At 70.4% G+C, this 182,820-nt stretch carries 177 protein-coding genes, 1 tRNA gene and 1 rRNA gene (1 of these 179 running past the window's edge); 68 read left to right on the plus strand and 111 right to left on the minus strand.

Translation table 11 applies throughout. The features are described 5' to 3' along the window. Positions 1 to 134, plus strand: partial view of a response regulator transcription factor gene (locus JAV51_RS03590; protein ID WP_307845723.1) — the 3' end only. 511 nt of this gene lie to the left of the window's left edge; the window shows 134 of its 645 coding nt (coding positions 512–645); the start codon falls outside the window, past its left edge; it ends in the stop codon at positions 132 to 134. A gap of 205 nt (positions 135 to 339) precedes the next feature. Here JAV51_RS03590 and JAV51_RS03595 read toward each other — a convergent pair whose 3' ends face one another. Then, positions 340 to 1,266, minus strand: coding sequence for an RNA polymerase sigma-70 factor (locus JAV51_RS03595; RefSeq protein ID WP_197319164.1), 927 nt, complete (start codon positions 1,264 to 1,266; stop codon positions 340 to 342). 172 nt (positions 1,267 to 1,438) lie between these two features. On the opposite strand from JAV51_RS03595, the gene JAV51_RS03600 reads away from it, so the two are divergent. Continuing rightward, the gene (locus tag JAV51_RS03600; protein ID WP_197319165.1) at positions 1,439 to 1,924 is read left to right on the plus strand and encodes a carboxymuconolactone decarboxylase family protein; all 486 of its coding nucleotides are present in this window, start codon (positions 1,439 to 1,441) and stop codon (positions 1,922 to 1,924) included. Positions 1,925 to 2,625: 701 nt separating this feature from the next. Next, positions 2,626 to 2,853: a hypothetical protein gene (locus JAV51_RS20175; RefSeq protein WP_231641338.1), complete on the plus strand. Its 228-nt coding sequence runs from the start codon at positions 2,626 to 2,628 to the stop codon at positions 2,851 to 2,853. A 40-nt stretch (positions 2,854 to 2,893) separates the two neighbouring features. Here JAV51_RS20175 and JAV51_RS03610 read toward each other — a convergent pair whose 3' ends face one another. Next, on the minus strand, positions 2,894 to 3,271 hold the full coding sequence (locus JAV51_RS03610) for a VOC family protein (protein WP_197319167.1): 378 nt from the start codon (positions 3,269 to 3,271) through the stop codon (positions 2,894 to 2,896). Positions 3,272 to 3,381: 110 nt separating this feature from the next. After that, the gene (locus tag JAV51_RS03615) at positions 3,382 to 3,744 is read right to left on the minus strand and encodes a helix-turn-helix transcriptional regulator (RefSeq protein ID WP_197319168.1); all 363 of its coding nucleotides are present in this window, start codon (positions 3,742 to 3,744) and stop codon (positions 3,382 to 3,384) included. 93 nt (positions 3,745 to 3,837) lie between these two features. On the opposite strand from JAV51_RS03615, the gene JAV51_RS03620 reads away from it, so the two are divergent. Beyond that, positions 3,838 to 5,091, plus strand: coding sequence for an MFS transporter (locus JAV51_RS03620; protein WP_197319169.1), 1,254 nt, complete (start codon positions 3,838 to 3,840; stop codon positions 5,089 to 5,091). A gap of 3,117 nt (positions 5,092 to 8,208) precedes the next feature. On the opposite strand, the gene JAV51_RS03625 is transcribed toward JAV51_RS03620, so the two are convergent. From JAV51_RS03625 to JAV51_RS03635, 3 genes are all read right to left on the minus strand, one after another. After that, positions 8,209 to 9,399: a YDG/SRA domain-containing protein gene (locus JAV51_RS03625; RefSeq protein WP_197319170.1), complete on the minus strand. Its 1,191-nt coding sequence runs from the start codon at positions 9,397 to 9,399 to the stop codon at positions 8,209 to 8,211. Positions 9,400 to 10,502: 1,103 nt separating this feature from the next. Beyond that, positions 10,503 to 10,576 (minus strand) — tRNA-Pro (locus tag JAV51_RS03630). 142 nt (positions 10,577 to 10,718) lie between these two features. After that, on the minus strand, positions 10,719 to 12,677 hold the full coding sequence (locus tag JAV51_RS03635; RefSeq protein ID WP_197319171.1) for an aconitate hydratase: 1,959 nt from the start codon (positions 12,675 to 12,677) through the stop codon (positions 10,719 to 10,721). Between the two features lie 55 nt (positions 12,678 to 12,732). On the opposite strand from JAV51_RS03635, the gene JAV51_RS03640 reads away from it, so the two are divergent. Genes JAV51_RS03640 through JAV51_RS03650 form a run of 3 tightly spaced genes read left to right on the plus strand, consistent with a single transcriptional unit; the run spans position 12,733 to position 13,943 of the window. Then, positions 12,733 to 13,161, plus strand: coding sequence for a CrcB family protein (locus JAV51_RS03640; RefSeq protein ID WP_307845724.1), 429 nt, complete (start codon positions 12,733 to 12,735; stop codon positions 13,159 to 13,161). After that, positions 13,158 to 13,520 (plus strand): CrcB family protein, encoded by a 363-nt coding sequence (locus JAV51_RS03645; RefSeq protein ID WP_197319172.1) that lies wholly within the window; start codon positions 13,158 to 13,160, stop codon positions 13,518 to 13,520. Before JAV51_RS03640 ends, JAV51_RS03645 begins: the two co-directional genes overlap by 4 nt. A 36-nt stretch (positions 13,521 to 13,556) precedes the next feature. Continuing rightward, complete coding sequence (locus tag JAV51_RS03650; protein WP_197319173.1) at positions 13,557 to 13,943, plus strand: nitroreductase family deazaflavin-dependent oxidoreductase; 387 nt, start codon at positions 13,557 to 13,559, stop codon at positions 13,941 to 13,943. Between the two features lie 50 nt (positions 13,944 to 13,993). On the opposite strand, the gene JAV51_RS03655 is transcribed toward JAV51_RS03650, so the two are convergent. Further along, positions 13,994 to 16,087 carry a S9 family peptidase gene (locus tag JAV51_RS03655; RefSeq protein ID WP_197319174.1) on the minus strand — a complete coding sequence of 698 codons (2,094 nt, stop codon included), beginning with the start codon at positions 16,085 to 16,087 and terminating at the stop codon, positions 13,994 to 13,996. A gap of 167 nt (positions 16,088 to 16,254) precedes the next feature. Here JAV51_RS03655 and rocD point away from each other — a divergent pair, with 167 nt between their 5' ends. After that, positions 16,255 to 17,490 (plus strand): ornithine--oxo-acid transaminase, encoded by a 1,236-nt coding sequence (gene rocD, locus JAV51_RS03660; RefSeq protein ID WP_197319175.1) that lies wholly within the window; start codon positions 16,255 to 16,257, stop codon positions 17,488 to 17,490. Then, the gene (locus JAV51_RS03665) at positions 17,487 to 18,122 is read left to right on the plus strand and encodes a phosphatase PAP2 family protein (RefSeq protein WP_197319176.1); all 636 of its coding nucleotides are present in this window, start codon (positions 17,487 to 17,489) and stop codon (positions 18,120 to 18,122) included. The genes rocD and JAV51_RS03665 overlap by 4 nt, the downstream gene beginning before the upstream one ends. Here JAV51_RS03665 and zapE read toward each other — a convergent pair. Then, complete coding sequence (zapE, locus tag JAV51_RS03670) at positions 18,070 to 19,116, minus strand: cell division protein ZapE (RefSeq protein ID WP_197319177.1); 1,047 nt, start codon at positions 19,114 to 19,116, stop codon at positions 18,070 to 18,072. The genes JAV51_RS03665 and zapE overlap by 53 nt on opposite strands. A 56-nt stretch (positions 19,117 to 19,172) precedes the next feature. Between zapE and JAV51_RS03675 the strand changes: the two genes are divergently transcribed. Together JAV51_RS03675 and JAV51_RS03680 are read left to right on the plus strand one after the other, a co-directional pair. Then, positions 19,173 to 19,952 (plus strand): pyrimidine reductase family protein, encoded by a 780-nt coding sequence (locus tag JAV51_RS03675; protein WP_197319178.1) that lies wholly within the window; start codon positions 19,173 to 19,175, stop codon positions 19,950 to 19,952. An 81-nt stretch (positions 19,953 to 20,033) separates the two neighbouring features. Continuing rightward, on the plus strand, positions 20,034 to 21,581 hold the full coding sequence (locus JAV51_RS03680; protein WP_197319179.1) for an alpha/beta hydrolase: 1,548 nt from the start codon (positions 20,034 to 20,036) through the stop codon (positions 21,579 to 21,581). 4 nt (positions 21,582 to 21,585) lie between these two features. On the opposite strand, the gene JAV51_RS03685 is transcribed toward JAV51_RS03680, so the two are convergent. Next, the gene (locus JAV51_RS03685; RefSeq protein WP_197319180.1) at positions 21,586 to 22,464 is read right to left on the minus strand and encodes an endonuclease/exonuclease/phosphatase family protein; all 879 of its coding nucleotides are present in this window, start codon (positions 22,462 to 22,464) and stop codon (positions 21,586 to 21,588) included. Between the two features lie 66 nt (positions 22,465 to 22,530). On the opposite strand from JAV51_RS03685, the gene JAV51_RS03690 reads away from it, so the two are divergent. The 5 genes from JAV51_RS03690 (at position 22,531) to msrB (ending at position 26,979) form a co-directional block, all read left to right on the plus strand. Beyond that, complete coding sequence (locus JAV51_RS03690; protein ID WP_197319181.1) at positions 22,531 to 23,808, plus strand: AMP-binding protein; 1,278 nt, start codon at positions 22,531 to 22,533, stop codon at positions 23,806 to 23,808. A 59-nt stretch (positions 23,809 to 23,867) separates the two neighbouring features. Further along, positions 23,868 to 24,572 carry a TVP38/TMEM64 family protein gene (locus tag JAV51_RS03695; protein ID WP_197319338.1) on the plus strand — a complete coding sequence of 235 codons (705 nt, stop codon included), beginning with the start codon at positions 23,868 to 23,870 and terminating at the stop codon, positions 24,570 to 24,572. Positions 24,573 to 24,741: 169 nt separating this feature from the next. Then, a complete protein-coding gene (locus JAV51_RS03700) occupies positions 24,742 to 26,199 on the plus strand; it encodes a serine/threonine-protein kinase (protein ID WP_231641182.1) in 1,458 nt (485 codons plus the stop codon). A gap of 44 nt (positions 26,200 to 26,243) precedes the next feature. Continuing rightward, positions 26,244 to 26,543, plus strand: a complete 300-nt coding sequence (locus JAV51_RS03705) for a hypothetical protein (RefSeq protein WP_197319183.1) — start codon at positions 26,244 to 26,246, stop codon at positions 26,541 to 26,543. 10 nt (positions 26,544 to 26,553) lie between these two features. Beyond that, positions 26,554 to 26,979: a peptide-methionine (R)-S-oxide reductase MsrB gene (gene msrB, locus JAV51_RS03710; protein ID WP_197319184.1), complete on the plus strand. Its 426-nt coding sequence runs from the start codon at positions 26,554 to 26,556 to the stop codon at positions 26,977 to 26,979. A gap of 46 nt (positions 26,980 to 27,025) precedes the next feature. On the opposite strand, the gene hemQ is transcribed toward msrB, so the two are convergent. From hemQ to hemE, 3 genes are read right to left on the minus strand one after another with little or no spacing between them, the layout of a single operon-like run. Beyond that, a complete protein-coding gene (gene hemQ / locus JAV51_RS03715) occupies positions 27,026 to 27,718 on the minus strand; it encodes a hydrogen peroxide-dependent heme synthase (protein WP_197319185.1) in 693 nt (230 codons plus the stop codon). Between the two features lie 4 nt (positions 27,719 to 27,722). Further along, positions 27,723 to 29,168 (minus strand): protoporphyrinogen oxidase, encoded by a 1,446-nt coding sequence (gene hemG, locus JAV51_RS03720; protein ID WP_307845725.1) that lies wholly within the window; start codon positions 29,166 to 29,168, stop codon positions 27,723 to 27,725. 11 nt (positions 29,169 to 29,179) lie between these two features. Beyond that, positions 29,180 to 30,259, minus strand: a complete 1,080-nt coding sequence (hemE, locus tag JAV51_RS03725) for a uroporphyrinogen decarboxylase (protein WP_197319340.1) — start codon at positions 30,257 to 30,259, stop codon at positions 29,180 to 29,182. Between the two features lie 79 nt (positions 30,260 to 30,338). Between hemE and JAV51_RS03730 the strand changes: the two genes are divergently transcribed. From JAV51_RS03730 to JAV51_RS03740, 3 genes are all read left to right on the plus strand, one after another. Further along, positions 30,339 to 30,893, plus strand: coding sequence for a DUF3000 domain-containing protein (locus JAV51_RS03730; protein WP_197319341.1), 555 nt, complete (start codon positions 30,339 to 30,341; stop codon positions 30,891 to 30,893). 493 nt (positions 30,894 to 31,386) lie between these two features. Then, positions 31,387 to 32,103 (plus strand): response regulator transcription factor, encoded by a 717-nt coding sequence (locus JAV51_RS03735; RefSeq protein ID WP_005439383.1) that lies wholly within the window; start codon positions 31,387 to 31,389, stop codon positions 32,101 to 32,103. Positions 32,104 to 32,167: 64 nt separating this feature from the next. Beyond that, positions 32,168 to 33,409: a ribonuclease D gene (locus tag JAV51_RS03740; RefSeq protein WP_197319186.1), complete on the plus strand. Its 1,242-nt coding sequence runs from the start codon at positions 32,168 to 32,170 to the stop codon at positions 33,407 to 33,409. Positions 33,410 to 33,411: 2 nt separating this feature from the next. Here JAV51_RS03740 and JAV51_RS03745 read toward each other — a convergent pair whose 3' ends face one another. Genes JAV51_RS03745 through dxs form a run of 3 tightly spaced genes read right to left on the minus strand, consistent with a single transcriptional unit; the run spans position 33,412 to position 37,228 of the window. Beyond that, positions 33,412 to 34,548 carry a cell wall metabolism sensor histidine kinase WalK gene (locus tag JAV51_RS03745; RefSeq protein ID WP_197319187.1) on the minus strand — a complete coding sequence of 379 codons (1,137 nt, stop codon included), beginning with the start codon at positions 34,546 to 34,548 and terminating at the stop codon, positions 33,412 to 33,414. Continuing rightward, entirely contained in the window at positions 34,545 to 35,240 is a 696-nt protein-coding gene (locus JAV51_RS03750) for a response regulator transcription factor (protein ID WP_197319188.1), read from the minus strand. The genes JAV51_RS03745 and JAV51_RS03750 overlap by 4 nt, the downstream gene beginning before the upstream one ends. Before the next feature lie 50 nt (positions 35,241 to 35,290). Further along, positions 35,291 to 37,228 (minus strand): 1-deoxy-D-xylulose-5-phosphate synthase, encoded by a 1,938-nt coding sequence (gene dxs / locus JAV51_RS03755; RefSeq protein WP_197319189.1) that lies wholly within the window; start codon positions 37,226 to 37,228, stop codon positions 35,291 to 35,293. Positions 37,229 to 37,424: 196 nt separating this feature from the next. Between dxs and JAV51_RS03760 the strand changes: the two genes are divergently transcribed. Next, positions 37,425 to 38,978: a GMC family oxidoreductase gene (locus tag JAV51_RS03760; protein ID WP_197319190.1), complete on the plus strand. Its 1,554-nt coding sequence runs from the start codon at positions 37,425 to 37,427 to the stop codon at positions 38,976 to 38,978. Positions 38,979 to 38,982: 4 nt separating this feature from the next. Here JAV51_RS03760 and JAV51_RS03765 read toward each other — a convergent pair whose 3' ends face one another. Further along, positions 38,983 to 39,696, minus strand: a complete 714-nt coding sequence (locus JAV51_RS03765) for a FadR/GntR family transcriptional regulator (protein ID WP_197319191.1) — start codon at positions 39,694 to 39,696, stop codon at positions 38,983 to 38,985. Between the two features lie 95 nt (positions 39,697 to 39,791). Between JAV51_RS03765 and JAV51_RS03770 the strand changes: the two genes are divergently transcribed. The 4 genes from JAV51_RS03770 (at position 39,792) to JAV51_RS03785 (ending at position 44,812) form a co-directional block, all read left to right on the plus strand. Next, positions 39,792 to 40,313 carry a gluconokinase gene (locus JAV51_RS03770; protein WP_197319192.1) on the plus strand — a complete coding sequence of 174 codons (522 nt, stop codon included), beginning with the start codon at positions 39,792 to 39,794 and terminating at the stop codon, positions 40,311 to 40,313. A gap of 45 nt (positions 40,314 to 40,358) precedes the next feature. Continuing rightward, the gene (locus tag JAV51_RS03775) at positions 40,359 to 41,735 is read left to right on the plus strand and encodes a GntP family permease (RefSeq protein ID WP_197319193.1); all 1,377 of its coding nucleotides are present in this window, start codon (positions 40,359 to 40,361) and stop codon (positions 41,733 to 41,735) included. 141 nt (positions 41,736 to 41,876) lie between these two features. Further along, entirely contained in the window at positions 41,877 to 42,500 is a 624-nt protein-coding gene (locus JAV51_RS03780; RefSeq protein ID WP_197319194.1) for a TetR/AcrR family transcriptional regulator, read from the plus strand. A gap of 104 nt (positions 42,501 to 42,604) precedes the next feature. Further along, on the plus strand, positions 42,605 to 44,812 hold the full coding sequence (locus tag JAV51_RS03785; RefSeq protein ID WP_197319195.1) for an MMPL family transporter: 2,208 nt from the start codon (positions 42,605 to 42,607) through the stop codon (positions 44,810 to 44,812). 292 nt (positions 44,813 to 45,104) lie between these two features. Here JAV51_RS03785 and JAV51_RS03790 read toward each other — a convergent pair whose 3' ends face one another. Both JAV51_RS03790 and JAV51_RS03795 read right to left on the minus strand, forming a co-directional pair. Then, positions 45,105 to 46,307 (minus strand): class I SAM-dependent RNA methyltransferase, encoded by a 1,203-nt coding sequence (locus JAV51_RS03790; protein ID WP_197319196.1) that lies wholly within the window; start codon positions 46,305 to 46,307, stop codon positions 45,105 to 45,107. Further along, positions 46,304 to 48,346 carry an APC family permease gene (locus JAV51_RS03795; protein ID WP_197319197.1) on the minus strand — a complete coding sequence of 681 codons (2,043 nt, stop codon included), beginning with the start codon at positions 48,344 to 48,346 and terminating at the stop codon, positions 46,304 to 46,306. The genes JAV51_RS03790 and JAV51_RS03795 overlap by 4 nt, the downstream gene beginning before the upstream one ends. 157 nt (positions 48,347 to 48,503) lie before the next feature. Here JAV51_RS03795 and JAV51_RS03800 point away from each other — a divergent pair, with 157 nt between their 5' ends. Together JAV51_RS03800 and JAV51_RS03805 are read left to right on the plus strand one after the other, a co-directional pair. Further along, positions 48,504 to 49,169, plus strand: a complete 666-nt coding sequence (locus JAV51_RS03800; protein ID WP_197319342.1) for a TrkA family potassium uptake protein — start codon at positions 48,504 to 48,506, stop codon at positions 49,167 to 49,169. Further along, complete coding sequence (locus tag JAV51_RS03805; protein WP_197319198.1) at positions 49,169 to 49,837, plus strand: TrkA family potassium uptake protein; 669 nt, start codon at positions 49,169 to 49,171, stop codon at positions 49,835 to 49,837. The genes JAV51_RS03800 and JAV51_RS03805 overlap by 1 nt, the downstream gene beginning before the upstream one ends. Positions 49,838 to 49,859: 22 nt before the next feature. On the opposite strand, the gene JAV51_RS03810 is transcribed toward JAV51_RS03805, so the two are convergent. Together JAV51_RS03810 and JAV51_RS03815 are read right to left on the minus strand one after the other, a co-directional pair. Further along, positions 49,860 to 50,666 carry a DUF3159 domain-containing protein gene (locus JAV51_RS03810; RefSeq protein ID WP_197319199.1) on the minus strand — a complete coding sequence of 269 codons (807 nt, stop codon included), beginning with the start codon at positions 50,664 to 50,666 and terminating at the stop codon, positions 49,860 to 49,862. A gap of 12 nt (positions 50,667 to 50,678) precedes the next feature. After that, positions 50,679 to 51,059 carry an OB-fold nucleic acid binding domain-containing protein gene (locus JAV51_RS03815; protein ID WP_197319200.1) on the minus strand — a complete coding sequence of 127 codons (381 nt, stop codon included), beginning with the start codon at positions 51,057 to 51,059 and terminating at the stop codon, positions 50,679 to 50,681. 110 nt (positions 51,060 to 51,169) lie between these two features. Between JAV51_RS03815 and JAV51_RS03820 the strand changes: the two genes are divergently transcribed. After that, a complete protein-coding gene (locus tag JAV51_RS03820; RefSeq protein ID WP_197319201.1) occupies positions 51,170 to 51,898 on the plus strand; it encodes an alpha/beta hydrolase in 729 nt (242 codons plus the stop codon). Here JAV51_RS03820 and JAV51_RS03825 read toward each other — a convergent pair. The 3 genes from JAV51_RS03825 to dut are packed head-to-tail and all read right to left on the minus strand — an operon-like array spanning position 51,895 to position 53,691. Continuing rightward, positions 51,895 to 52,524 carry a LysE family translocator gene (locus JAV51_RS03825; protein ID WP_197319202.1) on the minus strand — a complete coding sequence of 210 codons (630 nt, stop codon included), beginning with the start codon at positions 52,522 to 52,524 and terminating at the stop codon, positions 51,895 to 51,897. The genes JAV51_RS03820 and JAV51_RS03825 overlap by 4 nt on opposite strands. A gap of 9 nt (positions 52,525 to 52,533) precedes the next feature. Further along, positions 52,534 to 53,226: a DUF3710 domain-containing protein gene (locus JAV51_RS03830; RefSeq protein ID WP_197319203.1), complete on the minus strand. Its 693-nt coding sequence runs from the start codon at positions 53,224 to 53,226 to the stop codon at positions 52,534 to 52,536. After that, positions 53,227 to 53,691, minus strand: a complete 465-nt coding sequence (gene dut, locus JAV51_RS03835; protein WP_197319204.1) for a dUTP diphosphatase — start codon at positions 53,689 to 53,691, stop codon at positions 53,227 to 53,229. A gap of 25 nt (positions 53,692 to 53,716) precedes the next feature. On the opposite strand from dut, the gene JAV51_RS03840 reads away from it, so the two are divergent. Beyond that, complete coding sequence (locus JAV51_RS03840; RefSeq protein ID WP_307845726.1) at positions 53,717 to 54,220, plus strand: DUF3093 domain-containing protein; 504 nt, start codon at positions 53,717 to 53,719, stop codon at positions 54,218 to 54,220. 193 nt (positions 54,221 to 54,413) lie between these two features. Here JAV51_RS03840 and JAV51_RS03845 read toward each other — a convergent pair whose 3' ends face one another. Then, entirely contained in the window at positions 54,414 to 54,722 is a 309-nt protein-coding gene (locus JAV51_RS03845) for a DUF4193 domain-containing protein (RefSeq protein ID WP_005439440.1), read from the minus strand. A 445-nt stretch (positions 54,723 to 55,167) separates the two neighbouring features. Between JAV51_RS03845 and cei the strand changes: the two genes are divergently transcribed. After that, positions 55,168 to 55,869 (plus strand): envelope integrity protein Cei, encoded by a 702-nt coding sequence (gene cei, locus JAV51_RS03850; protein WP_197319206.1) that lies wholly within the window; start codon positions 55,168 to 55,170, stop codon positions 55,867 to 55,869. 55 nt (positions 55,870 to 55,924) lie between these two features. On the opposite strand, the gene JAV51_RS03855 is transcribed toward cei, so the two are convergent. Beyond that, positions 55,925 to 56,749, minus strand: a complete 825-nt coding sequence (locus tag JAV51_RS03855) for an inositol monophosphatase family protein (RefSeq protein WP_197319207.1) — start codon at positions 56,747 to 56,749, stop codon at positions 55,925 to 55,927. A 74-nt stretch (positions 56,750 to 56,823) separates the two neighbouring features. Here JAV51_RS03855 and ppgK point away from each other — a divergent pair, with 74 nt between their 5' ends. Both ppgK and JAV51_RS03865 read left to right on the plus strand, forming a co-directional pair. Continuing rightward, entirely contained in the window at positions 56,824 to 57,585 is a 762-nt protein-coding gene (gene ppgK, locus JAV51_RS03860; protein ID WP_197319208.1) for a polyphosphate--glucose phosphotransferase, read from the plus strand. A gap of 235 nt (positions 57,586 to 57,820) precedes the next feature. Next, a complete protein-coding gene (locus JAV51_RS03865) occupies positions 57,821 to 59,200 on the plus strand; it encodes an RNA polymerase sigma factor (RefSeq protein ID WP_374058968.1) in 1,380 nt (459 codons plus the stop codon). Between the two features lie 16 nt (positions 59,201 to 59,216). Here JAV51_RS03865 and JAV51_RS03870 read toward each other — a convergent pair whose 3' ends face one another. Beyond that, positions 59,217 to 60,068 (minus strand): DMT family transporter, encoded by an 852-nt coding sequence (locus JAV51_RS03870; RefSeq protein ID WP_197319210.1) that lies wholly within the window; start codon positions 60,066 to 60,068, stop codon positions 59,217 to 59,219. A 338-nt stretch (positions 60,069 to 60,406) separates the two neighbouring features. Between JAV51_RS03870 and JAV51_RS03875 the strand changes: the two genes are divergently transcribed. After that, positions 60,407 to 60,586 carry a hypothetical protein gene (locus JAV51_RS03875; protein WP_005457621.1) on the plus strand — a complete coding sequence of 60 codons (180 nt, stop codon included), beginning with the start codon at positions 60,407 to 60,409 and terminating at the stop codon, positions 60,584 to 60,586. Positions 60,587 to 60,664: 78 nt separating this feature from the next. Here the strand turns inward: JAV51_RS03875 and JAV51_RS03880 are convergent, their stop codons facing one another. From JAV51_RS03880 to JAV51_RS03900, 5 genes are all read right to left on the minus strand, one after another. After that, positions 60,665 to 61,834, minus strand: a complete 1,170-nt coding sequence (locus JAV51_RS03880; RefSeq protein WP_197319211.1) for an ROK family transcriptional regulator — start codon at positions 61,832 to 61,834, stop codon at positions 60,665 to 60,667. A gap of 25 nt (positions 61,835 to 61,859) precedes the next feature. Continuing rightward, positions 61,860 to 63,278, minus strand: a complete 1,419-nt coding sequence (locus tag JAV51_RS03885; RefSeq protein ID WP_197319212.1) for a sugar ABC transporter permease — start codon at positions 63,276 to 63,278, stop codon at positions 61,860 to 61,862. Between the two features lie 25 nt (positions 63,279 to 63,303). Continuing rightward, positions 63,304 to 64,110, minus strand: coding sequence for an ATP-binding cassette domain-containing protein (locus JAV51_RS03890; RefSeq protein WP_374058969.1), 807 nt, complete (start codon positions 64,108 to 64,110; stop codon positions 63,304 to 63,306). Next, positions 64,107 to 65,228 carry a sugar ABC transporter substrate-binding protein gene (locus tag JAV51_RS03895; protein ID WP_197319214.1) on the minus strand — a complete coding sequence of 374 codons (1,122 nt, stop codon included), beginning with the start codon at positions 65,226 to 65,228 and terminating at the stop codon, positions 64,107 to 64,109. Before JAV51_RS03895 ends, JAV51_RS03890 begins: the two co-directional genes overlap by 4 nt. A 136-nt stretch (positions 65,229 to 65,364) precedes the next feature. Next, positions 65,365 to 67,131: a DEAD/DEAH box helicase gene (locus JAV51_RS03900; RefSeq protein ID WP_197319215.1), complete on the minus strand. Its 1,767-nt coding sequence runs from the start codon at positions 67,129 to 67,131 to the stop codon at positions 65,365 to 65,367. A gap of 196 nt (positions 67,132 to 67,327) precedes the next feature. On the opposite strand from JAV51_RS03900, the gene JAV51_RS03905 reads away from it, so the two are divergent. Beyond that, on the plus strand, positions 67,328 to 68,590 hold the full coding sequence (locus JAV51_RS03905) for a YihY/virulence factor BrkB family protein (RefSeq protein ID WP_374058970.1): 1,263 nt from the start codon (positions 67,328 to 67,330) through the stop codon (positions 68,588 to 68,590). A gap of 28 nt (positions 68,591 to 68,618) precedes the next feature. Here the strand turns inward: JAV51_RS03905 and JAV51_RS03910 are convergent, their stop codons facing one another. Continuing rightward, complete coding sequence (locus JAV51_RS03910; RefSeq protein ID WP_197319217.1) at positions 68,619 to 68,879, minus strand: DUF3039 domain-containing protein; 261 nt, start codon at positions 68,877 to 68,879, stop codon at positions 68,619 to 68,621. A gap of 8 nt (positions 68,880 to 68,887) precedes the next feature. On the opposite strand from JAV51_RS03910, the gene JAV51_RS03915 reads away from it, so the two are divergent. Both JAV51_RS03915 and JAV51_RS03920 read left to right on the plus strand, forming a co-directional pair. Beyond that, complete coding sequence (locus tag JAV51_RS03915; protein ID WP_197319218.1) at positions 68,888 to 69,856, plus strand: pseudouridine-5'-phosphate glycosidase; 969 nt, start codon at positions 68,888 to 68,890, stop codon at positions 69,854 to 69,856. After that, positions 69,853 to 70,719: a carbohydrate kinase family protein gene (locus JAV51_RS03920; RefSeq protein ID WP_197319219.1), complete on the plus strand. Its 867-nt coding sequence runs from the start codon at positions 69,853 to 69,855 to the stop codon at positions 70,717 to 70,719. The genes JAV51_RS03915 and JAV51_RS03920 overlap by 4 nt, the downstream gene beginning before the upstream one ends. A gap of 49 nt (positions 70,720 to 70,768) precedes the next feature. Here the strand turns inward: JAV51_RS03920 and JAV51_RS03925 are convergent, their stop codons facing one another. After that, the gene (locus JAV51_RS03925; RefSeq protein WP_197319220.1) at positions 70,769 to 71,125 is read right to left on the minus strand and encodes a DUF3099 domain-containing protein; all 357 of its coding nucleotides are present in this window, start codon (positions 71,123 to 71,125) and stop codon (positions 70,769 to 70,771) included. A 221-nt stretch (positions 71,126 to 71,346) separates the two neighbouring features. On the opposite strand from JAV51_RS03925, the gene JAV51_RS03930 reads away from it, so the two are divergent. From JAV51_RS03930 to JAV51_RS03945, 4 genes are all read left to right on the plus strand, one after another. Next, the gene (locus JAV51_RS03930) at positions 71,347 to 72,852 is read left to right on the plus strand and encodes a methyltransferase (RefSeq protein WP_197319221.1); all 1,506 of its coding nucleotides are present in this window, start codon (positions 71,347 to 71,349) and stop codon (positions 72,850 to 72,852) included. Next, the gene (gene dtd / locus JAV51_RS03935; protein WP_197319222.1) at positions 72,849 to 73,274 is read left to right on the plus strand and encodes a D-aminoacyl-tRNA deacylase; all 426 of its coding nucleotides are present in this window, start codon (positions 72,849 to 72,851) and stop codon (positions 73,272 to 73,274) included. The genes JAV51_RS03930 and dtd overlap by 4 nt, the downstream gene beginning before the upstream one ends. Positions 73,275 to 73,567: 293 nt before the next feature. Further along, a complete protein-coding gene (locus JAV51_RS03940; protein ID WP_304611066.1) occupies positions 73,568 to 74,599 on the plus strand; it encodes a sigma-70 family RNA polymerase sigma factor in 1,032 nt (343 codons plus the stop codon). 403 nt (positions 74,600 to 75,002) lie between these two features. Then, a complete protein-coding gene (locus JAV51_RS03945) occupies positions 75,003 to 76,709 on the plus strand; it encodes a fumarate hydratase (RefSeq protein ID WP_197319223.1) in 1,707 nt (568 codons plus the stop codon). Positions 76,710 to 76,763: 54 nt separating this feature from the next. Here the strand turns inward: JAV51_RS03945 and JAV51_RS03950 are convergent, their stop codons facing one another. From JAV51_RS03950 to JAV51_RS03960, 3 genes are all read right to left on the minus strand, one after another. After that, positions 76,764 to 77,210: a hypothetical protein gene (locus JAV51_RS03950; protein WP_197319224.1), complete on the minus strand. Its 447-nt coding sequence runs from the start codon at positions 77,208 to 77,210 to the stop codon at positions 76,764 to 76,766. Between the two features lie 121 nt (positions 77,211 to 77,331). After that, positions 77,332 to 77,982 (minus strand): IPTL-CTERM sorting domain-containing protein, encoded by a 651-nt coding sequence (locus JAV51_RS03955; protein ID WP_197319225.1) that lies wholly within the window; start codon positions 77,980 to 77,982, stop codon positions 77,332 to 77,334. A 109-nt stretch (positions 77,983 to 78,091) separates the two neighbouring features. Then, positions 78,092 to 79,099: a polysaccharide deacetylase family protein gene (locus JAV51_RS03960; RefSeq protein ID WP_197319226.1), complete on the minus strand. Its 1,008-nt coding sequence runs from the start codon at positions 79,097 to 79,099 to the stop codon at positions 78,092 to 78,094. 142 nt (positions 79,100 to 79,241) lie between these two features. Here JAV51_RS03960 and JAV51_RS03965 point away from each other — a divergent pair, with 142 nt between their 5' ends. Beyond that, complete coding sequence (locus tag JAV51_RS03965) at positions 79,242 to 80,804, plus strand: putative glycoside hydrolase (RefSeq protein ID WP_197319227.1); 1,563 nt, start codon at positions 79,242 to 79,244, stop codon at positions 80,802 to 80,804. 3 nt (positions 80,805 to 80,807) lie between these two features. On the opposite strand, the gene JAV51_RS03970 is transcribed toward JAV51_RS03965, so the two are convergent. Together JAV51_RS03970 and JAV51_RS03975 are read right to left on the minus strand one after the other, a co-directional pair. Beyond that, on the minus strand, positions 80,808 to 81,548 hold the full coding sequence (locus JAV51_RS03970) for an SDR family oxidoreductase (RefSeq protein ID WP_197319228.1): 741 nt from the start codon (positions 81,546 to 81,548) through the stop codon (positions 80,808 to 80,810). A 25-nt stretch (positions 81,549 to 81,573) separates the two neighbouring features. Further along, positions 81,574 to 82,164: a DUF5134 domain-containing protein gene (locus JAV51_RS03975; RefSeq protein WP_197319229.1), complete on the minus strand. Its 591-nt coding sequence runs from the start codon at positions 82,162 to 82,164 to the stop codon at positions 81,574 to 81,576. 150 nt (positions 82,165 to 82,314) lie between these two features. Here JAV51_RS03975 and JAV51_RS03980 point away from each other — a divergent pair, with 150 nt between their 5' ends. Next, entirely contained in the window at positions 82,315 to 83,553 is a 1,239-nt protein-coding gene (locus JAV51_RS03980) for an alpha/beta hydrolase (protein WP_197319230.1), read from the plus strand. A 33-nt stretch (positions 83,554 to 83,586) separates the two neighbouring features. Here the strand turns inward: JAV51_RS03980 and JAV51_RS03985 are convergent, their stop codons facing one another. The 7 genes from JAV51_RS03985 to JAV51_RS04015 form a co-directional block, all read right to left on the minus strand. Further along, positions 83,587 to 84,576 carry a TIGR03557 family F420-dependent LLM class oxidoreductase gene (locus JAV51_RS03985; RefSeq protein ID WP_197319231.1) on the minus strand — a complete coding sequence of 330 codons (990 nt, stop codon included), beginning with the start codon at positions 84,574 to 84,576 and terminating at the stop codon, positions 83,587 to 83,589. Positions 84,577 to 84,623: 47 nt separating this feature from the next. Beyond that, positions 84,624 to 85,457 (minus strand): LLM class F420-dependent oxidoreductase, encoded by an 834-nt coding sequence (locus tag JAV51_RS03990; protein ID WP_197319232.1) that lies wholly within the window; start codon positions 85,455 to 85,457, stop codon positions 84,624 to 84,626. 40 nt (positions 85,458 to 85,497) lie between these two features. Then, on the minus strand, positions 85,498 to 88,734 hold the full coding sequence (gene icmF, locus JAV51_RS03995) for a fused isobutyryl-CoA mutase/GTPase IcmF (protein WP_197319233.1): 3,237 nt from the start codon (positions 88,732 to 88,734) through the stop codon (positions 85,498 to 85,500). A 79-nt stretch (positions 88,735 to 88,813) separates the two neighbouring features. Further along, on the minus strand, positions 88,814 to 89,428 hold the full coding sequence (locus JAV51_RS04000) for an ATP/GTP-binding protein (protein WP_197319234.1): 615 nt from the start codon (positions 89,426 to 89,428) through the stop codon (positions 88,814 to 88,816). Further along, entirely contained in the window at positions 89,409 to 89,783 is a 375-nt protein-coding gene (locus JAV51_RS04005; protein ID WP_197319235.1) for a DUF742 domain-containing protein, read from the minus strand. The genes JAV51_RS04000 and JAV51_RS04005 overlap by 20 nt, the downstream gene beginning before the upstream one ends. A gap of 148 nt (positions 89,784 to 89,931) precedes the next feature. Then, on the minus strand, positions 89,932 to 90,384 hold the full coding sequence (locus JAV51_RS04010; RefSeq protein ID WP_197319236.1) for a roadblock/LC7 domain-containing protein: 453 nt from the start codon (positions 90,382 to 90,384) through the stop codon (positions 89,932 to 89,934). Continuing rightward, a complete protein-coding gene (locus tag JAV51_RS04015) occupies positions 90,381 to 93,845 on the minus strand; it encodes a nitrate- and nitrite sensing domain-containing protein (RefSeq protein WP_197319237.1) in 3,465 nt (1,154 codons plus the stop codon). Before JAV51_RS04015 ends, JAV51_RS04010 begins: the two co-directional genes overlap by 4 nt. A gap of 601 nt (positions 93,846 to 94,446) precedes the next feature. On the opposite strand from JAV51_RS04015, the gene JAV51_RS04020 reads away from it, so the two are divergent. The 3 genes from JAV51_RS04020 to JAV51_RS04030 are packed head-to-tail and all read left to right on the plus strand — an operon-like array spanning position 94,447 to position 96,858. After that, a complete protein-coding gene (locus tag JAV51_RS04020) occupies positions 94,447 to 95,616 on the plus strand; it encodes a type III PLP-dependent enzyme (RefSeq protein WP_197319238.1) in 1,170 nt (389 codons plus the stop codon). Further along, positions 95,606 to 95,998 carry an adenosylmethionine decarboxylase gene (gene speD / locus JAV51_RS04025; protein WP_197319239.1) on the plus strand — a complete coding sequence of 131 codons (393 nt, stop codon included), beginning with the start codon at positions 95,606 to 95,608 and terminating at the stop codon, positions 95,996 to 95,998. The genes JAV51_RS04020 and speD overlap by 11 nt, the downstream gene beginning before the upstream one ends. Beyond that, positions 95,995 to 96,858 (plus strand): spermidine synthase, encoded by an 864-nt coding sequence (locus JAV51_RS04030; protein WP_197319240.1) that lies wholly within the window; start codon positions 95,995 to 95,997, stop codon positions 96,856 to 96,858. The genes speD and JAV51_RS04030 overlap by 4 nt, the downstream gene beginning before the upstream one ends. Here JAV51_RS04030 and JAV51_RS04035 read toward each other — a convergent pair. The 7 genes from JAV51_RS04035 to JAV51_RS04065 all read right to left on the minus strand — a co-directional run bounded on the left by JAV51_RS04035 (position 96,836) and on the right by JAV51_RS04065 (position 102,258). Further along, positions 96,836 to 97,177 (minus strand): DUF3817 domain-containing protein, encoded by a 342-nt coding sequence (locus tag JAV51_RS04035; RefSeq protein ID WP_197319241.1) that lies wholly within the window; start codon positions 97,175 to 97,177, stop codon positions 96,836 to 96,838. The genes JAV51_RS04030 and JAV51_RS04035 overlap by 23 nt on opposite strands. A gap of 1 nt (position 97,178) precedes the next feature. Then, positions 97,179 to 97,640, minus strand: a complete 462-nt coding sequence (locus JAV51_RS04040; RefSeq protein WP_197319242.1) for a transcriptional regulator — start codon at positions 97,638 to 97,640, stop codon at positions 97,179 to 97,181. A 90-nt stretch (positions 97,641 to 97,730) separates the two neighbouring features. Continuing rightward, a complete protein-coding gene (locus tag JAV51_RS04045) occupies positions 97,731 to 98,522 on the minus strand; it encodes a lytic transglycosylase domain-containing protein (RefSeq protein WP_197319243.1) in 792 nt (263 codons plus the stop codon). Between the two features lie 210 nt (positions 98,523 to 98,732). Continuing rightward, positions 98,733 to 99,227, minus strand: a complete 495-nt coding sequence (locus tag JAV51_RS04050) for a helix-turn-helix transcriptional regulator (RefSeq protein ID WP_197319244.1) — start codon at positions 99,225 to 99,227, stop codon at positions 98,733 to 98,735. Between the two features lie 315 nt (positions 99,228 to 99,542). Continuing rightward, the gene (locus JAV51_RS04055) at positions 99,543 to 99,710 is read right to left on the minus strand and encodes a hypothetical protein (protein WP_197319245.1); all 168 of its coding nucleotides are present in this window, start codon (positions 99,708 to 99,710) and stop codon (positions 99,543 to 99,545) included. 212 nt (positions 99,711 to 99,922) lie between these two features. After that, positions 99,923 to 101,074 carry a CaiB/BaiF CoA-transferase family protein gene (locus JAV51_RS04060; RefSeq protein ID WP_197319246.1) on the minus strand — a complete coding sequence of 384 codons (1,152 nt, stop codon included), beginning with the start codon at positions 101,072 to 101,074 and terminating at the stop codon, positions 99,923 to 99,925. A 32-nt stretch (positions 101,075 to 101,106) separates the two neighbouring features. Beyond that, entirely contained in the window at positions 101,107 to 102,258 is a 1,152-nt protein-coding gene (locus tag JAV51_RS04065; RefSeq protein ID WP_197319247.1) for an acyl-CoA dehydrogenase family protein, read from the minus strand. A 94-nt stretch (positions 102,259 to 102,352) separates the two neighbouring features. Between JAV51_RS04065 and JAV51_RS04070 the strand changes: the two genes are divergently transcribed. Together JAV51_RS04070 and JAV51_RS04075 are read left to right on the plus strand one after the other, a co-directional pair. Further along, positions 102,353 to 102,979 (plus strand): TetR/AcrR family transcriptional regulator, encoded by a 627-nt coding sequence (locus JAV51_RS04070; RefSeq protein WP_197319248.1) that lies wholly within the window; start codon positions 102,353 to 102,355, stop codon positions 102,977 to 102,979. Positions 102,980 to 103,121: 142 nt separating this feature from the next. Next, positions 103,122 to 104,726: a succinic semialdehyde dehydrogenase gene (locus JAV51_RS04075; RefSeq protein ID WP_197319249.1), complete on the plus strand. Its 1,605-nt coding sequence runs from the start codon at positions 103,122 to 103,124 to the stop codon at positions 104,724 to 104,726. A gap of 9 nt (positions 104,727 to 104,735) precedes the next feature. Here the strand turns inward: JAV51_RS04075 and JAV51_RS04080 are convergent, their stop codons facing one another. The 4 genes from JAV51_RS04080 to JAV51_RS04095 form a co-directional block, all read right to left on the minus strand. After that, entirely contained in the window at positions 104,736 to 107,786 is a 3,051-nt protein-coding gene (locus JAV51_RS04080; protein WP_197319250.1) for a helix-turn-helix transcriptional regulator, read from the minus strand. A gap of 80 nt (positions 107,787 to 107,866) precedes the next feature. Next, positions 107,867 to 108,037 (minus strand): hypothetical protein, encoded by a 171-nt coding sequence (locus JAV51_RS04085; protein ID WP_197319251.1) that lies wholly within the window; start codon positions 108,035 to 108,037, stop codon positions 107,867 to 107,869. Positions 108,038 to 108,187: 150 nt separating this feature from the next. Further along, a complete protein-coding gene (locus JAV51_RS04090; protein ID WP_197319252.1) occupies positions 108,188 to 108,397 on the minus strand; it encodes a DUF397 domain-containing protein in 210 nt (69 codons plus the stop codon). Positions 108,398 to 108,432: 35 nt separating this feature from the next. After that, entirely contained in the window at positions 108,433 to 109,284 is an 852-nt protein-coding gene (locus tag JAV51_RS04095; RefSeq protein WP_197319253.1) for a helix-turn-helix transcriptional regulator, read from the minus strand. A 233-nt stretch (positions 109,285 to 109,517) separates the two neighbouring features. Between JAV51_RS04095 and JAV51_RS04100 the strand changes: the two genes are divergently transcribed. After that, positions 109,518 to 109,841 carry a hypothetical protein gene (locus JAV51_RS04100; RefSeq protein ID WP_307845727.1) on the plus strand — a complete coding sequence of 108 codons (324 nt, stop codon included), beginning with the start codon at positions 109,518 to 109,520 and terminating at the stop codon, positions 109,839 to 109,841. 71 nt (positions 109,842 to 109,912) lie between these two features. Here the strand turns inward: JAV51_RS04100 and tesB are convergent, their stop codons facing one another. The 4 genes from tesB to JAV51_RS04120 form a co-directional block, all read right to left on the minus strand. Further along, complete coding sequence (tesB, locus tag JAV51_RS04105) at positions 109,913 to 110,818, minus strand: acyl-CoA thioesterase II (RefSeq protein WP_197319255.1); 906 nt, start codon at positions 110,816 to 110,818, stop codon at positions 109,913 to 109,915. A 47-nt stretch (positions 110,819 to 110,865) separates the two neighbouring features. After that, positions 110,866 to 112,290, minus strand: coding sequence for a pyruvate kinase (gene pyk, locus JAV51_RS04110; RefSeq protein WP_197319256.1), 1,425 nt, complete (start codon positions 112,288 to 112,290; stop codon positions 110,866 to 110,868). Between the two features lie 94 nt (positions 112,291 to 112,384). Next, complete coding sequence (locus JAV51_RS04115; RefSeq protein WP_197319257.1) at positions 112,385 to 113,893, minus strand: DASS family sodium-coupled anion symporter; 1,509 nt, start codon at positions 113,891 to 113,893, stop codon at positions 112,385 to 112,387. Positions 113,894 to 114,062: 169 nt separating this feature from the next. Further along, positions 114,063 to 115,088, minus strand: coding sequence for a 6-phosphofructokinase (locus JAV51_RS04120; RefSeq protein WP_197319258.1), 1,026 nt, complete (start codon positions 115,086 to 115,088; stop codon positions 114,063 to 114,065). Between the two features lie 257 nt (positions 115,089 to 115,345). Here JAV51_RS04120 and JAV51_RS04125 point away from each other — a divergent pair, with 257 nt between their 5' ends. After that, positions 115,346 to 116,482 carry a 3-deoxy-7-phosphoheptulonate synthase gene (locus JAV51_RS04125; protein WP_231641189.1) on the plus strand — a complete coding sequence of 379 codons (1,137 nt, stop codon included), beginning with the start codon at positions 115,346 to 115,348 and terminating at the stop codon, positions 116,480 to 116,482. A 6-nt stretch (positions 116,483 to 116,488) separates the two neighbouring features. Here JAV51_RS04125 and JAV51_RS04130 read toward each other — a convergent pair whose 3' ends face one another. Together JAV51_RS04130 and JAV51_RS04135 are read right to left on the minus strand one after the other, a co-directional pair. Then, positions 116,489 to 117,004 (minus strand): polyadenylate-specific 3'-exoribonuclease AS, encoded by a 516-nt coding sequence (locus tag JAV51_RS04130; RefSeq protein WP_197319259.1) that lies wholly within the window; start codon positions 117,002 to 117,004, stop codon positions 116,489 to 116,491. Between the two features lie 43 nt (positions 117,005 to 117,047). Next, positions 117,048 to 117,809, minus strand: a complete 762-nt coding sequence (locus JAV51_RS04135) for a 1-acyl-sn-glycerol-3-phosphate acyltransferase (protein WP_197319260.1) — start codon at positions 117,807 to 117,809, stop codon at positions 117,048 to 117,050. 231 nt (positions 117,810 to 118,040) lie between these two features. Between JAV51_RS04135 and JAV51_RS04140 the strand changes: the two genes are divergently transcribed. Beyond that, positions 118,041 to 118,802 carry a carboxylesterase gene (locus JAV51_RS04140; RefSeq protein ID WP_197319261.1) on the plus strand — a complete coding sequence of 254 codons (762 nt, stop codon included), beginning with the start codon at positions 118,041 to 118,043 and terminating at the stop codon, positions 118,800 to 118,802. After that, positions 118,799 to 119,356, plus strand: a complete 558-nt coding sequence (locus JAV51_RS04145) for a hypothetical protein (RefSeq protein WP_197319262.1) — start codon at positions 118,799 to 118,801, stop codon at positions 119,354 to 119,356. Before JAV51_RS04140 ends, JAV51_RS04145 begins: the two co-directional genes overlap by 4 nt. Positions 119,357 to 119,360: 4 nt before the next feature. Here the strand turns inward: JAV51_RS04145 and JAV51_RS04150 are convergent, their stop codons facing one another. The 7 genes from JAV51_RS04150 to JAV51_RS04180 are packed head-to-tail and all read right to left on the minus strand — an operon-like array spanning position 119,361 to position 124,052. Continuing rightward, positions 119,361 to 119,831: an NTP pyrophosphohydrolase gene (locus JAV51_RS04150; RefSeq protein WP_197319263.1), complete on the minus strand. Its 471-nt coding sequence runs from the start codon at positions 119,829 to 119,831 to the stop codon at positions 119,361 to 119,363. A 4-nt stretch (positions 119,832 to 119,835) separates the two neighbouring features. Then, positions 119,836 to 120,795 (minus strand): ROK family protein, encoded by a 960-nt coding sequence (locus tag JAV51_RS04155; protein ID WP_197319264.1) that lies wholly within the window; start codon positions 120,793 to 120,795, stop codon positions 119,836 to 119,838. After that, positions 120,776 to 121,234 (minus strand): hypothetical protein, encoded by a 459-nt coding sequence (locus tag JAV51_RS04160; protein ID WP_197319265.1) that lies wholly within the window; start codon positions 121,232 to 121,234, stop codon positions 120,776 to 120,778. The genes JAV51_RS04155 and JAV51_RS04160 overlap by 20 nt, the downstream gene beginning before the upstream one ends. Beyond that, entirely contained in the window at positions 121,231 to 122,364 is a 1,134-nt protein-coding gene (locus tag JAV51_RS04165) for an ArsA family ATPase (RefSeq protein ID WP_197319266.1), read from the minus strand. Before JAV51_RS04165 ends, JAV51_RS04160 begins: the two co-directional genes overlap by 4 nt. Position 122,365: 1 nt before the next feature. Next, complete coding sequence (locus JAV51_RS04170; protein ID WP_197319267.1) at positions 122,366 to 122,809, minus strand: SRPBCC family protein; 444 nt, start codon at positions 122,807 to 122,809, stop codon at positions 122,366 to 122,368. A 33-nt stretch (positions 122,810 to 122,842) separates the two neighbouring features. Beyond that, positions 122,843 to 123,631 carry a metallophosphoesterase gene (locus JAV51_RS04175; protein ID WP_197319268.1) on the minus strand — a complete coding sequence of 263 codons (789 nt, stop codon included), beginning with the start codon at positions 123,629 to 123,631 and terminating at the stop codon, positions 122,843 to 122,845. Between the two features lie 10 nt (positions 123,632 to 123,641). Beyond that, positions 123,642 to 124,052, minus strand: a complete 411-nt coding sequence (locus JAV51_RS04180; protein WP_197319269.1) for a polyketide cyclase / dehydrase and lipid transport — start codon at positions 124,050 to 124,052, stop codon at positions 123,642 to 123,644. Positions 124,053 to 124,163: 111 nt separating this feature from the next. Between JAV51_RS04180 and JAV51_RS04185 the strand changes: the two genes are divergently transcribed. Then, a complete protein-coding gene (locus tag JAV51_RS04185; protein WP_197319270.1) occupies positions 124,164 to 125,960 on the plus strand; it encodes a long-chain fatty acid--CoA ligase in 1,797 nt (598 codons plus the stop codon). A gap of 75 nt (positions 125,961 to 126,035) precedes the next feature. Here JAV51_RS04185 and JAV51_RS04190 read toward each other — a convergent pair whose 3' ends face one another. The 8 genes from JAV51_RS04190 to JAV51_RS04225 all read right to left on the minus strand — a co-directional run bounded on the left by JAV51_RS04190 (position 126,036) and on the right by JAV51_RS04225 (position 132,656). Beyond that, a complete protein-coding gene (locus JAV51_RS04190; RefSeq protein ID WP_197319271.1) occupies positions 126,036 to 127,949 on the minus strand; it encodes a penicillin-binding protein 2 in 1,914 nt (637 codons plus the stop codon). A 38-nt stretch (positions 127,950 to 127,987) separates the two neighbouring features. After that, positions 127,988 to 128,533, minus strand: a complete 546-nt coding sequence (locus JAV51_RS04195; protein ID WP_197319272.1) for a septum formation initiator family protein — start codon at positions 128,531 to 128,533, stop codon at positions 127,988 to 127,990. Then, positions 128,530 to 129,558: a 16S rRNA (cytosine(1402)-N(4))-methyltransferase RsmH gene (gene rsmH / locus JAV51_RS04200; RefSeq protein ID WP_197319273.1), complete on the minus strand. Its 1,029-nt coding sequence runs from the start codon at positions 129,556 to 129,558 to the stop codon at positions 128,530 to 128,532. Before rsmH ends, JAV51_RS04195 begins: the two co-directional genes overlap by 4 nt. Before the next feature lie 129 nt (positions 129,559 to 129,687). Continuing rightward, positions 129,688 to 130,119 (minus strand): division/cell wall cluster transcriptional repressor MraZ, encoded by a 432-nt coding sequence (gene mraZ, locus JAV51_RS04205; RefSeq protein WP_197319274.1) that lies wholly within the window; start codon positions 130,117 to 130,119, stop codon positions 129,688 to 129,690. A gap of 255 nt (positions 130,120 to 130,374) precedes the next feature. Further along, positions 130,375 to 131,142: an ESX secretion-associated protein EspG gene (locus JAV51_RS04210; protein ID WP_197319275.1), complete on the minus strand. Its 768-nt coding sequence runs from the start codon at positions 131,140 to 131,142 to the stop codon at positions 130,375 to 130,377. After that, the gene (locus tag JAV51_RS04215) at positions 131,139 to 131,747 is read right to left on the minus strand and encodes a PE-PGRS family protein (protein ID WP_197319276.1); all 609 of its coding nucleotides are present in this window, start codon (positions 131,745 to 131,747) and stop codon (positions 131,139 to 131,141) included. Before JAV51_RS04215 ends, JAV51_RS04210 begins: the two co-directional genes overlap by 4 nt. After that, positions 131,744 to 132,319, minus strand: coding sequence for a DUF3558 family protein (locus JAV51_RS04220; RefSeq protein ID WP_307845728.1), 576 nt, complete (start codon positions 132,317 to 132,319; stop codon positions 131,744 to 131,746). Before JAV51_RS04220 ends, JAV51_RS04215 begins: the two co-directional genes overlap by 4 nt. Continuing rightward, entirely contained in the window at positions 132,309 to 132,656 is a 348-nt protein-coding gene (locus tag JAV51_RS04225) for a hypothetical protein (RefSeq protein WP_197319277.1), read from the minus strand. The genes JAV51_RS04220 and JAV51_RS04225 overlap by 11 nt, the downstream gene beginning before the upstream one ends. 279 nt (positions 132,657 to 132,935) lie before the next feature. Here JAV51_RS04225 and JAV51_RS04230 point away from each other — a divergent pair, with 279 nt between their 5' ends. Genes JAV51_RS04230 through JAV51_RS04240 form a run of 3 tightly spaced genes read left to right on the plus strand, consistent with a single transcriptional unit; the run spans position 132,936 to position 137,864 of the window. Continuing rightward, positions 132,936 to 134,048 (plus strand): MoxR family ATPase, encoded by a 1,113-nt coding sequence (locus JAV51_RS04230; protein WP_197319278.1) that lies wholly within the window; start codon positions 132,936 to 132,938, stop codon positions 134,046 to 134,048. 7 nt (positions 134,049 to 134,055) lie between these two features. Beyond that, the gene (locus JAV51_RS04235; RefSeq protein WP_197319279.1) at positions 134,056 to 135,333 is read left to right on the plus strand and encodes a DUF58 domain-containing protein; all 1,278 of its coding nucleotides are present in this window, start codon (positions 134,056 to 134,058) and stop codon (positions 135,331 to 135,333) included. Next, the gene (locus tag JAV51_RS04240; RefSeq protein ID WP_197319280.1) at positions 135,330 to 137,864 is read left to right on the plus strand and encodes a DUF3488 and transglutaminase-like domain-containing protein; all 2,535 of its coding nucleotides are present in this window, start codon (positions 135,330 to 135,332) and stop codon (positions 137,862 to 137,864) included. The genes JAV51_RS04235 and JAV51_RS04240 overlap by 4 nt, the downstream gene beginning before the upstream one ends. Positions 137,865 to 137,970: 106 nt before the next feature. On the opposite strand, the gene JAV51_RS04245 is transcribed toward JAV51_RS04240, so the two are convergent. The 3 genes from JAV51_RS04245 to JAV51_RS04255 all read right to left on the minus strand — a co-directional run bounded on the left by JAV51_RS04245 (position 137,971) and on the right by JAV51_RS04255 (position 140,676). Beyond that, positions 137,971 to 138,381: a DUF3040 domain-containing protein gene (locus JAV51_RS04245; RefSeq protein ID WP_197319281.1), complete on the minus strand. Its 411-nt coding sequence runs from the start codon at positions 138,379 to 138,381 to the stop codon at positions 137,971 to 137,973. Between the two features lie 253 nt (positions 138,382 to 138,634). Continuing rightward, positions 138,635 to 139,882, minus strand: a complete 1,248-nt coding sequence (dinB, locus tag JAV51_RS04250; RefSeq protein ID WP_197319282.1) for a DNA polymerase IV — start codon at positions 139,880 to 139,882, stop codon at positions 138,635 to 138,637. 50 nt (positions 139,883 to 139,932) lie between these two features. Further along, positions 139,933 to 140,676, minus strand: a complete 744-nt coding sequence (locus JAV51_RS04255) for a bifunctional 2-polyprenyl-6-hydroxyphenol methylase/3-demethylubiquinol 3-O-methyltransferase UbiG (RefSeq protein ID WP_197319283.1) — start codon at positions 140,674 to 140,676, stop codon at positions 139,933 to 139,935. A 68-nt stretch (positions 140,677 to 140,744) separates the two neighbouring features. Between JAV51_RS04255 and JAV51_RS04260 the strand changes: the two genes are divergently transcribed. The 3 genes from JAV51_RS04260 to JAV51_RS04270 all read left to right on the plus strand — a co-directional run bounded on the left by JAV51_RS04260 (position 140,745) and on the right by JAV51_RS04270 (position 143,886). Then, positions 140,745 to 141,653, plus strand: coding sequence for a ParA family protein (locus JAV51_RS04260; RefSeq protein WP_197319284.1), 909 nt, complete (start codon positions 140,745 to 140,747; stop codon positions 141,651 to 141,653). A 3-nt stretch (positions 141,654 to 141,656) separates the two neighbouring features. Beyond that, positions 141,657 to 142,457 carry an Fpg/Nei family DNA glycosylase gene (locus JAV51_RS04265; protein WP_197319285.1) on the plus strand — a complete coding sequence of 267 codons (801 nt, stop codon included), beginning with the start codon at positions 141,657 to 141,659 and terminating at the stop codon, positions 142,455 to 142,457. Between the two features lie 364 nt (positions 142,458 to 142,821). Beyond that, positions 142,822 to 143,886 (plus strand): quinone-dependent dihydroorotate dehydrogenase, encoded by a 1,065-nt coding sequence (locus tag JAV51_RS04270; RefSeq protein ID WP_197319286.1) that lies wholly within the window; start codon positions 142,822 to 142,824, stop codon positions 143,884 to 143,886. On the opposite strand, the gene JAV51_RS04275 is transcribed toward JAV51_RS04270, so the two are convergent. The 7 genes from JAV51_RS04275 to rimO all read right to left on the minus strand — a co-directional run bounded on the left by JAV51_RS04275 (position 143,846) and on the right by rimO (position 150,483). After that, positions 143,846 to 145,234, minus strand: coding sequence for an amidase (locus tag JAV51_RS04275; RefSeq protein ID WP_197319287.1), 1,389 nt, complete (start codon positions 145,232 to 145,234; stop codon positions 143,846 to 143,848). The genes JAV51_RS04270 and JAV51_RS04275 overlap by 41 nt on opposite strands. A gap of 88 nt (positions 145,235 to 145,322) precedes the next feature. Then, positions 145,323 to 146,240, minus strand: coding sequence for a hypothetical protein (locus JAV51_RS04280; RefSeq protein WP_197319346.1), 918 nt, complete (start codon positions 146,238 to 146,240; stop codon positions 145,323 to 145,325). A gap of 28 nt (positions 146,241 to 146,268) precedes the next feature. Continuing rightward, entirely contained in the window at positions 146,269 to 147,111 is an 843-nt protein-coding gene (locus tag JAV51_RS04285) for a PspA/IM30 family protein (RefSeq protein ID WP_197319288.1), read from the minus strand. A 239-nt stretch (positions 147,112 to 147,350) separates the two neighbouring features. After that, complete coding sequence (locus JAV51_RS04290; protein ID WP_197319289.1) at positions 147,351 to 147,806, minus strand: helix-turn-helix domain-containing protein; 456 nt, start codon at positions 147,804 to 147,806, stop codon at positions 147,351 to 147,353. A 93-nt stretch (positions 147,807 to 147,899) separates the two neighbouring features. After that, positions 147,900 to 148,394 (minus strand): CinA family protein, encoded by a 495-nt coding sequence (locus JAV51_RS04295; protein ID WP_197319290.1) that lies wholly within the window; start codon positions 148,392 to 148,394, stop codon positions 147,900 to 147,902. After that, positions 148,391 to 149,053, minus strand: a complete 663-nt coding sequence (gene pgsA, locus JAV51_RS04300; protein WP_197319291.1) for a CDP-diacylglycerol--glycerol-3-phosphate 3-phosphatidyltransferase — start codon at positions 149,051 to 149,053, stop codon at positions 148,391 to 148,393. Before pgsA ends, JAV51_RS04295 begins: the two co-directional genes overlap by 4 nt. Continuing rightward, the gene (gene rimO / locus JAV51_RS04305) at positions 149,050 to 150,483 is read right to left on the minus strand and encodes a 30S ribosomal protein S12 methylthiotransferase RimO (RefSeq protein ID WP_197319292.1); all 1,434 of its coding nucleotides are present in this window, start codon (positions 150,481 to 150,483) and stop codon (positions 149,050 to 149,052) included. Before rimO ends, pgsA begins: the two co-directional genes overlap by 4 nt. Positions 150,484 to 150,559: 76 nt before the next feature. Between rimO and JAV51_RS04310 the strand changes: the two genes are divergently transcribed. Beyond that, complete coding sequence (locus JAV51_RS04310) at positions 150,560 to 151,096, plus strand: amino-acid N-acetyltransferase (protein ID WP_197319293.1); 537 nt, start codon at positions 150,560 to 150,562, stop codon at positions 151,094 to 151,096. Between the two features lie 4 nt (positions 151,097 to 151,100). Here the strand turns inward: JAV51_RS04310 and JAV51_RS04315 are convergent, their stop codons facing one another. Together JAV51_RS04315 and JAV51_RS04320 are read right to left on the minus strand one after the other, a co-directional pair. After that, positions 151,101 to 152,096: an o-succinylbenzoate synthase gene (locus tag JAV51_RS04315; RefSeq protein ID WP_307845729.1), complete on the minus strand. Its 996-nt coding sequence runs from the start codon at positions 152,094 to 152,096 to the stop codon at positions 151,101 to 151,103. Positions 152,097 to 152,099: 3 nt separating this feature from the next. After that, a complete protein-coding gene (locus JAV51_RS04320; protein ID WP_307845733.1) occupies positions 152,100 to 154,475 on the minus strand; it encodes a DNA translocase FtsK in 2,376 nt (791 codons plus the stop codon). 7 nt (positions 154,476 to 154,482) lie between these two features. Between JAV51_RS04320 and JAV51_RS20440 the strand changes: the two genes are divergently transcribed. The 4 genes from JAV51_RS20440 to JAV51_RS04335 all read left to right on the plus strand — a co-directional run bounded on the left by JAV51_RS20440 (position 154,483) and on the right by JAV51_RS04335 (position 156,869). Next, positions 154,483 to 154,692, plus strand: a complete 210-nt coding sequence (locus tag JAV51_RS20440; RefSeq protein ID WP_307845730.1) for a hypothetical protein — start codon at positions 154,483 to 154,485, stop codon at positions 154,690 to 154,692. 109 nt (positions 154,693 to 154,801) lie between these two features. After that, positions 154,802 to 155,632: a lysophospholipid acyltransferase family protein gene (locus tag JAV51_RS04325; RefSeq protein ID WP_374058971.1), complete on the plus strand. Its 831-nt coding sequence runs from the start codon at positions 154,802 to 154,804 to the stop codon at positions 155,630 to 155,632. Continuing rightward, complete coding sequence (locus tag JAV51_RS04330; protein ID WP_197319295.1) at positions 155,629 to 156,639, plus strand: DMT family transporter; 1,011 nt, start codon at positions 155,629 to 155,631, stop codon at positions 156,637 to 156,639. Before JAV51_RS04325 ends, JAV51_RS04330 begins: the two co-directional genes overlap by 4 nt. Before the next feature lie 92 nt (positions 156,640 to 156,731). Beyond that, on the plus strand, positions 156,732 to 156,869 hold the full coding sequence (locus JAV51_RS04335) for a hypothetical protein (RefSeq protein WP_197319296.1): 138 nt from the start codon (positions 156,732 to 156,734) through the stop codon (positions 156,867 to 156,869). Between the two features lie 52 nt (positions 156,870 to 156,921). On the opposite strand, the gene JAV51_RS04340 is transcribed toward JAV51_RS04335, so the two are convergent. The 5 genes from JAV51_RS04340 to thyX form a co-directional block, all read right to left on the minus strand. After that, positions 156,922 to 158,619 carry a ribonuclease J gene (locus JAV51_RS04340; protein WP_197319297.1) on the minus strand — a complete coding sequence of 566 codons (1,698 nt, stop codon included), beginning with the start codon at positions 158,617 to 158,619 and terminating at the stop codon, positions 156,922 to 156,924. Beyond that, entirely contained in the window at positions 158,616 to 159,641 is a 1,026-nt protein-coding gene (gene dapA / locus JAV51_RS04345; RefSeq protein WP_197319298.1) for a 4-hydroxy-tetrahydrodipicolinate synthase, read from the minus strand. The genes JAV51_RS04340 and dapA overlap by 4 nt, the downstream gene beginning before the upstream one ends. Before the next feature lie 131 nt (positions 159,642 to 159,772). Beyond that, on the minus strand, positions 159,773 to 161,281 hold the full coding sequence (locus JAV51_RS04350) for a serine/threonine-protein kinase (protein WP_197319299.1): 1,509 nt from the start codon (positions 161,279 to 161,281) through the stop codon (positions 159,773 to 159,775). A gap of 103 nt (positions 161,282 to 161,384) precedes the next feature. Next, entirely contained in the window at positions 161,385 to 161,774 is a 390-nt protein-coding gene (locus JAV51_RS04355; RefSeq protein WP_197319300.1) for an ACT domain-containing protein, read from the minus strand. 46 nt (positions 161,775 to 161,820) lie between these two features. Further along, positions 161,821 to 162,573: an FAD-dependent thymidylate synthase gene (gene thyX / locus JAV51_RS04360; protein ID WP_197319301.1), complete on the minus strand. Its 753-nt coding sequence runs from the start codon at positions 162,571 to 162,573 to the stop codon at positions 161,821 to 161,823. Positions 162,574 to 162,739: 166 nt separating this feature from the next. Between thyX and JAV51_RS04365 the strand changes: the two genes are divergently transcribed. Together JAV51_RS04365 and JAV51_RS04370 are read left to right on the plus strand one after the other, a co-directional pair. After that, on the plus strand, positions 162,740 to 163,279 hold the full coding sequence (locus tag JAV51_RS04365) for a toxin-antitoxin system HicB family antitoxin (RefSeq protein WP_197319302.1): 540 nt from the start codon (positions 162,740 to 162,742) through the stop codon (positions 163,277 to 163,279). A gap of 4 nt (positions 163,280 to 163,283) precedes the next feature. Further along, the gene (locus tag JAV51_RS04370) at positions 163,284 to 164,117 is read left to right on the plus strand and encodes a DUF4097 family beta strand repeat-containing protein (RefSeq protein ID WP_197319303.1); all 834 of its coding nucleotides are present in this window, start codon (positions 163,284 to 163,286) and stop codon (positions 164,115 to 164,117) included. A 1-nt stretch (position 164,118) separates the two neighbouring features. On the opposite strand, the gene JAV51_RS04375 is transcribed toward JAV51_RS04370, so the two are convergent. Then, the gene (locus JAV51_RS04375) at positions 164,119 to 165,342 is read right to left on the minus strand and encodes a winged helix-turn-helix domain-containing protein (protein WP_197319304.1); all 1,224 of its coding nucleotides are present in this window, start codon (positions 165,340 to 165,342) and stop codon (positions 164,119 to 164,121) included. Positions 165,343 to 165,399: 57 nt separating this feature from the next. Here JAV51_RS04375 and JAV51_RS04380 point away from each other — a divergent pair, with 57 nt between their 5' ends. Beyond that, complete coding sequence (locus JAV51_RS04380) at positions 165,400 to 165,978, plus strand: GNAT family N-acetyltransferase (RefSeq protein WP_197319305.1); 579 nt, start codon at positions 165,400 to 165,402, stop codon at positions 165,976 to 165,978. Between the two features lie 65 nt (positions 165,979 to 166,043). On the opposite strand, the gene JAV51_RS04385 is transcribed toward JAV51_RS04380, so the two are convergent. The 6 genes from JAV51_RS04385 to xerD form a co-directional block, all read right to left on the minus strand. Continuing rightward, a complete protein-coding gene (locus JAV51_RS04385; protein WP_197319306.1) occupies positions 166,044 to 166,781 on the minus strand; it encodes a pseudouridine synthase in 738 nt (245 codons plus the stop codon). Next, positions 166,768 to 167,469, minus strand: a complete 702-nt coding sequence (gene scpB, locus JAV51_RS04390) for an SMC-Scp complex subunit ScpB (protein WP_197319307.1) — start codon at positions 167,467 to 167,469, stop codon at positions 166,768 to 166,770. The genes JAV51_RS04385 and scpB overlap by 14 nt, the downstream gene beginning before the upstream one ends. Then, entirely contained in the window at positions 167,466 to 168,329 is an 864-nt protein-coding gene (locus JAV51_RS04395; RefSeq protein WP_197319308.1) for a ScpA family protein, read from the minus strand. Before JAV51_RS04395 ends, scpB begins: the two co-directional genes overlap by 4 nt. Beyond that, positions 168,326 to 168,697, minus strand: a complete 372-nt coding sequence (locus tag JAV51_RS04400; RefSeq protein WP_197319309.1) for a cobyrinic acid a,c-diamide synthase — start codon at positions 168,695 to 168,697, stop codon at positions 168,326 to 168,328. Before JAV51_RS04400 ends, JAV51_RS04395 begins: the two co-directional genes overlap by 4 nt. Continuing rightward, a complete protein-coding gene (locus JAV51_RS04405) occupies positions 168,694 to 169,698 on the minus strand; it encodes a ParA family protein (protein WP_197319310.1) in 1,005 nt (334 codons plus the stop codon). Before JAV51_RS04405 ends, JAV51_RS04400 begins: the two co-directional genes overlap by 4 nt. A 102-nt stretch (positions 169,699 to 169,800) precedes the next feature. After that, positions 169,801 to 170,739, minus strand: coding sequence for a site-specific tyrosine recombinase XerD (gene xerD / locus JAV51_RS04410; protein WP_197319311.1), 939 nt, complete (start codon positions 170,737 to 170,739; stop codon positions 169,801 to 169,803). Between the two features lie 145 nt (positions 170,740 to 170,884). Here xerD and JAV51_RS04415 point away from each other — a divergent pair, with 145 nt between their 5' ends. After that, positions 170,885 to 171,379 (plus strand): DUF1707 domain-containing protein, encoded by a 495-nt coding sequence (locus tag JAV51_RS04415; RefSeq protein WP_197319312.1) that lies wholly within the window; start codon positions 170,885 to 170,887, stop codon positions 171,377 to 171,379. 22 nt (positions 171,380 to 171,401) lie between these two features. Here JAV51_RS04415 and JAV51_RS04420 read toward each other — a convergent pair whose 3' ends face one another. Next, positions 171,402 to 172,028, minus strand: a complete 627-nt coding sequence (locus JAV51_RS04420; protein ID WP_197319313.1) for an NUDIX domain-containing protein — start codon at positions 172,026 to 172,028, stop codon at positions 171,402 to 171,404. Beyond that, positions 172,025 to 173,725 (minus strand): CTP synthase, encoded by a 1,701-nt coding sequence (locus JAV51_RS04425; protein WP_197319314.1) that lies wholly within the window; start codon positions 173,723 to 173,725, stop codon positions 172,025 to 172,027. Before JAV51_RS04425 ends, JAV51_RS04420 begins: the two co-directional genes overlap by 4 nt. 86 nt (positions 173,726 to 173,811) lie before the next feature. On the opposite strand from JAV51_RS04425, the gene aroA reads away from it, so the two are divergent. Further along, the gene (gene aroA / locus JAV51_RS04430; RefSeq protein ID WP_197319315.1) at positions 173,812 to 175,080 is read left to right on the plus strand and encodes a 3-phosphoshikimate 1-carboxyvinyltransferase; all 1,269 of its coding nucleotides are present in this window, start codon (positions 173,812 to 173,814) and stop codon (positions 175,078 to 175,080) included. Positions 175,081 to 175,087: 7 nt separating this feature from the next. On the opposite strand, the gene steA is transcribed toward aroA, so the two are convergent. The 7 genes from steA to JAV51_RS20180 all read right to left on the minus strand — a co-directional run bounded on the left by steA (position 175,088) and on the right by JAV51_RS20180 (position 181,613). Further along, positions 175,088 to 176,266 carry a putative cytokinetic ring protein SteA gene (gene steA, locus JAV51_RS04435; protein ID WP_197319316.1) on the minus strand — a complete coding sequence of 393 codons (1,179 nt, stop codon included), beginning with the start codon at positions 176,264 to 176,266 and terminating at the stop codon, positions 175,088 to 175,090. A gap of 160 nt (positions 176,267 to 176,426) precedes the next feature. Beyond that, a complete protein-coding gene (gene recN, locus JAV51_RS04440; RefSeq protein ID WP_197319317.1) occupies positions 176,427 to 178,175 on the minus strand; it encodes a DNA repair protein RecN in 1,749 nt (582 codons plus the stop codon). Between the two features lie 35 nt (positions 178,176 to 178,210). Further along, positions 178,211 to 179,134: an NAD kinase gene (locus tag JAV51_RS04445; protein WP_197319318.1), complete on the minus strand. Its 924-nt coding sequence runs from the start codon at positions 179,132 to 179,134 to the stop codon at positions 178,211 to 178,213. Then, positions 179,131 to 179,961 (minus strand): TlyA family RNA methyltransferase, encoded by an 831-nt coding sequence (locus tag JAV51_RS04450; protein ID WP_197319319.1) that lies wholly within the window; start codon positions 179,959 to 179,961, stop codon positions 179,131 to 179,133. The genes JAV51_RS04445 and JAV51_RS04450 overlap by 4 nt, the downstream gene beginning before the upstream one ends. Before the next feature lie 2 nt (positions 179,962 to 179,963). Continuing rightward, positions 179,964 to 180,143, minus strand: a complete 180-nt coding sequence (locus JAV51_RS04455) for a hypothetical protein (RefSeq protein ID WP_197319349.1) — start codon at positions 180,141 to 180,143, stop codon at positions 179,964 to 179,966. An 82-nt stretch (positions 180,144 to 180,225) separates the two neighbouring features. Further along, positions 180,226 to 181,236, minus strand: coding sequence for an HAD-IIA family hydrolase (locus tag JAV51_RS04460; RefSeq protein WP_197319320.1), 1,011 nt, complete (start codon positions 181,234 to 181,236; stop codon positions 180,226 to 180,228). Continuing rightward, a complete protein-coding gene (locus tag JAV51_RS20180; RefSeq protein ID WP_231641191.1) occupies positions 181,233 to 181,613 on the minus strand; it encodes a hypothetical protein in 381 nt (126 codons plus the stop codon). Before JAV51_RS20180 ends, JAV51_RS04460 begins: the two co-directional genes overlap by 4 nt. On the opposite strand from JAV51_RS20180, the gene JAV51_RS20185 reads away from it, so the two are divergent. Further along, on the plus strand, positions 181,593 to 182,675 hold the full coding sequence (locus JAV51_RS20185; protein ID WP_231641192.1) for a hypothetical protein: 1,083 nt from the start codon (positions 181,593 to 181,595) through the stop codon (positions 182,673 to 182,675). The two genes, JAV51_RS20180 and JAV51_RS20185, sit on opposite strands and share 21 nt — an antisense overlap. 19 nt (positions 182,676 to 182,694) lie before the next feature. Here the strand turns inward: JAV51_RS20185 and rrf are convergent. Beyond that, positions 182,695 to 182,811: ribosomal RNA gene (gene rrf / locus JAV51_RS04470) — 5S ribosomal RNA — on the minus strand. Between the last annotated feature and the right edge of the window lie 9 nt (positions 182,812 to 182,820).

The raw sequence follows: 182,820 nt of genomic DNA on the forward strand, positions 1-182,820 counted from the left end.
ACACCTACATCACGCGCGTGCGGACGAAGTACGCCGCCGTGGGCAGAACGGCACGCACGAAGAGCGAGCTGGTCAGCCGGGCACTGGACGACGGCATCGTCACTCTGGCCGAGCTGAACGACACGGCGAGCTGAGTCCGGCCTGCTCGCGCCGATGGAAGGTCGGGTGCGCCGGTCTCCCCCCCACCGACACGCACACCCGACCCCCTCGATCCCTCCCGACGTGGCGAGCGTAGGCGACCGGGACGCACGCCGTTGTCAGGTGAACACCCGACAATCACCCGACGGACCCGATCGACCCACCGGACCTGCGGGACGGTCACGGCGGCGCAACTCCTGATCAGCGGCTCAGCACGTGTTCCCGGTCCATGCGCGCGAGCTTCTCCGGGTTGCGCACGGCGTAGAGGCCGGTGACGAGACCGTCGTCGATCCGCAGGGCCACCACGCTCTCCAGCTCGCCGTTCGACCGGATGGCGACCGCAGGGTGACCGTTGACGTGCACCGGCTCCCACGACAGCGAATCGGCCAGCTTGCCGAGCCCCAGCACCAGCAGGCGCGCCACCTTGTCGGCGCCGACCACGGGCCTCGGCACGGCCTGCCGGAGCCCACCGCCGTCGCCGAGCAGCACCACGTCGGGCGCGAGGGCTGTCATCAACCCGTCCACGTCACCCGTCACGATGGCGCGGTGGAACGCGTCGAGCGCACCCCGCACGTCGTCGGGGGACGCGTCGGACCGGGGACGACGCGCGGCGACGTGCTCGCGCGCCCGGTGGGCGATCTGCCGCACGGCGGCGGGGCTCTTGTCGACGGCCTGCGCGATCTCGTCGTAGCCGAAGTCGAAGACGTCGCGCAGCACGAAGACCGCACGCTCGACGGGCTTGAGGGTCTCCAACACGAGCAGCATCGCCATCGACACGCTCTCGGCGAGCTCGACGTCCTCGGCCACGTCCGGCGACGTGAGCAACGGCTCGGGCAACCACGGCCCGACGTAGGACTCCTTGCGTCGTCCGAGCGTCCGCAGCCGGGTGAGCGCCTGCCGGGTCGTGATCCGCACCAGGTACGCGCGCTGGTCGCGCACCGCCCCCAGGTCGACGCCCACCCAACGCAACCAGGTCTCCTGCAGCACGTCCTCCGCGTCGGCGGCCGAGCCCAACATCTCGTACGCCACCGTGAACAACAGATTGCGGTGAGCGAGAAACGCCGCCGTGGCCGCATCGGTCGTCTCGTCGCGCGCGGCGTGATTCTCGGCGTGCGGTGTCTCGTTCATGGTTTCCCTTCCCTCCCGGTGTTCCCCTCCAGACGCCGGTCCCACCGACGCCGTGACAGGAACGCCGGACCGAAACGCCGTGCCGTGCGTCACACCGCTTCGCTGTCACAGCGTTCCACTCGGCGGCATCTGGTGGTCGTCCCCCACACCACATCGAGACAAGGAGACGACGATGACCGCCCGTTTCGACCTGTTCGGCAACCAGACCTCCGCCGCTTTCGCCAAGCGGTTCTTCAACGCCGCCCTGGTGATCCAGCAGTCCCCCCTGCCCGCGACGACCCAAGCTCTGGTGTCGTTGCGGGCCAGCCAAATCAACGGCTGCGGCTTCTGCGTCGACATGCACACCAAGGAGGCCACGGCCGCCGGCGAGTCTCCGGAGCGCCTCAACCTGGTCGCCGTCTGGCGCGAGGCGACCGTCTTCACCGAGGCCGAGCGCGCCGCGTTGGCCCTCGCGGAGGAAGGCACCCGACTCGCCGACGCCCACACCGGCGTGTCCGACGAGACGTGGGCACGGGTGCGTGAGCACTACGACGACGACCAGATCGCGGCCCTGGTCTCGCTGGTGGCACTGATCAACGCGGCGAACCGGCTGAACGTGATCGTGCGCAACCCGGCCGGCGAGTACCAGCCCGACACGGCAGCCGAGCTGCTGAACTGAGTCACCGAAGACCCCGGTCGCCACCCGACGGCCGGGGTCCTCGCACACCTCCACCACGCCCGGACTCGACTCGCGACGTCGCCAGCACGAAAGGCGCCCGGTCACAAGACCGCCCTGACGCGCGAGGCGTCGCCCCGCCGGGAGGCGGCCGTTCCCTACCACCACATCGACCGCAAAGCCCTGTGCCCCATGGGATCGCGAGCCGTGCCGTCCACAGGGGCCAGTTGGTTGAGCCCGACGCGGCAGCCACTCGACCCCGAGACGACTCGTCGGCGCCGGGACCGTCACGGGAGGCCGGTTTTCGCCGCACACATGAATCTGCACGTGCAGTTTCGGGGTGCAGTGGCACGGGAATTGCGCGGGAACGAAAGGGCACCTGTCCTCGCTCGATTCGATCAGCCGTTCGGCGAACGTACGGCGCCGTTCATCGCTCGATGGCGGCAGAAGGATGAACTGAGTAGGCCGAAGGAAGCAAGATGACCTTGTGGCCACGGACGCGGCCACACAGAAAGGCGCGGCTCCTGCGGCATCAGGAGTCGCGCCGGTGTCCGCATCTAACGTGAGGAGAGTTGGACGTGACGAGGGTACAAGTCGACCTCGGTCAAACGCCAGATGGCAGAGCGAACCCGCTCCGTTCCGGTCACGTGTTCCACCAGCACGGGGACGTTCGTTCCGCGGACGACACTCAGAGCACACAGACCGTGGCCGGACGCCGGACGTGTCTCGCGGCCCGCGTGCTCGACGAGTGGGGCACGACGCTGCGGCTGACCCTGCTGTTCGTGCTGTTCGTCGCCGTGGGGATGACCGTGGTGGTGCTGGTGGCCCAGTGGGCCCCGGTGCTCGGCCTCGTCGTGACGTCGATGACCGGAATCGGTATCGGCGCGGTGTCCGGCATTCTCGTCTCCCCGCGCCGAACCGCGAACCTGTAGGCGTTCCGCCTGACCGGCCCGTCTGACTCGAACGGGCCGGTCAGGGCCGACGGCTCGCGAGCACACAGAGCTCGTTGCCCTCGGGGTCGGCGAGCACCACCCAACTCTGTTCCCCCTGCCCGACGTCGACACGCCGAGCCCCCAGATCCAGTAGTCGCCGCACCTCCGCGTCCTGGTCGCGATCGACAGGATTGACGTCGAGGTGCAGTCGGTTCTTGCCGGTCTTGCCCTCGGGCACCGGCGCGAACGTCAGGACGGGCGCCACCGGCCCTTGCCGCTGCTCGACGTCGGCGGGTCCGATGGTGACGAGACCGTCGCTCTCGTCCTGGATCTCGGCACCGAGAACGGCACACCAGAACCGGGCCAGCTCGCGTGGCTCGGCGCAGTCGATCGCGAGTTCGGTGAACCTGCTGACCATGAGAGACCTCCCGTCGCAGCGTGGTGCGGTCACGGTACCCGCGAACGCCTCAGGACGAAGGCGATTCGACGTCGATGGGCTGTCGACGTCGTTCCCCGTGGTCAGCCGTGCTAGGGAGTCCAGCCGAGGACGAGATCGACGAGTCCGGGGAAGCGTGCGTCGAGATCGTCGAGGCGAACCCGGCTCCGACGTTCGAGACCGTACTGGCGCTGCCTGATGACCCCGGCCTCACGCAGCGCCTTGAAGTGGTGCGTGAGAGTCGACTTCGGACGGTCGAACCCGAACCACCCGCAGGCGTGGTCGTAGTTTTCCGACTCGGTGAGGAGCCGCCGCACGATCGTGAGGCGCAAGGGCTCGGCCAACACGGCGAAGACCTTCTCCAACCGGATGTCGTCGCGGTCGGGTTCGGGCAGCGGCGGCGGCAGGTCGGGCGGAACCGTGTCGTCCCGGTAGGTCGGCGCGAGAGCCCTCATTCCCTCATCGTACCCACAGTACGGGTTGACTCGTACCGCGCACAGTTCGAATATGTTCGTACCAGTACGACTCAATTCGAACTTGGAGGCAGGGTGGCAGTCGACGACGAGTCGGTCGGGACGAACGTGAGGTGGTCGGTCGCGGCAGCGAGCATCGTGACCGCGGTGTTCGCACTGTCGAACGCGCCGACACCCCTCTACGTGCGGTGGCAGGACGAGTGGGGCTTCTCCTCGGGCACGTTGACGGTGATCTTCGCGGCCTACATCGCCGGGCTCGTCGGCACGCTGCTGGTCGCGGGGCGCATCGCGGACCGGCACGGCAGACGTGTGGTGCTCGTGCCCGGTGCGCTGCTCGCGGTCGTCTCCAGCGTGGCGTTCCTGGCAGCCCAGAACGTCGTCTGGCTGCTGGTCGCACGACTGCTCGCCGGGATCGCCGTCGGCGCGGCGGTGACCGCCGGAATGGCGGCGGTGGTCGACCTCGCCCCGGCGCGCTCACGCCACCGAGCCTCACTGCTGGCCTCCTCCGCGATGGTCTTCGGCGCCGGTCTCGGGCCACTCGTCGCGGGCCTGCTGGCGCAGTCCCACGACCGTCCGCACGCGACGGTGTTCACGATCACGAGCGTCATCACCGTCACCGCCTTGGTCCTCGCGGCTCTGCTCCCGTTGACGCGCCCGGCGCCGACGCCGCGGCGACCGTGGCGGCTCCCGAGCCCGCCGGCCGAGAACCGCCGGGACGTGGCGTGGGGTGTCGCGACGTTCGCTCCCGGCATCACCGCGACGTCGTTCGTGCTCTCCCTCGGCCCTTCCGTGCTGCGCGAGGCGATCGACACCGACAACTCGTTCGTGGCGGGAGCGATCGCATGCACGATGTTCCTCGCTGCGACGGGAATCCAGTTCGCCCTCGCCCGCCTGACCACCCGCACCCATCTGCTGCTCAGCTCCGTCGCAGCCGTCAGCAGCATGGCGTTGCTCGGACTCGCCGTGACAGCGTGGCCCTCGGCCACCGTGTTCGCGGCATCGGCAGTGCTCGCCGGTGTCGCGCAGGGCCTCGGACAACTCGCGGGACTCACGTTGATCGCCACGCGCGTCCCCGAGAACCGACGCGCGGAGTCGAACGCCGCATTGAACATCGCGGGCTACGTCCCGGCCGCCGCACTCCCGATCGCCACCGGCTACGCCGCCGACGCTCTTGGACTGCCCTCCGCAGTGCTCACGTTCGCGGGCATCGTGGGCGTCATCGCCGCGACCACCCTCGTCGCCGTCCGGGCCCAGACGAGCGCACACGCCACCATGCCCACGGCGACCACACGGACGACCGGCGAGCCGGACGTGAGTAGTTCGAGGTGAGGCGCACGAGGAAGACAAGCCGGCTCGTGACATGACGAAGCGGACGATCGACGGGCCGAGGCCCGCACCCCACGAGATCGTCGACGCGAGCCTTCGACCTCAGCAGCCATCTTGGCGCCACACCATGCCACCTGCCTTACGCGGCCTCAGAGCGATAGCTGAGAATCGGCGAGGAGCTGTCGTACGTGGCCCGAGTCGGATCGGCGAGGACAGGCGGACTGCACCATGGCGTCCCAATGGTTCGCCGCAGCGTCGACCGCCCGATCATGCGAGCAGAGGCCGCCATGGGATCCAGGCGGCAGCAGTTTCATATTCCCTTTGCCCGACCTGACAGTGCGACTCGAAGCCGCGAAGCGGCCATCTCACCTATTCACTCTCCGCGACCAATCGGACGCATATGAGTTACGTTATGCCACTTAACAACTGATTTCACCCACACGAGTGAACGCTCGACCTCATCTCAACCACTCAATCATGACCATCAGAGCAAAGAGGGGTTGACCTGCGGTTTCACTCAGTGCACGTGCATGCGCACACGCATTTCATCGGACCATGAGACGAAAGGTCGAAGCTCTCGACATCACTGAGCGTCAGGACCGAAGTCAGCCAGCCGTTCATCGTTTGGGGGATACCGCTCAGCGCTCGCATGTGCGCAGGAGATGAAGTCGATCTTCGATTGACCGCAGAATTGTGCGCAGTGGTACTGCACCACGTGAAATGGCGCGGCCCTTGCTGGCACAGGGGCCGCGCCTGTTGTCCGCGCACCATCGGTTTCAAGGAGGTCTTGGACGTCTTGAGAGTACTGAATCGCCCTGGTCGAACACCAGACGATGAGTCAAACCGGCAGCACGTTCAGCAAGTCATCCACGTCCCGAGGGAGGTGCCGTCGGATGGTGACCACCGACAGGTTCCACTGCGATGGTGGTGGATGCGGGTCGTGAACGATGCCCTGACCGGGTGGGGCGCGACGTTACGCCTCGGATTCCTGCTGGTCTTGTTCGCGGCAACAGCCTTGGTCACCATTTTCCTCATCACCCGTTGGGGCCCCGAGGCCTCCACTGGCCTGACCTCGATGGCCGGCGCGGGCCTCGGTGCCGCGGCTGTGTCGTCACGGCGGGCGAGGCAGTCGGAGGCACCACTGTGACCACGCGCTGAGATGCGAGCGAGTCTCGTTTGGTCGGAGGTACTTCGACTGCGCATGAGTGTCAGCCGACTCGGCTACGGGAAACACCCGGCAACGGCGAAGAAGCCCCTCGATCTGCAATCGCCTGCGGTTCGAGGGGCTCCTCGACAACCGCCGCCGGGCTAACAGGACTGAACAACCTGGGACTACGACCTCCCCTCGAACACGGCTCAACCGGCTTCGACCTGTGAGCAGGCCGGCGGAGCTGCCGAGTCCGAGCGGCGAATGCCGTCATGTGACGTTGCTTGGTGGTGCAGCGAAGAGCGGCCTGGCACGTGGTTGGTTGTGATCGTGTCCCAGCCAAGCTCCGTGAGCAGGAACCGGGGGTCGGCTTCATGCCGAATCCCTTCGCACAGGAGGCGTTCCGGGCTCGGTTCATTGACTCGCTACGTCTACGGGCATTTGTTCCCTGATCGTTTCGGCGATTCGGCCGGCACGCTCGACGTTCGACGATAACGGTCCTCGGCCACTCGCATGTTGGTCGACTTCGGCACCTGGGCTAGTCGGGTCACCCTGCGATACCCGTTTTATGGCGGCGCGCCTCTCGTTGGAACTGGCAGAACAGCGTTACCGACTTCGTTCGAAGAGTGTCGTCATTCGCTGGTGAATGGCGAGACTGAAGCGTGGTGACGATCAGAGAGTGCGTTCACGTTCAGCTTTCCAAAGACGCAACGCTCGGTGTCGTAAGGCCTGGGCTCGCTCACGTGAGTCTTTCAGCCACGCGAGCGTATCTAGCAGTTCGCGTGCTGGGTAGCCGTCCTCGATCCACGTGAGCGCTCAGGATGGCCAGTGGTCGGAGGTCCACGCGAGAGCGAGACGTAGCAGTTGACTCCATGGGGGCGGACCAGAGGTGACAGCGTGTGGCGCTACCGCGTGTTGCACGTTGGTGTACGGCTGTTCCAGGAGAGGTAACAGAACGATCAGCGCGTCACCAGCGGCTGTGGCGTCCAATTCATCGTGTCCGACCGACCATGCTCCATCAGCATCCACGCCGAGCATCAGGCCATGATTGTTGACTCTGATTACCGGCTGCCACTTTGGTACTCGCACAGGCCCACGCTAGTGCCATCGAGTGATGTCCTGTCTCGCGTAGGGCGACGGATTGTGGGCGTGACTCGGCGCAACGGCGCACTGCCTTGGTGAGGTTAGGATCGCACAGCTTCGCGGTCAGCTGCGAGTCGCCGAGAGCAAGCACGTGAAGCAGTGCGACCAGAGCGCCTGAGTTGAGTACCTGACCTATCCGGATCAGTTCCGGAACCTTCGCGTAGGGGACCCAGTTTTGTGGGATCACCGATGCGTTCCACACCGTCGACTTCGTAGACGTAGTGCGCGCTGTCGAGACGAACCAGTCTGTGTCGCCAGCTGCTCTGCACGTGCGATGTGCTGTGCCGCCTCGGTGCGATTAACCCCGCGGTCTGGCCCAGCTCGACACGCTGAGGCCCACGCCGCACAAGTTGCGGCACGTCACTTGCCATTGCCGGGCTGATATGAAAGTCCTTCAACACATGCCGGGGCACACTGACGCGGCGATGACGCTCAACATCTACGGGCACCTGTTCCCCGACCGGCTCAACGAGGTCGCCGACCCGCTCGATGCTCCACGACGTGGAGCCTTGAGCGGGTCATCGGCAGCGTGAGCCTCTCCCCCACCGTGTTGGACGAATGTTGGTCGCGGGCGGGTCAGCGCCATCTCCCGAACGACAAAGGGGCTGTCTACCTGCGTAGACGACCCCTGTTCTGTCAGGCTGACAGGATTTGACCTGCGACCCCTTGACCTTATTCGGCTCACTGCTGACCAGAGCCCGACTCTCGGCCCTGCTACTGACCTGCTAGTTGGGCGCCCGTCGGTCAACGTTGTTTGTCATGCTCTGCCAGTTTCGTGTGACATGAATGTGGCATAAGCCCTCGTGCGGAGTCGCTGGGCATGGCAGACGCTACTTGTGTGTGGTTCGGTGGTAGGCGAGGTACTCTGCACCGACCGCGTGGGCCGCTTCGGTGCGAAGTTGTCCTGTTAACTCGCCGTTGACGAAGATGTTGAGGTCTTCGTCGATGATCAAGGCTCCGTTATCAAATAGAACATGGCATGAAGGGCAGAGGCACAACACGTTGGCTGCGATGTCGGGGCCGTTGTGAGGTGTTCCCAACGGCCGGATGTGCGCGGCCTCGGAGTAGCCGCGGCTCCCGATCGTCAACCGCGTATTACATGTCTGGCACTGGTGGTCGTGGATCGCCTTGACGTATTCCTTGACTCCGCTCGAGCGCACAACCCGCTGTATCGTCGTCGTTCGACGGGCGGGCGACTCATTGCCCGAAGGCACGGCAGGTGTCACGGCTGAGGTGGTCGCGGCATCTCCCCCAGGCGTCAGCTCACTGGTTCCGAGTTTGACAAGGCGGAACCGGCAGACCTGGAACCCACGACGACCGGCTTCCCGCCAGGAGTCTTCGACCAGGTAAAGCCCGTCGTAGCGATAGCCGGACGCCGGCGCGTGTGAGGACCCGTTCTTCTTGTGGGCCCCGCGGATGACTCTCACCGGTGTGCGCTCCAACTGGCTCGTACGCAGGGCGGCGTTGCCAGACGATTCCCACGTCTGGTCTCTGACTTGGCGGCCAGCATTGTCCTGACCGCCGTGGCCGGTGTAGATGATCTCCCAACCGTTGTCGATGTCGTCCTCATATCCACCTGATACGACGATCGACTCGGCGCCTGTCGCCGCGGTACCGACGATGCCGGCAATCAGAGCGCGGTGCACCCCAGCGTCACTGGCTGCTTGCCTCGACGGGAACGTTGTCCCTTCAGGGACACCGTCGACCTCGCCGAGGGTGAACCTGCTGTTAGCCCTGCGCTCGAGTTTCAGGTCCCAGAACTCGAACCCTCGACGCTCAAGAAAACGACTGAGCCGAGCGATACCACCGCTGAACTCCGTAGCCTTCAACGGCCGGCCACTGACGTACTCATGAGCTGCACCGACGATCGCTTTCGAGTCGTAGTCACGGCCGTTATGCCTAATCACATACCGCCGCGAGGGCCCATACCTGTACTCAGCGAGGAAGTCGTCCCTACCTAGCTCGTCGAACCGAGCGATGGCCTTCAGAATGGCTTCAGCGGTGACTTCCCTAAGGCTCATGAGCCGACACCCTACCGCCCTCCGACTTTCGGGCCGCCTGCCGAACCAGAGGCATCAGCACCGCTTCAAAAGGGCACTTCAGGCAAGTCGTCAGCCTGCGAAGGCAGCCCATGCTGTCTGTCGACGTGGTGCCGTGCATCGGTTGTCATCGTTCGTGACTGCTGATCGGTGTGGTGTGCCCCGCGTGTGCCCCGGCCACGGCGTGAGTCCGCCGCCCCGATATCTAACGCCGTGTTGGGTGGAGCCCGACACAGCACTGGAAAGGTCCTCGGCGTTCAGGCGCAGCGATATAACCCCGGCCCGCCTCGTGGTACGCGGGCCGGTCACAGTTTCACCCTATGATTCAAGTCCTCCCTCAAGGCTTGTATTGTCCATATATACGGCTGATTATTTCCATCGCGATCTGGCTCCCTCAATGTTGAATTGATCTTAGAGCAGCACCCAAGGTTGCAGACTGAAACAGATTGAGACCAAGGTTGCCGCAATTCTGCCTGATATCGAGCTCGCTCTCAACAAGGGCGAGAATGATGGGGTGCAGCACGAGCAAATGGTAGGATCATATGACGCTCGTTCGGAAAGCAGCAATCTTCTTTTTGCTTCTCTTGTTCCGCAACGGACGCGCGTTGTATTTCATGGTGGTCGAGCTTAATCTGGGGAATGCAAAGACCGTCAAAGTCGGCGAGCCTGCCACTATCTTCGTAAGTGACTCTGGATAGAGCGCTTGGTGGTCATCCCGTCGCCTAATGACGTCTCGATCACGCCGTGTCGGGGCCGCAACCTCCTTCGATGACCGGCGACCTGCGTTGCCAGGCTTGCGGCCCCGCCGTGGCTCCCGGACCGCCTGCCTTCCGCTTCGGGTCCGCGTGGGCCGCCGGGATCGGCGTCAGCCGCACGCCCGGCGGCCCGCTGGCGCGGACCCACAAAGCAGCGGACAGGCGGCCCCGACGGGGCCGCCCTTGACGCTCGACGACGAGAGACGTTGGCGAAGCGATCAACGTTCCGACGCACAGGCTCGTGTGACATGTATGTGACATGCTGCGCTTCGCGTGCGTGCCCGGAGACGACAAAGGGGCCGCCTACCTGCGTAGACGGCCCCTTTTCTGTCGGGCTGACAGGATTTGAACCTGCGACCCCTTGACCCCCAGTCAAGTGCGCTACCAAACTGCGCCACAGCCCGGCCACCACCGTTGCGGTGATGGCAGTAGCTTACCGTGCCCCTCCAGCACGCCGCACAGGGGGTGCCCCGTCGCGATCACGCTCCCCGCCCGCCGAGGTGGCGCGCCAGGCGCACCACCTCGCGCGCAGCGCGTTCACCCAGCTCAACTGGCCGACGACGAGCGCGCGAGCAACGGGATGCGGCCTCCGGCGACGACGGCCTCCCGCTGACGCGGGGACAGGCGGTGTCGCACGCGGTACTCCTCGTGCTTGGTGTCGTTGCGGATCGTCAGCTCGCCGTCGGCGAGGTCACTGCGCAGGTTGCGCACGCTCACCACATCACCCTGGTCGATGCGGTCGTGGTCGGCCGGGTCGACGAACTCCAGCGCGAGGATTCCGAAATTCGCGAGGTTCTGCCAGTGGATGCGCGCGAACGACTTCGCGATCACGGCGTGCAGGCCGAGGTAGCGGGGTGTGATGGCGGCGTGCTCCCTCGACGAGCCCTGGCCGTAGTTGTCGCCGCCGACCACCACGTGACCGGTGTCTCGACACTCGCGCGCCCGCCGCGAGTAGGTGGGGTCGACGCGGTCGAAGGTGAACTCGGCGAGCTGCGGCACGTTCGACCGGAAGGGCAGCGCCTTCGCCCCGGCCGGGGAGATCTCGTCGGTGGAGATGTTGTCGCCGACCTTCAGCAGGACGGGCGCCGCGAACGCGTCGGGCAGCGGGGGCATGTCCGGCAGGTCGGAGATGTTGGGTCCCTTCACCAGGCGCTGCTGTCGCGCCTCCTCGGGCGGCAGCGGGGCCACCAGCATGTCGGTGTTGATCGAGGCGCGCGCGGGCAGCGGCAGGTCGGGATAGTCGAGGTCGAGGTCGGCGGCGAGCGCCCTCGGGTCGGTGATCACCCCGGTCAGCGCCGAGGCCGCCGCGGTCTCGGGCGAGCACAACCACACCGAGTCCTCACGAGTGCCACTGCGTCCGGGGAAGTTGCGCGGGAACGTGCGCAGGGAGTTCTGCCCGACGGCGGGTGCCTGTCCCATGCCGATGCAGCCCATGCACCCGGCCTGGTGGATGCGCGCTCCCGCGGTGACGAGGTCGAGAGTGCCGCCGATCCTGGTCAGGTCGGCCAGGATCTCCCGCGAGGTGGGGTTGACGTCGAAGCTCACCGCGGCGTCGACCTGCCGTCCGCGCACGAGGTAGGCGGCGATGGCGAAGTCGCGCAGGCCCGGGTTGGCCGACGAGCCGATGACGACCTGCCCGACCTTCGTGCCCTCGACCTCCCGCACCGGCACGACGTTGTCCGGTGAGGACGGTGTCGCGATCAGGGGCTCGATGGTGGACAGGTCGATCTCGTCGGTGACGTCGTAGGTGGCGTCGGGGTCGGCGACGATCTCCCGGTAGTCGTCCTCGCGGCCCTCGGTGCGCAGGAACTCGACGACGGCGGCGTCCGAGGGGAACACGGTCGTGGTCGCGCCGAGTTCGGCTCCCATGTTGGCGATCACGTGCCGGTCCATGGCGGACAGCGTCGCCACGCCGGGGCCGTGATACTCGACGATCCGATCGAGCCCGCCCTTCACCCCGTGTCGGCGCAGCATTTCGAGGATCACGTCCTTCGCCGACGTCCACGGCGGCAGTTCACCGGTCAGCCGCACGCCCCAGATCTCCGGCATGCGCAGGTGCACGGGCTCGCCCGCGATGGCCAGCGCTGCTTCGAGTCCGCCCACCCCGATCGCGAGCATCCCGAGCGACCCGGCCGCGGGGGTGTGCGAGTCGGAGCCCACCATGCTCTTGCCGGGGACGCCGAACCGCTGCATGTGCGTGGGGTGGGAGACGCCGTTACCCGCCTTCGAGTACCAGATGCCGTAACGGAGGCAGGCCGAGCGGAGGAAGGCGTGGTCCTCGGCGTTCTTCTCGTCGGTCTGCAGGAGGTTGTGGTCGACGTACTGGACGCTGACCTCGGTCCTGGCGCGGTCGAGTCCGAGAGCCTCCAGTTCCTGCATCACGAGCGTGCCCGTGGCGTCCTGGGTGAGCGTCTGGTCGATCCGCAGTCCGATCTCCTCCCCCGGCTCCATGCGCCCCTCGACGAGGTGGTCGGCTATCAGCTTGTGCGCCACGGTGTCGCCCATGGTCGTCGGCTACCCGACTGGTCGGAGACCGAACCGGTGGACGACGATGACGCTCGTGACGACAGTCGGTCCGCGAGGTCTTCGAAGGGACGTGTTGCTCGCCGTCGCCGCGGGCGGAGCACTCGGCAGCCTGGCCCGGTACGGGGTGGGTGAGCTGGTCCCACGGTCCCCCGGCGGTGTGCCCGTGGCGACCCTGCTGGTCAACGTGGTGGGCTCGGCGGGGTTGGGGGCGCTCATGGCGTTCGTCGAGCACGGCCGGGTGGCACGCCTGCTGCGGCCGTTCCTCGGCGTCGGTGTCTTCGGGGGCTTCACCACGGCGTCGACCTTCGCGGTGGAGGCGGTGGAGTTGATGCGGCAGGGCGAGGTCGCGGTGGCGGGCGGCTACGTGGTCGGTTCGCTCGCCGGATCGCTGGTGGCGGTGGCCGCCGGGTTCATGGGCACCACGCGTCGGCTCCGTCGGCGCGGGCAGGACGGTGGGTTGTGACGGTCTTCCTCGTGGCGTTGGGCGGTGCGGTGGGTGCCGTGTCGCGGTACCAGCTCGACGCGTGGTTGCGACGCAGGCAGGTCGGCCGGTTTCCCCGGAGCACGCTCGTCGTGAACGTCGTGGGCAGTCTCGTGCTCGGCGTCGTCACCGGCGCCACGGTGACGGGCGGGGCGGTCGCCGCGTCGGTGGGTGTCGGGTTCTGCGGGGCGCTCACCACGTTCTCGACGTTCGGCTACGAGACGCTGCGGGTGTTCACCGACGGCGCCCGCGCGACGGCCGTGGCGAACGTGGTGGCGACCACCGGAGCGACTCTCGGCGCGGCGGCAGCCGGACTTGCCCTGGGCGGCCTGCTCGGCTGACGCTGCACGGGGACGGTCGAGTGAAGGGAGGCCACGATGGCGCTGCCCCGCACGCTGGCCAGGCTCAATCGGATCGGTGCCAACCGAGTGCTGCGGCCTGCGGCACCCTGGATTCCCGGCCTCGGCGTAGTCCGGCACGTCGGCCGCCGGTCCGGTCGCCGCTACTCCACTCCGGTCACGGTGTTCCGTACCGACCGGACGCACTACGCGATCCCGCTCGTCTACGGCAGGGACTCCGACTGGGTGCGCAACGTCCTCGCGGCGGGACACTGCGAGCTTCGGCTGCACGGTCGGGACGTGCCCGTGACCGGCGCGCGGCTCCGACACGACGAGACCCGGTCGGCCGCACCCCGGCTCGCGCGCGGTCCACTGGCGGCGGTGGGCGTGTCCGACTTCCTGCTCCTGGACCGCGCACCTCGCTGACCACCGGCGGGCCCGGTCCGGTCGAACGACGCGACCGGACCAGGGCACCACTATGCGGTCTCGACGCCGAGTTGCTGCTTGATCCAGCGCACCTGGGTCACCATGAGGTTCTCCGCGACCTCCTCCGCCTGCGGCGACATGTGCGTGGCGCCGACGAGGGGCAGGAAGACGTGGTCGCGCCCGGCCGCCAGCAACTCGCCCGACAACCGGAGGGCGTGGGCGACGAACACGTTGTCGTCGGCCAGCCCGTGCACGATCATGAGCGGCCTGCGCAGTGACGGCGCGTCGGCGATCAGCGAGTTGTGCTCGTAGACGTCCGGGTGCTCGTCGGGGTGGCCGAGGTAGCGCTCGGTGTAGGCGGTGTCGTACAGCGACCAGTCGGTGACCGGAGCGCCCGCGACCGCGGCGTGGAAGACGTCCGGCCGCCGCAACACGGCCAGCGCCGAGAGGTACCCGCCGTACGACCAGCCGCGGATGGCGACGCGGTCGAGGTCGAGCAGGCCCGGATACAGGTCGGCCACCGCGTGCAGGGCATCGACCTGGTCGGTCAGCGACACGTCGGCGAAGGCGTGGTGGATCTCCTTCTCCCACGCGTTGCCCCGGCCCGGAGTTCCTCGGCCGTCGGTGACGAGCACGGCGAAGCCCTGGTCGGCCAGCCACTGCGGGGTGAGGAACGCGCTACGACTCTGCAGCACTCGCTGCGCGTGCGGGCCGCCGTAGGGGTCGAGCAGCACGGGCAGCGCCTCGCCGCCGTCGCCGATCTCGCGTCCGGTGGGCAGGACGAGCGCCGACCGCAGGCCCCGCTTGCCGACCGTCAGCCACGCCGGCCGCGGTTCCAGGCCCGGGTCCATGGGGTACGAGCCGACGTCGGCGACCCGCTCGCCGTTCCGCACCACCGACACCACCGGACCGTGGCGGTCGAGCGTCCACGTCGAGATCACGGCCACCTCGGCGGTGCCCGCCCCGATGTGCACACCGTCCACCTGCGACAGTCGCTCCACCTCACCGGCGGTGGTCCGGTACACGTGGATCTGCGTGGGGTCGTCCTCCGAGCCCGAGAACAACACCTCGTCGCCCACGTGCAGCACCGACCGCACCTGGAGTCCCGGCGGCGTGACGGGCTCGCCGTCCACGAGCAGCCGGTAGGTGTCGTCGCGCACCCCCACGTGCACGAGCTTGCCGTCCGTGGTCCACGCGGGAACGCCGGTGACGACCTCCACCCAGCGTTCGTCGGTCTCACTGCGCAACAGGCGCGCAGCACCGGTGCGCGGGTCGAGGGCGTACACGTCGATCCGGCTCTGGTCACGCGGGGCGACGGCGACGAGCGGGTCGCCCGCCGCCGACCAGTGCACGGCGACCAGGTACTCCCAGTCGCCCAGCTCGACGTCCACTCGGCTGCCGTCGAGACCGAGGAAAGCCAGCGACACCGACGCGTTCGTGGTGCCCGCGGCGGGGTAGCCGACGGCGGTGGCGGGCTGGGCCGGGTTCGCCGGGTCCGCGATGGTCCACACCGGAACCGCCGAGGTGTCCGTGCGCTGCACGAGCAGGCTCTGCCCGTCCGGCGACCACCAGTAGCCGCGCGTGCGGTTCAGCTCCTCCGCCGCGATGAACTCGGCGAGTCCCCACGAGACGTCGGGGCCCTCGTCGTCGACCAGGGCACGGTCGTCCCCGGTCGCCAGCTCGATCACCCGCAACCGGCGGTCGCTCACGTAGGCCACGTGTGTGCCGCCCGGATTGGGGCGCGGGTCGACGACGGCGGCGTCCACGAGCAGGCGGACGTCCCCGCCGTCGAGGTCGGCCGTGTAGAGCTTGCCGGACAACGGGAACGCCACGATCCGGAACGCGTCGTCCGTGGCGTAGCCGACGACACCGCCGGACGCCTCGCGCGTCCGCTCGCGACGTGCCCGCTCCTCGGCGGGCAGGTCCTCCTCGCCCGGGAGCAGCGCGGCGGTGTCGACGATCGTCGACTCCTCACCGGTCCGCAGGTCGAGACACAGCAGGTCGTTACGCCGGTCGGTGGCGGTCCGCGAACGAAGGAACAACACACGGTCACCGTCCGGGGAGACCCGGAAGTTCCTCGGCGTCCCCAACGTGAAGCGCTGGGTCCGGGCCTGTCGGCGCAGGAAAGAGAGATCGTCCGTCACGAGCGTCTACTGTCGCAGACACCACAGGTGACCCGCCAACCGCACCGGCCACGACCGTCGCGGACGCAACGATCTGTGTCCACTCGGGCCCGAATGCGCAACGAACGACGACAGCAGGCAATGTTTGCCGGATGTTTTCGCCGAACCGTTCGCTTTAGTCTGAACGCATGACGACGTTCGCCGACAAGTCCGCAGAGACCAGCAGCGCCGCCGACCTCATCGCACTCGACGAGCGCTGGAGCACGCACAACTACCACCCACTGCCTGTCGTGATCGCCGAGGCCGAGGGCGCATGGGTGACCGACGTGCACGGTGAGCGTTACCTCGACTTCCTGTCCGGGTACTCGGCCCTGAACTTCGGCCACCGCCACCCCGCCCTCGTCCAGGCCGCGATGGAGCAGCTCGGGCGGGTGACCCTGACCTCGCGGGCGTTCCACCACGACCAGTTGGGGCTGTTCTGCAAGGAACTGGCCGAGCTGACCGGCACCGAGATGGTGCTGCCCATGAACTCCGGTGCCGAGGCCGTCGAGTCGGCGATCAAGGTGGCGCGCAAGTGGGCCTACCGCGTCAAGGGCGTGCCCGAGAACCAGGCTCAGATCGTGGTCGCCGGGTCCAACTTCCACGGCCGCACCACCACCATCGTCTCCTTCTCCACCGACGACGAGGCGCGCGCGGACTTCGGCCCGTTCACGCCGGGCTTCGTCGTGGTGCCCTACGGCGACGCGGCGGCGCTGGCGCAGGCCGTCACCGAGAACACGGCCGCCGTGTTGCTGGAGCCGATCCAGGGCGAGGCCGGGGTCGTCGTGCCGCCGGACGGCTACCTCGCCGAGGCCCGCAGGCTGTGCGACGAGGCGGGCGCGCTGCTCATCGCCGACGAGATCCAGTCGGGAATGGCGCGCACCGGCACGATCTTCGCGCTGGACCACGAGCGCGTCACGGCCGACCTCTACACGCTGGGCAAGGCCCTGGGCGGCGGCATCCTCCCGGTCTCGGCGGTGGTGGGCCGCGCCGACGTCCTCGGGGTGCTGCGTCCGGGCGAGCACGGCTCGACCTTCGGCGGCAACCCGCTCGCGTGCGCGGTGGGCCGTGCCGTCGTTCGCCTGTTGTCCACGGGCGAGTTCCAGCAGCGTTCCACGGCGCTGGGCGCGCACCTGCACGAGCGGCTCGGCGCGCTGGTCGGCCACGGCGTGGCGGCGGTGCGGGGCCGGGGCCTGTGGGCGGGTGTCGACCTGGCGCCGGGCACGCTCACGGGTCGGCAGGCGTCGGAGGCGCTGATGAAGCGTGGCGTGCTGTGCAAGGAGACGCACGGACACACCCTGCGGCTCGCCCCGCCGCTGGTGATCGAGAAGTCCGAACTGGACCGCGGGGTGGACGCCCTGGCCGAGGTCGTCGCGCAGGGATGACCGGCGGCCCGCCTGGTGCCGCGTCCCTTCGGTTGACCGTCACGGCGACGGCGAGTGCGGCGATCGCGCTCATGCTCGGCCTCGCCGTGGCGGGACAACGGCGAGGCACCGCGTTCGACGCCGCTGTCGAAACCACCGTGGATCACGCGCTGGGCGGCTCGTGGTTCGCCCGGGTCCTGGTGGCTCCCACGGAGCCGTGGGCGGTGCTCGCCGTGCTGGTCACGGCTGCCGCCGCCCTCGGCGTGGCCCGTCGGCGCCCCGAGGTGGTCGTGCTCTGCCTCGTCGGCCCGGCCGTCGCGGTGGCGCTCAACACGTGGGTGCTGAAACCGGCGTTCGGCCGGTACTACGACGACCACCTCGCCTACCCGAGTGGCCACACGGTGAGCCTGGTCGCCGCTGTCACCGTCGTGGCGTTGTCGGTTCGCACCGTGCGGGCACGCGTGCTCACGGTCGCGGTCGGTGCGCTAGGCACCGTCGGCGCGGCCGTCGGTATGGCGGCCCTGGACTACCACTACGTCACCGACGTGGTCGGGGGCGCCGCCACCGCCGTCGCGATCGTCTCGGTGGTCGCGCTCGTCGTCAGGCCCCGGGCGCGGTCTGCGGCGACACGGCGTCGCGAGCCAGCGCCGTGAGCCTGCTGATCGCCCTCAGGTACTTCTTGCGGTAGCCGCCCGCGAGCATGTCCTCGTCGAACAACTCGGCGAGCGAGCCGCCGGAGACGAGCACCGGGATCGCCCGGTCGTACAGCCGGTCGGCGAAGGCCACGAGCCGCAACGCGATCGCCTGGTCGGCGGCGGGCCGCACGCCGCGCAGGTGCACGGCGGCCACCCCGTCGACCAGCCGCCCGTACCGCGACGGGTGCAGGCTCGCCAGGTGCGCGCAGAGGTCGTCGAAGTCGTCCAGCGTCGCACCGGGCCACGCCTCGGCCGACGCCACGAGGTCCGCGTCCCCGTGCGGCTCGGGCGGGTCGGCGAGCCCACGGTGCCGGTAGTCGGGACCGTCGACCCGCACGACGTCGAACGTCGCGGACAGCGACTGGATCTCACGCAGGAAGTCGTCGGCCGCGAACCGGCCCTCGCCGAGCTTGTCGGGCAGGGTGTTGGACGTCGCCGCGACGAACACTCCCGCCTCGGTGAGTTCCCGCAGCAGCCGGTTCACCAGCATCGTGTCGCCGGGGTCGTCCAGCTCGAACTCGTCGATGGCCAGCAGGCGGTGTCCCGAGAGCCGCCGCACGGCCTCCCCGAATCCGAGCGCGCCCACCACGTGCGTCAGCTCGACGAACGTCCCGTACGCCTTCGGGCCCGGCACCGCGTGCCAGAGGGAGGCGAGCAGGTGCGTCTTGCCGACCCCGAACCCGCCGTCGAGGTAGAGGCCGAGCCGGTCGGCCTGCTTGCGACCGCGCCCGAAGAGCGCGCGCCAACCGGTCGCCCCGCCCTTGCCCGCAGCGCCGACCCGCTCCGCGAACGCCGAGCACGCGCGCACGGCGTCGGCCTGGCTCGGCTCCGCCGGGTTGGGGACGTAGGTGGAGAACCGGACGCCGTCGAACCGGGGCGGGGGCACCAGCGTCGAGATCAGTTCGTCGGGGGCGATCTCGGGACGACGTGCGGTGAGCTGCTCGGTCGGCATACCGATCAGCGTATGTGGTGGCCCTGCGCTGCTCCCGGCGGTCGGCCCGTGTTGTGATGACCGTTGTGCACCGGCTACTGCCCACCGCTGATGGTCCCGCGTCGGAACCCGTGACCGACGCCGAACTCGAACGCCTCTACGACTACCCGCCCGAGCTGACCCGCCCGTGGGTGCAGGTCAACTTCGTGGCGTCGGCCGACGGTGCCGTCGCCGTGGCGGACCGGTCCGAGGGCCTGTCGCACCCGGCCGACAAGCGGGTCTTCGCGTTGGGCCGCGATCTCGCGGACGTGATCCTCGTCGGTGTGGGCACGGCGCAGGCGGAGGGCTACCGCGGCGTGCGGCCACGGGAGCTGCGGGTCGAACGACGTCGCCGGCTCGGCCTGAGCGACCTGCCGCCGCTGGCCGTGGTGACGGGGTCCTGCCGTCTCACGCCGGACGATCCGATCGTGACGGACACCAGGGTGCCGCCGCTCGTCGTCACCACGACGACGGCACCGCGGCAGCGGAAGCGTGACCTGGTCGCCGCCGGGGTGGACGTGATCGAGGCGGGTACCGAGGTCGTCGAACCCCACACCGTGCTCGCGGCGCTGGCCGAGCGTGGCCTGTACCGGGTGAACTGCGAGGGCGGCCCGCAGTTGTTCGCGGCGCTCGTGGCCGCCGACGCCGTCGACCAGCTCTGCCTGACGGTCGCGCCGCTGCTCGCGGGCGCCGGATCGGGTCGCATCGTCGCCGGGACGCCGAGCCCGGTCCCCCGGTCGTTGCGGCTCGACTCGGTGCTGCACGAGGACGGTTTCCTCATGTTGCGCTACCGCCGCGCTGCCGCACACTCGCGGTGAGACCCCACTCACGGGCGTCTCACCGGTGCCGTGTCAAGGTTTGACGAGGAATTCCGCCGCAGGAAGTGAGGGCCCGTTTCCGTGCCGCGCCGTGGTCGTGCTCGCCGACACCTCGTGGTGTCCACCCTGGTCGGTCTGCTGGTGGCGGGGTGCACCGCCGGTCCGTCGTCGCGTCCTGCCGTCCTGGAGGGGGACAGCGACCCCGCACCCGAGACGAGCACCGAGACCACACCCGACGTTCCCCTGCCCGACCTGAGCGAGCCCAGGAACCCGGCGCTGCGGTGGTCGGACTGTCCCCCCGAACTGCTGCGGGACCTCGACGGGACCGACCCGGCGCCGGAGGTGTCGTGCGCCCGGATCAGTCTCTCGCTCGACGCACCCGGCCTGCCCGGTCTCGGTCTGACCCGCATCGGGGTCAGCAAGGTCGGGACCGGGCGCATCCCACTCGTGGTCCTCAACGACGTCGGCGGCGAACCCGGCACGCGATACGCCGTGCAGCTCGCCCGGACGCTGCCCGACGAGGTGCTGGAGACGTTCTCGCTCATCGGCGTCGACCGCCGGGGCACGGGCACGTCCGACGCCCTGCGATGCATCCCGGAGCAGGAACGGGAGACGCTGCTGAGCCACGACCCGGCCACCTCGGTGGACCCGCTCCTCGACGCGGCCAGGACGGCGGGCCAGCAGTGCGCCATCGCGCTGGAGGACGTCCAGACCGCCTACGACAGTTGGCGCACCGCGGGCGACCTCGAAGAGCTCCGCATCCAACTCGGTGTCGACCACCTCAATGTGCTGGGACACGGTGACGGGTCCGTCCCCGCCGCCTACTACGCCGCCCGGTTCCCCGACCGCGCGGGCCGCATCGTGCTCGACGGCGTCCCCGACCCGTCGACCGACCCGACGGGGGTGCTGGGCGACGTGGCGGCGGGAGCGGAGGCGACCCTCGACGAGTTCACCGCCGACTGCGCTCGCCGGAACTGCCCGCTGGGGGACGACGCCCGCGCGGTGGTGACCGAGCTCGCGGACAACGCCCGGGCCACCCCGCTGCGAGCCGGTGAGCACCGGCTGAACTCGACCCTCGTCCGCAGGGCGGTGCTCGCCGGGCTGTCCCAGCCGGGCCGGTGGGTCGAGCTGGCCGATGCCGTCGACGCCGCCCGGAGCGGTGACGCCTCGCGGCTGGCGGCGTTCGTGACTCCCTGGCTCGACGACGACCCGAGCGGCGCGCCGAGAACGGACGGCGTGCTCGTCACCCGGTGCAACGACACCGCAAGCCGGCTGCCGCACGACCAGCTCCGGGAGGCCGCCCGCGCGCTGCGCTCCGACCATCCCGTGTTCGGGGCCGTGGTGGCACAGCCACTCGTGTGGTGCAGCCCGTGGCCGAGCCGCCAGGAGAACGTCCCCGATCTCGGCTCCCCCGAGGCGCCGCCCGTCCTCGTGCTCAGTACCGCCACCGACCCGCTGACGCCCGAGCGCGGCACCGTGCGGGCCGCCGAGCAGATTCCCAGCGCGGTGCGGGTGGCCTGGCAGGGCGCCGGGCACGGCGCGCTCGGCTCCCCGTGCGTGGGCCAGGAGGTCGCCGCCTTCCTGGTCGACGGAGACGTGCCGAGGGACGGCACGCTGTGCCCGGCGTGACCGCTCAGCGCACCTGCAGGGTGGCGACGACCGGTCGGTGGTCCGAGGCAGTCGTCACGGGCACGGCGGCGTCGAGGACCCGCACCGGACCGGCCACGGTCACGTAGTCGATGCGCTTCACCGGGTCGTCGGCAGGGAAGGTGAGGCCGCTGTCGGGCACTCGCCACGCGTCCCGCACGTGCGCGAACAGCGGTGCGAGCTCCGGTGCCGAGGGCTCGGCGTTGAAGTCACCGAGCAGCACCTGGGGCGCACTCTCCGGCTGCCGACCGAGGATGTGCAGGGTGTCCTCCACCTGACGCTGCCGCACCGACGGGTCGGGCCGGTAGTCGAGGTGCGTGCTGTAGACGTGCACGGGTCTGCCGTGGACGGACAGGACCACCTCGGCGAAGCCCGGCCCCGGCTCCGGCTCGGCGTCGGGGTCCACCGTGGACCACCGGGTGATGCGGTGGTTCGTGGTCGACAGAATCGGGTGGGCGCTCAGGATCGCCACGCCGTACCGGCGCCGTTCCTCGTGGCCGGGTTCCGGGTCGAGGTCGTAGATCGGCGCGAAGAACGCCGACATGCCCGTCAGCCGGGCGAGCTCGGCGACCTGGTCGGCGTAGGCGCTGCGGTCGGACCAGTGAACGTCGACCTCCTGCAACCCCACCACGTCGACGTCGGCCTGCCGGACGACCGCGGCGATGCGTTCGAGGTCGGCCCGGCCGTCGACGCCGATGCCGGTGTGGATGTTGTAGGTCATCACGCGGAGGACCCGGGCGGAGTCGGTGCTCGCAGCGGCCGGAGTGGTGAACGCGAGGACCATCAGCACGATCGTCAGAGCCGCGGCGACCGCCGAGCGACCCCGAACACGGACGGGAAACGGATGAACACGATGGGTATACATGTCTAGACCATAGAGCGGCCGACCGGCTCTTGACGGAACTGCGCACAGATGTTTCGCTGACGGTCGGTGAACCTTCTGTCGTTGCTCGCAGGCCTGACCAGGCACGACCCGCACGCCATCATCGCGATCGACGCCGATCCCGACCAGCCGCAGCATGTCAGCCGCGCCGAACTGTGGCGCCACACGCTGCAGCTACGCGCCGACCTCGCGACGGCCGGCGTCGGACGCGGTGACGGCGTGCTCGTTCTGCTGCCCGCCTCCTCGTCGGTGTTGGAATGGCACGTGGCGACCGCGTCCCTCGGCGCCCACGTCGTGTGCGCCGACGTCGACAGCTCCGCCGACACGCTCGGCGACGTGCTGCGCCGCGTGCGCCCCAAGGTCGTCGCGACGCCGCATCTCGGACCCGCGTCCACGACGCTGCACGAGGCCGTGCGGCACGGTGAAGTGCACGGAGGCGTCGTCCCCACCGTGGCGGTCGTGCCCGCCCCCGGCCGCACCCCACCGGTCGACCCGTCGCCGTACGACGTGGGCGCGGGCGCGTGGCTGCCCAGCCCGCCGACCGTCGGCATGCCGATGCCGGAGGTGCGCGGTGACGAGGTGGCGGTGGCCTTCCTCCCGGAGCTGGCGGCCCATCGCGAGTCGGCACTCACCCGGCACGCGCACGCCACGGCGGAGGCACTCGGCTTGGGCGAGGACGACGTCGTGCTGTGCACCACGCCCCCGTCGTCGCCGCTGTGGCTGTCGATCGCGCTCGCGGCCGTCTCCACCGGGGCGACCTGCCTGCTCGAAGCCCGCCCGACCCCGCGGACCGTCCTGGCGGACGTGGCCCGCTTCGGGGTGACCCACGTCGCCACGGACGCCGAGTGCGCCGCCGCGCTCGCGGCCCTGGCCGGAACGCGGGACACGCCGACGTGGCGCTGGCTGGGCGTCGCGGGTCGCGCCGACGCCCCCGAGGCGCACGCCGAGGCCGTGCGGCTCAGCGAGCAGGCGTTCGGCCTGCCCGCCACAGCCCTCTACACCGTGCCGGAACTGTGCCCGCCCGTCGCGTTGTGGCCGTCGGGGGCGCCGGAGCGCTCCCGCGGTCACGCGGGTGGCCGCCCGGTCGGCTCCGACGTCGAGTTCCGGATCGTGCACCCCGAGACGGGTGCCGCCCTGCCGTCGGGTGTCCTCGGCGAGATCCAGGTCCGGGGCACCGTGGTGCCGGACACGTGGCTCGACTCGCCGGACGCGTTCTCGACCCGCCGGACCGTCGACGGCTGGTTCTGCACCGGCGACTCGGGCAGCCTCGACGTCGAGGGAACGCTGCGCCACACCGGCCGCGTCGTCGCCGCGAGCAGGGACTGACCGACCCGGACCGCTGCTCGGCCGCGCCGTCGGTGTCGTCTACCGTGTTCGCCGTGCGGATGACGACGAAAGTGCTCGTGGGCCTGGTCGTCCTCGGCGCCCTCGCCGTCGTCGCCGTGCTGGTGCCGATTCCCGGCCCCGCGCAGGTCCGCCTCTGGGCCGAGAACCTCGGCGCGATGGGTGTCGTGGCGTTCTTCGGCGCCTACGCGGTGTGCACGGCGGCCCCCGTGCCCCGGACGGTGTTCAACCTCGCGGCGGGTCTGCTGTTCGGTGAGCTGGTGGGCGTCCCGGTGGCGCTCGCGGCGACAGTGCTGTCGGGGCTGCTCGGATTCGCTCTCGCCCGGCCCCTGGGCCGGGAGGTGGTGCTGCGACACCTGCACCGCAAGCCCGTGAGGGTCCTAGACGAACGGCTCTCCGGAGGCGGGGCGCTCGCCGTCGCCTCACTGCGGCTCATCCCGGTCGTCCCCTTCGCTCCGCTCAGCTACCTCTGCGGGGTGTCCACCCTGTCGACGAAGCCGTACCTCGTGGGCACGGCGATCGGCAGCGTGCCGGGCACGATCGCCGTGGTGGTGCTCGGCGACGCGCTCACCGGCACGACGCCACCCGCACTGATCGCCTGCTACGCCACGTTCGCCGTGCTCGGCGCGCTCGGCCTGCTGAGGGCGGTGCGCTCGGTCGAACCGACGGCGGGGAAAACCGTTGCGGCGACGGGGGATTTCGAGTCACGGCGGGGTGGTGACGGCGTCGACCCGCCCGGCGGTTGACGTCGACGGCGGGAGGGCGACCGCTACACTCATCGGAGTGCGGAGATCACATTTCTTCGCGCCCGCGCCCTGTCACCAGCACGGAACGTAGCCGAGGAGTAGTGCCATCAACACCGGTCAATTGATCGCAGGTCACTATCGCCTCGTCGAGCACATCGGGAGCGGTGCCATGGGCATCGTGTGGCGTGCGATCGACGAGCGCCTCGAACGCTCTGTGGCGGTGAAGCAGATCATCGCGCAGCCCGGCCTCTCCGACGCCGAGCGCGACACCATGCGACAGCGCGCCATGCGCGAAGCCCGCAACGCGGCGCGGTTCCAACACCCGAACGCCATCGTCGTCTTCGACATCGCCGAGCACGAAGGCGATCCCTGCCTGGTGATGGAGTACCTGCCCTCGCGGAGCCTCTCGGCGGTGCTGGTGGAGCACGAGACCCTGCCGGTGCCGGAAGTCGCGCGGATCGGCGAGCAGGTCGCTTCCGCGCTGATCGCCGCGCATCGCGCCGGCATCGTGCACCGGGACATCAAGCCGGGCAACATCCTCATCGACGACAACGGCGTCTGCAAGATCACCGACTTCGGGATCTCCCGGGCCACCGGCGACCTCACGCTCACACAGACCGGCCTCATCGGCGGCACCCCCGCCTACCTCGCTCCGGAGCTGGCGCGCGGCGCGGACCCGAAGCCGAGTTCGGACGTCTTCGCCCTCGGGGCCACGCTCTACCACGCGATCGAGGGGCTCCCGCCGTACGGCGACAACACCAACCAGCTCGCGCTCCTGTACGCGGCGGCCAGCGGCAAGATCAACCCGCCCAGACAGGCGGGACCGGCCACGGCGCTGTTGATGCAACTGCTCAACCCGGAGCCGGAAAACCGGCCGAGCATGACTGAGGCCCGCGACAAGCTGGCCAAGCTCGCTTCCGGGCAGGCCGGGGTCGCAGCGGCCGTCGCTCCTCCTACGCCGAAGGAGCAGACGCGGGAGATGACGGCCACGCCCGCGGACCCGGCGAGTCCGCCGCCGTGGCGCCGGGACGCCTCGCCGGAACCGCCGGCTCAGCCGGCCACCGCCATGGCCTCCAGCGCCCCTGAACCGTCGCCGGACGGCGGATCGCGGAAGAACCTCGTGTTCGGCGCGGTCGCCGTCGTCGTACTCGTCGTCGCGGCCGGACTCGTCATCGTGCTGACCAGCAACAACGGCGACGACAGCCAAGCCGGTGAGCACACGTCGCAGTCGCCGACGCCGACCAACAGCCAGGGCGCTCCCGCCCCGCCGAGCTCCGAGGCGGACATCACCGACTACCGCTCCGCGGGTCAGCTCCTCGTCCGCTACTTCTACGACAACGGCCAGGGGCCGGGCGACCACTGGGACTTCCTCACCCCGTACGCCCAGCAGACCTACTTCGGCAGCGAGGAGGAATACCGGGCGTACTGGGCCGACCACACGGTCAAGAACGTCCGGCGGGCGACCGCGGTCGAGGGCAACGCGAAGAACGCGGACGGCTCGCTCAACATGAAGGTCAACGTGGACTTCGGCAGCGGCCTGTCGCCCATCTTCCTGCGTGTGGTCGTGCTGAACGGCGAGCTGAAGATCGACGGCGATCCCCGTCCGGAGTCGAACCAGCAGCCCTGACCGTCGACCTGTGCCGACGGCCAGGTGTGACTTACCGTGGAACCATGGCCGAGAACCCGGGAGCCGAGCGCCATCCCCGCTTCGACGACGACCTCGTCGGACTCGACCCGGACGATCCCGACGCGCAGGCGTTCGCCGAGCACCTGGACCGCATGCAGCGGTGCGATCCGACGTTCACCGTCGAAGGCTCGCTGCGCGGGGTCGCCGACTTCGCCGAGGGCAGCAACCGCGCGGGCGGCCTTCGCTGGTGGGTCGCCGCGGCCGTGGTGTGCCTGATTCTCATCGGTGTCCTCGTCAGTGCCTGGGACATCGTCGTGGATCTCCTCGCCTGGCTTGCGAGGTAGCCTGGGAACCATGGAGTCCGGCACCCACACGACGCCGAAGGTTGTCAAGACCGAGCAGGAATGGCGCGCGCAACTGAGTCCCGAGGAGTACGCGGTCCTGCGGCAGGCCGCCACCGAACGCCCGTTCACCGGCGAGTACAACGACACCAAGACGGAAGGCGTGTACGAGTGCCGGGCGTGCGGGGCCGAGCTGTTCCGCAGTGACACGAAGTTCGAGAGCCACTGCGGATGGCCGTCGTTCTACGACCCGGCCGACTCCGACGCCGTGGTGCTCCGCGAGGACCGCTCGCTCGGGATGGTGCGCACGGAGGTGCTGTGCGCGTCGTGCCACAGCCACCTCGGCCACGTCTTCGAGGGTGAGGGTTACGGCACCCCCACCGACCAGCGCTACTGCATCAACTCGATCGCCCTGCGGCTGGTCAGCACCGAGAAGTGAACGCGAACCGCGCCCGATCACGACGGTCGGGCGCGGTTCGACGCACTCAGGGCAGGTTGAGCACCAGCTCGTTGGGCTGCACGCGCGTGCCGGTGTAGAACGGCGTCTCCACCCGCACGTGCCTGCGCGCGTCGGTGGCCCGCAGGTGGCGCATCAGGTCGAGGATGCGGTGCAGTTCGTCCGCCTCGAACGCCAGGATCCACTCGTAGTCACCGAGGGCGAAGGAGGCGACCGTGTTCGCCCGGACGTCCGGGTAGTCGCGCGCTTCCTTGCCGTGCTCGGCAAGCATCCTGCGCCGTTCGGCGTCCGGGAGCAGGTACCACTCGTAGGACCGGACGAACGGGTAGACGCAGATGTACTTGCGCGGTTCCTCGCCCGCGAGGAACGCGGGAATGTGGCTCTTGTTGAACTCGGCGGGGCGGTGGAGGGCGAACTGGCTCCACACCGGCGTCGACGCGCGACCCAGCGGCGTGCGGCGGAAGCCGGTGTAGGCCGCCTGGACCTGCTCGGCCTCCTCGGCGTGCCACCAGATCATGTAGTCGGCATCGGCCCGCAGCCCGGAGAGATCGTAGACGCCGCGCACGACCACGCCCTTGCCCTCCAGGGCGTCGAGGTAGTCGGTGGTCTCCGCGGCCGCCTGGCCCCGGTCGTCACCGAGCCTGCCCGGCTCGACCCGGAACACGGACCACGCCGTGTAACGGATGGTGTTGTTCAGTTCGTCGTAGTTCAACCGCGCCATGGGTCTATCGTCCCACCACTCGCAGCGCCGCGGCTGTTCCGGTGGCCACACATGCGGGCACGCCCACACCGTGCAGTGCGGCACCCGCGACGGCCAGCCCGTCGAGCCGGGCCACCGCCCGTTCGATGCGGGCGACCCGGTCGAGATGCCCGACCCCGTACTGCGGCAGTCCCCCGCCCCAGCGCTGGACGTGACTGTCGACGGGCTCCGCCGTCACCCCGGTCAAGTCCGCCAGGTCGGACCGCACGCGCGCGATCAGTTCGTCGTCGCCGACCTGCAGCGACCGGGCCTCGCCGAACCGGCCGACGGACCCGCGGATCAGCACGGGATCGCCGGGGCCGGAGTGGTGGGACCATTTCCGGGCCGAGAAGGTGAACGCTTTCGCCGTGAACGGTCGTCCGTCCGACCGACGCTCCCGCTCGCCGATGAGCACGCCGGAGGACGAGGGAAGCTCCGTCCCGGCGGGGAGCGCGAGCGCGACCACCGCCATCGAGGCCAGCTCCATCTCGGCGTACGCGGCGGCGGCGTCGGGGGCGACGTCCGCCAGCAACCGACTCGCGGCGGGTGGAGGCACGGCGAGCACCACGGCGTCGGCCTCCAGCTCGGCGTCGGCGGGCGCGTGTGCCGGTGCCGCCGCGCCGAGGCGGAGCCGCCACCCGCCATCAGGGCGTCGGTGCAATTCCCGCACGGGCTCTCCGAGCCGGAAGTCCGCCTCGCTGCCCTTCGCGAGCCGGTCGACGAGGTCGCCGAGCCCACCGCGGAGCGTGGCGAAGACGGGAGCGGTGCTCGGTCGCTTCGGCAGCGTGGCCGCCACTGCCTCCGTCAGCGACGTCGCTCCGCCGTCGAGAGCCGCCGCGACGGCGGGCACCGTGGCACGCAACCCGAGGCCGTCGGCACCGCCCGCGTAAACGCCACCGAGCAGCGGGTCCACCAGACGTTCGACGACCTCGTCGCCGAATCGCTCACGCAGCAGCGCACCCAGCGAGACGTCGTGTGCGGGCAACACCAGTGGCGTCGCGGCGCGCTCCGCCGCCACGGCACGCACCCCGTCGTCCGACAGCACGCCGGCCACCGACTCGGCCGACGCCGGAATGCCCATCATCGTGCCCTTGGGCAGCGATGCCGTCCGGCCGAGCGCCCGCACCGAACCGGAGGCGGTGGTGGGGTGCACCAGCTCGTCGCCGAGCCCCGCCTCCCGCATCAACGCCACCGCTTCCGGACGTCGCGCGAGCACGGCCTCGGCGCCCACGTCGAACGGTCGACCGGCCAGCTCGACCGTGCGCACCTTCCCGCCGAGGACGGACGCGGAATCGCAGACCGTGATCCGCGCCCGCGGCCCGAGTTCGCCACGCAGCCGATAGGCGGCCGTCAGACCCGCGATGCCCGCGCCGACCACGACGACGTCGCGGACCTCGCGGATCGACAGTGGCCGAGCCGTGTCCGAGTCCACCTCGCCTCCCGTCACAGGCTGTGCACCAGCTCCACGACGCGGGTCAGCACCGACGGATCGGTGTCGGGCAGGACGCCGTGGCCGAGGTTGAAGATGTGTCCGCCCGCGGCGCGTCCCTCGTCGACGATCCGACGCACCTCGGCCTCGACGACCGGCCAGGACGCGCTCAGCAGCGCGGGGTCGAGGTTGCCCTGCACCACCGGAGCGGGCCGGCCGCTCACGGTGAGCCGCCGCGCGGCCTCGTCGAGCGGGATCCGCCAGTCGACGCCCACGACGTCGGCGCCGGCCTCGCGCATGGACGGGAGCAACTCGCCCGTGCCCACGCCGAAGTGGATGCGCGGGACTCCGTAGTCGGCCACGCCGTCCAGCACCGCCGCGGAGTGCGGCAGGACGAAGGTGCGGTAGTCCCGCACCGACAACGCCCCGGCCCACGAGTCGAAGAGCTGCACCGCGTCGACACCCGCGTCCAACTGGGCGCGGAGGAAGGTCAGCGTGATGCGCGCCAACGCGCCCGCGAGGGCGTGCCACACCTCGGGCTCGCTGTGCATCAGCGCCTTGGTGCGCTCGTGGTTCTTGCTGGGCCCGCCCTCGATGAGGTACGAGGCCAACGTGAACGGAGCACCGGCGAACCCGATGAGCGGCGTGCCGCCCAACTGCTCGGTCAACAGCTTCACACCGTCGGTGATCGGCCGCACCTGCTCCGGGTCCAGCTCGGGCAGCGCCGCCACGTCGGCGCGCGACCGCACCGGGTTCGCGACCACCGGCCCGGTCCCGGCGACGATGTCGATGTCGACGCCCGCGGCCTTCAACGGCACCACGATGTCGCTGAACAGGATCGCGGCGTCCACCCCGTGCCTGCGCACCGGCTGGATCGTGATCTCGGCCAGCATCTCGGGGTTGAAGCACGCCTCGAGCATCGGGACGCCTTCACGGAGTCGCCGGTACTCCGGCAACGACCGTCCCGCCTGACGCATGAACCACACGGGGACGTGCGCGGGTGTTCCGCCCCGCGCGGCGACGAGAAACGGCGCGTCGGGAAGGTTGCGACGTGCCGACGCAGGAGTAGTTGTCATCGCCAACAATCGTGCCATGACGTCGGGACGGCCCGATCCCCGGCGCGCCTGTGCCCGCACTCGCGGCACCCCGTCCTACAGTCGAGTGGTGACCGCGATGACTGAGGCACCCGACGAGTTCCAAGCCGCCGTTGCCTCGTTGCGCTCCGTGCCCCCCCGGCCGGAGGTGACGCTGGAGCCGATCAAGGCCCCGCGCCGCCTGGCACCGTGGGCGTTCGCTCTCGCGGCGGAGGTCACCGGCCCCGAGGACGTCCCCGCGTCCGGACGGCTGGTGCTCCTGCACGACCCGCAGGGCCAGGACGGCTGGCATGGCACGTTCCGGCTCGTCGTCTTCGTGCGAGCGGAACTCGACGCCGAGCTGGCCACGGACCCGTTCCTGCCCGACGTGGGCTGGGCGTGGCTCACCGACGCGCTCGACGCCACGGGAGCGACGTGGACGGCTCTGCGCGGCACGGTCACCGAGACGTCGTCGGCCCGATTCGGCGACATCGCGGGACCGGTCCGCACCGACGACATCGAGCTGCGGGCGTCGTGGACCCCGACGACCACCGACCTCCGTCCCCACGGTGAGGCGTTCTCCATGGCGCTGTCGCACTACGCGGGTCTGCCGCCCGTGGGCGTGAGCGTGTTCGGGCAGCGCCGCACCGACTGACCGCCCTCACCCCGTCGAACGGCCGCCGCAGTCGCATCGCCGGGCTCGACACCGCATAATTCTTTTCGTTCGCAACTCTCCCCTGACGTAAAGGCGAGGACGGTGTGCACTTTCGGACGCGGTTTCGACCGTACGAATTCGACGAACCCGTCGTCACGCGCGGTCCAGACCACCTCGCGAGGCACTGGAAAGACCTGCAAAGTGCCTCTGCACAGGGCGGATGCACGGGCATCCGGAGCGTGAGAACCCACTTACATCGTCGACCCTGAGCTATGCGTTAACCACAATCCGTACAAGAACCCGAATGCGCTATAGCTGGAGCGGTGAGTCATTACCCGATAGGGACAGATCAGTGGTGAATGCCCCCACTGACCCACCTGGGCGGCTAGAGTGCTTTCGACGACACCACTTTCGGTCTAAGGCTGGCGCGGCTGATCGGCCGAAAGTCCCGGTGCCGGTCGGGGGGCACGACCGACTCCAGGGAGGTAGTGACGTGGCTGCCGTCGGCTTTACTCAGGCCGTCCGATCCACGCCAGCCGGCTCATTGCCGGCGAGCATGGTCCCGCACCCGCGGGAGGAACTGTTTTCTGTGCTGGTGGTCGACGACCACCCGCTGTTGAGGGAGGCGATCGCCGCACGACTTGCGCAGATGGGCGCCGGCACGGTCCACGAGGCCGCGACCGTCGCCGAGGCGAGAGCGAGGGCGGCCGCGACTGGGCCGTGCGACCTCGCGATCCTCGACCTCGGGCTGCCGGATGGCAGCGGTATCGAACTCGTCACGGAGCTCCGCAGCAGCGGTTGGCTCCGGGTCGTGGTCCTCGCGTCGTCCGACGACCCGTACGCCGTGCGTTCGGCGTTCCAGGCGGGCGCGCAGGCGTATCTGCTGAAGTCCGCGTCGCCGGTGGTGGTCACCGACGGCGTACGGCGGGTGCTGGAGGGAGGCGTCTACGCCGACCCCAGCGTCGCACCCGTCCTGGCCACCGGTACTCGGGTGGCGGGCACCGACAACACGCCGCGTGAGCTTTCCGCTCGCGAGGTCGAGGTGCTCCAGCTCGTGGCCGACGGCCAGTCCAACAAGGAAATCGGTGAAGAGCTCAGTCTGTCCGCGTTGACGGTGAAGTCCCACCTCTCGCGGATCGGGCGCAAGCTCGGCACCGGCGACCGGGCGCAGATGGTCGCGTTGGCCATGCGCGCGGGCGTGATCCGCTGACACACTGCAGCCCTACGGGGCGGGCGACCAGGCGCGGTAGGCCCGTCCCGTAGGGTTCACCAACGTGAACAACGCAGATCCACGCTCCGGCCCGCCGGAGGACTCTGCACCCTTCTTGCTGACCGAACCGGCCGGCGGAACTCCCGACGTGATCGCCGACCCGGACAGCCTGCGCGAGGCGTGTGCGCAGCTCGCCGCGGGCACCGGCGCGCTCGCCGTGGACACCGAACGCGCCTCCGGTTATCGCTACTGGCCGAGGGCGTACCTCGTGCAGATCAGACGCGAGGGTGCCGGCACGTTCCTCGTCGACCCGATCCCACTGCGCGACCACCTCGCGCCGCTCGCCGAGGTGATGAACGACGTCGAGTGGGTGCTGCACGCGGCCTCGCAAGACTTGCCGTGCCTCGCCGAACTGGGCCTCCACCCGCCGTCGTTGTTCGACACCGAACTCGCGGGCAGGCTCGCGGGTCACCAGCGAGTGGCCCTGGGCACGCTCGTGGAGGAACTGCTGGGATACCGGCTGGAGAAGGGCCACAGCGCGGCCGACTGGTCGCGACGCCCGCTGCCGGTCGACTGGCTGAACTACGCCGCACTCGACGTCGAACTGCTCGTGCCACTGCGCGCGAAGCTGGAGGCCGAGCTGGAGGCGGCGGGCAAACTCGACTGGGCTCGACAGGAGTTCGACGCCGTCCGCACGGCGCCGCCACCCCGCCCCCGCGCCGAACCGTGGCGTCGCACGTCCGGCATCCACAAGATCCGCACCGCACGCGGACTCGCCGCGGTGCGCGCGCTGTGGGAGGCCCGCGACGAGCTGGCACGCAAGCGCGACCGGGCCCCGGGACGCATCCTGCCGGACAGCGCCATCATCAACGCCGTGCTCGCGGACCCGCGGTCCGTGGCCGATCTCCTTCAGCTCCCGGTGTTCGGGGGCCGCGTGCAGCGCAGGCAGGCCAACCGCTGGCTGCGGCAGCTCCACCACGCCCGGACGCTGCCCGCCTCCGAGCTCCCCAGCGTGGCCGTCGCGCACGACGGTCCACCCCCGGCGAACCGGTGGGCCGACAAGGACCCCGACGCGGCGGCTCGCCTGGCTGCCGCGAGGACGGCGCTGGCCGACATCGCGGAGCGGCATCGGCTCCCGGTGGAGAACCTGCTGCTCCCGGACTTGCTGCGTCGCACCTGTTGGCGACCGCCCGCGGACCTGTCACCGGAGTCCGTCGCAGCGGCACTCGCCGACGGTGGCGCAAGGCCGTGGCAGGTGGAGTTGACCGCCGAGGCCCTCAGCACCGCACTGCGGGCACGGGCCTGACGTCACGCCGCCGGCAACCTCACGGTGACGGCAAGGCCGCCGCCGGGTACCGGTTCGGCCTCCACCGAGCCACCGTGTGCCCGGACCGCCGCCTGGACGATCGAGAGCCCGAGGCCCGCTCCGGTGCGCGCGGTACGGGCCACCCCGGCCCGCCGGAAGGGTTCGAACAACCCGGCCACGGTGTCGTCGGCGATCACCCCACCGGACGATCGCACGGCGAGCTCCACCCACTGGCCGTCGCCCTCGCGGGTGGTCACCTCCAGCCAGCCGTTCTCGACGTTGTGCGTGACCGCGTTCTCGATCAGGTTCCCCGCGATGCGTTCCAGCAGCGCCGGATCGCCCGTCGTGGTCGCCTCACCGAGCTCGAACCGCGCCGACACGCCCTTCTCCTCGGCAGCGGCACGAACCGCACGCCAGGCACTGTCCACGGCCTCGGAGAGACGGACCCGCTCGACCACCGCCAGTTCGGCTCCGTCAGTGCGGGCAAGGAGCAGCAGGGCGTTCACCAGGCGTTCCGCCCGCTCGGTCGCGTCCCGCACCACACCGGCCATGCGGCGCAGCTCCGCCTCGTCCGCCTGCTCGTCGGAGAGCGTGACGTCCAGCTCCGTCCGGATCACCGCGAGCGGGGTCCGCAGCTCGTGGCTGGCGTTGGCCACGAAGTGGCGTTGCGCGTCGAATGCCGCCTGGAGCCGGTCGAGCATCGCGTCGAAGGTACGGGCGAGTTCGGCGAGTTCGTCCCGCGTCCGGACGTCACCGATGCGCTCCCCCATCGACTCGACCGACAACCGGCGCGCGGTGTCCGTGATCTCCCGCAGCGGTCGCAGCACGTGGGAGGTCAGCGTCCACGCGAGAATCGCCGCGGCCGTCACCACGAAGCCGAACGCGCTCAACCCGGCCACGACCACTCGCTGCCGAGCCTGCTCCTGCAGGTGCTCGGAGAGCACGGACGCCTCCACGTCCACGCCGTCCACCTGCACGAGCGTGCCGGGCGGGAGCTGCGGCACCGCCGCGACCGAGTCCCCGACGAGCCGCCACGCCAGCCACAACAGGAGCACGCTCACGACGGCGACGAGCGAGGTGGCCAGCAGGGTGACGCGAGCGCGGAGGGTGCGCGCGGGGAGGGTGGTGCGGCGGATCACCGATCCAGCGAAGCAGAGTCGGCTGCGGTGCCCGCACCGGGCACCCGGTAACCCGACCCCACCACGGTCTCGATGATCCCGGGCTCACCGAGCTTCTTGCGCAACGTCATCACCGTCACCCGCACCGTGGTGGTGAAGGGGTCGGCGTTCTCGTCCCAGACGCGTTCCAACAGCTCCTCGCTGCTGACCACGGCGCCCTTGGCGGAGAGCAGGACCTCCAGGACCCCGAACTCCTTGCGCGTGAGTTCCACCGGCCGCCCCGCGCGGAGCACGGTGCGCTTGGCCGGGTCGAGCTCCACGTCGTCGGCCACGAGCACCGGCGGTGTGGCGGGCGTCGCCCTACGACCGAGCGCGCGGACCCGGGCGACGAGCTCCGGGAAGGCGAAGGGCTTGGACAGGTAGTCGTCGGCGCCGAGGGACAGGCCCTCGACGCGGTCGGACACCGATCCGCTGGCCGTGAGCATGAGCACGCGGGTCAGTTCTCCCGACGTGACGATCTCGCGGCACAACTCGTCACCCGACATCCCGGGCAGGTCACGATCGAGCACCACGACGTCGTACCGGGTGACGGTGGCCTTCTCGTGGCCCTCGTCCCCGGTGAACGCGACGTCGACCGCCATCCCTTCGCGCCGCAGGCCGCGGGCCACCGCCTCGGCCAACGGCGCCTCGTCCTCTACAACCAAAACGCGCACGTCAACACCGTGTCACACCTGTTCCTGGAAACGTCCACCGGCACGCTCGGTCAGTCGCGAGGTGTGTCGATCGCCTCGTCGGCGGCGCGCTCGACGTCCTCGGCACCCCGCGCCGAGTCGCCGAGCCTGCCCGCGGCCCACTCGGTGACGCTGCGCGCCACGTCCTGGGCGGTGAGGCCGATGCTCGCCAGCACCTCGTCGCGCGTGCCGTGCTCCAAAAACCGCTGGGGGATGCCGAGGTCACGCAGCGGGACGTCGCAGTCGGCGTCACGCAGGGCCGCGGCCATCGCCGAACCGAAGCCGCCGTGTCGACCGCTGTCCTCCAGGGTGACCACCAGGCGGTGGGACTCCGCCAACACCACGAGTTCCTCGGGCACGGGCACGACCCAGCGCGGGTCGACGACCGTCACACCGATTCCCTGGTCGGCCAGCCGCTCGGCCGCGGCCAGACCGAGTCGGGCGAACGCGCCGACCGCGACGAGCAGCACGTCACCGCGCTCGTCGTGCCGCAACACGTCCACGGTGCCGACGCGCTCCACCGCGGGCACCGAGTCGACGACGCCACCCCGCGAGAACCGCACCGCGGTGGGGCCGTCGGAGACCTCGACCGCTTCGCGCAGCTCCTCCCGCAGCGTTCGCGCGTCGCGGGGCGCGGCGACCTTCATGCCGGGCACCATGCCGAGCAGCGACAGATCCCACATGCCGTGGTGACTCGGCCCGTCCGGACCCGTGACGCCCGCGCGGTCGAGCACCAGCGTCACCGGCAGCTTGTGCAGGGCGACGTCCATGAGCACCTGGTCGAACGCCCGGTTCAAGAAGGTGGAGTACACCGCCACCACCGGGTGCAACCCGGCCATCGCCAGTCCGGCGGCCGAGGTGACGGCGTGCTGCTCGGCGATGCCGACGTCGTACCAGCGGTCCGGGTACGCCTCGGAGAACGGCTGCAGACCGGTCGAACGCAGCATGGCGGCCGTGATGGCCACCACGTCCTCCCGCTCGGCCCCGATCTTGACGAGCTCCTCGCCGAACACGGACGTCCAGCTCGGCCCCTTGACGGGCGGCTTGCCGGTCTGCGGGTCGATCGGGTCGGTCTGGTGCATCTGGTCGGCCTGGTGGTTCACGGCGGGCGCGTAGCCGTGGCCCTTCTCCGTGACCGCGTGCACGACGACCGGGCCGCCGAAGGCCTTCGCGTTCTGCAGGGCCTTCTCCAGTGCGACCAGGTCGTGGCCGTCGACCGGACCGATGTACTTCAGGCCGAGGTCGGAGAACATGACCTGCGGGCTCAGCGCGTCCTTGATACCCGCCTTGGCGGCGTGCAGGGCGGTGTAGAGCGGCTTGCCCACCACCGGCGTGTTCTGCAGCAACTCCTTGCCACCGTCGAGGAACTTCTCGTAGCCGCGGCGCAGCCGCAGGGACGCGAGGTGCTCGGCGAAGCCACCGATCGTCGGCGAGTAGGAGCGGCCGTTGTCGTTGACGACGATGACGACGGGACGCTCGGGGTCGGCGGCGATGTTGTTCAACGCCTCCCAGCACATGCCGCCGGTCAGGGCGCCGTCACCCACGATCGCCACGGCGTGCCTGCCGCCGCCCTCGCGCTGGTAGGCCCTGGCCAGCCCGTCCGCGTACGACAGCGCGGTGGAGGCATGGCTGTTCTCGATGAAGTCGTGCTCGCTCTCCGCGCGTGCCGGGTATCCGGCGATGCCGCCCTGCTGCCGGAGGCCGTCGAAGTCGCGGTGTCGACCGGTCACGATCTTGTGCACGTACGACTGGTGACCCACGTCGAAGAGCAGGGCGTCCTTCGGGGAGTCGAACACCCGGTGCACCGCGAGGGTGACCTCGACGATCCCGAGGTTGGGTCCGAGATGGCCGCCCGCCCTGCGCACCTTGTCCACGAGGAAATCCCGGATCTCCCCTGCCAGCACGCCCAGTTGGTCGTGATCCATCCGTTTGAGGTCGGCCGGCCCGTGCACGGACTCCAGCAACGTCACGCTCCACCTCGCTCGCCGTCAGTTCTCGCTGCCTCGTTCTGCTTAGTCTAGGGACGTCTTGTCGATGGGCCTACCTTCGGGCGAAGCGCTGCTGTTCCGCGCGGTCCGCCGGATACTGGTCTGACAGGCGACACCGTGCGGTTTTCGGCACCGAGTCGCCGAGGGTCCACGACGAGCGCCGAGAAGGGACAGCCCCATGTCGCGCGAGTTCGATTACGTCGTCGTCGGTGGTGGCACGGCCGGTGCCGTGGTCGCGGCCCGACTGTCGGAGGATCCGTCCACGACCGTCTGCCTGCTGGAAGCCGGGCCCTCCGATGTGGACGACCCGGCCATCCTCCGGCTCGATCGCTGGATGGCGTTGTTGGAGTCCGGATACGACTGGGACTATCCGGTGGAACCGCAGGAGAACGGCAACTCCTTCCTGCGCCACGCCCGTGCGAAGGTGCTCGGCGGGTGCTCCTCACACAACTCGTGCATCGCCTTCTGGGCTCCGGCCGAGGATTTGGACGAGTGGGCGTCGCTGGGGTTGCCGGGCTGGTCGGCCGAGGACATTTTCCCCCTGTACCGGCGGTTGGAGAACAACGACGGCCCCGGCGACCACGGCAGGGACGGGCCGGTGCGCATCCGTTCCGTCCCACCGCACGACCCGGCCGGTGTCGCACTCCTCGACGCCTGCGAACAGGCCGGCATCCCGCGTGCCGACTTCAACGCCGGAAGGACGGTCACCCACGGGGCCAACTGGTTCCAGATCAACGCGTTCGAGGACGGAACCCGGGCGTCGTCCTCGGTGGCCTATCTGCACCCGATCCTGGGCCGACGGTCCAATCTGGAGGTGCGCACCGGGGTCCGGGCCAAGCGGCTGACCTTCGACGGGCTGCGCTGCACCGGGGTGGAGATCCTCGCCGAGGATCTCGTCCACAGTGAACAGGTGACGGCACGCGCGGAGGTCGTGGTGAGCTGTGGCGCCATCGACACCCCGAAGCTGCTGCACCTGTCCGGCATCGGACCGGCGGAGGAGCTCGCCGGGTTCGACATCGACGTGCTCGTCGACTCCCCGGGCGTGGGGCGCAACCTGCAGGACCATCCCGAGGGACTGGTGCAGTGGGAGGCCCGCAGGCCGATGGTTCGGGAGTCGACCCAGTGGTGGGAGATCGGCATCTTCACCACGACGGAGCCGGGTCTGGACCGCCCCGACCTGATGTTCCACTACGGGTCCGTGCCCTTCGACCTCAACACCCTGCGCCACGGCTACCCGACCACGGAGAACGGGTTCTGCCTCACGCCCAACGTCACGCGGTCGCGGTCCACGGGCACGGTCACGTTGCGCACGCCGGACTTCCGCGACCGGCCGAAGGTCGACCCGCGCTACTTCACCGACCCCCACGACATGCGCGTGATGACCTACGGCATCCGGTTGGCACGCGAGATCGTGGCGCAACCCGCGATGCGGGAGTGGGCGGGCGACGAACTCGCTCCCGGACCCGAGGCGCAGACCGACGAGGAACTGGCCGACTACATCGTCAAGACGCACAACACCGTCTATCACCCGGCGTGCACCGTGAAGATGGGTCCGGCAAGCGACCGGTTCGCACCTCTGGACGAACGGCTCCGAGTGCGCGGTGTGGAGCGGCTGCGCGTCGCCGACGGGTCCGCCATGCCGTTCCTGACGGCCGTGAACCCGTGCATCACGACCATGGCCATCGGGGAGAAGGCCGCCGACATGATCGTGGAGGACGCGCAACGGCGGTGAGGGGTCAGCTTCGCCTCAGCGGCAGCATCGCGCCCCGCACCTCGGCCAGCAGCTCCGTCATCGCGGCCTCGGCCGCGCTCGGCTCACCGCGGGCCACCGAGGCCGCGACCCGCTCGTGGAGGTCCAGCGCCTCGGGCACCGGCTGGTGAGGCATGAGTCCGAGCTGGGTGCGGCCACGCAGCACCGCGGCGACGACGTCGGACAGCGCGCCGAACATCTCGTTGCCGCTCGCCCGCAGAAGCAGTGTGTGGAACGCGACGTCGCGTTCCATGAAGTCGTCGAGTCGTCCGGCCTCGCCGAGCGTCCTCATCTCGGCGGCGAGGTCCATGGCGCGCGCCCGCTCCTGCCCCGACGCGCTGCGTGCCGCCGCGGCAGCCGCCAGCGGTTCCACGGCGATCCGCAGTTCGGTGAGCGAGCGGAGTTGCTCGTCCCGACCGGGCCCGGACAGCCGCCACCAGATCACCCGCGGGTCGAACACGTTCCAGCTCGACCGGGGCTGCACCGTGATGCCGACGCGTCGGCGGGACCGCACCAGTCCCATCGATTCCAGGACGCGCATGCTCTCGCGCGCCACCGTCCGTGAGACGCCGAACCGCTCCTGGATGCGATCGAGGGTGAGCACGTCGCCGTCGGCCAGCAGTCCCGCCGTGATGTCCGAACCGATCGTGTCCAACACGGTGTTGTGCAGGACGTCCGCCCCCTCTGGCTCCACGCTCACGTGTCGAGCCTATCCGGCCCCGCCGTCTTCCCCCGCCCGACGCAATGGTGTTATCTTTCGCCACCAATAGTCATACCTTTCGATCGGGGTGCGTCATGAGTCCGACCTGCCTGGTGGTGATGGGGGTGTCCGGAGCGGGCAAGACCACCATCGCTCGGGCCCTCGCGGACGAACTCGGCTGGCCGATGGCGGAGGCCGACGAGTTCCACCCCGCCGCCAACATCGAGAAGATGTCCGCGGGCATTCCGCTCACCGACGACGACCGGACACCGTGGCTCGAAGCACTCCGGGACTGGATCACCGAACGCTCCGAGGCGGGCGAGAGCACGATCGTGACCTGCTCGGCGCTCAAGCGGACCTACCGCGACCTGCTGCGCCAGGCTCGCGCCCGAGTCCGGTTCGTCCACCTCGCGGGGGACGCACCACTCATCCTCCGGCGCCTGACCTCCCGGGCGGACCACTTCATGCCGCCGTCGCTGCTGGACTCGCAGTTCGCCGACCTCGAACCCCTGGCCGACGACGAGGATGGCGTGATCGTCGACCTCGATGCGAGCCCCGAGCGGATCGTCACGGCCACGCTCGCCCGCCTGGGGCTGCGCACCACGCCGGACCGCTGACGCCGACACCCCATCAACACCCTCGCGAGAGCAACGGAGCTTCGTATGAACACCGACGAGTGGACACAGACCCTCGGTGCGGGACCGCTGTTGGGCATCGCCGTGGGCGCGGTCGCCGTCCTCCTGGTCCTCATCATCGCGCTGCGGGTGCACGCGTTCCTCGCCCTCGTCGCCGTCAGCCTGGCGACCGCGTTCGCCACGGGCATCCCCGCCGATCAGGTCGTGGACACACTCACCGACGGCTTCGGCTCCACGCTCGCCAGCGTCGCGCTCCTGGTGGGACTCGGGGCCATGCTCGGCAGGCTCATCGAGGTCAGCGGCGGCGCCCAGGCCCTCACCGACGCGCTGATCAGGCGGTTCGGTGAGAAACGAGCCCCGTTGGCACTGGGCGTCGCCTCGCTGCTGTTCGGCTTCCCGATCTTCTTCGACGCCGGTCTGGTCGTCATGCTGCCGATCGTCTTCTCGGTGGCCCGCAGGCTCGGCGGCGGCATCCTCCGCTACGGCCTGCCCGCGGCGGGTGCGTTCTCGGTGATGCACGTCTACGTGCCGCCGCACCCCGGCCCGGTGGCCGCGAGCACACTGCTGGGCGCCGACGTCGGCCTGGTGATCGCGTTCGCGGCCCTGCTCGCGGTGCCGACCTGGTATCTCACCAGCTACCTCTACGGGCTGTGGATCGGCAAGCGCATCGTGCTGCCCGTGCCGGACATCCTCGGCGAGGCCAAGACGGACGCGAACCCGCCCAAGGCGGGTACGGTCGTCGCACTGTTGCTCCTGCCGCTGGCTCTGATCTTCGCCAACACCGGCCTCACCACCGCCGCCGACGCCGGGTGGCTCGACGGCGACGCCGGCTGGTTCACCGTCCTGGTCGCCCTCGGCTCCACCCCCGTGGCATTGCTGATCACGGTGTTCGTGGCGATGTACGTGCTCGGCACCCGTCGTGGGCGCGACAAGACGGTGGTCGAGAAGCTGCTCGACTCCTCCCTCGGTCCCGTGTGCGCCATCATCCTGATCACCGGCGCGGGCGGCATGTTCGGCGGCGTGCTGCGGGCCGGCGGTGTCGGTGACGCGCTCTCCGACGCGTTGTCAGACCTCGGACTTCCCGTGATCGTGGCCGCGTACGTGATCGCCACAGTGCTCCGGATCGCGCAGGGCTCCGCCACCGTCGCCCTCACCACGGCGGCGGGCCTGGTGCAGCCGCTCGTACTGGGCGGCGGATTCAGCTCCATCGAGGTCGTCGCCATCGTCCTCGCCCTCGCAGCGGGCTCGGTGACCGCGGGACACGTCAACGACTCCGGCTTCTGGTTGGTGGGCCGGTTCTTCCAGATGGACGTCCGGACGACCCTGAAGACGTGGACGGTCATGCAGACCACCATCGGCCTGGTGGGTTTCGGACTCGCCTCGGTGGTGTACCTGATCGCCTGACGCCCGTGGTCGGGCCCCCCGTTTCCGGTCCGCTGTGACCAGCGCCGCACGAGGAACGGCCCGACCACGCGATTCGGCCCCCCTACTGACGGGTACACTCGCTGGCGTACGAAACAGTTTCGTTTCTGTGTGGAGTCCAGCATGTCCCCGTCCCCCGCAGGGTCGGCGGTACCCACCTCGGGTTCCCCGGCGCCCCGCCGCACCCGGCTCACCCCGGAACGCGAGCGGGAGCTGTTCACCGCTGTGGTGGACCTCGTCCGCGAGCACGGCTACGAAGCCGTCACGATGGACGCCGTCGCCGCCCGCACCAAGGCGAGCAAGGCGACGCTCTACCGGCAGTGGGAGAGCAAGCCGAAACTCGTCGCGACCGCGTTGCGCCACCTCGCCGTCGCCTCCCCCGCGGACGTCGACACCGGGTCGCTGGCGGAGGACCTCCGCCGCATGGCCCACGAGCTCATCGCTCACGCCACCGAGGACACGGCCCTGTTGAACGGCCTCGCACACGCCGTGACCAAGGACCCCGAGCTGTGGCAGGCGTTGCACGACCTCCACATCAGACCCGGACTGGAAATGCTGGACGCCGTCCTCCGTCGAGCGGTCGAACGCGGCGAGCTCGCCGAGGACAACCCCGCCAAGGACTACGTCGTGCACCTCGTTCTCGGGGCGTTCGGCACCCGCAAGCTCATCGAGAACACCGACGTCGACACCGAGTTCATGGAGAAGTACCTCAGGGCGGTGGTCTTCCCCGCACTCGGCATCGCCTGACCACGACACCGTTCTGGGGCCCCCGATCGGGGTACCCGGCCTCACCTGTGTCCGCCCGACCCTTGTCCGTCCGTCCCCACCGACCGACCAGGAGCACCCTCCTCATGGCCACGATGCTGTACCGGCTCGGCCGCTTCGCCTTCCGGCGACGTGGTCTCGTCGCCGTCCTCTGGGTTGTGATACTCGCCGCTGTCGGCGGCGCCGCCGCGACCACCTCCTCGACCGCCTCCACCTCGATCTCGATCCCCGGGACCGAGGCGCAGGAGGCCTTCGAACTGCTGGAGGAACGCTTCCCCGGCACCAAACCGGACGGTGCCACCGCCCGAGTCGTCTTCCAAGCCCCCGAGGGCGAGAAACTCACGGACGCCGACCACCGCGAGACCATCGCGGACATCGTTGCGAGCCTGTCCGAGGGCTCCCAGGTCCAGCAGGCCGTCGACCCGTTCCAGGCGCAGAGCGTCAGCCGGGACGCGACGATCGCCTACACGCAGGTGACCTACGACGGGTCGGCCCTCGAACTGACCGACGCGACCCGCGACGCCCTGCAGGACGCCGCCGAGCAGGGCCGGGACGCGGGGCTGACCGTGGAGATCGGCGGCGACGCGCTGCTGACCATCCCCGAGACCGGGGCCACCGAGGTGATCGGGGTGATCATCGCGGCCGTCGTGTTGTTGATCACGTTCGGGTCGCTGATCGCCGCCGGACTGCCGCTGGCCACCGCGCTCGTGGGAGTGGGGATCAGCGTCGGCGTCATCACGTTGCTGACGCAGACGTTGGAGCTCGACAGCACGACGCCGATCCTCGCGACGATGATCGGGCTCGCGGTCGGTATCGACTACTCGCTGTTCATCGTGTCCCGTTACCGTGCCGAACTCGCCGAGGGGCACGCTCCACTGGACGCCGTCGGCCGCGCGACCGGCACGGCGGGCTCGGCGGTGGTCTTCGCCGGGCTCACGGTCGTCATCGCGCTGGCGGGCCTCGCCGTCGTCAACATCCCGATCCTCACGAAGATGGGTTTCGCCGCCGCCGGTGCTGTGGTGCTCGCCGTGCTCGTCGCCCTGACCCTCATCCCGGCGTTGATCGGGCTGGCGGGCAAGCGCATCCTGCCGCGCAAGCAGCGGAACAAGGCCGCAGGCGAGATCAGCGACAAGCCCGGCGCGGGCACGCGGTGGGCTCGGTTCGTCCTGCGGCACCGGGTGGCGGTGCTGCTCCTGGGCGTCGTGGGCCTCGGGGTCGTCGCCGTCCCGGCGGCCGACCTGCAGCTCGGGCTGCCCGACGACAGCTCCAAGCCCGTCGAGAGCAGCCAGCGCAGGGCCTACGACCTCATCGCCGAGGGCTTCGGGCCCGGCACCAACGGCCCGCTCGTGGTCACCGTGGACGCGCAGGGCAGCGACGACCCGCAGGCGGCGGCCGAGGCCACCGGCGAGGCCCTGCAGGGCCTCGACAACGTCGCCATGGCCACGCCGCCCACTTTCAACCAGACCGGCGACACGGCGATGATCACCGTCATCCCGATGTCCGCACCCAGCAGCACGGAGACCGAGGAGCTCGTCCACGCCATCCGCGCCGAGGCGCAGGGACTCGCCGACTCCACCGGGGCCAACGTCCTGGTCACCGGTCAGACCGCGATGGGCATCGACGTCTCGCAGAAGCTGGACGACGCCCTGTTCCCCTACCTCGCACTGGTGGTCGGGCTCGCCTTCGTCCTGCTGGTGATCGTCTTCCGCTCGCTGCTCGTCCCGCTCAAGGCCGCGCTGGGCTTCCTGCTGTCGGTCGTCGCCGCGCTGGGTGCCGTGGTCGCGGTCTTCCAGTGGGGTTGGCTGGCCGACCTGGTCGGGGTGCAGCAGACCGGCCCGATCATGAGCCTCATGCCGATCTTCCTGGTCGGGCTCGTCTTCGGTCTCGCGATGGACTACGAGGTCTTCCTGGTCACACGGATGCGGGAGGCGTTCGTCCACGGCGAGAGCGCACACGAGTCGATCGTGACGGGCTTCCGCCACGGTGCGCGGGTCGTCACGGCGGCCGCGCTGATCATGATCAGCGTGTTCGCGGGCTTCGTCGGCTCCGACGAGTCGATGATCAAGATGATCGGGTTCGGTCTGGCGATCGCCGTGCTGTTCGACGCGTTCGTGGTCCGGATGGCCATCGTGCCCGCCGCGCTGGCCCTGCTCGGCAAGGCGGCCTGGTGGCTGCCCAAGCCGCTCGACAAGGTGCTGCCGAACGTCGACGTCGAGGGCGAACGGCTCCAGCAGCGGCTGGCCACCTCCACCGAGCAGGAGTTGGAGAAGGAGACGGTCGGCAGTCGTTCCTGACGACGGCCGACGACCGAGGTCGCCATCGGGGGCACGACCTCGGCCGCACCGCGGCCTTTCGGGGCCGAGACGACCGCGGTGCTTTTCACCGGGCCGGTCCGGCGACCCACGAGGGTGCCGGACCGGCCCGCGTCGTGTGGGAGAGCGGGTTCACCCGCGCGGCTCGCCGCCTGGTCGACGGAACACGCACGGGACCGCGGCGAAGTCGCTCGACAGCGTCGCGGACCGCCGGGAACACCCCGACGATCACCCACCGGCCACTGAGAACGTGCGACGGCGGAACGAGGGCAGGTCAGCGGCCGGCCTCGGCTCGTTCGAGCAAAGCGACGCACTCCACGTGGTGGGTCATCGGGAAGGCGTCGAACGCCCGAAGTCGCGTCAGGTGGTACCCGCGCCCGGCGAACGTCGCGACGTCGCGCGCGAGCGCCGCCGGATCGCACGCCACGTACACGACGCGCTCGGGTCCCGCGGCGGCGATGCGCTCCACCACGTCCCGGCCTGCCCCCTTGCGCGGCGGGTCCAGCACCACGACCTCCGGGGAGTCCCGACGGTCACGAAGCACGTGCTCCACCTGGCCACACCGCCACGACACCTGGCGCAGGTCCGCGATATTGGCCTTGCCGTCGGACACCGCGCGCCGCCCCGACTCCACCGCGAACACCCGGCCACTCGGACCGACCTGCTCGGCGAGCACGGACGCGAACAACCCCACCCCGGCGTAGAGGTCCCAGGCGCGTGCGCCAGGAGAGGCCTGCGCCCACTCGCCCACGACACGGGCGAAAGTGTCGGCGGCCTCGGGATGCACCTGCCAGAAGCCGTGTGCGGCGAGTCGCCAGTCCCGTCCCGCGGCACGCTGCACGGCCGACCCGCCCCGGTGCTGTTGGGGCCGTCGCCCCCGCCCGGGAACGCGCCGGACGTGCACGTCACCGTCGGCGTCCTCGGTGGCCTCGACCTCCTCACCGGCGGGCCAGCGTTCCGGCAGAACGGCGTCCACCGCCCCGCGCACCGTGATCGGGCAGTCCGTCAGCGGCACGACCCGGTGACTGCGGTGTGCCCGCAGGCCCGCGTGTCCGTCGGCGGCCGTCACGAACCGCACCCGGGTCCGCCACCGCAACAACCCACCCGGCAGCTCCTCGACCGTCACCGGGACGTCCAGCCCGGCCAGCCGACTCAACTGCTCCTCGACGACCCGCGCCTTGAGCTCCCGCTGGGCCGATCCGCTCGCGTGCTGCCAGTCGCAGCCACCGCACAACCCCGGACCGGCCACCGGACACGGCGGCTCCACCCGGTCGGGCGAGGCCGACAACACCTGCACGGCATCCGCCCGACAGAACGACTTCCCCGAGTCCTCGGTCACCTCCGCGAGCACCCGCTCGCCCGGCAACGCGTGTCGCACGAACACGACTCGTCCGTCCACTCGGGCCACACAGTGTCCACCGTGGGCCACCGGGCCGACGGTCAATTCGAGCGTGCGTCCCGTCCAGTCCAGCGTCACGGGCGCGCTCCCTTCCGCCGGTCGGCCGCCGCGCCGGAGTCTTCGGCGTGGAAGCCGCGGCGCACGTCACCCACCACCGGGCGCCGCCGCCTGCGGGCGGCGCGGGTGGAGGCACGGTGCGACGACTCCAGTTGCCACGGAACGCTCGTCACCATCACGCGGGGTTGGAACAGCAGCCGGGTCTTCAGCCGCAGCGCGCTCTGGTTGTGGAGCAATTGCTCCCACCAGCGGCCCACGACGTACTCGGGAATGAACACCGTGACGACGTTACGCGGCTGGTCCCCACGCACTCTCCGGACGTAGTCGAGCACGGGCTTGGTGACCTCCCGGTACGGTGACTCGACGACCTTCAGCGGGATGGAGATGCCGCGTCGCTCCCATTCCCGCATCAGCGCGCGGGTCTCGGCCTCGTCCACGTTGACGGTGACCGCCTCCAGTACGTCCGGCCTCGTGGCCTTGGCGTAGGTCAACGCGCGCAGCGCGGGTTTGTGCAGTTGCGACACGAGCACGACGGCGTGGTTGCGAGCAGGCAGAGTCACCTCCTCGTCGGAGGCCGCGATCTCCGCCGCCACCCGGTCGTAGTGGCGGCGGACGGCGCGCATCAGGACGTAGAAGAACGCCATGGCGGCGATCGAGATCCACGCCCCGGCCACGAACTTGGTGACGAGGATGACCACCAACACCGCCGCCGTCAGGACGAGTCCCACGGCGTTGATCACCTGAGCGCGGCGCATCCGCGCGCGAGCGGCCGGGTCGTCCTCGCCGTCCAGCTCACGGTTCCAGTGGCGGATCATGCCGCTCTGGCTCGCCACGAACGCCATGAAGACGCCGACGATGTAGAGGTGGATCAGTGAGGTCACCTGCGCGTCGAACACGACGACGAGCGCGACGGCCGAACCGGCGAGCAGGACGATGCCGTTGCTGAACGCCAGCCGATCTCCCCGCGTGTGCAACTGCCGGGGCAGGTAGCGGTCCTGCGCGAGGATCGATCCCAGGACCGGGAACCCGTTGAACGCCGTGTTCGCCGCGAACACGAGCACCAGTCCCGTGAAGAAGACGACGTACCAGACGCCGAGGTCGAAGCCGCCGAACACGGCTCCCGCGACCTGCGCGACCAACGTCTTCTGCTCGTAGCCCTCCGGGGCGTTCACCAGTTGCCGCGCCGGGTCCTCCGCCATCACGACACCACTGGCGTCGGCGAGGAACAACAGCCCCAGGAACATCGGGATGGACAGCAACCCCATGAACAGCAGGGTCGTGGCGGCGTTGCGACCCTGCGGGCGGCGGAACGCCGGGACCCCGTTGGCGATGGCCTCCACCCCGGTCAGGGCCGCACTGCCGGACGAGAAGGCGCGCAACAGCAGGAACACGAAGCCCAGCCCGGCGAGCTGCTCGGGCTGTTCGGCGAGCTGGAGCCCGGCGCTCTCGGCCCGCAGCTCGTCCCCGAACACGAACGTGCGCACCGCGCCCCACGCGACCATGCCGAGAATGCCGACCACGAACGCGTAGACGGGGATCGCGAAGACGGTCGCCGACTCACGGACACCGCGCAGGTTCGTCGCCGCCAGCACCACGATCGCGCCGACTGCGAAGTCCACTCGGTGTTCGGCCACGAACGGGACGGCCGACCCGATGGTCGCGGCGGCCGCGGCGATCGACACCGCCACCGTGAGCACGTAGTCGACCAGCAACGCCGCGCCGACGGCCAGCCCGGCCCGCGCCCCGTGGTTGGCGGTCGCCACGGCGTAGGCCCCGCCTCCCGACGTGTAGGCCTGCACGTTCTGCCGGTACGCCGCGATCACCACGACCATCACCAGCGCGACGACCAGGCCGATCCACGGGCTGTAGACGTACGACGAAGCACCCGCCACCGACAGCATGAGCAGGATCTCCTCGGGCGCGTACGCGACCGAGGACATCGGGTCGGAGGCGAAGACCGGGAGCGCGATCCGCTTCGGCAGCAGCGTGCGAGGGAGGCGATCGCTGCGGTACGGGCGGCCCAGCAGCACGCGCTTCGTCGCCGTGGCGAACTTGGACACGGCAGGAGCGTAATCCTCGGCCGTCGGCGGTGTGCGGCCAGCGCCGCCGGGCTCACGGGTTCGAGCGAGGGAGCGACGCGGTGGACTCGCGCCCGGGTAGGTTGTGCGTGACCCTGAGCAGGACGCCGATCGTCACCGGGCGGCAGGAGGACAGCAGGTGCACGTGGTGATCATGGGTTGCGGCCGGGTCGGGGCGTCGCTGGCGGCGGCCCTCGAACGGCTGGGCCACGACGTCGCCGTGATCGACAAGGATCCGGAGGCGTTCCGCCGCCTCGGACCCCAGTTCCACGGCCGACAGGTGCTCGGCGTGGGCTTCGACCGCGACGTCCTCGTGGAGGCGGGGATCGAGCGGGCCGGCGCGTTCGCGGCGGTGTCGAGCGGCGACAACTCCAACATCATCTCGGCGCGCGTGGCCCGGGAGACGTTCGGCGTCGACCACGTCGTCGCGCGGATCTACGACTCCAAGCGCGCCGCCGTGTACGAGCGGCTGGGCATCCCCACCGTCGCCACCGTCCCCTGGACGACCGACCGCTTCCTGCGCACGTTGCTGCCGGAGGGCACGGCCACGTCGTGGCGAGACCCGACCGGCAGCGTGGCACTGCTGCAGCTTCCGCTGCACGAGGACTGGGTCGGCCGCAGCGTCCGGGACCTCGAACGGGCGGCCGACTGCCGGGTGGCGTTCCTCATGCGGTTCGGCACCGGCATCCTCCCCGAGAGCAGGACGGTGCTCCAGGCCGACGACGTCGTCTACGCGTCGGCCCTCTCGGGCACCATCACCGACGTCACCAGCGTGGCTTCCCGGCCACCGCAGGAGGAGAACTGATGCGGGTCGCGATCGCGGGCGCGGGGGCGGTGGGCCGGTCGATCGCCTCGGAACTCGTCGAGGCGGGCCACACCGTCATGCTCATCGAGCGGCAGGCGCACCAGTTCATGCCCGAGACCGTCGAGCAGGCCGACTGGGTGCTCGGGGACGCCTGCGAGATGTCCACCCTGGAAGACTCGGGCATCCACCTGTGCGACGTCGTCATCGCCGCGACGGGCGACGACAAGGTGAACCTCGTGGTCTCGCTGCTCGCCAAGACGGAGTTCGCCGTGCGCCGGGTGGTGGCCCGAGTGAACAACCCGGCGAACGAGTGGTTGTTCACCGAGAGCTGGGGCGTGGACGTCGCCGTGTCGACGCCGCGCATCCTCGCCGGGATGGTCGAGGAGGCCGTCAGCGTCGGTGACCTCGTGCGGCTCATGACGTTCCGGCAGAGTCAGGCCAGTCTCGTGGAGCTGACGCTGCCCCCGGACACCCCGATGGCAGGGACCGCCGTGCGCGAGCTGGCCCTGCCCCGCGACGTCGCGCTGGTCACCATCCTCCGCGGGCAACGGGTCATCGTGCCGCAACCGGACGACTCGCTGGAGCCCGGCGACGAGTTGCTGTTCGTGACCTCGGCCGACACCGAGCCGGACATCCGGCGAGCCCTCGGAGTCGCGCCGCCACGGTGACGCTCGCGGGCCGCCGCGTCACTCAGGCCTGATTGGACGGGCTCTGGCCGTACTTCACCCGAAGCCGCGCCTCGATCTCCTCGTCGGTCTCCACAGGCGGAGCGGACGCCGCCAGCTCCTTGAGCCTGCGGTCGGACCGCCGCACGGCCCACACCACGACGAGAAGCGCCAGCCCGTAGAGCGGATAGCCCATCGCGATCTTGGCGAAGGCGAGCCACCCGGTGAGGTCCTCGTCGTAGAGCCACCGCTGCACGACGAAGCGCGCCGCGAACACCGCCGCGAGCGCCAGCGTGGCCACGTCGTAGCCGAGGCGGGACGGCTTGTCCTTGCGCCAGGCCATGCCGCTGCCGTTCAACAGGTTCCACACCACACCCGCCAGCGGCCAGCGGACCACGACGGACCCGGCGAGCACCACGAAGTACACGAGGCTCGTCCAGATGCCGAAGAGGAAGAAGCCCTTGGCCGAGCCGGTCCGGTAGGCGAGGAACGCCGCCACCCCGACCGCGAAGAGCCCGGAGATCGCGGGCTGGATCGGCTCCTTGCGCAACAACCGCACCACGGCGATCAGCACGGCGCTGCCGAGCGCGGTCCAGATGGCGACGGTGAGTCCGAACACCGCGTTGGCGAGCACGAACACCACGACCGGCAGCGACGAGTACAGCAGGCCCGAGACCCCACCCATCTGTTCGAGCAGGGTGGGCTCGGGCTTCTCTTCCTCCGGCTCCCGTGCCTGCGGTGACGTCTCCGCTCGGTGGTCGTCCCGCCCAGGCGTGGAGTCCGCGGTGGTCTCGTCGAGGTCGGTACGGGGACGTTCCGGGTGTTCAGTCACGCGCGCATACTCTCATCTGGTCGGCTGCAACAGTTCGTAATACGGGTTGTACAGCACCTTGCGACCGTCGCGCTCGCCGAGCCTGCCCCGCGCCTTGATGGTGCGACCGGGCTCGATGCCCGGGATGCGGCGCCGACCCAACCAGACGAGTGTGATGTCGTCGGTCCCGTCGAACAGCTCGGCCTCGACGGTGGCCGCAGCCTTGCCCGGACAGAGGTCGACACTGCGCAACCGCCCCAGCACGGTCACCTCTTCGCCCAACCGGCAGTCGCACGCCCGTCGGGCGCCTCCCGCCTTCGACCGTTCGGAGAGGTCGTCGGCGTCGAGTTCCGCTATGTCACTGGTCAGTTTCCGAACCAAACGGCTGAAGTAGCCGCCGTCCTTGGCAGACATCGCGCCTGCTTCCTGTGCGATCCTCGCGAGAACCCACATGTGATCGGGCTCTCAACCACCAGCTTAGTCCTGTCCGAGCCAGCGAATCGAACTTCCGCGAGGATCGCAAGGTGACCTCGGTCAAGTCATCCCGCACCGCCGTCCTCCTGCCCGGAACCGGCTCCGACGAGCGATTCGTCCGCGCCGTGTTCGCCCGTCCGCTCGCCGCCATGGGGGTCGACGTCCTCGCCCCGCCACCGCCCCGGGGCGCCTCGGTGATCGAGGGCTCCCTCGCGCTGCTCGACCGACTCGCCGACGAGGCCGACGCACCGCTGCTCGTCGGTGGCATCTCCCTCGGCGCGCACCTCGCGACGAGCTGGGCAGCGGAGAACGTCGACCGTTGCGCCGGGGTCCTCGCCGCCCTGCCCGCGTGGAACGGTCCCGCGGACACCGCCCCGGCCGCCGTCGCCGCGCGGGCGTCGGCCGACCTCGTCGACCAGCACGGACTCGACACCGCACTCGACCTGTCGACCTGCGGGGTGGCGCCGTGGTTGGCGACCGAGCTCGACCGCGCGTGGCGTCGACACGGGACGCATCTGGCGGCGAGCCTGCGCGCCGCCGCCGCACACCCCGGCCCTGCGCTGTCGGCGCTGCGGTCGCTCGACGTACCGGTGGGGATCGCCGCCTGTCGCGACGACCCGGTGCACCCGATCACCGTCGCACGGGACTGGGCAGCCGCGCTGCCTCGCGCGGCTCTCGTGGCCACCACGCTCGACGCCCTCGGCTCCGACCGCGAGAGCCTCGGGCGCGCCGCCACCCTCGCGTGGTTGCATGCGCGGCACCAAGTCCGGTCGGCCTAGTCGGCCACCGCGACCACGCCGCCCAGGCCGATCATGCTGAGACCGGCCGCCACCCGTTGCCGCACGCGCCAGCGCGGGTTGTTCAGCAGCCTGCCGGACAACCCGCCCGCGAACACCGCCACAGCCAGGTCGACGAGAGACGCCATGGCCACGGCGATGAACCCGAGCACGGTGAACACGAGTGGGGCGGGAGCCGTCTCGGGGTGCACGAAGTGCGGCAGGAGCGCCATGAAGTACAGCGCAGTCTTCGGGTTCAGCAGCTCCGCGACCATGCCCTGGGCCAACGGCGACCTCGCCCACCGTCCCGCGGACCCACCCGTGTCGACCTCACCGTCGTCGTGACGTCGCACGATCGCCTGCACGCCGAGGTACACCAGATACAGCGCCCCGGCGACCTTCACGACGGTGAACGCGACCGTCGACGTCGCGAGCAGCGCCGACAACCCGAGCGCCGCCGCCACGACGTGGACGGACGCGCCGAGGGCGTTGCCGACGACCGAACGCACTCCCTCGCCCCGGCCACCGCGCAGGCTCCGGGCGAGCACGTACAGCACACCGGGACCGGGGCTGAGCGCGAACAACGCCGCCGTACCAAGGAAGACGATCCACTCCGCGGACGTGGGCACGTCGCTTCCCTACCGTTGCGTCTGCGGCGCCTGCTGGGGAGCGGCCTGCCTACCCTTGATGTGGGCGGCGATGGCCTCGGGCAGAGTGATCTGCAGCGGCGTCCGCACGGGCATCGGGGCCTGGCCCCGGTCGACGATGGTCCCGCGCATGATCGTGCGCAGCACGTCGGGGGCTCCCGCCGCCTCGGACTGCGGACCCGCGATCACCCCGCGGAGCATCCAGCGCGGACCGTCGACACCGATGAAGCGCAACGCGACCTCGCCCACGATGGCCGAGATCTCCATGCCCCACTCGCCACGGCCCAGCGTGACCTTGGCACCGTCGGAGCGGAGCTGCTCGGCCAGCTCACCGCTGACCTCGCGCCACAGCCCGCCTGACCGGGGCGCGGCGTAGGCGCTGATGGTGACCTGGCCCGCCGCCGTGACGACGTGGACCGCGCGCACCGTGCCGGTGCTCTGGTCCATCTCGACCTGCACCTGCGAGCCGTTCGGCACCGGAACGCGGATGGAGCCCAGGTCCATGCGCGGGACGCCGTCGTCGGGCGCCTCCGTGACGTCGTACGGCCCTTCCCGGCCCGAGGCGTCCTCGGCGTCGTCCGCGTCGAGTTCCACCGAGGTGTCCTCGGCGTCGGAACCCGGCCGCTCCACGTCGACGTGGTCCTGCGCCTCCTGCTTGCGCTTACGTCGTCCGAAAATGCCCACTCAACTCTCCGTTCCGAGCGCGGCGTGACCGCCTGTCGAGCCGTACCCGCCCGCTCCCCGTACCGTCTCGTCCAGTTGCTCGACCTCGACGAAGTCGGCGCGTTCCACCCGCTGTACCACAAGCTGCGCGATGCGGTCGCCTCGCCGCAGCACGATCGTCTCCCGTGGGTCGAGATTCACGAGACACACCTTGATCTCGCCCCGGTACCCGGCGTCGACGGTCCCGGGCGCGTTGACGATCGACAGCCCCGTCCTGGCCGCGAGCCCGGAACGGGGGTGCACGAAACCGGCGTAACCCTCGGGCAGCGCGATGGCGACACCCGTGCCCACCACGACCCGCTCACCAGGGGCGATGTGCACATCCGACGTCGTCACCAGATCCGCGCCCGCATCGCCGGGATGGGCGTAGGACGGGAGGGCGACGTCGGGATCGAGTCGGGAGATGAGGACCTGCACGCTGGACACGACTCGCGAGACTACCCTGACCCGGGTGACCGAGAGCGCGAACACGCGGACAAAAGTCGATCTTCGGCATGCGGAGCGGCTCACCGTCCCCTGGTGGGACTGGTTGCTGCCGCTGGCGGCGGCCGTCCTCCTCGCAGCGCAGATCCAGTACGCCTACCCCGCGCTGCCGCCGTGGTCGCCGTACGTGCTGCTCGTTCCGCTCGCCGTCGCCGCGCTGGTCGCGCTGAGCCGACGACGTGTCGTCGTGGAGGGCGGCGCCGAGCCCCGGCTGTGGGTCGGCGCCGCGCACCTGCCGCTGCGGTTCGTGCGTTCGGTCGACGTCATCGGCAAACAGGACAAGCGACGGGCCCTCGGACCCGACCTCGACCCGGCGGCGTTCTGTGTCCACAAGCCCTGGATCCGCACGATGGTGCGGGTGCACCTCGACGACCCGAACGACCCCACGCCGTACTGGATCTTCAGCACCCGGCACCCGGAGACCGTGGCGGCGTTGCTGACCGGAGCCGACGCGACGTCTCGCGGCGACTGAGCACTCCGGACGCTGCGGACACAGAAAACGGGTGGTTCGAAAGGACTTTCGAACCACCCGCTCGTCGTACGTCCATCCCCTCCCGACCCACGCCGCCGACCGAGTCCGCAGCGCCGCGCTGCCGCGACGGCCGGCAGAACCCCGTCTGCCGGCTCGGGCCAGCGCGTGGATGTCCGCCTGTGTCAGACCCGGCTCACGCGCAGTCGCGGCAGATCAGCCGCCCGCCGGACTCCTCGGCGAGTCGGCTGCGGTGGTGGACCAGGAAGCAGACGGAACAGGTGAACTCGTCGGCCTGCTTGGGCACGACCTTCACCGTCACGTCCTCACTCGACAACCCAGAGAGGTCGGCACCGGGGAGTTCGAAGTTCTCCGCCGACACGTCCTCGTCGACGTCCACGACGCCGGACTGGGTCTCGTTGCGCCTCGCCTTCAGCTCCTCCAACGAGTCTTCCGCCAGCTCGTCGGCTTCGCTGCGGCGCGGAGCGTCGTAGTCGGTCGCCATTTCTCTTTCACCCCTGCGATCAGCTTCGATACGTGTTCGCGGACTCGGCACTGCGCCGAGTTCTTCGTGCCGCTGGTCAACGATCCAGCGCCCGTGTTTGTGCCCGATTCCGGCGTGAGTGAGATCTCTTTCTCTGCCTCGCCGTCACCGACCGGAGCCCGGGAAGGGTAGCCCACCGCCTACCCCGACTCGAAGCTGGTCACCCAAGCCCTAAGATACGTCACCCGACAGGGTTAATACCCCGTGGAGCAGTACTTCCATCGTTCGGGTTGTGCGGTGGCACCGGCGGCTACACCGGTCGCCGCTCGCTTGCCCGGGCGCCCACCGCCGTGATGCTATCCAGAGGCGGTCGGGAGCGCCGCGTCGTCGTGCCTTCGTGCGTCGAAGGCGACGGACGCGTGGACGCACCTCAGGGGACTCACTTCTCGTGTGAAGGGACGGGTAGGTGGCGGCGGGGACAGGGGGTCACCCCAGAGGCGGCAGGCAGCGGACGGTTCGCCCGTATCGGAAGCGCAAGCCCTTGCCTGCACTCATCTTCATCGGCGTGCTCGGTGTGACGGCCATGATCGTGTGGGTCAACGTGATCAGCTCGTCAGGCGACATCGCGGAGGCGATCTCCTGCGAACCACGACCGAGGCCGCCCGCGGACACGACGTTCACCCCGCTCCCCCACGACGCGTTGGTGACCACGTCACCGATCCCGCCGTCGCGTGTGGAGGTCACGGTGCTCAACGCCAGCAACACCCGCGGCGAGGCGTCGATCGCGACGGAAGCGTTGCGGCAACTCGGTTTCACCCGCGTCACCGAGCCCGACAACGACGAGGTGTACACGGGCGACACCGTCGCCGAGTGCCACGGGCAGATCCGGTTCGGGGCGGCCGGGGAACGCGCGGCGCGCACCGTGCACCTGCTCGACCCGTGCCTGGAACTCATCAAGGACAACCGCGAGGACCCGTCGGTGGACCTCGCCATCGGCACCAAGTTCCACGACGTGCGCCCGTCCGGGGTCGCCGTGCAGATCCTCGACCAGCTCAAGTCGTGGTCGGCGGAGAACGCGCACACCGAGACCGACGAGCAGTCGGTCGAGCAGGACGGCCCGATCATCGACGAGGAACTGCTCACCCAGACGCTGCCGAAGCACTGCTGAGTTCACGTGGACCGCGGGCGGCGGCCGGACCGGACCGCGTCCGCCGCCCGTGCCGTCAGACCTCGCTCGCGCCGCACTCCGCCAGCACGGTCCGCAACGACGTCGCGATGGCCGGTGAGGCGGCCAGCACGGCGTCGGCACCGAGATCGGGTGCCTCGCCAGGCAGCGCCACCACCGCGCCCGCCTCGGCGGCCACGAGCGCTCCCGCCGCCCAATCCCACGGGCTCAGCCCGTGCTCGGTGTACGCGTCGACCCACCCGGCACCGACCGCGCACAGGTCGAGGGCCGCGGACCCCTGCCTCCGCACGTCCCGAACCCGGCCGAGGAGCTGCGCCGCGAACCGCGCCTGACGCGCGCGCCGCTCGGGGTCGTAGGCGAACCCGGTGGCCACCAACGTCACGTCCAGCGACACCGGTGCCGACACACGCAGCGCCCGTCCGTCGAGCCAGGCACCCCGACCCCGCGTCGCGGTCCAGCGACGCCCTGAGACGGGCTCCACCACGGCTCCGGCCACCGACACCCCGTCGACCTGCGCGGCCACGGAGACGGCGAACCAGGGCAGCCCGTACAGGAAGTTCACCGTCCCGTCGATCGGGTCGACGACCCACGTGACGCCCGACCCGCTCCCGGCGTCGGTGCCCTCCTCCTCGCCGAGCACCGCGTCGCCGGGACGCAGGTGCGCGAGCCGCCGGCGGATCAGTCGTTCGGAGGCGGTGTCCACCGCCGTCACGACGTCGGTCGCGCTCGACTTCGTGTCGACGGCGACTCGTTCGCCCGCCTGCATGGCCTCGTACGCGTCGCGCACCAAGGCGGCGGCATCGGCCGCCACCTGCTCCGCGACGGTCGTCAACGTCTCCGGATCGGAATCCTGTGCTCCCACGCCGCCTATGGGATCACATCCCGTTAGAGTCTCGCCCAACGACTTTCTGAATCGAAAAGGAAGGGACCTCGCCCATGACGGCGAACCGTGGGTTCGGCATCGACATCGGCGGCAGCGGCATCAAGGGCGCCCTCGTCGACCTTGACAAGGGCGAGCTCATCGGCGACCGGCTGCGCATCGACACGCCCAAGCCGTCGACGCCCGACGCAGTCGCGGACGTCGTCGCCCGGATCGTGACTCACTTCGGCTGGGACGGCCCCGTCGGCATCACGCTCCCCGCCGTCATCAAGAAGGGCGCCGCCCAGACGGCCGCCAACATCGACCCGAGCTGGATCGGCAGGGACGCCTCCGCGTTGTTCGCCGAACGCCTCGGCCGGAACGTCGCCGACGTGTCGCTGCTCAACGACGCCGACGCGGCGGGCATGGCCGAGATGCGCTTCGGGGACCCCGCCGCGCGCAAGGGCGTGGTCGCGCTGCTGACCTTCGGGACGGGAATCGGCAGCGCTCTCTTCCAGAACGGCGCGCTGATGCCGAACACCGAGTTCGGTCACATCGAGGTCGACGGTCACGACGCCGAGAAGAAGGCGGCGGCCTCCGCCAAGGACAACGAGGGCCTCTCGTACCCCGAATGGGCCAAGCGTGTCAATCGTTACCTGACCGTGTTGGAGAACCTGATCTGGCCGGACCTGTTCATCGTCGGCGGCGGGGTGAGCAAGAAGTCGCACCGGTGGGTGCCGCTGCTGGACATCCGGACGCCCGTCATCACCGCATCGTTGCTGAACAACGCGGGGATCGTGGGTGCGGCGGCCGCCGCGGCGGAGGGTCTCGAACACTGAGTCCGGCTTCGTCGCGCACCGCCGGAACCGCGCTTTCGGCCCCCCTGCGGTGCGCGACGCCGCCTCCGGCAACGTGATCGCGGGTGCGACGACGACCGTCGCCGTCGTTACAATGGAACACGGCTCTCGGCTGCGGGAGACAAAACCGCAGGCCGGGTCGAAGTTCCCCGAACCTGAGGCAGCCGGGACCCTCACGTCTCGGTTCGTCGTGACCGACCGCTGCGAAAGGGCGTACGTGGCAGCCGCAAAGACCGCAACCCGAAGCGGGACGAAGACAACGAGCGCCGCCGAACCGACGACCGCCGACGACAAGTCGGCACCCGTCGACGGGACGGCCACGCCGGAAACGAAGTCGACGGGTCGCAAGACGGCAGCGAAGAAGGCGCCCGCGAAGTCCCGCAAGACCACCGCCAAGGGCACCACCACCAAGGGCAAGGCGAAGACGACGCGGGCGAAGTCCACCAAGGGCAAGGCCAAGACGTCCGCCGCGGACGCCGACGGCGCCGAGCTCGAGGACGTCGATCTGTCGGACCTCGACGTCGACGCGGTCGAGGTCGACGTCGTCGACGCGACGGTGACCGAGGACACCGAGGAGTCCGACGACTCCGGCAACGGGCGCAACGACCCGGACTTCGTCTGGGACGAGGAGGAGTCGGAGGCGCTGCGGCAGGCCCGCAAGGACGCCGAGCTGACGGCCTCGGCCGACTCCGTCCGCGCCTACCTCAAGCAGATCGGCAAGGTCGCGCTGCTCAACGCGGAGGAGGAGGTCGAACTCGCCAAGCGCATCGAGGCCGGCCTCTACGCCGCCGAGCGGCTCCGCATCGTCGAGGAGGAGGGCGAGAAGCTCTCCACGCAGATGCGCCGCGACCTGAAGTGGATCGTGCGCGACGGTGAGCGCGCCAAGAGCCACCTGCTGGAGGCCAACCTCCGACTGGTCGTGTCGCTGGCCAAGCGCTACACCGGCCGCGGCATGGCGTTCCTCGACCTGATCCAGGAAGGCAACCTGGGTCTCATCCGCGCGGTCGAGAAGTTCGACTACACCAAGGGCTTCAAGTTCTCCACCTACGCCACGTGGTGGATTCGCCAGGCCATCACGCGAGCCATGGCCGACCAGGCGCGCACCATCCGTATCCCGGTGCACATGGTCGAGGTCATCAACAAGCTCGGCCGTATCCAGCGTGAACTGCTGCAGGACCTGGGCCGCGAGCCCACCCCCGAGGAACTCGCCAAGGAGATGGACATCTCCCCGGAGAAGGTCCTCGAGATCCAGCAGTACGCGCGGGAGCCGATCTCGCTCGACCAGACGATCGGCGACGAGGGCGACTCGCAGCTCGGCGACTTCATCGAGGACAGCGAGGCCGTCGTGGCCGTCGACGCCGTGTCGTTCACGCTCCTGCAGGACCAGCTCCAGTCGGTGCTGCAGACGCTCTCCGAGCGTGAGGCCGGTGTGGTGCGCCTGCGGTTCGGCCTCACCGACGGGCAGCCGCGCACCCTGGACGAGATCGGTCAGGTCTACGGCGTGACGCGGGAGCGCATCCGGCAGATCGAGTCGAAGACGATGTCGAAGCTCCGTCACCCGTCGCGGTCGCAGGTGCTGCGCGACTACCTGGACTGACGAACACACTCTCCGGTCACGATTCGGGGCCGGGACGATCGCCAGACGCCCGGCGGTCGTCCCGGCCCCGACTCATGCGCGGGGACCGCCGATCCCGGGTCGCACCCGAACGCAGCGCCACACCCGCCACCACGGCCAGGATGCCGAGCGCCTCGACCAGCGTGGGCACCTGCCCCAGCACGACGAAGCCGATGACGGCGGCCGTCACCGGCAGCAGGGCGAGCAGGAGGGCGAACCGGGCCTGTCCCACGCGCCGGAGCACCACCTGGTCCAGTGCGTACGGCACGACGGTCGACAGCAGGCCGACGCCGATCGCGAAGGCGAGCAGGTCGGGCTCGCCCCAGACGGCCGTGGTGCCGAGCGCGAGCGGTGAGAGCACGACCGTGGCGACGACGAAACCCACCGCCAGCCCGTCGACACCACTGCCCGTGAGCGCCACCCGACTGCCCAGCACGATGTAGCCCGCCCACGCCGCTGCGGCGCCGAGGGCGAACACGACGCCGCTCGGACTGCCCGCCCACTGCACGTCGGCGATGAGGGCGACTCCCAGCGTGACGCCCGCGAGCGCGGCGACGTCCCTCGCGCCGCGGGAGCCGAGTGCCGCGACGACCACGGGACCGACGAACTCGATCGCCACCGCGGTGCCCAGCGGCAGGCGCGCGATCGCCTCGTAGAACAACACGTTCATCCCGGCCGTGACGACCCCGAAGGTGCCCGCCAGCAGCAGCGCCTTGCCCCGCCACGCCTGCCGCCCCGGGCGGCGCCACAGCACCAGGATCAGGGCCGCCCCGAGACACCGCAGCCAGGCGACTCCGGCCGGGGTGGCCACCTCGAAGACCCAGACGGCGAGCGCGGCTCCGACGTACATGGAGATTCCGCTGAGAACGAACAAGACCGGTGCGGGAAGGGCGTTCAACGCTGCCCGAACGGAATGACTCGCCACGCGGCCATATGCTGCCTGACCACCCGAAACGCGTGGTCGGCGGGGTGGTGTCGAGGCTGTTTCACCGGTCCCCGACACCGCTGCGACATTCGAGCTAATCCGGCGTGACACGGGTCCCACGGCCCCTGGGAACACTTGCACGAGCCGAAACGTCTGCAAGAGTGGAGGCAGCGCACCACCGCGATCAGGCGGTGAGTCGGAGGACGGTGGTGGTGGCTGAACGAAGGCATCGGACGGCGATGCCGGGACGGAGGGAGACTCCAATGACAACGACGACGCTCACCCGCCCCGAACTGACCGCTGCGGACCGTTGTGACCGTTGTGGAGCAGCCGCGCAGATGCGCGCCGTTCTCCCGAACGGCGGAGAGTTGTTGTTCTGTGGCCACCACGGCCGTGAGTACGAGGCCAAGCTGAAGGAACTGGACGCCGACATCCAGCGCTGACCAGACGCCGTCGAGCAGAAGGGCGGGAATCCCGGAAGGGGTTCCCGCCCTTTCCTGTGCCCGGGCAGCCGCGGACCGTCACACGGTGTCCATGATCTGTTCGAAGGCGACCTCGGCCGCGCCGAGGAGTTTCGCGTCGCGGCCGAGTGCCGAGCGCTCCACCCGAACGCCGCCGATCGCGCGGCTGACCATGCTGCGGGCCCGTAGTTCACGCCGCACGTCGTCGAGGACCGGGTCAGGCAGCCCGGTGAACAGATCGCCGAGCACGACGAGTTCGGGCCCCAGCACGTTCACCACGTTGACGAGACCGAGCGTGAGCCACTCCGTCAGCTCACCGAGCCTCCGGCGGGCCGCGGCCGGATCGGCGGCGAGGTCGCGCAGCTCCACCATCACGGTGCCGCGCGGACTGTCCTCCGGCAGGCCCAGCGCCCGACAGAACGCGGCCTCCCCGACCTCGGTCTCCCAGCAGCCCCGGCTGCCGCAGTAGCAGTCGCGGCCCTGCGGGCGCACCGCCATGTGCCCCAACTCGCCGACGTAGCCGGTGGTGCCGCGCAGCGCGGCCCCCTGGGCGATGACCCCACCACCCACACCGATGTCGGCGGACACGAAAACCACGTCGTCGGCGCCCTTGGCCGTTCCCCGCAGGTGTTCGGCGAGCGCCCCGAGTTCGGCGTCGTTGCCCACGACGGCCCAAATGCCCAGCGCCGCCCCGAGCCGCTCCCCCAACGCCACGTCGCTCCACCGCAGGTTCGGGGCCTCGTGGACGTGGCCGTCGAGGCGGCGCACGACCCCGGGGATCGAGACGCCGCACGCCACCGGCCGTACTCCCACCTCCGCAGCGAGTGGCTCGGTGGAGTCGACGATGCGGGTGAGCACCTCGCCCGGCGCCCGGGTGCGGTCGTGGAGCTTCCAGCTGTCGCGGCCGAGGATCTCGCCACCGAGCCCGACCAGGGCCAGGGCGACGTGCTCGACCTGGATGTCGACCGCCAGCACGACCGCAGCCTCGGCCCTGGGCAACACCAGCAACGACGGTCGCCCGGCCTGCCGCCCCGGGCGCGGCACGCGTTCCGCCACCACACCCGACGCGGCGAGGCCGTCGACGAGAGCCTTGATCGTGCTGCGGTTCAGGCCGAGTTCGTTCGCGAGCTGGGCCCTGGTGCTCGGCCCGTCGAGGTGGAGCAGGCGCAACAGACTCGTGCGGTTGTACCGCCTCACCTCGTCGGGTCGGGCCACGGGCGTGCTGGTCACGGGCGCAATCGTCGCATCGCCCGCCTCACCGGGCCGCGCCGGCCGCCCGTCGGCGCGAGACCGCGTCGACGGTCGCCGCGAGCAGCAGGACGAGCCCGGTCACGATCGAGACGACGGCGGCGGACTGCTCCAGGAGTCCGAGGCCGTTGGACACCACGGCCAGTACGGTGCCGCCGATGACGGCGTCGGAGACCCGACCGCGACCGCCGAACAGCGACGTCCCCCCGATCACGGCGGCACCGACCGCGAACAGCAGAGTGTTCAACCCACCCGCCTGCGCGTCGACCGAACCCACCTTGGACGAGTAGACGACGGCGCCCAGCGCGGCGACGGACGAGCAGACGACGAACACGCTCGCCCGCACCTTGGTGACGTCGATGCCCGCCCTCCGCGCGGCCTCCCGGTTGCCGCCCACGGCGTAGATGTGCCTGCCGTAGCGGGTGCGGTTCAACACGTAGGTTCCGAGCGCCAGCAGGGCGAGCACGATCGGAACCACGTACGGCACCCCGCGGATCTCGACGCCCGGGTTCGGCGACCGGTCGACGGTGAGCAGCACGGTCGCCACCGCTCCGAGGACGGCGAGCCCACCCACCTTGAGCGCGACCACGGTGGTCGGTTGAGTCACCAGACCACGCCGCAGCCGCCGCAGGTGTCCGCCCACGGTGACCGCCGCGAAGCCGCCGACCGCCACCACGAAGAGCACCCAGCTCCACAGGACGGACAGATTGCCGTTGGCCACCGCGTGGAGCACCGGTGACGTGGAGATGCCCAGGACCCCGCCCTCGCCGATGAACTGCAGGATCACGCCCTGCCAGGTGAGGAACAGCGCGAGTGTCACCACGAACGACGGCATCCCGATTCGGGCCACGAGGAACCCGGTGATGCACCCGATCGCGGTGCCCACGCAGAGGGCGAGCAGGATCTCCACCCACGGGTTGGCCGGGAACCCGGCCAGTGCCAGCACGATGCCGAGCACCGATACTGCCGCGCCCGCCCAGATCCGCAGCAGGAGCGCGAGCAACGCCGCGACCGCGAGCACGACGTTGAACGTGACGAAGACGCCGGTTCCCATGCCGCCGAGCAGGTTGCCGTTCCGGACGAAGTGCATCGCGAACACCGCCGCCGTGACACCCGAGGCGGTGCCCGCCGACAGGTCGATCTCGCCGACGAGCAGGACGAACACGATGCCCATCGCGATGATGGTCTGTCCGGCTCCCTGCGTGAGCACGTTCGCCAGATTGTTGAGTGACAGGAACACATCGGACAGAGCGGCGAACACCACGACGAGCGCCACGAGGCCGAGCAGGGCGGGCACGGATCCGAGTCGTCCGGCCCGCAGCCGCGCGACGTAGTCACGCATCACCTCGGACGTCGACATCGCGGTGGTGTCGATACCGAAGTCGGAGATCGCCGCGCTGGGATGCGCGGTCGGTGTCTGAGTCATGTCGGTCCTTCCCGCGAAGTCCGGGTCAGAGGGCGGCTTTCTCGGGCCTGGCGAGTCCCAGGTCTCCGGAGCGACCCGCGGTGATCAGTTCGACGACCTGCGCGTGGGTGACGTCCTTGGCGCGCACCTCCGCCACCATGCGCCCGAGGTAGAGCACCGCGATCCGGTCGGACACCTCGAAGACGTCGGCCATGTTGTGGCTGATCAGCACCACGCCGAGGCCCTGCTCCGCGAGGCGGCGCACCAAGTCGAGCACCTGTCTCGTCTGCGCCACGCCGAGCGCGGCCGTGGGTTCGTCGAGCAGCACCACCGAGCTCTCCCACAGCACCGACTTGGCGATGGCCACGGTCTGCCGCTGACCGCCGGAGAGCTCCGAGACCGGGGTCCGCACCGACTTCACCGTGCGCACCGACAACGACGCCAACGTGCGGCGCGCCGCCTCCTCCATCTCGGCCTCGTCGAGCAACCAGGCGCTCCCGCGTTCCCGGCCGAGGAACATGTTCTGCACGATGTCGAGGTTGTCGGCCAGCGCCAGGTCCTGGTACACGACCTCGATGCCGAGCGCGGCGGCGTCCTTCGGTCCCCGGATCGTCACCTCACGCCCGCGGTACCGGATGCTGCCCGAGTCGATGGGGTGGATCCCGGCGATGCTCTTGACCAGCGTGGACTTGCCCGCGCCGTTGTCACCGACCAGGGCCGTCACCTCGCCCGCACGCACGGCGAAGTCCACGTCGTGGAGCACGTGCACGGGTCCGAAGCTCTTGTTGACGCCGCGCAGTTCGAGTACGGCGTCGGTGCCGTTCGGGGTCAGGGTGTCGGTCACGCCGCTCACCGGATTCCGAGGTCGGCACACACGTCGGCGAGGTCCTGCGGGCAGATCTCGTCGGCGGAGACGTAACCCTCGTCGACGACGCGCTTCACCTCGTCCTTCGTGATCAGGTACGGCTCCAGCAACACCGACGCCACCTCGCGCTCACCCTGGGGGTCCTCGCTGACGTCGGAGGCGATCTCACCGGCCGCGGCCGTGTCGCCCTTCGCGAGTGCCGCGGCGAGCTTGGCGGTCGCCTCGGCTTCCTCCTTGATCGGCTTGAACACGGTCATGTACTGGTCACCGCGCAGGATCGCGCGCAGTCCCTCGGCCGTGGCATCCTGCCCGGTGACCGGAACGGAACCGTTGAGGCCGTACTTCTTCAGCACGGTGATCACGGCGCTGGCGAGCCCGTCGTTCGCGGCGACCACACCGTCGACCTCACCGCCGTTGGAGGTGAGGATCTGCTCGAAGATCCGGCCGCCCTCCTGGTTGTTCCACTGTTCGATGGGCTGGCTGCGCACCAGTTCGAACTCCCCGCTGTCGTAGCGGGGTTGCAGGACGTTGCGCTGTCCCTCGTGGAAGAGCGTGGCGTTGTGGTCGGTGGGCGCGCCCTCGATCTCGATGATCTCGGCACCGTCCTGGTCCTCCAGCGCGTCGACCAGTCCCTCGCCCTGCAGTTCGCCGACGCGGACGTTGTCGAACGACACGTAGTACTCGGAGCTTCCGCCCAGGTTGAGCCGGTCGTAGTCGATCGTGGGGATGCCCGCGGCCTTCGCCTTGGCCGCCACGGCGCCGCCCACCTCGCTGTTGATCGAGGAGATGATCAGCACCTTCACGTTCTGGGCGATCATGCCGTCAGCGAGCGTCGTGAACTTCTGCACGTCGCCCTGTGCGTTCTGGACGTCCGGGTCGAAGCCCTCGGCGCGCAACGCCTCCTCCAGCATCGGCTTGTCGAAGCCCTCCCAGCGCGCGGACGAGGCCGTCTCGGGCAGGATCACGCCCACCTTGCCCAGCGGCGCGTCCCCGGACCGACCACCGGAGTCGTCCCCGGCAGCACCACCACCGGCGTTGGCCCCACACGCCGTCAGGAGCAGGGCGGCACCCGCGATCCAGACACGGGTTCGGAAGCGTCGTTGCATCGTCACACCTTCCCCGGTGAGGAATGTTGTGCGCGACAACATATGCGCGTGACCACGGGAAAGGGAATATCTGTATCGATTCAGACTCGAACGGCGCAACGGAACCGTGACGCGGTCGGGGACGTCGATCCGGCGCCTACCAGGACCGCAACGTGGCGATCCGCTCCTCCAACTGCTCGACCGTGGCCATCGCGGTCGGGGGGCCACCACAGATGCGTCGCAGCTCGTTGTGGATCGCGCCGTGCGGCTTGCGTGTCCGGTGGTGGTAGAGGCCCACCAGGGTGTTGAGCTCCTTGCGCAACGCCTTGAGCCGCTCGTTCACCGACGTCGGGCGCGGCGTGGGCGCGGGCGGCTGTTCCTTCTCGGCCTTGGGCTTGCGCCGGGACGCATCGGCGAGCTGCTCCTCCTGCCGCTTCCGCAGCAGCGCCCGAACCTGGTCGGCGTCCAACAGGCCGGGCAGCCCCAGGTACTCCTGTTCCTCCTCGCTCCCGGCGAAGACGGCCGTGCCGAACGAGTTGCCGTCGTAGATCACCTGGTCGAGCTCGGCCTGCGCTCCGAGCGAGGTGAAGGACTTCTCCTCCTCGCCCCGCTCGTCGTCGGTACGGTTGGCCGCGACGAGCAGTTCGTCGTCCCAGCCGTCCTTCTCGCGGTGCGGCTTGCCGAGCACGTGGTCACGCTCGGCCTCCAGCTCGCTCGCCAGCTCGAGCAGCACCGGGACGCTGGGGAGGAACACACTCGCCGTCTCCCCCGGCTGGCGGGACCGCACGAACCGCCCGATGGCCTGGGCGAAGAACAGCGGCGTGGAGGCGCTTGTCGCGTACACGCCGACGGCCAGCCTCGGAACGTCGACGCCCTCCGACACCATGCGCACGGCCACGAGCCAGCGGTCGTTCGACTCGGAGTACTCGGCGATGCGCTTCGTCGCCTTGGGGTCGTCGGACAACACCACCACGGGCGGCTCACCCGCGATGCCCGTGAGCAGCTTGGCGTAGGCGCGCGCCGTCTCCTGGTCGGTGGCGATCACCAGGCCACCGGCGTCGGGCATCCCTCCCGCCCGCAACTGCGACAACCGGGTGTCGGCGGCCTGAAGCACCGCGGGCATCCACTCGCCCGCCGGGTCGAGGGCCGTGCGCCACGCACGGGCCGTCTGCTCCGCCGTCAGCGGTTCACCGAGCCGGGCGGTGAACTCGTCGCCCGCGCTGGTGCGCCACGACGCCTCGCCCGAGTAGGCCAGGAACACCACCGGGCGCACGACCTTGTCGGCGAGCGCGTCGGCGTAGTTGTACGAGTGGTCCGCCTTGCTGCGCAACGCGCCGTCGGCGTCCGGCTCGTAGGTGACGAACGGGATCGGCGAGTCGTCGCTGCGGAACGGCGTTCCCGTCAGGGCAAGCCTGCGGGTGGCCGGGGTGAACGCCTCGAACACGGCGTCGCCCCACGACTTGGCGTCGCCGGCGTGGTGGATCTCGTCGAGGATCACCAGTGTCTTGCGGTTCTCGGTGCGCACCCTGTGCAGCGTCGGATGGGCCGCCACCTGCGCGTACGTGACCGCGACGCCCTGGTAGTCCGACGACGTCACGCCCGTGCCGTTGCGGAAGTTCGAGTCGATGGCGATCCCCGCGCGCGCCGCCGACTCCGCCCACTGGTGCTTCAGGTGCTCGGTGGGCGTGACGATCGTGATCGCCTCGACCGTGCGGTCGGACAGCAGCTCGGCAGCCACCCGCAGCCCGAACACGGTCTTGCCCGCGCCGGGCGTCGCCACGGCCAGGAAGTCCTTCGGTTTGCGGGTCAGGTACTTCGTGAGCGCCCGACGCTGCCACGCACGCAGGGGGCGGGCCGTCGCGTCGTGCGCGGGCTCCGGGGCGGCGATCTGCGCGCCCTGGTGAGCCTGTGCGGTCTCCGACACCGACGCTCCAACTCCTCGACACAGGGACATGCGAAAACCCTCACGAAGACGTCCGGTTCGCGGCCGGCGGCCGTGCCGGGGTCGGTGAGGGTGCTCCGCGAAAGCCTACCCGCAGCCGCGGCGGCGATCTCGGAAAGGACACGCCGCAGGGGTGACCGAGCCGGGGCGAGACAGATGGACCATGCTTGGAACCGCGATGCAGACCCGAGACGACGGCACCACAGGCGGCCCAGCGGACGGCCCCGCACGCGGTGGACAGCAACGTCGGCCCGCCCGAGGGGTTCGGCGCAAGGGGCCTGTGCGTCTGCTGGGACGCACGCTGAGCAAGGCGTGGGACGGCAACATCTTCTCGGAGTCGGCCGAAGCCGCGTTCTGGCAGACGCTGTCCCTGCCCCCGCTGCTGCTCGGGCTGCTGGGCAGCCTCGGCTTCATCGGCGACTGGTTCGGCGACCACATCGTCAGCCAGGTGCACGACAAGATCATCGCCTTCTCGGAGACCGTCTTCAGCGAGAGCGTCGTCAAGCAGATCATCGAACCGACGGTCGACGACATCCTCACCACGGGCAAGGGCGAGATCGTGTCCGTGGGGTTCCTCATCTCGCTGTGGGCGGGATCGTCGGCCATGTCGTCGTTCGTGGACGCCATCACCGTGGCCCACGACCAGTACGGCGTGCGCAACGAGGTGTGGCAGCGCATCTTCGCCCTGCTGCTCTACATGGCGAGTCTCGTGCTGCTGGTCATCGGCCTGCCGATCATCGCGATCGGCCCCGACCTGCTCCCGGAGTTCTTCCCCGACGACTGGCAACCGACCATCGCGTCGTGGCTGAGCGTGCTCTACTACCCCACCGTCGGGGTGCTGCTCGTCCTCGCCCTCGCCACGCTGTACAAGCTGGCGCTGCCACGCAAGCTGCCGTGGCACCGCGGCCTGCCCGGCGCGATGCTCGCGATGGGGATCTTCCTGCTCTCCAGTGTCGGGCTGCGGGTGTACATCAGTTGGATCACCACCACCGGCTACACCTACGGCGCGCTCGCCACGCCCATCGCGTTCCTGCTGTTCACGTTCTTCATCGGCCTGGCCATCGTCGGGGGCGCGTACTTCAACAGCGCCATCCAGGAACTCTGGCCCGCGAAGATGACCCGCAGGCAACGCCGCAAGTGGCGCAGGCTGGAGATGGAACGACTGAAGGAGCGGATGCGAGCCGAGGAGGAGGCCGAGCGACGCAACCTCTGGCACCGCACCACGCAGCCACTGCTCCGACCGTGGCGCGGCGACGCCGAGGACTCCGAGAACGCCGACAGTGAGGAGACCGGCCCGGTCGCGCAGGCCGACGAGGCACCGGACACGGGAACGAAAAGTTCCCACGACAAGGCGTCCGGGCACGACGGCGCCCCGGAGCCACCGGCCACCGCCGCGGACCACGGCACGACCGAGCATCCGCAGCGGGGCGAACCCGGCTGAGGGGACTCGGCCGAACCTCAGCGAGTCGTCACTCGTCGCCGCCGCCGGGAGGAAGCTGCTCGAAGATGCGCTTGCACTCGGGGCAGACGGGCGACCCCGGCTTCGGCGACTTCGTCACCGGGAAGACCTCTCCGCACAACGCCACCACGTGCGTGCCCATGACCGCGCTCTCGGCGATCTTGTTCTTGCGCACGTAGTGGAACATCTTCGGAGAGTCGTCGTCCGTGGTGTCGGTGCTCTCCGGCCGGGTCTCGACATCAGGCAGCGTCATCGTACTCACGTTCCCCATGATGCCCCATGCGTCGCCGGGAACGGGATGGGCAAGGATGCTCACCCGTGACCAACACGCTCGACTCACCCCTGTCGCTGTCTCCCGAGGTCGCCGACGCCGTGGCCACCCGCACCCCCGTCGTCGCACTCGAGAGCACCCTGCTGTCCCACGGCCTGCCCCCGGGCCGCAACCTCGACGTCGCCCGGCGTCTGGAGAACACCGTGCGCGAGGCCGGTGCCGTGCCCGCCACGATCGCCGTGCTCGACGGCGTCGCGCGGGTGGGGCTCACCGACGCCGAACTCGACCGCGTCTGCGCGCCCGACGCGAACCTCGACAAGCTGTCGCTGCGGGACCTGGGGGCCGCCGTGGCGCTGGGAACCTCCGGCGCCACCACCGTGGCCGGCACTGCCGCGCTCGCCGAGGCCGCCGGGATCTCGGTGTTCGCCACCGGCGGGCTCGGCGGGGTGCACCACCCGCTGCCGGGCGAGAGCCTCACCTGGGACGTCTCCGCCGACCTCGGAACGCTCGCGCGCACCGGGGTCCTCGTGGTGTGCTCGGGGATGAAGTCGATCCTCGACATCGCCGCCACCCTCGAAGTGCTGGAGACCCACTCCGTGCCCGTCCTCGGTTACCGGACCGACGACTTCCCGGCGTTCTACCTGCGTTCGTCCGGCCACGCCGTGCCGCGCCGGGTCGACAACCCGGCCCAGGCGGCCGCCGTGTTCACGGCCCACCGGAAGTTCTCCGACTCGGGAGTCCTGCTCGCGAACCCGGTTCCCGCGGAGCACGAACTCGACCGCGACCTGCACGACCGCCTGCTCACCGAGGGCCTCGACCTGGTGCGCGAGCGCGGAATCAGCGGCTCCGACGTCACGCCCGTCCTGCTGGAGCACTTCCACACCGCCAGCGAGGGCGCGAGCCTCGACGCCAACGAGGCGCTCGTGGTGGCCAACGCCCGACTCGCCTCGGACGTCGCCGTGGAGCTGGCCCGATGAAGATCGTGGTGGTGGGAGACGTCGGGCTCGACATCGTGGCGCGCCACCCGGAGCCGATCGTGTACGGCGGTGACACCCGCGCCGCGGTCAGCGTCACCGGCGGGGGTGCCGGAGCCAACACGGCCCTGTGGTTGCGCGAACTCGACGTCGACACCACGCTCGTGGCCCGGGTCGGCGACGACGCGGGTGGCCGGTTGGTGCGCAACGAGCTGCAGGCCGCCGACGTCCGCTGCGAGTTCGCCGTCGACGCCGAGACCGCGACCTGTTGCGTCGTCGTGTTGGTCGACTCCGCAGGGCAGCGCACGATGTTGCCCGACCGGGGCGCCAACAAGCGGTTCCGACCGGAGGACGTCACGGAGGCGGCCCTGGCCGGTGCCCAGCACCTGCACCTCTCCGGATACGTGTTGTTGGACCCGTCGTCGCGGCCCGGTGGGCTCGCGGCCCTGGCCCTGGCCCGGGAGCTCGGGCTCACCACCTCGGTGGACCCGCAGGCCGCCGCGCTGCTCACCGATCCGGACGCCTTCCTCGACGACGTCCGGGGCGTGGACCTGCTGTTGCCGAACGCCGACGAGCTGCGTGCGCTCACCGGTTCCCAGGACGCCGAGGCCGCCCGGAACCTGCTCGGCACGGTCGGCGCCGTCGCCGTCACGTTCGGGCTGGACGGCGCGGCGTGGGTCGACGGCGAGGGTGTCGTGACGGCCCCCGCCGAGGACGTGCCGTGTGTGGACAGCACCGGGGCGGGCGACGCGTTCGACGCGGGTGTGCTCGCGGCATGGCTGCGTGGCGACGCCCCGGACGTGATCCTCGCGGCGGGCGCGTCGCTCGGCGCCCGCGCGGTGAGCCGGGTGGGCGCTCAGCCGTAGGCGACGTGATCCCGCCGACCTCCGCTGCGAGCGTCGGCGGGATCGCCCGTCACCGGTCCGGCGGGTTCTCCGACGAGTCGATCACGCGGTGCGCGCGGTTCTCGATCGCTCGCGCGTCGCGCCGGTACTTGCTGACCCGTTCGGACTTGCGTGGTGGCCGGTCGTTGGCGATCAACACCGCGATCCACGGCAAGGGGACCGACAACAGAATCAGGGCCAGGGCGAGCCACCAGGTGTGGTAGAAGACTCCGGCGAGGACGAGGCACGGCACGCGCAGACCCATCATGATGACGTACTTGCGTTTGCGCTGAGCCATCTCGTCGTCGAAGGAGGGCGCGGCCTCGGTGATCAGAACCGGGTCGGCGTGCTTGTCGTGCTCGTTCACCGCCTCACCTCCGTTGCCCATGCTCCCACCAGCCGCCCGACGACGACACCCCGGTCGGCACACTGTCCACGAAGGCCGAGATCGAGGAGCAGAACGCACGCCTCGACGAACCGACAACCGGAGGACGTCTCCTCTTGCGGCAGCGTCCGCCCACGACGCCTGCCGCCCGGCCGGGGCTTGCTGGTGCATCGGAGGACCGCCCGGCCTCGGCTCATACAGGTCGCGTGGGACGATGACACATCGTGAACGCTGCTCTGCCCGAGTTCTCCTCCGAGACCTGCGCGCGCCTGCGCGACGCCTTCCGCAGTGCCCGCTACGAAGCCGACGGTGTGGTCGAGCTGCTGGGACCACAGGCCCACGCCGCGCTGGGACGCGGCGAGCCGGAACCGGCCTCCCGCGCCAGCCGCGACGCCGGGGCGCTCGGCGTGTTCGTGCGCCTGTTCCTGCTGGGTGAGTCGGTGCCCGCCGACGAAGTGCGGTCGGCGTTGGGGCCGCTGTCGCTCGACGACGCGGTCGCCACGGGCATCGTGCGCGGCAGTGGGGATTCCGGCGACGACGCGCTGCGGGCGGGCTTCGACATCCGTCCGCACGGTGACGAGCACGGCAGTTGGTGGGTCGTCTCCGACCTCGATCCCGAACAGGCAGGGGTTCCGGCCTCGCCCGAGCACGTGCTCGGCGTCGGACACGCGTCGTTGAGCCTCGTCCGCGCCACCAGCAGGCGGCCTGCGGACACGCTGCTGGACCTCGGCACCGGCAACGGTGTGCAGGCACTGCACGCGAGTCGTTACGCGAAGCACGTCACGGCCACCGACACCTCCGTCCGCGCGCTGCGGCTCGCCGCCGCCACGTTCGCACTCAACGAGTTGGACGTCGAGTTGCTCCGGGGCGAGTGGTTCGCGCCCGTCGCCCGGCGTCGCTTCGACCGGATCGTCTGCAATCCGCCCTTCGTCGTCGGCCCTCCGCGCGTCGACTACGTCTACCGCGACTCCGGCCTCGCCGGGGACGACGCCAGCGCGCTGCTCGTGCGGCAGCTCCCCGCGTTCCTCACCGACGGCGGTTCCGCACACCTGCTGGCGTCCTGGCTGCACGTCCGGGGAGAGGACTGGGCCGACCGCGTCCACCGGTGGCTGCCCGGGAACACCGACGCCTGGTTCGTGCAACGGGACGTCGCCGACCCGACGCTGTACGTGGGGACGTGGCTGCGCGACGCCGGCCTCGACCCGCGCTCGCCGGAGGGCCGGGCGAAGGCCGGAGCGTGGCTGGACTGGTTCGCCGAGAACGACGTGGAGGGCGTCGGCTTCGGTTTCGTGACGCTGCGTCGGACGGACGCCGCGGCCCCCACGGTGGTGTGTGAGGACCTGCGCCACGCCTTCGACGACCCGCTCGGCGAGGAGGCTGCGGCGTGGCTCGACCGCGTCGAGTGGCTGCGGGACCACGCGCACGACCTGCTCGACGTCGCCTACCGGGTGCCCGACACGGTCGCCCTCGAACGCATCGACTCACCCGGTGACGAGGGGTGGTCGACGGTCGTGCGGCGGTTGCACCGCTCCGACGGCCCCGGCTGGCAGCACGAACTGGACGAACTGACGGCCGCGCTGCTCGCGGGCTGTCGGGGTGCGCTGCCGATGAACGACCTGCTGGAGCTGCTGGCCGCCGCGCACGGTGAGGACCCCGAGATGCTTCGCGAGGCAGCTCGTCCCCTGGTCGCGGACCTGGTCCGCCACGGCATGCTGGAGGTGGCCCGATGAGGGCGGTCGTCGCCCGCGTCACCGAGGCGTCGGTGACGGTCGACGGCGAGGTGGTCGGCGCGATCGACGAGCCGGGGCTGCTCGTGCTGTTGGGCATCCACGTGGACGACTCGGAAGCCCAGGTGGACACGATGGCGCGCAAGCTTCACGAGCTGCGCATCCTGCGTGACGAGGAGTCGTGCGCGACGGCCGGGGCACCACTGCTCGTGGTCAGTCAGTTCACGCTCTACGGCGAGACGCGCAAGGGCAGGCGTCCATCCTGGACCGCTGCCGCCCGTCCCGAACACGCCGAGCCACTGGTCGGCGCCGTGGTGCAGCGGCTGCGGGAACGCGGCGCTCGCGTGGAGACCGGTCGCTTCGGCGCGATGATGTCGGTGCACAGCGTGAACGACGGCCCCTTCACCGTTCTCGTGGAGGTCTGACACCGCCTCGGTCCACAGTGGCCGTGAGTGGCCTGCTTCGAAGTCGGCGTCTCACGGACGAAAACTCCGCCCCTCCGTGCGGTCCTGCGGGGGCCGACGTCCACCCGACAGGCACCCGGCGTGAGGCACTCAACACGCCGCCCGAGTCGGGAACGATTCCGCGGAGCGCGACGTTGACTGAGATGTCCGGCCGGGGAAGCCGGGCCCGCGGGTGAGTTCCACAGGCTCGTCTCGCGTGAGAAGCAGGCATGACGCCACTCACGACACGTCAGCCCGTTGACCGGGGAGGCAAGATGTCCGTCCAGACACTCGAACGAGAGGCTCGCGGTATCCGCGAACGCACCATTCCTTCGCCCGCCGCCGACAGCGTCGTGCCTGTGCCGATGGACGAGCAGCCCGACCTCGACGCCCAGGGCCCTGCTGCCGACCTGGTGCGCGTGTATCTCAACGGGATCGGCAAGACGGCCCTGTTGACCGCCGCGCAGGAGGTCGACCTGGCCAAGCGGATCGAGGCAGGGGTGTTCGCCCAGCACATGCTGGACACCGCGGACGAGCTGTCCGCGGAACGCCGCGCGGAGCTGGCGGAGGTCGTGCGCGACGGTGAGCAGGCCAAGACCCACCTCCTGCAGGCGAACCTGCGCCTGGTGGTGTCGCTGGCCAAGCGCTACACCGGCCGCGGCATGCCGTTGCTCGACCTGATCCAGGAGGGCAATCTCGGTCTCATCCGTGCGGTCGAGAAGTTCGACTACGCCAAGGGCTTCAAGTTCTCCACCTACGCCACGTGGTGGATCCGACAGGCCATCACGCGCGGGATGGCCGACCAGGGCCGCACCATCCGGCTCCCCGTGCACCTCGTCGAGCAGGTCAACAAGCTCGCGCGTATCAAGCGCGACCTGCATCAGCGCCTCGGCCGTGAGGCCACCAACGAGGAACTTGCCGCCGAGTCCGGCATCGCGGAGAACAAGGTGGCGAGCCTGCTCGACCACGCGCGCGACCCGGTGAGCCTCGACATGCCGGTCGGCACCGAGGAGGACGCCCCGCTCGGCGACTTCATCGAGGACTCCGAGGCCACCGATGCGGAGAGCACGGTCATCTCCACGCTGCTGTCCGACGACCTGCGGCGCGTGCTCGCGACGCTGGACGACCGGGAGCAGCAGGTGATCCGGCTGCGGTACGGCCTCGACGACGGCCAGCCCCGCACGTTGGACCAGATCGGCAAGCACTTCAGCCTCTCGCGCGAGCGGGTGCGGCAGATCGAGCGCGAGGTCATGTCCAAGCTCCGGCACGGTGAGCGGGCCGACCGCTTGCGCGCCTACGCGAGCTGACCGACACACCGAGTCACGACGACACAACCGAACATCACCCGGACGGCGCGTTGACCGGCGTCCGGGTTCGCGAGACGGTCGAGGACGCGCTGCCGACGGCGCGGTCTCGGCCGTTTGTCGTCGGCACGAGGGCGGACGACGCCACGTCCTCGCGGGTGATGGTCCTCGCGACCGGGCTCGCCTGGTCGCCTGCCCCGGAAGGTCGGGTCCGTCGGGGTGGGCCCGGCCTTCCGACCCGCGCACCGCCTTCCCGACGCCGTCTCCGACGTTCCGTCTCCCCCACCGCTCCCGCACCGGCCGGGCGGACGGTGATCTGCATCGCGCAGCGGCGTGGGTGCCCACTCCCGGCCTCACTCGCGCGATACGGTCTAGACCCCTGACCACGCGCAACGGAGCCCGGACTGTGACTGTGACCACTCCCGGGCCGGGGTCGTCCCCGGCCCGCACCACACGCGAGTTCAACCACACCGACGTTCTCCCCCTCGGCAAGGACACCGACACCGAGTACCGGCTCGTGACCACCGAGGGCGTGCGGGTCGTGGAAGCGGCGGGGCGACGGTTCCTCGAGATCGCGCCCGAGACGCTGACACTGCTCGCGCGCACGGCGATCACCGACATCCAGCACCTGCTGCGGTCGTCCCACCTCGCCCAGCTTCGCGCGATCGTGGACGACCCGGAGGCCAGCGGGAACGACCGGTTCGTCGCGATGGACCTGCTGCGCAACGCCGCCATCTCGGCGGGCGGGGTGCTGCCGATGTGCCAGGACACGGGAACGGCGATCGTCATGGGCAAGCGCACCGAGGGCGTGCTCACCGGCGGGGACGACGAACGGGCGCTGTCGAAGGGGATCTTCGAGGCGTACCAGGAGCTGAACCTCCGGTACTCCCAGATGGCGCCGCTGACCTTCTGGGACGAACGCAACACCGGCACGAACCTGCCCGCGCAGATCGACCTCTTCCACAAGGACGGCGACCCGCAGGCCGACCCGTCGTACGAGTTCCTGTTCATGGCCAAGGGCGGCGGGAGCGCGAACAAGACGTTCCTGTACCAGGAGACCAAGGCCGTGCTGAACCCGAAGCGGCTCGCTCGGTTCCTGGACGAGAAGCTGCGCAGCCTCGGCACCGCGGCCTGCCCGCCCTACCACCTCGCGATCGTGGTGGGCGGCATGTCGGCGGAGTACAACCTCAAGGTCGCCAAGCTCGCGTCCGCGCGCTACCTCGACGAGCTGCCGCGTGAGGGCTCCGAGCTGGGCCACGGCTTCCGCGACGTCGAGCTGGAGCAGCAGGTGCTCGAAATGACGCGGCAGTTCGGCATCGGAGCCCAGTTCGGCGGCAAGTACTTCTGCCACGACGTGCGGGTCATCCGCCTGCCCCGTCACGGCGCCTCGTGCCCCGTGGGGATCGCGGTGTCGTGCTCGGCCGACCGCCAGGCCAAGGCGAAGATCACGCCGGAAGGCGTGTTCATCGAGCAGCTCGAACGCGACCCGGCCCGGTTCCTCCCCGACGTCACCGACGACGAGTTGTCGGACGAGGTCGTGAAGGTGGACCTGAACCGGCCGATGTCGGAGATCCGGGAGCAGCTCTCCAGCCTGTCGGTGAAGACCCGGCTGAGCCTCACGGGTCCGCTCGTGGTGGCCCGCGACATCGCCCACGCGAAGATCGCGGAGCGGCTGGAGGCGGGCGAGGAGATGCCGCAGTACCTGCGCGACCACCCGGTGTACTACGCCGGTCCCGCCAAGACTCCGGACGGGTACGCCTCGGGTTCCTTCGGCCCCACCACGGCGGGCCGGATGGACTCCTACGTCGCGCAGTTCCAGGCCGCGGGCGGGTCTCTCGTGATGCTCGCCAAGGGCAACCGCTCGAAGCAGGTCACCGAGTCCTGCCGGAAGCACGGCGGCTTCTACCTCGGCTCGATCGGTGGTCCGGCGGCGCGGCTCGCCCAGGACTGCATCAAGAAGGTCGAGGTCCTGGAGTACCCGGAGCTGGGTATGGAAGCCGTGTGGCGCATCGAGGTCGAGGACTTCCCCGCCTTCATCGTCATCGACGACAAGGGCAACGACTTCTTCGCCGACACCTCGGAGCCCGTGCTCCAGATCTCGTTCCGCTCCTGACCGGCCGCGGGCTGACGCTCGGGGACGACCCGGCGTCAGCCCGCGCGGCGGTCGTCAGTGCGTGGCCTGCTCGTAGGCGAGCACGATTTCACGCTCGCCCAGCGGTTCGTCGAGCTCCACAGTGAGCGGCGGGTAGCGCATGTCCATCGTGCACATCACGTTCTTGTCGGCCGGCTTCGACTCGACCAGCGTGACCGTGACCGTCTTCTCGGTCTGTTCGGTCGCCTCGGCACTGACCTTCGTGCAGCCGCCTTCCTGAGCCACCACGGTGAGCGTGTGCCCCTCGTCGGACACGCTCACGTCGAGGGGATAGCCCTCGGGAAGTGCCTTCGCGTCGATCTGTCCCGCCGGGACCGGTCCGTCCTGCGGGACCTCTTCCGGGGCGCGGGACAGTTCCTGCGACGCGGGTGGCGAGTCGACACCACCGCCCGCTCCGCTGTTGACGTTGTCCGCCTGCTCTCCACATGCCGTCACCGTCAGCAGGGCTGCCGCGGCGACCATTGCTCGAATCCACCTCATGCCCGTCTGGACGGAACGGCACCCGGATCGGGTTGCACGGTTTCTTCGCTCTTTTTTCGCGGCCACTCGTCGGCAGTGTGAGGTGCGCGGACTCGACGCCGCCTCAGTCGTAGTCGTGTCGGGGCCACTGCGGCTCGGCCGACGAGTCGGTCGCGTCGGAGATCGCGGGACCGTCCAGGTTCGGTCGGCTGAGGCGTTCGGCGTGCAGTGGTGGCGGAGGGGCGAGCCGGATGCTCCCGTCGGGAGTCACGCTGGTCGGCGGAGGTGGCACCGCCGGGAGGTACGCGGTGGACTCGGCGGTCCTGGGGCGGGGGATTTCAGGTACCTGCTCGTGTCCACCGCGGTTCTGGCGTGGTGTCGACCTCCCGACGGTGCCGGCCGCGGCTCTCCGGGACGCGGTCGGCTCGCCCGGCCCGATACGGGTCGGCCCCACGCGAGGGGGCGTTCCCGCTACGCGGACCGGAGCGGCGCCACGCGGCGGTGAGGGGCGGGACTCCCGCCGCGGTGTCTCCCGCATCACCGGGTACGCGGCCAACGGGTCGGCCACGACGGGCTTGCGTCGTCGCCGTGCCAGCCCGGCGAGGCCGAGCAGCCCGACGAGGCCGACCAGCCCCCAGGGGTGTGTGCTCTCGGTCGAGTGCGGATGTGCGCTCGGGACGACGTCGGACTGTGCCGCGGCCGCGACCGGCGCGCCGACGAGCATCACCGCGAGGCACACGGCCACCACCACTCGGCCACCGGTCACCGTACGCATGTTTCACCTCCACGTAGAGTCACGCCACCGCCTACCCACCCCGCGTCGACTTCAGTCCCACTTCACCCGTCCGAGGCGGTTCCGTCACCGCACCCGGTGCCCTCGCGGGTCAGTACGGCGCGGCGGCGTCGGCGAAGTCGGGGTGGAGAGTGTCGTCACCTCGCGGGTACGAGATACGCGTGGGATCGCCGTCGGAGGTGTAGAGCAGCCCGTCCTCGGCAGCCAGCCGGTCGAGCCACGCGGTCGATCCGAACTCCGCTTCCGGGCCGTCGGGCCCCTGCGACCGGATGCGCGGCACGGCCGTCGGGTCGAACTCGGCCGCGAACGGCGACGGCGCGGGATTGGCTCCCACCAGCAACACCGCGCGGTAGTCGTAGCCCTCACCGCGCAACGCCAGGCTGCCGGGTGTCGGTCGGATGCCGAACGGCAGTGCCAGCGACGCGGGCTCGTAGCCGGGGACCGCATCGCGGATCATCGCGTCACCGCGGGCGATGGCTTCCTCCGCTTCGTCCGGTGTGGACGATCCCAGATCGGTGTGGCCGAAGGTGTGGTTGCCGACCTCGAAGCCGTTGTCGACGAGCCACCGCAGGGCCCGCCGACCGGCCTCGCCGCCTCCGAAGGGCTCCTCGTTGACGTAGACGCTCGCGGTGGGACGGAAGCCGGGGTTCTCCCGCGCGACGTCGAGCAGCACCCCGATCGCCGTGTTCGGCGCCACCTCGTCGCCCTCGACCCGGATGGTGCTCGGGTCGCCGTCGTCGAAGGTCAGGACCACGGGGTGGGTCCCGGCGGGCAGGTCGAGTCTGCCGGTGGCCAGCTCGGCGGTCGTGACGGGGACGTAGTTCTCGTCGGCGAGCCGCTGCAATTCGGCCCGGAAGTCCTCGGGAGTCCGGTCGTACACCGACTCCGGCTCGGGCACGATGCGGTGATACATGAGGACCGGCACGACACCCAGTTCATTGGCGCCGACCTCCTCCGGATCGGGTGGCGGCGGGCTCGTCCGCACGATCTCGGACGGCGAGTCGGTCTCGTGTGGACTGGCCTCGGGTGCCACGGACCGCGTGGTGCATCCCGCCGTGACCAGCACCGCGGCGAGGATCAGCATGGGTCGAAGGTCCATGTCCGGCACGGTAGGTCAGGCCCCACCCGGTCGCGTCCTCACTCACTCGACCGGTCGATCCTGGCCACGAAGCCGTCAGCGACACCCACACAGTGGGTAGCCCGGGCGCTGACCGAGGTTCACGGCGAGGGGAAGGACCGGGATGCGCACGTTCCGTTGGCGTCCGCAGTGGACGATAGGAGTGGTGGCCGCGATCGCGCTCGGCGCCGCCGTGGTGATCCCGCTGAGCCTGCCCGGCGAACCCGACGTCGTCGTCGAGGGGCTGCCCGGACACGCCGTGCCCCCGAGCGTGCTGGAGCACGTGCGGCTGTCCTCCCCCCACGGGCTCGACGGGCTCACCGCGACACTCGACGGCGAGCCGTTGCGGTTGCACCGCGACGGGGACGCGCTACGCCCGGCGGTCACTCCGCTCCCCGAGGGCGTGCACCTGCTGGTCGTGACGCCACCGGCCGGCACATTCGGACAGCCGGAACCGATCGAGTTCACGTTCCGCGTGGACGCCACCCCACCGTCGTTGGAGATCCTGCCGGTCGAGCCATTGCGCCGGGGCGAGACGGGAGAGATCCGCGGCCGCGCGCTCGGAGCGGTGCGTGTCTCCGGCGGTGGCGAGCAGACCCGGCCCGCCGGGGACGGCTCGTTCACGCTCCCGGTGCGTGCGGGAGCGGGCACGGTCACCGTGGTCGCGCACGACGAGGCAGGCAACGCCGTGTCCGAGGACGTCGCCGTCACGTTGCGGCATCCCGGCATGAAGGCGGTCCACCTCACCGCCAGCGCCTGGGCAAGCCCCGTCCTACGGGAACCCGTGCTCGACCTCGTCCGCGAAGGACGCATCGACACCGTGCAGCTCGACATCAAGGACGAGAGCGGTCTGATCGGCTACGACTCCCAAATCCCTCTCGCGCAGGAGATCGGCGCGACCACCGAGTTGTACGACGCGCGCGCCGCACTCGACCTCCTCCACGAAGAGGGCGTGCACGTCGTGGGCAGGCTGGTGGCGTTCCGCGACCCCGTCCTCGGGCGTGCCTCGTGGGAGTCGGGTGATCACCACCGCGTCGTCCAGACCGCCGACGGCCGTCCCTACTCCGGCGGCTACGGCGACTACTCCTTCACCAACTTCGCCGACCCGGAGGTCCGGGCCTACAACATCGCGATCGCCGAGGAGGCCGCCGAACTGGGCTTCGACGACATCCTCTACGACTACGTCCGCAGACCCGACGGCGACGTGGCCGGCATGGTCTTCCCCGGACTGACGACCACCCCGGAGGAGTCCATCGCGAGCTTCCTGGCCGAGTCCCGCACGGCAGTGCATCACCACGGCGCCTTCCAGGGCGCCTCGGTGTTCGGCATCGCCGCCACCCGCCCCGAGCAGATCGCGCAGGACATCCCGGCCATGTCGGAGCACGTCGACTACGTGGCCCCGATGGTGTACCCGTCGCATTGGGGTCCCGGCGAGTACGGCGTCGCCGATCCCGAGAGCCAGCCCTACGACATCACGGTCCGCTCGCTGGCCGACTTCCAGGAGCTCACGCAGCAGAACGGGCACGCCACGGTCATCCCGTGGCTACAGGCGTTCAGTCTCGGCGTCGAGTACGGGCCGGGCGAGGTGCGAGCGCAGATCGAGGCCGCCGCGGATCTCGGCATCGACTCGTTCCTGCTGTGGAACGCGGGCTGCCGCTACGACCCGAGAGCCCTCCCCCCGACCTGAGCGTCAACCACGGCCGACGAAGGGCATCTTGGTGGCGGTGACGGTCAGGGAGAACACGTTGGCCTCAAGCGGCAATCCGGCCATGTAGCGCACGGCCTCCGCCACGTGGTCCACGTCGATCCCCGGCTCGGGGCGCACGCTCCCGTCGGCCTGCTTCGCCCCGGTGGCGAACCCGGCGGTCATCTCGGTGACGGCGTTGCCGACGTCGAGCTGTCCGCACGCGATGTCGAACTCCCGGCAGTCGAGCAGAATCGACTTCGTCAGCCCGGTGACGGCGTGTTTGGTGGCGGCGTAGGCGACGCTCTCCGGCCTCGGGGTCGTCGCGGCGATCGAGCCGTTGTTGATGATCCGGCCGCCTCGCGGCTCCTGCCTCTTCATGACCCGCACGGCTTCCCGCGCGCACAGGAACATGCCCGTGAGGTTCACGTCCACCGTGCGGCGCCAGTCTTCCACGGACACGGCGTCGATCGCGCCGGTGGGGCCGAACGTCCCGGCGTTGTTGAACAGCACGTCGAGACGACCCCACGTCGAGACGACGGTCGTGAACAGCGCGCTCACCGCCTCGGGGTCGGTGACGTCGGTGGGAACGACGAGGGCGGCCTCGCCGTGGCCGGAGGCGGTCTCCCGCAACGCCTCCTCGCGCCGCCCCGCGAGCGCGACGCGGTAGCCGTCGCCCAACAGCGCTCGCGCCGCTGCCCTGCCGATGCCCGAGCCCGCTCCGGTCACGATCGCGACTCGTTCCATGCCTGTCTCCCTCCGGACACCACACTCATGCGGCGAGGCCCACGGCGAACATGGCCGCCATACCGGCGCTCATGACCGCCCGGCACGTCGACCGCGACGCCGCACCCGCCGGCGCGACGGTCGCCGCGCGGCGGGCCCGTACGAGCCGTCGCACCGTCAGTGCCCCGTCCAGCGCGAAGTAGACCACACATCCCGCCGCCACCAGCGGCAACGCGTACCCGCCGGTGGCGGCACCGTCCACCATGGTCGGCCACACCCCGTGTCCCGCGTCACCGTGGGGCATCGCCGCGAGCATGTACAGCATCGCGAGCGCCCCGAGTCCGTGGTGAAGATCGCAGCGGCGACAGCGTGCGTCGCCTCCACGGACGGCGGCGGCGAGGAAGAACGCCGCCGTGACCACGAACACCGCCTGCCACCCGGCCACGGGGACCGGGAACCCGAGGGGCGAGACCATCGCGAGCATGGCCACGGTCATGAGCAGGCCGGCGACGTCCGCCTGCCTGGTCGCGGCGCCGAGTGTCGCGTAGTCGAGGGTGGTCAGCCGGGTCAGACACGGCCGTAGGAGAGCCGCGAACACGACGGTGGCGCCCCACGCCACGACGACCGCAACGCTCATCGGGACCTCCGAGATCGACTCGTCGCTCACCGTGGCATCGCGCCGACGGGCTCCACCAGCGGGCGGAACGGTGAAAGATCAGCGGGTGACGTCCACGCACAGTGCACACCGGCGGAGCGTGCGAGTGACCCCACTCGTAGTCTCGGCACCATGCGTCTGTCGTTCCGTGCTCGGCGGGCCGCGCAACTCGCCCTCACCGCCAACGCCCTGCGCCCTCCCCGTGGGACCCACTGGGGTTTCCCGGCGTTCGTGAGCGGGTGGCTCACGTCGGAACTGGCGCCACACCTGCTCGCGCTCACCGTCACCGACACCGCCGCGCATCTGGCTCGTCGGGGCGTACGCGACGCCGACCGCGCCGGACTGGTCGCGGCGGGGCTGTCCACGGCGGGGTTGGGGGCGCTCATCGCCTCGGCACAGCGGGCCAAGGGCGCGGTCGAACAGGCACTCGTCGAGGCACTCGGACCGGGCTACACCGCCGAGCTGAACCCGACGCCCTCACCCTCCGACCTCGCCACCCCATGGGGACAACTCGCGCTGCCGTTCCGCATGCGGCACCCGGACGTGCACGTCGACCGCAACATCCCCTACTTCCAGGGCGGCAAACGGTTCCTGCTCGACGTCTACCGGCCCCGACGCCCGGTCGCCCGTCGCCCGGTGCTGTTCCAGGTGCACGGCGGCGCGTGGGTGACGGGACACAAGGGACAACAGGGCGTGCCGCTCATGCTGCACATGGCCGCCCGGGGCTGGATCTGCGTGGCGATCAACTATCCGCTCTCCCCGACCGCGCGGTGGCCGGAGCACATCGTCGCCACCAAGCGCGCGCTCGCCTGGGTCCGCGAGCGGATCGCCGACTACGGCGGTGACCCCTCGTTCGTCGCGGCGACCGGAGGCTCGGCCGGGGGACATCTCGCCGCCCTGCTGGCGTTGACCGCCAACGACCCCGTGTTCCAACCGGGGTTCGAGGACGTCGACACGCGCGTGCAGGTGTGCGTGCCGCACTACGGGGTCTACGACTTCGCCGCGACGAGCGGCGCACCCGCGAGCCGAACCAGGCTGCGCTACCTGCTCTCCCGTTACGTCGTCGGCACCGACCCGCGGTTGTCGCTCGACGACTACGTCGCCGCCTCGCCGCTCGACCGCATCCACGCGGACGTGCCGCCGTTCTTCGTCGTGCACGGCGAGCAGGACACGCTGGTGCCGGTGGGCGAGGCCCGGGAGTTCGTGCGCCGCCTGCGCGCGGCGTCACCGCGGCTGGTGGCCTACGCGGAGATTCCCGGAGCCCAGCACGCGTTCGACATCTTCCCTTCGATCCGCAGCGCCCACGTGGTGCGTGGCGTGCAGCGGTTCCTCGACTGGGTGCACGCACATCGCGACACCGCCACCGGGTGACCCACGTGGGCCGCGGTGGCGGTGTCGGCGTGGTCAGGCCTTGAGCTTCGGCAGCACCTCGCGCCCGAAGACCTCCAGCCACTCCTTCTGGTTGCGTCCCACGTTGTGCACGTAGATGCGGGTGAAACCGAGGTCGACGAACCGCTGGAGCGCCGCCCGGTGGACGTCCGGATCGGACGACACCACCATGCGTCCCTCGAAGTCCTCGCGGCGCACGAGCTTGGCCATCTGCTCGAAGTCGAACGGCGAGCGGATGTCGGCCTTGGGGAACTTCATGCCCCCGTTGGGCCACTGCTCCATCGCGTTGCGCCACGCCTCCTCGTCCGTGGCCGCCCACGACAGATGGACCTGGAGCAGCTTCGGCATGCTGTCGGGATCCTTGCCCGCCTTGCGTGCGCCCTGCGCGAAGTTGTCGAGAATGCCCGACAGCTTCTCCAACGACGCACCTGGTGTGATCAGCCCGTCGGCCAGTTCCCCGGTCTTGCGCGTGGTGTACGGCCCCGCCGAGGCGATGTAGATCGGCGGCGGCGTGTCCGGCAGCGTCCACAGTCGAGTGGTGTGGAGCTTGAAGAACTCGCCCTTGTGCTTGACGTCCTTGCCGCTGAACAACTTCCGGATGATGTCGAGCGCTTCGAACATGCGTCGGACACGCTCCGGCGCCTCCGGCCAGTAGCCGCCGACGACGTGTTCGTTCAGCGCTTCCCCGGACCCGATGCCGAGCCAGGTCCGTCCCGGGTAGGTGGCCTCCAATGTGGCCGCGGCCTGTGCCACCAGGGCCGGGTGCTGCCGGAACGACGGGCACGTGACTCCGGGGCCGAGATCACCGGTGGTGTTCTCGGCGATGGACGCGAGCACGCTCCAGACGAACGAGGCCTGCCCCTGCGCGGGAACCCACGGCTGGAAGTGGTCGGCCGCCATCTGACCCGAGAACCCGTGCTGCTCGGCCAGTGCGGCGAGTTCGATGGACTCCCGCGGCGAGAACTGCTCCAACGCCGCCGCGATCCCGATCTGCACGTCACTCACGTGGTGCCCCCTCGTGTTCCCGTTCCGTTTCTGGCCCCACGCTGAACCTACCCCGCATGACGCTCGAGCAACGGAGCCAGCTCGTCGAGTACCGACAGCGTCTCCGCCTCGGGCAGAGTGGGCACGAAGAACGTCACCCGCTCCACGCCCACCTCGGCCCAGCCCGCGATGCGCGACTCGTCCCGCTCGGCACCGAAGATCGTCACAGGGACGTCGTGGCGTCCGCGCTCGGCCAGGGACTGCAACACCGAGCGGATCTCCTCGGGCTCGGTGTTTCCGCGCGGGAGCCAGCCGTCCCCGTGTGCGGCGAGCCGCTCGATCGCCGCTGCGCTCTCACCGCCGATGTAGATCGGCGGATGCGGCGACTGCACCGGCTTCGGCCATTGGTAGATCGGATCGAAGTCGACGTGCTCACCGTGGAACTCGGCCTCGTCGGAGGTCCAGATGGCCTTCAGCGCCTGGAGCTGCTCGTTCAGCAACGCTCCCCGTGTACGCGGGTCGGTGCCGTGGTTGCGCATCTCCTCGCGGTTCCAACCCACACCGACCCCGAGGACGAACCGTCCCCCGGAGATCAGGTCGAGACTCGCGGTCTCCTTCGCCGTGTGGATGACGTCGCGCTGCATGACCAGGGCGACCCCGGTGCCCAGCAGCAGCGAGTCGGTGACCGCCGCGGCGGCGCTCAACGCGACGAAAGGGTCGAGCGAGCGGTAGTACGGGCGGGGTAGCTCACCCCCTCCCGGATAAGGGGACTCCCGGCTGACCGGGATGTGCGAGTGCTCCGCCATGAAGAGGGAGTCGAAACCTCGCTCCTCCAAGGCGGTGGCCAGCGTGGTCGGCCGGATGCCTTCGTCCGTCACGAACGTCGCGATACCGAACTTCATGAAACCGGCCAACCACGCTAGGCGCTGTTTTGTTCCGCCGTCACACGTTCCGGCGATACTGCCCGCCCACCTCGAAGAAGGCGTGGGTGATCTGTCCGAGCGAGCACACGCGGGCGGCGTCCATCAGCACGGCGAACACGTTCTCCCCACTGGCCGCGGCCTCACGCAGCCGGGCGAGCGCCCGCTGAGCCTCGTCCCGGTGCCGTTCGTGGAAGTCGGCGAGCCGCGAGAGCTGCGACTGCTTCTCCTCCTCCGTTGCCCTGGCGAGCTCGACCTCCACCTCGTCGTCCTCGGGGTGGGGGTTGCGGAACATGTTGACCCCGACGATCGGCAGCGACCCGTCGTGCTTGAGTCGCTCGTAGAGCATCGACTCGTCCTGGATCTTGCCGCGCTGGTAGCCGGTCTCCATGGCGCCGAGCACACCACCGCGTTCGGTGATGCGCTCGAACTCGGTGAGCACGGCCTCCTCGACCAGGTCGGTGAGTTCGTCGATGATGAACGAGCCCTGCAACGGGTTCTCGTTCTTCGACAGTCCCCACTCCTTGTTGATGATCATCTGGATGGCCAGCGCCCGTCGCACCGAGCTCTCGGTGGGCGTGGTGATGGCTTCGTCGTAGGCGTTGGTGTGCAGCGAGTTCGCGTTGTCGTACAGGGCACACAGCGCCTGCAGGGTGGTGCGGATGTCGTTGAAGCTCATCTCCTGGGCGTGCAGCGACCGACCGGAGGTCTGCACGTGGTACTTGAGCTTCTGCGACCGTTCGTTGGCGCCGTACCGCTCGCGCATGGCGACGGCCCAGATCCTGCGCGCGACCCGGCCCAGCACCGAGTATTCCGCGTCCATGCCGTTGGAGAAGAAGAACGACAGGTTGGGCGCGAAGTCGTCGATGTCCATGCCCCGGGCGAGGTAGGACTCCACGTAGGTGAAACCGTTGGCGAGGGTGAACGCGAGCTGCGTGATCGGGTTCGCCCCGGCCTCGGCGATGTGGTAGCCCGAGATCGACACGGAGTAGAAGTTGCGGACCCCGTTGGCGATGAACCACTCCTGGATGTCCGACATCATCCGCAGCGAGAACTCGGTGGAGAAGATGCAGGTGTTCTGGCCCTGGTCCTCCTTGAGGATGTCGGCCTGCACCGTGCCACGCACCTGCCGCAGCGTCCACGCCCGGATCTCGGCGGCCTCGTCCTCGGTGGGCTCGCGGCCGTGCTCGGCGCGGAAGGCGTCCAGCCGTTGGTCGATCGCCGTGTTGAGGAAGAACGCCAGGATCGTCGGTGCGGGCCCGTTGATGGTCATCGACACCGACGTGGTCGGCGCGGTGAGGTCGAAGCCGTCGTAGAGGGCCTTCATGTCCTCCAGCGTCGCGATGGAGACGCCGGACGTGCCGACCTTGCCGTAGATGTCCGGCCGTGTGTCCGGGTCCCACCCGTAGAGCGTCACGGAGTCGAACGCGGTGGACAGCCGCTTCGCTTCCGAGTCGGCGGACAGGTACTTGAAGCGCCGGTTGGTACGGAAGGCGTCACCCTCGCCCGCGAACATCCGGGCCGGGTCCTCCCCCTCCCGCTTGAAGGGGAACACGCCCGCGGTGAAGGGGAAGTAGCCGGGAAGGTGCTCGCGCCGCAGGAACGACAGCAGCTCACCGGGGTCGGAGTAGCGCGGGAGCGCGACCCTCGGGATACGGCTGCCGGAGAGCGTGTCCCGCCACAGCGACGTCCGGATCTCCTTGTCCCGCACGGTGAAGACGAGTTCCTCACCGCGGTAGCGCTCGGCCAGGTCCTCCCAGCTCTCCAGCAGCGCCGTGGTCTCGGCGTCGACCTCCGCCTCGGCTTTCACCAAAAGCCGGTCGAGGTCGTCGGTGGGGGCGTTCTCCGCCGCCAGTGCCTCCCGAGCGGCGCGGAGCTGCGCCCGCTTGCGGACGGCCTCGACCTGCTTGCGGGTGCGCTCGTGGTACGACCGCACGGTGTCGGCGATCTCGGCGAGGTAGCGGGTGCGGTTGCCGGGGATGACGACGCTGGTGTCGGTGGACACCTTGCCCTCGACCCGAGGCAGCAGCCCGGCCGAGACCGACAGCCCGCTTCCCGAGAGCAGGTCACGAAGGTGCTGGTAGAGCGCGGTGACGCCGTCGTCGTTGAACTTCGCCGCGCTGGTGCCGAACACCGGCATGTCCTCGGGCGAGGTCCCGAACTGCTCGCGGTTGCGCACCATCTGACGTGCCACGTCCCGACGTGCGTCCTCCGCGCCGCGGCGCTCGAACTTGTTGATGGCCACCACGTCGGCGAAGTCGAGCATGTCGATCTTCTCCAACTGCGACGCGGCGCCGAACTCGGGCGTCATCACGTACAGCGTGTGGTCGACGTGGTCGACGATGCCGGCGTCGCCCTGGCCGATGCCCGGCGTCTCGACGATCACCAGGTCGTAGCCCGCCGCCTTGCACGCGGCCACCGCGTCGTCGAGACCGGTCGGGATCTCCGAGCCGGCGCCACGCGTGGCGAGCGACCGGAAGTAGACCCGGTCCCCGGTCAGGCTGTTCATCCGGATGCGGTCGCCGAGCAGCGCGCCGCCACCCCGCCGACGGGTGGGGTCGACGGCCAGAACCGCGATGCGGAGCTTGTCCTCCTGGTCGACCCGGAAGCGCCGGATCAGTTCGTCGGTCAGCGAGGACTTGCCCGAGCCACCCGTGCCCGTGATGCCCAGGACCGGCACGGTGCGCCGCGAGGCCGCCTCGGCGATGGCGTCACGCCAGTCCTGCGACAGCGTCCCGTGCTGAAGTCGGGTGATGGCGCGGGCCAGCGTGGGCATGTCCCCGGACAGCAGTGCGTCCAACGATCCGGCTTGCTCCGTGGACAGGTCGACGTCGCACTCGCGGATCATCAGATTGATCATGCCGGGAAGGCCGAGTTCCAGGCCGTCGTCCGGCGAGAAGATCCGCGCGACCCCGCGCGAGTGCAGCAGGTCGATCTCATCGCGCACGATGACCCCGCCACCGCCGCCGTACACGCGGATGTGGCCCGCCCCGCGTTCCCGAAGCAGGTCCACGAGGTACGTGAAGTACTCGACGTGCCCGCCCTGGTACGCGCTGATGGCGACACCCTGGACGTCCTCCGAGATGGCAGCGGTCACCACCTCGTCGACCGACCGGTTGTGCCCGAGGTGCACGACCTCGGCCCCCTGCGACTGCAGGATTCGCCGCATGATGTTGATCGACGCGTCGTGCCCGTCGAACAGGCTCGCGGCAGTCACGAACCGAACCGGGTTCACGGGTCGATGAAGTTCGGAGGTCATGCCTCCAAAATACTTGGACTTCCGACTTTCTGAGAACCGAGCGAGGCTGTGACTCAGACCTCACGCGGCCCGAGTGGCGTCAGGACGCCGAGTTCGCCGCCCGCAACGCGATCCACTGGCGCATGGCGTACTCCACCAGCGTGATGAGCGTCTGCTTCGTCGACTCCCGGTCCCGGGCGTCACACCGCACGATGGGGATACTCGGGTCGATCGACAACGCCTCACGAACGTCGTTGAGGTCGTGCTGCAGGATGCCGTCGAACGTGTTCACGCCGACGATGTAGGGCAGCCCTCGGTCCTCGAAGAAGTCCACCGGCGCGAAGGAGTCGGCGAGCCGCCGCGTGTCGGCGATGACCACCGCCCCGATGGCTCCCCGCACCAGGTCGTCCCACATGAACCAGAAGCGCTGCTGACCGGGCGTTCCGAACAGGTAGAGGATCAGATCCTCGTCCAGGGACACCCTGCCGAAGTCCATGGCGACCGTCGTGGTCGCCTTGTTCGGCGTCGCCCCGAGATCGTCGATGCCCGTACTCGCATCGGTCATCATCGCCTCGGTGGTCAACGGAACGATCTCGGACACCGAGCCGACGAACGTCGTCTTGCCAGCGCCGAACCCGCCCGCCACGACGATCTTGGCGGACGTCATCGTCTTCGACGCGGCTTCGCGCGGTGCCTTAAAGCCGGCGGAGTCCACTCAACACCCTTTCCATCAACGTCAGGTGCGCCTCGGCGCTTTCGTCACCGCTGACGGTCCTGTGCACGGTGACAAGCCCCGCATCGGCCGCATCGCTGATCAGCACCCGAGCCACACCGAGTGGGACCCGGAGCCGTGACGCGATCTCCGCGACCGACTGTGGGGTACGACATTCTTCCATGATCACCTGGAGCTCGATCTGGTCGGGCACCGCCAGCAGTGCCCCGGCCTTCGTGGAGATCAACGTCTCCAGCTCCAGGTGGTAGTTCGCCCTGGTCCGGCCGCCGGTGAGGGCGTAGGGACGGACGACACCGATCTCCTCCGTCGGTTGCAACGGGATAGCTTCGACTGCCACAGGTTGCTCCTTGGTGTTCGTTCGGTCCTCGCCGTCTCCGTACTGCGACCGGGGCTGCCCGGGAACCCTCTCCACCCGCTCCGGACCCGCCGACGCCGTCTCGGCGTCCGGCTCCCGGGGGGTCGAGGGCCCCGTGCTCATCCCACGGTCACCCCACCGGTTCGCCGACCCGCGGTCCGCTCGAACCCTGGAGCTGGGCCCGAAGCTCCGGTGTCAGGAGCTGGCCCACCCGGTCGACGAGCAACGTCATCTCGTACGCCACCTGCCCGATGTCGCAGTTCGGGGCGGCCAACACGGCAAGACACGAGCCGTCGCTGATCGACATGAGGACCATGATCCCCAGTTCCATCTCGACGACTGTCTCGGTCACCGCGCCCGCCTCGAAGCAGCGCGCCGCCCCCTGGGTGAGGCTGACCAGGCCCGACGCCACCGCCGCAAGCTGGTCAGCGCGATCGAGCGGCAGCCGGTTCGACGACGTCAGCAGCAGACCGTCGGCCGACACCACCACCGCGTGCGCCACACCCGGCACTCGCTCGGCGAAGTCGTTCACGAGCCACCCGAACTGGTTCTGCTGAGGCGCGGAGCGATCCGACACGGTCATTCACCCTCCAGTCTTTCGTCTGCGTTGTCGGTCTCACTTGTGGTGTGATGCCGACCCCTGCGGACTCCCTGTTGAAAGCTCGCCAGCCTCCCTCGCACGTCGGCGGGGTCTCTCGGCAGTGCCCGACGCGGTTCCGCCCGCCCCTCGGGGGCCGCGCTGCCGGGTAGCAGCCTGTCCCCACGGCGCCGTCGGGGCAAACCGGCCGCCGTGTAGCTCGTCGGCTCCGCCCGGGTCACTTCTTCGACCGTCCGCCAGCGCTCGTCGGCGGCGAAAGCCCAGCTCGACGCGTCCTCGGCCGCTGTCTGGCCCCCTGCCGAGGCTGCCTCGGAGCCGTCCTCGCCACCCTGCGACGAATCGGTGGAAGGTCGTGGAGCGTCGGTGAACAGCGCTCCGGCACTGCCCACGACGTCCGTGGTCTCCGCGGGGCTGGGTTCGTCGGGCGCAGCCCCCGGCCGCAGCCGCTTCGGACGTGACGGGAGCGCACCCCCAGTCTCGGTCGTCTCGGTGCTGGTCTCGGCGTCGTCCGTGTCGGCCCGGCGGTGCCGTCGACCGCGTGTGACGCCCTGTTGGAAGCTGCTCAGCCGGTCGAGTACCTCGGACGGGTCACGGGGGCGGCGCTGGCGCTCGGCACCCGACGCCTCCGCACCGGCGGACTCGGGCGCGGCGCTGCCCGGCAGCAACTGCTCACCGCGCCGTCGCCGGGGCAGGCCCGCGTCGGTGTACTCGGAGGCGGCCGGTCGCTCCGAGACCTCCTGCACCGTCTTCCACGTCTGGTCGGCGGCGAACTGCCAGTCCTTGCTCTGGTCTCCTGCGTCGCCCTTGTCGCCCTTGTCGCCCTTGTCGCTGCCCTCGCTGTTGTCGCCTCGGTCCTTGTCGGACGGAGACGAACTACCCGCCGCGTCGGTGACCTTGCGGAACCAGGCCGACACCATCTCGTCGAAGATCGGCGTGGTCTCGGCGTTGTCGACGGCCGCCTTGCGCGCCTTGCGTTCCTCCTCCGTGGGCGCGCCCATGTTGCTCTGCGTGACGGCCGCGCTCCACCAGTCACTCACCGCGGTACTGCCGTCCGGCTCGTTGGTGGCCTCGAACAGCTTGCTGCCGGACAGCAGTTCCCCGCTCGATCCGTCGGTCCGGCGTTGGACCTGTGCCTCCGCCTCCGCCTCCGAGGGCCAGGCCGGGGCCTCGGAAGCGGCGCCGTCCGAACCCATCGGCAGCGTGGGCTGCCGGGGCGCCGAGTCGTCGTCCCAGCCGGCCGGGGTGGCCGGGGTGAACAGGGCAGCGCCACTGAACTCGGCGTCGTTAGTGGTCCCGGCCCGACCGTTGCCCGAGGCGGCAGAGGCGCGCGACGCCGTGCTCTCCCCCGGTCTCCTCCGTGGGAGCGGACCGCCGGGGGTGTTCAGCGTTCCGGCGGGCGCCGGTGGCTCGACGACGTCGGGCACCGGCTCGCGCTGTGGCTCCGCGGTCTCCCTGACCGCCGACGCGGGCGCCGCGTGGGCGGCCTGGTCGTCGGTGACCAACTCGGCCGGGACGGAGACGGTCGCCCGCACCCCGACGATGTCCTTGCCGCCGTGCAACTCCACGCCGATGTTGTGTCGGCTCGCGAGCCGCCCGACCACGAACAGGCCCATGCGGCGAGACGTGGTGAGGTCGACCGAGCCCGCTTCGGACAGTCTCTCGTTGGCCTCGGCGACCTCGCGCTCGTTCATGCCGATGCCCTTGTCGAGGATGTCGATGGACAACGACGCGTCATCGAGCTGCCGCGTGGCCACGGTGACCTCGGTCTCGGGCGCGGAGAACGCGGTCGCGTTGTCGAGCAGTTCCGCGACGAGCCGGATGAGGTCACCCGCCGCGTACCCGACCACGCTGACCGAGGGCGGCGTCCGCACGACGACTCGCTGGTACTGCTCGATCTCCGACACGGCGGCACGCAGGACGTCGGTGGCACTCACCGGCTGTCCGGATCGGCGGGCGGGCTCGGCTCCGGACAGGACCATGAGGTTCTCGTTGTTCCGCCGCATTCGCGTGGCGAGATGGTCGAGCTGGAACAACGTCGCGAGCTGGTCGGCGTCCTCCTCGTCCCGCTCCAACCGTTCGATGAGCTGGAGCTGCCGCTGCACGAGACTCTGACTGCGTCGGGAGAGGTTGACGAACACCGACGCGTATCCGGCGCGCAAGCCCGCCTGTTCGGCGGCCAACCGCAACGCTTCACTGTGGACGGCGTCGAATGCCCTGGCCACCTCACCGATCTCGTCACGCGTACTGATCGGCACCGGATTGATCTCGGTGTCGTCGGTGTGTCCCTCCTGAATGGCCTGCACGGCCTCGGGAAGCTCGTGCTGCGCGACCTCCAGCGCGCTGTTGCGCAGGATCTTCAGCGAGCGCAGCAGTTCCCGGCTGATGAGGAAGACGACCACCGCGGCGAGGACGAAGGCGACGACCAGCGCCGCGGCCAGCAGCCCGACCCCGGTGCCCGCCTCGTCGGCGAGCGCCTCCGTCCCACCGGTGAGTTCGGCGCCCAGACGGTCGGCGACCTCGCCCATCGCGGTGAACACGGCCGCACCGGTCTCGACCCACTCGTCGGGCGCGGTCGAGTCGAGCAACTCACGGCCCGAGTCCTGACTGGAGAGCACGGCGTCGACGACACGCTGGTACTCGTCGAACGCGCGGCCTCGCACGGTCTCGTCGAACAGCGCGCGCTGCCCGTCGCTCGCCGCGGCGGAGAACTCGGCGAGCCGGTCGGCGTGCCGCACCCCGGCGGTGCGAACGACGTTGAACTCGCTCGGGGCCAGTCCGAACGCGATGCCGTGGGTGATCAGCGCCTGGTGGACCGACACCTCGTCACGCGCGACCAGGAGGTGGTGCACCGCGCCGGCCGTGGCACCGAGCCCCTCGGCGCCGAGGCCGCTCACCACGACGGTGTCGACGTCGAGCAGCGCGGAGGTGACACCGCGGTACGCCTCGACGGCCTCGACCGCGTCGAGCTGCCCGCTCGACGCCTGCTCGCGGATGGTCTCCAAGCCTTCGAGTTGTTCGTCGAGTGCTCGACGAACGCCCTCCGGTGTCTCCGCCGCGGACAGTGCCTCGGTGAGGGGCGTGCGCGCGCGGTCGACCTCCTCCCGCACCTGCACCAGCTCGTCGGAGTCGAGGCCCGAGCCCTCCGTCAGAGCTGCCGTCGTGAGAGTGCGCTCCCGCTGGACGGCGTCGAGCAGTGTGCGCGCGGCGGCACCCACCTCGGCGAGTTCGCGCTGGTCCTCGTACTGGCTCGCACGCCCGACCTGGTTGCCGAGCGTGATCGCTCCCATGACGACGGCGATGACGATCGGGATGAGCGTGACCGCCCCGAGCTTGAGCGGGAGGTTCCAGTCACGCCAACGCAGGGCCGCACGCCAGCGGGAAGGAGGGCGTTCCTCCTCACCGAGGAGTTCGCCCACCGGCACTTGGCCATCTGACGCAACCTTCACGAAGGTGACTCCTCCTCCGGCTCGCTCACTGTCCTCACGAGGGGCGCGGCCTTCCACGTGGCGTGCACTCTGGCTCGCCGTACGGACGAGCGCCGCTCTCGTCGTCGATCCGCCGTGTTCCGTGACCCACGCGCCCGCTTCCGGCACCTCACGGCAGCACGCCACGTACGAGCGAGCGCACCCTCCGTGACGTTCGTCGGCCGAGCAAGGGCACGGGGTAGGTCGGGTGGACCGAGCCTACACCACGGACGACCCCCGTGATCTTGGTCGCGAGCAGAGCCCTGACCTGCGCAAACAGTTGATCAAGTTGATCAAGGCGCCGAACGATGCCACGGACGGCGTTCATCCGGTCGCTCGGTGATTACGACTTTCATCAGTTCGAGGCGGTCAAGCCTCACCCACACAGCCGACGACCGCACACTCTCGTCACCCATTCGGCCCAGCCGGGCGAGATTCTCAGTGGAACGCGTGGCGGCAAGTGTGCACGATCTTGTGTCCCGAACACGCACTGCACACGGCCGAATACAGCATGTCCGGCCTGACCTGGCCCCTTGCCGACGGGCGACCGGAGCCTTCGACGATCACCCCTACCCTCGACAGGGTGAACGACACGGTCGCGCGCCTCCGCCACTTCCTCGACACGTATCGGCCCCCCACGCCGTGCCTGGTGGTCGACGTCGACACCGTCGTCGACCGCTACACCCGGCTCGCCTCGGCGTTCGCCGGTTATCGGGTGCAGTACGCCGTCAAGGCCAACCCCCACCCGGCCGTGCTCCGGGCGTTGACCGCCGCGGGCGCCGCGTTCGACGTCGCCAGCCCCGGCGAGATCGACCTGTGCCTCGCCGCGGGAGCCGCGCCGACCTCGCTCTCGTACGGCAACACCATCAAGAAGCCGACCGACATCGCTCGGGCGTTCGCCGCGGGCGTGCGCGAGTACACCGTCGACGCGCGAAGCGACCTCGACAACCTCGCTCGACTCGCTCCGGGCGCCGAGGTGTCGGTCCGCCTGCTCGTCGAGGACGGCCCCGACTCGGTGACCCCGTTCGGCCACAAGTTCGGGTGCTGCGCGGAGGACGCGGTGCGGCTCCTGGTGCTGGCCTCCGAGCGCGGACTCGACCCGGTGGGCGTGAGCTTCCACGTGGGCTCGCAACAGCTCGATCCGGAGGCCTGGGACGTCGCCGTCGCCGAGGCCGCGAAGGTCTTCACGGCGACCGCCGAACGCGGCGTGCCGTTGCGCCGCCTGAACGTCGGGGGTGGCTTCGGCCTTCCGTACACCGGCGCCGCCCCGAGCACCGAGACCTACGCCGAGGCCGTCACGGCCGCCGTCCGGGCACACTTCCCGACCGTGCCCGAGCTGGTGTGCGAACCGGGACGGGCCGTGGTCGCCGAGGCCGGGCTGATCCGCAGCGAAGTCGTCGTCGTGTCCCGCAAGCGCCCCACGGACCCGCACCGGTGGGTCTTCCTCGACGTCGGTCGTTACAACGGCCTGGCCGAGACCGAGAACGAGGCGATCGCCTACCGCATCGAGGCCGTGGGTGACCAGTCGTCCGAGGACGGTCCCGTGATCATCGCCGGACCGACGTGCGATGGTGACGACGTGCTCTACCAGCGAACGCCGTACCGACTGCCGCTCTCGCTGCGCGCCGGGGACGTGGTCGACCTCCTCGACGCCGGTGCGTACACGGCCAGCTACTCGTCGGTGGCGTTCAACGGCATCGAGCCCTTGCGTACGTACTGCATCTCCGAAGGGAGGCTGATCAGTGCCGAGTGACGCCGCTCCGGTCGGAGCGTTCTCCGGCAGGCACGTGCTCGCCGAGCTGGACGGGATCGATCCGTCGCTGCTCGACGACGCGGAGTTCCTGCGCACCACGTTGGCGAGCACGTTGACCGACGCGGGCGCCACGGTGTGCGACGTCATCACCCATCGTTTCGAGCCGCAGGGTGTGACGGTCCTGGCGATGCTCGCCGAGTCGCACGCCTCCCTGCACACCTATCCGGAGCTGGGGGCGATGTTCGTCGACGTCTTCACGTGCGGGCACCGCGCCGACCCGGAACACGCCGTGCGACTGCTCGCCAAGGCACTCGGCGCCGAGGCCGAGACCATGTCCACGATCACCAGGGGCCGTCGGCCCTCGGAGGCAGGAGAACGATGAGCACACGCATCAGCGAACCGGTGGGACCCGGACTCACCCGCGTCTGGGAGGTCTCCGACGTCCTGGTGGACATGCGCACCGACTTCCAACACGTCGTGATCGGCCGCACCGCGCAGGGAGTGTCCCTGTTCTGCGACGACGAACGGCAGAGCACCGAGGCCAGCCAGCTCGTCTACCACGAAGCGCTCATGGTGCCGCCGATGTTGCTGGCTGACGAGGTCGACCGGGTCCTGATCATCGGCTCCAGTGAGGGCGTCGCCAGCCAGTTGGCCGTCGCCTACGGTGCCGAGCAGGTCGACCACGTCGACATCGACGCCGAGACGGTCCGCGCCTGCGCCACGCATCTGCCCTATGGCTACACGCCGGAGGAGTTGGCAGCGGCCGAACGCGGTGACGGGCGCGTGCGGGTGCACTACCGCGACGGCTGGGACTTTCTGGCCACCACCACGACCCGGTACGACGTCGTGGTGATCGACCTGCCGGACGAGAACGACGATCCGGACGCACAGCACAACCGGCTGTACGGGCCCGACTTCCTTCGCCGCTGCACCGAGGTGCTCGCACCGGGCGGGGTGGTCAGTTGTCAGGCAGGCTGTCCGACGCTCTGGCGTCACGACACCTTGCTCAGCGCCTGGGACCGGTTCACCGACGCCTTCGGCACGGTCGTGTACTTCGGCTCCGACGAGCACGAATGGGCGTTCCTGTCCGGCCGGCCGGACGTGCGGGACTCCCCGGTCGAGTCGATGGCCGAGGCGCTCGCGAGGTCGGCCTACCGACCGGAGTCCATCGACGCGGAGGCCCTGCGAGGCTGCACGGTGCCGCCGCGATCGGTGCGGATCAGAGCGGGCGCCCCTCGCTGACCCGGCGGGTCACGGCGCGTTCGGCGACGAAGGAGAAGAAGGGCACGCATCCGGCGAGCAGCACGCCGATCGTGCCCTTCACCGACCAGCGAGCCTTCAGCGCCAGGTCGACCGCGAGCACGAGGTAGACCATGTAGATCACGCCGTGGATCGGCGAGTACACGGCCGAGGGCCCCGGGTTGTCGAACACGTACCGGATCACCATGACCACGACCAACCCGAGCAGACCGAGCCCGGTCACGAAGGCCGCCGCCCGGAAGCGCTTCAACGGCTTCGTCAGGTCGGCCTTCGTCGTCTCGTCCCGCGCGGTCGTCACCATGTCAGTTCCTCTCCTGCTCACGGGCGTTCAGTTGCGCCAGGTAGGCGTTGTACTCCGCCAGCGCCGCGTCCTCGTCGTCCCAGTCGGCCGGTGCGTCGTCGCGTGCACGGGGCGTCGGGCTCGGGGACTTCACCTCGACCCGCTGCGACGGAGCCGCCACCGGTTCACTCGCCGTCGGCTCGCTCGGCGCGTGTGACGGGGCCGCGTCCTCCCGCGTGGCCGCCGTCGGCTCGCTCTGTGAGCCGGCCTGCCGACGCAAGCGGGCCAATCGCCAGAACATGAACGCGGGGAAGAGACCGAACAGCGGCCACTGCAACACATAACCCAAGTTCTGGAAGCTGCCGCCCGCCGACGTGAACCGCTCCCACTGCCACCAGGCCAGCCCGCAGCAGACGGCGAGGCTCAACATACACACGGCGGAGACGAGGAGCGCGCGCGTGAGGGCGGTGCGACGATCGGGCACGCCTCCGACGCTAGCACTCCCCTCGGCGGGTCCGGCCGCTCGCCCGGTTTCGCCTGTGATGTCCGTCCAGTCGCTGACAGCGACGCGACCTCAATCGCGCTCGGCGGAGTTGCGCACGAGTTCGGCGTAGTGCGCGGCGAGCGCGAACACGGTACGCGCGTACTCCACGGACCGGTTGTACGACAGAACGGCGTCCCACCAACCCTCGCCCGTTGCCACGTCGCGACCGTGTGCGCACAGGTAGAAGCCGGCGGTCAGAGCGGCGTCGTCGATCTGGTGCGGGTCCGCCTTCCCGTCGCCGGAGGCGTCGACGCCCACGAGCGCCCAGGTGCTGGGGATGAACTGCATCGGCCCCACGGCTCGGTCGTACCGGGTGTCGCCGTCCAACCGGCCACCGTCGGTGTCCGCGATTGCCTTCACTCCCGGTGAGCCGTCGAGCGCGACCCCGATGATCGGCGGCGATGGTCGCCCGTCCTCGTCGATCACGGCACCACCGTGTCGTCCGTGATTGGACTCGACCCGCCCGAGACCGGCGAGCATCGTCCACGAGAGTCGACAGTCGGGCAGCTCCTCGCGCAGGACCAGTTCGGCGTTGCCGTACGCACGCAAGGCCCGGGCCGGGATGCCCACCACTGGAGCCAGCTCGTCGGCCCACTGGTCGAGCGTCCTGGCCTCGTCGGTGTCGCCCGGACGTCCCGGGCCGGTGTCCGGGTCATCGACCGGCGCCTCGCTGCCGACCTCGACGTCCGCGGGCGCGATCCCCCATGCGGGAATCGCGTCGGTCGTGGGCCCGGGCGGCGGCGCAGCGGCGGTGGTGAGCACCCACGTCCCACCCAGACCGACCGCGAGGACCACCAGGAGCGTCACGAACCGGCCCACCATGACTCGGCGAGCGCGGGGCGTTAGAGAGGACGTCGGCGACGACGCGCCGCGTGCTGCCTCGGAGGGCGTCACATCGAGGTCGGCCACCGATGCACGCCTTTCGGACCGGACCGAACACCGGTGGGGATCGAGGACACGAGGCCGCACTGTAGCCGGTGATCGGTATGGCCGACAACGACCTGCCGCTCCGACCGCGGCAGGTCGGGAAGCTCACCCCGCGGCGTCGCGACGCTGGCGCGAGAGCCGGGCGACGCACCACGCGGGCGCGCTGCCCCGGCGCAGGTGTTCCAGCACGGTCAGCGGGCCGAGTCGACGAGCCAGGTCACTCGGCACCAGACCGGCGGCACGGTAGTCGAGCGCGCGCTGGTCGAGCGGACTGACGCCCGCGTCCCACCACGCCTTGGCCTCCTCGACGTCACCGACCATCTGCCACCAGCCCGCCGCGGCGGCCAGGAGATCGAGTGGCGCGTCGGGCAGCCGTTCCTGCATCGCCTCCACGAAGTCGGGGTCGGCGAGGTCGACCGGAGCCCATCGCGCCGTGCCGGTTCCCCCACGTTGCCCGGGGATGCCGGGGATCTTCACCTCGGTCCGGGGGATCTCCGCCAGCCAGGCGGAGGCGATGCGGCGGACTTCCTTCTCCTCCGCGCTCTGTTCCCGTTCCGCCGCCCACTGCCGGATCACCGCGTCAACTCCGGGATCTCGCATGCCTGCCTCCTTCGCAACCCACTTCCGTGGTTCCTCAAGGACTGGTCGAGCACCATCTGCAGATTTCGAAGCGTGATTTCTCGGGTACCGCGGGTCACGCAATGTGAGCACCGTAGGAGAGCTCACCGACGCTCCGGAAGAGGTCAGGCGTGCACTCTTTCTCCGACCTGTGATTTCAGGGCTGTAATCCACCCGTTTGCCGCAGCGAAACGGCCCGAAACGCCTTGTTGATCACGCTCCGTGGCCGTCGATACGTGGGCAGCACAAGGTCCGGCGCCCGAAGACGACGGGTGCCGGACCTTGTGACGAATGGGGTCAGGTGAACAGACTCTGGAAGAACGTGACGATCGCTTCGGCACCGTCCTGCAACCAGGCCAATGCCGAACGCACGGCGTCCGCGGACTCCAGGGGCCGCGAGATGAGCAGGAACAACACGAGCGCGACGGCACCGAAAATCAAGAACTTCTTCAGGCCCGGCGACATGTTCCCACCCGATTCCGTCTCGTTGCTACCTCACCGCGTTCCGCTGCGCGATCACGCCGTTCGGCGCGCCACCAGCTCCCTCATCATGCCTGATCGACCATCGCACCGACGGCCAATCACGCGAAGGAGGCACCGCCACGTACCGCTCGACCGAGCCTAGAAGATCGCCGGTACGTCGACCGGCACCAACACGCCGATCGCGCGGTGTCGTCTCAACCGATCGCGCCCGCCGCCCGCAGCGACTCGATCTCCTCGTCGCCGTACCCGAGTTCGCCCAGCACCTCGGCGGTGTCGGCTCCTCTGCGGTGCGGCGGGTGTGGCCGTTGCGGAGGAGTGCGGTCGAACTTCGGCCCCGGCGCCGGTTGCGGCACACCGTCGATCTCGACGAACGTGCCTCGGGCGGCGTTGTGCGGATGATCCGCCGCCTCCCACGGGGACAACACCGGCGTCAGACACGCGTCCGTGCCCTCGGCCTTGGCCACGAGCTCGTCGCGCGTGTGTCGGCCGATGGCCTCCGCCAGGATCTCCCGTAGCCGCGACCAGTTCCGCGGGTCCAGATGGGACGGCACCGTCTCCGGGTCGAGTCCCAGCACATCGATCAGCGCGCGGAAGAACTTCGTCTCGATCGCGCCCACGGCGACGTACCGGCCGTCCGCGGTTTCGTAGGTGTCGTAGAACGGCGCGCCTCCGTCGAGGATGTTCTCCCCGCGCTCGCCCTCCCACAGCCCACTCGCCTTCAACCCGAACAAGTGCGTGGTGAGCAACGCCGATCCGTCCACCATGGACGCGTCCACCACCTGCCCTCGGCCCGACGTCTGTCGCTCGACGAGTGCGGCCAGCACCCCCATGGCGAGGTACATCCCACCGCCGCCGAAGTCGGCGAGGAAGTTCACCGGCGGCACCGGCCGGTCGCCTCGCCGACCGATCGGGTGCAGCGCGCCCGACAGGCCGATGTAGTTGATGTCGTGCCCGGCCGTGTGGGCGAGCGGCCCATCCTGTCCCCACCCTGTGATCCGTCCGTAGACGACGCGCGGATTGCGGGCGTGGACGTCGGCGGGCCCGAGTCCCATTCGTTCGGTGACGCCGGGACGGAAGCCCTCGACGAACACGTCGGCCTTCTCGACCAGCCGCAGCACCACCTCGACACCCTCGGGCGTCTTCGTGTCGACCGCGATGGTCCTGCGGCCACGAAGCAGCGGGTCCTTCGGCATGGCCAACACGTCCTCGCCCTCGACGACGCGGTCGATGCGGACGACCTCGGCGCCGAGGTCCGCGAGGATCGTGCAGGCGAAGGGCGCCGGGGCCAGGCCGGCCAGTTCGACGACCCTCAACCCACGCAGCGGCCCGGACTTGCTCGCGTTCACCAATGTCGCCTTTCTGTCACGGTCCTCGCGCCTCAGAGGGTCCGCGAGATGATGTCCTTCATGATCTCGTTCGTTCCACCGAAGATGCGCGAGATCCGCACGTCGGCCCATGCTCGCGCGATCGGGTACTCGGTCATGTAGCCGTAGCCGCCGAACAACTGCAGGCAGTCGTCGACCACCTTGTTGACCCGCTCGGTGGTCCAGAGCTTCACCATGGCCGCGCCCTGGACGTCGAGTTCGCCCCGGAGGTGCCGCTCGATGCACTGGTCGAGGAACGCGCGCGCGACCGCCGCCTCGGTGGCGGCCTCGGCCAGCGTGAACTTGGTGTTCTGGAAGGTGAACACCGGGCGTCCGAAGGCCGTGCGCTCCTTCGTGTAGGCGATCGTCTGGTCGATCGCACTCTCCATGCCGGCGACGGCGGTGACCGCGATGATGAGCCGCTCCTGCGGAAGCTGCTGCATCAGCTGGACGAAGCCCTGTCCCTCGGTCTCCCCCAGCAGGTTCTCCACGGGGACGCGCACGTCGTCGAAGAACAGCTCCGCCGTGTCCTGCCCGTGCATGCCGATCTTGTCGAGCACCCGTCCCCGCCGGAACCCGGGCGTGGAGGTCTCCACGACGAGCAGCGAGATGCCCTTGGCCCCCGCGTCCGGGTCGGTCTTGACGGCGACGATCACGAGGTCGGCCAGCCCACCGTTGGTGATGAACGTCTTCGCGCCGTTGACGACGTAGTGGTCGCCGTCTCGCACCGCCCTGGTGGCGATCGACTGGAGGTCGGAGCCGGTACCGGGTTCCGTCATGGCGATCGCGCCCACGTACTCGCCGCTCGCGAGTTTCGGCAGCCACTCGCGCTTCTTCTCCTCGGAGGCGTACGCGAGCAGGTAGTGCGCGACGATGCCGTTGTGCACGGTGACGCCCCATGCGCTGTCACCGGCCCTGGCCTGCTCCTCGTAGAGCACAGCCTCGTGCGCGAAGGTGCCGCCCCCGCCGCCGTACTCCTCCGGGATCGACAGGGCGAGCAGACCCACCTCGCCCGCCTTCGTCCACACCTCGCGGTCGATGTGCTTCTGCTCGGCCCAGCGAGCCTGATGCGGCACGAGTTCGTTGCGGCAGAACGTCCGCGCGAGGTCGCGCACGTCGTCCAGTTCCTCCGTCAGCCACGACGACCTCGGGTTCTGCAGCGGCACTGGCGCTCTCCCCTCGAAAAACCATACGGCTGTAAGGTAAGTTCCGACTGGAATGTACGGCACTCTCCTCGTCCGGTAAAGGAGTCGCGCGACCATGCCGGAACGCAGGCCGGAACGCAGGCCGGAACGCAGGCATCGCACCCAGGCCGAGCGGCGGGCCCAGACCCGGACCGCCCTGCTCGACGCCACCATCACGTGTCTGGTCGAGCTGGGCTACGCCCGCACGTCGATGCAGGAGATCTGCGCCAGGGCCGGTGTCTCCAAGGGCGCGGCGCAGCACCACTTCGCCGACAAGGCCGCGATGATGGCCGCGGCCGTCGCGCACCTGACGAGCCGGTTGGCCGAGCGCAACGTGCCCGACGAGGCGGAGCTGCCGGACGGGCCGGAACGCGTCGGCGCGGTCATCGACCTGCTGTGGCGGTCGTACTCGGGCACGCTCGCGACCGCCGCGATGGAACTCTGGACCGCCGCCCGCACCGATCCCACGCTCGCTGCGGCAATGCGACCGGTCGACAAGGCGCTCGGCCGCGCCACGCTCGACCGACTCGCCGCGCTGGTCGGCGACGTCCCGCGCGAGCGACTCGACACGATCTTCTGGCTCACCGTCAATCTCACGCGCGGTCTCGCCCTCGACGCCGAGCTGGGTGGTGACCCACACCGCAGAGAGCAGTTGCTCCGGGAGTGGAAACGCGTGGCGACGACCCTGTGCTCCGCGCCCTGAACGTCGGGCAGGCCGGTGCTCCACGCCGCGTCGACCGCGTCGGCACGATCCCGTGTTGTCGCCGTACCCCCACCGCCGTCGCCGGTATGCTCACGCCGGAACGTATCTACTCCCCAGTAACAACTCGGTGCGTGGAGGTGCCATGACCGGCGCGGATACCAAGGCAGCGAAGCCCAGGCCCGGCACCATCGGAGGCGTCGTCGGCGCCCCGGTCGCGGCCAGGGCGGACGCCCTCGTCGAGCGAGCGGTCACCGGCCCCGACGCCGAGTCGGTGACCATGACCGCGCCGTTCACCGGACTGCGGACCGCCGTGCTTCCCCAGATCTCCGACGAGTCGACCCGCGCCGCGTTCGCCAGGGCCAGGCGGGCGCAACCCTCGTGGGCAGCCACCAGCGTCGCGCATCGGCAACGCGTCCTGCGGCGACTGCACGAACTCGTCCTCTCCCGGCAGAAGGAAGGGCTCGACCTCATCCAGGTCGAGGCAGGCAAGGCCCGACTCGACGCGTTCGACGAGATCAGCGCGACAGCCCTCGTGGCGGACTACTACGGCAGGCACAGCGCCCGCCTCCTGGCACCCCGGCGCGCCCCCGGCGCCCTGCCGGTCCTCACCCGTGCCACGCACACCCGCCAGCCACGCGGTGTCGTCGGCGTCATCTCACCGTGGAACTACCCGCTCGCGCTGACGGCGATGGACGTGCTCCCCGCGCTCGCCGCAGGCAACACGGTCGTGCAGAAACCCGACAACCAGACCGCCCTCTCCGCGTTGTGGCTGCACGAGCTCGCGGGCGAGGCCGGGCTGCCTCGCGACGCCTGGCAGATCGTGCTCGGCAGGGGGTCGGTGATCGGCGACGCGATCGTCGATGAGTCCGACTACCTGTGCTTCACCGGGTCCACCCCGACGGGCAAGCGCCTGGCCACCGCCGTCGCGGGGCGGCTGACGGGCTACTCGCTCGAACTGGGCGGCAAGAATCCGATGATCGTCCTGCAGGACGCCGACGTCGTGAAGGCGGCGGCGGGTGCGGTGTCCGCGTGCTTCGCCTCGGCCGGGCAGTTGTGCGTGTCGGTCGAACGGATCTACGTCCACGAGAGTGTCCGGCGGCGCTTCCTCGCGGAGTTCGCGCGCCGTGCCAACGCGTTGGTGATGGGCGGTTCGCTCGATTACCACGCGGACATGGGGTCGCTGACCACACCGGAGCAACTCCGGGCCGTCTCGGCGCACGTCGACGACGCGCGGGCGCACGGAGCGACCGTGGTGGCGGGCGGGAACCCTCGGCCCGACGTCGGCCCGTTGTTCTACGAACCGACGATCCTCACCGACGTCCCGCCCACGGCCGCCGCCTTCGCGGACGAGACGTTCGGGCCCGTGGTCTCGGTGTACGGCTTCACCGACGTCGAGGACGCGATCGCGAGGGCCAACGAGACCGCCTACGGCCTCAACGCCAGCGTCTGGTCGCGCGACACCCGCCGCGCCCGTCACGTCGCGACTCGGCTGAAGGCGGGCACGGTCAACGTCAACGAGGGCTACGCCGCCACGTTCGGCACGGTCGCCGTCCCCATGGGCGGGATGAAGGAGTCGGGCGTCGGGCGGCGCAACGGACCCGAAGGTCTGCTCAAGTACACCGAGTCGCAGTCGATCGCCGTCCAGAAGGGAATCCGGTTGCGGCCGCCTCGGGCGATCCCCGGTGCGGTGTGGACGGCGGCGCTGACGGCCGGGCTACGCCTGTTGCGCAGGCTGCCAGGCCGCTGATCCACGGCCCTACCGCTTCCGCCGTCTCGGTTTCGTCGGAACGGTGTCCGGGGTGAGCAGGCCGCGGTCGTAGGCGATGGCCACGGCCTCCGCGCGCCTGTTCGCCCCGAGCTTGCCCATCGCCCGCGACAGGTGGACGCTCACGGTCTTCTCGCTGATGAAGAGCCGTTCGCCGACCTGCCGGTTGGTCAGTCCCTCGGCGACGAGTTCGAGCACGGCGCGTTCGCGGGCGGTCAACGGATCGACGACGTCGCGCCGGGGCCGGGCTCCGGGCAGAGCGATCCGTGCCCGCCGGGCGAGGTCCTCGACCGCGTCCCGCAACGGCGCCGCGCCCAGCCGCCGCGCGACGGCGTGGGTGTCGGACAGCTCGCGAGTGGCCCGGTCGTGATCGCCCGCCTCCAGAAGAGCCTCGGCGAGCCGGCGGCGGCACAGCGCCTGCTCGTACACGGCGCCGAACCCGAACGCGGCGACGGCCTCCTCCCACAGGGCAGCGTCGGCGGCACCGTCGAGGCCGTCCGTGGCGGCGCGGGCCCGTGCCAACCACGCCGTGCCCTCCGGTCCGATGGTGCCGCTGCGAGGCATTCCCTCGGCCACGGTGCGTTCGACCTGCTCCCAGAGCGTCCGTCCGGTCTCGACGGCCTCCCGCTCCCCCGCGGTGTCCCGCGTCCGTCGCGCGTCCGCCGCCCAGTCCCCGCACGCCTCGATGCCGAGCGCGCCGAGCCGCACGTTCAGCAGGCCGCGGGGAAGGATGCGGCGCGCACGCTCCATGCCGTCGGTCACCGCGGTCACGGCCTTGCGGTACTCGCCGCGCCAGGACGCCAGTTCGGCGCCACCCGCCGCCGCGGCGGCGACGACCCACAGGTCCACACCACGTCGATCACCGTCCTCCGGGTGCAGCAACGCCAGCATCCGGTCCGCGTCCTCGAACCGCCCACGAGCGACCAGGATGTGCAACCACGTCGACTGGAGAATCGCGGTGACCAGGTCGGACACGCCGGCTTCCGGTCGGTCCTGTTCCGACTCGTCGGGCCAGTCACCCATGGTGTAGCGCAGGCCGAGCAACCGGGTTCGCGCCGACAGTCCGAGCGGCGACCAGGTGAGCCCGGACTCCGCCGCGCGCTGCGCCGTGTGTCGGTACAGCCGCAGCGCCTCGGAGAGTTCGGCCTGGTCGTCGTAGCTGAGGGCCCGGTAGTAGCCCGCACGGAGTTCAACATCGAGCGCGTCGGCTGCCTGTGCCTCGCGTTCGGCCTGCAGCAACAGCTCGCGCGCGGTGTCGAGGTCGCCCCGCACGTCGGCGAGCACGCCCTGGATGGTGAGCGCCGCGGCGTGCGGCGCGGCGGCACCTGCGGCCTTCGCCGCCTCGGCTGCGGCGCGGGCGCTGTCCTCGGCGTCGTCGAACCGGCCGACTCCCCGCAACACCTGGGCCCGAGTAGCGAGCACCCAGGCCTGCTCGGTGGTCGCCTCTCCGTCGGCGACGAGGGACCACGCCCGGTCGATGGCGTCGACGGCCTCGTCGTACGTTCCCTCCAGCGTCATCAGCGCCTCGGCGAGACGCCGCCAGATCGCCGCCCGGCGCAGCACCGGACAGTCGTCCACCCGCCGGGCCGCCTCGCGCGCGTAGGCGATCGCGCGTTCGGGCTCCCCGGAGCGAGCGGCGAGCTCGGACGCGGAGAGCAGCAGCGTCGTCTCGTCCCGATCGGACGGTCGACGGTCGGCGGGAACGGCATCCCAGATCTCCAGCGCCTCCTCCACGTGCCGCAGTGCGGACCCGGGTGCGCCGAGTTCCTCGGCCTCGTCCGCGGCCTTCAGCAGCGCGGTCAACGCGGTCGGCAGGTCCCGGCAGCGCAGACTGTGGTAGGCCAGCCGGGCGTTGCTGCCCCGCGACGGAGGCATCGCCGCGATGCGTGCCGCGTAGGCCGCGTGCATGCGGGACCGTTCGCCGGGCAACAGGTCGTGGTACACCGCCTCCCGCAGCAACGCGTGCCGGAACCGGTAACCACCGCGGTCGACCACCAGGACGTGGTGGTGCACCGCCTCCCGCAGCGCCTCCTCCACGTCGAGCACCCCCACCCCGGCGACCTCGGCGACGGCCTTGTCCGCCACCTTCACCCCCGCGACCGCCACCGCACGCAGCACTCCCCTGGTCTGCGCCGAGAGCTGGTCGAGACGGGTCAGCAGCACGTCGGCGAGTCCGTCGGGCACGTTGTCACCGGACGCACCCGCGGCGACCAGTTCCTCGGCGAAGAACGGGTTGCCCTCGCACCGGCGCACGAGCTGCTCCAGCGTGTCGGGCGGCAGGGGGCTCTCCGCGAGCGCGGTGAGGAACGCCCTGGCCTCGTCGTCCGACAGCGGCGGCACGTCGACCCGCTCGACGGCCGCCGACCGAACCAGCTCCGCCAGCAGAGGACGCAGCGGGTGACGCCGATGCACCTCCTCGGCCCGGTAGGTGGCCAGCACCAGCAGCCGTCGGCCTCCCAGTCGTCCCATGAGGAACGACAGCAGATCGCGGGTGGCGCCGTCGGCCCAGTGCAGGTCCTCCAGCGCCAACACCACCGGGCGCGTGCGGGCGAGCGCGTCCAGCACGCCCAACACGGCGTCGAACAGGCGAAGCTGCCCGAGGTCGTGTTCCGTGCGGACCCTTCGAATGTCCTGTTCGGACGCCGCCGAGCGACCGGGATGGTGCCGACCGCTCGGGGCGACCCACAACTGCGGTACGAGTGTGGACAGTGCGGGCCAGGCGGCCACCGCGTCGACCACGTCCGCGTCGTCGGACGCGGCCAGCGCCCCCAACGCCTCGGTGAACGGGAGGTACGGAAGCCCTCCTTCGTCCACGTCGAGGCACTGCCCGGTGAGCACCAGGCAGCCGCGGCTGGCCGCCTCGGACGTGAGTTCCCGCAGCAACCTGGTCTTGCCGACGCCCGCGTCACCGGCGAGCAGCGCTCCTCGCCCCCTGCCCTGCTCGGCGTCGTCGAGAGCGGCTTGCAACCGGCGCAGTTGCGGCACACGTCCCACCAGCGGCAGTGTCAGACCGAGTCGAGGCACGACCCCATTGTCACCCATCCGGGTCACTTTCGGCCCGCACCAGGCCATTCGCGCCGGGCGCCGCTCACGGGAACTCACGCCCCCACCCGGCACCGCCGTCACCGCATCCGGCCGCCGTGCTGGCGGTCCCGCAGGGCCGCGACGATCCCGCGTCGAGCTCCACCACGGCCTGCTCCCCGCGTGGTGCGCCGGTTCCGCCGCCGCAACTGCTCGGCGCGGTAGTCCACCTCGGCCCACGTCGAGTCCATCGCCCAGTCGGAAATCCTCATGTCTCCACCCCTCATGTCGTCCACGTCGTGCTGACGTCGTCAACTGTGGTGCGAAGGGGCGGGCCCGGGCATCGGTCGATCACGTCACCCCGAAACGCATTCGACCCCTTACCTCCCGCTCCGGGCACGTAAGGGGTCGAACGAGAACCCTCAGCTCAGGTCGAGCTCACCGGCTCGCGCCGCGTCGAGGAAGGCCTGCCACTGGCGTGCGGACAGCCGCAGCATGCCGCCCGTCGGGTTCTTCGAGTCGCGCACGGCGGCACCGTCGTCGGTGAAGGCGATCTCGACGCAGTCGTTGCCGCCGCCGCTGTAGCTGCTCTTGCGCCACTCGAGCATGGCCAGGTTGGTGTCGGCCACCATCCCACTCCTTCGTCAGCTCCGTGTCGGAGTCGTTGTCATCTGGCACACCGTCGCGCCGCGTCGGCGATGACATCGAGCGAGTCGTCCGGCTTGAGCGCGGCGGCTCGCAAATGATCGAACATCAACGCGTACCTACGCACGTCGGCTTCCAATTCCAGATAGAGGCCGCTGTTCGTGCTGTCCACATAAACCACGTCGGGGTCCGCGGGCTCGGGAAACCCCAGGATGAGAAAGGGCCCCTCCATGCCCGGATGGGCTCCGGCCTCGAAGGGAACCACCTGAACGGTGACGTGTGGCAGACGCGCAATTTCACACAATTGAGTGAATTGCTCGGCCATGACGTCATGGCCGCCGACCATGCGGCGCAGGACCGCCTCGTCGATGACCGCCCAGTACTCGGGCGGGTTCGGGTCGCGGAGCAGCCGCTGCCGCGCCATCCTCGCCGCGACGCGGCGGTCGATCTCGGCATCCTCGGCACCCGGCCGCATCGCCCTGATCACCGCGCGGGCGTAGCGCTCGGTCTGCAAGAGTCCCGGCACCAGCAGCGCCTGGAACGCCTTGAGGGAACTGGCGTCGGCCTCCAGCCCCACGAACGCACCTGTGAAGACCTCGTTGTACGCGTGCCACCACCCGCGTTTGCGTGCCTCGCGCGCGAGTTGGACGAGCGCCTCCTGGTCGTCGCCCTGGACCCCGTACAGCTCCAACATGTCCCGGACGTCCCGAGGGGTGACCCCGACATGGCCCGTCTCGATTCGACTGATCTTCGAAGCCGAACATTCGAGCTTCTCGCCCACCTCGTCGATGGTGAGTGCGGCCTTCTCCCGGAGCCGCCGCAACTCGCCAGCCAGTCTTCGCCGCCGTACGGTCGGGCCGTGCCCTCGGCTCATGACTCACCTCCGGTTGGTTTTTCCGCGCATATCTAACCAGGGCGTCACAGTGGGCCGGACGGGACGACAACGGACGGTAAGGCAGGAATCCCCGATCGATGGACTGCAATTTGCACGAGGGGGTTGTATGCTCGCTGATGCTCGCGGACAACCAACGACCGTTCCGTTAATACGAAAACCGGGAGAGCATGGTGGCCGGGCGCAATCTCATCGTCACTCCGTTACAGGAGAGCGTGCATCGTAAACTCGACGAAATCACGCACTCGGTACACACGACCTCCCCACGGATCCGCCAGGAACTGGACGGTCTCAGCGTCGCGTTGCTGGCCGGAGCACTGCGGACGGTGCTCGCCGAACATCGACCCGACTCCAGTGGACACTGCACGCTGTGTCACGGCAGACGCAGGCCTTTCGCCCGCAAGCGCGGACCGCTGCCCTGCCGGGCCTATCTCGCCGCCCAGGTGGCCCTGGTTCCCGACGAGCCGGCGACGCCGAGCAGTTCCGCGATCCCCTCGGGTCACCGGCTCCGGGAACGGACGGCCTTCTTCCTCTCCTGAGGGCTTCCTTCCCGACCGTGCTGGTCGAGCGCGTGCCTCCCGCGCTCGACCAGCGACGTCGAACTCGCGTGTCACAGCACGCGGATGAGCCCTTCCTGCACCACGGTGGCGATCAGCGTGCCGTCGCGCGCGAACAACCGGCCCGTCGCGAGCGCGCGTGCGTTCGACGCCGTGGGCGAGTCGCTGTCGTAGAGGAACCACTCGTCCGCCCGGAAGGGCCGGTGGAACCACAGCGCGTGGTCGAGGCTCGCCCCGAGGACCTTGTCGAGTCCCCAGTACACCCCGTGCCGGGCCAATGTGGAGTCCAACAGGGTCAGGTCGGACGCGTAGGTGAGCACGCAGACGTGCAGGAGCCGATCGTCCGGCAGGGTGCCGTCGGCCCGCATCCACACCTGATTGCGTGCCGGACGCTCGTCGGTCTCCCGCGTCACCCACGGCGGGTCGTTGACGTACCGGACGTCGATCGGCCTCGGCTGCGCCCGCATGGCCAACTTGTTCTCGTAGCCGACGGCACGCTCGGCCAACGTCGGCAGCGACTCGGGATCGGGCACGTCCGGCATCGGCTCCGCGTGCTCCACACCGGACTCCTCGACCTGGAACGAGGCCGAGAGCGAGAAGATCGCCTTGCCGTGCTGGATGGCCACCACCCGTCGGGTGGTGAACGACCGGCCGTCCCGGATGCGGTCCACCTCGTAGATGATCGGGACCGTCGGGTCGCCGGGGCGGATGAAGTACGCGTGCAGCGAGTGGACGCCACGCTCACTCGGCACCGTGCGCCCCGCGGCGACCAGAGCCTGACCCGCGACCTGCCCACCGAACACCCTGGTGGGCGAGTTCGGCGGACTCACGCCCCGGAAGATGTTCTCCTCGATCTTCTCGAGGTCCAGCAGAGCGACGAGCCTGTCGAGCACGCGCTGCCCGCCCGCTCCGCCTTCGGCGTCGAACCCGGACGCAGCCTGCCTTGCCAGCTCAGTCATACCGACGATTCAACACCCTGCACCGAGCCGCGCCCATGGTCGGTTCATCAGGCGAGATCGTCCTCACCCAGGCGGTGCACGCGGATGAGGTTGGTCGAGCCGACGGTGCCGGGCGGGGAACCGGCCACGATCACCACGAGGTCGCCGCGCTGGTACCGGCCGGTCTCCAACATCGCGTGGTCCACCTGCTCGATCATGCGGTCGGTGGAGTCGACCTGGGCGACGAGCCGTGCCGTGGTACCCCAGGTCATCGCGAGCTGGCGGCGCACGCTCTCCACCGGCGTGAAGGCCAGCAGTGGGAGCCGCGTGTGCAGCCGCGCGAGCCTGCGCACCGTGTCACCGGACTGGGTGAAGGCCACGAGCGCCTTCGCGTTGAGCCGCTCGCCGATGTCCTTGGCGGCGTAGGAGATGACTCCCCGCTTGGTCCGAGGCACGTGGCTCAGCGGCGGCACGGCGGGCATGTCCGCCTCGACGGCCTGGATGATGCGGCTCATGGTCTCGACGGTCTCGATCGGGTACCGGCCGACGCTGGTCTCGCCGGAGAGCATCACCGCGTCGGTGCCGTCGAGCACCGCGTTGGCCACGTCGGACGCCTCCGCACGTGTCGGACGCGAGTTGCTCATCATCGAGTCGAGCATCTGGGTCGCGACGATGACCGGCTTCGCGTTTTCCCGCGCGATCTGGATGGCCCGCTTCTGCACCAGCGGCACCTGCTCCAGCGGCAGTTCGACGCCGAGGTCGCCACGCGCCACCATGAGGCCGTCGAAGGCGAGCACGATCGCTTCGAGGTTGGAGGCCGCCTCGGGCTTCTCCAACTTGGCGATCACCGGGACCCGCCCCTTGCCGACCCGGTCCATGACCTGGTGCACGAGGTCGATGTCGGCGGGCGACCGCACGAACGACAGCGCCACGAAGTCGACACCGAGCTCCAGCGCGAACTCGAGGTCCTCGATGTCCTTCTCGGAGAGCGCGGGCACCGACACGTCCATACCGGGCAGCGAGACACCCTTGTTGTTGCTGACGGGACCACCCTCGGTGACCTCGCAGACGACGTCCGGGCCCTCCACACGCTGCACGACGAGCCCGACCTTGCCGTCGTCGACGAGGAGCCGGTCACCCGCCCTGGCGTCCTTCGCCAGTCCCTTGTACGTGGTGGAGACACGGTCGTGCGTGCCCGCCACGTCCTCGACGGTGATTCGCACGATGTCGCCGGTGCGCCACTCGACGGGGCCACCCGCGAACGTGCCCAGTCGGATCTTCGGCCCCTGCAGGTCGGCCAGAATGCCCACGGCGCGTCCCGACTCGGCGGCCGCGGCCCGGATGAGGTCGTAGACCTGCTTGTGATCCCCGTGGCTACCGTGGCTGAAGTTCATCCTCGCCACGTCCATGCCTGCTTCGACGAGCGCCCGGACCTTGTCCGCCGTCGCCGTAGCCGGGCCTAGGGTACATACGATTTTCGCTCGTCTACTCACACCCGAACAGCGTAGCCGCTACGCCCGGGTACGTCTGTACCGATCCCGAAAACGTCGGCCGGAGCGCACCGGACAGCACGCTCCGGCCGACGGGTCAGTAGGCGAGGTCGAACACCCACGCACCCAGTGTGTACGCCCCGAGCGTGATGATGACCAGCGCGATCGCGTTGAGCCAGGCGCCGCCCTTGACCATCTGTCCGATGGTGACGTGACCGGTGCCGAACACGATCGCGTTCGGCGGGGTCGCGACAGGCAGCATGAAGGCGCAGGTGGCGGCCAACGCGGCGGGCACGACCAGGACCATCGGCCCGTGTCCGAGTCCCACGGCGACCCCACCCAGGATCGGCAGGAACGCCGCCGCCGTCGCCGTGTTGCTCGTCAGTTCGGTCAGCAGGAGCACGAGCAACGCGACCACGGCCGCCAGCAGGATCAGCGGCAGGGCTTCGAGCGCCCCGACGCGCTCACCGATCCACTCCGACAGTCCGGTGTCGGTGAAGTGCTTCGACAGGCTCAGCCCACCACCGAAGAGCAGCAGGATTCCCCACGGCAGTTCCTTCGCCGTCTCCCAGTCGAGCGTGCGCACGTTCCGCCGGGTGTCGACCGGCAGTGCGAACAGCAGCACCGCCGCGGTGAGGGCGATCCCGGCGTCGCTGATGTCGTCCAGCCACGGCAGCGCGTTCGCCACCGCGTCGACGTCGGCGAGCATGGGGATGACGATCCACGACAGCGCGGCCAGCACGAAGATCGTCAGCGCGTTCCATTCGCCCCGGCTCATCGGACCGAGGTCGTCGAGTTGTTGCCGGATCAGCTCCCGTCCACCGGGCAACGACGTCAGCCGTGGGCGGAAGACCCGAGTGAGCACGAACCAGGCGATCACGAGGAAGACGACCGCGATGGGCAGGCCGAAGAGCATCCACTTGCCGAAGGAGATCGTGATGTCGAAGTTCTCCTCCAGGTAGCCCACCAGCAGCGTGTTCGGCGGAGTGCCGATGATCGTGGCCAGCGATCCGATGGACGCGGAGTAGGCGATGCCCAGCATCAGTGCCGTGGCGAAGTTGGGGTCGCCCTTGCCGTCACCGAGTTGGGAGACGAGCCCGAGCACGGACAGCCCGATGGGCATCATCATCACGGCGGTGGCGGTGTTGCTCACCCACATGCTGATGAACCCGGTCGCGATCATGAACCCGGCGATCAGCATCACCGGCTTCGTCCCCACCGCGAGCACCGTGCGCAGCGCGATGCGCTTGTGCAGGTTCCACCGCTGCATCGCCAGGGCGATCATGAACCCGCCCATGAAGAGGAAGATGATGTCGTCGGCGTAGGGAGCCGCGGCGTCGCCGATGTCGCTGACCCCGAGGAACGGGAACAACACGAGCGGCAGCAGCGCCGTGGCGGCCAACGGCAGGGCCTCCGTGACCCACCAGACGGCCATCAGCACGGCGACGGCGGCCGTGATCTTGCCGGGGTTGGCGAGGCTGTCGGGCAGGAGCAGGAAGACGGCGATCGCGAGTACCGGTCCGAGCGCCATGCCGATCCAGGGACGACGGGGCGCCGCCGACTCGGGCGAGGCGCTCGCGGACTCACTCCGCATGGACTGTGCCATGACTCACCTCCATCGCTGAGTGTCCGGAAGGTACCGCTTCCCCGCGGCTCTCTCACTCGATCGCGCGATGCTGAGGTCGTCTTGTGATCATCGGAGCGTGCACAGAGGGGTCCAGACGACACGAGGCCACCGGCCGAGCCGGTGACCTCGCTCGGGTGACCTCGAAACGTCAGCCGAAGAACACCTCGGCCTCGGCATAGCGTTCCGTCGGCACGGTCTTCAGCTCCGCGGTGGCCTCGGCGAGCTTCACCCGGGTGATGTCGGTTCCCCGCAACGCCACCATCACGCCGAAGTCGCCCTCGGCCACGGCGTCCACGGCGTGCAGGCCGAAGCGCGTGGCGAGCACCCGGTCGTACGCCGTCGGAGTCCCGCCGCGCTGCACGTGGCCGAGCACCACCGCCCGCGACTCCTTGCCGGTGCGCGCGGAGATCTCGTCGGCGAGCCACGTGCCCACGCCGCCCAGCCGGACGTGCCCGAACGCGTCCGTCTCCCCGCTCTGCAGGACCGCCGCGCCGCCCTCGGGCAGCGCTCCCTCGGCCACGACGATGATCGGCGCGTACTCCCGCTCGAATCGCCGTTCCACCCACTCGACGACCTTGTCCACGGAGAACGGCCGCTCGGGGACGAGGATGACGCTCGCGCCGCCCGCGAGTCCCGAGTGGAGGGCGATCCAGCCCGCGTGCCTGCCCATGACCTCCACGACGAGCGCACGGTGATGCGACTCGGCGGTGGTGTGCAGCCGGTCGATCGCCTCGGTCGCGATGTGCACGGCGGTGTCGAAGCCGAACGTGTAGTCGGTGGCGCCGAGGTCGTTGTCGATGGTCTTCGGGACACCCACGACCTTCACGCCGTCGTCGCCCAGTCGCTTCGCGACCCCGAGAGTGTCCTCACCGCCGATGGCCACGAGTGCGTCGATGCCCTTCTCTGCCAGCACCCGCTTGATGGTGTCGGCGCCACCCTCCTCCTTGTACGGGTTGGTGCGGGAGGAACGGAGGATCGTGCCGCCGCGGGTGAGGATGCCCTCGACGTCGTCGCGGGACAGCCAGGACCCGGTACCCGTGAGAGGGCCGCGCCAGCCGTCGCGGAAACCGAAGATCTCCCATCCGTGGACCTCGATGCCCTTCAGGACGACCGCGCGGATCACCGCGTTCAGACCGGGGCAGTCGCCGCCGCCGGTCAGCACACCGACTCGCATGTCTCGCGCCTTCCCGTTGTTCTACGTCACACCGTCGCCGACAGAGTAGCCCGGGTCACACGTGATCGGTCGGCTCGATCGGGCGCCTGCTACAGTCTCCGTCGTGCAGCGCTTCTATTTCTGGTTTAGCGGGCCGGCCCGGGGTGGGTCGGTCGGCGAGACCGTGCGCTGACCGTCAACCTCCGAGCCGGACGACAAGCCGGCTCGGCAGCGTGGCACTCCCACCCGGCGAGGCGGCTTGCGGAAAGGAAGCCCCGATGCCGAACAACTCGACCACGGACGCCACTACCGACGTCCCCCTCGCCGTGTCGGCCGATCCGACGACGGCCCTCGACGATCTGCGCACCTCGCGCGTCAGTCCACTGCTCTCACCGGCGCTGCTGCGCGCCGAACATCCCGTCACGCCCGCGGCGGCCAAGACCGTCACGCTCGGCAGGCGTGACACCGTGGACATCCTCGACGGACGCGACGACCGCCTGTTGGTGGTGGTCGGTCCGTGCTCCGTGCACGATCCCGAGGCGGCCTTGCACTACGCCCGCCTGTTGTCGGAGCACGCCGAACGCGTTCGCGACGACGTGTGTGTCGTCATGCGCGTCTACTTCGAGAAGCCGAGGACCACGCTGGGCTGGAAGGGACTCATCAACGATCCGGACCTCGACGGCACGTACGCCGTCAACAAGGGGCTGCGGCTGGCCCGCCAGCTTCTGCTCGACATCTCCGAACTCGGTCTGCCCGTGGGCTCGGAGTTCCTCGACCCGATCACGCCGCAGTTCATCGCCGACACGGTGACGTGGGGGTCGATCGGCGCGCGCACTGCGGCGAGCCAGGTGCATCGACAGTTGTGCAGCGCTCTGTCCATGCCGGTGGGCATCAAGAACTCCACCGAGGGCGACGTCCAGGTCGCGGTGGACGCCGTGCGCGCCGCAGGAGCCGGACACGTGTTCCCCGGCATCAACGCCGACGGGCTCGCCGCGCTGGTGACCACCTCGGGCAATCCCGACTGCCACGTCATCCTGCGCGGTGGTTCGGCGGGGCCGAACTACGACGCCGAGACCGTGGCCGACACCCTGGCCCGACTGCGCAAGGCCGGGCTGCCGGAACGCGTGGTGGTCGACGCGAGTCACGGCAACAGCCGCAAGGACCACGTGCGCCAGGCCGGTGTCGTCGGCGAGCTCGCCGCGCGCATCGCGGCGGGCGAACAGGGCATCACGGGCGTGATGATGGAGAGCTTCCTCGAAGCGGGTCGGCAGGACCTGACCCTCGGCAAGGCGGAGGACCTGGACTACGGCCGTAGTATCACCGACGCCTGTCTCGACTGGCCCACCACGGCGGCACTGCTCGACGAGCTCGCCGCCGCGGTGCGTGCCCGCAGGGCTGCCGCCACCTCGCACTGAGGCGACTCAGGCGCCGGGGAACCCGGTCCGCCGGGCGAGATCCTGGCGGGCCTGCTCGATCACTCGCCAGCGTTCGAGATTGTGGCGGGCGTCGGCGAGTGCGTCGTGGGCGTCGTCGGGCGCAGCCGGAAGCTTCGGCCGCCCGACGTCCTCCCACCGCTGTCGCAGGTCGCGGGTGAAGCGCGGCAACTGGCGCGGCAACGCGGGCATCGGCCCCCACAACTGGGCGAGGGCCACGTGGTCGTAGGCGGCATACCACGCCCACAGCTCGATACCGCCCCGCGGGCGGCCCAGGAAGTCGAGCAGATCGTCGCGGATGCGTTCGCGGCTGCGCCAGGCCCGGTCGCCGGGCGACGGGAGTTTCGCGAGCACGTGTTCCCGCACCCAGGGACCGGCCTTCGCCGGGTCGAACTCCGTGGACACCGCGTAGAACTCGCGGCCCGCCTCGTCCACGACACCTATCGAGACGAGCTCGATGGTCTTGCCGTCCTCGATGAATTCGGTGTCGTAGAAGAACCGCACGCCGGGCACGGTACTCGACGGCTGCGCGGGGTCCGACGCCCGGTCAGCCCGCCTGCGACTCGGGCATCCTCGCGGCGTCCCTGGCGTCGACCTGCACGGGGACGACCGGGCGCAGACCCGCCTTCTCGGCGGCGATGAGTTCCTTCGCCTTGGCCGCGTAGACGTCGACGTACTCCTGGCCGGAGAGTTCCATCAGCGCGTACATGATCTCGTCGGTGATCGACCGCTCCACGAACCGGTCGCCCGCGAGTCCCTCGTAGCGCGAGAAGTCCAGCGGCTTGCCGAAGTGGATCTCCAGCCGACGCGGCCACCACATCTTCGAGCCGATCGGGTTGACCTTCTCGGTGCCGATCATGGCCACGGGGATGACCGGGACCTTCGCGTCCAGGGCGATCCGCGCGACGCCGGTCTTGCCCTTGTAGAGCCGCCCGTCCGGGGAGCGGGTGCCCTCGGGATAGATGCCGAGCAGGTGCCCCTCCCGCAGCAGCCGGACGGCGGTGTCGATGGCCGCCTGGGCGGCCGTGCCCCCGGAGCGGTCGATCGGGAACTGCCCCACGCCCTTGAAGAACCACTTCTTGAGCCTGCCCTTGAACCCGGGCTCGGTGAAGTACTCCTGCTTGGCGGGGAAGGTGACCCGGCGCGGAACCCGGTTCGGCATGAAGAACGAGTCGGCCACGGCGAGGTGGTTGCTCGCCAGGATGGCGCCGCCCTCGGAGGGGACGTTCTCGAGTCCCGTGACCTTGGTCGGCCACAGCAAGCGCAGGAGAGGCCCCAGCAGCACGTACTTCATGAGCCAATACAGCACTTGCTTCCTGCTCCCTCTCCGGCGACGGGTACTCGAAACGGGATGGACAACCGACGGAACAGCGTACGAACCCTCGGTGTCGGCGCACAACACGCCTCCCGCCTTGAATACCGCACCGCGACGCAGCTCACACCACCGACCTGAAGATCACGGGTCCGCAAGTGGCCACACTGAACGAGGGCGATCCGTGCGAACATGAGGTGATGCCGCTTCGAGGGAGGATCACCGGGCATGCCTGTGCTCGCCGGCGCTGAACCTTTTGTCCATGACGGCTCCCGCGAGGTCGGCGTGCTCCTGTGCCACGGCTTCACGAGCACGCCGGCGACCATGCGCCCCTGGGGCGAGCACCTCGCCGAGACGGGCTACACCGTGCGCTGTCCTCGGCTGCCCGGACACGGCACCACCTGGCAGGAGTGCAACCGCACCCGCTGGCCCGACTGGTACGGCTGCGTGCGGGAGTCCTTCGCCGAGCTGTCACAGCGGTGTTCGTCGGTGTTCGTCTTCGGCCTGTCGATGGGAGGCACGCTCGCGCTGCGGCTGGCCGAGGACCTCGGCGACGCCGTCAGCGGCGTCGTGCTGGTGAATCCGTCGGTGCTCACCCGCAGACTCGACGCCCGGCTGGCGGCGCTGGTGGCTCCGGTGTTGCCGTCGGCGCGGGCCCTCGCCGGAGACATCGCCAAACCCGGCGCCGTCGAGTTGGCGTACGACCGCACCCCGGTGCGGGCACTCGCGAGTCTGACCCGGCTTTGGTCGTCGGTCCGGCGTGACCTGCCGAGGGTGACCCAGCCGTTGCTGCTCGCGCATTCAGCCGTCGATCACGTCGTGGAGCCGGTCAACGCCACCGTCGTCGCCGACAACGTGCGTAGCAAGGACCTGCGCGAGGTAGTGCTCCACAACAGCTACCACGTCGCCACGCTCGACAACGACGCACCGTTGCTGTTCCGGCACAGTGTGGAGTTCGTCGACTCCGTCAGACAGGTTGGTGCCCGATGAGCAGAACATCAGGAGCGGACGGGCCCGAGGACGTGGACGCCACGTTCGCGAAGATCGTGGCCGATCTCCGTGCCGAGGGGTTCGGCACCGACAGCGGTGACGACCTGCGTGATCTCGGGGACGGCGACGACGTCGACGATCTGCTGGTGGACACCGACGACGAGGAGGACGGCAGGCCCGGACGGACCCGGCTGCGCTCCTCCCGGGAGCCGGACGCACCGCCGCCCGCGTCGGGATGGCGGGAATCGCCGACGGGCTGGGACGAGACCATGCTCGGCGACGATCGGACCGCCGGGTTCGAGGACGACGACGAACACTTCGTCCCGCCCGAGCCTCCGCCGTTGCCCCGGCCGCGCAAGGGCGCGTTCGTGGTCCTGTTGTTCTTCGTGGTCGGTCTGCTGTTGCTCGTCGCTCCCGGGGCGATCGGGCTGGCGCAGTCGGTCGCGCTCCCGCTGGGCATGCTGTCGCTGGCCGTCGGCATCGCACTCGCGCTGTTGCGCGTCAAGCAGGGCCCGCCCGACGGGGCCGATCCCACCAACGGCGCCCAGGTCTGAGCTGTTACGTCCGCGCGTCGAGAACGGCCCACAGCGCGGCCGGCCCGAAAAGCACGGCGTCGTACGCGGCGACCCGCTGCCGTAGCAGTCGGTCGGCCGTCACCACCACCACGGGCTCGTCCGGACGGTCCTGTCGCGACTCGGCGACGGCCGACACCACCGTGTCGTCACCGTCGGCCGGAGCCTCGACGACGTCGACACCGGGCACGGCATCGATTCCCCGCGCTCGCCCCTCCGTCACCAGCACCACGCGAGGCCACCACCGACCCGGCGACGTGAGCCCGACCTGATCCGCCGGGACACCCACGCTCGCCAGGACCGCGAGCCGGTCCCGCAGGCGGGCCGCCGCACCGGCCCGGTCGCGCCACCAGCCGTCGGCGCGAGCCCCCACCACGTTCGCCGCGTCCACGACCAGCACGAACCGACGGCCCGGCCGTCCGGAGTCGCTGTCGGAGGTCCCGTCGGCGAACACCATCGCGTCAGCGTACTGCGGTACCCACGCTCAGCCGTTCGCGCGCCAACGTCGCCGCGCCCACGATCGCGGTCGCGTCACCGAGCTGGGACGTACGAATCCGGGCCAGCGGACGATGCCCCGATCCGGTGAGCACCGCGGCGTAGTGCTGGCGTGCCTCGTCCGCGAACAGCGGCGCCGACTCCGCCACGCCACCGGCGAGCACGACGACTTCGGGGTCGTAGACGTCGGCGATCAGGGCGAGCCCCTCGCCGAGCCACCGGGCGAGATCGGCGAACGCCTCCAGCGCCACGGGGTCACCCTCGCGAGCGGCGTGGGCCACCCGGCGTCCGGTGACGGCGGCGGGGTCGATCGACTCGCGAGCCAGCACGGTGGAGCGAGCCGGATGACGGGCCAGGAGTTCGACCGCGGTGGCGGCGAGCGCCGTTCCGCTGCAGTACCTCTCCCAGCACCCGTGCCGACCGCACGGACACGGCCGACCGTCGGGAACGACCCGGAGGTGGCCGAGCTCGGGTGCCACCCCGTGGGCGCCCCGGAAGATCTTCCCGCCGAGCAGCAGACCCGCGCCGATCCCCGTGCCGAGCGCGAGGAGCAGCGCGACATCCGTGCCGCGGGCCGCGCCGAAGCGGTGTTCACCCACGGCGGCGGCGTTCGCGTCGTGCTCCAACGTGACGGGCACCCCGAGCCGTCCGGACATTCGGTCGGCCACCGGCGCGTCCCGCCACGGCAGGTGCGGGGCGAAGAGCACCGACCGCCGGTCGGGCCGGACGAACCCCGCCACCGCCAGACCGACCGCCTCCACGGTGTGTCGGGACCGCAGCTCGTCGACCACGGTGGTGATGGCGTCCTCCAGCGCGTCCTCGGCACCCGGCGTCGCGACCCGGGCGAAGTCGACGACACTGCCGTCGTCGTCCACCACTCCCGCACGCACGCTGGTTCCGCCGACGTCAACTCCGATCGCGAGCATGAGGCTCCCACTCGGCCCGTGGCCGCACGGTCACGTGCTGGACGCGTCGCGCTCGACGCTCGTCCGGCTCCGGTCGGGGCTGCGGACGGAACCCCGGCATGTGCACACCTTGCTCGGGCTCCCAGCGGTCGGCGAGCACCGCACGGAGCAGGGCCACCACCTGGGTGGCTTGCTCCAGGACGCGCGCCGCGACATCGCTGCGTTCCCCTCGGCAGAGAGCGACCACGAGACACAACGGACACCGATCCCGACCACGACCACCGCAGTCGGCGTCGCCCTCCGCCGTTTCCGCGCTGGTTCCGGCAGTCCCGTGGCCCGCGCCGACCACGCTGTCCAACCACGGTTGCGCGCGTTCGAGCACCAGGTCGACCAGCAGCCGAAGCTCGTCGGTCAACCGCACCCCGTCCGGCCCCTCGGTCCGGTTCTCGGTCGTCGTCATTCGGGCCTCTCCAGGTGGACCACCAATCCCCGCGCGTCGGACTCCGCGCCGGTGAGGGTGTAGGGGCGCAGCGGTTCCGGCAGTGCCACGAGCCTGCGGAAGCCGTCGACGGTCACGGCGAGATCGTCGTCCACGCGGGCGAGCGCGACCTCCGAGTCCTTCGCCAGCGGCATGCCGATCCGCAGAAGGAACCCGTCGTCGACCTCGGTGGTCTGCAGCAGCGTGGTGGTCGTCGGCTCGCCCACGAGCGGGTTGGTCTCGCCGTAGAGTTCGTCGGCGATCTCCAGAAGCGCCTCCACCCCCACCGGTTCGACCGCGCGGTGGTCGATCGTTCGCAACGTCGACCCGACGAGGCCGCTGTGTCGTAGCTCGGCGACGACGTCCTCCTGCTGCGCTCGCCGGGTCCGCAACCACGACGCCGCCGTCCCGCGCCACCAACCGGGAGCGGGCATCATCCGGTTGACGACGATCCCGTCGACCGCGATCCCCCGGAGCGCCAACGCCGTCAGAGTGCGCCGGGTCTCGGCGGCCACCACCCGCTCGGGGGTGAGCACGAGCCGAACCGTGGTGGTTTCGTGGTCGGTGAGCAACGCGCGCAGCGACTCGACGTGGGCCGCGAACCGCTCGACCGAACGCGTCACGCGCGTCGAGGACCGCCACCCCGGCAGCCGCCGGAGGTATCCCGCGACAGCCTCGGGCAAGGCGAGCAGTCGCAACGTGTCGGCGGTGGGGCCGCAATCCACGACGACGTTCTCCCACGGCCCTTCGTCGGCGAGTCGCTGCACGCGACTCAGCGCCGACAGCTCGTCGACGCCGGGCAGCACCGTGAGTTCCTCGGCGTCGAGCGCGTCCAGTCCCAGTCCCGCCAACGCGGAGGCCAGTTCGCGACGCAACGAGTTCCAGACGTCGTCGACCAGCGCCCGCGCACCGAGCTGGGCGCCGTACAACAGTTCGTCCACTTCGGAGGGCTCGTCGGCGAGACGAACGCCGAGGGCATCGGAGAGCGAGTGGGCCGGGTCCGTGGACACCACCAGGGTCTTGCGGCCACGCCGGGCCAGCAACGCCCCGGTGGCCGCGGCGAGCGTCGTCTTCCCGACGCCACCCTTCCCGGTGAACAGCAGCACCCGCACGTCAGCTTCGCTCCTCCACACGGCGTTTGAGCTCCCGCAGGGCGGTGTCCATGATCATCTTCTCCGCCTTGCGCCGCAGCAGCCCGATCATCGGCAAGGCGAGCTCCACCGACAGCGTGTAGGTCACCCGCGTCGCACCCGACGGCAGCGACTCCAGGAGGTAACGCCCCTCCTGCGCCTTCTGCATCTGCCCCTTCACGAGATGCCAGCTGACCGACAGGCCGTCGTCGGCCCAGTCGTAGGCGAGCGTGTAGACGTCCTTCACCGGACCGGAGTCGAGAGTGAACCGCACCTCGGCCGGCCGACCCGCGTCGTCGGTGGCGAGCACCTCGGTCTGCCGCACGGCCTTCGCCCATTCCGGATACGCCGGGAGGTCGGCGATGACCGCCATGATGGCGGCCGGGGCGGCCTCGATCTCGATGGACTGCGTGGACTGCTCCGCCATGAGGCTAGAGCGTAGCGGCCCGTGACCCGAGGCTCACCAGCGCAGCACGTACGGGGTGGTGGTGCGCTGGAAGTGACCGACGTTGCGGCACTCGGTGACGCCGACCCGCAGCCGCCGCGCCAACGGCTGGTGCACGTGGCCGAACAACGACCACCGCGGCTGTTGCGTCCGCACGAGGTCCAGCAACGAGCGCGAGCCGATCTCCAACCGTCGCGAGACGACGTCGTAGGTCAGGTCGGGCACCGCGGGAGGGATGTGACTGCACAGCACGTCGACGTCCCGCAGCTCGGCCACGGTCCGGTCGTACTTCTCCGTGGACAGCAGATGTGGCCGCCAGACCGCGTTCGGCCTGGGCGACATCCCGTCAGGGAGCAGGGCGCCACCCACGAATCCGAAGCGCAGTCCGCCGAGTTCCACCACCTGACCGTCCACCAGGTGCAGCCCGTCGGCGGCGTACTCCGCCCACAGCGCCGGTGCGTCGACGTTGCCCGGAATGGCGTAGGTCGGCGCCGACAAGGCGGCGAAGAGCCGGTCGTACTGCTCCCGGATCGCGGCGTCGATGGCCGACGCCGGGTCGTCGAGGCTGTCCCACAACGACCGCACGTACGCGCCGATCTCCGTGCGAGTTCCCTCACGCCGTAGTCGGGCGAACGTGCCGACCCGCTCCGCGCCGAAGAGGCGACCGAAAATGCCGCTGGTGTGGTCGTGGTAGTCGATGAAGTCGATCAAATCGCCCAGCACGACAAGGGCGTCCGCCCCTTCGCCCGCCCGCGCCAACGCCTCGGAATTGCCGTGCACGTCGGAAACGACATGTACCCGCACGGGCGACACCCTAATGGTGTTCGGGAGAGACGGGAGCCACACCCGGCTCACGCCCGTCCTCCAGCACCGCCTTCAGGTCGAGCGCGATGGCTTTCGCGGCACGGGCTCTGCGGTCCGCCTCGCGACGCAGCTTCGCGGGCGAGAGCGGCGGACCGACCGGATCGGCGCGGAGGAAGTAGTGGAGGATCGTGCCGTCGAGCACGGGTTCCAGCCACACCTCCATCGTGCCGACCAGGGCTCCTCCGACGGTCCAGCGCAGCCCTTCGACCCCCCGATCCGTGTAAACTTCGAGCACGAGGTCGGGCCAGTACGTCCTCCACGACCGCGGATCCGCGAACACCGCAGCCAGGGTGCTCGGCGGAATTGCGAGAAAAGTCTCGTCGACGATGTCGAGAGCAGGTGTGTTCTCGTTGGCTGACACGGGTGTGAGAATCGCACGCCGGGTCGAAAGCCTAGCGCCGGGGCATAGCCAAACCGCCTTTCAGGAGTTAGGTTAACCGCCGAGTAACATCTGTGGAATCCGGAGGTTCACGTGCGCGAGTACAGCGCTCCCGCGATCGCTGCGGTCGCCGACGACGAGAGCATGTCCGACGTCGTGTGGGTCAACGCCGAGCGGTTCGGAGACACCGTGAGTTTCCGTCGCCAGCTCGACGGTTCGTGGCGGGACGTCACCGCCCGGGAGTTCGCCGCGCAGGTCCTCTCGGTCGCCAAGGGGCTCGTGAAGGCGGGCATCGGACAGGGCGATCGCGTCGCGCTCATGTCGAAGACCCGTTACGAGTGGACGCTCGTCGACTTCGCCATCTGGGCCGCGGGTGCGGTGACCGTGCCGATCTACGAGACCTCCTCCGCCGAACAGGCTCACTGGATCCTCACCGACTCCGGCGCCAAGGCCGTCATCGTCGAGACCGCCGACCACGCGCGGACCATCGAGTCGGTCCGCGACCGCCTCCCGGAACTCGGCCACGTCTTCCAGATCGAGGGTGACGAGCCCGCCGTCGACCGCCTCACCGAGCTCGGGGCCGACATCGCCGACGACGAGGTGCACACGCGCCGTCGTGCGGTGAAGTCGGGCGACACGGCCACCATCGTGTACACGTCGGGCACCACGGGCAGGCCGAAGGGCGTCGTGCTGACGCACCGCAACCTTCTGGCCGAGGTCAGGGCCGACATCAAGGCGTTCCCCAAGCTGATGGGCGCGGGCAACTCGCTGCTGCTGTTCCTCCCCCTGGCCCACATCCTGGCCCGCGCGATCGCGCTGACGGCCATCACGTCGCGCGTGACCCTCGGCCACACCGCCGACATCAAGGACCTGTTGGGCGACCTCAGCACGTTCCGGCCCACGTTCGTGGTCGCGGTCCCGCGCGTCTTCGAGAAGGTCTACAACGGTGCGAAGCTGAAGGCTCACAGCAGCGGCAAGGGCAAGATCTTCGACGCCGCCGAGGCCACCGCCGTCGCCTACAGCCAGGCCCAGGACACCGGCGGCCCCGGCCTCGGGCTGCGGCTCAAGCACGCGGTGTTCAGCCTGCTCGTGTACTCGAAGCTGCGGGCCGCCCTCGGTGGGCGCTGCGTCGCGGCCGTCTCCGGTGGCGCCCCACTGGGTGCCCGCCTCGCGCACTTCTTCCGCGGCATCGGCGTGCCGGTCTTCGAAGGTTACGGCCTCACGGAGACCTCGGCCGCGGCGAACGTGAACACCGAGGACGCGTTCAAGGTCGGAACCGTGGGCAGGCCGGTGGCGGGCACGTCGGTGCGCATCGCCGAGGACGGCGAGGTGCTGCTCAAGGGTGACGTCGTCTTCACGCAGTACTGGAACAACCCGCAGGCCACCCAGGAGTCGCTGGAGGACGGCTGGTTCCACACCGGCGACATCGGCGAGCTCGACGACGACGGCTTCCTGAAGATCACCGGCCGCAAGAAGGAAATCATCGTCACGGCCGGTGGCAAGAACGTCGCTCCTTCCGGCCTCGAGGACACGCTGAAGGCCGACCCGCTCATCAGCCAGGCCATGGTGGTCGGCGACCAGCGTCCGTTCATCGGGGCGCTCGTGACGATCGACGAGGAGTTCTTCCCCACTTGGAAGGCGCAGAACGGCAAGCCCGAGAACGCCACGGTGGCCGACCTCGCCGACGACGAGGACCTGCGCGCGGCCGTGCAGGTCGTCGTGGACAAGGCCAACACGATGGTCTCGCACGCCGAGTCGATCAAGAAGTTCGTGATTCTGCCGAAGGACTTCACGGAGGCGGGCGGCGAGGTGACGCCGAGCATGAAGCTCAAGCGCAACGTCGTCAGCAAGAACTACGCCGACGCCATCGAGCAGCTCTACAAGAAGTGATCCGCCCGGTCGGTCGCGGCGCTGCTCCGCAGTCGTCCGCGACCGACCGGTTCACGTCTCCCCAACCCACGAGGGTCATCGCACCAGCTTCACCCTCGGACCCGACTCCTCGGAGACCGGGATGTTGTACCGCTGGGCGAGGTAGGACGCGATCTCGGCGAACAACGCGCCCGCCGAGCTGCCCTCGGGGATCGTCGTGTCGGGAGCGTCCAACCAGATCCCGACCACGAACCGCGGTTCGTCGGCGGGCAGGATGCCCGCGAACGTGATGTTGTGCAGTCGATTGCTGTACGCGCCGGTCTTGGGATCGACCTGCTGTCCGGTGCCCGTCTTGCCGGAGATCTGGTAACCCTCCAGCGCGCCCTCGGGCGCGGTGCCGCTGTAGGCGTAGTCACCGCCCTGGGTCGTGGCGCGCAGCATGTTCCGCACCGTGTCGGCCGTCTTCGGGTCGGTCACCCGCACCGTCTCGGGCGCGGGCTCCGGGATTCGCCGTCCGTCCGGCGTGATCTTCGCCTTGACCACCCGGGGCTCGACCCGCACGCCACCGTTGGCGATGGCCTGATACATGCTCGTCATCTGCACGACCGTCATCGACAGCCCCTGCCCGATGGGGAGGTTGCCGTAGGTCGTCCCCGACCACTGGTCGCGCGGAGGCACGTAGCCCGGGCTTTCGCCGGGCAGCCCGATCCCGGTGCGCTGGCCGACGCCGAACTTCTTCAGCATCGACATGAATCGCGTCGGCCCCACCTCGTCGGCCAGCATCAGCGTGCCCACGTTGGACGACTTCGCGAAGATGCCGGTGACCGTGAAGTTCTGCGTGGCGTGCGACCACGCGTCGTGGACGGTGTGGTCGGCGACGCGCATGGACCCGGGCACGGCGAGCGTCGTTTCGGGCTTCACGATGCCCGCTTCGATCGCCGCCGTCGCCGTGATGATCTTGGCGACCGATCCGGGCTCGAACGGGTTGGAGACCGCCGGATTGCCCATGGCATCGGCCGACGACGGCGGCTCGTTCGGGTTGAAGGTCTGGTGGTTCGCGAGCGCGTACACCTCGCCCGTGTGCGCGTCGAGGATCACCGCGCTACCGCCCTTGGCGTCCACCTTGTCCACGTACGCGGCGAGGCTGCGCTGCAACTCGTACTGCACGTCGGAGTCGATGGTCAGTTCGAGATTCGACCCGGGCGTGGCGGGCTGCATGTCGCGTTCGGTGCCGGGGATGACGACGTCCCCACCCTGAGCTGTGTCGACGATCTGCCGTCCGGGGGTCCCGACGAGGTCGTCGTCGCGATAGGACTCCAGGCCGGACAGGCCATGGATGTTGTGTTCGGACACGTCCTCGCTGTCGGTGCGCCAGTTCGCGTATCCGACGACGTTCGCGGCGACCTCGGCGCTCGGGTACACGCGCTTGGCGCGCTTCTCGTAGCCGATCTCCACGTACTTCTTGCTGATCGCGTCGGCCACGGACGGTTCGACGTCGTCGACGAGGTAGGTGAAGCTGGCGTCCTTGTGGAAGGCGGCGAGGAGTTCGTCCTCGGTGACGAGGTCGGGGACGCGCCGCGCGATGTACTTCGCGATCTCGGCCGCACGCGTGTCGAAGTTCTCGCCCGACTCGGGGTTCTCGCGCGCGTGCTCCTCCCACGTGAGGCGCATCTGCCGCAGGTTGACCCAGAGCTTGCGGGTCTCGACGCTGAACGCCAGTTCCGCGCCGTTACGGTCCACGATGGACCCACGCTCGGCAGGGATGTCGATGATCGTGGTGCGCTGCCGTTCGGCGCGTTCGGACAGCGCCGCGGCCTCGAAAGCCTGGATGTGCACCAGCTTGAGCCCGGCGATCACCAGCACGGCGGTCATCACGATCCGCCCGACGACGAACCGATTGCGGTTGTTGCGCACGGTGGTGGCCGAACGGCTCCTGCGGGCCCGGACCGAATACGTCCGATGTGGTCCGCGACCCGACTCCACCCGCCGTGTTCCCCGCTGCGCCGACATCGCCCGCTCTCCCCCTCACCGCGCGTCGCCGCGCGCCGTCACCGGTCGTCCTTCTCCTCACCGGATCGTTCCGGCTTCCGTGGCGGTGCCGTGGCCTCGACGGGCTCTCCGACCACCGACACGGACCCGTCGTCCCGGACCACCAGTCTGGCGGGATTGCCCGCGGGCACCATGCCCAGTCCTTCGGCTCGTTCGGCCAGCGACACCGGTGACTGCAACTGTCCCACCTCGCGCCGCAGTTGCTCGGCACGTTCGACGAGTTGGGCGTTGCGTTCCTTCAGCCGATCGAGGCGATAGGAGTCGGCGATGGCCTGCGTCGACAACCACAGCGAGGTCGCGACTCCACACACCATGAGCGCCATGAGCACGACGACGAACGTGGCCCGGGACTTGGGCCAGTTCTGCAGTCCCCGGCGTGTGGCACGAGGTCTGGTGGTCGCGGGAGCCGCGCGTTCCGAGCGCCGTGCGTACGCGCGCTGACCGGCTCCGCTGCGCGCGCCGGCCTTCGCGGTGGCGGAGGACCTCGACGACCCACCGCCCGACGTCCGAGTCGCTGCGGGCTTGCGTCGGGTGGGCACCGTCACCTGTCGTCCCCTCCTCGCTTCTCCGCTGCCCTGAGCCGGACGGACGCCGCGCGCGGATTGCGGCGGATCTCGTCCTCGTCGGCCTTCTCGGCTCCCCGCGTCACCAGGCGCAGTTCCGGGCCGTGGCCCGGGAGTTCGACCGGAAGCCCTTCGGGCGTGCGCGAGGTCGCCGCCTTGGCCAGGGCCTGCTTGACGATGCGGTCCTCCAGGGAGTGGTAGGACTCGACGACGATGCGTCCCCCCTCTGCCAGTGCGGAGATCGCCGCCGGAACCGCCTCCCGCAGGATGTCGAGCTCGCCGTTCACCTCGATCCGCAACGCCTGGAACGTGCGTTTCGCTGGATGTCCGCCAGTGCGTCGGCTCGGCGCGGGCACGGTGTCGTACAACAAGCGCACCAATCGCTCGCTGGTGTCGAACGGCTGCCGCTGTCGCTCGGCCACCACCGCCTTGGCGATGCGGCGAGCGAACTTCTCCTCCCCGTAGTCGCGCAGGATGCGCGTGAGGTCGTCGACCGAGTAGGTGTTCAGCACCTCGGCCGCAGTCGGGCCGGTCGTCGGGTCCATGCGCATGTCCAGCGGTGCGTCGCGGGCGTACGCGAAGCCCCGCTCGTCGAGGTCGAGCTGCATCGACGACACGCCGAGGTCCATGAGCACGCCGTCGACCGACGACAGTCCGAGCTCGGCGAGAACCTCGGGAATGCGGTGGTACACCGTGTGCACGTAGTGCACCCGGTCGCCGTGGCGGGCCAGCCGACGCCGCGACCGCTCCAACGCCTCGGGGTCGCGGTCCAGACCGACGACCGTGAGTTGGGGGAACTGGTCGAGCAGCGCGTCGGTGTGGCCACCGAGCCCCAGCGTGGCGTCGACGACGACGGCCTCCCGGTCGGCGAGCGCGGGCTCGAACAATTCCAGGATCCGGTCCACCAACACGGGCAGGTGGGTCGCCTCCGACGGCGAACCCTCAGCCGCCCCCTCGGTGTCCTGAACACCGTCCGTCCTGTCGGCGCTGTCACCGCTGTCGCTCACGACATCCCTCTCTCATCGTCGTCGGTCCTCGGTGCCTCCATCCTCGAAGAAAACAGGAACCGGATGGCGTCAGGTTGCGGACCTGACACCGGGGAAGTTGCATCAGGGCCGCAGCCTCACACCATCCGGTCAGAACAAGCCGGGAAGGATCTCCTCCTGCGCGCTCGCGTAACTGTCCTCGTGTTCTTCCAGGTAGGACGTCCAGGTCTGGGCGTCCCAGATCTCGAGTCGGGTGATCGCGCCGATCACCACGCACTCCTTCGTGAGCCCCGCATAGCGGCGGAGTTCGGGTGCGATGGTGATGCGGCCCTGCCCGTCGGGGCGTTGCTCGTCGGTGCCCGCGAACAGGTATCGCTGGTAAGCACGGACCGCTTCGTTGGTGAACGGCGCTTCCGCGACCTTGCGGGCGAGCTGTTCGAACTCGGCGCGCGGGAACGCGAAGAGGCAGTGATCTTGTCCCTTGGTGATCATCAGCCCACCTGCCAGCGCGTCGCGGAACTTCGCAGGCAGCGTGAGCCGCCCCTTGTCGTCCAGCTTCGGAGTGTGGGTGCCGAGAAACACCGGCCTCCACCTCCCCTACCGACCAGCGCCAGAACCCCGGGGTTCCCTCGAGATCGGCCACGGAGCTTCCTACTGCCCCACTGCGCTCCACCGTACCCCACTTTGCACCACAGTCAACGTCGCAGCGCGCGAAACTCAGCGATGTCAACGACATTTGCGCAGGTCACGGCCGTGTGTCCACAGTGGGGTGCGCGCCGGGGTCGCCGCGGCGGGTGACGCCGGATCGAAGCAATCGGACACTGCCGAACCGGTCGACTAGGCCCCCACACACACTCCGGACTCGTCGACGAGGTCCGCCAGGCGCGTGACGATCCGTGCCGGGTCCGCCGGGACGAGACTCAACCACGTCTCCCCGCCACGCCCCGGTGCGACCATCCCGAGATAGCCGCCCTCGTCGGTGACGAACCAGCTCACTCCACCGAGCCGACGCCGACGGCTGCCACTGGCGATGTGCACGGAGAACTGCCCGGCAGCGAGCACGGGCCGGGACTGCACGGCCAACGCTTCCCGTGCCTGCTGCTCGAACACGCGCGCCCGTCGAGTCGCCGAGTCGCTCACGGCGGCGTCCGCGACGCCGACCAGCGCCGACGCGGGCAGACTGACTCCCATGCCCGGACCGGCGGCGAAGTCGGGGAGCACCCCGACGACGGCGTCGTACACTTCGCCGGGCCGGATCGCCGTCAGGGCCACGGTGCGCCGAGGCTGCACGGCGAGCACACCACGGTCGGCCGTCACCGCGGCGACGGCACGCACGGGATCCGGATCGGCGAGATCGACCATCGCCTCGCAGTCCACGGTCAACGAGGCGTGGGCAAGCAGGTCGAGTCGCTCCCGCAGATCCTCATCGAGGCTCCACCCACGCGCGAGACCGCGTTCGGCGAGGTTGGCGTAGACCTCGGCGCGGATGCGGTCGCGTTCCTCCTCCGTGCGCCCCACACTGGGCACGGCCAGCACCCCCGGGGGCGTGGTGTGCCCGAGGTCGGACCACAGGATGTCGAAGGCCGACGCCGACACTCGGATCACACCGGGACCGACCTTCCGACCGCCGACGCCGGCCCCTGGCCGGACTCCGAGTCCCGCGTCAGAGGCGGGGGGTCGGGGAACGTCGCGTCGGGCACGGCTTCACCGAGTGAGGTGTCACGCGTGTACATCACGTCGATCGCGCGCTGTCGGGCCTGCTCGGCCTCCTCGCGTCGAGCCGCCATCGACTCGGACAGCCCCACGAGCTGCCAGACGTCCCCGCTGGCGACGGCGTCACGGATGAGGACGGCGGCGTCGTAGGACACCGGCTCGGGCATCTCGGCCTTCGCCCGACTGGCCACCTCGGCCTGCACCGCCACCGCCTCGCCGACCGTCTCCGACACCGCCGCGGCGCGCTCGGACCAGGAGGCCGCGTCGTGCACCACCGTGCGCAGCGCCTCGGCGGCGGCCCCCTGCCACGCGCTCTCACTGCGGCCTGACAGATTCGTGAGGAGTTCGCCCGCCTCACGCAGCGCCTGCGCGAGTTCGCTCCACTCCCGACTGATCTCGCCCGCCGCCACCGGGTCGTTGCCGTTGCTCACCTCCGCGTGCAACTGCTCGTGGCTGTAGGCCTCATAGCGGCGGTCGGCGACTGGTCTCGCGGTCATGTCAGCTCCGGCTCGATGAGTTCGGCCACCGTGGTGGCGCGGGTGCAGGCCTGGGCCGTGTCCCGGAAGTCGGTGGTGGTGACGTCGACGTGGACGCTGCGTGCCCCGGGGCGTCCGACCGCCACCGTCACCGAACACGTCCCGTCGTCGGCGGCCGGATCGGCGATGCGCACGGCGTCGAGCGCCCCGATGCGCACGTCCTCGACGTGGGCGGCACGCGAACGCACCGTGTCGAGGTCGGTGCGTTCGTCGACCGTCACGGTGACGCCGAACGCGCCGGGCTGGACGTACTCGCACGCACGGGAGCCCGCCACGGTGGTGGGCTCGCCCAACGCGCTCAGCCCCGCCGTCGACCGGTCCGTCGCGTCGAGCAGGGCACAGGGATCGAGTGCGGCCGCGTCGGTGGGCTCCGCCGACCGCGTGGCCGACGCGGCGGACGTCGCCACCACACCGCCGTCCCCGGTCGGCTCCGACTGTGACGAGCGCGCGCCGCACCCCGCGGCCGCCACGGCGACCGTCAGCACCAACAGGAGACGGGGTCCGGGAACACGCACGCCGGTGTCAGCCTCCACCCACGCAGTCCACGCCGTCGGCCGCGGCGCGGTCCTGCTCGTCGTACCGACGCAGTGCGGTCTCGATGCGCTCCTTGAGCTGCCCGATCTCCTGCCCGAACCGCGTCAACGACTCCGCCGCACAGCCGGTGTCGTCGATGCCGTACCGGGCCATGAAGTCGCCGATCTCCTTGGCGTAGCCATCACCGAGCGGCACCGATCGACCGAGCACGTTCACCCGTCGCACCATGCGCCCGACCGCGTCCTGCACCTCGGTCAACTTGGCGAAGGTCTCCGCGGCGATCTCGGGTGACACGGCGAACCCGTCGGACGGCACACGCACGTCGACTTCGGTCATCACCGCACCTCTCTCCGTAGCCGACCGACTACGCTGCCGTAGCGTAGGCGAGTTCGGACTCCCGCCAAGATCTGCGATCCGAAGTCACCTGAAAGGGGCAATCCTTTGCTGTGGGATGCTGCGCTTCCCCAGCGAGAGTGATCGACAAGGCGGCAACGCCGCCGGGGCCGCCGTTTGACACACTGCGTGTCGGCCGGCTCGCAACCGAACCCGCCGGGCGACGAAGGTCCTTGCCAGGGCGTTCGGGGTGCCCGAGGGCTTTTCGTACCAGGAGGTCGTGTGACGTCGAGAGGACAGTCCACCACTGTGTCCACCCCCATCCCCGCGGGCGACGGCCGTTCCGCCACGGAGTCGCACTACCCCTCCGACGGGCACACCGGTGAACACGGCGCCCCCAGCCCCTACGGAACCCGTGACGAGAGTTCGGTCCCGGCCGTCGGTCTCGACCAGCTTCACGACACCGTGCGGCGGATCGCCGCCAACGTCGAACGCGTGCTGGTCGGCAAGCCCGAGGTCGTCCGGGTCGCGCTCGTGACCCTGCTCGCCGAAGGGCACCTGCTGGTCGAGGACGTGCCCGGGGTCGGCAAGACCTCGCTGGCGAAGGCGCTGGCCCGCTCCATCGACTGCCCGGTCAGTCGGCTGCAGTTCACCCCCGACCTGCTGCCCAGCGACGTCACCGGCGTCTCGATCTACAACCGTCAGCAGTCGGACTTCGAGTTCCGGCCCGGGCCGGTGTTCGCCAACATCGTCGTCGGCGACGAGATCAACCGCGCCTCGCCGAAGACTCAGTCCGCACTGCTGGAGTGCATGGAGGAACGGCAGGTGACCGTCGACGGCACCACCTACGAGCTCGGTCGGCCGTTCATGGTCATCGCGACGCAGAACCCGGTGGAGATGGAGGGCACCTACGCCCTGCCGGAGGCCCAGCGCGACCGCTTCACCGCGCGGCTGTCGATCGGCTATCCCGACGTCGCGGCCGAACTGGCCATGGTCGACGAGCACGCCGGCACGAACCCGTTGGACGACCTGCGGCCCGTGTCCGACGGAGCCACCGTGCAGCGGCTGATCGAGAAGGTGCGCACGCTGCACGTCTCGCCCGAGGTCAAGCAGTACGCCGTCGAACTCACGGCCGCGACGCGCCAGCTCCCCGAAGTGAGGCTCGGTGCCTCCCCGCGAGCGACGCTGCAGCTCGTACGCGCCGCCCGTGCGCAGGCCGCGCTCTCGGGCCGCGAGTTCGTCGTCCCCGACGACCTGCACGCGGTGGCCATCCCCGTGCTGGCCCACCGGCTCGTCCTGACGACGGAGGCCCACGCCGCCCGCCGGTCGGCGACCGACGTGGTGCGCGCGATCCTCGCCCGGGTCCCCGTTCCGCACGGCAACCGACCCCGGTAGCGCTGCCGTGTTCCGCTCGTTGTCCGGCCTCACCACCCGAGGCCGGTGCCTGCTCGCCGCCGGGATCGCCGCGGGACTGTGCTCGGTCGTGCTCAACGAACGCGACCTGCTGCGCGTCGCGGTCTTCGTCGTGGCACTGCCGTTGGGAGTCGTCGCGCTCGCCGCCGCGTCGAAGATGACCATCTCCGCCTCGCGGACACTGCTCACCGAGCGCGTGCCCGTGGGAGGCCAGGGAGAGGTCCAGATCGACCTCTGGCGCACGGGACGCATGCCCGCCGGCGAGGTGCTGCTGGAGGACGGGCTGCCATACACCTTGGGCCCGCGTCCCCGATTCGTCGTCGAACGGCTTCCCGCGCACGGACGTCCGGTGCCCCTGCGCTATCCGGTGCAGCCCACGTTGCGCGGAGTGCATCGCATCGGCCCGTTGCGGGCGACGGTCACCGATCCGTTCGGGTTGTGCGAGTTCGACCGGGACCTGGTGAGCCAGTCGCGCCTCGTGGTCGTGCCCCGAGTGACGACGCTGTGGGGGCTGCCCCGGGGCGCCGGGCTCGGGTCGGGCGAGGACAGCAACATCCGATTGCACACCGGGCAGGGCGAGACCGACGTCGTCGTGCGGCAGTACCGGCAGGGCGACGACCTGCGCAAGGTGCACTGGCGGTCGACCGCCCGGCGGGACGAGCTGATGGTGCGAGTCGAGGAACTGCCCTGGCACAGCGGCACCACCGTGCTGCTCGACCATCGCGCCTCAGCCCATCGGGGCTCGGGAGCGCAGTCCAGCCTGGAGTGGGCGGTCGAGTTCACCGCCAGCGTCTGTCTGCACCTGCACAAGACCGGACAGCGCGTGCGGCTGGTCAGCGAGCACGGGCGGCTGCTCGCCGACGCGGCCGAGCACGGCGGGTCCGGACACGCTGGTGCGGTGCTCGACTCGCTCGCGGCCGTGCAACCCGCCCACGAACGTGACATCGTGCTGAACGCCGACCCGGCCCAGGGCCAGGAGTTGATCGCCGTGCTCGGCAGTGTGGGAACGGAATCGGTGCACGAACTCACCCGGCACCGCGCACGGGGCACACGGAGTTACGCGGTGTTGCTCGACACCGCCGCATGGGAGAACACGGCAGCCCCGGCCGACGGCGACGACGTCGCGGTCGGCGACACGGTGGGGCTGCTGCGCGCCGCGGGCTGGGGTGTCGTCGTGGCCAAGCCCGGCCGCAGCGTGCCGGACGTGTGGGCGGAGCTGTGCCGCACGACGGCGCCGGGCGCGTCACTGATCGGGGGCGGTTCATGACGACCACGGACGCACCGACGAGTCACGCACGCGACGACGAGGCTCCGGCCCCGGGAGGTGGCCGCGTGCGACCTCCCACCGCGAGCCTGCTGCTGGCACCCGCCGCTGCGCTGTTCGCGACGATCAGCTCCGCCACCTCGCTCACCGGCGTGATCCAGGGCGCGCAGTGGTTCGCCTACATCGCCGTGGCCGCGTTGCTGGTGGCGTTCTCCGGGTTGGCTCTGCGCTCGTTGCGGCTGCCGATCCCGGCAGTGAGCCTCGGACAGGGCCTCGCCCTGCTGTTCCTGGTGACGGGCTCGTTCACCAGCAGCGGGATCATCGGGTTCATCCCGGGCCCGGCCGCGTTCTCGGAACTCGACGACGTGCTGGTCGCCGCGTTCGAGGCCATCCGTGACGGCGTCCCTCCCGTCGAGGACACCACGCCGGTCCTGTGCCTCGCCACCATCGCGTTGGGCCTCGTCGCGATCGTCGTGGACACACTGGTGGTCGCCGCCGCGGCGCCCGCCGCGACGGGGCTCGTGCTGCTGTGCGTCTACGCCGTCCCCGCGGCCCTGGCCGACGACATGCTGCCGTGGTGGACGTTCGTCCTCGGCGCCATGGCGTTCACTCTCCTGCTGGCGGTGGACGGCAGCCATCGCCACAACCGGTGGCGCAACCGCCCCGCCCCCGGCACGGGTCTGTCGGTGTCGACGGTGGCCTCACCGGTCGCCGTGGTGGCGGGCGCGCTCGCCGCCGGGCTGGTGGCGGGCACGACCCTGACCGGTATCGGCACGGAGGGCAGCCTCCCCGGCAGCCGGGACGAGCGCCACGTGTTGGGTGGGCTCGGCGTCAACCCCTTCACGTCCCTGCGGGGCATGCTCGACCAGGGCGACGACGTTCCGCTCTTCCGCGTCGAGGGCCTCGACGAACCCCGGCTCCTGCGCGCGTTCACGTTGAGCAACTACGTCCCCAACGAGGGCTGGGCGCTGCCGGAGGGGCCGATGCCCGCGGGCGTCCCGGCGCGAGGGGAGCTGCCTGCCGCGCCGGGTGACGACGGCAGGGCCCCGGACAGCCGGATCGCCATCGAACCGGTGCACTGGAACGACGTGTGGCTGCCCGTCTACGGTGCTCCCCGCGCGCTCGAAGGGTTGTCGGACGGCTGGTACTACGACCGCAACAGCGGTGCGGTGTTCCGTGAGCGCAGGCAGAATCCCGCCCCGTACGTCGTCACCACCTCGCTCGCCGAACCCACCCGGTCCCAACTGCGCCGGGCCGAAGTGGACCCCGCCACGCTCGACCCCGCCTACACCGCACACCCCGAGCTCGACCCACGCGTCGTCCAGCTCGCCGAGGACCTCACCGCGTCGGCGGACACCACGTTCGACAAGGTGCAGGCGATCTGGGAGTACTTCGACCCGACGAACGGCTTCGTCTACGACACGACGACCGGGCCGGAGACCGATCGCGACGCCCTGGTCGACTTCCTGCTCACCGGCAAGCGCGGGTACTGCGAGCAGTTCGCGTCCGCCATGGCCGTGATGCTGCGGTCGCTCGACATCCCGTCGCGGGTGGCGATCGGGTTCACCGGCGGCGCCGACGACGGCGAGACCCGCACGATCACGTCGCGCGACGCGCACGCCTGGGTCGAGGTGTACTTCGGCGACCTCGGCTGGGTCAGCTTCGACCCGACCCCGTTGTCGGGTGGCCGCAGCTACGTCCCGGGCTACCTGAGCGACGAGGCACACGGCGGCACCGGCTCCGGTGACTCCGACGACGAAGAGCCCAGCTCGCGGCCGGACGAGTCCACCGAGACGTCCGAGCCGTCGTCGGACGAGTCCGACGAGGCTGGGGCCGCCGAGCCCGACCAACAGAGCCGCGCCTCGACCTCGAGCGATTGGCTCGGCATCGTCGCGCTGATCGTCACTGCGGCGGCCCTGCTGGTGACTGTGACGGCACTCCTGACGCGGCGACGCCGCTCACCGGTGGGGTCGAGGTCGACGGCGGGCGCGAGTGCCTCGGCGACCGCGGGCCCGTTGCCGCTCGCCGCAGCCGGACTGGGCGGGCTCGCGGTGCTGCTGCTGGCCTTGTGGGTGCACTGGTCCCTGACGTTGCTCGTCGTCGCGGGCATCGCACTGGCGGCGACCCCGGCCGTGGTGCGCCACCTCCGACGGCGTCGTCGGCTCCAAGCGGTCGAGCGCGGCGAACAGCCGGTGGCAGGCGAGGCCGCCTGGCAGGAGCTGCTCGACGAGTGCGCCGACCGCAGCATCGACATCTCCGACAGCGACACGGTGCGGCTGGCGGCGCAGAAGCTCGCCCGCGCGCAGCGGCTCGACGACCGGGGCAAGAACGATCTGCGCGCGGTCGTCACGTCGCTGGAGCAGTCGTGGTACAGCCCGGCGTCCGAGACCGAAGGCGGACGTGGTGGGACAGGATTCGCCGAAGCGTTCCAGGGCGTGCTCGCCGCGCTGGAACGTTCGGCCCCGTTGTCGTGGCGCGACCGGCTGCTGCCGAAGTCGGTCCTGGCTCGCCTTCGATCACGCGGGCCGCGCTGACCGGCTCACGAACGCACGAAAATCCGCTGGTCGGTTCTCCCGACGAACCTCGTCGTCCAGGAGACCGACCAGCGGAGCGGGCCTGCGTCGGCGGAGAAGGTGGTCGCTACCGGTCCTCGAAGCGACGGCGGAAGCGGTCTTCCATGCGCTGAGTGAAACTGCTCTTGGCGGAGGGAGCGCCGCGCGAACTTCCCCCGTGCTGTTTGGGGGCCTCGTCGACCTCGCCCGAGGCACCGAGCGTGGTCACGGCCATCAGCACGCCGCCGAACATCACCAGGAAGCCGAGCACGCTCAACCACGGAATCTCGGCGAGGCGCAGGAACGACGCCTGCCCGGCGACACCGAGCACGAGCATGGCGATGCCCACGACGAACAGAACGGCGCCCTGGAGACGCCGACGTCGCGTGGGACGGCGCATCTTTTTTCCGCGCACAGCGGAAGCGAACTTGGGGTCCTCGGCATAGAGCTCGCGCTCGATCTGGTCGAGCAGCCTCTGCTCATGCTCGGAGAGTGGCATCTTTCCTCCTCCGGCACAGCTGTCTGGCGACCCCTGGCGGGCACCGGAACCGCGCATGGACGTCGACCCGGACTACCCCCGATCGGGGTGTCATTACCAGGATACGAGTCGCACGCTCGGACGACTACCCGATCTCCCCCCAACCGTCGCCGAGTTTGCCACGAACGGCGCAAGCCAACCACCCACAGCCGGAATCGGCCCTGCTGAGGACCGTGGCGACCGACCGCGAACGCATGATCAACTCGCGTCACGATCACCGTACGTCACGCCGGAGCAGCGAGGCAGGCCGCACTGCCCCGGCCCCGAACTTGGACCGGGCCACGTCCGCGGCGACCTCGGCGTCCCGCCACCGCGTCGACGGGCGCGCGTCGTCGAGGCTGAGTTGCTCCGGCTCCTCCGCGCCGACGAGTCCCTCGGCCCGTACACCCAGCAGCCGCACCGGGGCGGTCGTGCCGGTCTCGCGGAGCAACGTGACCGCGTGGGTGTGGATCGTCCGCGCCACGTCCGTCGCGGTCGGCAGGGTTCGCGCCCGTGTGATGGTGCGGAAATCGGCAAATCTGATCTTGACGGACACCGTCCGGCCCCGCAGCCCACGACGTCGCAGCGACGCGGCCACCTTCTCGGCGAGGCTCAGCAACTGGCGCTCCTGTTCCGCGCGGTCGGCGAGGTCGGTGTCGAACGTCCGTTCCGCGCCCAGCGACTTCTCCTCCGTCTGCGGCACCACGGCCCGCTCGTCCCGGCCGTGGGCGAGCGCGGACAGGTGTTCCGCCGTGGCGCTGCCGACCCATCGGCGGAGGCGGTCCACCGGAGTCGCGGCGAGCTCGCCGACGGTCGACAGGCCGTGTGCTCGCAACGCCTCGGCCGTCTTCGGCCCCACACCCCACAACGCCGACACCGGCAGCGGGTGCAGGAACGACACCATCTCGGCGACGGGAACCACGACCATGCCGTCGGGTTTCGCCATGCCGGAGGCCAGTTTCGCCGCGAACTTGACGCCCGCCGCCCCGACCGAACAGGTCACGCCGTACTCCGACTCGACCCGTGCCCGGATCTCCCGGCCGATCTCCACGGGCGTGGCTCCCAGCCGCCGCAACGCACCCCGGACGTCGAGGAACGCCTCGTCGAGGCTCAGCGGCTCGACCAGCGGTGTGTACTCGCCGAAGAGCGCCATGACGCCACGGGAGACCTCGCTGTAAAGCCCGCGCGTGGGCGGCAGGTAGACGGCATGTGGGCAGAGCTTGCGCGCGGCGGCCACCGGCATGGCCGACGAGATCCCGAACCGACGAGCCGGGTAGTTCGCCGACAGCACCACCGAGCGCGGTCCGGCGCCCGCGACCACGACCGGTCGGTCGGCGAGCTCGGGACGACTGCGCAGCTCGACCGCCGCGAAGAACGCGTCCATGTCGACGTGCAGCAGATGGCACCCGGTGTCGTCGGGCCACGACGAGTCGGTGACCCGGAACCGGGCGAACTCCTCGGGCAGAGCCGTGTTTCGTCCCATGTCGAGGCGAGCCTACGTCGTGCCACCGACGTTTCCGGCCCGCCGAGGCGTCAGCGCGGAACGCGGGCCAGCGCGTGCAGTCGCGCGGCGATGTCGCGCAGCGGGGCGGCTCCGGCCGCGACGGCCTCGAACTCGGCGAGGTCGTTCTCCCAGGACTCCGTGTCCTCTGGGGTGACGATCTCCGACACGACGCCGTCGCCGCGCACGGTCTCCACGGTCAGTCCCGCCTCGGCGAGCAACGTGGTGAGTCGGTCGACGTCGAAGCGGCGCAGCACCGTCTCCGAGTCACCGGCGCACACGCCGTCGGGTTGCGACAACAACTCCCGCGCCTCCACGAGGCGACCGGTCAACGCGCGGTGCAACACGGCGGCGTGCCGATTGGCGACCAGCACCGACACCGCACCACCCGGCGCCGTGGCCTCGACGATCGCGTCGACGGTGCGGCGCGGGTCGTCCACGACCTCCAGCAGCGAGTGGGCGAGCACGAGGTCGGCCGTGCCGGGCCGGACGTGGTCGGCCAGGGCGTCGGAGTCGTCGGCCACGACGGTGATCCGGTCGGAGACACCGTCCTCGGCCGCGCGCCGTTCGAGCGTGGCGAGCGCGTCGAGACTGGGCTCCACCACCGTCACCCGGCATCCGGCGGCGGCGAAGGGCACGGCCCACACGCCACTGCCGCCGCCCACGTCCACCACCACAGGCTCCTGCGCGCCCCGGGCCCGCGCGGCACGCAGCTCGGTCTCCAACACCTTCCGCACCGCCGCCGACCCGTGACCGGCCGAAGTCTCCGCTCGCATGGCCCCCAAGCCTAGTTGGGACACCTCACGCGTTCTCACGGTGACCATCCCCGGCTACGCTCGCAGGCGTGCACACGGTCGCCGTACTGAGCCTCAAGGGTGGCGTCGGAAAGACGACGGTCGCTCTCGGTGTCGCCTCTGCCGCGCTCCGCAGGGGGACCCGGACGCTGGTGGCGGACCTGGACCCACAGGGCAACGCCACCGCGACGCTCGACCCACCTCTCACCGACGCCACGCTCGCCGACGTCCTGGAGACGCCTCGACTCGAGGTGCTGTCGCAGGCGATCGCGGCCAGCGGCTGGAGCGACGACGTCGACGTCCTCGTCGGCTCCGAGGAATTGGAGCTGCTCAACGAGCCGGGGCCACACGCCCACCGGATGGACAGCCTCGCGCGCGCACTGGACGAGCTGCGACGCGCCCCGAGGGGCCGACCGTACGAACTCGCCATCCTCGACTGCCCGCCGTCACTGGGGCGACTCACCCGCTCGGCCCTCATCGCCGCTGACAGTGCGTTGCTTGTCACCGAGCCCACGATGTACGCCGTGGCGGGCGCACAGCGGGCCCTGGAGGCCATCGAGTCCATCCGGGCCGAACACAACCCGCGGCTCAAGCCCGCGGGTGTGGTCGTGAACCGGCTGCGCAACCGCTCCTACGAGCACGAGTACCGGGTGCAGGAACTGCGCGAGTCCTTCGGCAGGCTCGTCATGCCGACGGCGATCCCCGACCGGCTCGTCGTCCAACAGGCGCAGGGCGCGTGCACACCGATCCACGCGTGGAACTCGCCCGCGGCGCAGGAGATCGCGCTGACGTTCAACATGGTGCTGGCCAAGATCCTCCGGTCCGACCGAGCCGGCCGTCATCGGTTGAGCGGCGAGGAACCGGACGCCCCGCCACCGCCTCCGCCCCACGCCCCTCATCGCGGGCCCGCACCGCACCCTCCGGCGCGTCGTCCGTACGCGCAGTACGAGACGGGCTGAGGCGTGCCCGAGGGTGACACCGTCTTCCACACCGGCGAGCGACTCCGGAGCGCGCTGGTCGGACACACCCTCACCCACACCGATTTCCGACACCCGAGGCTCGCGGCGCTCGACCTCGCCGGGCTGGACGTGACCGCCGTGCGCACGGTGGGCAAGCACCTCTTCCTGCGCTTCTCCGACGACACCAGTCTGCACAGCCATCTCATGATGGACGGCTCGTGGCGCGTGTTCCGTCGCGGACAGCGCTGGTCGATGCCCGGCCACCACGCCAGGGTCGTGCTCACCCATCACACCGCGCAGGTCGTCGGCTTCCGCGTCCACGACCTCGACCTCGTGCCCACGGCCGAGGAGTCCCGCTTCGTGGCGCACCTGGGTCCCGACCTGCTCGACCCGGATTGGGGTCCGGAGCACGCCGAGACCGCCGTGGCGGCGCTGCGGGCCCGACCCGACCTCGCGATCGGTGAGGCATTGCTCGACCAGCGCGTCATGGCGGGCGTCGGCAACGTGTTCAAGACCGAGATCTGCTTCCTGCTCGGCGTCTCCCCCTGGACCCCGGTGTCGGAGGTGGACGTCGACCGGGCGGTGCGACTGGCCCATCGACTGCTCAGGGTCAACGCACGTCGCTCGCGCCGGGTCACCACCGGCACGGACGCTCCGGGTCGGCGCAGTTGGGTGTACGAGCGCACGCGGCAGGGCTGTCTGCGCTGCGGAGGCCCGGTCCTGGTGGCCGACCAGGGCGAGGGGATCCGGGCTCGGCCGACCTGGTACTGCCCGCGGTGCCAGCCGGGCCCTGCACCCCGCTGACGGCCCCGTGACGCCCCCACCGGTACGGCGCCGGAAAACGCGTTGCCGCACCCGACATCGTGCGCCTAGCGTGGCGATTACACGAGAAGGGAGGTGGTCCAACGGTGAATATCCACAGGACTCGTGAGGTGGCTGTCCGCTGACAGCGCACACGGGCCACCCAGTTGACGCGTGTGCCTGTCGGTGAATACCAGGCAGTCACCGGCCCCCAGTGTTCCCGGGAACCGGTCCGTCCCGGGCCCGAGCGGCTGACGACGTTCGGGAGTCGCACTGGGGGCTTCTCCCTGTTCAGGGGCCGTCACAGTGCTCGACCGGCCGCCCTCCCGGCCGCTGCGGACGAGAACCGTGTCGGATACTGGGTGCCGTGCTCTTCGACAGGATCGTCCGTCCCGCCCTCTACCGGCTGCACCGCCACGACGCCGAAGCCGTGCACGAACGCACGGTGCGGGTGCTCGAACGAGTGAGCTCGGTCGACCGGCTGACCACCGCACTGCGCCGCCACTACCGGGTCGACGACCCCTGCACGGTGTTCGGCGTCCGCTTCCCCAACCGGCTCGGGCTCGCTGCGGGCATGGACAAGGACGGTCGTGCCCTGCAAGCCTGGTCGGCGCTCGGGTTCGGGTTCGTGGAGGTCGGCACGGTGACCCGGCACGCCCAGCCCGGCAACCCCCGCCCTCGGTTGTTCACCCTCGACGCCAGTGACGCCGTGCTCAACCGCATGGGGTTTAACAACGCCGGGGCCGCCGCGCTCGCCGAGCGACTCTCCAGGACCGGCAAGCCCGACGTCCCCCTCGGCATCAGCATCGGCAAGTCGAAGATCACGCCCGTCGAGGACGCCATCGCCGACTACCGCGACTCGCTCGTCACGCTCTCGCCATACGCCGACTACGTGGCCGTCAACGTCAGCTCCCCCAACACACCCGGACTGCGGACGCTGCAGGACCGTGGTGCGCTCACCGAGCTGCTCGCCGAGTTGTCCCGCACCTCGAAGGAGCTCGCCGCGACGAGTGGACGCGGGCGAGTGCCGCTGCTCGTGAAGATCGCTCCCGACCTGACCTTCGACGCCATCTCCGAACTGCTCGGGGTGTGCCTCGACCACGACGTCGCCGGGCTCATCGCCACCAACACGACCCTGTCCCGCGACGGACTCGCACCCCAGGACGCTCGCTTCGCTGCCGAACAGGGCGGGTTGTCCGGCCGCCCACTCGCCGCGCGGTCGCGCGAGGTCGTGCGATTCGTCCACGAGCAGGTGGGCGACTCCCTGCCGATCATCGGCGTCGGCGGCATCGGCAGCCCGGACGACGCGCTGCGGATGCTCGACGCGGGCGCGAGCCTGTTGCAGATCTTCAGCGCGTTCGCGCTGCACGGGCCCGCCGTGGTGCGACGGATCAACTCCCGGCTCGCGCAGCGGCAGGCCGCACCGCGCTGAGGTGCCTGAGGTAGGCCCGCCAGCACTCCCAGCGGGTCAGGTCGAGGCCACCGTCCGCCGCAGCGGGGTCGCACAGAACGGCGAGGGAACTCGTCCCGTCGGCCAGCTCCACCGTGCCCAGGCGCATCGGCGCGGGCAGGTGGGCGACGAACTCGCCCAACGCGGCGGGAGCCAGCAGCCACTCCTCCCCGAGCAGCGGCCCGCCGTCGGTCGGCCCCGAGGCAGGCACCACCCCGGCCTCGGGCGGGCCGTCCTCCAGCAGCACCAGCCGGTACTGCCGGGTGGTCGTCGCGAAGCCGGTGAACCGCGCGCCGACGCGCTCCAGCTCCACCGCCCGGGGCTGTCCCCTGAGGAACGACCCGAAGGCGACCAACCGCACGCCGACGTCCGGGTAGGGGCCGGAGGCCTGCGACCCGGTGAGCAACCCGGCGAGGTCCAGCACCACCTGGTCGTCGAAGGGCTTCGCCAACAAGCCGATCCCGCTCTCGTGCCGAAGCGGCACGAGCATGGCGGCGGTGTCGAGCCGGGTCACCAGGCGGCTGAGCGAACACGCGCCCGTGCCCAACGGCAGCAGGACGGCGTCGTGGTGCTGCAGCGCGTGCGCGGCGCGGCGGCGGCAGACGTCGGGACCGCTCCCCGAAGCCGACAGAGCGACCTCGGTCGTCGACGCCCCCGCGACTCGCAGCGTGGTGGCCGTCGCGCGGAGCCGAGCGGCCTCGACGACAGGGAGCCCGGCGAGGAAGTCCGCATCCGGGACGGCGATTCTCGGGTGCTGCCCCGCGCTCAGGCGCACCGAGTCCGGCCAGTACCGACTGAATCCCCGGGGGCCGGAGCGAGAGTCCGGCCCCGTAATGGCTGCCGCCACCTGCTGCGCGACGGAGGCGTCGCGCGCCAACACCGTGGTGACTCCGCAGTCACTCGTCGGCAGCAGACCTCGGGTCGGCACGAAGCCGACGACTCCGCGGCATCCGGCGGGCGGTTCGGTGACGAGCAGGGCGTCGAGCTTGCTCAACGTCTCCAAGCGTGCCTCGGAGCCCGGAGACGGGGTGCCGGGCACGGTGTGTCCCGCGACCACCGCTCCCGCCCGGGCGAGCCGTCCGACCACCGCGGGGTGATCCGGCGCCGCCACCAGCGTGCCCACCAACGGCAGCCGCTCCCCCGACCTCACCCGCTCGTCGACGACCTTCGCCTCCACCAGCACGTCCTCCCGGCACCGCAATCGCACGAGCGGAGCGGGGCCGAGGCCACGCGAGAGCGCGTCGAACACCGACAACACACGCTGGACGGCCTGGCTCGTCGTGATGGGAGGAAGCGGGACCGTGTCGTCGTCGAACAGGAACAGGTTCACGCCGCTGTCCTTTCATGACAGAGTCTGGCGCGTAGTACCTACCCGGCTCGGCAGTCGGTCAACCGGCTCACCCGAGCGGGACCTGTTCTCACGGAGACGAGAGTTCACGCAGAGCCGACGCCAGCCCGGCGAGCCGGTCGGTGGCGTCGGTGAGGGCCTCCTTGGCCTGCGGCACACCGCCGCTGGAGGCCGCGACGGCACGTCCCGCCGCCGCGACGAGGGCACCGTACTCCTCGATTCCCCCGTCGAGCTGTTCGCGCAGTCCGTCGATCGCCGAGTCCAACGCCGGTCGTTGGGATTCGGGAGCGGAGACACGGGCGCGTTCCACGGATTCGATCCGCGCGGCGAGACCGCGCAACACGGTGGCGGCCTCCTCGGCCGTCTTGCGCGTCTGCTCGACCGACAACGGCGGCACCGCCGAGACGGTGCCGCCGGTCGTCGGCATGGCAAGTTGGTCGAGCAGCTCGGCGAGCGACGACTCGCTCCGGGCGAGCTGCTCCATCGGTTCCCGCGCCGCCGAGCCGACACGCGGCAACGCGGCCGGACGCGGCGCCGGGGCGACGGCGGTCCTGCTGAGTTGGTACAGACGGATGCCGGAGCGCGTGCCGAGCGCCCCGAAGATCACCACACCCACCAGACCGCTCAGCGCTCCCTGCAGGCCGTCGGCGCCGCCGGTGACACCGGCGTAGCCCACGAAGGCGTACAGCCCGCAGAGCAGCGTCAGCACCACCCAGAGAGTCAGCGCTCGCGAGGTGCGTCGCTTGCGCCGCTCGTGCTTCGCCGCCGGGTCGTTCCACCGCACCCACTTCTCGCGGAACTCGGCGACGACGGGAGGCACGATCGGCGTGGTGGGAACCGGGCGTGCGTCGGTGCGGCCCTCGGACGTCCGCCCGGTCGCGCTCTCGGTGTAGGACCGCACCGCACGTTGGGCACGCTGAGCGTAGTCGGGCAGACGTTGCAGATGCTTGTCGAACTTCGCGAAGCGCTCGTTCCGTCCGCCCGCCACGGTCACCCCCACACGGTTGCGGCTGTGCTCACGCCTGGTTCTTCTGGCGCTCGGCCTCGACCCGAGCCTGGATCTCCTTCTGGACGTCCGAGGTCGCCGACGACGAGCTGCTGCTCGCGGAGTCTCCACTCGTGACCTGGGCGACCGACTCGCCCTTCATCGAGGCGCGAATCTGCTCCAGGCGGCTGTGACCCGCGAGCTGCGTGGTGGAGTGCTGGACCTCCAGCATCCGGCCCTGCACGGAGTTCTGCGCCAGCTCGGCCGACCCGAGCGCCGTGGTGTAGCGCTTCTCGATCTTGTCGCGGACCTCGTCGAGCGACGGGGTGTTGCCCGGAGCGGCCAGCTCCGTCATCTGGTTCAGCGACGCGGACACCTGCTCCTGCATCTTGGCCTGCTCAAGCTGCGACAGCAGCTTGGTGCGCTCGGCCAGCTTCTGCTGGAGCATGCTCGCGTTGCGCTCGACGGCCTGCTTGGCCTGCTCGGCGGCCTGCAACGCCTGGTCGTGCAGCGTCTTCAGGTCCTCGATCGACTGCTCGGCGGTCACGAGCTGCGCCGCGAAGCCCTCGGCAGCGGTCTCGAACTCCTGTGCCTTCTTCTCGTCGCCCTTGGCCCGCGCCTCGTCGGCGAGCGTCAACGCCTGGCGGGTGGAGGCCTGCAGCTTCTCGACCTCGCCCAGCTGCCGGTTGAGCTTCATCTCCAGCTGGCGCTGGTTGCCGATCACCGAGGCAGCCTGCTGCGACAGGGCCTGGTGGTTGCGCTGAGCCTCCTCGATGGCCTGCTGGATCTGCACCTTCGGATCGGCGTGCTCGTCAACCTTGGACGAGAACGCCGCCATGAGGTACTTCCAGAACTTCACGAAAGGGTTGGCCATCTCCTCCGCCTGCTTTCTCACGTCCCACAGTTACCGAACGGGGCGACATCGGCACCCGATCGGCAGCAACGCCCCCGTCCCTGCCGTCGTCGGTCGACCGTGTGATCCCCGTGTGTGGGTTCCATCGTGTCAGGTCGACCGCCGCCGTACCAGGCGACCCCGGGGAATTCAGGGATTGCCCTGATCGTGTCGAGTCCGTTCGGTGACGCACTTGTCACCGAACGGCCCCCTACACGGACCTACGCGGCCAGGACCGGCTTCGACTTCGGAGCCCGGATCGTGGTGCGCAGGGTCGGCGACAATCGGAAGTCCGCGACGTCCTCGCCCCGACGTCCGGCGGCCAACCGGCCACCCTCGAAGCTCTGCTCGCGATTCCCGGTCGCCTTGTCCTCACCGTCGCCGGCATCGTTCACGGCGGCGAACTCGTCGGGCCTGGGCTCCACCGCCGAGTCGACCCGGTCCAGAGCCGAGACGTCGGCGGCCACGTTGTGCAGCAACTCGCTCAACGGCAGCTCCAGCGCCTCGCAGATCGACGCGAGCAGCTCGCTGGACGCCTCCTTCTGCCCCCGCTCGACCTCGGACAGGTAACCGAGACTCACCCTGGCGGCGCGGGAGATGTCGCGCAGCGTCCGGCGCTTGGTGGTGCGGGCATGACGGAGCCGATCACCGATCGCCTCACGCAACAGCACGGTCATCACGCGCCTCCCTTCCTTGTGTCCACGGTACCGAGACCGGGGGACGAAGCGCAGGTGCACAACGCAATCGTCCGCCCACAGCGAACGCACGACTCAGCCGAGGTGTTCCCGAAGCAGCTCCAGAGCGCCCGCGACCGCGCCCGCGCGTACCTCCCCTCGGCCTCCCGGAAGCGTCAGGGTTCGCACGACGCGGGTGTCCGGGCCCGCGAGACCGACGTACACCGTGCCGGGCAGCTTGCCGTCCTGTGGGTCGGGCCCGGCCACCCCGGTCAACCCGAGACCCCAGTCGGAGGAGCAGCGGCGACGCACTCCCTCGGCCAGTTGCGCGGCGACCTCCGGGTGCACGGCCCCGTGCTCGGCCAGCAACTCGTGGGACACCCCGGCGAGGACGTGCTTCAGATCGGTGGCGTAGACGACGAGGCCACCCCGGAGGACGGCGCTCGCCCCGGGCACCTCCGTGAGCGTCGCGCACACGAGTCCGGCCGTCAGCGACTCGGCCGCGGCCACGGTCTGTCCTCGCCGGGTCAGCTCCCCGACGAGCCACGCCGCCTGGTCGGCGGCACCGTCGACCGCGCCGACCGTGCTCACTTCACGTCCACCGGTCCCTGCCGCGCCACCGCACGCAGCCGCAACGCGCGTACCAGGTAGTCCACGCCGGTCACGACCGTGAGCACGAGCGCCAGTCCCAGCAGCACCCACTCCACCGGATCGACCTGCGTCGGCAGCGGCAGCAGCATGACCCCGATGGCCAGCACCTGGGCCAGCGTCTTCGCCTTGCCGCCCTTGCTGGCCGGGATGACTCCGTGCCGGATCACCCAGAACCGCAGCAGCGTGACCGCGAGCTCACGCCCGAGGATCACTCCGGTCACCCACCACGGGAGTTCGCCCAGGACACTCAGTCCGAGCAACGCGGCGCCGATCAGTGCCTTGTCCGCGATCGGGTCGACGATCTTGCCGAAGTCGGTGACGAGGTCGAACCGCCGCGCCACCCACCCGTCGAGTCGGTCGGTCAGGGCCGCCACCGCGAAGACCGCCGCGGCCACGTAACGCCAAGGCGAGACGTCCGTCCCCTCGCCCTCCGATCCGGTGACGTCGCCCGCGAACAGCGCCACGACGAACACCGGCACCAACACCAACCGCAACACGGTGAGGACGTTGGCGACGTTCAGCGTGGGGACAGCCGCCTTCGCGCCGCCGACACCCTCGACTTCGCCGTCGGCGGCGTGACCGGCCTTGTCGACACTCACGTTCCGAGGTCCGGGTCCGGGGTGATCGGGCGTACGACGAGGTCGACGCCCGCGCTGTCCACCACCTCGCAGCGCACGAGCTCACCGACCTTGCACTCGATGTCGCCGAGCACGACGCACTCGCCGTCCACTTCCGGGGCCTGGTGCGCCGCGCGGCCGACGATCTCCTCGTCCACCGACTCGACGAGCACATCCACCACCGAGCCGACCCGGTCCTCGGCGCGCTGCGCCGTGAGTTCCTCCACCAACGCGGACACCCGCCCCACGCGCTCGGCGATCTCGGTCTCGTCCAGCTTGCCGTCGAACGTCTCGGCCTCGGTGCCGTCCTCGTCGGAGTACCCGAAGACCCCCACCGCGTCGAGCCTCGCCTCGGTGAGGAAGCGCTCCAGCTCGGCGACGTCCTCCTCGGTCTCCCCGGGGAAGCCGACGATCACGTTGGTGCGGATGCCCGCCTCCGGCGCGTAGGAGCGGATCTGCTCGATCAACGCGAGGAACGACTCCGTGGAGCCGAACCGCCGCATCCGCCGCAACACCTTCTCGCTGGAGTGCTGGAAAGACAGGTCGAAGTAGTCGGCGACACCGGGCGTGGTCGCGATGACCTTCACGAGGTCGGGGCGGGTCTCCGCGGGCTGCAGATAGGAGACGCGGACGCGGTCGATGCCGTCGACGGCCGCGAGTCGGGGCAGCAACTGCTCCAGCGCGCGCGTCCCGCCGAGTTCACGGCCGAGGTCCTTGCCGTAGGACGTCGAGTTCTCGCTCACGAGGAACAACTCGCGCGCGCCGTGGGCGGCCAACCACTCCGCCTCGGCCATCAGCTCGTCGGGGTGGCGCGACACGAACGACCCGCGGAACGAGGGAATGGCGCAGAAGGAGCAGCGGCGGTCGCAGCCGGACGCGATCTTCAGCGGGGCGACGGGCGAGTCGTCGAGCCGGGAGCGCAGGACCCGCGGTCCCCAGCCCGCATGTCCCGGCACCGCGACGTCGGCCGCCGCGGCCTGCCGCTCGACCGGCGTGATCGGGAGCAGCGTGCGCCGGTCGGTCGGGGTGTGCGACTCGACCGTACGACCCTCCGCTACGTCGGTGAGTCGCTCGGCGAGGGCCGGGTAGTGGTCGAAGCCGAGCACCGCGTCGGCCTCGGGCAGGTTCTCCGCCAGCTCGCGGCCGTACCGCTCGGCCATGCAGCCCACGGCGACGACCTTCGCGCCCGTGTCGGCCGCGGCCAGCAGCGTGTCGACCGAATCCTTCTTCGCCTGTTCGACGAACCCGCAGGTGTTCACGACGACGACGTCACTGTCGGAGGGGTCGTCGCTGAGCTCCCACCCACCCGCGACGAGCCGTCCTGCGAGTTCCTCGGAGTCGACCTCGTTGCGGGCACACCCCAAGGTCAGCAGGGACACTCGGCGATGGGACGTGGATTCAGAGCTGGACACCTGTTCAGGGTAACGGGCACCCGGCCACGGTCGAGCACACCCTGGTCACGGCCGAACGGGACAGGCGTTAGCGTTGATGCCTGTGCAAGCACCCCTGATACGGCGCGCCCGCATCGCCGACGTGCGCACCATCAAGTCGTTGGTCGACTCGGACGCGGGCCGGGTGCTTCTGGAGAAGAACCTGATCACCCTCTACGAGGACGTGCAGGAGTTCTGGGTCGCCGAGCTGGACGGCCGAGTGGTCGGCTGCGGTGCCCTGCACGTCATGTGGGAGGACCTCGCCGAGATCCGCACGGTGGCCGTGGACCGGTCGGTGCGCGGTCGCGGCATCGGGCACGCGCTGGTGGGGCGGCTCGTCGACCTCGCCGTCGAACTCGGACTGAAGCGTCTGTTCGTGCTGACGTTCGAGACCGAGTTCTTCGCCCGCCACGGTTTCGCCGAGATCACGGGCACGCCGGTGCCCCGCGAGGTCTACGAGGAGATGCGACGTTCCGCCGACACCGGCGTCGCCGAGTTCCTCGATCTGCCGTTCGTCAAGCCGAACACCCTCGGCAACACGCGCATGCTGCTGCACCTCGACGAACGGCGCGACGCCCGAGGGTCCGGCTGCTGAGCGTTCAGCGTCGCCGCAACACCGCGCTGACGCGGGAGAACCGGGACAACCATCGCGCGACGCCCACCGGATCGGTGGGGGCGTGGGCGTCCAGCAGCGCAGGGTCGGGTTCCGGCGTGCGCTCGGGCACACGGAGGTGACCGTCGACCGGCCGCAGCGCGTCGGGCTCGGCCACCACGTCACCGTCCAGCAGCGACAACGTGCCGAGTCCACACGCGAACGGCAGCTCGGGCAACGCCGCGGCCAGCGCCACCTCGGCGGCCAGCCCGACACTGGTCTCCAGCGCCGACGACACCACGCAGGGCAGCCCGCACGCCTCGGCCACCTCCAGAGCGCGGTGCACGCCTCCCAGCGGGAGGCACTTGAGCACCGCGACGTCGGCGGCCTCCGCCACCGCCACCCGAAGCGGGTCCTCCGCGCGCCGGATCGACTCGTCGGCCGCGATCCGCACGTCCACCCGCCGCCGCACCTGCGCCAGCTCCGGCACGGTCCGGCAGGGCTGCTCGACGTACTCCAGGCCGCCCGCCGAGCGGTCGAGGACCCGGATGGAGCGCACGGCGGTCTCGACGTCCCACGCGGCGTTGGCGTCCACGCGGATCGCCCCGTCGGCACCGAGCGCGGAGCGGACGGCCTCGACCCTCGCCTGGTCCTCGCCGAGCGAGTCCGGCCGGTCGGCCACCTTGACCTTCGCGGTGCGGCACCCCGAGCGCGCGACGATCTCGTGGGCCGCGTCCGGCCCGACCGCCGGCACCGTGCAGTTGACCGGAATCCGCTCCCGCACCGGGGTCGGCCACGACTGCGAACACTGTTCGAGCGCGGCGGCGAGCCAGGGCGCGGACCCCGCGTCGGTGTAGTCGTCGAAGGGGCAGAACTCCCCCCATCCCGACGGACCACGCAGCAGCATGCCCTCGCGCACGGTGATCCCACGGAATCGCGTCCGCATGGGAATGGCGAAGACGCGCATCCCCTCGACGACGTCCGGATCGAGACTGGTCGCCACTGCTCACTCCTCGGCAGGGGGATCGTCGCCACGGATCATGGCGAGCACCCCTGGCAGGTCGTCGGGTTTCACCAGCACCTCGCGGGCCTTCGACCCCTCCGAGGGCCCCACCACGCCGCGGGTCTCCAACAGGTCCATCAACCGGCCCGCCTTCGCGAAGCCCACCCGCAGTTTCCGCTGCAGCATCGACGTCGAGCCGAACTGGGAGCTGACCACCAGCTCGGCCGCCTGCAGCAGCACGTCCAGGTCGTCGCCGATGTCCGGGTCGATGTCCTTCTTCTCGCTCGCCTTGCCCGTCGTGACGCCCTCGGTGTAGTCGGGCTCGGCCTGTTCCTTGGTGGCCGCGACGACGGCCGCGATCTCCTCGTCACTGACGAAGGCACCCTGCACACGGGTGGGTTTACCCGCTCCCATGGGCAGATAGAGCGCGTCACCCATCCCGATCAGCTTCTCCGCGCCCGCCTGGTCGAGGATGACCCGCGAGTCGGTCAGGGACGACGTCGCGAAGGCGAGGCGGGACGGCACGTTGGTCTTGATCAGCCCCGTGACAACGTCCACCGACGGGCGTTGGGTCGCCAGCACGAGGTGGATGCCCGCGGCCCGCGCCTTCTGCGTGATCCGCACGATGGCGTCCTCGACGTCCCTGGGCGCGGTCATCATGAGGTCGGCCAGCTCGTCGACGATCGCCATGATGTACGGGTACGGCCGGTAGACGCGTTCGCTGCCCGGCGGCGCCGTGATCTCCCCGGACCGCACCTTCCGGTTGAAGTCGTCGATGTGACGTACCCGGTTGGCCTGCATGTCCTGGTAGCGCTGCTCCATCTCCTCCACGAGCCAGGCCAGGGCCGCCGCGGCCTTCTTCGGCTGCGTGATGATGGGCGTGATCAGGTGCGGGATGCCCTCGTACGGGGTCAGCTCGACCATCTTCGGGTCGATGAGGATCATGCGGCACTCGTCGGGCGTCGCCCTGGCCAGCAGGGACACCAGCATCGAGTTGACGAAGCTCGACTTGCCGGAGCCCGTGGAACCGGCCACGAGCAGGTGCGGCATCTTCGTCAGGTTGGCGGTGAGGAAGTCGCCCTCGATGTCCTTGCCGAGACCGATGACCATCGGGTGGTCGTCCTCGACGGCCGCCGGTGACCGCAGTACGTCGCCGAGCCGCACCATCTCCCGGTCGGTGTTCGGCACCTCGATGCCCACCGCCGACTTGCCGGGGATCGGGGCTAGCAGCCGCACGTTCTCCGTGGCCACGGCGTAGGCGATGTTCTTCGCCAGCGCCGTGATCTTCTCGACCTTCACGCCCGGACCGAGTTCGACCTCGTACCGCGTGACCGTGGGACCGCGGGTGAAGCCCGTGACCTGCGCGTCGACCTTGAACTGCTCCATGACGCCGGTGATCGCGTCGATCATTTCGTCGTTGGCCCGGCTGTGTCCCTTCGGGGCGTCGCCGAGAGTCAGCAGTTCCAGTGAGGGAAGGGTGTAGTCCCCCTCCACGGATCGGGTGACCGACAACGCGGACGCGGTCCGGCGGGGCGTCTTCGCGGTGCGTTTCGGCCGGGCGGGCGACGACGCCCGCGACGCCGTCGACACCGCCACGGTGTCGGCTGTGGCCTCGTCCGACGGGACGGCGAGGTCCAGAGTCGGCTGCGCGTCGTCGGCACCGTCGCGTCGAGCGCTGGTGCCCCGCTTGCGAGCGGGTCGCCGCAGTCGCGCGGTCGCGGGGTCGGTCTCGGTCACTGCGCCGGACACGGCGGATGCCGTGTCCACCTCGGACTTCTCCCGGCGTCGCGCGCTCCTCGCGTTCGCGGCGGCCCGTTCGGGCTCCTCGGCGGTGTCGTCCTCCTCGCCCATCCACTCGCGCACCCGCTGCGGGACACGCCGGACGGGCGTCCCGGAACACACCAGTACGCCGTACGCCAGGACGAGAACGAGCAACGGGACGGCCACCCAGCCCGTGACTCCCCGGGCGAGCAGGTCGCCGGAGAGCCAGCCGATCCATCCTCCGGCGTACATCTGATCCTGGTGGCTCTGCGGCCTACCGCTGATCAGGTGCAGCAGCCCGAGGACGGCGAGTCCGACGAGGAGGCCGCCGACCACCATGCGCGGCCGGGTCTCGGGGCGCGGCTGGGAACGCATGAGCACGATCGCGGCGCCGAACAACGTGATGGGCAGCACGAGGGCCGCGGACCCGAGGACACTGCGGGTGCCGATGGCAATGGCCTCGCCGACCGGTCCCGCCCCCTCCCAGCCCACGCCGATGGCCGCGACCAGGCCCAGGGCGACGAGTCCGAGTGCGAGTCCGTCCCGGCGGTGTTCGGGGTCCAGCTCACGGGTACGGCCGACCGCCCTGGCCACCCCGCCGACCCCGCGCGCGACCATCCGCCAGGTGCCTCGCACGGTCTTGGCGACCGGACCTCCCGACGAGCGCTTCGCGGGTGTCCGGCGCGCGGCGGAGGATCGGCCGGACGTCGCCTTCGACCTCGCCGGCCCCGAGCCGGACTTCGTCGAGGACTTCGCCTTCGTCGAGCGCTGCGGTCCTCGTCCCGCGTTGCCTCGCCCCCGTGTCGTCGAGCCGCTCGCCATGCCCCTACGGTAGCCGCTGCACCCCATGCGTCCCGGGCGCCACACTGGCCACAGGTGATATTGATCGACCTCACCCACGCCCCGTGTCCCGCGCGCGAGCACGCGTGACATGCTTTGCGCCCATGGTGGCGCTTCGACACGACCGTGGGTCCTCCGGCCGGGGTGGAAAGACGCGAGTTCCGCTGGTGTGGCGGACGATGCTCGCGCTCGACCACGGAGTCGTCAACCTCGCGGGACGGCTCCGGGTCAGTGGGAGCGTTCCGGCGTCGTTGCGGGGCAAACCTCTGCTCATGGCCGCCAACCACATCGGCGTGTTCGACGCGTTCGTCCTGATGGCCGCGTGCCGACGACTGGGCCTGGCACCGCGATTCATGCTCGCGGGCGGACTGTTGGACGCTCCCGTGCTGGGACCCGCGTTGCGAGCGAGCGGACACCTGCGGGTCGACCGCGGCTCGGCGTCGGCGGTCGCTCAGTTCGCCCAGGCCGCCGAGGCCCTGCGCACCACCACCGCGCCGATCATCGTGTACCCGGAGGGTCGCATCAGCCACGACCCGGGGCTGTGGCCGGAACGCGGCAAGACCGGCGCGGCCCGGCTCGCGCTCTCGGCGGGCGTGCCCGTCATCCCCATCAGCCAGTGGGGAGCGCACGAGGCCGTGTACTGGGGCACCGAGACCGTCACCGGGTTCTCCGACATCCTGCCCCTCGCCCGGTCGGGCCTGACCTCTCCGTTGCGCCGTCCCACCTTCCGGGTCCACTTCGGAGAACCCGTCGACCTCTCGCCCTTCACGGCGGGGCGCCCGGGTGACGCGGTCAAGGCGCACGCGGCGATCATGCGGGCGATCACCGACGGACTCGTTCCCCTGCGTGCCGCCGAGCCCGACGTGCCGCGGTTCGTCGACCCGACCCGCCCCACCGACGGGCACAGCCCGTGGCGGCCCGGAGCGGAGTCGTGAGCACGTCCGGTTCATCCGACAGAACCACCGAGCCGGCGAGCGAGACTCCGCCCCGGCGCCGCACTCGCGGAATTCTGCTGCTTGTCCTCTCGTCGATCTGCTTCGGCACCTCCGGCGCGCTGGGCAAGCCCGCCATGGTGGTGGGCCTGTCCCCGGAACAGGTGGCCGCCGCACGCATCGGTATCGCCGCCGTCGTCCTGCTCGTCGGAGTCGGTCTCACCCGCCCCGGGCTGCTGCGGGTGCGGCGAGGACAGTGGCGGGTCCTGCTGGGCTACGGGCTGCTCGGCGTCGCCGGCGTGCAGTTGTTCTACTTCCTCTCGGCCTCCCGCGTGCCCGTGGGCATCGCGATCCTGCTGGAGTTCGCCTCGCCGGTGCTCGTCGCGCTGTGGGTGCGGTTCGTACGTCGGGTCCGCCTCCCGTGGCCGATGTGGGCGGGGATCGCAACGGCGATCGTGGGCCTCGCCCTCGTTGCGCGGGTCCACGAAGGACTCACCCTCGACGTCCTCGGCCTCGCGGCGGGCATCGGGGCGTCGGTGTGCTCCGCGGCGTACTTCCTGATCGGTGAGCACGGCGTGGCCAGCCAGCATCCGTTGGGCATGGTGACGTGGGGGATGACCATCGGCGCGGTCGCCGTGTGCGTCGTGGCACCCCCGTGGACGCTGCCGGGGTCGCTGCTGACGGCCCCGGCCGAGCTGGGGCCGTGGCAGCCCCCGGTGTGGCTGTTGTTGGTGGCCGTCTCGCTGTTCTCGACCGTGCTCGCCTACCTGGCGGGCATCACGGCACTGCGGCACCTTCCGGTGTCGACGGCGAGTGTGCTGGCACTCCTGGAACCTCTCGTGGCCACCACCTCGGCCTGGCTGCTGCTGGACGAGTCGCTCGTGTGGGTCCAGCTCCTCGGCGCCGCGGTGCTCCTCGGCGGCGCGACGGTGGTGCAACTGACCGCACCCACCGCTCAGGGCGGTCCCGCGACCGGGGCGGCCGAGCCACTCCCTCACGCTGAGCGCTGAATCGCTGCGGCAATCCGTCGGACGGGAACCGATCGCGCCGCCGACGCTTCCAAGTGGGTGACCCGACAAGAGCGACACAGCAGGGGGAACGCATGAGCCGCCCGACTCGAACCGAGCAGCGCCGCGCGCGGAGGGCCCTGATCGTGCAGGCCGTCCTCGTCCTGACGGCGCTGGTGGTGGTGAGCCTCACCGGCCGGGGTCGGCACACACCGCCCCGAGACGACCGCTGACGCCGAGGGGAGGCACCCGCCCCTCACAGCGGGTGCCTCCCCTCGGCAACACTCACACGGGAATGACGGTCGGAACGATCATCGGCCGACGCCGGTAGGTCTCGGCGACCCAACGGCCGACCACCCGTCGCACCGCCTGCGCGATCTGGTGCGTGTCGGTGATGCCCTCGGACTCCGTGCGCGAGAGCTCCATCTCCACGAGCTGCGTCACCTCGTCGAGCGCCTTCGGGTCGTCGGAGAACCCCCGACCGGACAACGTCGGTGCGCTCACGGCGCGCCCGGTCGTCGAGTCGACGGCGACGGTGATGGCGATGAACCCGCCCTCGCCCAGCACGAGCCGGTCGGACAGCGTGGACTCGCCCACGTCGCCCACCGACAACCCGTCGACGTAGACCATGCCGACCTCGACCCGGCCCGTCACGGACGCCTTGCCGTCGACGAGGTCGACCACGACGCCGTCCTCCGCCAGCACGACGTTCTCCTCGGCGACCCCGGTGCGCACGGCCAACGCCGCGTTCGCCCGCAGGTGCCGCCACTCACCGTGGACGGGCATGACGTTGCTCGGCCGGATCGCGTTGTAGAGGAAGAGCAGCTCCCCCGCCGAGGCATGCCCGGACACGTGCACCTTCGCGTTGCCCTGGTGCACCACGTCGGCCCCGAGTCGCACGAGCCCGTTGATCACGCCGAACACGGCGGTCTCGTTGCCCGGAATCAGCGAACTGGCCAACACCACCGTGTCGCCGGCCTTGATGGAGATCTGCTTGTGCTCGCCGCGCGCCATGCGCGACAGCGCCGAGAGCGGCTCGCCCTGCGACCCGGTGGAGACGAACAGCACCTTCGTCTCGGGCAGGTTCACCGCCTCGTCGAGGTCGATGAGCAGCCCCGGCGGGATGTTCAACAACCCGAGCTCGGAGGCGATGGTCATGTTCCGCACCATCGACCGGCCGACGAACGCCACGCGCCTGCCGTGCCGGTGCGCGGCGTCGAGCACCTGTTGCACGCGGTGCACGTGGCTGGCGAAGCAGGCGACGATGACGCGCTGCCGCACCCGCGCGATCACGTCGTCGAGCACCGGGCCGATGTCCCGCTCCGGCGTGACGAACCCGGGGACCTCGGCGTTGGTGGAGTCGATGCACAGCAGATCGACGCCCTCGTCGCCGAGCCGGGAGAAGCCTGCCAGGTCGGTGAGCCTGCCGTCGAGCGGAAGCTGGTCGAGCTTGATGTCGCCGGTGTGCAGCACGATCCCCGCGGGCGTGCGCAGGGCGACCGCGAGCGCGTCCGGGATGGAGTGGTTGACGGCGAAGAACTCCAGCTCGAACGCCCCGACCGTGCGCCGCTCACCCTCGGTGACCTCGATCAGCGTGGGACGCTGCCGGTGTTCCCGGCACTTCGCCGACAGCAGCGCGAGCGTGAACCGCGACCCGTACACGGGGAGATCCGGACGCATCCGCAGCAGGAAGGGCACGGCCCCGATGTGGTCCTCGTGCCCGTGGGTGAGCACGAGGGCCTCGATGTCGTCGAGCCGTTCCTCGATGGCCCGGAAGTCGGGGAGGATCAAATCGACACCGGGTTGGGCGTCCTCGGGGAAGAGCACGCCGCAGTCGACGACGAGCAGCTTGCCGTCGTACTCGAAGACCGTCATGTTGCGACCGACCTCGCCGATGCCGCCGAGCGCGACGACGCGCAGCCCACCCTCGGGCAGCGGCGGCGGCAGGTGGTCGGGTCCCGGCCCGCTGAGCTGAGAAGTCACCGGTGGATGGTCCCAACGCTCGTGTGTGTGGTGGGTGTGACGTAGGCGGCGGCCGAGTCGACGGCGGCGACACGCGAGCCCGCCCAGTCGCTCTCCGGCGAGGTCTCCAACGGCACACCGGCCTGCGTGAGGTCCTCGGCGATGGCACGGACGAGGTCGTCCGTGGCCGGGACGATCGGCAGACGCGGGTCACCCACGTCCATCCCACGCAGCCGCAACGCCGTCTTGGCGAACACGACGCCGCCGACGCGCGAGAACGCCCGGTACACCGGGATCATGCCGCGGTGGTTGGTGCGCGCGGTGGACGTGTCCCCGTCCTCGTAGGCGTCGATCATGGCGCGGATACGGCCCGCCACGACGTGACCGATGACGCTGACCACGCCGGTCGCGCCCACCGACAGCCACGGCAGGTTCAGTCCGTCGTCACCGGAGTAGTACGCGAGGTGCGTGTTCGCGATGACCTCGCTGCCCGCCAGCAGGTCGCCCTTGGCGTCCTTGACGGCGATGATGCGCGGGTGCTCGGCGAGCCTGCGCAGCGTGTCGACCTCGATCGGCACGATCGACCGTGGCGGGATGTCGTACAGCATCACCGGCAGCTCGGTGGCGTCGGCGACGCTGGTGAAGTGCGAGTAGAGGCCCGCCTGGGTGGGCCGGGAGTAGTACGGCGTCACGACGAGCAGGCCGTGCGCACCGGCCTTCGCCGCTTCCTTGGCCATCTCGACGCTGTGCGCCGTGTCGTTGGTGCCCGCACCGGCGACCACGGTCGCCCTGTCACCGACGGCTTCGACCACTGCGCGCACCAGGTCGGTCTTCTCGCTGTCCGTGGTGGTGGGGCTCTCCCCCGTGGTGCCGTTGACGACGAGACCGTCGTTGCCCAACTCCACCAGGTGAACGGCGAGTTCCTGGGCCCGCTTCAGATCCACCGCGCCGGTGGCGGTGAACGGCGTGACCATGGCGGTGAGCACCCGGCCGAACGGGCGTCCCGGCGCGGCCGTGGGTGGGGTGGGTGGTGCGATCGACATGAAACTGACGGTACCTCTTCGATCCGACGACGACCGCCCCGACCGACGCGAACGACAGCGTTCCCGTCACCCCGTCGGGCGGGACGACAGAATTGCCGGTGGCGCGACTCCGGAGCGGGAAACTTTTCCGGTTACGCCACGTCCTGCAGCACGGAACCGACCCGCTGCCCGCCGTCCTTGTTGCCGAGGAAGCAGTGCACGTGCCGGATGGGTTTGTCGTAGTCGCCCGCCGGCGCTTTCTCCCATTCCTGCTTGGTCGGGATGAGCGCGCGGTAGGCCAGCCCGGGACGCTGGGCGTCCGAGACCCTGTTCGAGTGGAACGTGAGACCGCACACCGTCTCGGCGTAGCGGGCGAGTTCCTCCTCCCCCGGGTAGCGGGCCTCCGGGACGCCCTGCTCGTCGGAGCCGCCGATCGGCCGCAGACTGTCGAACCACTCGACGTCGTGGGACTCCTCGCAGTCCACCCAGTTGCTCTGACCGATCGCACGCCCCTTGTCCAGGGTGGTGTTGACGCAGTCGTAGGTGGAGTCGATCACCAGCTCGACGATGTCACCACCCGCGCCGTAGGTCAGCGTGGGCAGCATCTGCTCGTCCACGCTCGGCGACCACACGGGTTTGCCGAGGAAGAAGCCCGCCACGAGAAGGGCGACCCCGGCGAGCGCACCGACCGACACCAGGACCTTCGTGCGCCCCGGTGACCTCGCGGGCCGCCCGACCGGACCTCCGGCGAAGCCTGCGACCTGCGTGGGCGCCGAGTGGTGCAGGGTCGGCTGTCCGCCCGGCGGGGTCGGCATCGCGGGTTGCTGCTGCGCGGCGAGTGTCAGGAGGTGCTCGGCCTGTTCGGCGGAGATGCGTCCCTCGGGCGACGTCGCCATCAGGCCCATGATCGCCGAGGCGAGCGGGCCCTGAACCTTCGTGAGGTACGGGACCTCGTTCATGATCGCGTGCAACGTCGCCGCCGTGGACGCGCGCTCGAACGGCACGGTGCCCTCCGCCGCGAAGAACAACGCCGCGCCCAGCGACCACAGATCCGACGCCGGCATCGCCTCGCTCCCGGCGACCCGTTCGGGCGCCATGAAGGCCGGAGAGCCGACGAGCATGCCACTCGTGGTGATGCGGGGGTCGTCGATGGCCTGCGCGATGCCGAAGTCCGTCAACTTCGCGCGACCGTTGGGGGCCACCATGATGTTGGCAGGTTTGACGTCGCGGTGGACGATCCCGGACTGGTGGGCGGCACGCAGGGCCGAGAGCACCTGCAGCCCGATCGCGGCGATCTGCTGCGACGGCAGCGGCCCGTTTCGCCGCACGAGACCGGACAGCGTCGGAGCCTCGACCAGCTCCATGACGATGTAGGTGATCCCGTTCTCCGTGACGACGTCGAAAACGGTCACGACGGCGGGGTCGTTGAGGCGACCTCCGGTGCGCACCTCCCGCAGCACGCGTTCCTGGAAGACGTCTTCCTCGGCCCCGTCGGGGAGGCGCAGTTCCTTGATCGCGACCTGCCTGCCGATCACGGTGTCCTCGGCCCGCCACACGACGCCCATGCCGCCGCGCCCGAGTTCACCCCCGAGGCGGTATCGGTTGGCGATCATCCGCGTCGCGGGCACCGCGGGGGCGGTGGAGGTCTGCTCGTCGGTCACCCTGCATCTCCTCGTCTCGTGCGCCAGAGATGGTAGCGACCACTCACCCGACCGGGCGAAGAACAGTCAATGTCGTGGACGCTGCGTGATGCCCGCCGTCGTCTCACACGACGACCGCGTGCCCCGCCGAACGCAACGCCGTCACGGCGCGTTGCAGGTCGTCGTCCTTCACGAGGAGGTGGTCGGTGTCGTAGGTGGACATCGCGAACAGCGACACCCCGGCCGCCGCCAGCTCGCTCGCCAAGGCGGCCATGATGCCGGTCAGGCTGAACTCCAGCGGCCCCCGCACAGTCAGCAGCCGCCAGCCCGGCTCCACCACGGCGCCGTCCACCACCGCTGTCGCGGGGCACACGACCGACACCTCGCTCTCGGTGCGAGTGACGGACACGAAGTCGTCCACCGCGTCGAACAGGCGGGTCGGCACCGCGGCGGCCGGGTCGAGCCGGGCGACGGCGTACTCGCCCGGCCGGACGTCGATCGTCAGTTTCCTCACGGCACCACCATGCCCGGTGAGGCTCCGCCGTGCCTCCTCGCCCGCGTCAGCCCTCGGCGACCTTGGGGCTCGACGCCACCTCGGTCCCGTCGGGCAACGTCGAGATCGTGAAGTCGGCGAACGCGTTCTCGGCCACCTTCTGCAACTGCCGCAGGCACTCGACGGCCAGGGCCCGGATCTCCACGTCGGCCTGCTCGGTCGCCCGCATGGCGATGAAGTGGCGCCACGCGCGGTAGTTGCCGGTGACGACGATGCGAGTCTCGGTGGCGTTCGGCAGCACCGACCGGGCCGCCTGTCGGGCCTGCTTGCGACGCAGGGTCGCGCTCGGAGCGTCGGCGAACTTCTTCTCCAGCCCTTCGAGCAGCTCGTTGTAGGCGTCGATGCTCGCTTGGCTGGCGGCGAGGAACTTCTCGTGCAGCTCGGGGTCGTTCGCGATCACGTCCGGCTCGACGAACGCCGCGTCGCGCTCCGGCACGTACCGCTGGGAGAGCTGCGAGTAGGAGAAGTGCCGGTGACGGATGAGCTCGTGCGTGAGCGAGCGCGAGATGCCGGTGATGTAGAACGACACGCTCGCGTGTTCGAGCACCGAGAGGTGTCCGACGTCGATGATGTGGCTGAGATATCCCTCGTTGGTCGCGGTGCGCGGGTTCGGCTTCGACCACGACTGGTAGCACGCCCGTCCCGCGAACTCGGCCAGCGCCTGACCTCCGTCCGCATCGGTCGACCACGGCACATCCTCGGGCGGGAAGAACTCCGTCTTCGCGATCAACCGCACCTTGGGCGCCACCGTTTCGGCCACGTCCGACTCCCTCCACTCGGTTTCCACCCGGCAGCGTACTTCCGGAGGGAACCGGTGTCGGACACCGCGCCCTCACGGTGGGACGTCCACCACCACGCCCCCGGACATCACGACGACATCATGCTGGCCTCTTGCATGACATCATCGATGGTGTCACGGTGGTGTCATGGACCTGAATCCGTACCTCGCCACCTTGCGGGAGAGCTTGGCCACCACGGCCGGGGCGGGCGACGAGCACCTCCAGCGCGCCGCTGCCGTGCTCTCGGCCGCGCTCGAACCGGCCGCCCGACTGACTTTCATGAACGCGATGTCCGACCTCGCGGCGGAGATCACCGCCCAACTGCCGGACCACGTCGTGGAGGTGCGGCTCGACGGCCGCGACGTCCGCGTCGTGGTCAGCGGCAGCGAGCCCGAGCCGCCCGAGAGCCCGGAGCCGCCTCCCCCACCGCCTCCGCCTCCACCGGGCGACTCGGGCGACATCAGCCGGATGACGTTGCGTCTGTTCGAGCACCTGAAGTCGCAGGCCGAGCAGGCCGCCGCCGCCCAGGGCGTCTCGCTCAACACGTTCGTCCAGCAGGCCGTCCAGGGCGCGCTGGCCGGGAAGCCCGCCGGGGGCCCGCCGTTCGGTCATCCCCGCCACGGACGCGGTCGCGGCGGCCCCGGCCCACGCGGCGGTTCCCACCTGCACGGCTGGGTCAGGGGGTGACGACATGAGTGAGCAGAACCACGAGGTCGTGCGCACCCAGACGTTCGACGCGGACGGACCGGTCGAGTTGGACGTCGAGATCACCTCCGGGACGGTGGACGTCCGCCTCGACGACACGTCCGGTGTCCTGGTCGAGGTCCGCCGCACCCAGGCGGGCGGACCGCCGTGGGCGGAAAGCGCCGCCGGAATGCTGAACTGGGTGGGCGAGATGTTCGGTGGTCAGCTCGGGGGCTTCTCCGCTCCCACCGACTCCGTGGGGGACGTCCGCATCGAGCAGGTCGGTGAACGCGTCGTCGTCCGCGGCCCGAAGGCGACCCCACCCATGGCATCAGCCCTGGCCGTCACGGTGCGGGCTCCGAGGGACTCACACGTGCGGGCACGGACGAAGACCGCCGCGGTGACGGTGCGAGGCACCTGTCGGCGGCTCGACGTCAACACGGGATCGAGTTCCGTCACGCTCGACCACGTCGCCGACACCGCCAGCGTGCGCACGAGCAGCGGCGAGGTCGACATCGCGACGCTGGGCGGCTCTGCCACGGTGAACGCCGGTAGCGCCGGGGTTCGGCTGGGCACGGTGAGCGACGCGGTCCTCGTCCGCACCACCAGCGGTGAGATCACGATCGACGAAGCCACCGCGGGTTCCGTCGAGGCGATCTCGGGCACGGGCGACATCCGCGTGGGTGTCGCACGCGACATCACGGCGGAGATCGACCTGTCCAGCGGCGGGGGCACCGTCCACAGTGATCTGGAGGTGTCGGACGTGCCGCCCGACGAACCGACCGGCTTGACGATCCGTGCGCGCAGCGGCTCGGGACGGGTCCTGGTGACGCGCGCCTGAATCAGGCGTCGACCGCCCGGGCCAGGTCGGCGGCGAGGTCTCCACGCTCGCCGACGGCGACGCCGTCCAACCCCAGCCAATCGGCCATGACGCCGAGTTCGGCGGCGAGTTCGGCAGCCACCCTGCCGCGCTCGACGCCGGGCTCGGCAAAGGCCCCGGGCACACGAAGCACCCCGGCGGCCCGGTCTGCCTTGAGATCGACCCGCGCCACCAACGCCCCGTCGAGGAGGAACGGGAACACGTAGTAGCCGTGAACCCGCTTGGCCTCCGGCACGTAAATCTCGATGCGGTACCGGAAGTCGAACAGCCGCTCGGTGCGACTCCGCTCCCACACCAGCGGGTCGAACGGGCAGACCAGCGCCCGACCGTGCACGCGGCGGGGCGTGCTCGCGGCCGTGTGCCGGTACGCGGGGGCCCGCCAGGTCTGCACGCGCACCGGCTCCAGTGCGCCGTCCTCCACCAGGTCCGCGACGGCCTGCCGCGTGACCGCGGGTGAGAGCCGGTAGTAGTCGCGCAGGTCCGGCTCGGTGGCGATGCCGTACGCCCGGGCGGCCCGCTCCACGAGGTCCCTCGCGGCGGTGTGCGCGTCCACCTCGCGGCGCAACACCTCCGGCGGCAGGACACGTTCGCTGAGGTCGTACAACCGCTCGAACCCGCGCCGCGCCCCGGTGGTCAGCTCCCCGATGCCGAACAACCACTCGCAGACCTTCTTGACGTCGGAGCGTTCCCACCACGAGCCGGGTGTGCGTGCGGTCGGACCGGCCAGCTCACGTTCCACGGCACCGGCTCCGACAGGCCCCAGTTCCTTCACGACGGCGAGCACGTCGGCCACGAGCGCGGGCTCCGACTCGGCGATCCGGCCGTAGTGCCGCCACCACCCGCGAGGCTTGGCACCGGAGTGCAACAGCGGCCAGTCCTCGATCGGCACGAGGCTCGCCTCGTGTGCCCAGGTCTCCACGAGCAGTCGCGGGCGGCGGGCACTGTGACTCCACGCCGCCTCGTCGACCAGCTCCCGGTCGTAGGCCCCCAGCCGCGCGAACAGGGGCGCGTAGTGCGCGCGGACCACCACGTTGACCGAGTCGAGCTGCAGCAGACGCACCCGGGACAGCACGCGCCGAAGATGCCTGCGGTCGGGGGCGACGGCGGGCCTGGGGTCGGCGAATCCCTGCGCGGCGAGAGCGGTGCGACGCGCGACATCGAGACTGACGGTTCTCACTCGGCGCATGATGCCAGTGAACCCCGACACGTTCGGCTCGGTGACCGCCTCGCTACGGTGACGGGTATGACGATCGCCGACGTGCGTGCCGCCACCGCCGACGATGTCGGCGAGATCAGCCGTATCCAGCTCACGACCTGGCGCACCGCCTACGGACAGACGCTCGGTTCCGCCGTCGACGTCCTCGACCCCGCGCAGGTGTCGGCGAGCTGGGAAGAAGCCGTGGCCCATCCGGACACCGACGTCTACGTCGCCGTCGAGGGCTCGGCCACGGTGGGCTTCTGCGTGGCGGGCATCGCGCCGGAATCGGAGGTCGCCGCGGCGGACGGCACCCTACCCGACGACGCCGCGCGCACCGGATTCATCGCGTCCCTGCTCGTGGAACCGCGGTGGGGTCGTCGGGGCCACGGAGGCCGCCTGCTCGGCACGGCCGCGGCCGGGCTGCGACGGCGCGGCGCCGAGCGGGGTATCGCGTGGGTCGTGCAGTCCGACTCGGCTTCCCTGGCCTTCTACCGCGCCGTCGGCTGGAATCCCGACGGCACCGTGCGCACGCTCGACACCGGCGACCGCACGATCAAGGAGCTGCGACTCACCGGCTCTCTCGACCTGCGCCTGGAACATCCAGAGAAGTCCGAACTGGACTGATCACGCGAGTCGCCCGGAGCGGCGTCCGGCGTGCGGGCACCGCTTCCGACGCGACCTCGACGTGCTCAGCCTTCGACGGCGCGGTAGAGCGAACCGATCTCCTGCTGCGTGAGAGCGCGGAGCTTGCCGGGCTTGGTGTTGCCCAGCCGCACCTCGCCGACGGCGGTCCGCACGAGCTTGCGCACCGGATGGCCCACCTCGGCCAACAATCGGCGAACGATGTGCTTGCGTCCTTCGTGCAGGACCACTTCGACCAGCGTCCGCCCCGGGAAGGTGTCCTTGATCCGGAAGCCGTCGACCTTCACGGGACCGTCCTCCAGCCGCACGCCCGCCCGCAGGCGCTTGCCCAGCCCCCGAGCCACGGTGCCGTCGACCTCGGCGAGGTACGTCTTGGGCACGTGGAACGACGGGTGCATGAGCTTGTGCGCCAGGTCACCGTCGCTGGTCAGCAGCAGCAATCCCTCCGTGTCCGCGTCGAGCCTGCCCACGTGGAACAGTCGCTCCCGGCGGTCGGCCACGTAGTCGCCCACGCACGGGCGGCCCTGCTCGTCGCTCATCGTCGTGTGCACGCCCCGCGGCTTGTTCAACGCCAGGTACACGAGGTCGTCACGCACCTGGACACGGACGCCGTCGACGTGGATGACGGCGGTGTCCGGGTCCACCCTGCGCCCCAGTTCCCGGACCACGTCACCGTCCACGCTGACGCGGCCCGCCACGATGAGGTCCTCGGCGGCGCGCCGGGAGGCGATCCCGGCCTTGGCCAGCACCTTCTGAAGGCGCACGCCCTGGTCAGCTGTCGTCAATCGAATCCACCTCGGGTAGCAACGGAGCGATCGGGGGCAGGTCGGCCAGCGACGACAGCCCCAGTCGTTCCAGGAACAGTTCGGTCGTCACGTACAGCGTGCCACCGGTCTCCGGGTCGGTGCCGCTCTCCTCGATGAGGCCCCTGGCGAGCAGGGTTCGCACGACGCCGTCGACGTTGACGCCGCGGACCGCGGCGATCCGGGACCGAGTGACCGGCTGCCGATAGGCTATGACGGCCAGGGTTTCGAGCGCCGCCCTGGTCAGCTTCGAGCGTTGTCCGTCCAGCAGCAGCTTCTCCACGAAGGGCGCGTAGGTGTCGCGCGTGTAGAGCCGCCACCCGTCGGCGACCCGTCGCAGGTCGATGCCGCTCGCCCGGTCGGTGAGGTCCTCGGCCATCGTGCGCAGCATCTCGGTGACCCGGTCCACCGGCTCGTCGAGCGCACCTGCCAGCGACTCCTCGTTCACCGGGGAGTCCACGACCAGCAGCAGCGCCTCCAACGCCGACTGCAATGCCGCGTCGCTGGAGAGGTCGGGCAGCTCCCGCGTGGTGCTCACGCCGGGCTTCGGAGCGCCGTCGGTGGGCTCGGAGCCCGCGTCACCGGCACTGTCACCGCCGCCGTCGACGACGTCGGTGCCGTCGTCCTCCGACTCGGCGGAATGCACGTCACGATCGTCGACTTCGCTCACCCGTACTCCTCGTCCTCGTGACTCGCGGCACGATCGCGTTCGGCCTCGTCGGCGGCCTCCTCGGCCGACCCGCCGGTCCACCGCACGCGCAGCTCGGCGAGTGCCTCGTCCTGGTCGAACTGCACCACCGCCTCGCGGTAGAGCTCCAGCAACGCCAGGAACCGCGCCACGACCTCGATGGTGTGTTCGCAGTCGGCGACGAGCTCAGCGAAGGTGGCGGCCCCCTCGGTGGCCAACCGGACCCGCAGCACGGCGGCGTGTTCGCGCACCGACACACGCGCCATGTGCAGGTGGTCCAGTGACACGGTAGGCGGCGGCTTCGGCCGGAACACACCGACCGCCACCTCGGCGAACTTCTCCGGTGTCACCCCGAGCATGACCTCGGGCAACAAACCGACGTAGCGTTCCTCCAGCGCCACCGACCGGGGATAGCGGCGCAGCGCCCCCGCTTCCAGTTCCGCGAACAACGCGGCCACCTGCTTGTAGGCGCGGTACTGCAACACCCGGGCGAACAGGAGGTCCCGCGCCTCCAGCAACGCCAGGTCCTCCTCGTTCTCGACGTCCGCCGACGGCAGCAGCCGCGCCGCCTTGAGGTCGAGCAGCGTGGCGGCCACGACGAGGAACTCCGTGATCTCGTCGAGGTTCCACTCCTGGCCGAGGGTGCGGGTGTAGGCGATGAAGTCGTCGGTGACCTGCGCGAGCGCCACCTCGGTGACGTCGAGCTGATGCTGGGAGATCAGTTGCAGCAGCAGGTCGAACGGACCCTCGAAGTTGTCGAGCCGGACCCGGAAGCCGCGGCGGGCGGAGTCGGTGTCGGTCTGCTCGTCGGAGGGCGCGGTCTGGGAGGCCTCCTCGGTCATCGGTTCGTGGCGCCCTCGCCGGGTTCGGCACCGTCGTCGCCACGGAGGCGGCGCACCAGCACCGAGTCGTCTCCGTGCTCCTCGAAGTCGGCGAGCACGACGGCCACGGCTTCCCGCACCACGCGACCACGGTCCACGACGAGCCCGTGGGAGCCGCGCAACGCCAGGCGCGCGTGCTCCAGCGCGAGCAGTTCGTCGCCCGACACGTACACCGTGATCTTGGCGTCGTGCTTCTGCCTGCCCGACCCTCGGCGTGGGGCCGACGGTCTTGTCGGCATGGCGACGTGCGTGCGCTCGCCCGCGCCGTCCGAGGAGGCAGTGCGACGCAGAAGCTCGGATGCGCCCGGCACCGACGCTCGCCCGCTCACCGAGCGATCACCTCGCGAGCGAGCGCCCGGTACGCCATCGCCCCTGCCGACCGCGGCGCCCACGTGGTGATCGGTTCACCGGCCACGGTCGTCTCCGGGAACCGCACGGTGCGGTTGATCACCGTGTCGAACACGGTGTCCCCGAATGCTTCCACCACGCGTGCGATGACCTCCTTGCAGTGCAGAGTCCGAGGGTCGAACATCGTGGCGAGGATGCCCGTGATGTCGAGCTTGGGATTCAGCCGCTCGCGCACCTTCTCGATCGTGTCGATCAACAATGCCACACCGCGCAGGCTGAAGAACTCGCACTCCAACGGGATGATGATGCCGTCGGCCGCGGTCAACGCGTTCACCGTCAGCAGTCCCAGCGACGGCTGGCAGTCGACCAGGATGTAGTCGTACCGGTCGAGCACCGGACGCAGCACGCGCAGCAGCGTGTGCTCCCGACCGACCTCCGCCACCAACTGCACCTCGGCGGCGGACAGGTCGATGTTGCTGGGCAACAGGTCGACGTGCTCGACCCGCGTCTGCAGGATCACGTCGTCGACGTCGACCGCCCGTTCCATGATCACGTTGTAGACGGTCTGGTCGAGCTCGTGCGGCTGGATGCCGAGCCCCACGGACAACGCGCCCTGGGGATCGAAGTCCACCAGCAGCACCTTGCGTCCGTACTCCGCCAACGCCGCGCCGAGGTTGATGGTCGACGTCGTCTTCCCGACCCCGCCCTTCTGGTTGCACATCGCGACGATGTGCGCGGGGCCGTGCTTGTCGAGCGGTGGTGGATCGGGGATGTGGCGCAGCGGCCGTCCGGTGGGCCCGAGCTTGGGGCCATCGTCGGGCTCGGCGCTCTTCCCCTGGCGGGTGGAGGTCCTGGCGTCCCTGCTGCCCTTCGCGATACGCACACTGGTCCGGTCGCGTTCCTCGGCGGCGGCCGAGTCGGACCGCGGCGCCTGGCTCGGGCGGTCCGACAGGTTCCGCGCCGGCTGTGGAAAAGTCGACATGGGGCGAAAGCTCCTTGTTCGCATGGACCGGCGTCAGCGTATGACGCTGCGAGAGCGCCACCAAAGCGGCTCGCCGGTCGGTGTCGCAGTACTTTCGCCCGCTCAGCCCAACGCCCGCGGGTGTGTGGTCGCGTAGACCTCACGGAGCGTGTTGACCGTCACGAGCGTGTAGACCTGGGTGGTGGTGACCGAGGCGTGGCCGAGCAGTTCCTGCACCACCCGCACGTCCGCGCCGCCTTCCAGGAGGTGGGTGGCGAACGAGTGGCGCAGCGTGTGCGGCGAGACGGCCGTCGTCAGACCCGCGCGCTCGGCCGCCGACTTCAACACCTGCCACGCTCCCTGCCGCGAGAGCCGACCTCCCCGCGCGTTCAGAAAGAGCGCGCCCGTCCCTCGCCCCTTCACCGCCAGAGCGGGACGGGCCCGCACCAGGTAGGCGTCGAGGGCCTCCAACGCCGGGCGCCCGACCGGGACGAGCCGCTGGCGCCCGCCCTTCCCCGACAACACCACCGTGCGCTCGTTCCGATCGACGTCGTCGACGTCGAGACCGATGGCCTCGGAGATGCGCGCTCCGGTCGAGTACAGCAGTTCGAGCAACGCCCGGTCGCGCAACGCGCGGGCGTCCTCCCCGCTCGCCGTCCCCAGCAAGCGCAGCACGTCGTCGAGCGGCAGCGCCTTGGGCAGCCGCCGGGTCAGCGCGGGCGGACGCACGTCCCGCGCCGGGTCGTCCCCGGTCCAGCCCTCGGCATGGGCGAACCGGTGCAGTCCCCTCACAGCGGACAGCGCCCTGGCCGCGGACGACGGTGCCAGTGGAGGACGTTCACCGTCCCCGTGCCGGAGAGCGGAGTTGAACGCGACGACGTGCTCGTGCGTCACCTGGCGCAGCTCGGTCACTCCCGCGTCGGCGAGGTGGGTCACGTAGCGCCGGAGGTCGCGGGCGTACGACTCCACGGTGTTGCGGGAGGTGCCGCGCTCGACCCTCAGGTGGTCGAGGAAGGCCGCGACCCCCTGCTGCGGGGAACGCTGCTGGCCGGCCGGTGTCACACGCCGCACTCTAGGGGACCGACACCTCACGCTTGGTGATCAACACGCGGCAGCCCGAACGGGCCCCTACCACTCCGGTCACGTTCTGCGCACCAGACCTCGACGGTCTGCTCCCTTCGGCGCGTCCGCTCGGTAGGCTGCCGTCATGAACCGGGGATCGGAGGCAGACGCGCTGCGCGTCGGCACCGCGGAACGCGACCTGACGAGTCGGCTGCTCGCCGACCACTTCGCCGAAGGACGGCTGACAACTGCGGAGTACGAGAGCCGGGTCGACCGTGCCCTGGCCGCGCGCGTCCGAGGCGACATCCGCGAGCTGTTCACCGACCTGCCCGCGCCGCATCCGCCCTTCCTGTCGGACACACCCGTTCCGGCGAACGGGCTGCCCGTGCCGACCGCCGCGCCTGGCACCGACGTGCAACCGAGCGAGCAGTCCGACCGTTCCGCCGCCGTGGCGGGCATTCTGCAGATCGTGCTGCCCTTCGGAGCGGGCCGCTTCTACACCCGCGACACCCGACTGGCGGTGTTCCAACTCGCCGTCACCGTGTTGACGGTCGGGATGGGCGCGCTGTGGCCGATCATCGACGGCATCATCCTGCTCGTCGAGGGCGGCACGGACGGACAGGGTCGCAAGCTGCACTGAAGGCCCGCCCGTCCGGCCACCGTCAGCGAGCGCGGGACGCGAAGCGCGTCGGCCGGTGTCGCCACGGAGCGTCCGCCGGACGCGGGGCGCGACCACCGCCGAGCACGGCATGGGCGGCCAGCAACCCACCCACCGTCGCACCGTTGACGATCTCTCCCGACAACACCATGTCCACGGCCCGTTCCAACGGAACGGAGTGGACCACGAGGTCGGCCTCCTCGTCACCGTGGGCCTGACGGTCGACCTTCGTGAGCTCGCGGGCCAGAAAGACTCGCACGACCTCGTCGGTGAATCCCGGCGAGGCGGCGATCTCCACGAGGGTGTCCCACCGGGCCGCTTCGAGCCCCGCCTCCTCGACGAGTTCTCGGCGCGCCGCTTCCACCGGGTCCTCGCCCGGCTGGTCGAGCAGCCCGGCAGGCAGCTCCCACAGCCGGTCGCCCAGGGGATGACGGTACTGGTGGACGAGGGTCACGGCGCCGTCGTCGTCCACGGCACACACCGCGACGGCCCCGAGGTGTTCCACGACCTCCCGGGAGGCCGTGGTACCTCCGGGCATGACGACCTCGTCGACCCTCAGTCCCACGACACGCCCGATGTGGAGGTCGCGGGACGAGGCGACGGTGAACTCGTGCCTGCCGGGCTCGCTCACCGTGCCGCCGCCGGGGTCTCCGCCAGCTCGACCGGCAACCGGTCGGCCGTCCGGTAGTCCACGACCGCGCGGATGAAGGCCGCGAACAGCGGGTGCGGGCGCGTCGGACGCGACTTCAGCTCCGGGTGCGCCTGAGTCCCGACGAAGAACGGGTGCTCCTCCTTGGGCAGCTCAACAAATTCGACGAGCCGCTCGTCCGGGGACAGGCCGGAGAACACCAGACCGGCGTCGGCGATCCGCTTCCGGTAGGCGTTGTTGACCTCGTAGCGGTGCCGGTGTCGTTCGGACACCTCGGTGGTGCCGTAGGCCTCCGCCACCTGCGAGCCGGGCAGCAGCTTCGCGGGGTACGCGCCGAGCCGCATGGTGCCACCCATGTCGCGCTCGCCGGCCACGACGTCCTTCTGGTCGGCCATCGTCGAGATGACGGGGTTGGGGGTGTTCTCGTCGAACTCGGCCGAGTGCGCGTCCTCGATCCCGGCCAGGTTGCGCGCCGCCTCGATGACCATGCACTGCAGACCGAGGCACAGCCCGAGGACCGGGATCTTGTGCGTGCGGGCGTAGTTGATCGCACCGATCTTGCCCTCGATGCCCCGAATCCCGAACCCACCGGGCACGAGAATGCCGTCCACGTCGGACAGTGCGGCCGCCGCACCGGCGGGCGTGGTGGCCTCGTCGGAGGGCACCCACACGATCTTGACCTTCGCGCGGTGGGCGAACCCGCCCGCCCGCAGGGCCTCGGTGACCGACAGGTACGCGTCGGGGAGGTCGATGTACTTGCCCACGACCGCCACGCGCACGGTCTCCGAGGGGTTGTGGACCCGGTCGAGCAGGTCGCCCCACACCGTCCAGTCGACGTCCCGGAAGGGCAGGCCGAGCCTGCGCACGACGTACGCGTCGAGCGCCTCGCCGTGCAGCACCTTGGGGATGTCGTAGATCGACGGCGCGTCGGGGCAGGCGATGACGGCGTCGTTGTCGACGTCGCACATCAGGCCGATCTTGCGCTTGACCTCGTCCGACAGCTCCCGGTCGGCACGGCACACGAGCGCGTCGGGCTGGATGCCGATGTTGCGCAGGGCCGCGACGGAGTGCTGCGTGGGCTTGGTCTTCAACTCGCCGGACGGAGCCAGGTAGGGCACGAGCGAGACGTGCAGGAAGAAGCAGTTGTCCCGACCCACGTCGTGACGCACCTGACGGCACGCCTCCAGGAACGGCAGCGACTCGATGTCGCCGACGGTGCCGCCGACCTCCGTGATCACGACGTCGGGGGTGGTGCCGCTGCCGTCGTCGGCGGCGAGCGACATGATCCGTGCCTTGATCTCGTCGGTGATGTGCGGGATGACCTGGACGGTGTCCCCCAGGTACTCGCCCCGCCGCTCCTTGGCGATCACCGAGGAGTAGATCTGGCCCGTCGTGACGTTGGCCGTCCCCGACAGGTCACGGTCGAGGAATCGCTCGTAGTGGCCGATGTCGAGGTCGGTCTCGGCCCCGTCCTCGGTCACGAACACCTCGCCGTGCTGGAACGGGTTCATGGTTCCGGGGTCCACGTTGAGATACGGGTCGAGCTTCTGCATCGTGACCCGAAGCCCGCGGGCCGTGAGGAGTTGCCCGAGGCTGGAGGCGGTGAGCCCCTTGCCAAGGGAGGAGGCGACGCCTCCGGTGACAAAGACGTACTTGGTTGTCCGCGGCTGAAGTCCCACGGGCTTCCACCTTATCCCACGGGGGGCCGTGCGTGCCGGGCGGCTGCCCGAGGTGGAACGGCCCGCCCGTGTGGGACAGTGATGGCGTGGGCGAGGAGAACACCTGGGCCGCACCGACGGCCACCGACCCGATCGACGCCGACGTCCGGGTGCCCGGCTCGAAGTCCATCACGAACCGCGCCTTCGTGCTCGCGGCGCTGTCGGAGGGCGAGACCCTCGTGCGCGAGCCGTTGGACTCGCGGGACGCCCGCCTCATGCTGGGCGCGATCGACGCCCTGGGCGCGGCGTCGACCACGACGTCCGACGGGGTACGCATTGCACCCATGACCGACGGGCAGGGCGAGGTCGACGTCACGCTGGGCAACGCGGGCACCGTGGCACGATTCACGCCGCCGCTCGCGGCGCTGGGCTCTCGCACGGCACGCTTCGACGGCGACCCGGCCATCCGGCGCAGGCCCGTCGCCCCGTTGCTGGAGGCACTGCGCGCGCTCGGCGCCGAGATCGACGACGACGGCCGCGGCACGGTGCCGTTCACGGTGCGCGGACACGGCGGCCTTCGGGGTGGCGAGGTGGAGATCGACTCCTCCGCCTCCAGCCAGTTCCTCTCCGCGCTCCTGCTGTCCGCGCCGGCCTTCGAGCGCGGAGTCACGGTGCGTCTGCGTGGTGCGACGCCGAGCGAGCCGCACATCGCGATGACCTCGGACATGCTCCGTCGATTCGGCGCGACACCGGAGCGCGACGGCAGCGAGTTCCACGTGCCTCCGGCCACGCTCGCACTGCCCAGCTACACCGTCGAGCCGGACCTGTCGAGCGCCGCCCCGTTCGTCGTCGCTCCCCTGCTCACCGGCGGACGGATCCGCATCTCGGGCTGGCCTTCCGAGACGACGCAGCCCGGCGACTGGCTGCGTGACCTCGTGCGTCAGCTCGGCGGCGAAGCGGTCCTCGACGCGGACGGCCTCACCGTCACCGGCGGCGGTTCCCTGCCGGGCGCCGAGCTGAACCTGCACGCGGTGGGCGAGCTCACCCCGGTGGTGACGGCGCTGCTCTGCTTCGCCGACGGGCCCTCGGAGATTCGTGGGGTCGCGCACCTGCGGGGCCACGAGACCGACCGGCTCGCCGCGCTGGCCACCGAACTGACCGCGCTCGGCGGCGACGTCTCCGAGATCGAGGACGGACTGCGCATCCGGCCGAGGCCGCTGCACGCGGGAACGTTCCACACCTACGACGACCACCGGCTGGTCATGGCGGGTGCCGTGCTGGCACTGCGGGTTCCCGGCATCGTCGTCGAGAACCCGGCCACCGTGGGCAAGACCTTCCCGGACTTCGTCCAGCGCTGGGAGGGCGTCCTCCGCTGACCGGACCTCACCAGAGGTTCATGACCCAGTCGACAGCGGCGTTCCACCAGTCCGCGACCACGGCCCCGTAGCCGGCGTCGAGCCCCACCAGCACCAGCGCGACCACGGCCACGGCGAGCAACGCGAGCACGACGAACAACGACGTGCGCGGAGCTCGGGCGCGATGCAGCCGGGCCACGGCTTTGCCGTCGATGACCCGCGTGCCCAGCTTCAGCCGGGTCAGGAACGTCGACGGATTCGACCCGGACCGTCCACTGTCCAGGAACTCCCGCAGCGTGGCCTGGAAACCGACCGTCACGACCAGGTCGGCGTCGTGTGCCTCCGTCAGCAGCAACGCCAGGTCCTCCGGATTGGCCGTCGCCGGGAACGTCACCGCACCGATTCCCAGATCCTGCACCCGTTCCACCCCGGGTGCGTGCCCGTCCGGCTGCGCCGGGACGACGATCTCGGACGCCGCGGTGAGCGTGCTCGCCTCGACCGTCGTCGGGTCACCGACCACGACGTCCGGGGAGAAACCCAGGTCACGCATCGTGTCGGCGGCGCGCTCCACCCCGATCAGCACGGGCCGGTGGCGTCGCACGTAACGCTTCAGCGCGTGGAAGTCCTCGGCGTGCCCCGGTCCGGGCGCCACCACCACGACGTGACGGTCCGCCAGCGACACGCGAAGGTCCGGCACACCCACTCCGTCGAGGATCAGGCTGCGCTCCCGCCGCAGGAACTCGATCGTGTTGGCCGAGAACGCCTCCAGTTGCGCGGACATCCCCGCGCGAGCCTCGACGATCTGGTCGGCCACGCTCTCGGGCGTCTGCACGACACAGGTCGCGACCTCTCGGCGACCGACGTACACGGTGTTCTCGTGCACGCGCACCATGCTGCCGTCGCGGACCCGGTGCAGCACCTCCCGGCCCGCGTTGTCGAACAGCGGGACACCCGCCTTCAACAACACCTCCGGTCCGAGGTTCGGGTAACGACCGGAGATCGAGGGCGCCGCGTTGATCACGGCCGCGACCTGGGCCTGCACCAACGCGTCGGCGCTCGCACGGTCCAGGTCCACCTGGTCGATCACCGCGATGTCGCCGGGAGAGACGCGCTTCACCAGGTCCCGGATTCGGCGGTCGACGCGAGCGACACCGGAGATGCCGGGTTGCGCGGACGGGGTACGCGACAGCAGCGAGGCCAATTTCATGCCGCGCATGGTGACAACGCCACGCCCGCTCGTGTGACCGCCACGCCGAACGGGCACCTCGGTTGACCAGGATGCGGGACGACGTGACACCCGAACGCGCGGCACCCGAGCGGCCTATCGGCGCTGCGTCGTGTCCCCCGAATGCACTCGGGCGGCACTTCTACGACGCCTTGAACTCCTCCGCCGCCCTCAGCAACTCCTCGGCATGCGCTCGGCCGGTCTCGGTGTCGTCCAGACCCGCGAGCATGCGGGCGAGTTCGGTGACTTTACCGTCGCCGTCGAGCGTGCGGACCCCGCTTCGGGTCACGCCGTCGGCCGTGCCCTTGTCGACCACCAGATGCCGGTCCGCGAACGCCGCCACCTGCGGCAGATGGGTCACCACGAGCACCTGGTGGGTACGCGCGAGTTGCGCGAGCCGACGCCCGATCTCCACCGCCGCGCGTCCGCCGACGCCCACGTCCACCTCGTCGAACACGAGCGTCTGCACGGTGTCCGCATGTGCGAGCACCACCTCGGTCGCGAGCATCACGCGGGAGAGCTCACCCCCGGACGCCGCCTTGTGCACCGGGAGTGCCGGTGCCTTGGCGTGTGCCCGCAGCAGCAGCTCCACCTCGTCCACGCCGTCCGGCCCGGCCGCGTAGGTGCGCCCGTCGAGCGTCAACGCGGTCGGCTCGCCGGGGTCGACCTCCCTCGCACCCACCGAGACCTCGATCGCGGCCTGCCCCATCGCCAGCCCCGCGAGTTCACCCGTGATGCGTTCGGCGAGCACCTCGGCAGCGGCCCGGCGCGCCTCCGACACGTGGCGCGCATGCGTCCTCAGCTCGTCGGCCAGGGCATTCCGCCGCGCGGCCAACGCCTCCAACGCCTCCTCGGACGTATCCATCCCGGCGAGTCGCGCACGAGCGTCCTCCGCCCACGCCAGCACGCCGTCGATGTCGGCCGCATACTTGCGGGTCAGCTTCTTGAGCTCCGCCTGCCGCGCCAGGATCCGTTCGAGCCGTTCCGGGTCGGCGTCCAGTCCGTCGAGGTACGCGGTGAGTTCGCGCCCCACCTCGCCGAGCAGCACCGACGCCTCCGCCAGCCGTGGCTCGAAGTCACGCAACACCGCGTCCTCCGCGGTGCTCAACCGACGTCGCGCCTCGGCCAGCAGACCCAGCGCGCCCGGCACGTCCGGGTCCCCGTCGGGGGAACCTGCGACCGCGAGCTGCGCCGCCGTGGCGGCGTCACGCAACTCGTCCACGGCGGCCAGCCGTTTGACCTGCTCCGTCAGCTCGGCGTCCTCCCCCGGCGTCGGCTCGACGGCCTCGATCTCGGCCAGTCCGTGCCGGAGCAGGTCGGCCTGCTGCGCCAGCTCCCGAGAGCGCGCACGACGTTCCGTCAGCTCGCGCGACACGGCGAGCCACTCCCGCCGCACCTCGCGGTAGGCAGCCAGCGGCTTCGCCACGGACTCGCCCGCGAAGCGGTCGAGCACCGCCCGTTGCTCGGCAGGACGCAGCAGTCGGAGCTGGTCGTTCTGCCCGTGCACGGCGAGGAGGTGTTCCGACAGGTGTCCCAGCACGCCGACCGGCACCGACCGGCCTCCGAGATGGGCCCGCGACCGTCCGTCGGCGCCGACCGATCGCAGAGCGATCACACTGCCGTCCTCGTCGGTGTCGGCTCCCGCGTCGGACAGGATGCGCAGCGCCTGCTCCCCGGTGACGTCGGTGAAGCGGCCCTCCACGATCGCCTTCGCCGCTCCGGCCCGCACCTTGGTCGCGTCCGAGCGTCCCCCGGACAACAGGTGCAGGCCCGTCACGACCATCGTCTTACCGGCCCCGGTCTCACCGGTGACCACCGTGAACCCGGGGTGCAGTTCGAGCGCGGCCTCCTCGATCACCCCGAGGCCTTGAATACGCATCTCGGCCAGCACGCCAACCACCGTAGCGGCACCCTGCGACGCGGGCGTCAACCCTCGCGGGCGTGCCGCTCCCTCCATCCCGTGACCGGCAGGGAGAACTTGTGGACCAGCCGGTCGGTGAACGGGCCGTCCCACAGGCGCGCCAGCCGCACCGGCACCGCCCCGGCCACCACCTGCACCCGGGCGCCCGGCGCCAGGTCCTCGTGCCGCAACCCGTCGCAGGTGAGCACCGCGGGCGAGCCGTCCGGATCGACCTGCACCGTGATCACCGAGGACCGCGACACGACCAACGGCCGCGAGAACATCGCGTGCGCGTTGCTGGGCACCACGAGCAGGGCCTCCACGTCCGGCCACACCACGGGGCCGCCGGCCGAGAACGCGTACGCCGTCGACCCGGTGGGTGTCGAGCACAGCACGCCGTCACAACCGAACGACGAGACCGGCCGACCGTCGACCTCGATCAACGCGTCGAGGATCCGCTCCCGGGAGCACTTCTCGACACTCGCCTCGTTCAACGCCCAGGTGTGCGCGACCACGGTGTCGCCGACCGTCACCGTGACGTCCACCGTCATCCGTTCCTCGATGCGGTAGCGGCGCTCCACCACGCGGTCGACCGTGTCGCCGAGCGCGTCGTAGTCGGCTTCGGTGAGGAACCCCATGCGTCCCAGATTGACCCCGAGCACCGGCACCCCGGCGGGTCGGGCGAGTTCGGCGGCGCGCAACAGCGTGCCGTCGCCCCCGAGGACGAGCACCAGCTCGGCTCCCCGCGCGGGATCGTCGGACGGTGCCACGACCGCGCACGGCAACGACCGGTCGGGCGGTTCGACGAGCCGCCGCACCTCGTCGTCGAGCACGCGCAGACCGATGCCGGCCGCCGCGAGTCGCACCGCCACCTCGCCCGCCGCGTCCCGTGTCGTGTCCCGATCCGGGTGGACGATCAGCAGTACCTCTCGGCGTTCCTGCTCGGTCACGAAGGTCCCTTCCTCACCGCGGTGCGGACCATCTCGTCGCGCCGCTCCACGTCGGCGGGATCACTGTCCACCCCATCGGGTTCCTTGCGCAACCAGGCGAAGTACTCGACGTTGCCCGAGGGCCCCGGCAGTGGGCTGGCCACGACCCCCACGGTCCGCAGCCCGCACCGCGCGGCCTCGGTGAGGACGTCGGAGACGGCCTCCGCCCGCAATGCGGGGTCGCGCACGACGCCGCCGCTGCCGAGCCGTTGGCGGCCGACCTCGAACTGCGGCTTCACCATCGGCAGCAGGTCGGCCCCGGTCGCTGCGCACGCCGCGAGTGCGGGCAGCACGAGCCGGAGCGAGATGAACGACAGGTCGGCGACCACGAGGTCGACCACCCCGTCGATGGCGTCCGGCGTCAGCGACCGCACGTTGGTCTTGTCGAGCACCGTGACCCGCTCGTCGGTGCGCAGCCGCCAGTCGAGCAACCCCCGGCCCACGTCGGCCGCAATGACGGACGCGGCACCGCGGCGCAGGAGGACGTCGGTGAAGCCGCCCGTGGACGCTCCGGCGTCGAGGCACCGGCGTCCCTCGACGCGCAATCCCCGCGGCGTGAACTCCTCCAGCGCGCCGAGCAACTTGTGTGCCCCGCGCGAAGCCCAGTTCGGGTCGTCGTCGGTGCGCACCACGATGGCGACGTCGGCCTCGACGCTCGTCGCAGGCTTCTTCGCCACCAATCCGCGCACCGTGACCCGCCCCTCCGTGATGAGCGAGCTGGCGTGTTCCCTCGACCGGGCCAGGCCCCGGCGGACGAGCTCGGCGTCGAGTCGCGCTCTCTTGGCCACGATCACACCCTGTCGATGCTGGTCAGGGCTACTGACAGCGCGGTGTGCACGGCCTCGAACCGTTCGACGTGGTCCACGGGTGGGAGGTCGTCCAGCGCGTCGAGAGCAGCCACCGCGTCGTCGATGGCCGGGCGCGGGTCGACGGTCTGTTCCTCGCGCCGTCCCGGCGGCGGGCCGGGCACCGGCCGCGGCGCAGAGTGAGCTTCTACGTGCACTCCACAACGCTAACCGATCGAGCTGTCGACACGCCGTAGCCCTGGGCGATCAGCGCACGTCCCACGACGCGAGCGCGGCGTCCGCGACCCCGTCTCGAGCGCGAACGCCCGACACCGATGCCGTCCACGCCACGTGGCAGAGATGGCGCAGCAGATCGAGTCGGTCGGCGGGCTCCTCGCCGGAAGAACCGACCAGCGCGACCCCGTCGACGACGTCGATCTCCCACCCGGTCCGCGGACCGATCTTCAGCTCATCGACGCTGGGGTCCCGCGTCACGGCGCTCAAGTCCGCCGCGAGGTAGTCCGGCCGCTCGCCGGGTCCGGCGGTCAGGAGTTGACGAGCCGTCGCAACCCCCGTCAACACCACGAGCGAACGGTAACCAGCCGCATGAGCACCAGCGATGTCGGTGTCGAGCCGATCCCCGACGACCAACGGCGCCGTGGCCCCGGCCGACTGCGCGGCGGTCCGCAGCAGCGGAGCCTCGGGCTTCCCAGCCACCCGGGGTTCCCGCCCGGTAGCCGCGCGCAGAGCGGCCACCATGGACCCGTTGCCCGGCAGTTGACCGCGCTCGGTGGGCAACGTGACGTCACCGTTGCAGGCCACCCACGACGCACCGTCCCGAAGCGCGAGGCACGCCTCCGCGAGGTCATTCCAGCACGTGTCGGGCGAGTGCCCCTGTACCACGGCGGCGACGTCCGGACCGTGCTCCCGGGTGGGTCGCAGGCCCACCGCGCGCACCTCGGCCTGAAGGGACTCGGTACCGACGACGAGCACCGTCGCCCCAGCGGGAAGCAGCTCTCCCAGCAAAGCGGCGGCGGCCTGCGCGCTGGTGCTGACTTCCGACGGTGTCGCCGGCACCCCGACGCTCGCGAGGTGCTCGGCGACGGCGTCCGGCGACTTGGACGCGTTGTTCGTCACGAATCGCACGGGACGTCCACGTTCACGGACGTGCGCGACGGCATCGGCGGCCGCCGGGATCGGCCGCGTGCCGTGGTACACGGTGCCGTCGAGGTCGAACAGCACCGCGTCGTGGCGGTCGAGCAGGGTCTCCGCCGTCACGCGCTCAGCTCCGCGGCCCGCTCGGCGGCGTCGGTCTCCTCCTCCACGTCGGCCTCAGCGGCGTGGAGGAACCACTGCACCGCCTCGTCGGTACGACCGGCCGCGGCGAGGTTGTCGGCGTACGCGTAGAACAGGCGGAAGCTCCACGGCTGCCGAAGCTTCGGGTCGAGGTCGGGCCCCTGCAACGCCACCACGGCGGCATCAAGCTGTCCGAGGTCACGGCGCGCTCCGGCTGCCACGATCTTCAACTCGATCGCGACCTCCTTCGGGAGCGTGGCGTGGTCGACCTCCTTGGCCACGTCGAGGGCCCGTTCCGGGCGCCCGAGGGCACGCTCGGCATCGGCGATGACGGCCACGTGGATGTCGGTGCGCGTCATGCGACGAACAGCTCGCAGCTCGGAAAGGGCCTCGGCCCATTCGCCCGCGTGGTACGCGGCGAGGCCGACGGCTTCCCTGACCACGGCGATGCGAGACGCCTTCGACTTGGCGTACCGGGCGTGCGCCAGCGCGGCCTCGGGGTCCTCGTCGATGAGCGTCCCGGCTGCCACGAGGTGCCGACCGATGCGCTCGGCGAGGTCCTTCGGCAACGACCGCAGTTCGCGCCGAGCCTCGATGTCGAGGTCCGCGAAGTCGACGGAGTCCGGCAGTTGCGGTGCGGACAGCAGCTCACGAGCCGCCGCCGCGTCACTGCGCTGGCGAGGTGCGCTGCGTGGACGGTCGTGCGCATCCTTGCGGGGTCGCTCGTCCCGGCGGTCCCCGGAGAACCCGCCGCGCCGTTCCCGTCGATCGAAGCCACCGCGCTCGTCTCGCCCGCGCCCGGGCCGGTCGTCGCGCTGGCGGAATCCACCGCGGTCGTCACGACCTCGCCGGTCGTCCTTGCGGTCGAAACCGCGTCGCTCGTCTCGCCCCCGGCCGGGCCGGTCGTCGCGCTGGCGGAATCCACCGCGATCCGTGCGCCCGGACCTGTCGTCCCGACGGTCGGAGGTCCTGCGGTCGTCGCCGTGCCGCTCGAACCGGCGGCCACTGCCCCGGTCCTCCCGGTCATCGCGACGAGCGAACCCACCCCGATCGTCCTGACGGTGTCGGCGGTCGTCACCGCCGCGCCCACCGCGCTTCTCGTACCGGTCGAACGACCCGCGTCCTTCTCGGCGGTCACGGTGGTCGCGGTTGTCACGGCCGCGGTCGGACCGTCCAGCACCGCCGCCTCGACCTTGCCCGCCGCGACGATCGCCGTAACCCTTGTTCTCTGCGCGCGACCCGTGGTCACGACGGTCCGGGCGACCGGACCTGTCGTCACCTTCGCCGCGCGGGCCGTTGTCGGACACGCGTTCTCCTACCTGCAAATCGTGACGCGCCACGGTTGTGTGCTGCTCCCGCACCACTATGAATGTAGACAAACCAGAAGGGCCCGTCGGGGTTGGCCGTTGGACCAACCCTGACGGGCCCTCACCACAAATAGTTCGGCGGTGTCCTACTCTCCCACACCCCTTCGAGTGCAGTACCATCGGCGCTGGCAGGCTTAGCTTCCGGGTTCGGAATGGGACCGGGCGTTTCCCCACCGCTATAACCACCGAAACACTACGA

The organism is Saccharomonospora sp. NB11 (assembly GCF_015910535.1).
Classification (GTDB): domain Bacteria; phylum Actinomycetota; class Actinomycetes; order Mycobacteriales; family Pseudonocardiaceae; genus Saccharomonospora.

Coding starts and splice junctions, on each gene's coding strand:
- JAV51_RS04120 (WP_197319258.1), bottom strand. CDS start 115,088: ATGCGAGTCGGTGTGCTGACCGGCGGCGGCGACTGCCCCGGTCTGAAC.
- JAV51_RS03875 (WP_005457621.1), top strand. CDS start 60,407: ATGACAACGACGACGCTCACCCGCCCCGAACTGACCGCTGCGGACCGT.
- JAV51_RS04070 (WP_197319248.1), top strand. CDS start 102,353: ATGCCGGAACGCAGGCCGGAACGCAGGCCGGAACGCAGGCATCGCACC.
- JAV51_RS03950 (WP_197319224.1), bottom strand. CDS start 77,210: ATGGTCGCCGCGGCAGCCCTGCTGACGGTGACGGCATGTGGAGAGCAG.
- JAV51_RS03910 (WP_197319217.1), bottom strand. CDS start 68,879: ATGGGGAACGTGAGTACGATGACGCTGCCTGATGTCGAGACCCGGCCG.
- JAV51_RS03975 (WP_197319229.1), bottom strand. CDS start 82,164: ATGAGCGTTGCGGTCGTCGTGGCGTGGGGCGCCACCGTCGTGTTCGCG.
- JAV51_RS04170 (WP_197319267.1), bottom strand. CDS start 122,809: ATGGCGGAGCAGTCCACGCAGTCCATCGAGATCGAGGCCGCCCCGGCC.
- hemE (WP_197319340.1), bottom strand. CDS start 30,259: ATGGCACGATTGTTGGCGATGACAACTACTCCTGCGTCGGCACGTCGC.
- JAV51_RS04255 (WP_197319283.1), bottom strand. CDS start 140,676: ATGCGAGCGGAGACTTCGGCCGGTCACGGGTCGGCGGCGGTGCGGAAG.
- JAV51_RS03770 (WP_197319192.1), top strand. CDS start 39,792: ATGAGTCCGACCTGCCTGGTGGTGATGGGGGTGTCCGGAGCGGGCAAG.
- JAV51_RS03625 (WP_197319170.1), bottom strand. CDS start 9,399: ATGAGCCTTAGGGAAGTCACCGCTGAAGCCATTCTGAAGGCCATCGCT.
- JAV51_RS04145 (WP_197319262.1), top strand. CDS start 118,799: ATGAGCAGAACATCAGGAGCGGACGGGCCCGAGGACGTGGACGCCACG.
- dinB (WP_197319282.1), bottom strand. CDS start 139,882: ATGGGACGAAACACGGCTCTGCCCGAGGAGTTCGCCCGGTTCCGGGTC.
- tesB (WP_197319255.1), bottom strand. CDS start 110,818: ATGACTGAGCTGGCAAGGCAGGCTGCGTCCGGGTTCGACGCCGAAGGC.
- JAV51_RS03920 (WP_197319219.1), top strand. CDS start 69,853: ATGAAGATCGTGGTGGTGGGAGACGTCGGGCTCGACATCGTGGCGCGC.
- JAV51_RS03780 (WP_197319194.1), top strand. CDS start 41,877: ATGTCCCCGTCCCCCGCAGGGTCGGCGGTACCCACCTCGGGTTCCCCG.
- JAV51_RS04240 (WP_197319280.1), top strand. CDS start 135,330: ATGACGACCACGGACGCACCGACGAGTCACGCACGCGACGACGAGGCT.
- JAV51_RS04090 (WP_197319252.1), bottom strand. CDS start 108,397: ATGGTGGCCGACACCAACCTGGCCATGCTCGAGTGGCGCAAGAGCAGC.
- JAV51_RS03685 (WP_197319180.1), bottom strand. CDS start 22,464: ATGTATACCCATCGTGTTCATCCGTTTCCCGTCCGTGTTCGGGGTCGC.
- JAV51_RS04095 (WP_197319253.1), bottom strand. CDS start 109,284: ATGAGCCGAGGGCACGGCCCGACCGTACGGCGGCGAAGACTGGCTGGC.
- JAV51_RS04045 (WP_197319243.1), bottom strand. CDS start 98,522: ATGGTGGGCCGGTTCGTGACGCTCCTGGTGGTCCTCGCGGTCGGTCTG.
- JAV51_RS04245 (WP_197319281.1), bottom strand. CDS start 138,381: ATGCCACTCTCCGAGCATGAGCAGAGGCTGCTCGACCAGATCGAGCGC.
- JAV51_RS03885 (WP_197319212.1), bottom strand. CDS start 63,278: ATGACTCAGACACCGACCGCGCATCCCAGCGCGGCGATCTCCGACTTC.
- JAV51_RS04310 (WP_197319293.1), top strand. CDS start 150,560: ATGCCTGTGCAAGCACCCCTGATACGGCGCGCCCGCATCGCCGACGTG.
- JAV51_RS04380 (WP_197319305.1), top strand. CDS start 165,400: ATGACGATCGCCGACGTGCGTGCCGCCACCGCCGACGATGTCGGCGAG.
- JAV51_RS04080 (WP_197319250.1), bottom strand. CDS start 107,786: ATGGGTGACAATGGGGTCGTGCCTCGACTCGGTCTGACACTGCCGCTG.
- JAV51_RS03915 (WP_197319218.1), top strand. CDS start 68,888: ATGCGTCGCCGGGAACGGGATGGGCAAGGATGCTCACCCGTGACCAAC.
- JAV51_RS03595 (WP_197319164.1), bottom strand. CDS start 1,266: ATGAACGAGACACCGCACGCCGAGAATCACGCCGCGCGCGACGAGACG.
- JAV51_RS04150 (WP_197319263.1), bottom strand. CDS start 119,831: ATGGTGTTCGCCGACGGGACCTCCGACAGCGACTCCGGACGGCCGGGC.
- steA (WP_197319316.1), bottom strand. CDS start 176,266: ATGAAATTGGCCTCGCTGCTGTCGCGTACCCCGTCCGCGCAACCCGGC.
- JAV51_RS03705 (WP_197319183.1), top strand. CDS start 26,244: ATGGCCGAGAACCCGGGAGCCGAGCGCCATCCCCGCTTCGACGACGAC.
- JAV51_RS03785 (WP_197319195.1), top strand. CDS start 42,605: ATGGCCACGATGCTGTACCGGCTCGGCCGCTTCGCCTTCCGGCGACGT.
- JAV51_RS04160 (WP_197319265.1), bottom strand. CDS start 121,234: ATGACGACGACCGAGAACCGGACCGAGGGGCCGGACGGGGTGCGGTTG.
- JAV51_RS03970 (WP_197319228.1), bottom strand. CDS start 81,548: ATGGAACGAGTCGCGATCGTGACCGGAGCGGGCTCGGGCATCGGCAGG.
- JAV51_RS04335 (WP_197319296.1), top strand. CDS start 156,732: ATGAGCCGCCCGACTCGAACCGAGCAGCGCCGCGCGCGGAGGGCCCTG.
- JAV51_RS03610 (WP_197319167.1), bottom strand. CDS start 3,271: ATGGTCAGCAGGTTCACCGAACTCGCGATCGACTGCGCCGAGCCACGC.
- JAV51_RS04405 (WP_197319310.1), bottom strand. CDS start 169,698: ATGTCGACTTTTCCACAGCCGGCGCGGAACCTGTCGGACCGCCCGAGC.
- JAV51_RS03675 (WP_197319178.1), top strand. CDS start 19,173: ATGACCGTTGTGCACCGGCTACTGCCCACCGCTGATGGTCCCGCGTCG.
- JAV51_RS04225 (WP_197319277.1), bottom strand. CDS start 132,656: ATGACCGAAGTCGACGTGCGTGTGCCGTCCGACGGGTTCGCCGTGTCA.
- JAV51_RS04125 (WP_231641189.1), top strand. CDS start 115,346: ATGCCGAACAACTCGACCACGGACGCCACTACCGACGTCCCCCTCGCC.
- JAV51_RS03845 (WP_005439440.1), bottom strand. CDS start 54,722: ATGGCGACCGACTACGACGCTCCGCGCCGCAGCGAAGCCGACGAGCTG.
- JAV51_RS04415 (WP_197319312.1), top strand. CDS start 170,885: ATGAACCGGGGATCGGAGGCAGACGCGCTGCGCGTCGGCACCGCGGAA.
- icmF (WP_197319233.1), bottom strand. CDS start 88,734: ATGACCTCCGAACTTCATCGACCCGTGAACCCGGTTCGGTTCGTGACT.
- JAV51_RS03960 (WP_197319226.1), bottom strand. CDS start 79,099: ATGGACCTTCGACCCATGCTGATCCTCGCCGCGGTGCTGGTCACGGCG.
- ppgK (WP_197319208.1), top strand. CDS start 56,824: ATGACGGCGAACCGTGGGTTCGGCATCGACATCGGCGGCAGCGGCATC.
- JAV51_RS04010 (WP_197319236.1), bottom strand. CDS start 90,384: ATGACCGTGTCGGATCGCTCCGCGCCTCAGCAGAACCAGTTCGGGTGG.
- JAV51_RS04320 (WP_307845733.1), bottom strand. CDS start 154,475: ATGGTCGCGCGCGGGGTCGGCGGGGTGGCCAGGGCGGTCGGCCGTACC.
- JAV51_RS20180 (WP_231641191.1), bottom strand. CDS start 181,613: ATGACGCGCACCGACATCCACGTGGCCGTCATCGCCGATGCCGAGCGT.
- JAV51_RS03760 (WP_197319190.1), top strand. CDS start 37,425: ATGTCGCGCGAGTTCGATTACGTCGTCGTCGGTGGTGGCACGGCCGGT.
- JAV51_RS03730 (WP_197319341.1), top strand. CDS start 30,339: ATGACTGAGGCACCCGACGAGTTCCAAGCCGCCGTTGCCTCGTTGCGC.
- JAV51_RS04075 (WP_197319249.1), top strand. CDS start 103,122: ATGACCGGCGCGGATACCAAGGCAGCGAAGCCCAGGCCCGGCACCATC.
- JAV51_RS04055 (WP_197319245.1), bottom strand. CDS start 99,710: ATGTCGCCGGGCCTGAAGAAGTTCTTGATTTTCGGTGCCGTCGCGCTC.
- JAV51_RS04370 (WP_197319303.1), top strand. CDS start 163,284: ATGAGTGAGCAGAACCACGAGGTCGTGCGCACCCAGACGTTCGACGCG.
- JAV51_RS03895 (WP_197319214.1), bottom strand. CDS start 65,228: ATGCAACGACGCTTCCGAACCCGTGTCTGGATCGCGGGTGCCGCCCTG.
- JAV51_RS04035 (WP_197319241.1), bottom strand. CDS start 97,177: ATGGTGACGACCGCGCGGGACGAGACGACGAAGGCCGACCTGACGAAG.
- JAV51_RS03805 (WP_197319198.1), top strand. CDS start 49,169: ATGCGGGTCGCGATCGCGGGCGCGGGGGCGGTGGGCCGGTCGATCGCC.
- JAV51_RS03665 (WP_197319176.1), top strand. CDS start 17,487: ATGACCGGCGGCCCGCCTGGTGCCGCGTCCCTTCGGTTGACCGTCACG.
- JAV51_RS03990 (WP_197319232.1), bottom strand. CDS start 85,457: ATGAAGTTCGGTATCGCGACGTTCGTGACGGACGAAGGCATCCGGCCG.
- JAV51_RS03870 (WP_197319210.1), bottom strand. CDS start 60,068: ATGTACGTCGGAGCCGCGCTCGCCGTCTGGGTCTTCGAGGTGGCCACC.
- JAV51_RS03925 (WP_197319220.1), bottom strand. CDS start 71,125: ATGGGCAACGGAGGTGAGGCGGTGAACGAGCACGACAAGCACGCCGAC.
- dapA (WP_197319298.1), bottom strand. CDS start 159,641: ATGTCGATCGCACCACCCACCCCACCCACGGCCGCGCCGGGACGCCCG.
- JAV51_RS03955 (WP_197319225.1), bottom strand. CDS start 77,982: ATGCGTACGGTGACCGGTGGCCGAGTGGTGGTGGCCGTGTGCCTCGCG.
- JAV51_RS04285 (WP_197319288.1), bottom strand. CDS start 147,111: ATGGCCAACCCTTTCGTGAAGTTCTGGAAGTACCTCATGGCGGCGTTC.
- JAV51_RS04115 (WP_197319257.1), bottom strand. CDS start 113,893: ATGGCACAGTCCATGCGGAGTGAGTCCGCGAGCGCCTCGCCCGAGTCG.
- hemQ (WP_197319185.1), bottom strand. CDS start 27,718: ATGGCGCGGTTGAACTACGACGAACTGAACAACACCATCCGTTACACG.
- JAV51_RS04215 (WP_197319276.1), bottom strand. CDS start 131,747: ATGACCGCGAGACCAGTCGCCGACCGCCGCTATGAGGCCTACAGCCAC.
- JAV51_RS03775 (WP_197319193.1), top strand. CDS start 40,359: ATGAACACCGACGAGTGGACACAGACCCTCGGTGCGGGACCGCTGTTG.
- JAV51_RS04365 (WP_197319302.1), top strand. CDS start 162,740: ATGGACCTGAATCCGTACCTCGCCACCTTGCGGGAGAGCTTGGCCACC.
- JAV51_RS03905 (WP_374058970.1), top strand. CDS start 67,328: ATGCAGACCCGAGACGACGGCACCACAGGCGGCCCAGCGGACGGCCCC.
- JAV51_RS03650 (WP_197319173.1), top strand. CDS start 13,557: ATGGCGCTGCCCCGCACGCTGGCCAGGCTCAATCGGATCGGTGCCAAC.
- JAV51_RS04190 (WP_197319271.1), bottom strand. CDS start 127,949: ATGTCGGCGCAGCGGGGAACACGGCGGGTGGAGTCGGGTCGCGGACCA.
- JAV51_RS04375 (WP_197319304.1), bottom strand. CDS start 165,342: ATGCGCCGAGTGAGAACCGTCAGTCTCGATGTCGCGCGTCGCACCGCT.
- JAV51_RS03635 (WP_197319171.1), bottom strand. CDS start 12,677: ATGGGCGACACCGTGGCGCACAAGCTGATAGCCGACCACCTCGTCGAG.
- msrB (WP_197319184.1), top strand. CDS start 26,554: ATGGAGTCCGGCACCCACACGACGCCGAAGGTTGTCAAGACCGAGCAG.
- rocD (WP_197319175.1), top strand. CDS start 16,255: ATGACGACGTTCGCCGACAAGTCCGCAGAGACCAGCAGCGCCGCCGAC.
- JAV51_RS03695 (WP_197319338.1), top strand. CDS start 23,868: ATGACGACGAAAGTGCTCGTGGGCCTGGTCGTCCTCGGCGCCCTCGCC.
- JAV51_RS04030 (WP_197319240.1), top strand. CDS start 95,995: ATGAGCACACGCATCAGCGAACCGGTGGGACCCGGACTCACCCGCGTC.
- JAV51_RS04155 (WP_197319264.1), bottom strand. CDS start 120,795: ATGCTCGCGATCGGAGTTGACGTCGGCGGAACCAGCGTGCGTGCGGGA.
- JAV51_RS04325 (WP_374058971.1), top strand. CDS start 154,802: ATGGTGGCGCTTCGACACGACCGTGGGTCCTCCGGCCGGGGTGGAAAG.
- JAV51_RS03965 (WP_197319227.1), top strand. CDS start 79,242: ATGCGCACGTTCCGTTGGCGTCCGCAGTGGACGATAGGAGTGGTGGCC.
- JAV51_RS03980 (WP_197319230.1), top strand. CDS start 82,315: ATGCGTCTGTCGTTCCGTGCTCGGCGGGCCGCGCAACTCGCCCTCACC.
- JAV51_RS03600 (WP_197319165.1), top strand. CDS start 1,439: ATGACCGCCCGTTTCGACCTGTTCGGCAACCAGACCTCCGCCGCTTTC.
- JAV51_RS03700 (WP_231641182.1), top strand. CDS start 24,742: ATGGGCATCGTGTGGCGTGCGATCGACGAGCGCCTCGAACGCTCTGTG.
- JAV51_RS04395 (WP_197319308.1), bottom strand. CDS start 168,329: ATGACCGAGGAGGCCTCCCAGACCGCGCCCTCCGACGAGCAGACCGAC.
- dtd (WP_197319222.1), top strand. CDS start 72,849: ATGAGGGCGGTCGTCGCCCGCGTCACCGAGGCGTCGGTGACGGTCGAC.
- JAV51_RS03615 (WP_197319168.1), bottom strand. CDS start 3,744: ATGAGGGCTCTCGCGCCGACCTACCGGGACGACACGGTTCCGCCCGAC.
- JAV51_RS04050 (WP_197319244.1), bottom strand. CDS start 99,227: ATGCGAGATCCCGGAGTTGACGCGGTGATCCGGCAGTGGGCGGCGGAA.
- JAV51_RS04085 (WP_197319251.1), bottom strand. CDS start 108,037: ATGAGGATTTCCGACTGGGCGATGGACTCGACGTGGGCCGAGGTGGAC.
- JAV51_RS03815 (WP_197319200.1), bottom strand. CDS start 51,059: ATGTCTGCCAAGGACGGCGGCTACTTCAGCCGTTTGGTTCGGAAACTG.
- zapE (WP_197319177.1), bottom strand. CDS start 19,116: ATGCCGACCGAGCAGCTCACCGCACGTCGTCCCGAGATCGCCCCCGAC.
- JAV51_RS03940 (WP_304611066.1), top strand. CDS start 73,568: ATGTCCGTCCAGACACTCGAACGAGAGGCTCGCGGTATCCGCGAACGC.
- JAV51_RS04290 (WP_197319289.1), bottom strand. CDS start 147,806: ATGACCGTGCTGTTGCGTGAGGCGATCGGTGATCGGCTCCGTCATGCC.
- JAV51_RS04140 (WP_197319261.1), top strand. CDS start 118,041: ATGCCTGTGCTCGCCGGCGCTGAACCTTTTGTCCATGACGGCTCCCGC.